This is a genomic window from Rhodoferax saidenbachensis (genome assembly GCF_001955715.1).
Classification (GTDB): domain Bacteria; phylum Pseudomonadota; class Gammaproteobacteria; order Burkholderiales; family Burkholderiaceae_C; genus Allorhodoferax; species Allorhodoferax saidenbachensis.
In genome coordinates, this window is the sequence record NZ_CP019239.1 from 2,434,727 (window position 1) to 2,663,201 (window position 228,475).

Below are 228,475 nucleotides of genomic sequence, written 5' to 3' on the forward strand. Positions count from 1 at the left end.
CGACTTTAAGTGGTCTTCCTGCGCCGCCTCGGTCGAGCCGAGTCGACGGTTGACAAACTTGCAACCACTGCCGGTTGTGGAAATAAAAGGAACGGTAACGCTGGCAGCTTCAGCGCTCTTGATAGCGCTGGCAAAAATCAGGAAAACTGCACCGATAACAACGCTGCACAGCCACTTGCTGCAATGACGCTCCGACATCACGCCCTCCAGAGAAAAAGTGGTGACTTTAATTATCCATGCTTGCTCATCGGAGCAGATGAACGGCAAAGTGAGCGATACCTATGCGAGGTGAGCCCTTCTTTCGTTGAGATGGAGACTTTAACATCACACTTTGGTTGTATCTACGCGGTGCTTACGCAGCAACTCATGCCGATCAGTCAGACATAAAAATCCCGAACCGGTGAGGGTTCAGGCCTTGTCGGGAGTTTGGTCTACTTCAGCGCTGGGGGCATATCAGTGCAAGTACCGTGCACCACTTCCGCAACCAGGCAAATTATCTCGCCCAGAGTGAGGCTAGCGGATGGTTTGCGATATCTAGGGCAACTGAGGTGGGTTAAAGGTAGCGGGCACCCGCCGAACCGCGCTGACTGCGGGCTTATTTTTTGGGTGCAGGCACCGTTTTTCTGGCGCTGGTTGCCGGCTTCTTTTGCCGGAACTTGGCGGCGGCCTCCGCCAGCTTGCGCTTGCGTTCCTCGCTAATCCGATCGAGCTCTTTCTGCCCGCCGGCCTTGTTCATGTTGGGATCTTTACCGAAAACGCCTGCCATAGTGAGTGCTCCTTCGGGCCAGTCTAACTGACGGCGCTGACTCAGCGCATTTCGCAGGCGAAGCGCAGCACCACGTCGGTCGCTAATACACACGTGGCGTCCAGCTGCGCCGTGTCGCTCAGGTCATTTTGAAAAATCTGACCAAAGGTGTGGCGATTGGACGCATTGAAGAAACCCAGGGACACCATGATGCGGTGCAACTCCAGGGCCGTGACCTGGCGCCGAAAGACGCCGCTGGCCTGGCCGGCTGCCAACACCGCTGCTGTGCGTGCCAGCGCATCCGACCCGCTGCGCAGCGCATCCGACTGCCGAAGAAGACGTGCGCCGTGCTGGTTTTCAATGTTGACGAGTCCAACGAACTGCGGGTTCTCCGCGTAGTAGTGGACCCGAAATGCCACCAATTGCTTCAGTGCACGGACAGGGTCGTCATCCAGTTCCAGCGCTTGCTCTGCGGTGCGGATCGAGTGGTACGCGGCCTCCAGTGTGGCCACATAGAGCCCTTCGCGGGATTTGAAATAGTAGTAAATCATGGCCCGCGTGACACCAGACTGGGCCGCAATATCTTCCAGCCGCGCACCACGCAGTCCGTGCAGAACGAACTCCTCGCTGGCGACCGCCAGGATGGCCCCTTGCTGTAAATCGGACTCGGGACGGGTTTGGCGGGAAGGAGGGACTTTGATAGCGGACATGGGTGAAGCCTAGCAGGCGGGGATTAGGCAAACAGCTTGGTGTAAACCCCAGTATGCATATTTAACAACATTGTTAACATACAGAAATTCTATCTCCGAAACCTTCTGCGCCCATGTCTTCTGCACCCGCTTCGCCCATCTCCGTCCCTGCTCTGGTGATGCCTGGAAAAGAGGCGCAAGCGGCCGGCTGGACGTGCGTGGCCTCGGGGCAGGCCCTGCTCGGGGAGACGCCGCTGTGGTGCGAGCACACCCAGTCTTTGCTATGGCTGGATATCGACCAGGCGCGGCTGCACCGCTTGCACCTCGCAACAGGACGGCGCGACGATTACGCCTTCGATGCCGAGTTCGTCGGATGCCTGGCGTTGCGCACGCCCGGGCAGGTGATGCTGGCGCTCGACCTGGCGCTCCATCTGTTTGACCTGGGGACGGGTGAACTGACTTTTTTGGCCCAGATCGAGCCGGTCGGCTCGGGCACCCGGCTCAATGACGGGCGCTGCGACAACCAGGGGCGCTTCTGGGTAACCACCATGGACAACCAGCTCGCGCGCCCCGTGGGCAGTGTCTACCGTGTGGATTCCTCAGGCCACGTCGAACGCATGTTCGGCGATGTGGTGGTGGGCAACACGATCTCTTTTGCGCCGGATGTGCGCACGATGTATTTTTCCGATACGCGGGGTTTCGTCACCTATGCCTTTGACGTGGACCCGGTCGCCGGTGCGCTGTCGCAGCGCCGCGTCTTCGCGGACTACCGCGACACCCGCGAACGGCCAGATGGTGCCTGCGTGGATGCAGAGGGCGGCATCTGGATTGCGATGTTTGGCGGCGCCTGCATTCGGCGTTACCTGCCAGATGGCACGCTGGAGCGTGAGATTCCGGTGCCAGCGAGCAACCCCACCTGCATGTGCTTCGGCGGGCCGGACTGGCGCACGCTGTACGTCACCACCGCACGCAAATTTCTATCGCCAGAGCAACTGGCGCAGCAACCGCTGGCGGGCAGCGTGCTGGCCATGCAGGTCGATATCCCGGGATTGCCCGAAAGGCGCTTCGGGCGCTAGGGCCTGTTCACCGAATTACTTCCAACAACAGGAGACACCATGAACTTTCGATCACTCATCATTGCAGCCGCCTGCGCTTTGGCGCTGGGCAGTGCTTCGGCACAGATCCAGGAGCGCACGATCCGCTTCGGCCATGTCGTGCAGCCTGGCGCACCCGTTCCCCTGGGCGTGCAGAAGTTTGCCGAGCTGGTGGCCGCGCGCAGCGGCGGCAAAATCAAGATCCAGGAATATGGCGGCGGCACCTTGGGCGGAGAAGCCCAGCAACTCAGCGCCGTACAAGGCGGCATCCAGGACATGACGCAACTCTCGGCCACCATCATGGGCGGTGCGGTCCGCGAGTTCACCTTGCTGGACATCCCCTTCTCGTTCTCGAAAGCCGAGCAAGTGGACGCGCTCTTGGCGGGCCCTTTCGGACAGGCACTGGAAGCCAAGCTTCCTGAAAAGGGCTTGATCGGTCTGGGCTTCTGGGAAACGGGTTTTCGGAACTTCACCAACAGCCGTCGCCCCATTGTCCAGCTGGAGGACCTCAAAGGCTTGAAGATCCGGGTGATACCCAACCCGATGTTCATGAAGGCCTTCGACGCCATTGGCACCAGCCCTGTCCCGATGGCTTTTCCGGAGCTGTATGGCGCGCTGGAATCGCGCGCCATGGATGCCCAGGACAATCCTTCGGCCGTCATCCTGAGCAGCCGCTTTTATGAAGTCCAGAAATACCTGAGCATCAGCAACCACGTCTACACCGCCAACCCCGTGGCGATCAGCAAGAAGCTCTGGGACCGACTCTCGGCAGAGGAGCAGAAGATCATCCGCGACAGCGCCCTGGAAGCAGGCGTCTACCAGCGCAAGGTCAGCCGTGAGGCGGAGGCCGCTGCACGCAAAGAGTTGGTAGCCAAAGGCATGCAGATGAACGAAGTCCCGGCTTCGACGCTGGCACGCATGCGCGAGTTGTCTCAGCCGCCCATTGAAGTGTTGATCACTAGCTACGACCCAACGCTGGTGAAGCTGTACAAGAGCGAGATCGAGCGCGTGCGCGCCAACATCAAGTAAGTGGGCTTCTAGATTGTCTGGCAGTCTGGCATCTAGCAAAAACAAGTAAAAAGGCCGCGCAGCCCTTATGGGGACTGCGCGGCCAGCTATTGAATCAATATCGTTTATCGGCCCGGTATCACTTGCGTACCGGCGGCATGTCCGTGCAACTACCGTGCGCTACTTCCGCAGCCAGGCCAATGGTTTCACCCAGCGTGGGGTGCGGGTGGATGGTCTTACCGATGTCGACTGCATCTGCGCCCATCTCGATGGCCAGTGCGATTTCACCAATCATGTCGCCCGCGTGCGTGCCCACCATGCCGCCGCCCAGGATCTTGCCGTGGCCGTGTGCTTCGGGGCTGTCATCGAACAGCAGTTTGGTGACGCCTTCGTCGCGGCCATTGGCCAGTGCGCGGGCCGATGCGGTCCACGGGAACAGGCCCTTCTTGACCTTGATGCCTTGGGCCTTGGCCTGGTCTTCGGTGAGTCCCACCCAGGCGACTTCGGGGTCGGTGTAGGCGACGCTGGGGATCACGCGGGCGTTGAAGGCTGCTGCTGCCAGCTCCTTGTTGCCCTGCAGTTCGCCCGCAATGACTTCAGCGGCCACATGGCCTTCGTGTACGGCCTTGTGCGCCAGCATGGGCTGGCCCACGATGTCGCCGATGGCGAAGATGTGGGGCACGTTGGTGCGCATCTGGATGTCGACGTTGATGAAGCCGCGGTCGGTCACGGCCACACCGGCTTTCTCGGCCCCCAACTTCTTGCCGTTGGGCGTGCGGCCCACGGCTTGCAGCACCAGGTCGTAGGTCTGCGGCGCGGGGGCGGTGCCGCCCTCTTCCGCTGCGGCAAACGTGACCTCAATACCGGCCGGGGTGGCCTTGGCGCCCACGGTTTTGGTCTTGAGCATGATGTTGTCAAAACGCGGTGCGTTCATTTTTTGCCAGATCTTGACCAGGTCGCGGTCGGCGCCCTGCATCAGGCCGTCCATCATTTCGACCACGTCCAGGCGCGAACCCAGCGTGCTGTAGACGGTGCCCATTTCCAGACCGATGATGCCGCCGCCCAGGATCAGCATGCGCTTGGGCACTTCCTTGAGTTCCAGCGCGCCGGTGCTGTCGACCACACGTGGATCGTCCGGCATGAAAGGCAGACGCACGGCCTGGCTGCCCGCGGCGATGATGGCGCGTTTGAAAGCGATGGTGTGGGTCTTGCCGGTTTTTTCCTGGCCTTTGGCGCCAGTGGTTTCTTCCACCTGCATGTGGTTGGCGCCGACGAATTGGCCCACGCCGCGCACGATGCCGACCTTGCGCATCTTGGCCATGCCGGAGAGGCCGGTGGTGAACTTGGAAATGACTTTTTCCTTGTGGCCGCGCAGCTTGTCAATGTCGAGTACGGGCTTGCCAAAGTCCACGCCCAGCGCAGACATGTGGCTCACTTCGTCCATCACCGATGCCACGTGCAGCAGCGCCTTGGAAGGGATGCAACCCACGTTCAGGCACACGCCGCCCAGCGTGGCGTAACGCTCCACCAGCATGACCTTGAGCCCGAGGTCTGCCGCGCGGAACGCCGCGCTGTAGCCGCCAGGGCCACCGCCCAGCACCAGCACGTCGCAGTCCAGATCGGCCGTACCGGCGAAGCTGGCGGCGGTGGGAGCAGGTGTTGTTGCAACGTCCGTTCGGGCTGAGCTTGTCGAAGCCTTTGCGGGCCCTTCGACAGGCTCAGGGCGAACGGGGGCGGTTGTCGCACCCGCAGCCTCCAGCAGCAGCACAACGCTACCCTCTTTGACCTTGTCGCCGAGCTTGACCTTCAGCTCCTTGACCACGCCGCCCGCGCTGGCGGGGATTTCCATGGAGGCCTTGTCGCTCTCCACGGTGATCAGGCTTTGCTCGGGCTTGATGGTGTCGCCGGGTTTGACCATCAGTTCGATGACAGTGACTTCGGCGAAGTCGCCAATATCGGGGACCTTGATTTCGATGATTGCCATACCGTTCTTTCTAGTCAGTTGGGGTCAGAACACCTTTGCTGCGCAAAGTGGCTTGACCCGCAAGTTATTCCGTTTTGGGTTTCTTCAGCTGGATGGTGAACACTTCCACCGGGCCTGCCGTGTTTTTGTCAAATTCGCAGCCGGCATGCAGGCCGGCCATAGCCACTTCGCGTGCGCTCTTGGCCGTGCCCCAAGCCGCGTGCATGGCGCCCAGTGCAAAACTGCGCCCCGAGCCTATGGCCCAGAACTCCTTGAACTCGAACACCTCGCGGTAGCTGTACAGGCCATAGATGCCGGTTGCATTGGCCACCACCACGCTGAACTGGCTGGACTCGTAGGGGTCGTTGTCGTCTTCCTTGGTCTGCAGGAAAAACGTGTCCTTGAGCACTGGGTGCAGCTTGGTGAAGGTGTCAAACACCTCGTCCTTGCTACCCAGGCGCAACTGCCGCGTGGGCAGCGCACCCATGGCCTTGCGCAGCACCGGAAAGTGCGCCGCAGACCCGGCCAAGCCAACATAACTCAAACCACCAGCGGCTTCGACCCGGAAGATCTTGCTGTTGTCCTCAAACCGGTGGCCCAGGCGGGTGTCGCCAAAGGTCACCAGCGTGTCGGCCGCAATCGCAACCTGCAGGCCCTTCTTCACCACGACGATGGTTGTCATGAGTGCAGAGGTTTAGAGCAGCACGCGGCGGAAATCGCCCAGTATTTGCGCCAAGTACACGTTGAAGCGTGCGGCCGACGCACCATCAATCACGCGGTGGTCCCAGGTGAGCGACAGCGGCAGCATCAGGCGCGGCTGGAAGGCCTTGCCGTCCCACACCGGTTGTGTGGTCGAACGGCACACGCCAAGAATCGCGACTTCGGGTGCGTTGATGATGGGCGTGAAGTAGGTTCCACCAATGCCGCCCAAAGACGAGATCGTGAACGTAGCGCCGGACATTTCTGCCGGGCTCAGTTTGCCGTCGCGCGCCTTCTTGGCCAGCTCGCCCATCTCGGTGCTGATCTGGAAGATGCCTTTTTTGTCCGCATCCTTGATCACCGGAACCATCAGGCCGTTGGGCGTATCGGCGGCAAAACCGATGTGGTAGTACTGCTTGTAGATCAGCGCGTCGCCATCCAGCGAGCTGTTGAACTCGGGGTACTTCTTGAGCGCGGCCACGCAGGCCTTGATCAGGAAAGCCAGCATGGTCACCTTGATGCCCGCCTTTTCGTTTTCCTTGTTGGTCAACACGCGGAAGGCTTCGAGGTCAGTGATGTCGGCGTCGTCGTGGTTGGTGACGGCCGGAATCATGATCGCGTTGCGCAGCAGGTTGGCGCCGCTGATCTTCTTGATGCGCGACATTTCCTTGCGCTCGATCGGACCGAACTTGGCAAAGTCCACCTTGGGCCACGGAATCAAGCCCAGTGCGGCGCCGTCGCCACCTGCGCTGCCCTTGTGCTGCGCAGCGGCGGCCACGGTCTGCACCGCGCCGCTCATGACAGAGCGCGTGAAGGACTGCACGTCAGACTCGGTAATACGGCCCTTGAGGCCACTGCCCTTGACTTCGTTCAGCGGCACGCCCAGCTCGCGGGCGAACTTGCGCACGGAGGGGGATGCGTGTGGCAGGCCCAGCGTTGGTGCGCCGGGGGCGTGCGCGGGAACAGCAACAACATCCGTTCGCCCTGAGCTTGTCGAAGGGCTCGCAGGGGCTTCGACAGGCTCAGCCCGAACGGGGGTAGTTGGCGCGCTTGCTGGGACGGCACTGGGCGCTGCAGCAGCCGAGCCTTCCAGAATCACGACCAGGTCACCGATGTTCACGGTGTCACCGAGCTTGACCTTGATCTCCTTGACCACACCGGCGGTGCTGGACGGGATTTCCATCGAGGCCTTGTCGCTTTCCACTGTGATCAGGCTCTGCTCCACCTTCACGGTGTCGCCGACCTTGACCAGCAGTTCGATAACGGCCACGTCCTTGAAGTCGCCAATGTCGGGCACACGGACTTCCACGGGACCTGACGTTTCCGTTCGCACTGAGCTTGTCGAAGTGCTCGCGGGGGCTTCGACAGGCTCAGCCCGAACGGGTGCGGGTGCAGGCGCGGCCTGCGCAGGTGCAGGGGCCGCACTGGGCGCTACGGCAGCACCTGCCGCCTCCAGCACCAGCACCACCGAGCCTTGCTTGACCTTGTCACCCAGCTTGACCTTGATCTCCTTGACCACGCCAGCCGTACTGGACGGAATTTCCATGGAGGCCTTGTCGCTCTCCACGGTGATCAGGCTTTGCTCCGCTTTCACGGTGTCGCCCACCTTGACCATCAACTCAATCACCGCCACCTCGTCAAGGTCGCCAATGTCCGGGACTTGTACTTCTACGATTGCCATGTTGTTGTCTCTCTTAATCAGTTGGGGTCAGAGCACATCGCTTACGCGAGTGGTCTGACCCGCAAGGGTTCAGGCATACAGCGGGTTGATCTTGTCCGCCTTGATGCCGTACTTGGCAATCGCTTCGGCCACTTTGGCAACGGGCACCGTACCGTCTTCGCTCAAGGCCTTGAGCGCAGCGACCACGATGTAGTGGCGGTTCACCTCAAAGTGTTCGCGCAGCTTGCTGCGGAAGTCGGAGCGGCCAAAGCCGTCAGTGCCCAGCACCTTGTAGGTACGGCCCTTGGGAATGAACGGACGAATCTGCTCGGCGTAGGCCTTCATGTAGTCGGTCGATGCAACCACGGGGCCAGTGGACTTGGCGAGCTGCTGTTCCACAAACGACACGCGCGGAGTTTCCAGCGGGTGCAGCAGGTTCCAGCGGTCGGCGTCCTGGCCGTCACGGGTGAGTTCGTTGAAGCTTGGGCAGCTCCACACATCGGCACCCACGCCCCACTCTTTTTCCAGCAGCTCTTGCGCGGCAATGCTTTCGCGCAGGATGGTGCCTGAGCCCAGCAGTTGCACACGCGGTGCCTTCTTGGTCAACGCAGGGCCTTCCTTGCAGAGGTACATGCCTTTGATGATCTGCTCTTCGGTGCCGGCCTTCAGGCCAGGCATGGGGTAGTTTTCGTTCAGCAGCGTGAGGTAGAAATACACGTTGTCCTGCTTCTCCACCATACGCTTGAGGCCATGGTGCAGGATGACGCCAACTTCGTGCGCGAAGGTGGGGTCGTAGCTGATGCAGTTCGGAATCGTGCCGGCCATGATGTGGCTGTGGCCGTCTTCGTGCTGCAGGCCTTCGCCGTTCAGCGTGGTGCGGCCCGAGGTGCCGCCCAACAGGAAACCGCGTGCCTGCATGTCGCCCGCCGCCCAGGCCAGATCGCCCACGCGCTGGAAGCCGAACATGGAGTAGTACACGTAGAACGGGATCATGATCCGGTTGCTGGTGCTGTAGCTGGTGGCCGCCGCAATCCAGCTGCTCATGCCGCCGGCTTCGTTGATGCCCTCCTGCAGGATCTGGCCCTTGACGTCTTCCTTGTAGTACATGACCTGGTCTTTGTCGACCGGGGTGTACTGCTGACCATCGGGGTTGTAGATACCCACCTGGCGGAACAGGCCTTCCATACCGAAGGTACGGGCCTCATCCACCAGAATCGGCACCACGCGCGGGCCCAAAGCCTGGTCACGCAGCAACTGCGTCAGGAAACGCACATAGGCTTGCGTAGTGCTGATCTCGCGGCCTTCGGCCGTCGGTTCCATCACGGCCTTGAAGGTGTCCAGCGACGGCACGGTGAAGCTCTCGTCGCTCTTCACGCGGCGGTGTGGCAGGTAACCGCCCAAGGCCTTGCGGCGCTCGTGCAGGTACTTCATTTCGGGCGTGTCATCGGCCGGTTTGTAGAACGGCACGTTGGGCAGATCACTGTCGGGCACGGGGATGTTGAAGCGGTCGCGGAAGGCCTTGATGTCTTCGTCGGTCAGCTTCTTGGTCTGGTGCACGGTGTTCTTGCCTTCGCCAGCCTTGCCCATGCCAAAACCCTTGACGGTCTTGATCAGCAGCACTGTGGGCTGGCCCTTGTGGTTGACCGCCGAGTGGAAGGCCGCGTAGACCTTCTTGGAGTCATGGCCGCCACGGCGCAGGTCGAAGATTTCTTCGTCGCTCATCTTGGCGACCATCTCCAGCGTGCGGGGATCCTTGCCGAAGAAATGTTTGCGCACGTAGGCACCGTCGTTGGCCTTCATGGCCTGGTAGTCGCCGTCCAGCGTGTCCATCATGAGCTTGCGCAGCGCACCGTCCTTGTCACGCGCCAACAATGGGTCCCAACCGGAGCCCCACAGCAGCTTGATCACGTTCCAACCGGAGCCGCGGAACTCGCCTTCGAGCTCTTGCACGATCTTGCCGTTGCCACGCACCGGGCCGTCCAGGCGCTGCAGGTTGCAGTTCACCACGAAGACCAGGTTGTCGAGCTTCTCGCGTGCGGCCAGGCCAATCGCGCCCAGGGATTCCACTTCGTCCATTTCGCCGTCGCCACAGAACACCCAGACCTTGCGGTTGGAAGTGTCGGCAATGCCACGGGCGTGCAGGTATTTCAGGAAACGTGCTTGGTAAATCGCCATCAACGGACCCAGGCCCATGGAGACGGTGGGGAACTGCCAGAACTCGGGCATCAGCTTGGGGTGCGGGTAGCTGGACAGGCCCTTGCCGTCCACTTCCTGGCGGAAGTTCAGCAACTGGTCTTCCGTCAAACGGCCTTCCAAGTAAGCGCGGGCATAGACGCCGGGCGACACGTGGCCCTGGATGTACAGGCAGTCACCGCCATGGCCTTCGCTCTCTGCGTGCCAGAAGTGGTTGAAACCAGCGCCAAACAGGCTGGCCAAGGATGCGAACGAACCGATGTGGCCGCCGAGGTCACCGCCGTCCACAGGGTGGTGGCGATTGGCCTTGACCACCATGGCCATGGCGTTCCAGCGCATGTAGGCGCGCAGGCGTTCTTCAATTTCCAGATTGCCGGGGGAACGTTCTTCCTGGGCCGGCTCAATGGTGTTGACATACCCCGTGGTGGCCGAGAAAGGCATGTCGATGCTTTTCTGGCGGGCGTGTTCGAGCAATTGCTCCAGCAGGAAGTGGGCGCGTTCCGGGCCTTCGGCCTCGATCACGGCGCTCAGGGCATCCATCCATTCACGGGTTTCCTGGCTGTCCAGGTCGAGGGAATTCAGAGGCGACTGCCCCTGCGGAACTGCTGACATGGTGTCTCCTAGTTGTGCTTTGCCGTAATTTAGTACGGTACACCTATTTTCCCATAGATTATTTCAAATTTCAACAGCTGCCTATTGATTTCATATTATGAATTTCAGAGATAGGGCGCTCAACACGCGCCAACGTACACCCCGGGGCGCTCCCCTACACTCGGCGCATGCCTTTCAAGAATCTGGTTTCCCTGCCCAGCCCGATGGAGCTGCCGCCGGTTGAGCGCGCGCGGCGCTGGTGGCGACGCCTCACCCCCCACCGCCAAGACCGCGTAGCCATGCTGGCACCACTGGCTGCGGTGTTGCTGTTTTTTGCCGCCATCGTGGCGGCACTCGGTTACTTGCGCGTGGAAGAAATTGACCGCGAGCGCGAAGCCGTGCAGCGCGACGTGGAATACACCCAGCAGCGCCTGCGCCTGCGTCTGCTGGAACGGCAGGAACAACTGATGCGTATCGCGCGCGAGATTTCAAGTCGCGAACTGGATCTAGACGATTTCCGCACCCGCTCGGAATCCATGATCAACCAGTACCCCGAGCTGCAAGGCATTGCCTGGATCGATGACCGCCGCCGCGTGCGGGCCAGTTTTGGCACCGCAGTGCGCACCGCACATGAGTTGCAGCAGACCTTTGACCCCGCCAAGCGCAATGACACCGACAGCGGTTTCAGCCTGGCGCGCGAGTCCAACCAGCCGGTGTACCAGCAGCGTGTCTGGTCCACCGAATTCGCTCCGCTGCTGCAAATGCACATTCCGCTGAACGAACGGGGGCGTTTTTCCGGCGTGCTGATGGCGGAGTATTCGGTGGACGGCCTGTACCGCTACGGTGTGCCGTCCGAGGTGTCGGCACGTTATGCGGTGTCGCTGCTGGATGTGAACGGCAAGCTGCTGGCCGGCACCGTCATTCCGAACAAGAAAACCGTCACCGGTTTGTTGCCCTGGACCAACCCCACGAATGAATACGCCATGCCGGTGTCCCCCGTGGGCAGCGGACTGGTCATTCGCGCGCAGGCCTACCGCGCTTCTTTGGGCGTGATTGGCAGCGGCCTGTTCTGGCTGGTGGCCACCCTCAGCGTAATGACCGCCTGGATGCTGATTGCCAACTGGCGCCACACGCGCCGCCGTGTGCAGGCCCAGCAGGCGCTGATGTCCGAGACCAATTTCCGACGCGCCATGGAGAGCTCCATGCTCACCGGCATGCGCGCCATGGACTTGCAAGGGCGCATTACTTACGTGAACACCGCGTTCTGCCAGATGACGGGCTGGACCGAATCCGATCTGGTGGGCCGCACCGCCCCATTCCCCTACTGGCCCGATGCCGACCGCGAGCATCTCGCCTCGCACCTGGAAAAGGAACTGGCCGGCAAGACTGTGCCCGGCGGCGTGCAGGTGCGCGTGAAGCGGCGCGACGGCAGCCTGTTTGACGCGCGCCTCTACGTGTCGCCACTGATCGATTCGCAGGGCACCCAAACCGGCTGGATGACCTCCATGACCGACATCACCGAGCCCAACCGCGTGCGCGAGCAGCTGTCCGCTTCGCACCAGCGTTTCACCACCGTGCTGGAGGCGCTGGATGCGTCCATCTCGGTCGCCCCTCTGGGCAGTGACGAACTGCTGTTCGCCAACAAGCTGTACCGCCAGTGGTTTGGCACGCAGTCCGGCGGCCACCTGCAACTGGTGGCCGAAGCCGGCATGCCGCCCAGCCCCACCAACGACGAGTCGCAGGACAGCGTGGACTCGTTTGCCGGCCTGCCCACCTCCAGCCTGCCCGACACCGACAGCGAAAACGCCGAAATCTTCATCCGCCCGCTGGGCAAGTGGCTGGAAGTGCGCACGCGTTACCTGAGCTGGGTAGACGGCCGCCTGGCGCAGATGGTGATTGCCACCGACATCACCAGCCGCCGCCTGGCCGAAGAACAAGCCGCCACACAAGCCGAGCGCGCGCAGACGTCCAGCCGCCTGATCACCATGGGTGAAATGGCCTCCAGCGTGGCCCACGAGCTGAACCAGCCGCTCACCGCCATCAACAACTACTGCAACGGCATGGTCTCGCGTATCAAGGCGCAGCAGATTTCGGAACAGGACCTGCTGGGCGCGCTGGAAAAAACCGCCCACCAGGCCCAACGCGCGGGCCAGATCATCCAGCGCATCCGCTCCTTTGTGAAACGCAGCGAGCCCAACCGCACACCATCCGAAGTGAGCGTGATGGTGGCCGAAGCCGTGGAGCTGGCCGAAATCGAACTGCGGCGCTTCAACGTGCGCCTGAACCACTATGTCGCCGCGCGCCTGCCGCTGCTGATGGTCGACCCGATCCTGATCGAGCAGGTGCTGGTCAATCTGCTGCGCAACGCCGCCGAATCCATCGACATCGCACTGCGGCAAACCTCGGAGCGCATCGTCGAGCTGCGCGTGGTGCCGCGCCACATCGAAGGCAAGCCGGTGATCGAGTTTTCGGTGCAGGACACCGGCAAGGGCCTGGCCCCCGAAGTCATGGCGCGGCTCTACGAAGCCTTCTACTCCACCAAGTCCGACGGCATGGGTATCGGCCTGTCGTTGTGCCGCTCCATCGTCGAATCGCACCTGGGCCGAATCAATGCGGAGAACCTCTACAATGGCACGGAAGTATCGGGATGCCGTTTTTCGTTCTGGATTCCCATGACAGAAGCAGCCCTGCCCGATGCGTCCGCCAACAGCGCCAAAGCAATTAAACCCCTGGACATTTGAATGAGCTTGATCCCCAAAAAAGGTACGGTTTATGTGGTTGATGACGACGAGGCCGTACGCGACTCGTTGCAATGGCTGCTCGAAGGCAAAGGCTACCGCGTACGCTGCTTTGACTCTGCCGAGTCGTTCCTGAGTCGTTACGACGCACGCGAAGTCGCCTGCCTGATCGTCGACATCCGCATGGGCGGCATGACCGGTCTGGAGCTGCAAACCCGCCTGATCGAAGCCAAGTCCCCGCTGCCCATCGTCTTCATCACCGGCCACGGCGACGTGCCCATGGCGGTGGACACCATGAAAAAGGGCGCCATGGATTTCATCCAGAAGCCTTTCAAAGAAGACCAGTTGGTCGGTCTGGTGGAACGCATGCTGGAGCACGCCAAGGACGCTTTCGCCGACTACCAGCTCGCGCTCAACCGCGACGCCCTGCTCTCCAAGCTGACACTGCGCGAGTCGCAGGTGCTGGAACGCATCGTGGCCGGCCGCCTGAACAAACAAATCGCCGATGACCTGGGCATCAGCATCAAGACGGTGGAAGCGCACCGCGCCAACATCATGGAAAAGCTCAGCGCCAACACCGTGGCCGACCTGCTGAAGATTGCCCTGGGGCAGAATGCACCGAAAGCCTGACGACACCTTGTCCCGCACGCTATTGATTTCATAGCTGCTCGCGCCCGCTCCACCTTGGTTTGCGGGCGTTTTTACTTGAAAAACTGAATATGTCTACTGCCTCCGCCGCCCAAATCATCGATGGCAACGCCCTGTCTGCCCAATTGCGCACCGATGTTGCGCGCCGTACCACCGCCCTCAAAACCCGTGGCCTGACGCCCGGCCTGGCCGTGGTGCTGGTGGGTGAGAACCCGGCCTCGCAGGTCTATGTGCGCAACAAGGTCAAGGCCTGCACCGACGCCGGCCTGCACTCGGTACTGGAAAAGTACGACGCCACGATGACCGAGGCCGAGCTGCTGGCCCGCGTGGACGCGCTCAACAACGACCCCGCCATCCATGGCATCCTGGTCCAGTTGCCCCTGCCCAAACACATCGACGACCACAAAGTCATCGAAGCCATCTCCCCAGCCAAGGATGTGGACGGCTTCCACATCGCCAGCGCCGGCGCACTGATGGTCGGTGAAGTCGGCTTCAAGGCCTGCACACCCTACGGTTGTATGAAGATGCTGGATAGCATTGGCATGAAAGACCTGCGTGGCAAACACGCCGTCGTCATCGGCCGCTCCAACATCGTGGGCAAACCCATGGCCATGATGCTGCTGGCGGCCAATGCCACGGTCACAGTCGCCCACAGCGGTACGGCCGACCTGGCCCACCACACGCGCCAGGCCGACATCGTGGTCGCCGCAGTTGGCAAACGCAATGTGCTCACCAAAGACATGGTCAAACCCGGCGCCGTAGTGATCGACGTGGGCATGAACCGGATTCCTGAGGGTGAAGAAGGTGCCGGCAAGCTCTGCGGCGACGTGGACTTTGCCGGTGTCAGTCAGGTCGCGGGCTACATCACCCCGGTGCCCGGCGGCGTAGGCCCCATGACCATCACCATGCTGCTGGTCAACACGCTGGAAGCTGCAGAGCGTGACGCTGACCAGCGCGGGCTTGTTTAAGCGCCGGACAGCCCCAACTAAACAGCATCTTTGCCAACTTTTGAGCGCCCCATGAATCCCCTGCTGCAATTCGACGCCCTGCCCCTGTTTGACCAGATTCGCCCCGAGCATGTGGCACCGGCCATCGAAAACCTGCTGGCCCAGGCCAGCACCGCGCTCGAAACCGTCACCGCGCCGGACTTCCCGGCCCAGTGGGACGCGATTGCGCGTGAGCTGGATGTATCCACCGAAAAGCTGGGTACCGCGTGGGGCGCCGTGAGCCACCTCAACAGCGTGGCCGACACCCCCGAGCTGCGCGCCGCCTACAACGCGGCCCTGCCCTTGGTGACCGAATTCTGGACCCGCCTGGGCGCGGACGAGCGCCTGTACGCCAAGTACAAGGCCATAAACGTCAACGCGCTGAATGCCGAACAGCGCCAGGCACACAAAAACGCCGTGCGCAACTTTGTGCTCGGTGGTGCTGAACTGCAGGGCGAGGCCCGCACGCGCTTTGCCGAGATTCAGGAAAAGCAGGCCGAGCTGAGCCAAAAGTTCAGCGAGAACACACTGGACGCCACCGACGCTTTCAGCTATTACGCGGCAAAGAACGAACTGGACGGTGTGCCGGACGACGTGCAGCAGGCCGCACTGGCCGCGGCCCAGGCCGAAGGCAAAGAAGGCTACAAACTCACGCTGAAGATGCCCTGCTACCTGCCGGTCATGCAGTTCGCCGCCAGCAGCGCCCTGCGCCAGACCCTGTACCGGGCTTACGTCACACGCGCCTCTGACCAGGCTGACGCCAGCGGACTGAAGTTCGACAACGGCCAGAACATCCGCAGCATCCTCGCGCTGCGCCAAGAAGAAGCCCGCCTGCTGGGTTACCCCAACTTCGGCGCCGTCTCCGTCGTCGCCAAGATGGCCGATTCGCCGCAGGCCGTCATCACCTTCCTGCGTGATTTGGCCCACAAAGCCCGTCCCTTTGCCGAAAAAGACCTGGCCGACCTGCGCGCCTTTGCGCGTGACAACCTCGGCCTGAGTGATCCGCAGGCCTGGGACTGGCCTTATATCAGCGAGAAGCTCAAGGAAGCGCGTTATTCCTTCAGTGAACAGGAAGTCAAACAGTACTTCACCGCACCCAAGGTGCTGGCGGGCCTGTTCAAGATTGTGGAAACCCTGTTTGACGTAGCCATCCAGCGTGACAGTGCGCCCGTGTGGAACGCAGGCGTGGAGTTCTACCGCATTGAACGCGGTGGCCAGTTGGTTGGCCAGTTCTACCTCGACCCATCCGCCCGCAGCGGCAAGCGTGGTGGCGCCTGGATGGACGATGTGCGCACGCGCTGGCTGCGCCCCGACAACGGCAAGCTGCAAACCCCGGTGGCGCACCTGGTCTGCAACTTTGCTGACGGCGTGGATGGCAAACCGGCCTTGCTCACGCACGACGACGTCACCACGCTGTTCCACGAATTCGGCCACGGCCTGCACCACATGCTCACGCAGGTGAACGAGCGTGATGTGTCCGGCATCAGCGGTGTGGAGTGGGACGCGGTGGAACTGCCCAGCCAATTCATGGAAAACTTCTGCTGGGAATGGAATGTGCTGCAGCACATGACCGCCCATGTGGATACCGGTGCGCCGCTGCCACGCGCCCTGTTCGACAAGATGCTGGCCGCCAAGAACTTCCAGAGCGGCATGCAGACCCTGCGCCAGATCGAGTTTTCGCTCTTCGACATGCTGCTGCACACCGAGCATGACCCTGCAAACGACTTCATGCCTTTGCTGGCGCAAGTGCGCAAAGAAGTGTCGGTCTTGCAGCCCCCGGCCTGGAGCCGCGCCATGCATACATTCAGTCACATTTTTGCCGGCGGTTACGCCGCGGGTTACTACAGTTACAAGTGGGCCGAGGTGCTGTCTGCTGATGCGTATGCCGCATTTGAAGAAACAGCGCGCCCCGATGGCTTGCCGAATGTGGAAACCGGTAGAAAATACCGCCAAGCCATTCTGGAAGCGGGCGGCAGCCGCCCGGCCATGGAATCGTTCAAGGCCTTCCGGGGCCGCGAACCGTCGCTGGACGCACTCTTGCGCCACCAGGGCATGGCTGCGTAAACTTTGTCGTTGTCTGGGAGCCTATTGATGATCAACCACCACCGCACTTTCCTTGCCGCCCTGCTGGCGGGGTCTGCCTTGCTGTCGTTCACCACGGGTACACAGGCCCAAACCATTTACCGCATCGTCGGTGCGGATGGCAAGGTGACGTTTTCTGACAAACCACCGGCCTCTGCCGACCAAGGCAAGATTGCCGGTACCGGTGTAGGCGCTGCGGGTGCGGCGGGCAATACGTCATTGCCGTTCGAGCTGCGCCAGGTGGCGTCCAAATACCCGGTCACGCTGTACACCTCGGCCGAATGTGCCCCCTGTGGTGCGGGTCGCGCGCTCCTCTCCAGCCGTGGCGTGCCATTCAATGAACGCACCGTCAGCACCGCAGAAGATGCCGCCGCCCTGCAACGCCTGAGCGGCGAAAACTCCCTGCCCTTCCTGACAATTGGCAGCCAGCGTATCAAGGGTTATTCGGACAGTGAGTGGGTGCAGTACCTGGACGCAGCGGGTTACCCCAAGACTTCGGTGTTGCCCGCAGGCTTCCGGAATGCACCGGCCGCACCGCTGGTGACCGTGCAAAGGGCCCCAACCCGCGCCGAAGAAAAACCACCGGCACCCGCTGAAACCACACCTGTTGATTCCGGCCCAGGCCCTAGCAATCCGGCTGGCATCACCTTCTAAAACACGGGTCGGTCAGTGGCGGTCTGACACACCAGACTGCCACTCGGGCAGGCGCCAGTCCCGGTGCAGGGCCAGCAGGCGCAGCACCGTCGCAGTGGCCGCAGCGGCTACCAGACTGCCCCACTGCGGCACGCCGCCCATCTGCGCAGCCACCATGACCCAGCCCCCGGCGAAAGAACACACGGCATAAGGCTGGTGATCCTTGAACGCACGCGGGATTTCGTTGCAGACGATATCGCGCATCACGCCGCCAAACACTGCCGTCACCATGCCCATGAGCACCGCCACGATGGCGGGCATGGAAGCATCCAGCGCAATTTGGGTGCCCCCGGCCGTGAACAGCCCCAGGCCTAGCGCATCGGGCCACTGCATGGCGCGTTCGGTGGGTTCGAAATGGCGGATGCGCAGAAACACCATGGCACCTATGCACAGGGCCAGCAGAACCCACAGCCAGGTGGCGTGTTGCACCCAGAAGAACGGGCGCCGGTCCAACAGGATGTCGCGCAGCGTGCCGCCACCAAACGCGGCCAACCACGCCACCACACATACGCCCACCGCGTCCAGCCGCTTGCGCGCTGCGGCAATCAGGCCGGAGAGCGCGAAGGCCACGGTGGCGGCAGCCTCAATGGCGATCTGCGTGTTCGACGCTGTCAGCACGTCGTTGAGATGCGGTACCGCCATGCGCTGCCTTTGCGTTGGTTGTGGATCAGAAAGTCAGTGTCTTCACGCCGCTGGCGGTACCCAGCAGGCAGACCTGGGCACGCTGGTACGCAAACACACCTACCGTCACCACGCCAGGCCACTGGCTGATCTCGGCCTCAAAGGCCAATGGGTCAGTGATCTGCAAGCCGGTGACGTCCACGATGTGCTGGCCGTTGTCGGTGACCAGCGGTTGGCCATCCTTCAGGCGGACCTTGGCACTGCCACCGCGGGCTACAAACTGCGCGATGACGCGTTTGGTCGCCATGGGGATAACTTCCACGGGCAACGGGAACTTGCCCAACGTAGTGACGAGTTTGGATTCATCAGCAATACACACAAACTGCTTGGACAACGCCGCCACGATCTTCTCGCGCGTGAGCGCAGCGCCACCGCCCTTGACCATGTTGCCTTTGCCATCGATCTCGTCCGCACCGTCGATGTAGACCGACAACGCATCCACCTCGTTGGCATCAAACACTTTGATGCCCAGCGCCAGCAGGCGCTCAGTGCTGGCGACCGAGCTGGAGACGGCGCCCTTGATCTGGTCTTTCATGCTGGCCAGCGCATCGATGAACTTGTTGACGGTAGAGCCTGTGCCCACGCCCACAATCTCGCCGGGCACCACGTATTGGAGGGCGGCCTGGCCGACCAGGGTTTTGAGTTGGTCTTGGGACAGGGCCGCGGGGGATGTGGAGGTGGTCATCTGGGACAATAGGGCGAGTTGAAGAATTGCAGGAATTATCCGATGTCTCTGGTTCCCTACGCCCTGGCGCGCCGTGTTTTGTTCTCCCTGGACGCCGAGGTGGCCCATGAAATCACCATGGCGGGCCTGGCCGCCACGCAGGGCAACCCGCTGAAACTCGCCTACTGCGCCCCGCGAGTGGACGACCCGATTGAGGTCGCAGGCCTCAAATTCCCCAACCGGGTGGGCATGGCCGCCGGGCTGGACAAGAACGCCCGCTGTATCGACGGCCTGGGCGCCATGGGCTTTGGCTTTGTCGAAGTGGGCACGGTCACGCCGCTGGCCCAGCCCGGCAACCCCAAGCCACGCATGTTCCGCCTGCCCGAGGCCAGCGCGCTGATCAACCGCTTGGGCTTCAACAACGAAGGACTGGATGCCTTTGTCGACCACGTGCAGCGCTCGGCGCTGCGCCGCCAGAAAAATCAGTCCCTGTTGCTGGGGCTGAATATCGGCAAGAACGCCGCCACGCCCATTGAGCGCGCCACCGAGGACTACCTGACCTGCCTGGACGGCGTCTACGCCCATGCCGACTACATCACGGTCAATATCTCCAGCCCCAATACGCAGAACCTGCGTTCACTGCAAAGCGATGCGGCGCTGGACGCGCTCTTGGGTGCGATTGCCGAACGGCGCGAACTGCTGGCGCAAAAGCACGGTCAACCGGACGGCAAAGGCGGCATGTCACCACGCCGCGTGCCCATCTTCCTGAAAATCGCCCCCGATCTGGACGAAGCCCAGATCGCCGTGATTGCCGCCACACTGCAACGCTACGGCTGCGACAGCAGTGGCAAAGTCACCAATGCCTGGGGCGTGATCGGCACCAACACCACATTGGCACGTGATGCCGTCCAAGGCATGGCGCATGCCGAAGAAACCGGCGGCCTGTCGGGCGCACCCGTGCTGGCCAAGAGCAATGCGGTAATTGCGCAGTTGCGTGCGGCGCTGGGCCCACAGTTCCCCATCATTGGCGTGGGCGGCATTCTGACCGCCGACGATGCCGTGAGCAAGATCAAGGCGGGGGCGGATCTGGTGCAGATCTACACCGGGCTAATCTACAGCGGGCCGGAGCTGGTGCGGGATGCCGCGCGGGCGATCAAGGCTTTGCGCGGTTAGGTTTTCTCCTGCCGGGGCGGGAATGCCTGAGTGCCTCATGGTGCGACATACGCACAAATCGGCCCCCAGGCATCCCCACCCCAGCGAATCGTTGCTGATTAGTCAGCCAGCAATTCAGCGACGCACTCACCAATCGCCAACGAACTGGTCAGCCCAGGCGATTCGATACCAAACAAGTTCACCAGCCCAGCCACGCCGTGGTCCTTGGGACCCTGGATGCAAAAATCCCGTGCAGCTTCCGTCGGCCCGTTGATCTTGGGCCGCATGCCCGCGTAGGCCGGCTGCAACGCACCGTCCGGCAGGTCGGGCCAGTACTTGCGCACCTCGGCGTAAAAGGCATCGCCACGGCGCGCGTCCACCACCAGATCGTCGGGGTTATCGACCCACTGCACATCGGGGCCAAACTTGGCCTGGCCGCCCAGGTCCAGCGTCAGGTGCACGCCCAGGCCCGCTGCTTCGGGCACCGGGTAGATCAGGTGGGAGAACGGCGCGCGGCCAGCCAGCGTGAAGTAATTGCCCTTTGCGTAATGCGGTGTGGGTACATGGCGCGCGGCCAGCCCCGCAAAGCGCGCGGCCAGCGCCGGGGCGTGCAGGCCCGCCGCGTTCACTACGCTTTTGGCCCGCAGCTGGGTGCCCTCTTCCGCTATTAAAGTAATAGCTGCTTGCGCAATCTCTGCGCGGGCTAGAGGCGAATTTAATGCCAAAATGCCACCGGCATTCTCCAGATCGGCCAGGAGCGACAACATGAGCGCATGGCTGTCCACAATGCCCGTGGACGGGGAATGCAGCGCCGCCAGGCACTGCAAAGCGGGCTCGGCGGCGCGGGCCTGCTCTGCAGTCAGCAACACCAAATCGTTCACGCCATTCGCCGCCGCTTTGGCCCGTATGGCTTGCAACTGCGCAACCTGTGCGTCCGCAGTGGCGACTATGAATTTCCCGCATCGGCTATGTGGCACGTTGCGCTCAGCGCAGTAGTCATACAGCAGCGCCTTGCCACGCACACACAACTGGGCCTTGAGCGAATCTTTCGCGTAGTAGATGCCGGCGTGGATGACTTCGCTGTTGCGCGCACTGGTTTGTGTGCCGATGGCGTTGCAGGCTTCGAGTACCAGCACCTCGTGCCCGGCCAGTGCCAGCGCGCGCGCTACGGCCAGACCGACTACGCCCGCCCCGATAACAACACAGTCCACCTGCTCCATCAGGGAGTCACAGTCTGCAGTTCAAACCCACGCCCCGGCAACTCCACCAGCCGCATACCCGGCGGCACGGCCAGATAGGCTTTGGCGTACTGGTTGGACAGGCCAAACACCAGGCTTGCGGGTTCTGTGGCGCTGGGGCTGTAACCGTAACCGCGGGTGGCACTGAGCAGCGTGAACGGAATCACAGCCTCCGAGCCGTCATTGCAGTGCAGATCGACCCGCCCCGTGGTGGTGCCGTCGTAGCGGATGGAGCCAAAGCAGTTGCGTACCGTTCCCCGGCCACCGCTGAACTCCACCGTGCCCGTGCGGTCCGGTGCGAATGCAACGTTGCCATGCAAAACCTGGTTGTGGATGATCACCACGGCCTCGGCGCGGCTGGAGAAAACACGACCCGTGCGATCTTCAATCATTGCACACCCGGTCAGGCCCCAGACGATGCAACACAGCGCCAGCGTGCCCGCAAATTGTCGATATGCCATGGGGTTTCCTCTTGAATGGGCTGGCCAGAGGCCGATGTACCATCTTAGAGCCTGTTCGGGGCCTTTTCGAGGTCACGTTGGGACGCAATCGGGATGCGTTGTCCGCGAAGACCACGCCGCATGGGCGCATGCCCATGCAAGGGGTTTGGTGGGCAAATCGCCCGATTTCGTCCCAACCCGTAGGGCAAGTGCCTTTTCGGGTGGTCTGCGGTGTTGCAAAGCCTTGCCGGGCATCAGCCCGGCTGCGTTTTGCGCCTAGCAGCCCATCCCGAAAAAGTACTTGCGTGACCCCGAAAAGGCCTCGAACAGGCTCTCACGAATCCCTTTGGAGAATCCCTTGGCACCTTCCGCATTCGACTCCCCTGCACCGGCACCCGCACGCCGCCTCTGGCTCCGACTGGTGCTGGGTCTGCTCGGGTTGATCCTGGTTGCCGGGGCTGTTTTCCTGACCGGGCCGCGCAACGAATTTGGGCCCGACACACCCACGCAGCGCGCCCTGCCGCCGCAGGACATTGCTGCACTGGATGCCTGGCTGCAAACCAGCGAGGCCACCTACACCGACATCCGGCCCGGCAACGCCAAAGGGATTGTGTGGAATTCGACCAACCACGAGCGCACACCCTGGGCCGTGGTGTACATCCACGGTTTCTCCGCCAGCCGGCTGGAAACAGCACCGGTGGCCGAGCGTGTGGCCAAGGAGCTGGGTGCCAATACCTTCTATACACGGCTGGCCGGGCATGGGCGTTCCGGTGCCGCCATGGGTGAAGCCAGCCCGCAAGACTGGATGGCAGACGCCATCGAAGCGGTGCGCATTGGCAAAACCCTGGGCGAGCGCGTGCTGGTGATCAGCTGCTCAACCGGCTCCACACTGGCCACCTGGCTGGCGACCAGCGCGGAAGGCAACAGCGTGGCCGCGCACGCCTTCATCTCGCCCAACTTCGGCCCCAAGGACAAACGCTCCGAAATCATCAACGGCCCCTGGGGCAAGAACATTGCGCTCGCGCTGGAGGGTGAAAACCGCGGCTGGACGCCCGAAGACAAGCGAGAAACCCAAGCCTGGACCACGCGTTACCCCACACGCGCGCTGTTTCCCATGATGGCCATGGTGAAACATGTGCGTGAGAGCGACCTGTCCACCTTCCAGACCCCGGTACTGGTGCTTTACAGCGAAACAGACCAGACGGTGGACCCGGTCGAAACGCTGTCCGCCTACACCCGCATGGGCGCGCCGCTCAAAACGATGGAAGTGGTGAACTACAGCAAGAGCCGGGGCCAGCACGTGCTGGCTGGTGACATCAAGGACCCCGCAGCCGTGGCGCCCATGGTGGACAGCATCGTGAAATGGGCACGCACCCTGCCCAAGACACCGGGTTAACTAAGCGCCTGTTTAGGCTCTAAGCCGATGCGCCGAACCTGAAACGCTGGCCCAGGCCAGCGAGCAGCACGTCCATCAGCGCGTCGACATTGGTCTGCGGTGCGATGCTGGGAAACCAGGGGTCCTTCCCCATCACCAGCCCCAACGACACCATCCCGTGCAGACCTTGCCAGAAGATATGGGCCATCAGGTGCACGGTCGCTTCGTCTTCGGCCGCAGCGGCCTGCATCAGGCTGTAGGCAAAGGCATACGGGTCCTGCTCAGCATTGCCATGCTCCACCTCGGCTGCATCCACCGGCGTGTGGGGGCGCGGCTCCATGAACACCAGCGCGTATTCATCCGGGTGCTGCAAACCGAACTGCACATAGGCCTGACCCGCCAGGCGCAGACGCTCCACCGGATTGCTGCCTGCGGTCGCCGCGGTACGCATGGCACCCACCAGGGCCAGCAGGTCGTCGTCCATGGCGCGTGTGATCAGCGTGGCCTTGTCCTTGAACAGCGAATACACCACCGTGGTGGAGAAACCCGCTTCATGCGCCACGCGGCGGATGGTGACTTCGCCTGCACCGCCCTTCTTAATTAGCGCCTTGACCACCGCAAAGATATGCGTGCGCCGTGCTTCGGCCTCACGCGCCTTGCGCTGCTGGACGGTGCTCAGGGCTTCGGACATGCAGCTAGCTTAAAGCCTCAGGCGGTGGCTTGCATGGGTTTCCAGAATTCGGTGATCTTGCCGTCCTCAAACACCGCAATGTCACCAAACTGCTGCAGCACGGCTTCGCTCTGGCGCGGGCGGAAGAAGACCACATCGTCCACCTTCAACTCTTGCAGCCCCGAGCCCACCAGCACCATCTGGTTGGATGACGTGCCGTACAGGCCACTGGCCGCAAGGCCTGGGGGCGATACCGGGTCGGCCAGCCAGTTGCCGCCGTAGATGAAATAGGCCCGCTCGAGATTGCGGTCCCACACCTGGGCTGCATTGCCAATCCACTCCACGCCATACGGGATGCGGAACTTGGGCGGGGTCTTGAGCACCGGCGTGGCGATGAAGGTGGCCGGTAGCAGATCGTCCAGCAGTGGCGTATCAAAGTCCGTGCCCTTCACCATGGCCGAACCGACAGACAACTCGTTCTCCACCCCGGAGCCGTCGTACAGGCGGTAGGTGGGTGAACCGGCGGCGTTGTAGGTCGCCGTCTTGGCAGCCTCACCCAGTGCGGTTTGCACCTGTTGTGCATACGCCGCGTAGGCCTGGCGCGCATGGTCCATCGCGCGCTGGGTGGCACCGGCAATATTGGGAATCTTGGTGACGTGGGCGTCGTAACCCATCAGACCCGACCAGCGCAGGCGCGGCTCGGACTTCAGAATTGCCAGCATCTCCTGCAGGGTCTCGGCACTGTCGATACCACCACGGTGCAAGCCCACATCAATCTCGAAATTGACCGCCAGGTCGCGCTGCTGCTGGCGTGCCAGATCGCGGTACTGCGCAAGGCGCTCGGGGCTATCGATGAGCCACTGCAAGGTCTGCCCGGCCACGGGGGCTGGCTGTTCGCGGTAAAAAGCCGCAGCGGCCGCCACCGGCATGGGTTTGCCCAGCAGGATATTGCGATACGCCGGGGAGAGCTGCAGCAACTGGGGCAGGCTGAAAACCATCAAGCGGTCGGTCTTGGCCTGTGCCAGCACATCCTTGATCAGCGCAATGCTGGGCAAAGACTTGGCCACCACGCGCAGTTGCATACGTCCGCCAATGTTCTGCACGATCTGCTGCACGTTGGCATGCAGGCGTTTGCGGTCTATCACCAGCGTGGGCGTGGCAATGCCGGCCTGTTGCAGGGCTTTGGCCACGCCAGAGAAATAGGCGTCGTGCGGAGCGCCGTGGCGCCCGGGCCGGGCCGCAATGGCGCCCAAACCAACCAGGCCAATACCTGCCGCACCCAAAATGCGTCTGCGTGAAATCTGTGCCATGTTTCTCCTCCTGTTGTTATGCCGACTGCGCGATGCCAAACAGGCTGCGCAAATGCGGGTTGAGCATGCGCCCGGTGGGATCAAGCTGCGCGCGTACCGCCAGAAAATCCTTCCAGCGTGGGTACAAGGCCGACAGGTCTGCGGCGGTATGCCCGTGCAACTTGCCCCAGTGCGGGCGCCCCTGGAATTTGCGGAACACCGGCGCGATTTCCGGCACCAGGTAGTCGTAGGGTTCCCCCACCGCCGCGTGCACTGCAATCGAACAGCTGTCGCGCTGGTAGAAGGGGCTCAACCAGGCGTCATCGGCCTTGATAAAACGGAACTCCATGGGGAAGAACACGTCATTGCGACGCTCCAGCACCTGGATGATTTCGCGCACGCAGGCAATGCCCAATTCGCGTGGCACGTGGCATTCGGTTTCGTTGAACTTGGTGGGGCGCTGGGTCGACAGCAGTTTCCAGGACCGGTCCTGTGCCAGCTCAGTCTGGTTCGGGTCAATCAGCTTCTTGGCCACCCAGCGCCGCAGGTCGGGGAAGCGCCCCAGCCAGTCGCGCAAATGCCGCAGGTCGCGCAACATCTCTTCGTCCGCAGCCTCAGGGTGCACGACCTCGGTGCCCGTATAGACATCGTGGGTAATGGCCGCCGCGTAGCCGGTAAATGGCAGGTAGTAAAACTCGAAGTGGCGGTGCTGCTGCGCTAGTGTGGGAGCGATCTGCAATAACTCCTCCACGGGCTTGAGCCAGACCTTGCGCTGCAGACCATAGGCTGGCAGCACCGTGGTGGTGGCTTGGGTCAGGACGCCCAAACTGCCCAATGAAACTTTGGCTGCGGCGAACAGATCCGGCTGCTTGGTGGCGCTGCACTCGAGCAGTTCACCGCGCGGCGTGACAATCTGCAGGGCCTGCACGTCCGCATGCAAGGCCGGTAGTTCAGCGCCAGTGCCATGGGTTGCGGTACTGATGGCACCGGCAAAAGACTGGGCATCAATATCGGGCAGATTGCGCAGTCCCATGCCCACCAGATCGAGCTGGCGTGAGAGCTGTGCCAGACGCGTCCCCGCATGAAAACTGGCCGTCATGGTGCTCTTGTTGTGACCAATCAACCCGGCCATGCGGTCCAGCGACAGGATGGTTCCGTCTGTGGGCACCAACGGCGTAAAAGAGTGCCCTGCGCCCACACAGCGTACGACGCCGGTGGTCTCGCGAAACAGTTGTTGCACCGCTGCGGCGTCGGCCGGCGTTTGCAATGAGGCCGAAGCGGCTTTTGCGCTCCCTGACCAGTTGCTCCACGCAGCCTTGGTTGCACCGCTGGCAACGGCTGCTGAGCCCGTGGGAGCAACAGCCGTTGCAGCCCGAGCAGGCAGGGCATGCGCCCCGAGTGTGGGCACCAAGCTGGCGGCAGCCATCGTTTTGAGGGCCTTGCGGCGGGAAAGTGCGGGCATGCCTACTCCTTGGAATTTTGGGGTTGGGACATAAAAACAATCAGTGCGGCGAAGTCCTGGTCATTGCAGTCGTTGCAAAAGCCGCGTGCAGGCATGCCCTGAAAGCCATCGCGCACATGCGCTACCAGCGTCGGCATGCCCTGCTGCAGGCGGGCTTGCCAGTGCGCGGCAAACCCGGTCAAAGGCGCTTTGCTGATGATGCTGGCATGGCAAGTCAGGCACGCCCGCTCATACTTCTGCGCCAGCAAGGCGTCCGTGGGGCGGGCCGCCTCTGCGCGGCGCTCATCAGCCGGGCCTGCCTCGGGCAGTCCCTTGCTACAGGCGGCCAAGACCAAGGCGGCGGCGAACATGAGCACCCGGCAAGCGGAAAAAGTCAGGGATCGAATGATGGCAACTCCTTCAAAGTGGCATTTCGCAGTCGATTCAAATCTGGATAGATACTACAACGTCGTTTTAATTAAAAACAGTGTTTTTTATTGGTGCATACCCGCATGCCACATGGCATAGAAAGTCCGGCACATGGATTCCAACGCGTGGAGTTCTGATAGATTCACCGCACAGGCCAATTGCGCCGGAAAGCCCTATGGACACTGCTGACACCCCCACCGAAGAAGTCACCCGACTTCCCCTGAAGGCCCTTGGAATACGCACCGGCATGGCACTGCAAACCCGCCGCCTGGTGGAAGGCGCCAGCAAAAAGGAATCCCAGTTTTACGGCGCCATCGAAGGTAAAGGTGTCATGGTCGGTCCGTTGGGCACCGAAGGCACAAAAACCGAACTGGAGGAAGGTGAAGTCTGTGTTGTCCGAGGCTTTACAGGGCAATACGAATTTTCGTTTCTGAGCAAGGTCCTGCAAACCTTCGAAAAACCCTTTGCCTATGCCCTGTTGGCTTACCCGGCCATGGTGGACGCCAAGTTGGTGCGCCACTCCATGCGCGTCAAAACCTCCTGGCCCACCACCGTGCTGCAACCTGGCAAAGATGGGGCGGCGACGCCACAAGCGCTGGACGTGACGCTGATCGACATCAGCATGTCCGGCACCATGATCAAGGCACCCACAGCATTGGCGGCCATTGGTGAAGTCCTCACACTATCCATGGACGCTATCGTGGACAACATGCCTGTGCGGCTGACGCTGGCGGGCAAGGTGTGCCACAACAACAGAGCCGGAGGCGAAGACGCTTTCTGCATCGGCTTGGCGTTCACGAATCTCACCCAGCAAGACAAGCTGCTACTTAACTATCTGCTGCAAGGTCCAATCACGGGCTAACGCACTGACCCAACTCCAACGCGCCCATTGAGCATAGTCAGGTTGGAAGGCGCAAGTGATCGCTGTGCATGCCTGGATTTGCGCGCTTTGAACTGCTCAAGAATTCCGCAATTTGTGATTCCACTGATCGCCCTGGCCCGGCTGTGCACCATACGGGTTGGCATCGTCCCCGAAAAGGGTAATGAGAGTTTCGGGATCAACAGTACGCAGGAATGGGGGGAAGTCTTCGAAATTGTTCCAGATATGGCGAAGGCCATGCCCCGCGCTCAAGAGTTTCCGGATTTCCTCTTCAGAGGGCGCATTGGCAATACTCTGCAAGGCGCCACCAGAAAACGACCAATTGGTCAGAAACAGCGCTTTCGTAGGCGTTGTCGGTTCCCCGCCCCACTGGAACTCCAACGTTCCTTTGCCAAAGGGCACGGTGGAACTGCTAGCACGAGGCCCAAAGTAAGTAAAAAGATTTTGCGCTTCAACGTCCGTGTCCCGCGTCGATTTGGCGAGTGAAAAGACGCCACTGTAGAAAACAGCCTTGCCTTCATATACGAGTTTTCCACCCCAATAACGAATACCTTCGCGAATGATTTTGGACATTTCCATAGTGGCAGACTGACCATACTTTTCCAGGCATACCGGCGCTTGGAGATACCCTTCACCCGCGCCCGGAAAGGTTTGTTCGTACATGGTTTTTCCAGAATCATTGAAGTTGAATTCCGGCGTGAATTCCATGGTGCAATGGACGAATTCTGCAATCATTCTGTTTCTATTCAGATGAATGCTGTTGTCCATGCCGTAATACATGTCCATCATCTGCATATCACCCTTGATGTATTGCGCCGTCCTCGGGCCAGGGTCATACAGCTTCAATAGTCTTGAAAACGGCTCTCGAAAATTTTCGGGGCTAGGTTTATAGGCACCGAGAAATCCAGGTCTGCGCAACTCAGCCTTTTTGGCATAGGCTCGAGCACCTTTGCCATACCATTTCCTGGCAGCGACTGCAGCGGGGTTACCGCGATTGCCATAGTGCATTGCCTTGGGACCCACCGTGCCGTATATGAATGTTACGGCAGCGAACTGCTGCTTCAACTTTGCTTCGACATCAGCTTGAATAGCGGAACGCCGAACGACGTCTGGCAGATGACTGAATGCCCGATATTCATCATTGCCCATTCGGGTTCGCGCCATACGTTCAAGTGCCGCGTTCCATCGCTCCTGGAATCTGAACTCCCTACTTAATCCCGGCATAAAGTCACTCCCAAAGTTGACATCTACCAATCAAGAAATGAGTGGTCGGATTTGGATTTTTTGATGCCTATTATGAACAATTCAGTTTGGGGCCGGCCCGATCCTTGAAAGATGGATGCCTGGTACGGTTTACTTCCGTTTGCAAACATCTGGCTTCAACCTGATGCCCACCTAATTGCTGGAGCCAATAAAAAAGGCCTTGGCGTAACCGCCAAGGCCTTTTGATACCAATAAATTGGTGGGCAGTGCAAGTTTCGAACTTGCGACCCCTGCAGTGTGAATGCAGTGCTCTACCCCTGAGCTAACCGCCCTGAATTCGTTTCAGGATAGCCTCGAATTATACAACTGTTTTAGGCCACATTTCGCCAAAACGATTTTCCGCCGCTGGATTTGTCCAACTGGACCACCACTTCCTCGTGCGCCTGAAGTTCCTGCGCGTTGGCAGACACCACCGTCAGCACAATGCCGCTCAGATCCACGCTTTCCACGACAAACCCTTTTTCCTCCACTGCTGCAGTGTCCATCAACAGGGCATCCTGCCCCCGGGTCATGTTGATATAGACATCGGCGAGCAGCTCCGCATCTAACAGAGCGCCGTGCAAAGTACGCCCGGAGTTGTCTACATCCAGTCGCGAACACAGAGCGTCCAGGCTATTGCGTTTGCCAGGAAACATCTCCTTGGCCATGACAAGCGTGTCGACAATGGATGCCGCATAGTCCTTGAACACCGGGCGGCCGGTGCGACCAAGCTCCATATCCAGAAATGACAGATCGAATGGCGCGTTGTGGATGATGATTTCCGCATCGGCCACGTAGTCGGTCAGTTGCTCCGCAATCTCTTCAAAGCGGGGCTTGTCTCTCAGAAATTCCGTCGTTAACCCGTGAACACGCAAGGCACCTTCGTCACTGTCACGTCCCGGGTTGAGGTAGAAGTGCAGGTTGTTGCCGGTCAGCTTGCGATTGACCATTTCCACACAGCCAATTTCCACCATGCGATCCGGGTTATGCGGATGGTTGGCGTTGAAACCGGTAGTTTCCGTGTCCAGGAAAATTTGACGCATTGCGGGCCTCAGTGGTTTTCTTTGGCGTGATTGATGGAGTATTTCGGAATTTCAACGAGCAAATCCTTTTGGGCCAGGATCGCCTGGCAACTCAGGCGGGAGTTGGGTTCCAGCCCCCAGGCGCGGTCCAGCAGGTCTTCTTCGGTTTCATCGAGGTCATTCAGCGATGCAAAACCTTCACGCACCACCACGTGGCAAGTGGTACACGCCGCACTCATGTCGCAGGCGTGCTCGATATTGATGCCGTTTTCCAGCAGCGCCTCGCAGATCGAGGTCCCGGAAGGCGCCGAGACCTCGATCCCCTGCGGGCAGTACTCGGGATGCGGCATGATTTTGATGATGGGCATGGGAATATTGTCGCCAGGTCAGATTTTTGGATTACAGGGTCGCGATATTTTTGCCGGACAAAGCCTGGGCAATGCCTTTGTTCATGCGCATTGCAGCAAAGGCCTCAGTGGCATTGGCAAGCGCCTTGGACTGGGCTTCGATGTGGGCGGCGTCCTCAGAGGTGCTGGCTTCCCTCAGTTGTGTCATTGCAGCGTCGATTGCCGTGCGCGCATCGGGTGCCAACAATTCGCCGTCAGCATCCAGCGCGCTGTGGGTGGCCAGCAGCAGCCGATCTGCATCGACACGCGCCTCGACCAACGCCCGCATCTTCACATCAGCTGCGGCGGTCGTGAAGCTGTCCTTGAGCATTTGCGCAATCTGGTCGTCAGACAGGCCGTAAGACGGTTTAACGTCGATACGCGCTTCGACACCGCTAACCTGCTCTTTGGCGGAGACGTTCAGCAATCCATCGGCATCCACGGTAAACGTCACGCGAATGCGCGCGGCACCGGCTGCCATCGGCGGAATGCCGCGCAATTCAAAGCGCGCCAAGCTGCGGCAATCGGTCACCAGATCACGTTCACCCTGCACCACATGCAACGCCAGCGCGGTCTGGCCATCTTTGTAAGTCGTGAAATCCTGCGCCATAGCGGTGGGGATGGTCTGGTTGCGCGGCACGATGCGCTCCACCAAGCCGCCCATAGTCTCTATGCCCAGCGACAACGGAATCACATCCAGCAACAGCAAGTCACCCGAAGGGTTGTTACCCGCCAACTGGTTGGCCTGGATCGCTGCGCCCAGCGCAACGACCTCGTCCGGGTTCAGATTGGTCAACGGCGCTTTGCCAAAGAAATCCGCGACGGCGGCTTGCACCTGTGGCATGCGGGTGGAGCCACCCACCATCACCACGCCTTGAATTTCGTCTTTGGCAAGCGATGCGTCTCGCAAGGTCTTGCGCACTGCTTGCAGCGTGCGGGCCGTCAGCGCGGCGGTTACTGCCTCGAACTGTTCACGGTTCAGCGACATATCCAGCGCGCCGCCGGACAAATCGACCTCGGCCGTCACGATGTCTTCGGAGGACAAGGCTTCCTTGCAGCTACGGGCTGCCGCTTGAATCAATGCGCGGTCTTCGGGCGAGTCTGCGGTCAAGCCGGATTCGGCCAGCAGCCAATCGGCCAACGCGCGGTCATAGTCGTCACCGCCCAGCGCAGAGTCACCGCCTGTCGCCAGCACCTCAAACACGCCAGCGGTCAGGCGCAGGACAGAAATATCAAAGGTACCACCACCCAAGTCGTAAACGGCATAAACGCCTTCGGAAGCGTTGTCCAGGCCGTAAGCAATAGCCGCGGCGGTAGGCTCGTTGATCAGGCGCAATACGTTGAGTCCAGCCAGCTTGGCAGCGTCCTTGGTCGCCTGGCGTTGCGCGTCGTCAAAGTACGCCGGCACCGTAATCACCGCGCCAAAGATGTCGTCGTTGAACGTGTCTTCCGCACGAAAACGCAAGGTTGCCAGAATCTCTGCGCTCACTTCGACCGGACTTTTGGCGCCGGCAATCGTGCGTACTTGCACCATGCCGGGCGTGTCCAGGAGCGCGTAGGGAAGCTGATCGGCACCAACGATATCTTTCAGTCCGCGGCCCATCAGGCGCTTGACCGAAGCGATGGTGTTGCCGGGATCGGTGGTTTGGTTGGCCAGCGCGTCAAAACCGATTTGGCGACGCTCGGCATCCAGGTAACGCACTACGCTGGGCAATATCACCCTGCCCTCACCGTCCGGTAAGCATTCCGCGATACCACTGCGTACAGCAGCGACCAGCGAATGTGTGGTGCCGAGGTCAATACCCACGGCAATACGGCGCTCGTGCGGGTTGGGCGATTGCCCGGGCTCGGAAATCTGCAATAAGGCCATGAAACCTGCTTACTCCATTACGTCCAGGCGCTGATCCAGCTCCTGTTGCAGTTTGTCGATGAACATCAGAGTGCGCACGGCCGCCACAGCGGCCGGATAGTCATGCGCAACATCCAGAGAATGCTCACATTTTTGTAGCTGCTCACGCCTCTCCTGCGCGGCTTGCGTGGCAATTTTGTCTAAATCCAGTACTGTAGTAGCTTCTTCCAGTCCCTCGCGCCATTCCATCTGTTGCATCAGGAAGGCCGACGACATCGCCGTATTACTGTGCGCATTCACCGCATGCCCCGCCAGCTCACACAAGTACGCGGCGCGCTTGAGTGGGTCTTTGAGTCGCTGGTAGGCCTCGTTGATGCGCACCGACCATTGCATGGCCACACGTTGGGCCGCTGCGCCTTGGGCTGCAAACTTATCGGGGTGGGCTTCGCGCTGCAGGTCTTTCCAGCGGGCATCAATAGCCGTACGGTCCTGCGCGAATTGTTGCGTCAGGCCGAAAAGCGTGAAGTCATCATCCTGAAGATTCACAGGCAACGGTCACACGCGGAACGATTCACCGCAACCGCACTTGTCGCGCTCGTTGGGGTTATTGAAGCGGAAACCTTCGTTCAGGCCTTCGCGCACAAAGTCCAGCTGCGTGCCATCGATATAGGCCAGGCTCTTGGGATCAACCAGCACTTTGACGCCATGGCCCTCGAACACCGTATCTTCCGGCGGCAGTTCGTCGACGTATTCCAGGGTGTACGCCAGGCCAGAACAACCAGTGGTTTTAACGCCCAGGCGCACGCCAACGCCCTTACCCCGTTTGGTGAGGTAGCGGGTGACGTGCCGTGCGGCGGCTTCGGTCAGAGTGACTGCCATATCAAATTAATTCAGGTGCTTCTTCTTGTAATCGTCCACCGCCGCCTTGATGGCGTCTTCGGCCAGGATGGAGCAGTGGATTTTGACTGGTGGCAGGGCCAGTTCTTCGGCGATCTGGCTGTTCTTCAGCGCAGCCGCTTCGTCCAGCGTCTTGCCCTTGACCCATTCGGTCACCAGCGAGCTGGAGGCAATGGCCGAACCGCAGCCATAGGTTTTGAAGCGCGCATCTTCAATCACGCCAGTGAGCGGATTGACCTTGATCTGCAGCTTCATCACGTCACCGCACGCGGGCGCGCCCACCATGCCTGTGCCTACAGAGTCATCGCCTTTTTCAAAGCTGCCGACGTTGCGGGGATTTTCGTAGTGGTCAACGACTTTTTCTGAATATGCCATTTGGATTACCTCTTAAGTCTTCAATAACGCTTAGTGCGCAGCCCATTGAATGGTGCTGATATCGATGCCTTCTTTGTACATGTCCCACAACGGGCTCAGGTCACGCAGTTTGGCAACGTTCTTCTTGATGGTATCGATCGCATAGTCGATCTCGGCCTCGGTCGTCCAGCGGCCAATCGTCATGCGCAGGCTGCTGTGGGCCAGCTCGTCGCTGCGGCCCAGGGCGCGCAGCACATAGCTGGGTTCCAAAGATGCCGACGTGCATGCTGAGCCCGACGACACGGCCAAGCCCTTGATACCCATAATCAGTGACTCGCCTTCGACGTAGTTAAAGCTCATGTTCAGGTTGTGCGGCACACGCTTTTCCTTGTGGCCGTTGATGAACACCTGCTCCACGCCTTCGAGGCCTGCCAGCATGCGGTCATGCAAAGCCTTGATGCGGATGTTCTCGCCATGCATCTCTTCCTTGGCGATGCGGTAAGCCTCACCCATGCCGACGATCTGGTGCGTGGGCAATGTGCCACTGCGCATGCCGCGCTCATGGCCACCACCGTGCATTTGTGCTTCCAGGCGAATGCGCGGCTTGCGACGCACAAACAGCGCGCCAATGCCCTTGGGGCCATAGGTCTTGTGCGAGGTCAGGCTCATCAAATCAACCGGCAGCGTGGCCATGTCGATATCTACCCGGCCCGTGGCTTGCGCTGCGTCGACGTGGAAGATCACGCCCTTTTCGCGGCAGATGGCGCCAATGGCTGCGATGTCCTGAATGACACCGATCTCGTTATTGACGAACATCACGCTGGCCAGAATGGTGTCAGGGCGAATCGCGGCCTTGAAGACCTCCAGATCCAGCAAACCGTCTTCCTGCACATCCAGGTAAGTGACTTCAAAGCCTTGGCGTTCCAGCTCGCGGCAAGTGTCCAGCACCGCCTTGTGCTCGGTCTTGACGGTAATGATGTGTTTGCCCTTGGACTTGTAGAAATGCGCAGCACCCTTCAAAGCCAGGTTGTTGGATTCAGTCGCGCCAGACGTCCAGACGATTTCACGCGGATCGGCGTTGATCAACGCAGCGACTTGTTCGCGTGCTTTCTCGACCGCAGCTTCCGCTTCCCAGCCCCATGCGTGACTGCGTGAAGCGGGATTACCAAAATGGTTACGCAACCAGGGAACCATCGCATCCACCACCCGCTCATCGCAAGGGTTGGTGGCGCTGTAATCCATGTAAATGGGAAAGTGGGGTGTGGTATCCATGGCTGGCTCAGTGCTGGCTAAAAATGAAACAGAAAAATGAGAAGAAGTTATTGCGAACTCAGGATTTGCCGAACGAGTTACCCAAGGCAAATACAGAATTTGGCGCATTGATGCGAATAGGTTTGACAACCGGCATGGCCGAAATGGCGCGTTTTACGCTGGGCTTGTCTTCAACCTGCAGGCCCTTGGCCAGTTGGTCGTCCACCAGTTTCTGCAGCGTGACGGAATCCAGAAACTCAACCATACGCACGTTCAGGGAAGCCCAAAGGTCATGCGTCATGCAGCGGGCGCCATCGCCCAGGCAGTTTTCCTTGCCGCCACACTGGGTGGCGTCAATGGGTTCGTCCACCGACACGATGATGTCGGCCACAGTGATCTCGGAAGCCTTGCGAGCCAGGGTATAACCGCCGCCGGGCCCACGGGTGGATTCCACCAACTCATGGCGGCGCAGCTTGCCAAACAACTGTTCCAGATAGGAAAGGGAAATCTGCTGGCGCTGGCTGATAGCGGCCAAGGTCACCGGACCGCCGCTTTGGCGCAGGCCCAGATCGATCATGGCAGTGACCGCAAAACGGCCTTTGGTGGTGAGACGCATGGCAAACTCCTTGTGGGGATTTGGTTGACTAACGCTGTCAAGTATACCAAAAAGCCCCGGACTTTGCTCGGGTACTACAGGGGAAACCCTAGGCCTACCGCCTCAACCAATGCCGACCACGTTGTCAGCGCCTGGTGCGCCAAACGCTTGCTCCTTCAGGATGTGGAGTTGATCCCGCACACGCGCCGCCTTTTCGAACTCCAGATTGCGGGCATGTTCCATCATCAGCTTCTCTAAGCGTTTGATTTCACGGGATATATCCTTCTCGCTCATGTCTTCCACCTGCGCGCGGGCCATGGCGTCGCGCTCCAGACGATCCGCCTCCTTGCCTGCCTTTTCGCTGTAAACGCCGTCGATCAGGTCGCGTACCTTTTTGACAAGGGCGGTCGGCGTAATACCCTGCTCCAGATTGTGGGCAATCTGCTTTTTGCGGCGCCGCTCGGTCTCGCCAATCGCCCGTTCCATGGAGTCGGTGACCTTGTCGGCGTACAAAATGGCGCGGCCATTCAGGTTACGGGCGGCGCGGCCTATGGTCTGAATCAGCGAACGCTCGGAGCGCAGAAAGCCCTCCTTGTCCGCATCCAGGATGGCGACCAAGGACACCTCGGGAATGTCCAGGCCTTCGCGCAGCAGGTTAATCCCCACCAGCACGTCGAACGCGCCCAGACGCAGGTCACGCAATATCTCCACCCGCTCCACGGTATCTATATCACTGTGCAGGTAGCGTACCTTGACGCCGTTGTCGCTCAGGTAATCGGTCAACTGCTCGGCCATGCGCTTGGTCAGCGTGGTGATCAGTACGCGTTCGTTCTTCTCCACGCGGATACGGATTTCCTGCAGCACATCGTCCACCTGGTGGGTGGCGGGCCGCACCTCGACCTCCGGGTCGACCAGGCCCGTGGGCCGTACCACCTGCTCCACGACCTTGCCGGCGTGTTCTTTTTCGTAGGTGGACGGCGTGGCTGACACAAAAATCGCTTGCCGCATGCGTTTTTCAAACTCATCAAATTTCAACGGCCGGTTGTCCAGCGCGCTGGGCAGGCGGAATCCATATTCCACCAGCGTGGTCTTGCGCGAGCGGTCGCCCAGGTACATCGCGCCGAACTGACCGATGGTGACGTGGCTCTCGTCAATGAACATCACCGCGTCCTTGGGCATGTAATCCGTCAGCGTAGAGGGCGGATCGCCCGGGGCGCTGCCCGCCAGGTGGCGGCTGTAGTTTTCGATGCCCTTGCAGTGGCCCACCTCGCTGAGCATCTCCAGGTCGAAGCGCGTGCGCTGCTCCAGCCGTTGCGCTTCCACGAGCTTGCCGGCAGCGACAAACTCTTTCAGCCTATCTGCCAGCTCCGCCTTGATGGTTTCCACCGCCATCAGCACCTGGTCACGCGGGGTGACATAGTGGCTGCTGGGGTACACGGTAAAGCGCGGAATCTTCTGGCGTATGCGACCGGTCAGCGGATCGAACAGTTGCAAGGACTCAATCTCATCGTCAAACATCTCCAGACGCAGCGCCATTTCAGAGTGCTCGGCCGGGAAGATATCTATCGTGTCGCCTCGCACGCGGAAGGTGCCGCGGCTGAAGTCCATGTCGTTGCGCTGGTACTGCATGCGCACCAATTGCGCTATGGCATCGCGCTGGTTCAGCTTGTCGCCCGCGCGCAGCGTCATGATCATCTTGTGGTACGCCTCGGGCTGGCCGATACCGTAGATGGCGGACACGGTGGCGACGATCACCACATCGCGGCGCTCCAGGATGCTCTTGGTACACGACAGACGCATCTGCTCGATGTACTCGTTGATGGCGCTGTCCTTCTCAATGAACAAATCGCGCTGCGGCACATAGGCCTCAGGCTGGTAGTAGTCGTAGTAGCTGACGAAATACTCCACCGCGTTGTTCGGGAAGAACTCGCGGAACTCGCTGTAAAGCTGCGCCGCCAGCGTCTTGTTGTGGCAAAACACAATCGCAGGTCGCCCCAGCCGGGCGATGACATTCGCCATCGTGAAGGTCTTGCCAGAGCCGGTCACACCCAGCAGTGTCTGGAAAACCTCGCCGTCGACCACCCCCTCCACCAGTTGGTCAATCGCTTCTGGCTGGTCGCCCGCTGGCGGGTACGGCTGGTACAGCTCAAAGGGAGAATTCGGGAAACTGACAAACTGCCCTTTTTCGGGCTCACTCACGGTGGTTGGCGATTCAGACATGGAACGCAGCGGGGCTGAAGATGGATCAAGCGTGATCATGCCTGAGTCGGCAAGACCTGTGGCATGCAGGTTCGGGTACGGCACCAGTATCGGGTGCGCACTAGAATATTGCATCTAAAAAGCACACCTTTACGAAAGTTGGGGTCGCAAAGCTTCCGGTCTACCGCCTCCTGAGGGGCCAAGATAGCGGAGTTGCTGATGTCAGGGACGGTCTGCAAGCCATCGGCCACACTGGCTCCGACATTCCCATCGGCGGCTTGGCGCGCTGCGCTGACCACGCGACTTCCTCCTCTTCCATAGTCTGCTTTTGATGACGGCCGCGCCCGCGTGCCACCTGCCTTGTGTGCAGGCCTGCGAATTTTGGAAGGAAGCCATATGAAATTGAACGATATCCGGGTGTCCCACAAACTGTGGAGCACGATTTTGGGCCTCTTGCTGCTGCTCTTGGGTGTTGCCGCCTATACGCAGTACCGCTCTGGTCTGGCCATGGAAAAGGCGCTGGCCGATGTGCAGCGCTTTGAGGCCAACATCACCAACGCCGTGCGCTGGCAGGGCCTGACCGAAACCAATACCGAACGCTCACTGGCCAGCATTGCCACGACGGATGCCACCGTCGAGAAATTCTTCATTGACCGGCAGACCCAGGGCTCCGCGCGCATCAGCGAGGTACAGACCAAGGTGCGCGAAGTGGCAGTGTCCGACATCGACAAACAGGCGCTGGCCAAAGTGGGAGATGCCCGCACCACGTTGCTCAACACGCTGAAGAAACTTCCCGAAGTCAAAGCGACGAACGATGCAACAGCACGCCGCGATTTTGCGTTGAACGAATTTCTGCCCACCGCGCTGGCTTACATTGACGCCTTGAAGGGCTTCGTCAAAGCCCAGGAAGACCAGCGTGACGCTGCAAAAATAGAGGCCATGGAAGCACGAAGCAATGCAACCCTGCTGGGCATTGCAAGCGCCATTTTGGTGGTGGTGATCGCCGTCGTGATGGCGTGGGCTCTGGTGCGTTCCATCACTCTGCCGCTGGCCCGCGCTGTCGAAGTCGCCCGCGCCATCAGCGGTGGCGATCTCACACAAACCCTGCAGGACGACCGCAAGGACGAGTTCGGCGAGCTGTTGCAAGCGCTCTCGGAGATGGTGGCCCGGCTCAGAGGTCTGGTGTCTGAAGTGCGGCATGGGGTGGAATCGGTCTCCACTGCCTCCAACGAAATTGCCAACGGCAACCAAGACCTGTCGGCGCGCACCGAACAAACTGCCTCCAACCTGCAGGAAACTGCCGCTAGCATGGAGCAACTGACCAGCACCGTGGCCCAATCCGCAGAGACCGCGCGCCAGGCCAACCAGTTGGCCACCACGGCCGCCAGCACGGCGGCACGCGGTGGCGAAGTCGTAGGCCAGGTGGTGCACAGCATGCGCCAGATCAGCGAATCGTCCACCAAGATTGCGGACATCATCGGTGTCATTGATGGCATTGCCTTCCAGACCAACATCCTGGCGCTCAACGCCGCCGTGGAAGCTGCACGGGCCGGCGAGCAGGGGCGCGGCTTTGCCGTCGTTGCCAGCGAAGTGCGCAGCCTGGCGCAGCGCAGCGCACAGGCAGCCAAAGAGATCAAGACGCTGATCGATGCCTCGGTCCAGACCGTGGAAACCGGCTCCGCCCAGGTCAGCCACGCTGGCGAGACCATGGGTGAAATCGTTTCCAGCGTACGCCGCGTGTCGGACCTGATTGGTGAAATCACAGCCTCCTCCACCGAACAGAACGACGGCATTGGCCAGGTGAACCAAGCTGTGAGCAATCTGGACCAGATGACACAACAGAACGCAGCACTGGTTGAGGAGTCGGCCGCGGCCGCCGCCGCCGCCGCGCTGCGTGACCAGGCACATCGTCTGACTGAAGTGGTGTCGGTATTTAATGTTGGCACGCCCGCGCCCAAGACAGGGCTGCAGCGCATTGCCATGGTTTAGCCAACAACATGTCCACTCTGAACTTCCTGGGTACGCAGTTACCCATCATCCAGGCCCCGATGGCCGGTGTGCAAGGCCACGCGCTGGCCGCCGCCGTTTGTAATGCAGGCGGGCTGGGCTCCATTCCCGCCGCCATGCTGAGTCTGGACGCGCTGCGCAACGAACTCACGCAGCTTACCGCGCTGACCGACAAGCCCTACAACGTCAACTTCTTCTGCCACACACCGCCCGCGCCCGACGCGGCACGCGACGCCGTCTGGCAACAGGCGCTGCAGCCTTTTTATGCAGAACTGGGCCTGTCGCTGGCCGACATCGTTCCCAGCCCGGGCCGTGCCCCTTTTAGTGCTGAAGCGGCCGATGTGCTGGAAGCCTTCAAGCCAGCCGTGGTGAGCTTCCATTTCGGCCTGCCCTCGCCTGCATTGCTGGCACGCGTCAAAGCCTGGGGCAGCTTGGTGCTGGCATCCGCCACCACCGTGGACGAAGCCCTGTGGCTGCAAGCGAACGGCGTCGACGCCATCATTGCCCAGGGTCTGGAAGCTGGCGGGCACCGTGGCATTTTCCTGAGCGATGACCTGAGCACCCAGGTAGGCACCATGGCGCTGCTGCCGCAGATCGTGCAGGCGGTGACCGTGCCCGTGATTGCCGCAGGCGGCATTGCCGACACGGATGGCGTGGCCGCAGCCATGGCGCTGGGTGCCTCGGCCGTGCAAATTGGCACAGCCTACATGTGCTGCCCCGAGTCCACCACTTCCGCCCTGCACCGCGCGGTATTGCAGAGTCCGGCCGCACGCCATACGACGCTCACATCCTTGTTCACCGGCCGCCCGGCGCGCGGCATCGTGAACCGGCTGATGCGCGAACTGGGGCCGTTGAACCCGGCAGCCCCTGCCTTCCCGATGGCGACTGGCGCCATTGCCCCGTTGCGCGCGCGCGCCGAAAGCCAAGGCAGCACAGATTTTTCTCCCCTATGGAGCGGGCAAAACGCCTCGCAATGCCGCAATGTGCCAGCGGCCGAGCTCACGCGTGCACTGGCAGAGGGCCTGGCGCGTTAAACACCCAGAAAAGGCACCAGCGCGGTGCCCGGTAAAATAGGGATTACCCGCATCGCAGGTCGCGTCCGCGGGTAACCCACCCGACATTCCAATCACAGGACTTTTTCATGTCTCTTTTCTCCGCCGTCGAAATGGCTCCCCGCGACCCGATCCTGGGTCTGAACGAACAATTCAACGCTGACACCAACCCCAACAAGGTGAACCTGGGCGTAGGCGTGTATTTCGACGACAACGGCAAGCTGCCTCTGCTGCAGTGCGTGCAAGCCGCCGAGAAAACCATGATGGAAAAGCCCACCGCGCGTGGCTACCTGCCCATCGATGGCATCGTGGCCTACGACAATGCCGTCAAAGGCCTGGTGTTCGGTGTCGACAGCGAACCCGTGACCTCCGGCCGTGTAGCCACCGTGCAAGCCATTGGTGGCACCGGCGGTCTGAAGATCGGCGCCGACTTCCTGAAGAAGCTGAACCCTGCCGCCAAAGTGCTGATCTCCGACCCCAGTTGGGAAAACCACCGCGCGCTGTTCACCAATGCCGGCTTTACAGTCGACTCCTACGCGTACTTCGACGCAGCAGCCAACGGTGGCAAGGGTGGCGTGAACTTTGACGGCATGCTCTCCAGCCTGAACGCGGCCGCCGCTGGCACCGTGGTCGTGCTGCACGCCTGCTGCCACAACCCCACTGGCTACGACATCACCCCCGAGCAATGGGACCAAGTGATTGCCGTGGTGAAAGCCAAGAACCTGACACCGTTCCTGGACATGGCCTACCAAGGCTTTGGCTACGGTATTGCCGAAGACGGCGCCGTGATCCAGAAGTTTGTCGCCGCCGGCCTGAACTTCTTTGTCTCCACCTCCTTCTCCAAAAGCTTCAGCCTGTACGGTGAACGCGTCGGTGGCCTGTCCGTGCTCTGCAAGGACAAGGAAGAAGCCGGCCGCGTGCTCTCCCAACTCAAGATCGTCATCCGCACCAACTACTCCAACCCACCCACACACGGCGGTGCCGTAGTGGCTGCGGTGTTGAACAACCCCGAGCTGCGCGCCCTGTGGGAAAAGGAACTGGGTGAGATGCGCGTGCGCATCAAGGCCATGCGCCAAAAGCTGGTCGACGGCCTCAAAGCCGCCGGTGTCAAGCAGGACATGTCCTTCATCACCACCCAGATCGGCATGTTCAGCTACTCCGGCCTGTCCAAAGACCAGATGGTGCGTCTGCGCTCCGAATTCGGCGTCTACGGCACCGACACCGGCCGCATGTGCGTGGCCGCGCTGAACAGCAAGAACATTGACTACGTATGCCAGGCAATCGCCAAGGTCATTTAAGTAGCTAGCTCACACGAGCGGCTGGCGTCCCGAAAGCGGATGCCAGCCGCTATTTTTTTGATAGCTGCTGGCGCATAATCCACGCTCAACCCGGAGAGACTTGCATGAAAAATTTGGCGTTCGCACTGAGTATTTTGGGAGCTTTGTCTACATCACCGGCCTGGGCCTGGGGCAACCACAGCCTGCCCGCCTACCGCGCGCTGGAGGCCATGCCCGAAGTGGCCAACGCCTCCCCCGTCATTGCAGAACCGCTGGAGGCCTTTCTAAAGGCCGAGGAAAAAACCCTGGAGGCCCTGCTGGCCAGCCAGGAAGCCTGGGCCGCGGCCAATCTTGAAAACTACCCGGCACGCCCCGCCGCCCTGGCCTTTACGGCCAAACCCGGCCGCACCGATGAAACCCGCCGCCTGGCATTTCTCTCTGCCTTGCGTGTCGCGCCCAACAGCAAATTCGCGCTCTACATTCAGCCCGACCCGCGCACCAGCAGCGCCGCAGGCAACCTGTTGCCCTACGCTGCGGTCAACACCCTGCCGGAACCACCACACAGCACCTACAAGTTTGCCGCCCTGAAGGCCGGTGACCCGGTAGCCCCCCTGTCGGTGGTGGCCTCTGCGGCAGATGAGCCTGACTACGGCCTGGACATCAACCTGTGGGACGACAGCCCATCTGAATGGGGCAAGACCTACGGCTTTGGCACCCTGCCCTTTGGCAACCCGGCGCTGTCGTTCTCTACCCAGGCCCCGTTCCACATGGGTTTCATGCATGAGAGCCGCGTGCTCTACATGGCGGCCCCGTTCCTCAAGCGCACCTTCCCACGCCTGCGTTCCTACCAATACTCCACGCTGGCTGCGCTGGCCTTTCGCACCGGCCACCCCTACTGGGGCTGGCGCTTTACCGGCCTGTCCCTGCACTACCTGCAGGATCTGACCCAGCCGTACCACGCCAGCCTGGCACCTGGAGATTCCACCACCAAGCTGCTGTGGGCCAATGCACTGGCCATGGCTGGTATGTCGGGCATGAAGGACGACATGATTGTGCTGCTGTCCAACCGCCATCTGGCGCTGGAGAAATACCAGACCGAGTTGCTGGAGAACGCCGCACACAGCAAGCAGGACAGCGCGATAGAAAAAGCGCTGCGCAACACCGACAAGGACGGCAACTACCCCGAGTGGAGCGAGCATTACCTGCGTGATGTGGTCTCAACCCAGGCCGCCGCTGCCGGCCCGCAACTGGTGCAGACGCTGGTAGCCGCCATGCCCCCGGGCTACGTGTCGGACCCTGCTTTTGACTTTGGCACCAAAGAAGACACCATCAACCTGGTGACCGAACTGGCCAAGGTGGACCCGGCCGCCCGGGCCAAACTGGACGCTGCCATTGCCGAGCTGCTGGCCAACTTTGGCGCACACAGCCGCAATGCGGTGCGAGGCATCCTGAAGGCGAGTAACCGTTGAGACCGTAGATATTGGCAACGCTGCTATATTGCAACGCAACATTTCCCTGAAAGCGAGCCTCCCATGCTGTACCAGCTCTACGAAACCCAACGGTCCATGATGGAGCCGTTTTCCGATCTGGCCCAGGCTGCTGCCAAGGTCTACAACAATCCCCTGTCGTTCTTCGGTCAAAACCCGTTTGCCCAACGCATCTCCGCCGGTTACGACCTGATGCACCGCCTGGGCAAGGACTACGAAAAGCCAGAGTTCGGCCTGCGCACCATTGATGTGGACGGCGTGGACGTGGCCATCCACGAGCGCGTGGAAATCACCAAACCCTTCTGTGAGCTGCGCCGCTTCAAGCGTTTCAGTGACGACACCAAGACCCTGGACAAGATCAAGGGCCAGCCCGCCGTGCTCATCGTCGCGCCCCTGTCGGGCCATTACTCCACTCTGTTGCGTGACACGGTCAAGACCATGCTGAAGGACCACAAGGTCTACATCACCGACTGGAAAAACGCCCGCTTGGTGCCCTTGTCGGATGGTGAATTCCATCTCGACGACTACGTCAACTACGTGCAGGAGTTCATCCGCCACGTGCAGGGCAAATACGGCAACTGCCACGTCATGAGCGTGTGCCAGCCCACCGTGCCCGTGCTGGCCGCCGTGTCGCTGATGGCCAGCCGTGGCGAGACCACGCCACTGTCCATGACCATGATGGGCGGCCCCATCGACGCACGCAAGTCCCCCACGGCCGTGAACAACCTGGCCATGAACAAGAGCCACAGCTGGTTTGAAAACAACGTGATCTATCGCGTGCCCACCAGCTTCCCAGGCGCAGGACGGCGCGTGTACCCCGGTTTCCTGCAGCACACCGGCTTTGTGGCCATGAACCCGGACCACCACGCCAAGAGCCACTACGACTACTTCAAGGACCTGATCAAGGGCGACGACGTCAGCACCGACGCACACCGCAAGTTCTACGACGAGTACAACGCCGTGCTGGACATGGACGCCGACTACTACCTGGAAACCATCCACGTGGTGTTCCAAGACTACAGCCTGGTCAACGGCACCTGGGATGTGAAAAGTGTGGATGGCCAGCTGGAACGTGTGCGCCCACAGGACATCAAGACCACCGCACTGATGTCGGTGGAAGGTGAACTGGACGACATCTCCGGCTCCGGCCAGACCCAGGCGGTGCACGACATCTGCACCGGCGTGCCCAAGTCACAGCAAACACACTTCGAAGCCAAGGGCGCAGGCCACTACGGCATCTTCTCGGGCCGCCGCTGGCGCGAGCATGTGTACCCGCAGGTGAAAGCGTTCATCCTGGCGCACAGCAAGATTACCGCCGCCAACAAGGTCGCCGCTCCGGCCAAACCCACAGCACGCAAGGCTGCGCCCAAAGTGGCCGCCCCGGTGGCCAAAACTGCAGCCCCTGCCAAGGCTGCAAAAAAACAAGTAAAAGTGGCTGCAAAGCCCGCCCGTACTGCGCAGGCAGCTACCAAAACCGTAGCGCGCAAACGCGTCGCACGCAAGGCGTGAAACAGGGAAAGCGATGCACGGGGTGACGGTCGCGCGCATTCTGGATGCGCTGCCGCAAACCCAATGCACCCGCTGCGGCTACCCTGACTGCGCCGGTTATGCCCAGGCCATCGTTGACGGCGCGGCCACCATCAACCAGTGCCCTCCCGGCGGTGACGAAGGTGTCATCCGCCTGGCCACCCTCACCGGCCTGCCCCACCAGCCACTAGCCCTGGAGTTCGGCACCGAGGGGCCACGCAGCGTGGCCTTTATCGACGAGAACTGGTGCATAGGCTGCACGTTGTGTATCGACGCCTGCCCCACCGATGCAATTGTGGGCAGCAACAAACGTATGCACACCGTCATCGAAGACCACTGCACCGGTTGCGAGCTGTGCCTACCGGTGTGCCCGGTGGACTGCATCCTGCTGGAAAACGCCAGTGCACAGGCCACGGGCTGGCAGGCCTGGTCTGTAGAGCAGGCAGACACCGCGCGAAAACGCTATGAATTTCATAGCTTGCGGCGCACGCGGGATGAGGGCGAACAGGCTAAAAGGCTTGAAGAAAAGGCCGAGGCCAAGCTGGCAGATCTGCCAGCGCACTCCCAACACACCGACCCGGCAGTACTGGACAAGAAACGTGCCGTGATTGAAGCGGCGCTGGCCCGGGCGCGTGCCAAGCGGGCCACTCCGTCCTAGTTCGCCACCAGGTTTTTGTAGACCCCGCATCCCACATAGACATCGTCCACCTGCTGGACGTACGAGAGCTTGGTTTGTACCTTGCCAGTTGCAGGGTTGGTGATTTCGTACTCCACCCAACCCGGGCCCTGGCTGGCCTGCTGGATGATGGAGGCAATCAGCGCATCGCCGTCGATCCCGGCAACATCCTGCACCCGCGTATTCACCTTGGCCGCGTTACCGCCAAAGGCCAGGTAGGTACCCTTTCCGTCCAGCACAAAGACATACATATCGCGGTCAAACAGGCTGGTTTCCTTGAGTGTGACCTCACGCAGGAACGTGTCGCGCGACCCGCTGCGCTGGCGCAATGCCATGGCGCGCTCCACCAAGGCGCGCGCTTCGTCGGTGGTACCCTGCTGCAGCTTGAATACTTCCACCGCTTTGGACAGCGTGGAAGCGCGGTCCTGCAGGTCGGTCGACTGGCTGACCGCACGCTCCACCATAGCCGCGTTCTGCTGCGTGATCTCGTCGAGCTGGCGCACGGCAGAAGTAATCTCAGACAGGCTGGAGCTTTGCTCTGCGCTGGACGACGATATCTGCGACATATTGACCGCCACGCCACGCACGCCTTCCACGATGCGGTTGATGTTCTCGCCCGCCGCGCGAATTTGCGCAACACCCGTGGCCACTTGTGCACTGGACGAGGTGATGAGCTTGCGGATTTCCTTGGCCGACTCGGCCGAGCGCCCGGCCAGCGAGCGCACTTCCGACGCCACCACGGCAAAACCGCGCCCCGACTCGCCAGCCCGTGCAGCTTCCACCGCCGCGTTCAGCGCCAGGATATTGGTCTGGAAAGCCAAGCCATCAATCACCCCCACGATCTCGTCCATGCGTTTGGTGCTCGCCTCGATGGCCTCCACCGAGGCAATCGCCTGCACCATGCCGCGCGCGCCGTCTTCAGCCGTCTCGCGCACGCGCTGGGTGGTGGTGTCGGACTGCTGCGCCACCTGGGCATTGCCCTCCACGGTGGAGGAAAGCTCCTCCACACTGGCCGCAGTTTGCTCCAGGTTAGCAGCCTGTTGCTCCGTGCGGCTGGACAGTGCCTCATTGCCACGCACCAGGCTTTCCCCAGCATGGGCCACCAGCGCCGCGTTGCTGCGCACGCTGGCAACCATGATGGACACATTGGTCACCATTGCCTGCATGGCGATAACCATGTCGGACAGCTCGTCCTTGCCAAGTACATTGGTTTTGTGGCGCAGGTTGCCGCTGGCGGTCTGTTTCATGAACTCCAGCACTTCTCGCAAATCGGCCATGAAGCTCAGGTTGAAGGCCAGCATGAAATACACCACCAAGAGCATAGCCACACCACTGCCAACTACCGTCATCCACAACAGGCGGATTCCATCAGCCAACCTGCTCTGCAACTGCTCTTGCACCCCTGCGATGGAGGAGCGCTGGAACTTTGTCACCTCGCCAATGGTCTGGGTACCCGCAGCGAAATAGGTTTGCGAATCGCTGATGGCGGCCCCGGGCGCAAAACGCTCGCGCGCCATGCGGGTGAACTCGGTGGTAGCCGTTTGGGCCAGCGTGGCGGCGGGATCTTTGGAGCCCAGTTTGACCATCAAACTTTGCGAGTACTGCGCGTCGCGCACCCAGGCGTCCAGCGCATCCAGCTGCAAGCGCACGCGCACCGCGCCCGCTTCGTCCAGCGTGGGCTGGCTCAGCAGGCCCGCACCCAGGCCGCGCAGCTTGCCCACCTGCTCGGTCCAGGGAATCACGCGCGACACCACCGTATCCATCAGCAGGTAAGTCAGGGGATCTGGGTCATAGAGCAGGCTTGAGCTGTCGGCAAGGCCGTAGACAAAACGCCCCAAATCCTCCACCAGCGCAGTGTGCCGGGCAAAACTCTCTGGGGCAGGCTTGCCCTCCAGCGAGGGAACCAGGGCATCTATGCGGGTGCGCAGTTCAGGCCAGGCCGCAGGCACGGCAAAGGTGGTGATGGCGCTCAGCTTTTTGTCCAGGCTGTCACGCGCAGCGCGCAAGGCTTCGCGGGTTTTATCCCGCCCGGCCTGGGCACTGGTGTTGCCCGACAACACCATGTTCGATTGGCCGCGGTGGGTCTGGATCTGGCGGATCAACTCGCTGGTGTCATCCACCAGCGCAATACCTTCGAGCTCGGCACGGGCGATCTCGATGTCATTGACCTCGCGCATGATCAGTTGCCAGACGATGGCCAGCATGGGCAGCAGCAGCACAGCCGAGAGCACGCCCAGCTTGGTGCCAAAGCGCATCTTGCGCATTCCCCACATGCCCGCCGAAAAAAACTGACCCATTTTCATTTTGTCTCCTCGTCTGCGCGTTGGCATGGGCTCCCGAAAACCCGGTCAGCCCCTGTCCCGCCAACCTATGGCGTAGGACCATTCAACCATCACTAGCTGACTCTAATCCTACCGAAAGCATCCAAAACGCGAAGAAGCCGACAAAAAGGCCCGTCAATTGCGCCCAAAGGACCGCTCAAACAGACAAAGCGGCCACCACTTCCGGGGGCGCCTGCACCAGCTCGATCAGCACGCCTTCGCCGGCAATGGGGAATTCGTCGTTGCTCTTGGGGTGCAAAAAGCAGATGTCAAACCCCGCCGCCCCCTTGCGGATACCACCCGGCGCAAAACGCACCCCCTTGGCCGTGAGCCATTCCACCGCCAGTGGCAAATCGTCAATCCACAAGCCCACGTGGTTCAGCGGCGTGGTGTGCACTGCGGGCTTCTTGTCTGGGTCCAGCGGCTGCATCAAATCGACCTCGACCTTGAACGGGCCCGAGCCGATGGCGCAGATGTCCTCGTCAACATTCTCTTTTTCGCTCTTGAACGTGCCGGTGACTTCCAGGCCCAGCATGTCCACCCACAGCGTCTGCAGGCGTTTCTTGTCCGGGCCGCCAATGGCGATCTGCTGGATGCCCAGCACTTTAAAGGGTCTTTGACTCATGCGAACTCCACCTGAGCGTTTATGCGAATTCGATGATCGCTTGGTCCACACTCAGGCTTTCACCCTTGGTCGCCAGCACCTTGCCCACCACGCCATCGGCTGCAGCGAACAGCACGTTCTCCATTTTCATGGCTTCAATCACCGCCACACGCTCACCCGCCTGCACCTTCTGGCCCACGGTGACGGCCACATCGACCAGCAGGCCCGGCATGGGCGACAGCACGTAGCGGCTCATGTCGGGCGGCGCCTTGTGCGGCATCAGCGCGTGCAACTCGGCCATGCGCGGCGACATCACCAGCGCGTCGATACGCGTGCCGTTGTGCTGCACGCGCAAGGCCAGCGGGTTCTTGGGCGTGCCGCGCTCGATCTGGGCAGTAAACGCCTTGTCATTCACCGTGCCATGGATGCAGATGTCGTTAAGGCGTGAACTGCTACGAATTTCATAGCTGGTTGCGCCCACCCGTACTCGGGCAGAGCCGGTTTCGCCTACAAATTCGTCCACGTGCACTGCCTTGTAGCTGTTGTTGCCAGCAGCATCCAGCGTGACCACTACATAGTCTTTGCCCGCGTTGACGGCGTAGCCGGGCAATTGCCCGGTCAGGCTGGTCGCGCGCTCACGCGACTTGCGGCGCACAAAGGCCGCCAACGCCACCAAGAAGTCAGCGTCGTCATGCGGCACGTCTTCGGCAAAGAAGCCCTTGCCATAGTTCTCGGCGATGAAACCGGTATTGAAGTCCCCCGCCACAAACCTGGGGTGCGCCAGCAAGGCGGCCTGGAATGGAATGTTGCTGGACACACCACGAATCACAAAACCGTTCAAGGCTTCACGCATCTTGGCAATTGCGTCCAGCCGGTCCGTGCCGTGCACGATCAGCTTGGCAATCATCGAGTCGTAAAACATCGGAATCTCGCCACCATCCTGCACACCGGTATCGACACGCACGCCACCAAACACACCCGTTCGGGCTGAGCCTGTCGAAGCCCCCCCAAGCCCTTCGACAGGCTCAGGGCGAACGGATGCAGCAAACAGGGTCTGCTCGGGCGGCGCAAAGCGCACCAGGCGGCCCGTACTGGGCAGGAAGTTGCGGAACGGGTCTTCGGCATTGATGCGGCACTCGATGGCCCAGCCATTGCGCTGCACATCCTTTTGCGCCAGCGGCAGCTTCTCGCCCGCCGCCACGCGGATCATCAACTCCACCAGGTCCAAGCCGGTGATGGCTTCGGTCACCGGGTGCTCCACCTGCAGGCGCGTGTTCATTTCCAGAAAGTAAAAGCTCTGGTCTTTGCCGACCACAAACTCCACCGTGCCTGCGCTCTGGTACTTCACGGCCTTGGCCAAGGCCACAGCCTGCTCGCCCATCGCCTTGCGTGTCGCGTCGCTGATAAACGGGCTTGGCGCTTCTTCAATCACCTTCTGGTGGCGGCGCTGGATCGAGCATTCGCGCTCGTTCAGGTAAATCACGTTGCCGTGGCTGTCACCCATCAACTGGATCTCGATATGGCGCGGTTCTTCGACAAACTTTTCGATGAACACGCGGTCGTCGCCAAAGCTGTTGCGCGCCTCGTTGCGACAGGAGGTGAAGCCTTCAAAAGCTTCCTTGTCGTTGAACGCCACGCGCAAGCCCTTGCCACCGCCGCCTGCCGACGCCTTGATCATCACGGGGTAACCAATGCCTTGGGCGATTTCGACGGCCTTCTCTGCGGTTTCAATTGCATCGTTGACGCCGGGAATGCAGTTCACACCCGCCTTGCCCGCCAGCTTTTTCGATTCGATCTTGTCGCCCATCGCAGCAATCGAATAATGCTTGGGACCGATGAAGGTAATGCCCTCTTCTTCCACCCGTTTGGAGAACTCCGCGTTCTCGCTCAGGAAGCCGTAACCCGGGTGCACGGCTTGCGCGCCGGTTTGTTTGCAGGCGGCAATGATCTTGTCGGCCAACAAATAACTCTCGCGGCTGGGTGCGGGGCCGATGTTGACTGCTTCGTCGGCCAACGCCACGTGGCGTGCTTCCTTGTCGGCATCGGAATACACGGCGACCGTCTTGATGCCCATTTTTTTCGCAGTAGCGATAACACGGCACGCGATCTCTCCGCGGTTGGCAATTAGGATTTTTGTAAACATTTTTGTCCTCAATACAAATCTATTTGGAATGAGCGCAGGAGTACAGCCACTCCGTCTGCCACGTTCTTAACAAGGCTTTCCCAGGCGAAGGCATTTCTTTTGCATAAATGAAGTTAATCATTTCATCAATTAGTGGGGCTGATGAAACATTGAGAGAGGCAGCTATGCTCTTTGGATGACCATTCACACGCATAAGATAAGCAGGCCTCAATAGCGTCAGACTTGTTCGACATGCCGAAATTCGATCATGGCTCAACTTCGAATCAATCCGTGCAAGACAAGTGACAAGAGCCTGACTAGAGAAGTCTTTCTCAACATTCGATTTATCCACCAGTTCAAGATTTGAAGAATTCAAGCTGCGACGCAGCGTCTGAATTTGGGCAGCATACTGAGAGTCGTTTCCAAGAATCACCAAATCCTCGACAACAGTGCATTGCTCCCACGCGTCATTGGATGCATGTGCAATGTTTGACGAAAACGCAACATAGCAAGCGATCAGCCCAACTAGAGTTCTCATGATTTGGATGAGAGGGCTCTCGTGCTTCCACCACGGTTAGCAATATAGTTTTTTTCGACCATTCGTCATCTCCTATTCGGGAGTCAGTTTTTGCACTTTGCGCAGCGGCGTGAAGTGCCACCAGGGTTGTGCGGGGCCACCGTTCATGAAATCTTTGGCGGCCAGAAAAGTATCGAGAACGCAGGGGTCGTGGCGCTTGCCCATGGGCGTGCGCAATGCCTCAAACGTTGCAACGGGGTCCATCGCCGCCACATCGGCAGGCGTATTGACGCCCAGACCACGCAAGTCCTGCGCGATGGACTTTCCGACATTCGGGATGTCCGTCAGCACTTTGGCTTGTGAAGCGTGCACCGCCTTAGGCATACCACCCCTTCACGAGTGGTCTGCCTGGCCGTTTTGCGCAGGTAAAGGAGGAGCGCGCAGCGCGGGGGACACGGAGCAAAACGGTCGGGCAGACCGCTCGTGCGCACCGCAAACCAACGCTCGCCGTGCGCATGATCACAGCGGAATGTTCCCGTGCTTGCGCCACGGGTTTTCCAACTTCTTGTCTTTGAGCATCACCAGGCTGCGGCAGATGCGTTTACGGGTTTCGTGCGGCAGGATCACGTCGTCGATAAAGCCGCGTGCGCCGGCCACGAACGGGTTCGCAAAGCGGGCCTTGTATTCGGCTTCCTTCGCGGCCAGCTTGGCGGGGTCGCCCTTGTCTTCGCGGAAGATGATTTCCACCGCGCCCTTGGCCCCCATCACCGCGATCTCGGCGTTGGGCCAGGCGAAATTCACATCGCCGCGCAGGTGCTTGGACGCCATCACGTCGTACGCGCCGCCATAGGCCTTGCGCGTGATCACCGTGATCTTGGGCACGGTGCACTCGGCATACGCATAGAGCAGCTTCGCGCCATGCTTGATGATGCCGCCGTACTCCTGGCTGGTGCCGGGCATGAAGCCGGGCACGTCCACAAACGTGATCACCGGGATGTTGAACGCATCGCAGAAGCGCACAAAGCGCGCGGCTTTGATACTGCTCTTGATGTCCAGGCAGCCTGCCAACACCAGCGGCTGGTTGGCCACGATGCCCACGGTCTGACCATCCATGCGCGCAAAACCAATGATGATGTTCTTCGCGTACTCCGGCTGAATCTCAAAGAAGTCGCCATCGTCCACCGTCTTGACGATCAGCTCCTTCATGTCATACGGCTTGTTCGGGTTGTCCGGCACCAGCGTGTCCAGGCTCGCGTCCATGCGGTCCAGCGGATCACCGCTCTTGCGCACGGGCGCTTTCTCGCGGTTGCTTAAGGGGAGGTAGTTGTACAGGCGGCGCAGCATCAGCAGCGCTTCCACATCATTCTCAAACGCCAGATCAGCCACGCCGCTCTTGGTCGTGTGCGTGATTGCGCCGCCCAATTCTTCGGCGGTCACTTCTTCGTGCGTCACGGTCTTCACCACTTCGGGGCCGGTGACGAACATGTAGCTGGAGTCTTTCACCATGAAGATGAAGTCGGTCATCGCAGGCGAATACACCGCACCACCTGCGCTTGGGCCCATGATCATGCTGATCTGCGGAATCACGCCGCTGGCCATCACATTGCGCTGGAACACGTCGGCATAGCCGCCCAAGGAGGCCACGCCTTCCTGAATGCGCGCACCGCCCGAATCGTTCAGGCCGATTACCGGCGCGCCCACCTTCATCGCCTGGTCCATCACCTTGCAAATCTTCTCGGCGTGCGCTTCGGAGAGTGCGCCGCCAAACACCGTGAAGTCCTGGCTGTAGACGAACACCAGGCGGCCGTTGATCATTCCGTAGCCGGTGACCACGCCATCGCCGGGAATCTTCTGGTCTTGCATACCGAAGTCCACGCAGCGGTGTTCGACAAACATGTCCCACTCTTCAAAAGTGCCTTCGTCCAGCAAAATCTCCAGCCGCTCGCGCGCCGTCAGCTTGCCCTTTTTGTGTTGCGCGGCGATGCGTTTTTCGCCGCCGCCCTGGCGCGCGAGTTCGCGCTTGGCTTCCAGTTGTTCAAGAATGTCTTGCATGGGGGTTCTTCTTTCCGAAACTAAAAATCCGTTCGCCCTGAGCCTGTCGAAGGGCTTGCAATGGTGTTCGCATGGGCTTCGACAGGCTCAGCCCGAACGGCGTGGGTGGGCTCAGCCCTAACGGTAAAAACTTGACTTGCGGCTGCGAGCAGATTTCGTGCTGCAGTGCTGGCGGCCATCTGGCCGGACTGCACCGCTTTGGTCAGTTGCGGCAGTTGCTCGCGCACTGCCGGATTGTTCTTGAACGATTGCTTGAGCCCAGCGTCAATGCGCTCCCACATCCACGCCAAAGACTGGTTTTGACGGCGACTCGCCAGATTGCCGTTGGCGGTTTGCAGAGTTTGAAACTCGGACACCGCAGTCCAGAACTTGTCCACGCCCTGGCCCATCAAGGCGCTGAGTGAAATGACTTTCGGCGACCAATGTTTATCGCTGTGCGGATCGTTCGGGTTGCCGTGCATGCCCAGCAGCCGCAGGCTCGACGTGATCAGCGCCTGCGCGCGCGTTGCGGCGTCGGCGTCGATGTCGGCCTTGTTGATGACTACCAAGTCGGCCAGCTCCATCACGCCCTTCTTGATCGCCTGCAAGTCGTCGCCCGCATTGGGTAACTGCATCAGCACAAACATGTCCGACATGCCCTGCACCGCAGTCTCGCTCTGTCCCACGCCCACGGTTTCGACGATCACGATGTCGTAGCCCGCCGCTTCGCAAACCAGCATGGCCTCGCGCGTCTTTTCGGCCACACCGCCCAGCGTGCCACTGCTGGGGCTCGGGCGGATATACGCCTTCTCGTGCATCGAGAGCTTTTCCATCCGCGTCTTGTCGCCCAGGATGGAGCCGCCCGACACTGTGCTCGACGGGTCAATCGTCAACACCGCCACGCGGTGGCCCTTGTCAATCAGGTACAGGCCCAGCACTTCAATGAACGTGCTCTTGCCCACGCCCGGCACGCCGCTGATGCCAAGCCGCAGAGACTTGCCGGTGTGCGGCAGCAAGGCAGTCAGCAACTCGTCGGCCTGCGCGCGGTGGTCGGTGCGGGTGGATTCCAGCAGCGTGATGGCTTTAGCAATCGCGCGGCGTTGCTGATTGGCCGCACCGGTGTCCAGAACTGCGCCGACCAACCCACTCCGTTCGCCCTGAGCCTGTCGAAGGGTTGCAAGGGCTTCGACAGGCTCAGCCCGAACGGGACGCTGCCCTTCGACAGAGCCTGTCCTGAGCTTGTCGAAGGGCTCAGGGCGAACGGTGAGATTGGTGATTCGAACGGGATTTTTTGATTTCGCCAATTCTTGGACCAGCTCCCAATCGCCAGCTATCAACGCCTCTTTCTTCACCCGCGACCAACCCTTGATCTGCTGCTCAAACGCAATCGCGCCCTCGCGCGTATCAAACTCTCCTTGCCAAACGAGTTGCACCGGCTTGCGTGTCAAGGTGTATCCGATCTCACCGGCGTCATGCTGCTGCAAACGTGACGCAATGTCGTCGGTTTGGCCACAGTAGTACGAGTTGTCGGAGCAGCGCAGCAAATAAACGAAGAAGGGGCGCATGGGTTCTAGGATTGGCTCAGGGCTTCGACAGGCTCAGCCCGAACGGGGTGGGACTCAACCCAAGGGGAAGGGGGCTCAGCCCGACCACCGGCTCAAACGCCAAACGGGAATGCAAAGCCATCAGGCCAGCGCCTTTTCAATCTGGCTCAGCACGTCGCGCGCGCTTACCGGGATCGGCGTGCCCGGGCCGTAGATGCCTTTGACGCCTGCGGCGTACAAAAAGTCGTAGTCCTGGCGCGGGATCACGCCGCCGACGAAAACGATGATGTCGTCGGCGCCCTGCTTTTTCAGCTCGGCAATGATGGCGGGTACCAGCGTCTTGTGGCCTGCGGCAAGTGTGGAAACGCCGACCGCGTGCACGTCGTTTTCAATCGCCTGGCGGGCGCATTCTTCGGGGGTCTGGAACAGCGGGCCCATGTCCACGTCAAAGCCCAGGTCGGCAAACGCGGTGGCTACCACTTTGGCGCCGCGGTCGTGGCCGTCCTGGCCCAGCTTGCTGATCATCACGCGCGGGCGGCGGCCCTGTTTCTCGGCGAAGCCTGCAATGTCGGCCTTCAACACGTTCCAGTATTCCATCGTGTCTCCATTGGAAGAGTCGTAAGCCGCAGCGTACACGCCCGAGACCTTGTTGGTATCGGCGCGGTGGCGGCCAAAGGCTTTCTCCAAAGCGTCGCTCACTTCGCCCACGGTGGCGCGCAGGCGCACGGCCTGAATCGTCAGGTCCAGCAGGTTGCCCGTGCCGTTCTCTGCTGCAAAAGTGATAGCTGCCAGCGCACTGTCTACGCGGGCTGCGTCACGATTTGCCTTGATATTTTGCAGCCGCGCAATCTGCCCGTCGCGCACCGCGACGTTGTCGATATCGCGCGCTTCAATCACGTCTTCGGTCTTCAGCTTGTATTTGTTGACGCCCACGATCACGTCCTGCCCGCTGTCGATGCGCGCCTGCTTTTCGGCGGCGGCGGCTTCGATCTTCAGCTTGGCCCAGCCGCTGTCCACGGCCTTGGTCATGCCGCCCATGGCCTCGACTTCTTCGATGATGGTCCAGGCCGCGTCGGCCATGTCCTGCGTCAGCTTTTCCATCATGTAGCTGCCCGCCCACGGGTCGATCACGTTGGTGATGTGCGTCTCTTCCTGGATGATGAGCTGCGTGTTGCGGGCAATGCGCGCGCTGAACTCAGTGGGCAGCGCAATGGCTTCGTCAAAGCTGTTGGTGTGCAGGCTTTGCGTGCCGCCAAACACCGCGGCCATCGCCTCGATGGTGGTGCGCACCACGTTGTTGTACGGGTCTTGCTCGGTCAGGCTCCAGCCGCTGGTCTGGCAGTGCGTGCGCAGCATCAGGCTCTTGGGCGCCTTCGCGTCAAAGCCCTTCATGATGCGGCACCACAGCAGCCGCGCCGCGCGCATCTTGGCAACCTCCAGATAGAAGTTCATGCCAATCGCCCAGAAGAACGACAGGCGCCCGGCAAACTCGTCCACGTCCAGCCCGGTGGCAATCGCTGTCTTCACATACTCCTTGCCGTCGGCCAGCGTAAAGGCCAGCTCCAGCGCCTGGTTCGCGCCCGCCTCCTGCATGTGATAACCCGAGATGCTGATCGAGTTGAACTTGGGCATGTTCTTGGCCGTGTAGCCAATGATGTCGCCGATGATGCGCATGCTGGGCGCGGGCGGGTAGATGTAGGTGTTGCGCACCATGAACTCTTTCAGAATGTCGTTCTGAATCGTTCCGCTCAACTGGTCCTGGCTCACGCCCTGCTCTTCGGCCGCCACCACATAGCCCGCCAACACCGGCAACACCGCGCCGTTCATCGTCATCGAGACCGATACCTTGTCCAGCGGAATCTGGTCGAACAGGATCTTCATGTCCTCGACCGAATCAATCGCCACACCGGCCTTGCCCACGTCGCCGGTTACGCGCGGATGGTCGCTGTCATAGCCGCGGTGCGTTGCCAGATCGAACGCCACGCTCACGCCCTGCCCGCCTGCGGCCAGCGCCTTGCGGTAGAAGGCGTTGGACTCTTCGGCGGTAGAGAAGCCCGCGTACTGGCGGATCGTCCAGGGGCGCACGGCGTACATCGTTGCCTGCGGGCCGCGCAGGTAGGGCTCAAAGCCCGGCAGCGTGTCAGCGTGCTGCAAGTGGGCCGTGTCTGCCGCCGTATAGAGGGGTTTGACCGCGATGCCATCGGGCGTGATCCAGTTCAGCGCGTCCACATTGCCGCCGGGAGCGGACTTGGCGGCGGCTTTGGCCCAGGCGTCCAGCGTGGCGGTTTTGAATTCGGGAGTTTTATCGGTCATGTGCTGTATCCGCCGGGGTCAGCCCAGACGGTTTCAAAAGGTACGCAGAGTTTACATTATTCATAATTATGAATTCAGAATACGTATTTTCACTTACACTTTGGGCATGACGGCCGTCTCTACTGCTCCCTTAGCCAGCAAATCACTCGCGCCACGCCCGCTTTATGAAGAAGTGGCCGAGCTGCTGCGCCAGCGCATTTTCAAGCGCGAGCTGGAACCTGGCAACTGGATTGACGAATTAAAAATCGCCGAGGAATACGGCATCAGCCGCACCCCCCTGCGCGAGGCGCTGAAAGTATTGGCCGCCGAAGGCCTGGTGACCATGAAGGTACGCCGTGGCGCCTATGTGACCGAGGTGTCCAAGACCGACCTGAGCGATGTGTACCACCTGCTCAGCCTGCTGGAGAGCGACGCGGCGGGCGTTGTCGCCACCAAGGCCACCGATGCTGAACTGGCGGAGTTGAAAGCGATCCACAAAGAGCTGGAGATTGCGGCGAAACCCATTGCTGCCGGCAAGGCCAACACAGATGAGTTCTTCGCGACAAATGAGCGCTTTCACATGCGCCTGCTCGCCATCGCCAACAACCGCTGGCGCGACCAGATGGTGGCCGACCTGCGCAAGGTCATGAAACTCAACCGCCACAACTCCCTGCTCAAAACCGGCCGCATCGCCGAGTCACTGGCCGAGCATCAGGCCATCATGCTGGCCCTGACTTCGCGAGATGCAGTGTTGACGCAGCAGCGCATGCGGGAGCATTTTGCGAATGGGTTGGAGGCGGCGGAGTAGCACCTAAAACCGCGCGTTGCCCGCTATGCCTAAATTATTGATCTTGGTCTTACGCAATAATTTCAGCAGCAGATTGCGACAACTGCGCAACACGGGATACAGCACTGCTGCACGCCATGGCGACTTGAAGAGCCAGTAGTTCAGGCGATTGAAAATGCCAGATGTGCTGCCAATCAGCGCCAGAGCGTGGATTGCGTCTGCGCCGTAATACAGCACACCGCCGAGTTTGACGACCATGCCCTGGTCGATGTCCCAACCGAGGTTGGTGATTTCAGCCAGCACCGGATCATTCGATCGCGCATCCACCAAAACCAACTCCCCCACCGTTTCGCGAATGCGGACCACACGGCAATAGTTGTCGCAAGCAGGGCACTCCGCGTCGTAGACCAGCAAAACAACGGGGCGCGAATTGGTACTCATGCGTTCAAACTCCTACCAAGGTCCGTCCGCGTTCCCAAGAGAATGCAAAGGGCAACAGCACCAGAGCCAGACCTTTGAACAGTCCCGTACGTGTGCACATTGCGATGCATAGAGCGGGCAAGCCTTGTATGCGAGCTTGCCCATAGTGCAGTGACAGCCTTCGCAACGACGGGTCGTGGTCAAAGTGCACTCTTGCGCCAACCAGCGTTTGCAAAAAATGCGCTGAGATGTGGGCTGCGGGGCCAGTTATGCGCGCATCTGGATACGGTCGAACACTACCAGCGCGCCTGCACAACGCAAACAGTTGAGCCAGCCCGAAAGACGATCCGGCGGCGGACCAGGCAGCCAACCGACAGGTTCGGAGTTCCTTGCGTAGCGGCAGATCTTCTGGCAAACGGACGCTCCAGACCCAACCCAGCTTTTGGAACACCACCAAGGCCCACCAGCCTGGGTCCCATTCGCCAGCGAACAGTCCCAACTTCGCGGAGCCCGGATATGCATGATGATTGTTGTGCCACGACTCGCCCATGGTGAGCAAAGAAGTCCAGCGGATATTGCGTCCTTGAACTGCCGCATCCTGCACTTCGTAATTCATGTCCCCGTGGTTGTGGGCAAAGTACCCAATCAACCAGTGGCCTAACACGCCAGCCGTTACGCGTGCACAAACACCCCAGTAAACATAAGCCCAGCCTCCCAGCCAATACAAAAGCAGTGCCGGCGGCAATTGCTGAAGCATCCAGGTGCGCTCCAGCCAAAGGAAGAAGCGGTCGTTTGCTACACGCGGCTCAATATGGATTTCCGGTGGATGGGCCAAATGCAATTCACAGCAAAGCTGCCACCACGCATCTCGCCAGAAGGAGCTGCCATGTCGCAAATACGGATGGCAGTCCGACAGGCGCTGCGCGAAGTCACGCAGTTCGTGTTGGCGCATCAGCCCGAGCGGCCCTGCCAGGCCAACCTGTACACCAAGATAGACCAATATGTTTTCCAGCCACTTGGGACATTGGTAACTGTTGTGGATCAGCTTGCGATGGCTACCCAATGAATGACCTAACAGCAGAACCGCTCCCGTCACCAACACGAATACGGCAAATGCATCCCAGCGCAACGTTGCCATCCCACCAACAAGCGCAGCGCCCGCCATGCCAACAAACCAAAGAAACTTGGTCCATGACAACTCAACGGTGCCCTGAAGCACACTTGTTGCCTGATCCAATTGAACACGGTGGGACTTCAGACTTAGAGGAATTTCAGACATATCGAGTCCTTTACAACAAGCAATGGGTTATGGCTTCTGTTTGCCTTTTGCCAGCGCGCGCGACTCCTTCTTCAACGGGCCGGCTACAGGGCAAAGCTCAAATGCGAAGCCTGTGAGGCTGGTGACAAGGTTGTCCGCATTGAGGCGATACATCACAAACGAACCTTGGCGTTCACTAATCACCAGCCCAGCGTTTTCAAGCACTGACAGGTGACGAGAAATAGCCGGCGTACTCATTGCAAAACGCTCGGCCAGTTGCGAGGTGCTCAGCTCCGCTTCAGACAAATAGGCCAGGATTTGGCGGCGCGGGCTGGATGCCAAGGCTTCAAAGACTTTATCGATGGACATGAATATAAATTAACTTATTTGTTAATTAGTTTATTCGAAATTGAAGGCGTGTCAACTGGTCGAAAGTAATTCAACCGAATCGAAGTAAGTCAGATATCTAGCAACTGCTGGCATGACCAGATGGTGGCCGACCTGCGCAAGGTCATGAAGCTCAACCGCCACAACTCCCTGCTCAAGACCGGCCGCATCGCCGAGTCACTGGCTGAACATCAAGCCATCATGGCCGCGCTGCTGGCGCGGGATGCGGGGCGCAGCACGCAGGAAAGGATGCGGGAGCATTTTGCGAATGGGTTGGAGGCGGCGGAGTAGATATCCTATGCAGCACGTACGCTAGGTTCGCAACCGTAATTCACGCCAGACCGACCGATTGCCAATGTGTTGTGTTTTTTATTACTCTATGCAGGGTGACGAAACCAAAAGAAATACGATGCGTGCATCGCGCCTAACTAGGCCTTTTTTCATCCCGGCCATCAAGAATTTCCCCCGGCTTGTAACGATCGCAATAGACCTCAACGCCAAGCTTCATGAACAACGCCGTCACTGGCACCGCAACCGCTTTTGCAGCAAACCCCAAATCAAGTAGTGCGGCTGACACGGCGATCGCATAATATTTTTTATTCAATACATGCGCCATCCCGTTGGTATACCAAGCCTTGTATATCTCACTTTGAGGATCACAAAGCGACGTCCAGATCACTAGCTTTAGCGAAGCGAAGAAGCTGCGACCTTGCTCCACTTTTTTCTCAAGCATGGCTGGAGCTGGCAAATACAAGACCTCAGTCATGGTTAGCTTTTCTCGAGAAGCCCTATCTACACGAAATACAAATTCAATGACGTCACGCGGCAAGGCCGCTGCAATTTGTGCGTAAAGCTCGTCTTCAGTTTTAGTCTTCACGGCTTCGATAGCCTCTGCATCGATTGAGTCCGGCAACAATGGCTCGTGCAGACGATCACGTACAGCCGATATATAACTTTCGAGCTGATAGCGGGAGGTCACGCTTTCAATAAAACTCCGCCTACGTGCTGCATCCTTAATCGACTTTCCTTGCAACACCTTTGCAATCAATGGTTCAGCCTCGGATATCTTTTTTTGCCGAATCAAGCAAACGACAAGCAGTGCCTTGGCCTCCAAATGAACGCGTGTACTTTCGGCTGTTTTCGCGCAGATTCCGCGAAAACCGGCCTCGGCCGTAAAGAGTTCTCCAGCATTTAATGCCGCCTCAAAGAGCCAAGTCTTTGACCGCATCAATCGAGTTTCGTGACCGGTTGCACGAAGCAGGATTTGGATATCTTTTGCTATCTCTTTCGCTTGCTGGTAATCCGCTGCATAAACCGCTGCTCGAAGTGCGGGTTCAAGTACGGAAAGGCGTGTCTTCTGTTCATTTGTTAGGGACGGCGGGTTTGGCATAGCAATTCGTTCAGCTTGCCATCACCGTCAAACTTGGCTTACCAGCAATATTCCCCTGCACCATGATTGCCTCCCAGCATTCTTTAAGTGCTCGATTTATAACTCAATCGTGAGCCTAGTGGGGTTGCGATCCTCAACAAAAAGGCCGGGGTGTCAGTTGGACATGCAAACAAAATCGGGCTCCAGAGTCCACGGAATTTGCGTAGGCCGCTTCTCTTTTGATAGCGAACACCATCGATAACCCAGTAACTCTGGTGCAGCAGCAGTGATACTAGCGGGGCATCGCGCACTTTCTCTGGCGAATTTCCGCTAACAGCCTTACCCATCATTTCGTCACCCACCAAAGCATTCCCCGCATTCGTCCTTGAGACTCCTCTCATCACCAGCCAGAGGAGCCGCCATGACCATCACCTGTTTCATCCGCTACGAAATCGACCCGTTCAAGAAAGACCAGTTCACGGCCTATGCTGAAAACTGGGCCCGCATCATCCCCCGGCTGGGTGGGCATTTGCTGGGCTACTTTGTGCCGCATGAGGGCAGCAACTACGAGGCGTGGGGGCTGATCTCCTTCGCCAGCCTGGCGGCGTATGAGGCCTACCGCCAGCGGTTGCGCGCGGACGATGAGGCGCAGGCGAACTTTGCGTTTGCGCAGCAGGAGCGTTTTATCCTGAAGGAAGAGCGCAGCTTCCCCCAGCCGGTGCCCGCCAGCTACCTGCGGGCACCCACCGGCTATATTGAAGCCGCATGAAATCCGCCCCCTTTACTGCCGCACCAGCTGCGCCGTCAGCCACACCCTACGAGCCCAAGCTGGCCAGCGTTGCCGCGGTGATTGCCGACGCCACGCGTGCGCGCATGCTCAGCTACCTGCTGGCGGGCGACTACGCCAGCGCGGGCGAGCTGGCGCGGGCCGCATCCGTCACGCCCGCCACGGCCAGCGGGCATTTGGGCAAGCTGATGGCGGCAGAGCTGCTGGTGTGCGAGCAGCGCGGGCGGCACCGCTACTACCGGCTTGCCGACGACGAAGTGGCCCACGCGCTGGAGGCGGTGGCGCTGATTGCCGAGCGCCGCACCCACACCGCCACCTGGGCCAACCCCACGCGCCAGCGGCTGCGCTTTGCCCGCTGCTGCTACGGGCACCTGGCGGGGCAACTGGGCGTGGAGCTGTTTTCGCAGCTCTTATCCAAAGAGTGGCTCGCGCCCGTCAGCGATGGCTACCTGCTCACCGCGCACGGCAAGGCCGCGCTGGATGCAATGGGCTTTGCGGTGGATGGCATGGACCAAGCCAAGCCGTCCACCCCCACCCGCGTGGCCTACCGCTGCCTCGATTGGTCCGAGCGCCGCGACCACATGGCGGGCAAGCTGCCCAAGGCGCTCTTGGCACACTGCCTGCAACAAGGCTGGCTGCGCCGCCATGACGGCGAACGCGCGCTGGAGGTCACGCCACTGGGCCGCAAGCACCTGGCGGGCTTGCTGCCGTCGGTTAACGCGCTTTAATGTTCAAAGGCGTTTCACTGGGTTTTATGAGTCAAATTGGCCTCTAGCCCCGGCTCGCTCAAAAGTGAAGTGCAACACACCGATTGAAACTTCAATAAGGTGTGTCCATGAAACTGAACCAAGAGTACAAACAGCTCGATTACAAAGAGCGCCAGACCATTGCTGTATGCCTTGAGCTCGGATTGAGTATCCGGGCGGTAGCCCGAGTACTGGGTCGTGCCCCCTCCACGGTGAGTCGTGAGATCAACCGAAACAGCGGTGCTGGTGCCTATAGTTGCCGATTCGCACAACAGCGCTTTGTGCGCAGGCGTCGCCACAGCAGACCGCCCCCGAAGCTGGTGGCGGGCAATGCCCTCTTCGCCTCTGTGCACGCCTTATTGCAACTGCGTTGGTCACCCCAGCAAATTGCCTCTCGCCTAGCTACACTGCATCCGCATGAGGCGCACCAACGCGTCTCTCACGAAACCATCTACAACGTCATCTACGCCCAACCCCGGGGTGAGCTGCGCCGCGAGCTCATTGCCTGTTTGCGTCTGGCCCGCACCAAGCGCTGGCCCCGTTCACGTGGCGAAGACCGCCGCGGTCAGATCGCTGATCTCTTGAGCATCCATGTACGTCCCCCGCAGGTTGAGGATCGACTGTTCCCTGGTCACTGGGAAGGTGACTTGATCAAAGGAGCAGGCAACCTCAGTGCTGTGGGCACCCTGGTAGAGCGCAGCACCCGGCTCCTGATGTTGGTAAAGCTGCCGCATCCCAACCCAGCCACTGCAGCCCACGTGCTGCAAGCGTTTACGGACAAGCTCAACGGTATTGCCAAGCCTATGCGCCAAACACTGACTTATGACCGGGGGCGTGAGATGGCTCACCATGCGCAATTGACAGCCAACACCGGGGTTGCCGTGTATTTCTGTGATCCGCACAGTCCTTGGCAGCGTGGCACCAATGAGAACACCAACGGTTTGGTACGACAGTTCCTGCCAAAGGGGACAGACCTGTCGGGTTACAGCCAGGAGCAACTCGACGGGATTGCTGACTTGATGAATGGACGGCCTCGCAAGACGCTGGGCTGGTTGACTCCGCTGGAGGTGTACGGCCAGTGGCTGGCCAAGCTTGAGCACTCTCCTGACTCCATCCAATAAACTCAGCTTGTGTTGCACTTGGATTTGACTCCGCCCCCCGTTGAATATGCGCAAGCAGCTTCTATTTTGATAGCAGACTCAGCAAAATCATGTACCAACGCCCCACCGCAAGCTATGTCTTTAACCAAGCTGCAATCGTCTTGTCCAAGTAGTCGGGTACTTCATGCTGAATGAAATGGCCAACTCCGGGGATTATTTTGACGGTGAGATTGCCGGGAGATTCCATCCATGATTTTTCCAATTCCATGGTGCTAACCAAAGCGTGGTGCTCCTCGCTTCCATGCAAATGCAAAACCGGGCATTTGATTGGGGCACTGTAAATCTTCTTCATGCTTGAATCAAAAAAGCTGAGCGCAACCTGAGACAAGGCGTAGTTGGCTTTGTAATAGTTCATCAGGGATGTGAGGGAGGATTTTGTGAATGCCTCGATGTATCGGCTTTTGGCCCGCGGGTCCAAAACCCAATAGGCCAAATCTTGCGGCGTTAAGTTGTCGCCTTTGCCTTGCGCCAAGAAGCGCGTGGCGTAGGCGCTGGCATCAAGCTGTGCGAGCGGATGGTTCCACGGGAGGAATTCCTTCTTGATGGCGCCGGGATGCGGGACGCTGAGAACGACAAGTTTCTCGACAAGGTCTGGGTTTTGCCCGGTAAAGAGCCACGACAAGGCGGCACCCCAGTCGTGTCCAACCAGGATGGCCTTGCGACCGTTGCTCTCTGCGCTGATCACGGCCCGGATGTCATCAAGCAGAACCGCAAACTTGTAGTTGTCGACACCTTCTGGCCGACCACTCATGTTGTAGCCACGCAGATCAACTGCGACCACCTGGTAGTCTTTTGAGAACGTCTGAATCTGATTTCGCCACGAATACCAAAAATCGGGGAAGCCGTGCACAAACACCATCAGCGGATTCTTGTTGGACCCCATCGTGACATAGTGGATTTTCGTTCCTGCGTTGTCTGCGTACTTGTGCAGAAGGTTGGGGTCCTTGTCGATATCAACGGCAGGTTCACTCAACAAGGGGGGGATTTTGTTGTGCCATATGGCATCGCTTGAAGTTTCCCCGTAAGCAGAACGAACAAACATGGCGGCTCCTAAAAATATGGCGTTGCGCCGATTGATGGTCATCGGAACGGCGGATTTGGAAATTGGCATAGAGACTTTCCAGTGAAACTGGTTTTAATAAGGTGATCACCATAGTATGGCGATCACCCTAGTAAAGTCAAGCGGTAGCGTAAAATGACACCCATATGCCACGTATCACTGACTCCCGCGTTCGCGCGATAGACGCCGCCGAGCGATTGTTTCGGATGCAGGGCTACGCTGCGACCGGATTGACGCAGATCCTGGAAGAGAGCGGCTCCCCGAAAGGATCCTTCTACTTTCACTTCCCGCGCGGCAAAACGCAGCTTGCTGAGGAAACGATCGATCGCTATGTTGCTAACAGAGCGACGTCGATTCGACAGATCTCCGAGAACACGCAAGGCGACGCTTTGGCCTTCGTCAAACAGCTTTGTAGCGCGGCCGCAGCAGACATGGTCGCTTCGGACTTCCAATATGGGTGTCTGATGCAAAACCTGGCGAATGAGCTGGCCGGGCTGGACGCTGCGTTAACCGAACGGATAGCGCGCGGATTTGTTGAGTCCACCAACATCGCTGTGGAGCATTTCCGGGGATGTGGCTTTACTCCCAAACGCGCAGCCTCCACCGCAACCGCGTTGACGGCTGCCCTTGAAGGTGCACGAACGATTGCACGGCTGGAACGCACACCTGCGGTGTTCAAGGCGCTGGCGGATGTGAGTGCCAAAGGTCTTGGTTCCAGAAGTGCTTAGCCCGCCGGGGCGGGCTGCTGCCTTCGATCAACGCGCTTTGATCTTCAAAGGTGTTTCGCTGGGTTTCAGGAGGGAAATTGGCCTGAAACCCGCATAGAACGTGCGTGAGCAGCTTCTATTTTTATAGCATTTCCTGTTCAGTCCTTGAGAACCACGGCCAAGTCGGCAAGCTTTTTTGCAAATGAATCTCTGCGCTTTGCGGCTTTCACCGCAGCTTCTACCTCGGCTCGCTTGAAGTCGGCGAGGCGTTCAGCGCGGGCGCGTCAAGGCGATTGCTGCTTTGACGGCGGCGCGCTTGAAGCCAATGGGTTCGATCAATAGGCGAAACAGGCCCGGCATGAGCATCACCAAGGCATTGCGCTTGGGCACCACCACGGTACTGCGGCGGCGCTCGATGCCATGCACGATGCCTGCCACCACGTCTTCCAGAGAAACCGTTTCCCACAGGCCACGCTGGTTGCCGCTCCAGAGTTTTTTGCCAGCATCGTCGTCCTGCATGCGCTCCAGCAACGGCGACGGGAAGAAGGTGGGGTACACACAGCCCACACCCACGTTCAGGTCGCGCAGCTCCAGCCGCACGCTGTTGCACAGAGCCGAAACGCCGGCCTTGCTGGCTGTGTAGTGGGCTTGCAAGGGCGAATGCACGAAGGCGGCCATGGAGCAAATGGCCATCAGGTAGCCCTGCTGCGCCTGCACATGCTGCAGGCTGGAACGGAAGGTTCGCCACACGCCGTTGAGGTTGATGTCGATGACCCGCTCAAAGGTGGGCGCGTCCATGTGGACCATGGGTGCGACGTGGTCAATGCCGGCATTGGCCAGCACCACATCCATGCGGCCAAAGTGACTCACTACCGCCGCCATGGCGTGCTCCAGTTCGTCATAAGACTGCACATCTGCACGGCACGCCAGGGCCACCTCTGCGCCGCCCAGTTCCTGGGCCAGGGCCTGCGCCTTGTCCATATCTCTGGCCAACAGGGCAATGCGCGCACCTTTGGCACGCAATGCCCGCGCCAAGGCGCTGCCCAGCGCGCCCGTTGCCCCCGTGATAACAACAACGCGGCCAGACAATTCGTAACGTGGCATAAGTCGAGACTCCTAAAAATTAATACCCTGCAGACTCTTGCGGCAGCAGCCCCTGGCGCACACGGCCTATGGCCTTTTGCTGGTCCTTGAACAGGCGGCGGTTGGCCACCCAGCGCACCAGCCACGGCAGGGCCTTGACACTGCGCCCCGTGGCGGTTGCCAGGCCAAACGCCTTGGCGCACTTTTCAAACAATTCGGCGTTGAGAACGAGGCGTTCCGCCGTCATACCCAGCACAACGGGTTGGCCGTATAGACACAGCGCATTCGTGCCATGGGAGAGTGCGGCCTGCAGGAGCGCATCGTTCACCGCCGGGAAAGGCATGGCGCCCAAGTGGCGCACCTGTTCATCAAAGATGCCTGGCATGCGCCCTCCCCACTCCGTCAGGTGCTGGCCATAACGGCCCACCCCGCTGGCGATGGCGCAGACGTCGGTACGGTGCTGGTAAATGGCTTGGTGGAGGCGAAGTTCCTCGTCCTGAAACACACCTCCGTCGATGGCAATACACAACGGTGCGGCATCGTCTGCCCGACCAAACCACAAGGCATGGGTCGCAGGCACGCGTAGGGACACCGCAGACCCCGGGCCATTGAACAAACCGTGGGCCCGCAGGCGGTCGCGGGTTTGCGCCCAGGCTGCAATCTCGGGCGGCTGTGGAGAACTAGCGTGCGAGGTCATCACAGATTTCCGTTAACAAATGGGCAAGTGCAGCGGGCATATTTTTTTCGTCATCGCGCCTTCGCTGGATCAACGCGCGAAGGTGGTTTTTTGCCAAAGCTTCGAGGTTCTCGATAGCCGCCATGGCTGTGGAACTGTCCTTGCCACAGCAAACCACCCCGTGGTTGCGCATCAAATAGGTGTTGACGTCGTCGCGCACGGCCCACTTCAGCTTGGCTGCAAGAAGGCCGGTGCCCGATGGGGCGTAGCCCACCACAGCGATGTGGGCGCCCAGCGAATCCTGCAGATGGGGTGGAACAGTCGGCGCATCACCCAGCAAGGCGCAGGCACTGGCCGTGGGCTGGTGGGTGTGGATCGTGCACCCTGCGTCGGGCCGCAGGCGCATCACATGGGCATGCAGGCTGCTTTCTACCGACGGGACCTTCGCGCCCTCGGTCTGCTTCAGGTTGCGCAAGGACAGCACACAAATATCCTCTGCAGACATCGTGGCGTAAGACGTGGCCGACGGCGTGACGGCCACGTGGGCTGCATCCAGGCGCAGCATGATGTTGCCACCGGTTCCTGCAAAGTAGCCTTGGTGCGAGAGCTGCTGGCACAAGTCCACCAGCAATTGGCGTTGCGGCTGGAACTTCATGCATCGCTCCCGGGCACGGGTGGAACGCTGTAATGCTGGCGGCAGATTTCCAGGTAGCGGGCTTCTTCCGCATGCCATTGGTCGTCCGCCCAGCCAAGTGCGGGCTGGGTCAACTCCCGGATCCGGGGCATATAGCTACGCCCGCCTTCTGCGAGCAATATCCCGATGCGGGTGCGGCGCAGCAGCAGGTCGTCCAGATGCTGGACATCTTCATGCGCGGCACACCACACCAGCTCGGCCCACAGCGTCTCCGTGCCGGGGATCAGGGTCAGCGTGCCGGGCTCTGCCGCCAACACCATGGCGCTGGCCGCATCACCATAGCGGCCCTGCAAACGTTGCCATTGCGCGGCGGAGAGGGAGTCTGGCACACCGAGGGACGGGTTGGGCTGCGTGAGGATGGGACCAGGCGGCCCGTCCAACTTCATCTGCGGAAACTTGGCTTTCGCGCGTTGCAGGGCATCCAGCGCAATGTGCTGGAAGGTGGTGAGCTTGCCGCCGCCGATGGTGATGAGCTCATCTTCGTGCCACACCACATGGTCACGCGACTCCGCAGACGGATCGGACGCACCCGAATCGACAACAGGCCGCACACCGGAGAACGTGGCGATGATGTCCTGGCGGCCTATCTGCAACGCAGGAAAGTAGTGCTGCACGGTCTCCAGCAGATAGTCCACCTCCCAGGGCGTGATGGATGCCTCTTTGCGCATGTCCTGGTCGTGGTCCAGGTCCGTGTTGCCGACAATCACGCGCCCCTGAAACGGTGCGATGAAACCCGGCCGGCGGTCTCTGGGGTGCTTCAGCACAATCGTTGCGTCGATGGGCAAACGCACGCGATCAAAGACCAAGTGGCTTCCACGCAGCGGCCGCAGGCGAGAATTTTTGTCATGCGCAACGTGCGCGCGGATGCCGTCAGACCAGGCGCCGGTGGCGGCAATCACCTGTTTGGCTTGGATGCGCAGCGGCTCCTGCGCTGACGACGTGGCAACTTGCACACCCCGCACCAGATTGCCTTCCCGGTGAAGCCCAACGACCGGTGCGTAGTTCAGGGCGACACCACCGGCTTTGCGGGCCTCCTGCAGAACACGCAGCGTCATGCGTGCATCGTCGGTCTGCCCTTCGTAGAAACAGATGCCACCTTTCAGATGGGGGGCGTGCAGGTCGGGGAATGCCTGTTGCACGGCCGCCAGAGGCATGCTGCGCCGCCAGCGCTTGCCCGCGATCAGGTCATATACAAACAGCCCCGCACGGATCAGCACTTCATCTGCCAATTGCCCTTTGTAGAGCGGCCAGAGCATGGGTTGCATGTCAATCAAACCGGTGAGTTCATGGCACAGTTTCTCGCGCTGGCGCACCGAGTGCCAGGTGACATTCATCTGGCCTTGCTGCAGGTAGCGCAGCCCGCCGTGCACCCACTTGCCGGAGCGGCTGGATGCGCCCCAGGCAAAGTCGCGTTGCTCCAGCAGCAGGCTGCGCAGGCCGGACCGCGCGGCCTCCCGCAACACCGATGCGCCGGTGATGCCACCGCCAATGACGACCAGGTCCCACGCCTGCCCTGCCGCCAACTCAAGCGCTTGGGAGCGCATGCACGGCCTCCAGAATCTTCTTTTGCAAACGCGCGACTTCGGTGGTGGCCTGCCAGGTGGCCAGGCGGTACACAATGATGGGCAGGTACCAGGCCTGAATTTGCGCCATCACATCAGCGGCTTCGAGGCCGCGCAGCGCCAGGTAATGCTGAAAGTAGCGCCGGTAGATGAACTTGCGTGCGGTGTTGTAGAGGATTTCCTGAAACCGCGTGATGCCGGGAAACAGCTCCGCTTCGGTGAACAGAAAGTAGGTCATGGCCAGGTCAGCACCCACCGCGCCCCGGGCCGCCGTGGCCCAGTCGATCACCGTTTCAACCTCTTTGGACTTCAGGATGTTGTCCGTATGAAAGTCCAGATGCAGCAGCGTGTTGCCGTTGGGCAGTTGAGCCACATAACTTAGCAGAGCGTCTTTATCGCTGCCCGACAGAAAGTCCATGGACGGGAGTGCGAGGCATTCTCCGATGATGGTTTTGATATCGCGCAGCTTCTGGGTTTCGCCCCCGTGCACCTGCGCATGCAGGCGCGCCAGTGCGCGGGGCAGCGCGAAGAAGTTCAAGGGATTGGTGTCGGCCCACGCGGTGAGCGTTTTGCCTGGAATTTTTTGCAGGATGAGCCCCCTGCGCCCTTCCACTTCCACCTCGCCATAACAACGCACTTGCGTTACGCCCAAAGCGTGCGCCTCCTGCAGGTTTTCTCTTTCCCAGTGGGCCGCTTCTGCCGGAAAGCCCGCGTGGAACAGCTTGAGCACCTGGCCTGGCGCCCAATCGAAAAGTTCGGCTGAGCGCGCGGTTACCCAGGGCGCACCCAGGCTTTGCAATGTTTTTTTATTCGTATCCATGGCATGTCTCCGACAAAGTCAAGGCAGATTCTGGCGGTACGGTGCGCTAAAGTATTGTCATTTGGTGACAAGTTACGAGGTGCAAAACGTGTCTGCGGGGATGGCAAAAGAGATGATTCAGGCACGCGCGCTGGGCGGCTTTCGCATGCTGGTGGAAGCGCACGGCGGTGACCCCAAAGCCCTGCTCACGCGCTGCAAGATTCCCCTGGCCGCGTTGACCAAGCCAGACCTCCCCATTTCGCTCGACAGCCTGGCAAGCCTGTATGACCATGCGGCGCAGGTCCTGGAGATGGAAGACTTTGGGCTGCAGTTGTCGCGCTGCCAGGACCTCACCTTGTATGGGCCGCTGGCCCTGATCGTGCTGCATGCGCAGACGGTAGGCGACGCGCTGGTGGGGCTGATGCGCCACTTTGCCTTTCATACGCCCGGGGCCAGTTTTCAGATTGCGGACGACGCGGACCCGGATGTCATCTGCGTGCGTTACGCCCTGAACCTGCAGCCGGGCACACCCAGTCGGCAGATCGTGGAGCAGTCATACGGCATGGCGGCCAAGCTGTGGTCCACGATGGTCCCCTCCGAAGCCGCGCAAGCACGCATATTGCTGCGGCACGCGCCGGCCGTGCCTCCGCGTGTGTACGAAAAGTCTTTCGGCTGCCCGTGCAGTTTTGAGCAGGAGACCGACGCGATTGTGTTGCCCCGGCGGGCGCTGGACTTTGTGGTCCCGCATGCAGACCCGGAACTCGTTGCCACGGCGGAAGGCTATATCGCCACCATCATGCGGCGCCATCCGCTGGACCTGGCCCAGCAGGTGAAAGCGCTGGTGGCTGAGCAGCTTGCCTTCGGCGGCGCCACCATCGAGAACATTGCGGGCCAGCTCAAGATGCAAAAACGCAAGCTGCAGCGCCTGCTGGCCGAGCAGGGCCTTTATTTCGAGTCCATCGTGGACGAGCTGCGTTGTGACCTGGCCACCGAGTACCTGGGCAATGCGGCGCTGTCGCTGCAGACCGTCGGCACCATGCTGGGCTACAACGAGCAAAGCTCTTTCACCAGAGCCTGCAAGCGGTGGTTTGATGCGTCGCCCAAGCTGGTGCGACAAACCCGCCTCGCGGCGCCGTAGTCAGGCCTCTGGCGTACTCACCAGCCGCCCGCGCCCGCCGCCACACCAATGCTTGCGCTCACGCTGGATGGCGTAAGACTGTGCGTGGTGCCGCTGGGTGACTTGCCAGAGCGTGACCGGGTAGATGCGGTCTAGTGGGCAGCAGCGGGAGACCTGCGACCCAGCCCCCAAATGCTCAGCAACAGTAGGCCGCCACCCAACCACTGCAAACCGCTCAACTGCTCGCCCAGAAAAAGCGCCGCCAGCAGGACGGCGGTGAGTGGCTCCACCAGCGTGGCAACCGTCAAGGCCGTCGGGCTCAGCCGGGCGGCGCCCCAACTGAAGGCCAGCAGTGCGAGCGCGGCAGTCACCACCCCCAGATAGAGAAACCAGGCCTGCGGCGGAACGCCGCTGGGCCAATGCAGTGGCCGGTAGATGGCCGAGAGACCCATCACCAGTGCGGCTACGACCGTCAGGCAGGTGGTCGCCTGCCCTGCCCCCAGGCTCTTGGACAGGCGGCCGCTGATGAGCGTGAAGCCCGCATACAGAAGCGCAGAGCCAATGGCGAACGCGACGCCCAAGAACATATTTCGCCGCCCGGAGCCACCAGACTCACCGATATCGCGGGCAACGATCAACACCGTCCCGACCAAGGCCGCGACAAGAATCGTGACCAGGTACGCGTCCAGCTTTTCCTGGCCGCGCACCACGGCAACGATGGTGACCAGAACAGGTGGCAGACACAGTGCGATCAGCGTGGGGATGGCGGCGCCAATGCGCTCAATGCCCAGGAACCACAACAACACATAGCCCGCCATCGCGATGCCAGCGGCGATCACCGCCGCAAGCAGAGGCTGCAATTGCGCCCAACGCATCTTGCGGCCAAACACGGCGAGCAACACGACAGCGCCAACGCTGAACCGCCAGAAGGAAATGTTCTCTGGCGTGAACCCGTGGCTGGCGATCAGTATGTTCACCACCAAGGCGCCTGTTCCCCAGAGGAAACCTGCTGAGCACGCGGCTGCGAGCGCCAGGGCTTGGAGTGATGCGGTTTTGTGGGGCGTGTTGGAAGCGTTCATAGGGTGGCAACGATTCTAGGCATGATCGCGTGCGTCTGGATGGCGGTGTCGTCCAGGCACGAAAACCGGTCAGACCGGCACAGCGCAAAGGTCGTTGCATCGATGGCCACAGAGCGCATGCAGTGGGGCAACATGGTGGTCAGGGATAGCGAGTCACGTTAGTCGAAAGAATCGCACCCATGTTTTTGATTACTTGACATAGATCATCCCGTCCACCGACGTGCGTGTGAAAATTTCCTCTGGATAAGGATTGCTCCATAGCGGAATGATTCAATGTCTTGACCAGAAAAAAAGGGCGCCTCCATGTCGGGCCATCGACGATCAATCTTGTATGTTGGCGGCCCTGTGCGGTGGCTCTGCCTGGCCGGCGTGTTTTTTCTCGCCGGTTGTTCCAGTTTCTTGCCCCATTCGCAAAACGACAACTCCCCGTTCAGCACGTTTGCGGATGCACAGCATGCGGTGGCAAGCCTGGTGCCCATGCACAGTGACATGGAGACGTTGAAGACGCTGGGAATTGACCCTCTCAAGCTGGCCAATGCAAAACTGTTGACGCATGCGGATGTCGTCAGGCTGTTTGTTCCTTCCAGCATCCTGGAAAAGCCGGATCTGGACCCCGGCATCGTGGCCTGCTTGGAAGCGCGTGACCGTTGCCATGGCATCGAACTGAACGCTTCGCACATCACCGCGGTGAGAACCGGCAACTTTTTCGCCGATTTTTTCAATTTTTCCCGGCATACAGAAACCTCCGGCTGGCGGTTCAACGCCGTCATCCTGTTGATGGACGACGTGGTGGTGTACCGCAATTGGGGCGGGCAACCGACCGTCAATGAATCCGATGTCAAGACCAACCCGCTAGGGCCCTTGCAGGATATTGGCCCGTCAACCGTTCCCCTGAAATAGCGGACAGCGCGCCATGTCAGGGGCCTCAAGGGTCAGTTCGCGATGCGATCCATGTCGTGGATTTCCCGCGCATACGCAGCAGGCCCGAACAACACAATAGTGCGTACATTTCCATCGTAATTGGCCTGCACAAACTCGCGGTCTGGCATGTGTCCGTGGGTGGATGGAAATAGCGCAAACACCTGATCACCTGTACGAAGTGCGTCAACGACATCGGCAACCGGCGCGCGCATTTCTGGCCTGGCCCACGCATTTCTGGCGGTGTCGACCTGGCCCCACAACACCTCGGTAATACGCCCGTCGCCATCCAATCCAACCTGTGACACTGCAAATACCCGCTTCGGTCGCGCATGTGTGTTCGCCACGCGGGCGCGCGTGGGAGTGGGTTCCTGGTCATCCAGGGGCGCCAGCATTGTCATGTCTACAGACCGGGCTGAGTCAGCGCCAGAGCGCTTGACCAAATCGATCGCATCTCTGCCGTCCCAGCGTTCAACCACTTCAAACCCAATGTCTGGCAAGTGCGCGTTCGGTTGCAGATAGGTGGCAGACACATGGGCGCCATCACGAATGGCATCCACAACGTCCGCCACGGGTACGACGACCGGTTCACCCACATCGCCATTGGTTTTGGGATTCACCTCGCTCCACAGGACATGCGTTGCCCATCCTGCTGAATCCAAACGAATTTTGGAAACTGAAAAGAACCGTTTTGTCTCGTCGTCGAGGGGACGAGCCTTTGCGCCTTGGTATGTCATGGCGCCATGGTGGTGCAGCAGTTGGGCGCTGTCTGTGCGCTACCCCACTGAGTGCCCTACGCCCGCTTGCGCACAAAAAACTTTGCGTGGCCCGCCCGATCAGACACGCCTCGTCATACAACGCTGACTCGGCCAGCCCGCCGCCAAGTGCTTCGGGTTTTATAACGGATCGCCCGCCCGCTCCAGATAGCTCTGCGCCATCAAGCCCAACTGCTTCTTGATCGCTTCCCGCTGCGCTACGGGCGGCAGCGTGGTCACCAGCACCTGGGCGGGGCCGATGAGGGAGGTGGTCAACACAAAGCTCACCAGGCTGGGGTCCTGAAAGCGCCGGTCGGTGCAACTGGCCAGCAGATCGCAGATGGCGAGCTGGGCGCGCTGCGTCATGGTGGCAGTCACCGCATCGCGGCCCTGGTCAGACGGGATGGCGTACAGGGCCTGCGACACGTCAGAGCGCGCCAGCTTGGCGTCGATAAATGCATTCACCAAGGCATGCGCCATCTCGGCCGCCGTGCGAGCCCGGTGGCTGCGGCACACGGCTTCCATCTGACCGATCACGTCTTCCAGGTGCTGCTGCAGCACGGCTGCCAGCATCGCCTGTTTGTTGGGGTAGTACTGGTAGACCGAGCCCACCGATACGCCGGCCCGCTCCGCCACGCGGGTGGTCGTGAGGCCATGGATGCCGTGCGACAGCAAAACCTGAATACTTGCTTCGTGAATGACCTTCAAAGTCTCTTGAGAACGCCGTTGGACTGGCGGTTTCCTTGGAGAAAGGCTAGGCTTGGTTGGCATGGTGGAATGCGAATATCAAAACTGAATTATTGTTCATATTATTCCGTCCTCACTAATTTTTTTGAAGCCTCTCATGCACAAAACCATTCTGATCACCGGTGCCACCTCCGGCCTGGGCCTGGCCCTGGCGCAGCGCCTGTCTACCCAACCCGGCCTGCATCTGGTGTTGCCCGTGCGCAATGCCCAACGCGCAGAACAGCTGCGCGCCGCCCTGCCCCATGCCAGCCTCAGTACCCCGCTGCTGGATCTGGCGCGCCTGGACAGTGTGCGCAGCTTCGCGCCGCAATTGTCGGCACCGTTGGACGCAGTCATGTTCAATGCCGGCGTGCAATCGGCCGACGCGGTGATCCGCACCGCCGACGGTCTGGAGCAGAGCTTTGCGGTCAACCATCTGTCCCACCACGTGCTGCTGCGTGCACTGGAACCTCTGCTCCAGCCCGATGCCATCGTGGGCTGGACGGCCAGCGGTACGCATGATCCGAAAGACCGCGTTGCCAAGAACTTCGGCTTTCTGGGTGCCCACTACCTGGCACCCGAGGCGCTGGCCCAGGGCCAATACGCCAGTGCGCCCAATGCGGCCCAGATCAACCGCGATGCCTACGCCAGCTCCAAGGGGCTCAACGTGTTGTCGGCACGCCACTTTGCGGCCCGCGAGCTTGGCCAGCGCCGCTATTTCTCCTACGACCCTGGCCTGATGGCCGGCACAGGCCTGGCGCGCGAGCAAGGGGTGCTGGTCAATCTGGTGTGGAAGTACGTGATGCCCGTGGTGAGCAAGATGCTCAAGGGCACGAGCACGCCGCAAGGCTCTGCGCAGTTGCTCGCCCGCATTTTGCTGGGGCAGCACGCACTGCCCAATGGCGCGTATGTGGAGTTCAGCGGCACACAGAACCCGCCCTACCTACCGGCACAGGAGTCGATCTATACCGAGCAACTGATGGCCTTCAGCGACCGCTATATCTTTGCGTAAACCGGGGCGCACACGCCCGCGCAGGGGTGTGCGCGACAGCGTGAAGCAGGCAGCCTGGCCCTCCTACACACCGGCAACCTTGGGCCGGTTCGCTAAATAGGCTTCGATTTGGGGAAGCAAGGCCTCGCGGCGTGCCAGGCTTTCCCTGGGCCATAGTGCGTCCCTGTCGTAGTACGCATCAAAGACGGGCGCATCCCCGGTCAGTACAACCCAGGGCTGCTTGGATTGGACAAAGATGTGCACATCTGGGGGCAGTGTGTCAGGGCAATCCAGCGTCCCTACGCGCACAAATTTGGCAATAGGACCGGTGCCTGCGTAATGGCTCCACACGGCAACTTTACAGATGGGGCAGCGGGCGACCTTTTGCCCCATTCTGCTTTCTGTTGGCGTGTGCACGATTTCTGGTTCCATGCCCAGATTCACCACCCGGTCGGACTCAATCATCGCGTTCAGCGCGAACGCGGAGCCTGATTCGCGCTGGCACCACCGGCAGTGGCAGCAATGAACAAACATCGGGGCCATGGTCATGCGGTAGCGAACCGCCTTGCAACCACAACCACCCTCAAGGGGGTAGATAACGGGAAGGGGCATCGCGCTATGGTACTGCGCGAATGGCGGGGCCATCGGCCACTCGAAGTGCCCTAGGCCCGCTTGCGCACAAACAGGCTTTGCGTGGCCCGCCCGATCAGCCCGGCCTCGTCATACAGCGCCGACTCGGCCAGTCCACCGCCGTGGCTGGAGAGGTGGGTGCGGGCATCCAGGCAGATCCACTCGCCCACGGGTTTTCGCAGCAGGTTGATGGTGAGGTCGGAGTTGACGAACAGGTGCGTCGACAAATCCAGCACGGCGCTGATGCCGTTGCCCGAATCAGCCGCCACCGCCACACGCTGGTACGGGCCGGGCGTGTGCCCCGCCACCAGCGGGTAACGAAAGCGAAACCACACGGCACTGGGGCCACCGAACATGCGGCCGACCGCCACGCGGGTCTCCATCAGGTCGGGGTAACTGATCGCGTCGTGCAGAAACTGCATGCGCTGCGGCGTGGCATCGGCGGGTGGTTGGGGCGCCAGCGGCAGCGGGTGGCCGGGCAGGCCATCGGGAAGGGCCACGTCGTCCTCGCGCTGGAACAGGGCGGTAGCGCGCATCAGCTCTTTGCCACCGGCCAGCACCACGGCCGAGAAGTGCCCGGCGTTGCGGCCCACATAGTCTTCCTGCACACGCACCTCGACATCGCCAATCGGCACCGGGCGCAGCAGGTTGGCCGTCAGGCGCGCCATGTGTTGCAGGCCGTGGGTCTGCGCGGCCGCCTCCAGTGCGTAGCTCACCAGCGCAATGGGCGGACCAGCATGTTGCTGCTGCAGATCCCACGGACCTCGCGTGAGAACACTGGCGCGAAAGCGGTTGTCGCCCAGCGCGGTGAACGCGGCCTCGGGCATGGGTTCATGGGTGCTTTGCGTGGCGTCTGACATGCTCAGTTACTCCTGTTTTGATAGCTGCTTGCGCATATTCCATATGGGCTGGAGGCCGATTTGACTTAAAAATGCGGGTGCCGGTGGTGGATATCGGGAAAATGCGCGTGGCTGTGCTGCAGCGTGGTGTGCTGGTGCGCATGGGTGTGCGGCTCCACGCCGTCCCACGCAAACGCATGGCTGTGCTGGTGGTGCGCATCGTGCCGGTGGCTGTGGCCGTGCAGCAGCGCATCGTGTGCATGGTCGTGGGCGTGGTGCTCGCTCAGGTGCAGCCAGACGCCCGCCGCCATCAGCGCCGCAGCCGCCCAGAACACGGTGTTGGTGGGTTCGCCAAACACCACCACCGAGAGCAAGGCCCCGACAAACGGCGCGGTGGAAAAGTACGCCCCGGTGCGCGCCGTGCCCAGCCCGCGCAAGGCCAGCACAAACAGCACCAGGCTCAGGCCATAGCCCAAGAACCCCACCAGCAACGCGGACGACAGCAGCCCCGCCGTGGGCCAGGCAGCCCCCAGCGCAAAGCCCAGTGCGGTGTTGACACAGCCCGCCACCAGCCCTTTGCTGCCCGCAATAAACAGCGCGTCTGATGCAGAGACCTTGCGCGTGAGGTTGTTGTCGATAGCCCAGCAAAGGCACGCGCCCGCCAAGGCCAGCGGGCCGATGCCGGAGACCGATGCATCCCCGCCGGGCCACGCCAGCACGGCACCGCCCGCAACAATCAGCGCCATGCCCAGCACGATGCGCCGGTCCGTACTCTCGCGAAACACCAGCCACGCCAGCACCGCCGTCAGCACCGCCTCCAGGTTCAGAAAAAGCGACGCCGTGGCTGCCGTGGTGTGGGCCAGCCCGACCATCAGCAGCAACGGCCCCAGCACGCCGCCGAAGGTTATGGCGCCCAGCAACCAGGGCCACTCCTGTGGCGGCAGCCCCGCAGGTTTCCAGCCCCGGTCACGCAGCAGTCGCAGCAGCGTCAGCCCCAGGCCACTGCCCAGATAGAGCAGTCCGGCCAGCAGAAAAGGCGACGTGGCGGCCAGCCCCTCCCCCATCAATTGTTTGGCGAACGGTGTGCTGGCGCCAAACAAAATAGCCGCGCCCAATGCGGGCCAGGCCGCGCGGTGCAGTGATACGGAATGTGTGTGGCGCATAGTGGTTCAACCCAGATGGGTATGCCGCTCGGGCCGGGCCTCGGTCTCCATAGCCGCCAGCCCTTGCAGGATGCCGCAGGCGTCCACCGCCTGATCAGACGTGCAGCGCTCGCGCAGGGCGGCCAGTTGTTCCTTCAGGTGGGTCAGCTCGCGGATGCGTTCGTCCACGTGGGTGATGTGCTGGTCAAACACGGCGTTGATGGCGCCGCACCCTTGGTCGGGCGCATCGGCCAGGCCCAGCAGCGTGTGGATTTCTTCGTGGCTCATGTCCAGCGCGCGGCAGTTGCGGATAAAGCGCAGCCGCTCCAGATGCGCAGGGCCGTAGATGCGGAAGTTGCCCTCGGTACGCCCCGGCTCGGGCAGCAGACCGGCCTTCTCGTAATACCGCACCGTCTCCACCGTGCATTGCGCCACCTGTGCCAGTTCACCTATTTTCATGGAGCCTCCAGAAATGTCTTGACCCTATAGTAGCTTCAGGTTGCCTAATGGATGGGAATTCACCAAAAAGCCCTATGTCCACCCAGCACAATCACGAGGCCCATGGCCACGACCACCGCCATGACCACGGCCATTCACACCCGGAACCACACACCCATGCCCACGGCGGTGATGCCTGCTGCGGTACCAGTGAAGCCCCGCCCATGGCACCGCTCGCGCCCCCCGCAGCCAAGGCAGACGGTGTGCAAACCCCTATCCGTATCCTGCAGATGGACTGCCCGACCGAAGAGGCGCTCTTGCGCAAGAAGCTGGGCGGCATGGCCGGCGTGACAGGGCTGGAGTTCAACCTGATGCAGCGCGTGCTGACCGTGACCCACGCGCCGCAAGCGATAGAGCCCATCCTGGCCGCAGTGCGCACGCTGGGCTTCACGCCCGAAATTGCCACCGGTGCAGCAGCCCAGGAATCATCGGCACCCCAGCCCGCCAAACCCTGGTGGCCGCTGGCGCTGGCAGGCGTGGCGGCCATTGCGTCTGAAGCCGCGCACTGGGCCGGAATGCCGGAATGGCTGGCCGCCGCGCTCGCGCTGGTCGCGGTCGCGTTGAGCGGTATCACGACCTACAAAAAGGGCTGGATTGCCATCCGCAATGGCAACCTCAACATCAACGCGCTCATGAGCATCGCCGTGACCGGCGCGCTCTTACTGGGCCAGTGGCCCGAGGCGGCCATGGTCATGGTGCTGTTCACCATTGCCGAGCTGATCGAAGCCCAGTCGCTGGACCGCGCGCGCAACGCCATCCGCGGCCTGCTGCAGCTCGCCCCCGAACGCGCCACCGTGTTGCAGGCAGACGGCACCTGGCAAGACGTGGCGGCCAAAACCGTGGCCGTGGGTGCGCGTGTGCGTATCAAGCCCGGCGAACGCATCGCACTGGACGGCACCATCACCAGCGGGCGCTCCACCATCGACCAGGCCCCCATCACGGGTGAAAGCCTGCCTGTGGAAAAGGCCGAGGGCGACACGGTGTTTGCCGGCACCATCAATGCGTCCGGCTCGTTTGAATACACCGTGACCGCCGCCGCCAGCGACAGCACGCTGGCGCGCATCATCCACGCCGTGGAAGAGGCGCAAGGCGCACGCGCACCCACGCAGCGTTTTGTCGACCAGTTCGCGCGTATCTACACGCCCGTGGTGTTTGCGCTGGCGCTGGGCGTGGCCGTATTGCCGCCGCTGCTGCTGGGCGGTGTCTGGTTTGACTGGATCTACAAAGCCTTGGTCTTGCTGGTCATCGCCTGCCCGTGTGCTCTGGTCATCTCCACGCCGGTCACCATCGTCAGCGGTCTGGCGGCTGCGGCGCGCCAAGGCATTCTGATCAAGGGCGGCGTCTATCTGGAAGAGGGGCGCCGCCTGACCTGGCTGGCACTCGACAAGACCGGCACCATCACCCACGGCAAGCCCGCACAAACCGACTGTGTAGTGCTCAGCAGCATGGACAGCGCCGATCTGCGCAGCCTGGCCGCCAGCCTGGCGGCCCGCTCCGACCACCCGGTCTCCAAAGCGCTGGCACAAGCCGCCGAACGGGATGGTGTGGCACTGCGCGCGGTGGATGCGTTTGCCGCACTGCCCGGCCGTGGCACCCAAGGCGTGATCGACGGCAGGCTGCTCTACCTGGGCAACCACCGCCTGATCCACGAACAAGGCCGCTGCTCTGACGCACTCGAAGCGCGCCTGTCGGCGCTGGAGCAGCAAGGCAAGACGGTCATCCTGCTGGCAGACGAACGAGAAGTGCACGGCATGTTTGCCGTAGCCGACACGGTGAAAGAAAGCAGCCGCCAGGCGATTGCCGAGTTACACGCGCTGGGCATCCAAACCATCATGCTGACGGGCGACAACGTCCACACCGCCCAGGCCATCGCCGCGCAGGTGGGCATTGATGAAGCGCGTGGTGACCTGTTGCCCGAAGACAAACTCAAAGCCATCGAAGCCAAGATCAGCACCGGCGGGGCCGTGGGCATGGTGGGCGACGGCATCAACGACGCCCCCGCCCTGGCCCGCGCAGACATCGGTTTTGCCATGGGCGCCGCAGGCACCGGCACCGCGATTGAGACGGCCGACGTGGCGCTGATGGACGACGACCTGCGCAAGCTGCCGCGCTTCGTGCGCCTGTCGCGCCGCACGCATGCGCTGCTGGTGCAAAACATCGCGCTGGCGCTGGGCATCAAGGCGGTTTTTTTGGTACTCACACTCACCGGCGCAGGCACCATGTGGATGGCCGTGTTTGCAGATGTGGGCGCGAGTCTGCTGGTGGTAGCGAACGGCTTGCGGCTGCTGAGGAAGCCTGCCGCCGCAGGCTAAAACGCTATCAAAAGAAGAGCTGGTTGCGCAATACCCACGAGGGCCGGAGGCCATTTTGATGCCTAAACCCCATATCGCACGCCCCTCCACAGGGGGTACGCCGCCTTGGGCTCACGCCTGGCGCGGCAGCGTCACGGTGATGGCGGTGGTATTGCTGCTGTCATCCACGGCCAGGCTGATACCACCGTTTTGCGCCTCGCTGAGCAGCTTGGCCGAGTAGGTTCCGAGGCCGGTGCCGCCCTGCTTTCCGACGGTCACGAACTTCTCGAAAAAGCGTTCGCGAATGGCAGCGGGAACCGCACCGACATTGCGCACCACGACGCGCAGCGGGTCTTCGTCAAAAAGCGTGATGCTGATGGTGCTGCCTTCAGGCGCCGCTTCGCACGCGTTTTTCACCAGGTTCTGGAAGAGCGAATAACACAGCGTTCCCTCCCCCAAGGCACGCGGCGAATCGTTACCGGCGGCGCCATCCACGGCCACCGAGATGGTCACACCCTTGCTGGAAAAGGCCTGCCGGTTCAGTTCGGCCACCCGGCGCAGGATGGCGGTCAGATCTACCGGTTCGGCGCGCAGCACAAAACGCCCGGTCTCCATCTTCAGCAGTTCGGAGGACATGTTGACGATATTCATGATCGTCATCGCAGTGTCTTCCAGCAGTTTGAACGTTTCAACCTGACTGCGTGTCACGTCCTTATCCGCCATCATGCCCTGCAACAGTCCCAGGACGCCGGCCAGCGGCCCCTTGATATCGTGGCGCGTGATGTGCTCCACCTGTTCACGCAGGCGTGCGGTTTCCACCATGCCATCGAAATCCGCCTGCATGGACTTGCGCAACTGCACGTAACGCATGAAGTTGCGCACGCGGGGCTTGAGCAGCTCGGGATTGATGGGCTTGGTGATGAAGTCCACAGCCCCCAGCTCCATGCCCTTGGCGTGGGCGTCAGAGGTCGTCAGCGCAGTCACGAAGATCACCGGGGTGGATTCGGAGTTGGGGTGCTCACGCATGCGTTTGGCCACTTCAAAACCATCCATGCCCGGCATCATCACATCGAGCAGCACCAGGTCTGGCGGCTCGTCCGAGCTGCAGATTTCCAGCGCCTTGGCCCCGTTGGGCGCCAGCCGCACGCGGTACTCGTCTTTCAGCAGGTGGCCCAGCAAGGTCAGGTTGTCCGGCGTGTCGTCCACAATCAGCACGGTCATACGTGCGTCCTCTTCAGCAGCTTCAGGTGCCGCCGGCGCCGTCACGCCATAAAAGCCCGATGACTCTTTTTGGGGTACGGGTGCTTCATCTTCTGGCTCTGCGGCTGCCACCATCCTGCGGTGTTTGACTGCCAATGCCCGCTCCAGCCGCTGACCCAACTGGTTGGGTGAATACGGTTTGAGCAGCATGGCGCTGACGCCACTGGCCACCGCAGTCTCCACGTGGCGGCGCTCTGCCTCCGCCGTGATCATCACAAATGGCAAGCTGAAAAGCCGCTCGTCGGCACGCACTTCCTTCAGGAGCTCAATGCCGGTCATGACCGGCATGTTCCAGTCGGACAGCACCATGTCCACCTGCTGGTTGCGCAAGATGCGCATGGCCTCCATGCCATCGTTGGCTGTGATGATTTTTTCTGCCCCCAACAGCCGAAGCTGGTTCACCGTGACACGCCGCATCGTGTCGAAGTCATCCACCACCAGGTAGGTCTTGCGCTTGTCCAGTTGGGAAGCACCAGGTTCGTCAAAAAGGGACATGCACGCACTCCATGGGTCAGGCTTCCTGTTGGGTCAATATTTGTTTGAGCTGCGCCAGCGCTTCGTCAAAATCAAAACTGTTCAGCGGCCGTTCTACTGCCGCTAATTGCCGGGCAAGGGCCGTTCCTTCAGCCTTGCGCTGGATCTCCTCCAGCACGTCCGCCGCTTCACCGTCGCTGCGCGCCAGGAGCTTCTCCAGCTTTTGCAATTCGGGCTGGAGTTCATTGCGCATATCCACGGTGGAAACATTCGCACCAGGGTGGGCTTGGCTGTCCTCCAGTTGGTTCAACCCAGTGATGACAGGCTCCAGCGTGCGCACCACAGCGTCCAGCAATGCTTTTCGAATAGCTTCGCCAGCACCTTCGTGGCAGGCCAGCTCCAGTGCCGCAGCGGCAGCCTGCACGTCGGTGGCGCCAATATTTCCTGCGGTTCCCTTTAACGTGTGCGCCGCGCGTGCCGGGGCGGTAGCGTCTGCATCCTGGCATGCTGCTTCGAACAGCTGTGCAAAATTCCCCTGACTCTCCCGGAATTTCACCAGCAGGCGGGCATACAATTTCGCGTTCTGCATGGTGGTCGCCAGCCCTGCAGCGACATCAATCCCCGGCAGTTCCGGCAGGCCGTACCGACCTTCTCTAGCGGCTTGCACAGCAGTCACGCCGGAGTCCGCAGCATCGTTCGCAGCAACACTGCCGGCTCCGGTTTTGGGCTTCACCCATTTGGCGATGGTGTTGAACATGTTTTCCACATTCAGCGGTTTGGCGATGTGGTCCCACATGCCAGCTTCAATGACTTTTTCGCGGTCGCCCGCCATCGCATTGGCCGTCATGGCAATGATGGGCAGGTCGTTGAAGGCGGGATTTTTGCGGATCTCGCGCGTTGCGGTGTAGCCATCCATCACCGGCATCTGGCAGTCCATCAGCACACCATCGAAAGCGCCGTCCTTCGCCAGAATGTCCAACGCCTCCTGTCCATGGTTTGCAAGCACCACATCTATCTGCGCATTGCGCAGCAACTCCAGCGCCAGCTCCTGGTTCATGTCGTTGTCTTCCACCAGCAAGAGGCGCGCACCGGCCAATTGCGCCATGGCTCCCGAGTAGATGTCAGACTTGACGCTTGCCCGGGTCTCAACCAATCCACCTTTGCCCAGTGCCTCACCGATGGCTTCCAGCAGCGTCGAAGACGTCACCGGTTTGGTCAGCACGGAATGGAGCCGTACGCCACGCTGTTCGGCCGAGCCCATGGCCTCCTCCCGCCCATAGGCCGTAACCATGATGACCATGGGCGCATGCGCAAGTGTCTCGGATTGCAGGTGCTGAATGGTTTGCACACCATCCATGCCAGGCATCTTCCAGTCCATGAGCACTAGGTCGTAAGACAACTGCTTGTGGTCGGCTTCCCCCACCATGCGTAGAGCATCCTGGCCGTTGCGGGCAGCATCCACTTCCAGGCCAAAAGAGCGGGCCATGGAAGCCAGAATTTCCAGCGCCGCTGCGTTGTCATCCACCACCAGGACGCGCACCCCCAGTAGTTCGTCGGCACGGAACATGCGCCGCGCCTGCGGTGTTTCCTGGATACCAAAACGCGCGGTGAAATGGAAAACGGAGCCTTTGCCCGGCTCGCTCTCAACCCAGATGTGCCCCTGCATCAACTCCACCAGATTCTTGGAGATGGCCAGGCCCAGCCCGGTGCCACCGTACTTGCGGGTGGTGGACGCATCGGCCTGGCTGAAGCTCTGGAACATCTTGCCGCATTGCTCCGGCGTCATGCCAATGCCTGAATCCTGTACCCGGAAATGCAGCTCTATGCCGTTGGCGTCCTCGGCCACCTTCTCGATGCCTATGACGACCTCGCCAGTGTCGGTAAATTTGACTGCGTTATTGCCCAGGTTGATCAGTACCTGGCCCAGGCGCAAGGGGTCTCCCCGCAGCGCCGTGGGCACTTCGGGTGCCGCGTTGAACAAAAGCTCCAGCCCCTTGTCTTCTGCCTTCATGCCCACCAGGTTGGCCAAGTTGTCCATCACGTCTTCCAGCCGGAATGCGATGTTCTCCATGGACATCTTGCCGGCCTCGATCTTGGAGAAGTCCAGGATGTCGTTGATGATGCCCAGCAGGTTTTCACCGGAGCGGTGCACCTTCTCGATGTAGTTGCGCTGCTTCTTGTCCAGATTGGTTTGCAGCGCCAGGTGCGACATGCCGATGATGGCGTTCATTGGCGTGCGAATTTCATGGCTCATGTTGGCCAGGAAGTCACTCTTGGCTTTCGTGGCCTCCATGGCCTGCTCGCGCGCCAGCAGGATTTCGGTCTCGGTTCTTTTCTGCTGCGTGATGTCCTGGTAGGCCCCGTACATGAACAGTACCTTGCCCGACGACTCGTCACGCACCAGTTTGCCGCCGGCATGGATCCAGACGGTCTCGCCATCCACCGGACGTTTGTAGGCGTAGACAGCGTCGTACTTGTCGTACTTGCCGTCCAGGGCGCCCCGGTAGCGCTCCATCGTCAGATGGGCCGCTTCCGGATTGGCATCTTCCAGTCGCGCGAACCATTCGCTGTCGAGTTTGTAACGGCCATCCGGCTTGATGTGCTCCCCCAGAATGCGTGCCGCACGCTCGGACTGGAAGTAGTGCTCCGGATCACTGTAGTCCACATACCAGTAGCCACTGTCCGTCAGCTCCAGTGCGATGTCAGCCAGGAAGTTGGTGCGCTGGATTTCCGCCTCCATGCGTTTGCGTTCGGTCACATCCAGCAGCATCCAGACAGTGCCTTTGCTCAGGTCACTCGGGTCAATGGCTGCGCCACTGAGCTGGCACCAAAAGCGTGAGCCATCGGCGCGTACCAGTTCTTCTTCGCGGTGGTGTTTTTCGCCGCGGTTGAGCTGTTCGTAGATCTCGCTGACACCTTTGTCGAACGCTTCTTCAGAAAAATACCAGGCGCGTGGGGACTGGCCCATCTGCGCACCATCCGCAGTTCCAAACAGCGCATCGAGCTGGCTGTTGCATCGCACGATCACGCGGTCCTTGATAAAGGCAATGCCCAGCGTCGTGGCCTCAAACATGGCGGTCTGCTCGGCGTTGGCAATACGCATGGCCTCCTGGGCCTTCTGCTGCTCAGTGATATCGGTAGCAATGCCGCAGACGCCGTAGATCTCACCCGCTTCGTTGATGAGCGGCGTCTTCGTGGTCATGAACGAGCGCAGCTCCGAGCCATCGGCCGTAGGAATGAGTTCTTCGTAGGTAATGGCCTTCCCGGTCTGCAGAACACGGTTCTCGACTTCTGCAATTTTGTCCGCGACGTCTTTGGGCAACAGGTCATAGGCGCTTTTGCCCAACACATCTTTCTCGCTGACGCCCATGTACTTTGCATACGTGGCGTTCAGCAGCTCGTAGCGGCCTTCACGGTCCTTCAAGGTGATGATGGAGCCGATGCTGTCCACCAGGGTGCGGATCTGGCGCTGGCTGTTGCGGACTTCCTGCTCCACGCGGTTGCGCTCGGTCACGTCACGCACGGAGGCACACACGCACATGCCACGGCCACCGATGGCAGGCAGGCGCGACAGGCCCACCTCCACCGGGAACTCACTGCCGTCTTTACGCAAACCTCTCAGGCTTCCGTCTGTGCTCCCCATATTGCGTGATTGCCCAACTTGCATGAATCCCTGGCGCAAGCTCGGATGTCTGGCACGTATGGCGGACGGCACCAATATCTCCATAGGCTGTCCGATGAGTTCGTGTTCCGCATAGCCAAAAAGATCCCGCATGCGCGGGTTGACCATGATGATGATGCCCTGTTCGTCCGTGATCATCAACCCATCAGGTGCGGACTCGATGATGCCGCGGTACCAGGCCTCGGTGGCGGCGATGGAGTCTTTCTGCGCCTCTAGCTCCACGGTCTGTTCTTCCAGCGTGGCGGCTTGCTCCTGCATGGCCTGCGCCTGGCGTTGGGTTTCCTCCAGCAGCTTATTGGTGCGCACACTGCGCTCCAGAATCTCCAGATTCATGGCCAGCGTGGGCATGACGCCGTCCAGCAGGGACTCTTCCCGTGCCGAGAGCACCTCAAACGTGGCAATTTCCACCACGCCCAGCAACCGCTCATTGCGCAATACCGGCAAGACCACGATGGTGACCGGGACCGCATCGCCGAGGCTCGAGCCAATGCGCACATAGTCGGACGGCGGTTGGGTGAGCACAATGGGTGCGCGCTCCATCGCGCACTGCCCCACCAGCCCCTGGCCGATGGTGAAGTACTGGTTGAGCTCCTTGCGCTCCCGCAGGGCATAGCCCCCCAGCAGGCGCAGGCGGCGCTCCTGCTCTTCGTGGATGTAGAAGGCGCCATGGCCGATATGCAGCAAAGGCCCCAGCCGGCTGAACAACACCTGCGAAAGCTCGGCAAAGTTGTCTACGGTTTGCAGGGCATTGGAGATCTCGGCGAGGTTGCCTTTGACCCAGCTCATGCTGTCCATCGCGGCAGCACCTTGCTGCAACACCTTGACCGAGCGGGCAACGTCGCCGATCTCGTTGTCGTAGTCGGCACAAGGGACGTCGGTTGCGAGGTCGCCATCTGCCAGTTTCTGCACTGCATTGCGGATACCGGCCACGGGGCGACGAATGGAGCGGGCCACCAGCCAGCCAATCAACCCGCTCATGAGCGTACCCAGCGCGAGCAGCAGCACGGCGTCGCGCAGGGCTTCCTCGGCATGCGCTACGGCGGTATCCACTCCCTCGCGGGCCTGCTTTTCCTTGGCATCTGCGATTTCGCCCATGAGCGTGTTGATGGAGGTACCCACGCGCCGATACTCCTCGGACGACAAGAACAGCCGGGCTTCCTCTTCCTGGTTTCTGGCCATCAATTCCAGAACCTTGCCCGCATTGGCTTTGTAAATCGCGTACTCCGATTCAACCGCAATCAGCCTGCGTTTGTTGGCATCCCGGTACAGTCTGCCGCGCAGTTCCGTGAGCTCACTGACCAGTCGGACATCTGCATCGCTGACGATTTTCAATGCCTCTACACGCGCTGTGCTTGGCCCAACCAGCAGGGCCTGACGCAGCTCGCGGCCTATCACCGAGTACTGGACCTGTGCTGCGCGTGCATTGGATACGCCCAGCAAGTCTTTGTCATTGAGCAACTGGATTTGTGCAATCAGCTCCTTCTGGGCCTGCATGTTGAGCAGGCTCACGCCGACCGCAAAAAGCATCAACAGAAGGAAGCCAGCCGCCAGCTTTCTGGAAAGTCGCCATTGCTCCAGCGCGCGGGAGAAGTAGTTCATGCCGGTACCTCAACGATTTCATTAGATTCGGCCGGGACCTCGAGATCAAAGGCCCGGCGGTGTATTTCCAGATGGTTGGCAAGCAGGGCCACCAGCTCATCCAGTTGCTGCCGCTGCTGCGTGTCTGGAACGGTCAACAGGCCCATTTCCACCACACCAATCAACACGTCCTGCATCACCAGCGGCGCCAGCAGCAGCGCTGCCATGGGGGTTGCACCCAGACCGGAGCGCAGATTCCAGATGCCGTCTGGCGGTGTTTCGATCACGCGGGCGCTGCGCTCCAGGGCACATTGCCCCAGAAGCCCCTCACCCAGATGCAAAAGGGGTTGTGGTGCCTCAGCGCAAGCGGCATAACCGGCCAGTACCAGCACCTGGTCTTCCGCCTCGCCCTGTGTGACATACAGGCTGCCCTGCACCCCCCCCACCATGTCCCGTGCGGATTGGAAAAACGTGGTTGCAAAATCAGTCCATTCCGCGCTGTGCTGCAAGCGCAACGACAAAACACCCAGTTGCGTCCTGTACTGGGCCTGCTGCGTCTGCTCTCTGGCATAGACCTGCAATTGCGCCGACGCCAGTTCCTGGGCATGGCGCACGCGCAGCAGGCGCAACCACATCCAGCCCAGCAGGAGTACCAACAGGGCGGCGCCCATGGCACGCCCGGCCGAGGCAGCAGCGGGCACGGTGCGGCCCAGGTCTTCCGCAACAACCAGGCTCCAATCCCCGGCCGGGTCGTTCCAGCTCACGGGCGCCATTGCCACGGCATAGGCATGCTGGTCAAGCTTCTGCACACCCGATGTGGGTTCCAGCGGCAGGGCCAGCGGAGTCTGGTTTTCAAACATCGCACCAAACTGCTTCAGTTCCCGAATGGCCTGCAGGCGCTCCGGTGTGGCCACACCAGCGAGCCGCCCCGTCCAGTCATTCCGGTTGCCCGCAAAAACCACCCCCTGCGGAGAAAGCAGCAGCGCCACGTCGTACTTGCCCTGCAAGAGGGTGTCCACACGGTCCAGGGTGGTGCGCGCCACGATGGCGCCTACCCCCACGGTCGAACGCGCGTGCTCCGGGAACACCGGCGCGGTGAAATACAGGGAACGGTCTCCGCGCGCCATGCTGACTGCAGCGTAAACACTGGGCTGCCCCCGCATGGCGATTTGAAAATAGGGGCGAAACCGCACATCCAGCCCGGTGGAGGGTTTGTTGATGCGGTCCCAGGACGACTTGACGATACCGTCCATACCCACCACAAACACACCCTCTGCCGCAAACGCATTGCCCACAATGGACATGGTGCCTGCGACATTGGCATCCTCCGCCGCGAGCCCATTGGAGGCTTCCTGCTTGATGTCACCGTCCAGCAAGCCCAGCAGGGTGACCGAGCCCATGAGGTTGCCGTTCAGCGTGGTGGACATGAGCTCCAGCCCGCTGCGCTGCACCTCGGTCTGCAGCAGGGTCTGGCGCTGCTGGGTGCGGATCTCCACATCCAGCCAGAAGACACCAATGGCAAAAGCCAGCGCGACACCCACGATGAGTGCCCAGGCGGCAGGCGCGTTTTTCGCCAAATAGACAAGAAGCCGTTTCACGGCGTATCAGCCCGTAATCACCTTCAGGCTCTCGGCCTTGTGGGCCATGGCCTCATCACTGTCCGCAAACTCCAGCGCCACCGCGCGGAACTGCTCCGTCAGCACCAGAAACGCGTCAACGATATCGGGGTCGAAATGCTGGCCGCGCCCCTCGGTGATGATGGCCACCGCCTTTTCGTGTGGCATGCCTTCCTTGTAGACACGGCGGCTGATCAGCGCATCGTAAACATCGGCCACCGCCATCAAACGCGCGGAGATCGGAATCGCGTCACCCGCCCAGCCCTCGGGGTAACCACTGCCATCCCATTTTTCCTGGTGGCTGTAGGCAATTTCCTTGGCCTAGTGCAAAAACTCCACCTCCAGGCCCAGCTGGTCTTCCGCGTGCTGGATCGCATCGCGGCCCAGCTTGCAGTGGGTCTTCATGATCTCGAATTCATGGGGCTCGAACCGGCCCGGCTTGAGCAGAATGCGGTCTGGAATGCCCACCTTGCCAATGTCATGCAAAGGGGCAGACTTGAACAGGATGTCAATGGTGCGTTCGTCCAGAAACTGGTGGAATCGCGGATGCGTGCGCAACTGGTTGGCCAGCAGGCGCATGTAATGCTGCGTGCGCCGGATGTGGTTGCCGGTATCGTTGTCCCGGGTTTCCGCCAGGGATGCCATGGCCAGGATGGTCACATCCTGGATCGCCGCCAGCTCACGCCCGCGGCGTTGGACTTCCGCATCCAGGTAGTCGTTCTTGTCGCGCAAAAAATCGGCTGCGGCCTTGACCTGCAATTGGGTGGACACCCGCGCCAGCATGATGGGCGGATTCACCGGTTTGGTAATGAAATCCACCGCGCCCATTTCCAGCCCTTTCCTCTCTTCTTCGGACGCCGTCATGGCAGTCAGAAAAATGATGGGAATGTGCTGGGTGGTCGGGTCGTCCTTGAGGATTTTGCAGACGTCATAACCGGACAGACCGGGCATCATGATGTCCAGCAGGATGAGATCGGGAGCTTCTTCGGCGCGCGCCAACTGGAGCGCTTTCTCGCCGCTATTGGCCAGCTTGACCCGGTATTGCTCCTTGAGCAGGCCGGACATCAGTGACAGGTTGTCCGGCGTGTCGTCCACGACCAGCACGGTTGGCTTTTTTGTGAAATCCAGTGCGTCCATCAGATCCCTCTCCTTATTGGCTATCAGTAGCCGCACCAGCATAGCATCGGGGCGACGTAAGACATGGGTTTTCGCCAAGCGAGCGATGGGGAAAACCGGCGAATTCGGCATGCGAACAACACCCGCCACCATGCACGCGCACCTCGGCCAGAGAGCCACCAAAACGCTATCAAAAGGTGAGCTGCTTGCGCAAGCCCTATAAGGGCTAGAGGCACTTTTCTCTTGAAAAGAGCGGCTGGACGGCGAACCGGCAAAAAACGCCCCGCTGCAATCCCCGATTCGCAAGCTCTGCGTTTCACCATACGACACCGCCAAAGACCTCACGCTGCACTGCGTCGTCATACTTCGGCCATACATTGAAGTGGGTCACGGTCTACACTTGTGGCCTGCAATCAGTTGCACCATTTCGCCCCGAGATGGACCAGGGGAGTACGTTCACCGCCCAACGCGGGAACCACAGTGCAGATACACCGCCGGGCGCGCCGTATCTGCTTGAAGTGACCAAAGTCTTATGCAATCAGCCCTCGTCGATATCAGCTACAACCAATGGTTGGTGGCGCTTTCGTTCGTGATCGCCAGTTTCGCGTCGTATGTGGCGCTGAATCTGGCCAAGCGCGTGCGTTCGCAGGACAAGTCCATTGCCCGGGCCTGGCTGGTCGGCGGGTCCGTGGTGATGGGCACCGGCATCTGGTCCATGCACTTTATTGGCATGTCGGCCGTGTCGCTGCCGTTTGCGGTGGGGTTCGACTACATCATCACAGCGCTGTCGTGGGTGGCGGCGGTGGCCGTGTCGGCGGTGGCGCTGTATGTGGCCGGTTATTCGCAACTCACCATTTCCCGCTTGACCATGGGCTCGCTGGCGATGGGCGCCGGCATTTGCACCATGCATTACACCGGCATGGCGTCGCTGGACATGGCCCCTGGCATCCAGTGGGACTGGTTTCTCATCGCGGTGTCGGCGGCCATCGCAGTCACCGCGTCCGCCGTGGCGCTGCTGATTTTCTTCATGCTGCGCGACTTGACCGGCAGCGCCGAACGCAACTGGCAACTGGTGGCCGCGCTGGTGATGGGCGCCGCCATCTGTGGCATGCACTACACGGGTATGGCAGCCGCCGGGTTTTCGGCCAACAGTGTCTGCCTGAGCGCCGACCAACTGAGCGGCGACAGCCTGGGCCTGCTGGTCACCGTGGCCTCCAGCATTCTGCTGAGCATCACCATGTTCACCTCCACGCTGGACGCCCGTATGCAGGGCAAGGCTGAGAAGCTGACCGCGTCACTGAAAGCTGCCAACTCCGAGCTGCAGCAAATTGCCTTTCGTGACGCCCTGACCGGTCTGCCCAACCGCCTGCTGTTTGACGACCGGGTCAACTCGGCCGTGGAGCGCTGCCGCCGGGATGGCACCAGCCTGGCCATGTTGTTCATCGACCTGGACGGCTTCAAACCCGTGAATGACTCGTTTGGCCACCGCGTGGGCGACGAGGTGCTGCGCGAGATTGGCCGCCGCCTGAGCCTGCAATTGCGCGCCACCGACACCGTGGCCCGCGTGGGCGGTGATGAATTCGTCTTGCTGCGCGAAGGCGCCGCCGACTCCACCGCGATTGCGCAGATGGCGCAGCGCCTCATCGACGTGATCAGCGAGCCCATGACCGAAAGCGGACACGATGTGCGCTTGTCCTGCTCGGTTGGTATCGCGCTGTATCCGTCCGACGGGCCACACGAAGAGTTGATGGCGCATGCCGACGCGGCCATGTATTCGGCCAAACGCACCGGTGGCTCGGGGTATGCGTTTTTTGAACCGCACATGAACGCCGGTGTGCGCCAGCAGATTGAACTGCAGCGCGACTTGCGCCTGGCCATAGAACGCCGCGAGTTTGAGCTGCATTACCAGCCCAAGGTAAACGCAGGCACATCCCTCATCACAGGCGTGGAAGCCCTGGTGCGCTGGCGCCATCCAACGCGCGGCATGCTGAGCCCGGTCCTGTTCATCCCCGTGGCCGAACGTTTTGGCTTGATAGGCGCATTGGGTAGCTGGGTCATTGACGAAGCGTGCCGGCAGGTGGCGGCCTGGTCCGCGCAGGGCATGCGGATGCGGGTGGCGATCAATTTGTCGGTGCACCAGTTGCGCCAGGATGATCTGGCGAAGCGCATATCGGCAGCCATCGCACAACACAAGATCGACCCTGTGCTGCTGACCTTCGAGATCACCGAATCGGTGGCGATGGAAGACGCAGAGAGCACGCTGCAGATGTTTGAAGACTTGAGCCGCATTGGTGTGAAGTTGTCGATTGACGACTTTGGCACCGGCTACTCCAGCCTGTCTTACCTGCGCCGCTTGCGGGTGGGCGAGCTGAAAATCGACCGCTCGTTTGTGCAGGACCTGGAATTCAGCGCGGACGCACGGGCCATTGTCGAAGCCGTGATTGGCCTGGCCCATGTGCTGGGGCTCAAGGTGGTGGCCGAAGGCGTGGAGACAGCCGCCCAGCGCGATGTGCTCACGCGCCTGCATTGCGATGACCTGCAGGGTTACCTGTTCGCCAAACCCATGACGCCGGAGATGATGACCAAATGGGTGGAAGGCGATGACGCGCCCGGAACTTCCTGGCTTGCCAAGCTGGCGACCACCCGGCCGTCACCGTTGACCTGATCCCCTCACCTCACTGCAGGCGCTGCAGCAGGTCCAGGGTGGGGTAACCATCTGCCGGAATGCCCAGGCTCTGCTGGTACTGGCGCACGCCGCGCTGTGTGGCCGGGCCCATCATTCCATCGGGCTTGCCACTGTCAAATCCACGGGCATTCAGCGCCGTCTGCAGCGCCAGCAACTGGGTGCGCCCCAACAATTGCAGATCGCGCGGCCAGGGGGCCTGCACGGCCGGGCCACCGGCCAACCGCTGCGCCAGCAGGTTGATGGCAAGGGCATAACTGGTGGCATTGTTGTAGCGCAGGATGGTGCGGAAGTTGGGCCCCACCAGAAACGCCGGACCGCGCGCGCCCGCGGGCAGCAGGATGGCGCTGTCGGGCAGCGCGGGCAGCGGCGTGCCGTCCATGGTTTGCACACCTGCATCGGCCCACTGGGTAGCAGGCAGGCGCACCTCTGCATCGGCACGCGTGTAGTCAAACCCGGCGGGCAAACGCACCTCCACACCCCAGGGCTGACCGGTCTGCCAGCCGGAGCGGGTCAGGAAGTTGGCGGTCGACGCCATCACATCGGGCACGCTGCCCCAGATATCGCGCCGGCCATCGCCATCGGCATCCACCGCGTAGGCCAGGAAGGCCGTTGGCAAAAACTGCGTCTGGCCCATCGCTCCGGCCCACGAACCGATCATCTGCGCGCGGCTGATATCGCCGTTCTGCAAAATCTTGAGCGCAGCCAGCAACTGGCCCCGCGCCCACTCTTCGCGGCGCCCTTCAAAACCCAGCGTCGCCAGCGCGTCAATGGCCGGAATGTCGCCCACGTTGCGGCCGTAGTTGCTCTCCACGCCCCAGATCGCCACCAATACCTCTATGGGTACGCCGTAGCGCCCGGCCGCCGCAACGGCTTCGGGTGGCAGTTGCTGCTGTTTCTCCTGCCCCTGGGCGATACGCTGCTTGGACAGCGCGCTGTCCAGGTAATCCCAGATGGCGCGGGTGAACTCGGGCTGCGCCCGGTCTGCCGTGACGGCGCGCGGGATAAAGCGCACGTTGTCGAAGGCGAGGTGCAGCGTCGCATCCGTGATGCCCGCAGCGCGGGCGCTGGTGCTGAAGTCGGCCACCCAACGGGCGAACTGCTGCTGGTGCCCGATCTCGGCGGCTTCGGCCTGCGCCGCTTCCACCGAGGCTGTAGTGACGGGGGGCGGTGAGGATGGCGCTTTGGTTGCGACCGGTGGTGAAGAGGCGCAACCCGCCAGTGTGAGGAGGGTCAGTACCGCGGGAGACAACCAGCCACAGGCTGGCGCAGAAAAGCGAGATGGTGTGTGCATTCGCCCCATTTTCGCCGCATTGGGAAATGCACGACGCCCAACCCCACCTTTGGCAGGGTCAGGCGTGCAGCCTATTTCTATTTACTACGCAGCGATGTTTGCCAGTTGCTGGCGCAACCTTGCCAGATCATGGGCAATGTCGGGCGCTTTCAGAACGTCGTGACATGAAAAGGACGGCAACACCTCCATGCCGCAGAACTTGTAGTTCGCGGTGTTGAGGATGAACACATCGTCCACCGAGCGGCCTTCAAACAGGGTTTGTGCCGGGTTGCCAAATGCTTCTGCTGGCGCATTCCAGGTGAGCGACACCATGTACTGCTTGCCCTGCAGCAGGCCGCCGCTGCCGTATTGCTTGGCCGGGTCTTCGCGAGTGCGCCCGTCGCCGGTGATGAAGCTGCTCTGCATCATTCCTGCCGTAAACACTTCGTCCACATACTTCTTATAGATCCATGGCGTACCAAACCAGTACACCGGCGACTGCAGGATGATCAAGTCCGCCCACAGGTGCTTTTGCACCTCTGCGTTGGTCTCATAACCCTGCTCAATACGCGTCTCTTGAAACGCGAATCCGCGCTGCACCATCTCCTCCTGAATGACGCCTGCCACTGTGTTGTTCAGCCCGCCGGACGAAATGCCCTCATAGAACTGGTGCGCGTTGATCAGCAATACCTTCTTCATTTTTAACTCCTGGTAAAGGGCCACCACCGATGGCGGCCCTGTCGTTGAACGGATGCCAGGAAGTGTGCGTGGGCAGGTGTTATTTCGGCTGCTGGATTCGATGCGTTTATTGCCTGATTCGCCGGATCGCTGGCGCTGCAGTGGCGCGAAGGCGGGAATGGCCTTAACCTTCAGTTTTGGAAATTACCCGCAGGCATTAGGGAAAGACATCGACCATGGCAGACAAATCCCTCGCCCACCTGGTGGGCCACATTGCCCAAAGTGATGGGGACTTCAGCACAGCCATTCCCGGACTCACGGTCTACCGGCGCAGCGCGGTGTCAGAACCCATGCACTGTGTCTACGGCCTGAGCCTGGCGCTCACCTTGCAAGGCGGCAAACGCGTCACGCTGGGCGAAGAGGTGCTCCACTACGGCCCCGGGCAGTCGCTCATCACCACCGTGGACCTGCCTGTCACGTCGTATGTCATACGTGCCAGCGCTCAAGAGCCTTTTCTGAGGCTGTTGCTCGAACTCGATGCCCGCGCCATTACGCAATGGGCTGCCGACATGCCCTTTGCACCCGCACCTCGGGAAGCTGGCACCCGGGCGATGTCGGTGGTGTCGCTGGACGATGGTCTGCTGGCCTCGCTCACACGCCTGGTGCAGTTGCTGGATGAGCCTGCCCTGGTGGAGAGTCTGGCGCCGCTGATCCGGCAGGAGATCGTGGTGCGTTTGCTGCGTGGTCCGCACGGCCCTACCTTGCGCAACCTGGTGGCCGCAGGCTCACCCGGGCAGCACATCGGCAAAGTGATTGCCTGGATGCGGCACCACTTTACCGAGGATATTTCTGTAGAGGATCTGGCGACCAGGGCGCACATGAGCCCGTCCACCTTCCGCGCCCATTTCCGCAACGTGGCGGGCATGAGCCCTTTGCAGTATTTGAAGAACCTGCGGCTGCAGGAGGCGCGGCATCTCATGCTCAACAGCAGCCTGGACGCCGTGAATGCAGCGGTGCAGGTGGGCTACGAAAGCGCTTCGCAATTCAGCCGCGAGTACCGACGCATGTTTGGAGAACCGCCGCTGCGGGACATCCACAAGATGCGGCAGACCTCCATAGGTCCGGCGCAGGTGGGCTGAGAAACGGGAGAAGGTATGGCTGCCTGACCGCTGCAGCAACCCCAATAGCTACACAATTGATAGCTGGCTGCGCAGACCCCATAAGGGCTGCGGGCACTTTTCGCTTAAAAAAGCGGTAGGGTTTATTTCTTCTTCACGAACTCTTCGAGTTCCGTAAAGGTGGGGCGTTCTGTGGAGTACAGCACCTTGCGGCCAAACTCGATGGCGGTGGAGGGGTTGTAGCCCTGCATGCTGGCCAGCAGTGTGGTCTTGATGCACTGCAGTTCCTTGCCCTGCTCTTCCACCTTTTGCTCCAGCAGACCGGCCAGGGGTTCGGCAAAGGCGTAGGCCAGCAAAATACCCAGGAAGGTACCCACCAGCGCGGAACCGATCATGCCGCCCAACACGGCGGGCGGCTGGCCCACCGAGCCCATGGTGTTCACCACACCCAGCACCGCGGCCACGATACCGAAGGCTGGCAAACCGCCAGCGATACGCTGGATGGCGGCCACAGCGGCGTGTTCTTCGTGGTGGTGGGTTTCGATTTCGTTGTCCATCAGGGACTCGATCTCGTGGGCGTTGAGGTTGCCCGAGACCATCATGCGCAGGTAATCAGTGATGAACTCGACCACGTGGTGGTCGGTGCCCACGGTGGGGTATTTCTTGAAAATCTCGGATTCTTCGGGGGTTTCGACGTCTTTTTCGATGGCCATCAGGCCTTCCTTGCGGGCCTTTTGCAGGATGTCGTACATCAGCGCCATCAGGTCCATGTAGCGGGCCTTGGTGTATTTGCTGCCCTTGAAGCAGGCGCCCAGGCCGGCCATGGTTTTCTTGATGACCTTCATCTGGTTGTTGGCCAGAAAGGCCCCCAGTGTGGCACCGCCAATGGTCAACATTTCAAAGGGGAGCGCATGCAACACCACGGTGATATTGCCGCCGTGGGCAATGAACACGCCAAATACGCAGCCCAAGACGACCAGCCAGCCAATGATTACAAACATACTGAATTTCTACCTTAGAGATAGCGGATCACCGATTAGACGCGCTCTGATTTTAGAACTGCACAGAGAATAACGCCTTGTTTGCCCCAGATTTCTGCACCCTGCCCGGGTTTGGGGGCAATACGGTGAAATTGTTGCGCTTGGCCGCCTTGCAAGCCAACATATTGCGCCCCACGTGAGCGGATGGACGAAAAGCACACCTTGCGGGCAAGGGTGCGCCACCTCGGAGACCCCACATGACCACTTACACCCCCATCAATTGCGAGTTTCACGACGTCATTGAGTCCACCATCACCCGGCGCCAACCGGTCACCCTGGTGGTCATGGACGCCGTGGGGGACGTGCAGACCCTGCACGATAAAGTGACGGATGTTTTTGCCAAGGAGGGGGCGGAATATCTGGTCACCGAAAGCGGCCAGACCATCCGGCTGGACCAGTTGCAATCCATAGGCGGCCACGACAAAAGCGACTTCGGCTAGGCCGACGCACACCCATCCTGCTGGGTGGGGTACCGACCTGGCAGGCACAAAATGCTATTGAATAGATAGCTGCTTGCGCAATCTGCATGCGGGCTAGTGGCCAATTTCGCTTGTCAATGCTCCCTGCTCGGGCTTCTAAAAAATCCGGCGCCGATTGCGCCGCCGCAGCAGGCCCCAGGTCACCAGCGCTAGCAGGGCCACCAGCACCGATATCACTTTGGTCCCATAGGTGGGCCACCAATAGTGCAGCACGCTGTTGATCAGCACCTGGCGCGACGGGCTGTAGCCCTCGGGCATGGGCAACACGCCATGGGACTTGGCATACGCGTCAAAGTCGGCCTGCAGTGCCTGGAAGGCTTCGGGCATCTGGACCTGCAAGTCGCGGGTTTCGCCGGGGTCGGTGCGCAGGTCGTACAGGTGCCACTGGCCATCGCCCACGGGCGGCAGGTTTTTGACCAGCTTGAGGTCGCCCTTGAACAAGGCCAGGTTGCCTGACAGCTCATACCCCAGCGGCTGGTCGCTGGCGCGCGCCTGCTGGCTGCGGCCCAGCAGCACGGGCAACAGGCTCACACCAGCGATCGGCTCCACGGGCTGGTTCTTGTAGGTGTTGCCGGGGCGCGCCACCTGCGCCAGGTCCAGCAGCGTGGGCGCAATGTCTGTCACGTGGGCCAGCCCCTGCTGGATCTGGTTGTGCGGCATGCCGGGCACACCCGAGATAATGAGCGGCGTGCGGATGCCGCCCTCCCCTGCGTAAAACTTGTAGGTGTTCAGCGGCGAGCTGCTGGCGCTGGCCCAGCTCGGGCCGGCGATACCGTAGGCGCCTTTGCCCCCCAGCTTGTCGATGTCCTGGGTGTACTGGGTCTTGAGCCAAAGCCGCGCTTCCTTGTAATCCGAAGCTTCGGCGCCGTTGTCGGACAGAAAAACGAACACCGTATTGTCGTACTGGCCGCTTTGCTTTAGGTAGTCCACCAGGCGGCCCACTTCGTGGTCCATCGCATCGGCCATGCCGGCGTAGACCTCCATGCGGCGCTGCTCGTAAAGCTTGTCCTTCTCGCTCAGGGCGTTCCAGTCGGCGGTGGTGTTCATGCGCACCATGGGCGTGTCTTTGGGGATCAGGCCCAGTGCGGCTGCGCGGTCGCGGCGTGCGAGGCGCAGTGCGTCCCAACCGTCCTTGTATTTGCCGCGGTACTTCTCAATGAAGGCCGCAGGTGCCTGCAGCGGCACATGGTTGGCCTGGAAGCCCACATAGGCAAAAAATGGCTTGCCGACCTTGGCGTCAGTCTTGAGGTAGTCAATCGTGCGGTCCACAAAGTACTGCGACGAGTAGTAGTCCGCGGGCATGACCGCCTCTTTGCCGTCTTCAAACCAATCCACCTTGGCCGAGTGCGGCAGGTAGCGTTTGGCCGGTTCCCAGTTGTCGGAGCCGGTATCACCCTGGATGATGGACCGGTCAAAGCCGCGCGCGTTAGGCAGGTTGTAGGGCTCGGAGCCCACATTCCATTTGCCGGCGATGTAAGTGCGGTAACCGCTGTCCTGCAGCAGGGTGGACACCGTCACCACGCGGCTGGTCAGTGAGCCTTGGTACCCGGGTTGGCCCAGGTGCTCGGGGGGCATGGCTTCGCGCAGGTTGCCCACGCCGTTGCGGTGGTTGTCCACACCGGTAAGCAGCATGGAGCGTGTGGGGGAACAGGAGGCCGCCACGTGGAAGTTGGAGAAACGGGCGCCGCGTTGGGCCAGCGCATCGAGGTGGGGCGTGGCGATCTCGCCGCCAAAAGCGCCGACGTCGGTGAAGCCCCAGTCGTCGGCCACCAGCACCACGATGTTGGGGCGCGCTGCACCAGCAGCCATGGCGCTTGCGCAGAACCACAGGGCCAGTGCCCCGAACCAGACTTGTCTTTTCATCGTACGTGTCTCCTGTGTGGCCACTCTATAACAGAGGAGGCCAGAGGAGATGCCTCATGGGTGACAGTCCAGACGGTCTGCCCTGGCGTGGTTTAGCGCTCCGAGACGGAAAATGCTGCTGCCTGCGGCACGTGGCCGGCAAACAAGGGGGTGACCTGGCGCAGCTTTTCCAGCGCGACCACCTCGCCGTACAGGTCGGACAGGGCCGCCATCAGATCGGCGCGCAGGCACCACAGGCCGGCCACATGGTTCTCCAGCCAGATGCGCCGCTCCACCGCCGGGTAACGCGCACTGCCCAGCTCACCCAGGCATTCCAGCAAGCAGTGGCGTATCTCTTCCACCGGGATCAATCCCATCTGGGTCGGGGCCAAGGCGGCACCCTCACCCACATGCAGCATGCGCTGCAGGCCGCGTTTGATCTGCTCAAGCATGGGCGTTTATGAAGTCGCTGACCAGTGTGAGCTGGTCCGGCACGTTGAGCGCCGGTGCATGGCCACAACCGGCGATTTCCACCACCCGTGTCTGGCCGCGCAAGCCGGGGCCGCGTTGCAACATGGCCGCCGTGGTGTGGGGCAAGACCAGGTCCGAATCGGCACCACGCAGGCACAACACGGGGAGGTCCAGCGCGTCATAGTGGTCCCAGATCAGGTAGTCATTGGTGTGCGCTATGAACTGGCGCACCATGGCCGGGTCGTAATGCGGGGTGACACGCCCGTCGGGCAGGCGGCGTGTGGAGGTTTCGGTCAGGCGACGCCACTGCGCGTCGCTGAGCCAGCCATACGGTTTGTAGACCTGGCGGAAGAAGGCTTCGAGCTCCTGCACCGTGGCAAAGGATGGCGGACTACCGGCGTAGGCACGGATGCGGGTCAGCGCCTCGGGTGCCAGTTCGGGCGCGTTGTCGTTGAGCGTGAGGCTTTGAATGCGGGCCTTGAGCGCAGGCTGAAACAGGCCCGACGCGCACACCGTGCCAATGGCACCGCCCATGGAGGTGCCCACCCAGTGTGCCCGTTCAATCTTCAACTGCTCAAACAGGTCAGCGGCAATACGCGCGTAGAACGCCAGGCAATATTCCTCATCGGGTTTGCTGCTCCATTGGCTCAAGCCCCGGCCCAGCGTGTCGGGGCAGACCACGCGGTAACGGCCACTGAGGTGCTGGGCCAGTTCGTCCATGTCGCGGCCCGTGCGTGCCAGGCCGTGCCAGGCGATCACCACCGGCGCATCCACCGGCCCCCATTGGGTGGTGTGGATTTCATAGCCAGCGCACTGCAGGTAGTGGGAAGTAGGCATCATGGTGGCAACCTCTGCTGGTTAGCGCAATGGCGCGGCGGTCGTGGGCAGCGCAGCCTGGCGCAGGCGCCCGACCACACCCGTGGGGAAGTAATACACCGACAGCACAAACAACACGCCCAGCCAGAGCAGCCAGCGGTCGGGCGACAGCAAGGCCGAGAGCATGGGCCAGGCCACGACTGCCTCGCTGCCCATGCGCAGCAACTCCTGCAGGTAACTCTGCGCCACGAGGAACAGCGCCGCGCCGACAACCGCCCCATACATGGTGCCCATGCCGCCAATCACCACAATCAGCAACACGTCCATCATGATCTCGAAGGACAGCGAGGTATCGGGCCCGTTGTAGCGCAGCCAGAGCGCCAGCATCGCACCGGCCATACAGGCGAATAGCGCGGACAGGATGCTGGACGTGGTGCGGTACACCACCACGCGGTAACCAATGGCCTCGGCGCGGAATTCGTTTTCACGGATGGCCTGCAACACGCGGCCAAACGGCGAGTTGACGATGCGCAGCAAGGCCAGGAACAGCACCACGGCCGTCACGAACAGCAGGTAGTAACACAGCAGGCGACCATCGAGCGACACGCCCAGGAAAGGCTGCTCGCTGAACTCGTAGCTGGGCGACAGGATTTCGGGCACTTTGAAACTCAGGCCGTCTTCACCACCGGTGAACTCGTGCAGTTGCGAGGCCAGCGTGAGAAACGCCGAGGCCACCGCCAGCGTGATCATGGCAAAGAAGATGGCCCGCACGCGCAGCGAAAACAGCCCCACCACCAGCGCCAGCACAAACGACAGCAGCAGCGACGCACCCAGCCCCACGGCCAGCGCCTCCCAGGTGGCACCCAAACGTGTGGTGGCAATGGCAATGCCATAGGCACCAATGCCAAAAAACATGGTGTGCGCAAAACTCACGATGCCGGTGTAGCCCAACAACAGATCGAAACTGGCGACCAGCACGATAAAGATCAACACCTTGGCCGCCACATTGAGTGGCTTCACACCCGGAAAGATGAACGGCGTGAACGCCAGCGCCAGGACCAGCAGCAGCAACAGGCCGGACAGCCAGCGGCTGCGTGGCAGGTCTTTGGAAAGAATGCGTTGGAACATATTTGTGCCCCTTACCGGTTCGCGACTGGATAGACACCCTGCGGACGCCACAACAAAATGGCGACCATGAGTGCAATGTTGGAAAAGAGCGCGACCTTCGGCAACAGGAAGCCGGTGTAGTTGGCCATCAGCCCGACCAGCAAGGCCCCGATCAAGGCGCCACCGGTGGAACCCAGCCCGCCAATGATGATCACGATGAAGATCAACACATTGACCTGTGCGCCCATCTGCGGCGTGACCGACTGCTGGTACAGCCCCCACATCACACCACCCAGGCCCGCCAGCGCGCTGCCCACCACAAACACACCGATAAAGATGCGCTTGATGCGGTAGCCCAGGGACTCCACCATCTCGCGGTCCTGCACGCCGGCGCGGATCAGCAGACCGATCTTGGTGCGACTCAGCACCCAGGCCAGTGCGGCAAACACCAGCAGCCCCACCACCACGGCCATCAGACGGTATTTCTCAATGGCTGCGTCGCCCAGCAACACGGAGCCGCGCATGCCTTCGGGCAGCGGCAGCGGAATCTGCGCCGGGCCCCAGATCACCTTGATGAGTTCTTCACCAATGATCATGCCGCCCATGGTGATGAGAATCTGCTTCAGATGCTGGCCGTACACCGGCCGCACGATGAAACGCTCAAACGCCAACCCCAGCGCACCGGCCACCAGCATGGCCACCAGCATCGCAGGCAGCACAGCCACCCAGTTGCGCCACAGCACATCCGAACCGGTCCAGTCACCCATGAATCCCATCACGGTGGTGGCCACAAAAGCCCCCAGTGCGATGAAAACACCATGGCCGAAGTTCAGCACGTCCATCAGGCCAAACACCAGCGTGAGGCCCGAGGCAATGATGAAGATGATCATGCCCATGGCTAGGCCCGCCACCGTGAGCGTGAGCCAGGTCGAAGGTGAGCCGATGAAGGGCAACACCAGCACAGCCAGCAGTGGCACCAGCGCCAGCGGCTTCCAGTCGAAGTCGATTGATTTCATATGGCCAGCCCCAGCAGCGTGTGCTGCAGTTCTTCGTTGTCTGCGAGTTCCTGCATGGTGCCGACATGCACCACACGCCCGTTGTCCATCACCGCCACCTGGTCACCCAGGCGTTTGGCAAAGCTGATGTTTTGTTCGACCAGCAGAATGGTTGTGCCCGTCTTCTTGAGCTGGGCAAACGCGTCGATCATGTTGTTGATGATGGCGGGCGCCAGGCCTTTGCTGGGCTCGTCCACGATCAGCAATTCGCGCGGCTCGACAATCGCGCGGGCCACCGCCAACATCTGTTTTTGTCCGCCCGAGAGCTTGCCTGCGGGGTGGTTCCAGAATTTCTCTACCGCGGGGAACAGCGAAAAAATCCACTGCAAGCGCGTGTCGTCCATATCTTGGGCGCGTTTGGCCGCGCGTGCGGCCAGCAGCATGTTTTCTTTGACCGTGAGGTCGGCAAAGATGCCCATGTTTTCGGGCACATAGGCAATGTTCAGGCCGGCGATCTGCGGTGTTTCGAGCGCCGTGATATCGCGCGCGTCAAAGTGCACCGAGCCACTGGAGGCATGCCACAGGCCCATGATGGTGCGCAGCGTGGTGGTCTTGCCCGCGCCATTGCGGCCCAGCAGCATGGTGAGCTGGCCGCGCGGAATGGACAGGTCCACGCCGTGCAGGATGTGGTACGCACCAATGTGCGTATGTACGCCGGACAGAGTCAGCAGGTTGTTGTTGGCAGCGCTCATGCGTGCTCCCCTCCCCGTTCGCCCTGAGCGGGTCGAAGGGCTTCGACAGGCTCAGCCCGAACGGGTTCCTCAGTCCGAACGGACTCGGAAATTGGCGCCACGCCCAGATACGCTTCCTGAACCACAGGCGAAGCAATCACCTCGGCCGGGTCACCATCGGCCACCAGCGTGCCGTTGTGCAGCACGATGATGCGGTCGGCCAGTTCGCGCACCACGTCCATCTTGTGCTCCACCAGAAGAATGGTTTTGCGCTTGTCCTTCTTGAGCGCGCGGATCAGGTTCAGGATCACGGGGGCCTCGTCGTGGCTCATGCCCGCGGTGGGTTCGTCGAACATGAAAATTTCGGGGTCCAGCGCCATGAGCAAGGCGACTTCCAGCTTGCGCTGGTCGCCGTGCGGCAGGCTGGCCACAGTCTGCTCCTGCTGCTCCAGCATGGCCACATCCCCCAGAATCTCCAGCGCACGCTGGGTCAGCGCCCGGTGGTCGCTCCAGATACTCCACAGGTTGAGCCCGCGCAAATGTTTGCCACCCTGTGTGGCCTGCACCGCCAGGCGCACATTCTCCAGCACCGACAGATTGGGAAACAGATTGGTCAGCTGAAACGCCCGCCCCAGACCAGCACGCGTGCGTGCTGAAGGGCTCATCTGCGTGAGCGCATGGCCATTCAAAAACACCTCGCCATGGCTGGCCTTCAACTGACCGGAGATCAGGTTGAAGTAGGTGGTTTTACCGGCGCCGTTGGGGCCGACGATAGCGGTCAAGGTGCCAGGCTGAAACGTACAGCTGACAGCATTCACCGCCACGTGGCCACCGAAGCGGATCGTGAGTTCTTTGGTTTCGAGCATTTTGTTTTTGCCTCCCCTGATCAAGGGAGCGGCGTAGCGAGCGGGTCGAGGGCAAGGCGCACAGCGCGCAGGAACCGGAACGTACTTGTGTACGTGAGGATTTCGAGCACTGCGCAACGCCGCCATCGGCACGCGCAGTAGCAGAGCACTTGATCAGTTACCGTTTGTTGCGGATGGGGACATCCATCTCTTCCGCCTTGATCTCGCGCACCAGTTCAGGCACACCCCAGGCAAAAGCCGGGTCGACCTTGATCTTGAAGTGGTACATGCTTTGCATGGCTTGGTGGTCTTCCTTGCGGAAGGTCATCTTGCCCTTGGGCGTGTCAAAGCTCATGCCTTCCATGGTCTTGATCAGCGTGTTGGCACTGGTATCACCTTTGCTGTTTTTCAGCGCAGTGACCACGGCCATCGCAGCACTGAAGCCACCGGCAGTGAAGAAGTCGGGTGGCGACTTGAACTGGCTGTAGTGGCGCGCCACCATGGCTTCGTTGACCGCATTTTTGGGAATGCCGAAGTAGTAGTACGCCGCGCCTTCCATACCGGGGAACTGCTTGTAGGCGGTCATGGCGGGCAGGATGTTGCCGCCGGTAGCGATTTCAATGCCATGGCGCTTCAAGTCCATGTCGGCAATCTTGAAGGGGTTGCCGCCAGCCCAGATGATGAAGATCACCTTGCGGCCGGGGATATCCTTGAGTTTGTCGATCAGGCGCTGGCCACCGGCGGTGAAGTCGGTGGTGGCGGGTGGCAGGTACTCTTCGTGGACCAGCTTGGCCTTTTTGATGGCTTCACGGAAGGCCTTGACGCCGTCGCGGCCAAAGGCCGAGTCTTGCGCCATGGTGGCAATGGTCACACCGGCCTTGTCCAGCGCCACGGCGTTGGAGATGGCGTCCTGCGAGCTGTTGCGGCCGGTGCGGAAGATGTACTTGTTCCACTTGTCACCGGTGATGGAGTCGGCCACGGCAGGCTCCACCAACAGGATCTTTTTGTATTCCTCAGCCACGGGCAACATGGCCAGCGCGACGGGAGATGCCGTGGGGCCCACGGCCAGATCGACCTTGTCATCGCCATAGGCGGCGGCCAGCAGGCTCTTGCCCTGGTCAGGCTTGCCCTGGTCGTCTTTCTCGATCACGGTGATCTTTTTGCCAGCGACCATCATGGTGCCGCCGGTGGCGTAGTCCAGGCCCATCATGAACCCGACCTGGGTCTGCTTGCCATAGGCTTCCAGAGGGCCGGTCTTGCTGTAAATGTGAGCGATCTTGATTTCGTTGGACTGGGCGATGGCGGTGCTGCCGACCACAGCGGCGCACAGGCCAGCGGCGATCAGCGTGGCACGGACGGCCACAGTCTTCAGACGGGTTGGGTGCATGCAAGTCTCCTGTTGTAATAGCTAACCATGCACCGTTTTGCACGATCCATGCCAAATTTCAAAGCCTTGATTTCATTGGATATTTTTGAAATTCAGGCTTTATTTTTAATTTATGTCTAATTTAAATACACAAATATTGTCTCATTTTTAGACATTTGTATAAATATTGGCCACACTAAAGACGTCCATACAAGGTCGCCCGTGCAATCCCCAGCGCCTTGGCTGCTGCCACTTTGTTGCCTTTGTGGGCGCTCAGGGCGGCCTGGATCGCCCTGGTTTCCAGCTCCGCGACCTGCTCGGCCAATGGGCGCAAAAGCCCGTCCGTGTCGGAGGGTGCATCGCCGGCATCGGGTGTCGCCTGATCCGCCTGCGGTACCGTGGCGGCCAAGGGTGGCAGGCCCGACTCGCGCAACACGGTCTCAATGTCCTGCACCTCGATGCGGTGCGACTCGCTGCGCATGGCGGCCTGCTCCAGCACATTGCACAATTCACGGATGTTGCCGCGCCAGGCTTGTGCTTCCAGCAGGGCCAGCGCCTGCGGCGAAAGTTCGGGCGATGGCAAGCCGCTGCGCAGGGCCACATCTTCGCCCAGCACTTCCAGCAGCGCCGCAATATCGGCGCGCCGCTCGCGCAGCGGCGGCACGCGAATGGGCAACACATTGAGGCGGTAGAACAAATCCTCGCGGAACGTGCCCGCGCGGACCAGGCCCGCCAGGTCGCGTGAGGTGGCGGCAATCACCCGCACATTGATGGGCAGCAGCTTGTTAGAGCCCAACGGTTCAATCTCGCCCTCCTGCAGCGCGCGCAGCAACTTGCTTTGCAGGGCCTGGGGCATGTCTCCAATTTCGTCGAGAAACAGGGTGCCACCACTGGCCAGGCGGAACTTGCCGTCGCGACCCTTGCGGTCGGCGCCGGTAAAGGCACCGGGCACGTAGCCAAAGAATTCGGCCTCCAGCAGCGACTCGGGCACCGCCGCGATGTTGACGCTGATAAAAGCGCCCTTGGCGCGCGCGGAGGCGGCGTGGATGGCGTGGGCCAGCAGCTCCTTGCCGGTGCCGGTCTCTCCCAGCAGCAGCACGGGGCTGCTGGACTGTGCGGCGCGGCGCGCCTGGCGTTTGACTTCCACCGCTGCCGGGCTTTGGCCCACGAAGCTGGCAAAGGTGTATTTGGACTGCCTCTGTCCGGTGCTTTGCAGGCGCTGGCTGGCGAGTTCGCGCCGCGCGTCGTCCAGGTCGCGCTGCAAGAGCGCAAATTTCTCGATCAGCGGCTGCAGCGTGGTCTCGGGGTGGTCGAACAACACGATACCCAAGGCGCCTATGACTTGCCCTTCGGAATCACGCAACGGAATGCGGCTGACCACAAAGGTACCGGCGCGGTTGGTCAGCAAATCAATCAGGATGGGCTTGCCGCTCTCCAGCACCTGGTGCATCTGGGTGTTGTGCACGACCTGCGAAACCGGATGGCCGACAAAGTCTTCTTCACGCTCAAAGCCCAGGGCGGGCAAGAAACGTTTGTACTGGTCGTTGATCCAGACCACACGCGCCTGGCGGTCCACCAGCATCATGCCTTCGCTGGCGCTGGCGAAGAGTTCGAACATGGAGCGCGCCGCCAGCTCCAGAATGCTCTGGGCGTCGCGTGGGAGGATATCGGGCTTGTCCATGCGGCGATGTTACCCGTGCGCTACGGTCTGCAATTTGCTATAAAAAAAGGAGCTGCACGCGCACATTCCGTGCGGACAACAGCCCCTTTTGATGCTGAAAATCACTACTGTCCGGTAAATTTTGCCCCGTTTTCAGAAGAGTTCAACCTGCGATTTCAGCTCTTCGAAACTGTCGTCCTTGATAGCGTTGTCTACCATCTGAGCCAAAGAGATCTTCTCAAACATGTTGACCTCCACCAGATGCAAGAAGTTACGCAGTGACAGGTCAGTATGTAGTCCGTGGTGTGCGACCAAAGCTATCAAATAGGTACACACTGCAATCCATATCTGTGATCTCACCGCGTTCAATGAATTGCCAAAGAAGTGTTGGATGTTCAGGTTCTGCTTGAGCCATTTGAAGAACAGCTCAATCTGCCAGCGCTGCTTGTAGATGGCTGCGATGGTGAGGGCGGATAGGTCTAGACGGTTGGTTAGAAAGACGAGTTCCAAACAACTCACTGCATCGTAGAAACGTACCCGGCGCAAAGGCTCAGGGTAGCCTTTCTTGGAGCGCTCCCCCGTCAGCACAATGGTTTGATCCGAGTACACGCCGGTTTGCACATCAGCCGCGTGGGCTTCACTGCAGATGAAGCTCAAATTGTCTTTGGCGCGCACCACAAAGCTGCACTCCCGTTGCACCAAGCGGTGCAACCTTGCAAAGTCCACGTAGCCGCGATCCAGCACGACGATAGAGCCCTTGGGCAGACTCAATGCATCCAATTGCCCCGAGTCGCCGACTTTGCCGGTGGTGATCGATAGCATCACTGGAATGGCACCCCGCAGGTCGATCACCGTATGGGCCTTGATTCCCGCTTTGGTGGACCGAAAGTCAGCCCAGGGAAACAGTTTCAGACACAAGTCGATGGTGGTGGAGTCCATGGCATACAGTGGCTCCTTGAGGCCCAAGCCGATGTCATGGTCTTTGTACAAATCCAACGCGGTTTCGATCAGGCGTTGCCCCAGTGCTTCGAACAAATGCGAGTCACGCCGCTCGTTGGCATCGGCCAATGTGGAGCGTGATACACGCTGACGCAGGCCGCAGTGGTAAAGCTTGGAGCTTTGCGAGTTCAGGCACACGATCAGGTCGCGCAAGCCTTCCCTGCGAGTGAACTGCGCGTAGGCCATGCAAATGAATTGGCTCCAGGCAGTGAAATCCCGTGTCCAGCGGTTGGCTTGGTACCTATCAACGAGGTGTTCAAAGTGGCTAAACGGTACGACGGCCAGCAATTGCGCGAATACCGTGCGACCAGCGTTCATGACGTAAACCTCGAAAAATGAGGTCACGATATGCCCACGGGCAAAAATCGGATTTCAAATCGCCGGAATCCAAAAAGCTCTTGAAACCCGCATCCAGCTTAGGTTTGAACTGCCCTGATGCAAAATTTACCGGACACTAGTGGCTGAAAATCCGGCTAGGCCAGCGTTTTGACAGACCTTTTGGACATCGCCTTGGCCACGCGTGGCAGCACCAACACCGCCACCACAATCACCAGCAGCGTGAGCGACATCGGGCGCTGCAGGAAGATCATGGCGCTGCCTTCGCCGATCGACATGGCATTGCGTAACTGCGCTTCGGCCAATGGGCCCAGGATCATGCCCACGATGACGGGGGCGGTGGGAAAGCTGAAGCGACGCATCAGCAGACCCAGCACGCCAATGCCATAGAGCAGCAGCAAGTCGAAGGCGCTCTGGCGCATGCCGTAAGTACCCACGGTGGCAAAGATCAGGATGCCGGCGTAGAGCTGGGCCTTGGGCACCTTGAGCAGCTTGACCCACAGGCCGACCAGCGGCAGGTTCAGCACCAGCAGCATCACATTGCCGATGTACAGCGACGCAATTAGCGCCCACACCAGCGCAGACGAACTGCTGAACAGCTGCGGTCCGGGCTGGATGCCGTAGTTCTGGAATGCGCCCAGCAAAATCGCCGTGGTGTTGGACACCGGAATGCCCAGCGTCAGCAGAGGAATCAGCGCGGTGGTTACCGTGGCGTTATTGGCGGCCTCAGGCCCGGCCACACCTTCGATGGCGCCCTTGGTGCCGAACTCGGCCTGGTGCTCTCCCTTGGCGAGTTTCTTTTCGGTGGCGTAGCTCAGGAAGGTAGGGATTTCGGTGCCGCCAGCGGGGATGCAACCAAACGGCGCACCAATGGCGGTGCCACGAATCCAGGCCGGGATGGAACGGCGCCAGTCGCTCTTGGTCATGGTGACGCGGCTCATCTGGTTCTCGGACTCTTTCACCTTGCCTTCAAACAGCACGGCATGCAGCGCTTCGGACACGGCAAACAGGCCTACGGCCACCAGCACGATTTCCACACCGTCCAGCAGCTCCGGAACATTGCCGGTGTAACGCGCCTGACCGGTGATCTGGTCCATGCCGATCAGGCCAGCAGCCAGCCCGATGAACAGGGCCGTGAGGCCACGCACTGTGCTTTGGCCCAGCACCGCGCTCACCGTGGTGAAGGCCAGCAGCATCAGGCAAAAGTACTCGGGTGGGCCCAGCTTGACGGCAAATTCCGCCACCACCGGCGCAAACAGTGTCACGATGATGGTGGCGATGGTGCCAGCCACAAACGAGCCAATCGCCGAGGTGGCCAGCGCCGCACCCGCACGCCCGCTCTTGGCCATCTTGTTGCCTTCCATGGCCGTGACCATGCTGGCCGTTTCACCCGGTGTGTTGAGCAGGATGGAGGTGGTCGAGCCGCCGTACATCGCGCCGTAATAGATACCGGCAAAGAAAATCATCGATGCGGTAGCGTCCACCTTGGTGGTGATGGGCAGCAGCATGGCCACAGCGGTGGCGGGGCCGATGCCGGGCAGCACGCCCACCGCCGTACCCAGCGCACAGCCGACAAAGGCCCAGAGCAGATTGACTGGCGTACCCGCCGTGACAAAGCCCTGTAAAAGTTGGTTCCAGATATCCATTACAGCCACCCACTTTGCGTCAGACCCGGCAGGTTGATGGCCAGAAACTGCGTAAACATCCAATACACCGGTGCCGCAATCAGCAGCCCCACCACCGCGTCCGTCAACCAGGCACGCAGGCCCGTGCCCGCCGTGCCTTGCGCCAAACGCATGCCACGCGAGGCCAGCACAAAACACAGTGCGCAGCTGAAGATGAAGCCAATGGTGGTGATCAGGGCGGCGTTGAGCAGCAGACCGGCCGACATCCAGACAAAGCCTGCCCAGTAGGGCGGCTCATCACTGTCGGATTCGTCCATGTCGCGAAAGCCGCCGGTTTGGGACTCCCACACCAGAAAACCGCCACAGACCAGCAAAGCTACCGACACCAGCCAGGGCAGGAAGTCTGGGCCGATGCCGGCATAACCGGCTTCTGACGGGATGATCCAGGCGCCTGCGGCCAGACCGACCGCCAGCACCAACACACCCAGGCCCACCAGCAACTGCTGGCGGGTCTTGATCGTTGCCGACATCACACCATTCCCGACAGATGCATGATGCCGCGCAGGCTGGCGAACTCGTTGTCCACGAACTCGTCAAAGGCCTTGCCCGTCAACAGCGCGGGCGTCCAGCCGTTTTTCTCCAGCGACTCGGCCCAGGACTTGGACTTGGTGGCCTTGACCACCAGCTCGGTCAGCGCCGCACGCTGCTCGGCCGTGATGCCGGGCGCGCCATAGACCGCACGCCAGTTGCCCAGCACCACGTCGTAGCCTTGCTCTTTCATGGTCGGTACATTGATGCCGGGCAGGCGTTTCTCGGAGGTCACACCAATCGGGCGCATCTTGCCCGCGGCGATGTACTCGGCAAACTCGCTGTAGCCGCTGCCGCCCACCGTCACGTTGCCACCCAGAATGGCCGCCGTCGCCTCACCGCCGCCCCGGAAGGCTACGTAGTTGACCTTCTTGGGATCGACGCCGACCTTGGTAGCCAGCATGGAAGCACAAATGTGCTCGGTGGAGCCACGCGAACCGCCGCCCCACTTCACGCTGCCGGGGTCTTTCTGCATCTGGGCGACCACATCCTTCATGGTCTTGAGGGGAGAGTCGGCAGGCACCACAAACACGTTGTATTCGCTGGTGATACGGGCAATCGGCGTGGCCTTGTCCAGAGACACGGCAGGTTTACCGGTGATGATGCCGCCCACCATCACCGCGCCGGTGATCATGATGGAGTTGACATCGCCCTTGGCCGCGTTGACGAACTGGGCCAGACCGATCACGCCAGCCGCGCCGCCCTTGTTTTCGTACTGCACCGTGTCAGCCACCTTGGCATCAATCAAGGCCTTTCCCAGGGCACGGCCTGTGCCGTCCCAGCCACCACCGGGGTTGGCCGGAATCATCATCTTCAGATTGGCAGCTGCACGGGCAGTCAGGGGCAGGGCACCCGCTGCGGCCAAAACGGCCATGGATTTCAGAAAGGTATCGCGACGCATGTTGGTATCTCCTCAGTATGAAAACCGTCCTATGATGCGCCGCCAGCCTTTCAAACGGCTGTCCAAATCCCTAGGGAAAACCCCATGCATCTGCTGCTCGTTGAAGACGATTTGACACTGCGCGCCACCCTGCAGCGCAGCCTGTCGCGCAGCGGCATGCGTGTGGACGTGTGCCATGACGGCGCACTCGCCCTGCCTCTGTGGCAAAGCCTGCTGCCGGACGTGGTGGTGCTGGACCTGAACCTGCCCAACGTGGACGGACTGGACGTGCTGCGCAGTGCCCGCCAGGCATCCCTGGACACCCCGGTGCTGCTGCTCACGGCGCGCGGCACGGTGGGCGACAAAGTGCTGGGCCTCAACGCCGGCGCGGATGACTACCTGCCCAAGCCGTTTGACCTGGACGAACTCGAAGCCCGCGTGCGCGCCCTGCACCGGCGCCACAGCAACAGCCCCCGTGCGCCTGCCGAAGACAGCGTGCGCGTGGGCCCGCTGCGCTTCGAACCCGCCAATGGGGCCATGTATTTGCGCCAGGACATCATGGATGTGACACCGCGTGAGCTGGCGCTCTTACGTGCCCTGATGGCCAAGCCCGGCCACGCCGTGGCCAAGGAGCGGCTGTTTGAAATCGTCTTCCCCGGAGAGGACCATGTGCACTACGAGGCCATTGAAGTGGTGGTGCACCGGCTACGCAAGAAACTGGCCGACACCGGCGTCACGCTGATGACCCTGCGTGGCCTGGGCTATCTGCTGAAAGCTTCGAGCTGACATGTCCACCCCTGCGCGCCCGGGCTCCCTGCGCCGACACCTGCTCATCGGCATCCTGGTACCCATCGCCCTGTTTGTGGTGGTGGACACGATCAGCCTGTACCGGCAAGCGTTGCAGGCCGTCAACATTGCCTACGACCGCACGCTGCTGGCGTCGGCCAAGGCCATTGGTGAATTGCTGGACGTGGAAGGCGAAGGCCCGGACGCCGTCATCCGCACGGAACTCCCCTACTCTGCGCTGGAGGCTTTTGAGGCCGACAACCGCAGCCGCATGAACTACCGGGTCTCGAATGCGCGCGGCCAATGGATTGATGGTGCCGAAGACCTGACCGCGTGGCACGGTACCCTGCCCAACCAGGGGCCCTATGCGGCGCTGGTGGACTTTTACGACGACCAGTTCCGTGGCGACCCGGTGCGCGTGGCCGTGCTGCTGCAGCCCGTGGCCAGCAATCGGGGGCGCGCCATGGCCATAGTGCAGGTGGCCGAAACGCTGGAATTGCGGCACACACTGGCCCGGCAAATCCTCGTCGAAACACTGCAGCGCCAGGCCATGCTCATCAGCGTCATTCTGGTGGTGGTGCTGGTGGTGGTGCAACGCGCGACCCGTCCGGTGCGCCAGCTCAGCGACCACTTGCGCCAGCGCAACGAAGATGACCTCACGCCCATCGCACATTCCGGATTGCCGCGCGAACTGCAACCACTGACAGAAGCCACCAACCAGGTCATGACAAGGCTGCAGCATTTGCTGGACAACCAGAAACGTTTTGTGCGCGACGCAGCCCACCAGTTGCGCACGCCGCTGGCCGTGCTCAAGGTGCAGGTGCAGTCCGCGCTGCGTGGTGACCTGGAGGCAGTCACCGCGCTGCAGGACATTGAAGTCACGGTAGACCGCGCCACCGTGCTGGCCAACCAGATGCTCTCTTTGGCCAAGGTGGAACAGTTGCGCCAGCAGCGCGATTTTGCGCCGCTGGACTGGTCGGCCATCGTGCGTGCGCTGGCACTGGACCTGTCGCCCCTGATTGCTGAAAAAGACATCGACTTCGCGCTGGACACCGTGCCCTGCCTGGTATTGGCCCACGACTGGATGCTGCGCGAACTGGCGCGCAACCTGTTGCACAACGCCATACGGCACACGCCTGCGCAAGGCACGCTTGCCGTACGCGTGGAACCCGACCAAGGCATGGCGGTGTTGACCATCACGGACACGGGCGAAGGCATCACTGACGAGTTGCGCATGCGCCTGTTCCAGCCCTTTGCCACCGGCAACACCCGCACCGGTACGGGCCTGGGCCTGACGATTGCGCTGGAAATTGTGCGTTCGCTGGACGGCAGTATCCAGCTCAATAACCGCATTGAGGAAGGGTTGGTGCGCGGACTCGACGCCTGTGTCAAACTGCCCCTGAGTTCCCTTTGAGGTAATCCCCCACAACATGGAAAAAATCCGAATCGACAAGTGGCTCTGGGCCGCGCGCTTCTTCAAGACCCGCGCGCTGGCAGCCGAAGAACTAACCCGCGGCCGGGTGCAAGTAGGGCCACTGGATGCCAAACCCTCGCGCGAGGTCCACATCGGCGACACCATCACCCTGCTGCAGGGCCAGGTGCGCCGCATCGTGGTGGTCAAAGGCCTCAGCGCACAGCGTGGTTCGGCCACGATAGCAGCGCAGCTGTTTGAGGAAACCGCTGACAGCCTCGCGCAACGCGCCAAAATGGCAGAACAAAAGCGCCTGAGCCCGGAACCCGCCGCCGCCATCACCCACGGCCGTCCCACCAAGCGCGACCGGCGCGATCTGGACAAGGGATGGGGTGAGCGCTGGAGCGCGTCGGTGGACTAAGTCCTTCCGCAGAAACACGCATAAAAAAAGCCCCGCAATTTTCATTGCGGAGCTTTTCAGGTTTGGCGGAGACGGAGGGATTCGAACCCTCGATGAGGCTCTACACCCCATACTCCCTTAGCAGGGGAGCACCTTCGGCCACTCGGTCACGTCTCCTAAAGGTCAGGCGAGATTATCGCACGACTCTGGGCTGTTTTTACGCAGTTGGCTGGTCCAGATCAAACGCCTTGTGCAAGGCGCGCACGGCCAGCTCCATGTATTTCTCGTCAATCACCACCGAAGTCTTGATTTCGGAGGTGGAAATCATCTGGATGTTGATGCCTTCTTCGGACAACACGCGGAACATGCGGGCGGCGACGCCCACGTGGCTGCGCATGCCGATTCCGACGATGGAGACCTTGCAGATCTTGGTGTCGCCCACCACTTCCTTGGCGCCCAGGCTGGGCAGCACCTTGTCATTGAGCAGGTCCATCGCCTTGGCGTATTCGCCGCGGTTGACGGTGAAGCTGAAATCGGTCTTGCCGTCCTTGCTGACGTTCTGGATGATCACATCGACTTCGACGTTGGCGTCGGCCACCGCACCCAGGATCTGGTACGCGATACCGGGCTTGTCGGGCACGCCCATCACGGAGATCTTGGCCTCGTCGCGGTTGAATGCAATGCCGGAAACAATGGCTTGTTCCATGTGTTCGTCTTCCTCAAAAGTGATCAGGGTGCCGGATGCGGCTTCCTCGTTGATGTCAATATCCCAGGGGGTGAAGCTGCTCAGCACACGCAGCGGCACCTTGTATTTGCCGGCGAACTCCACCGAGCGGATTTGCAGGACCTTGGACCCCATGGAGGCCATCTCCAGCATCTCTTCAAAGCTCACTGTCTGCAGGCGGCGCGCCTCGGGCACCACGCGCGGGTCAGTGGTGTAGACGCCGTCCACATCGGTGTAGATCAGGCATTCATGCGCCTTCATGGCAGCGGCTACCGCCACGGCTGACGTGTCCGAGCCACCGCGTCCCAGCGTGGTGATGTGGCCTTCGTCGTCCACACCCTGGAAGCCGGTCACGATCACGACCTTGCCGGAATCCAGATCGGCGCGCACGCGCACGTCGTCAATCGATTCGATGCGGGCCTTGGTATAGGCGCTGTTGGTACGAATGGGGACTTGCCAGCCGGCGTAGCTGACCGATTCCATACCTTCGGCCTGCAGCGCGATGGCCAAGAGCGCGCTGGAGGCCTGCTCGCCGGTGGCGGCCAGCATGTCCAGCTCGCGGCCATAGGCCTCGCCCTGTTTGGACGGGGCCAGCTCTTTGGCCAGACCCAGGAGACGGTTGGTTTCGCCACTCATGGCGGAGGGAACGACCACCATCTGGTGGCCAGCGCGCGCCCATTTGGCAACGCGCTTGGCGACATTGCGGATGCGGTCCGTAGAACCCATCGACGTGCCGCCGTATTTGTGAACGATCAGAGCCATGAAATCTTGTTTTTTAAGAGCTAAACCGAAGGGGAACTAGGGATTGTACCAAGCCAACCCCGGGCCATTGCGCTGCACAAAGCCCTGCCCCACCTTGATATGGATGCGGTGACCCCGCGTGGTGCAGGCGGCCACCTGGTCCAGCAGCTCCTCCAGTTGGGCGGTGCTGGGAATAACCTGGTAGGTGAGCTTGAGCCAGTGCCGTAACAAATTGGCCTGGCGCGCGCGGCTGAGAAGCTGCACCTGCTTGATACGGGGCTGACTATCGCCGTCAGCGCATACGCCTGACCAATCCTGCTGCGCGACCTCATCCAGCAAGGCCTGCGCCTGCGCCGCATGGCTGGCGCTGCGCGCAAAAGTGTCACGAAACTGGGGAAACGCGGCCTGCAGGGCCGGCAACAGCCGCGCCCGAATGCGGTTGCGCGTGAAATTCTCATCCGTGTTGGTGGGGTCGTCCACAAAAGTAGCGCCCTGCTCCGCCAGCCAGAGGCGGATATCGGCTGCGCTGACGGCTAGCAACGGGCGGTGGTAATCGATACCGTCGCGCTGCCAGCGCGCTGGCATGGCGCTCAGGCCGGCCAGACCGGCGCCACGGCTCAGCGCCAGCAACAGGGTCTCCACCTGGTCGTCGGCATGCTGCGCAATTGCTATCGATTGAATAGCTGGCTGCGCAGTCTCCATGCGGGCTAGAGCACTAAAAGCCTTGTAACGCGCAATACGGGCGGCATCTTCGGGGCTTTGCCCGTCACGGGCACTGGCGTCCACTTTTTGAATGTGCAGCGGCACGTTGAGCCCTGCGCACAGTGCCTGGCAATGTTGCTCAAATGTGGCGGCGGCGGCCTGCAAACCGTGGTTGACGTGAAAAGCGACCACCTGCCCCGGCCATTGGCGGGCGCAGGCCAACAGCAATGCTGTCGAATCAGCACCACCGCTCAAGCCCACCGCCAGCGGCAAGGCGGGCTGAAAGCCCCGCATCGCCGCGTCCAGCGACTGGGTCATGGCGGCACAACCATCGCCTTATTTGGCGCTGGCCTTGGTGTCGGTGAAGCGGCCGTAGCTTTGCAGGCGCTCGTAGCGGCGGTCCAGCAGCTCCTTGACCTTGAGATCACTGATTTGGCGGTAGGCATCTGCCAAAGCCCGCTTGAGGAAAGCCGAAGCCTGCTTGTGGTCGCGGTGGGCGCCACCCACGGGTTCGTTGACGATCTTGTCGACCAGCCCAAGGGCCTTGAGACGGTGCGCGGTAATGCCCAGTGCATCGGCCGCTTCCTGCGCCTTGTCCGAGGTCTTCCACAGAATGGACGCACAGCCTTCGGGACTGATCACCGAATACACCGCGTACTGCATCATGATGACCTGGTCGGCCACCGAGATCGCCAACGCGCCGCCAGAGCCACCTTCACCAATGATGGTGGTGATGATCGGCACCTCAAGCTGGGCCATCTCAAAGATGTTGCGGCCAATGGCCTCGGACTGGCCGCGCTCTTCGGCGTCAATCCCGGGGTAGGCGCCAGGCGTGTCCACAAAGGTGAATACCGGCAGCTTGAACTTCTCGGCCAGCTTCATCAGGCGCAGCGCCTTGCGGTAGCCCTCGGGCTTGCTCATGCCGAAGTTGCGCAGGCCGCGTTCCTTGGTGTCGCGGCCCTTTTGTTGGCCCAACACCATGCAGGGCGTGCCGTTGAACCGCGCTAGACCACCCACAATGCTCAGGTCGTCGGCAAAGTGGCGGTCACCGTGCAGCTCCACGAAGTGCGTGAAGATTTCGCCCACATAGTCCAGCGTGTAGGGACGCTCGGCGTGGCGGGCGATCTTGGTGATCTGCCAGGGGCTCAGGTCACTGTAAATGTCTTTGGTAAGTTGCTGGCTTTTCTTGCTGAGCTGCTCGATTTCCGCAGAAATATCAACAGCAGACTCATTTTGCACATAGCGCAATTCTTCAATCTTGCCTTCCAGCTCGGCAATCGGTTGCTCAAAATCCAGAAATGTCTTCTTGGCCAATGCTTCTCTCCTTCTTGCGGCTGGGGCCCCCATGGGGCGCCCGTCACCGGTTAGTACGCTACTGGCAGCGGATCCAGCGAGCGCCAAATATACCAAGTTGCGACACTGCAGTACGGCGCCCAGGCGGCGGCCACTTCCCGGGCGTCGCTGCGGCTCACTACGTCGCCCGAAAAATAGTTGTGGCTGATGCCGCTGAGCAGCCCCTCGTCGTCCAGGGGCAGTACGTTGGGCCGCATCAGATGGAAGATCAGGAACATCTCGGCCGTCCAGCGGCCAATGCCACGGATGGCGACCAGTTCGGCAATGATGTCCTCGTCCGCCATGCCTTCCCAGGCCTTGACGTGCAGCGTGCCATTGTCAAAGTGCAGCGCCAGGTCCACCAGGTACTCGACCTTTCGCACGGAAAGGCCCGCGGCGCGCATATCGTCCACCTTGAGCTTGAGCACATTGGCGGCCGTCATGCGTTTGGGCAACAGCGCAAAACGGTCCCACACGGTCTGGGCCGCCTTCACCGAACTTTGCTGGCCCACAATGCTGCGCGCCAGCGTCACAAAAGCGTCGCCCCGGGTTTGCAGGCAGGCATCACCAAACTGGGGGATCAGGCGCTTCATCACCCGGTCTTTCTTGACCAGATGTTTGCAGGCCTCTTCCCAAAAATAGGGCGTCTGCTGCACGGGCAGCACTTTTTTGGTCGTGGCCATTACTGCAGCACTTCCCAAGTCGTACCAGTGGGAGAGTCCTTGAGAACAATACCCTGCGCCAGCAGCTCCTTGCGGATGCTGTCGGCCAATGCGAAATCTTTGGCGGCCTTGGCCGCAGCGCGTTTTGCAATCTGGGCCTGGATAGCCGTGTCATCCAGCGCGGCTCCCGCCTGCAGAAAGGCCTTGGGGTCTTGCTGCAACAAGCCCAGCACACCACCCAGCGCGCGCAGCAGCCCGGCCAGTTCAGCCGATTGGGTGCGGTTGACTTCGCTGGCCAGGTCAAACAGCACCGCCACCGCCTCGGGCGTGCCAAAGTCTTCATCCATGGCAGCCTTGAAACGCGCCGCGTAGGGATTGGCCCAATCAATCGCCACCACTGCCGGTGCCATCTGGTCCAGCGCGGTGTACAGGCGCTTGAGGGACTGGCGTGCATCGTCCAGATGCGCGTCGCTGTAATTCAGCGCGCTGCGGTAGTGGGCGCGCACAATGAAAAAGCGCACGGTTTCCGCGTCGTATTGCTTCAGCACGTCGCGGATGGTGAAGAAGTTGCCGAGCGACTTGCTCATCTTCTCGTTGTCCACACGCACAAAGCCGTTGTGCACCCAGAAATGCGCCAGCGGCTTGCCCGTGGCACCTTCGCTCTGGGCGATCTCGTTTTCGTGATGCGGGAATTGCAGGTCAGCCCCGCCACCGTGGATGTCAAAGGTTTCGCCCAGCGTGGAGCAGCTCATGGCCGAGCACTCGATGTGCCAGCCTGGACGCCCCGTACCAAACACGCTCGCCCATTTGGCGTCGGCCGGCTCTTCGGGCTTGGCGGATTTCCACAGCACAAAGTCCAGCGGGTCTTCCTTGCCATCCAGCACCGCCACACGTTCACCGGCACGCAACTCGTCCAGCGACTTGCCCGACAGCTTGCCGTAGCCTGGAAACTTGCGCACCGAATAGTTCACATCGCCGTTACTGGCGCGGTAGGCCAGGCCCTTGCCTTCGAGCTGGCCAATCAGGGACAGCATTTGTGGTACGTACTCGGTCGCACGGGGCTCTACCGACGGGGGCTCAATGCCCAGTGCACCGATATCGGCGTGCATCGCAACGATCATTTCGTCGGTGAGCTGGCGGATGGTGATGCCCCGCTCCAGCGCACGCTTGATGATCTTGTCGTCAATGTCGGTGATGTTGCGCACGTAAGTGACGCGCAGGCCACTGGCCTTGAACCAGCGTTGCACCACATCAAACGCCATCATCATGCGCGCGTGACCGATGTGGCACAGGTCATAAATGGTCATGCCACAGACGTACATACGCACGTGGCCTGCCTCGATCGGGGAAAACGGCTCCATCGCACGCGACAGCGTGTTGTAAATGCGCAAACTCATGGGTATTTCAGTGCGGTTGCGCGGGGCTACCATGCCCCGGCAAAGTCTCTAGCCGCTACGGTTCTCGTTAGAGTCAATCTTAGTGGTCTGCCACAGCAGGCAGCGCCACCCCTCAGCTACAATCCAGCGCAGTATATAGCTCCCATGCAGGGGGCCATTCCATGCGCAAGAATCAAAAGGCTTTATGAAGCACGCCCGTTCCCCCGTATCCCATTCCCTTCGCTTGTTGGCCCTTGCAGCCAGCATGATGTTCTCGGTGGCGCACGCTGACGAGTATGCGGACGTCTCCCAGTTGGTGCGTGCCGGCAAATTGCCCGAAGCACTCACCAAAGCCGACCTGTATCTGGCGACCAAACCGCGCGACCCGCAGATGCGTTTCCTCAAGGGCGTGATCCAGCGCGACGCCGGCAAAACCAATGACGCGATTGCCACGTTCAGCCGCCTGACCGAGGACTACCCGGAGCTGCCCGAGCCGTACAACAACCTGGCGGTCCTGTACGCAGGCCAGAGCCAGTTTGACAAGGCCCGCACCGCGCTGGAAATGGCCATCCGAACCAACCCCAGCTACGCTACCGCCCATGAAAACCTGGGTGACGTGTATGCCAAGTTGGCCAGCCAGGCCTACAACAAGGCGCTGCAACTCGACGGCACCAACCCGGCCGTGGCGCCCAAGCTGGCACTGATCCGCGAACTGTTTGCACCCGGTGCCAAGGGCCAACGCCCTACGCTGTCTTCGGCAACCACACCCACCGCACCTGCGGCTGCGGTGACACCACCGGTGGCAAGCAAGCCTCCGCCCACCCTGCCGGCCACCAATATCACCAAGGCGCCTGAAACCAAGCCGGCACCGGCACCCGTTGCATCGGCCCCCGTAACTGTCGCCCCGCCCGCCGCCACAACGCCGACACCTGCCCCCACCCCGCCTGCTGCTACCAACACGGGCGTCAAGGAAGCCGAAGCCGCGGTGCGCGCCTGGGCCGCCGCCTGGGCGGCCAAGGATGTCAAGGGCTACCTGGGTGCCTACGGCAAGGAATTCGACCCACCGGGATCCAAGACCCGCAGCGATTGGGAAGAAGAGCGTCGCCAGCGCATTACCACCAAAGCCACCATCACGGTCCGGCTTAGCAATCTCCATGTGACGGTCAATGGCAACAAGGCCACGGCCAAGTTCCGCCAGGACTACAAGTCCGGTAGCCTGGCTGTCTCCAGCCAAAAAACGCTGGATTTGGTGAAAAACGGCGAGCGCTGGCAAATCGTCAAAGAATCCAATGCCAGCTGATCCGCTGAAATGACACGGTTGTTTTTTTTGCCACTGTTGGCCGCTGTGCTGGTGGCGACTGTCCCGGCGGCGCACGCAGCGCCACAAGCGCGTACCGTCAAGGTCGAAGCATCCCGCCCCGTCCAGAAGAACAATGACGGAGTTGCCGAAGCCCGCCTGATCGAGATCTACAACCTGATTGGTCAGGCCCAGAACCGGACAGCTTTTGAAAAAGCCGAGGCCCTGGTCGAGGACCACCCGACTTTCCAGTTGGCACAACTGGTCTACGGCGACCTGCTGGCAGCGCGCACGCGCCAGGTCAAGACCTTTGGCGATGTGCCCGAAGACATGGCACGCAGTGCCAGCACCACGCTGGGCGAGCTGCGTGAGGAATCACAACGCCGCCTCAAAGCGCTGCGTGAACGCCCACCCGCTGGCTCCATTCCTTCGCAATTTCTGGCGCTGTCGCAGCGTTCCAAACATGCCATCGCAGTAGATGCTTCGCGCTCGCGGCTGTACCTGTTTGAGAACACGCCCACCGGCCTGCGGCTGGTGTCTGATTACTACATATCGGTGGGCAAGGCCGGCACGTCCAAGACGGTCGAAGGCGATCAGCGCACACCGCTGGGCGTGTACTACATCACCAGCAACCTGGACCCGAAGTCTCTGAAGGACTTTTACGGCTCGGGTGCCTTGCCCATCAACTACCCCAACATTCTGGACAGCAAACGTGGCAAGACCGGCAGCGGCATCTGGCTGCACGGCACACCACCCAACCAGTTTTCGCGCCCTCCGCTGGCGACCGACGGCTGTGTGGTGCTGGCCAACCCCGACCTGGAGCACATCATCCGTACGGTGCAGGTGCGCACCACGCCGGTGGTCATTGCGACCCAGCTGCAGTGGGTTACGCCTAGCAGCGCACGCGCCGAAAGCAAACCTTTTGAAGACGCGCTGTACGCCTGGCGCAATGCCAAGACGGCGGGCGACCTGAATCAGATTCTGTCTTTCTACACGCCGGACTTCACCAGCAACGGCAAGACACTGTCACAGTGGACTCCGACGCTGAAAACCGAAATTTCCAAAGTGCAAGGCCGCACCGTGCAACTCAAGGATGTGAGCTATCTGCGCTGGACCGACGCTGCAGACACCATGGTGGTGACCTTTGGCGAAGTCGCCGACGGCACCAAAACCGGCTGGACCAAGCGCCAGTACTGGATGCGCCAGGGCACCCAGTGGAAAATCTTCTTTGAAGGAACGCTGTAATGGCATTGCAATCACTGAGCCGCCGCCTGTGGGTCGCCGCATGTGCCGCCGCACTGCTGCCCCTGCCCGCTTTGGCACAGACTGCACCCCGTGTGAAATTCCAGACCACGGCAGGTGATTTCGTGGTCGAGGTCTACCCCGACAAGGCGCCCAAGACCGTAGAAAATTTTCTGCAGTACGTGAAAGACAAACACTACGACGGCACGATTTTTCACCGCGTGATTCCCAACTTTATGGTGCAGGGTGGCGGCTTTGACGCTAAGTACGTAGAGAAGAAAACCCGCCCCCCCGTGGTCCACGAAGGGCGCGAAGCCATGGAGCGCGGCGGCCTCAAAAACGTGACCGGCACGCTGGCCATGGCCCGCACCGGCGACCCGCAGTCCGCCACCGCGCAGTTCTTTATCAACGTGCAGGACAACGCGTTTCTCGACCCCACGGTGATCCCGCCGGGCGACCCGGTTCCCCGCTTTGAATACCAGGGCCAGGTCTACAAGGACATGCCCAGAGAACGGCTGGTCAATGCGCCCCAGCTGTTTGGCTACACCGTGTTCGGCAAGGTCGTGAGCGGCATGGACGTTGTCCAGAAAATCCGCACCACCCCCACCGGCGCCGGTGGCCCGTTTCCCACGGACGTACCGCGCACTCCCATTGTTATCAACTCCGCCACATTGGCGAAATAAATCATGAGCAATCCCCAAGTAGAACTCCACGTCGCCGGCTACGGTGTGATCACCCTGGAACTCGACGCTGACAAGGCGCCCAAGTCGGTCGCCAACTTCCTGTCCTATGTGGCCAAGGGCCACTACAACAACACCATCTTTCACCGCGTCATCCCCGGCTTCATGGTGCAAGGCGGTGGCATGGAGCCCGGCATGGCCCAAAAGACCACCGACGCGCCTGTCGAAAACGAAGCCAACAACGGCCTGAAGAACGCCAACTACACCGTGGCGATGGCGCGCACCAGCGACCCCCACTCGGCCACCGCCCAGTTCTTCATCAACATCGCAGACAACGGCTTCCTGAACCACACTGCACCCTCCGCCCAAGGCTGGGGTTATGCCGTGTTTGGCAAAGTGGTTTCCGGCACCGATGTGGTTGACAAGATCAAGGCCGTGAAGACCGGCCGCAAGGGTTTCCATGATGACGTGCCGAAAGAAGACGTCATCATCGAAAAAGCCGTCGCACTGTAAATCTGGCCACCCGCGGGATGGAACTTCTGGCCCCATCCCGCTGGCGCTGTGTCGATTGCATTTCAGACCTGCACCTGCAGGCGTCTGAACCCCTCACCTTTTCCCTCTGGCAGGACTACCTGACCAGCACCTGCGCGGACGCAGTTTTCATTCTCGGCGACCTGTTTGAAGTCTGGGTGGGCGACGATGTGCTGACGCAGGACAAGGGTTTTGAGAGCCAGTGTGTGGATGTATTGCGCCAGGCATCTGCGCGCATGGACATCTACATCATGCACGGTAACCGGGACTTCCTGATGGGCCAGGCGCTCATGCAGGCCTGCAATGCCACATTGCTCGCAGACCCCACCGTTTTTTCCTTCGGCCCGGAGCGCTGGCTGCTGACCCATGGCGATGCACTGTGCCTGGACGACACCGACTACATGCAGTTCCGCGCACAAGTGCGCAGTCCGCAGTGGCAACAGGACTTTTTGTCCCGCCCGCTACAAGACAGGCTGGCTTTTGCGCGCGGCCTGCGCACGCAAAGCGAAGCCCGCAAACACACAGGTGTTACCTACGCCGATGTGGACCACGCAGCCGCCAACGAATGGCTGCAGCGCTTGGGCGCCGACCAGATGATCCATGGGCATACCCATCGCCCGGGCCAACATGCGCTGGGCGCTGGGCGGAAACGGGTGGTACTGAGTGACTGGGATGGTGGTGCACAACCACCACGTGCCGAGGTGCTGCGCCTTTCCTTGACGGACTCCACGGATATGCCCGTGCGTGTGGAGCGGATATCTCCGGCTAGTGCTGCCAGACTTGCGGATTGACGTCGTCAATCTGCCAGGGGTCCAGAAACTCCTTGGCATAACGCAAGTACACGCCTTCTCTCACAAACACATCAAACAGGTCGGGATCGATGTGCCCGTTCATGCGGAACTTGTGCATGATGTCCATGGCCTGTGACAGTTTCATGCCCTGCTTGTAGGGACGATCCCGCGCGGTGAGCGCCTCAAAAATATCGGCAATCCCCATCACGCGTGCCTGCACGGACATCTGGTCGCGTGTGAGGCCCTTGGGGTAACCCTTGCCGTCCATGCGTTCGTGGTGCCCACCGGCGTACTCGGGCACATTTTTCAGGTGTTTGGGCCAGGGCAATTGCTCCAGCATTTTGATGGTGGCCACGATGTGGTAATTGATGGTGTCACGCTCGGCCGAGGTCAGGGTGCCCGCGCGGATGGTCAGGTTTTCAATCTCGTCGGCACTCAGGAATTCCGTTTCGAGCCCGTTCACATTGCGCCAGACATGGCCAGTACCGATATCGCGCACACGCTGCAGGTCGGCATCTTTCATGAACTCGGCGCCCATATTGGTGCTGCGAAGGAACTCACGGTCTGCGTCCAGTGCGTCGATCTTGCTGCGGGACTGCGCGTTGATCCGTGCTTCGGCGGCGGCATCCTTCTGGTCACGCAGTGCCAACTGCGCACGCAGCGCCGCAATTTCCTGGTCACGCTTGAGAATTTCAAAACGCGTGTCCAGCAGGTCAATGCGGTCAAACAACGTTTGCAGCTTGGTGGCCTTGTCGACTACATGCACCGGGGTGGTGACCTTGCCGCAGTCGTGCAATAGCCCGGCGATCTTGAGTTCGTAACGGTCCCGGTCGTCCATGCTGAACGCGGCCAAAGGGCCTTCCCGCGTGGCATTGACCGCCTCGGCCAGCATCATGGTCAGCGCTGGCACGCGCTGGCAGTGGCCACCGGTGTAATGGGACTTTTCGTCAATCGCCAGATTGATCAGACTGATGAAGGCTTCAAACAGCGTTTCCAGCTGCGACATCAAACTGCGGTTGGTGATGGCAATGGCCGCCTGCGAGGCCAGCGACTCCGCCAGGCTCTGGTCGGCGCTGGAGAACGAGACCACTTCTCCGCTGACCGGGTGTTTGGCGTTGATGAGCTGCAGCACACCGATCACATCACCTTCATGGTCCTTCATGGGCACGGCCAGGAAGGACTGCGAGCGGTAGCCGGTACGTTCGTCAAACTGGCGCGTGCCCGAGAAGTCGAAGTTCGGCTCGGTGTAGGCGTCGGCGATGTTGACGGTCTGGTTGTGGATGGCAGCGTAGGCAGCCACCAGTGAATCGTTGGGCTGGCCCTGCGCGTCACGCAAGGGCAAGTTGGGGAAGTTGATGGGCTTGTCGGAGCTGCCGCCCATGGCAATGTGCAGGGAGTCGGTGCGCAGAATCTCGAAACGCAGCGCATCCCCGTCCGGGGTCATGCGGTAGAGGGTGCCGCCGTCGGCATGGGTGATGGTTTTGGCCGCCACCAGAATGCTCTCCAGCAGGCGGGTGATGTCACGTTCCTTGGACAGGGCAGTGCCAATGGCATTCAACTGCTCCAGGCGCCGCAACAAGTCTTCTATTGAATCCACCGGTGTATCCCTTGTTCAAGAATGCATGCGCAACAGGTACGCCGGAGGATTGTTCCACATCTGCGCGCACTTGCGCGCGCTTCTTTAGCGCTTGAGCAACACCTTGAGCACGTTTTGCACACGGCGTGCATCGGTCGCGCTGAACTCGCCTGCCAGCACGGCCGCTGCGTCGTCACCCCAGGTCTGCGCCGGTGCCGGGTCGTTGCGGCGCGTGAGCAACTGGAGCTGCAGCATGCGCCGGGCGTTCAGGTGTTCTGCCGGAGTGGGCACCTCGGCCGCCATTTCCAGGCGCAGCAAGGCTTCTTGCGGATTGGGCGCTTTGGCCGGAGCAGTACCGCCCAGTGCCTGCACCCAGGCGGTGCGGGTAGCAGGTGTGGCACGCCCACCCAGGTCCTGCGCGCTGGGCACCAGCGCCGCATCGCGCTTTTCCCAGGCAGTGAGCAACTGGGTCAGTGCTTCGCCATGGGCCTGGGCAGCGAGCTTGCGCAACGCCTGTTGCGCGTTTTCCAGCGCGTCGCGTTGGGCACGGAATGCGGTGTCCCCCAGACGTGGGGCTTCTTGCCACGCCGCTTGGCGGGGCGCACGGTCGTCACCGCGTCCAAAACCATCTTGTCGGCCGGCGGGTTTGCCGTCACGCCCATCACGACCACCACGCGGGCTGCTGTCCTTGCGGTCGCCCCACTTGCCGCCACGCCCCGCAGCGGGTGCCGGGGCTTCTTTTTTCATGCCGGGGCGGTCATCGCCACGCATGGCAACCACGGGTTTGGGGGCCGGTTTCGGAGGCACCACGGGCTCGGGTGCGGGCTGTTCTGCTGCGGAACCCTCCTCTGCCGGCGCCTCATTTGCTATGTTTTCTGTAGCTACTTGCGCAGTCTCCTCGGGGGCTGGAGGCTGATTTTGCTCAGATTCTGCGGCCGCAGCCTTGGCGGCACTCTCCTGGGCACCGGCCGCTGTGACTTGGGCTTGCGCCTGGGCTTGTCCGTGCAAAGCCGCATCGAGCGCAGCCATGGCAGTCCGGATGGCCTGGGCGTCACCGCTGGCGTTGGCCGCTTCTAGCGCTTTGGCGGCATCCAGCACCACACGGTCGCGTGCGCCCAGCGCAGTTTCGGCTTTTTCGCGCTCGGCGGTCTTGCGGTTGAAGGCGTCGTCAATCGGCTTGCGGAACGCGTCCCACAGCTTTTGCTCCTGGCGGCGGTCGATTGGCACTGCGTGGGCCTGGGCCTGCCAGCGCTGCTGCAGTGCCTTGACGGCGTCAATGCGCAACATGGGCGCGTCGCCCAAAACCCGCGCTTCGTCGATCATGGCGTGGCGCAGGGCCAGACTTTGCGCCTGCAGGGCTTCCAGCGGAGCGGCGGCATTGGAGATGGCGGCTTTCCACAGGGGCTGCAGTTCGGCAAAGGTCTTTTCGCCCACGTGCCCACCTTCGCGCCAGCGGTCGCCAAACTGGTGCAGGATGCGGTTGAAGCCCTTCCAATCGTCGTCCAGCGCGGTACGGTTGGCCTCGGCCCAGGCATTGACCTCGGCAATCAGGGCCAGGCGCTGGGCCTTGTGCTCGGCAGACTCCGCCTTGATTTTCTCCAGCCAGGCTTCGACCACCTTATGGGCTTCGTTGCAGGCTTCGTCAAAACGCTTCCACAGCGCATGGTTCGGTACGCCGCCCTGGTCGGTTTGCTTCCACTGCTCGCGCAGGGTGCGCAAAGATTCCTGCATCTTGCGTCCACCGATGGTCTGGCCTTCGGGGCGTTTGAGCAGGCCTTCGGCCTTGGCCACCAACTCTTCGCGCAACTGGTCGGCGCGCCAGCGCTGCCAGCCCTCCAACTCGCCCGCTGCTGCCAGGGCCGCATGGGCCTGGTTTTCCAGCTTGTCGTCGATGACCTTGCCAAATTCCTTGAGCGCATGGCGCAGTGCGTTGGCGGCGCCGGCGCTGGCTTTGCCATGGCCCTCGCCCACTTCCTGCTCCAGCGTGGTCAGGGCTTCGCGCACCACGGCCACGGCCTTGGCGCGGACTTCGGGGTCGATCTTGGGTTTGGCTTGTTTTGGCGCTGCCTCGGCAGGCACACCGCGCGCGATGCGCAACTCGTCGGCCCACACCGGAACTGGGGGTAACGCTGCCGCACCGTCCTGGGCTGCAGCCACAGCCATCGCCAAAGCGCCTTGAAAAGCATCCCACACCACCAGCAGCTGGCCGCGTGAAGCGTCCAGCAGCGGCGGGAACTTCATGTCCACACTGCTCCAGTTGGCATCGGCCGTGAGTTCAGTCGCCTGGGTTTGCCAGTGTTCGACGTCGGTACGCAGCGTGTCGACCACCGCCTGGGCGTCTTTCCAGGGCTTGGTAGATAGGACTTCAATACGCTGGGCCAGCAAAACAGCGGCTTCGCGCTGCACCTGCACCCGGTGTTGCAGGTCCTCGATCACACGCACACGCTCGGCGAGCTGGGTTTTCAGGGTGACCAAGGGTTCTTTGCTCAGGGGCGCACCGGCTTTGGCGGCATCGCGCTGCCAGGCCAGGGCGTCGGCCATGTTGAGTTTTTGCAGGTCCAGCAAGGTTTGCGCCTTGGCGGCCCACTCGGCACCCAGTGCCTCCTGGCCCTTGGAACGCTTGGCTTCGTCGAGTTTTTCGCGCACCAGCTTGGCGGCGCCTTTGTCCCGGGCGCTGAGTTCCTTGAACACCTCGGCCAGTTGGTCGGCTTCGGGGTTGCCCTGCAGCCACTCCCGGACCCGCGCAGCGCGTTCACCGGACGTGGGGGCAGAGAAAGCGCCACCGGTGAGACGGTCTAAATGGGCGGTATCGTTATGTTTGGCAGGAGTAGGCGACGTCACGGTGGGCTTCAGAATTAGGTTGGAAGGTAAAAAGCAACCGCGTATTTTCACCGCGAATTGCAGGGAGCCCCAGTGTTTTTGCCCACACGCAGATTTGAGGAGCAACGCGTGGTCACGCCGGACACTCAGATTTCATATGATTTTTGCCTCCAGCCCTTATGGATATTGCGCAAGCAGCTATTAAATAAATAGCAAACTGACACGCCAACAGCTTGCAGGCGCGCTCCGGCGCTTCCCAAGGAACAACCCCCTCGCCTACATATATATAGAGGCTGCGCAAAATCTCTAGGGAAACGGGTGCAAAAAACAGAAAGCCCGGGCCCGAACCGAAAGGTCCTGACGCCGGGCTCGACGGCTGACCAAAGGTCCATGCCGTCAGGGCTGCCGCCGGGGAGATTGAAGTCCCCAAGCGGACTAGAAGCAATGGATTGCCTCCTTGAATTGTCGGGGCCGCTTTATCGCAAATACCTTTTCAGGCACGGACTGGCTACTGCCGACAGAGCGCTTGATGACTCAAGCAAGAGCAGTCTAGTGAGCCCCCCACCCGATTGCAAATCGACTTTTCAATGGAAAAGCGGCCCGTGATTGGCAGATTTACCGGCTTGAGGAAAGCGCCGCAAACCCAAGCCAGGCTTGAAAAAAACCGCTCATACGATCAAAAGTAGAATAACAAACCTATTTAATATTGTTGACTCGGTATAATAGACCCACCTAGAATCCGCCCTGTCCCGAATTTGAGTACGGACAAACCCGCACCCGCTGCCGAACCCGGCATATTCAAATCGCTGCACATGTCGATACGACGCCGCAGGATATTGATAGCGTACCAACCCAAACGAGGTGTCCGAGCCGCCCCGCTGCATGACAGCGCCAAAGCCCTGGCCCCCGCCAAAGAAGGAAGAGCTATGACAGCGACTCAAAAATTCACCAAGGGCTTGCGCATCTTCGCGAGCGACATTGCCCAAGGTTTCTTTGAAATCACACACAACGGTTTTGCCCTGCTGGGCCTGGCCGTCATGTTTGCCGTGATCACCCTCACGGCCCGCCCCGAAATCCGCCAGGCTGGCGAAATCCAGCTGATGGGCTGGCTGCAAAACCGTCAAACCGCCCTGACTGGCATTGCCACGGACATGGAAGCCAATGACCGTGCCACCGCAACCAACCCCCAAAGCCTGCCCAAACAGCAAGCCGCGGTGGCCTACTGGCTGAGCAAAAAGTACAACATCGCGCCCGAACCCCTGAGCGCGCTGGTAGCCGAAGCCTATGAAACCGGTGCCCGTACCAAGCTGGACCCGACGCTGATCCTAGCCATCATGGCCATCGAATCCGGCTTCAACCCCTTTGCCCAGAGCCCGGTGGGCGCCCAAGGCCTGATGCAAGTCATGACCAAGGTCCATACCGATAAGTACCAGGACTTTGGGGGCAAGCTGGCCGCATTTGACCCGGTGACCAACCTGCGCGTGGGCGTGAAGGTGCTGCAGGAGTGCATCAACCGTGCTGGTTCGCTGGAAGGTGGCCTGAAATACTATGTCGGCGCCGCCAACCTGGAAGACGACGGAGGCTACGCCGCCAAAGTCATGGCAGAGTACAACCGCCTGCAAGTGGTGGCGACAGGCCGATCTGTCCCCATGGCCCCCCCCCAGGTGATTCCGGTCCACATGCCGACCAAGGCGCCTGTGGCTGCAGAAAACGTGGCCAGCTTGGCCAACTCGTAAGCGGCGTCGGGTAAACTCGCCCTGCACGCAACTGGCGATAGGCGCCGGGCCCTCCAAGGCCCATGGCGCTGACGTGGGACACCACTGGGAAGCGTGCCGCAACCCTCTCGGGCTTGTGATCAGCCGTTCGCCTGGGCAGCCCTGGGTCTTGTCGACCCACAGGCCCTTTGTCTTTTAGGACTGCCATGTACGACCGCAATATCCTTGTTGAACAAGCCGACCCCGAACTGTGGGCATCCATCCTGGCCGAGAACGCACGCCAGGAACACCACATTGAGCTGATCGCCAGCGAAAACTACGCCTCTCCCGCCGTCATGGCCGCCCAAGGCAGCCAACTGACCAACAAATACGCCGAAGGCTACCCCGGCCGCCGCTACTACGGTGGCTGCGAGCACGTGGACGTGGCCGAGCAACTGGCCATCGACCGCATCAAACAGATTTTTGGTGCCGAAGCCGCCAATGTGCAACCCCATTGCGGCGCCTCTGCCAACGAAGCCGTTTTCCTGGCTTTCCTGAAACCCGGCGACACCATCATGGGCATGAGCCTGGCCGAAGGCGGTCACCTGACCCACGGCATGGCACTCAACATGAGCGGCAAGTGGTTCAACGTGGTGAGCTACGGCCTGGACGCCAACGAAGCCATCGACTACGACGCGATGGAAAAGAAAGCGCACGAAACCAAGCCCAAACTGATCATCGCTGGCGCTTCCGCCTATTCCCTGACCATCGACTTTGAGCGTTTCGCCAAAGTGGCCAAGGACGTGGGCGCCATCTTCATGGTGGATATGGCGCATTACGCAGGTTTGATCGCAGCCGGTGTGTACCCCAACCCCGTGCCCCACGCCGATGTGGTGACCTCCACCACCCACAAGAGCCTGCGCGGCCCCCGTGGCGGCATCATCCTGATGAAAGCCCAGCACGAAAAGGCCATCAACAGCGCGATCTTCCCTGGCCTGCAAGGCGGCCCGCTGATGCACGTGATTGCTGCCAAGGCAGTCGCATTCAAGGAAGCCATGGCGCCCGAGTTCAAGACCTACCAGCAACAAGTGGCCCGCAACGCAAAAATCGTGGCGGAAACACTGACGGCCCGCGGCCTGCGTATCGTCAGCGGCGGTACCGACAGCCACGTGATGCTGGTGGACCTGCGCTCCAAGGGCATTACCGGCAAAGAAGCCGAGGCTGTACTGGGCGCCGCCCACATGACCATCAACAAGAACGCCATCCCCAACGACCCCGAGAAGCCCATGGTCACCAGCGGCGTGCGCATTGGCACCCCCGCCATGACCACCCGCGGCTTCAAGGACGAGGAAGCCCGCGCCACAGCCAACCTGATCGCCGACGTGCTGGACAACCCGCGCGATGAGGCCAACATTGCGGCTGTACGTGCCAAGGTGCACGCGCTGACCTCACGCTTCCCGGTCTACGGCTAAGCCTCATGGCAAGCGAAAACGCTACTTTTTTAATAGCTGCTTGCGCTTGCCCCATAAGGGCTAGAGACCTATTTGGCACTGAATTGAGCGCCCCTACCCTATGAAATGCCCCTTTTGCAGCCACTCTGAAACCCAGGTCGTGGAGACCCGGATTTCTGAGGATGGGGACTTCATCCGCCGCCGCCGCCAGTGCGGATCGTGCGAAAAGCGCTTCACCACCTACGAGCGCCCGGACGTCAACTTTCCGGCCATCGTCAAAAAAGACGGGCGCCGTATTGAATACGAACGCGTCAAACTGCTCGCCTCCATGAACCTGGCCCTGCGCAAGCGGCCCGTGAGCACCGAGCAGATCGACAGCGCCATCGAGCGCATCGAAGAAAAACTCCTCAACCTGGGCCTGCGCGAAGTCCAGTCCACGCGGATCGGAGAACTGGTGATGCGCGAACTCAAGAAGCTGGACAAGGTCGCTTATGTGCGCTTTGCCAGCGTTTACCGGAGTTTTGAGGATATTGACGAGTTCAAGACGTTGGTGGATGAGGTGCAGCGGTAGGCAAAAAACGACGGGGGGGGGCGTCGCAAAAAGCATAAATGACAAACCGACCCGTTGAGCCCGCGACATGTGGGGGGTGAAGTGGAGCCCCGCTGTTGAATTCCGTCGAAATCTGACCCACTTAGAACAGTAATTTCCATTCAAAACTGACCCACGTAGGACCTACCCTGCTAGTTTTTAAAGCAGGGGAACTTAGGAGTGATAAACGTGGCGACATTGAATGTCATCAGGCGTTGGGCATTGCGAGAGAACATGTCCATCCGCGAGATTTCCAGGCGTACAGGCATGGCTCGCAACACCGTAAAGAAGTACCTGCGATCCGATGAGACTGAGCCCACCTATGCAAAGCGGGCCAGCTCTGGCGAGCTCGACCCCCTATGCCGAAAAACTGGCTACCTGGCTGGGAATGGAGGCAAAAAAATCGCGAAAACAGCGGCGCAATTTGAAGCGGATCTAGACAGCCTATACTTCCTGCGCTGGCTTTACAGGGTCGGCATTGCTATTTTGGGGCTGGTGACATCGATGTCCTGTTTTAGGGCAGCCCGCTACTATATTAGAGAATCCACTTGCTGGCGGTGACGCTATTGGTCTTGGCACCTGTGTTGTCAAGCGTTTGCGTGCCGTCACTGGCTTGCGATCCCACTGGTGTGGCGGTAATTGAGAACGAGTTATTGGTATTTGGACAAGTGGCTACAAATGTATAGAAAGCGGTATCCACTGGCGCCGCAGCACCGCACCCAGCTGTGCCCGCAACAGCCGTGTAACGCCCATTGGTTGTGAAATAACGCTCTTGATTTTGCGCGGCTGAGACCAATTGCTGCTGAACCTCGGTGCGCCGTGTCTTAACGATGTAGCTTCTGTAGGACGGCAGCGCGATCGAAGCCAAAATACCAATGATGGCTACAGTGATCATGAGCTCGATCAACGTGAAGCCACGGCTCCGACCTTGGCCACTGCTGCGGCTTGGCTGGTCGCTAGAGGCATGTTTATTCATCATTTGAATTTCAATCTGTTGGACACACATAAGCAATCGTTTGCAACACCACGACACTCGCAGAGTTTTTCCCCTCTCCCCTGCCCATCACACTATAAGCCTTGCACGTGCTTTTGGAGCTGAGAGCGGGAGTAAAGGCGACGTTGTTCAGCCAGTTAATTAGGTATTTTGCAGAGGACTTTTGTCCCCCTGCAGCCACTAGCTCCTTAGTAACGTCCACAGAATCGGTGGGGCTCCATACACTGGGCATCGTTGCACTCGCAATTGCCACACCCGTTCCTACGGTATTGGTGTTTACGCATCCCGTATCGAGACATACTGTCGAGTTTGCCTGCAGTTTTGCGAGCCCCTGGGTTATGGCCTGTTCCGCCGCCAATTTGGCCAGGTTGCGGTCCATGGCGTTGCCCGCCATGCGCTCACCCATCACGCTCACCCGCATGCCCCCCACAGCCAGCAGCGACACTACCATCAGCAAAATCATGGTGACAATAAGCACAAAGCCTTGCTGTTTTTTTTGTCTTGGTGAGTAGATCATATTAGCGATTCCTTAACAACACCGTTGTGTTGAAGGTGCGGTACAACTTGCGGTCGTTCTGTGTATTGGCAATGGCGGTTCCTGCACAATCCGACACATTCGCGCCTTTGACAATTGAGGCGTCGGTAGCCTCCGTGCGAAGCATCCAACAAACCTTGACCGCCACAATCTGGTCGGCCGTTACACCACCCGGCAATGCACTGACGTAAGAATCTACGATGCAATCACGTGGCTTAAGTAAGGCAACGGAGGTGCCACAGCCCAAATTTTCATTCGTTGCCGCTGGTCCGGTGTCAATTCCAAATTTGACTGAGAAATCGACAAGTTCAGTACCATTGCCAGCCCCCGCCGTTGCAGGCGCAATCCAGTCAACCGCATCACAGATCAGTTTAGGCAAAGTCGCATGCTTCCTAATCACTACCGTTTGATCGGCCACGGCGGGGGTTGAACCGTCACACACCATTTGATTGGCGCCGTCTGACCTGAACTTGACCGTAATAACATTAGCCGCAATGCCAATGCGGTCTGCGGCAACGGCGTTGGAGGGTGTTTCTCTATAGCCCGCTTGAGAAATGACCCGCTGCATCATAGCGTTACCAAACCGGCCGTCCTCGCTCAGCCGGTTTTGCATCTCTTGCACCCGTGAATTAGCCTTGGACGACACGTAAACCTCTGTTACCGCCACCATAGCAACCATGGATATGGCAATGGCGATCAAGAACTCAATCAGCGAAAAACCACTTTGCTGCGTTTTCATTCGATCACCATGCTGTAGCTTGAGTTGGTAGCAGTACCTCTATCGTCCAACCATGTGATGGTCAGCGTGTAGCGGAAATAATCAGTCGAGCTGCTCGCCGCCTGTACCAAACTATAGGTAGCGCCGGGCAACTGTTTTTGCAGCAAGGCCGCCCACTCTCTCATCTCTGTGGTGACCAATGCTGCATTCGTACTACGGTCTTTGGGGCTGGTTTGTTGTGCGGCGCAAGTCACCGTAGTGAGATAAATAGTGCATAGAGAAAAGTCAGGTGGTGCGGGGGGCTGCGGGTTCGCATCCACATTGACCATATAGGGCGTGCGAATGGCGCGAATACGATCCGCAAGATCATTGCCAAGGTCTACAGCAATGCTGCGGTAGTAGGCACTGTCATTCATGGTGACGGTTTTAGTTTGCATACCGGCCAAGCCCAGCAAGCCAAAGCCGAGAATGGTGACTGCCACCATGACCTCGATTAACGAGGCACCAGATTCGGTTCTATTTATGGACATACCGTAGTACCAATGCGTTTGCTGATGTGCCCCGACAGAGACACATCAACCAAATGTTGCTTGCGGTTAGGGGTACAAAGAACGAAGCTCGTGGCAGCCGTGGCACTGCCAATGGTGCCTGAGAACTCTACCGAAGTTGCAGCGGTTGTAACTGTCAAATCTGAACTGGCCACCGAACGCTGCGTAATAGCTTTCGCAGCCCCGGCATTGGCGGTGTCCTGATAGATCGTTATCCACCCCGTAGACCAAGCACCCGCTCCAGCAGCGCAGGTTAATAGAGCATCGGTATTGGGGGCAGCGGATGGGCACACCCGGAAATTGTTGCGCTGCTTAACCGCCTCAGTCCGCGCCAAATTGAGTGTGCTGACCAGCATGTCTGATTGCGATGCCAGGCGCGCATCGCGGATCAAATCGATCATGCTGGGCACACCAATGACAAGCAAGATAGCGGCAATGGCCAGGGTCACCATCAACTCGACCAAACTGAAACCCGTCTGGTGAGTCTTGTTGGTGATTACGGCTGCAGGGGAAAATTTGGAGAGCAACATGAACAGCCCTACTTTATTTCACGCCATGTGCTGGACTCAACTTTGACACCAGTTGTAGGCGCCTTGTTGAGCTTACGGCACGAAACACTATCACTGCCCACTGTTCCACTACATACAGTTCCTTCGTCCCCGGAATCTATCCGGGGGATCATCGTCCCCTGCGTGCCACCACCACCGTAGCCCTTACCAACGCCCTGCGAGTTGGCCTCGCGCATGGCAACAAACCCACCAGAACCATCATAAGGGTCTACTCCTACCAAGGGCGCAGCACTGGTTAGTGCAGATGATGTTGCGATAAAGGTAAGCTCAGTGGGAATACCTGGAGTCTTAAAACCACTAGCGTAGGCAGCGCCACTAGGAAACGCCAATCGGTCGGCAGCACTCGACTTGCCGTCTAGATTGATATCAAGAAAAGAAAAGGCGATACCAATGGAGGGTTTTTGATTATTCTTGGTAACTACAGAACCCGTAAGGGGGTTCAGACCCATGATCCACCCATCCCCCCCCGGTGTGCATTTTTCCGTTGCGATGGGGATACCTGTTCCGAAATTAACTCTATTGTTATAGATCCGAGGCGTTATCACCATGCGCTCTGACAATGTAGGCAAATTTATATACCAACCCAACATGGTTGAGGCAGGGTCTGTAACGTCAATATCGTTGGTACTCACTTTACGGTAAGTCCCCCCCGCAGCATTGGTGCCTGCAGCCAACGTGTACTCATCGGTGATGGTTTGCTGCTGGAAATTACTAGCAATGGTCAGCGTTGTTATTGAACTGGCCATTTTGTCCAATACGCCATACAAAGCCTGGGTCGTTGTCGTGCTGCGATCAGCATCTTTAAGCAATTGGCCAGTGCCGAAAAGCACCATATTGCCAATACCGGTGCCAGTCGATGATGCCACTCCTAAACTAGCTGGGCGCATGGTAATAGGCTGCCCGGCTGGGGCCTTAAAAATAGGGACCGCAATGCCGCCTGCATTGGTCGCTACTTTAAAGTCAGCTGCCACGTCGGCCGTCAAATCAAAACGCCACATATTGCCATTGACGTCACCAGCATAGACATAGTCCAAGATGCCGTCTTGCGCAATGTCAACTCCCCAAGGAGCGGAAAGGCCTTGGCTTATGTAAGTTCCCGAAGTGGGTAGGCTTATTTTTTTCAATAAGGTCCCATCATCGGCCTTGACAATATATAGCGCTGACGTATTCGAAGCGGTTTTTTGCCCGCCTGAAGCAGTGTCATCAAAGCTATTTTCATATCCGTTGGAAAAAATAACTGCAGGTACCGTTGTTGTTGCCGACGTACGCACATTAGATATGATCGGCAAACCCATGGAGTAACCTATTTCTGAGTCATTGACGTCCGTATAGTCCCACTTAACCATAGTGGTCGCTGCACCAAGGCTAGTCGTATTCGTGACATCCAAAGCGTAATGACCTTGTCCACCTTGACCCAGACCACCCACAACCATGGTCTTCCACGCACCAGCAGCACTGGGTTTATAGTCAATTGGATTAGCAATAGATCCATTGACATGGTAGGTGTGATCAGTGCCACCACTCACACCATAATCTGAGGCCGTTAACGCTTTCAGATGAGGAAAAACGCCAGAAGGAATATACGCCGCCAGCTCGGTCATATTTCCGATATTGAACGCGTGCAACATGCCATCATTGGCACCAACAAGCACCATATTGCGCGCGCTGTTGGCGGTTTTGAAGGCGTTGTAGTCTGCGGCGTTGGTGAACCCCCCAGGAGGGGTCACTACTACAGGCTGCCCGTCAACAATGTCGCCCAAAAAGGACTTAACACCGTCCACAATGGGGCGTGACCTGAATCCGGCAATGCCTTCTACTCCACGCAAAAACTTGATCGTGTTCTTTTGAGCAGTAGCATCAGCGCCAAGCACCGCTTTCTGATTAGCGGTCATCGCTGTAAAGCCGGTCGAATCGTTAAAAGCAAACGGTGTAGTAACTCCAGCTACAACTTTCGACGAGTAAATATTTCGACTCGTCTCTACAGGAATAACAGCTTTGGCATTTGGCGTGCATGCCGCCCCGAGGGCATTGTTAACCAGGTTAAAACAACGCAACTCTCCATACCAACCATTGGGATTGAAAACCGGTTGAAAAATATTGTTTCCTACAGTGGTCACTTCACTCTGGGCCGCAACACCGCCTGCATTGGATGTGGAAGCATTGATGCTGTTAATGACCCCAGCCAGCGAACTGGCTAGCTGTGCTTCATTATTTGCGTTGTAGTACCTCCCGCCACCTACTACGGCCGCAGCAGGCAGAACAGCATTAGCAACCGTAAACCCTACCGTATAGGTTGCCAAATTTTGTTTAAAGAAGGGGCTTGCATCAAACGACCTTCCATCCAAGTCCGTTCCTCCGACCCGCAAATCGGCCACTTGTCCAAATTTGGCAATATCCCGCAGCGCGCGAGGCCGGTTAGTGCCATCACCAAAACTTGCAGCTGCGGTAAAAGTACCGCTCGTCGTTTCCAGTCCGGCAGGGCAATTCACGGTTTGATCATTCCCCGTCGTCGTCCCATCTCCGACTGTACATACATTCATAGTTCGAGTAGTCGCCGCACCAGTCGCATCTCTTGAGGTGTAGGTTTGGGCAGCAAACGTTTCATCGTCAGTGGCATCACCGTCCGTAATGACCAGGGCAAAATTTTTCTGACAACGGTACTGGATAGGGCTGGTGTAAGTTCCTGTCTTATAGAGAGAACTCATTCCGCCAAAGTACCTCGTTATTTCAAGCAAACCCTCGCCCAGTGGCGTTGAGGTTCTTCCGTTAAGGGCCGAAATGGCGGCAATCAGACTGGCTTTATTGGTCGCAGCCATCGCGGCTGTCGTGTTGGGTGTGGGCGACGGATAGGTCCGTGCGGTCAAATCCTTGATGTCAGCGCGCTTAATGGACCCCTGCCCCCGCTCCGGGCCACCGATTGAGCCGACTTTATCTTCAAATGAGAATAATCCAAAACGGATATCAGGGTTGTTGTTTACCAAGTTCGTCACCACTCTTTTGGCAATGTTCATTTTGGTATTTGGCGAAGTCACCATGCTGTCAATCTGAGTTCGGTAACCGTTCGTGTTGTTATCGACGCAGTTATTCCAACCGGCCGTATTGGAATTACAAACCCCCGTCAGCATCCACGCATTGTTTTCATCCTGCAACATGCTTCCGGATGTATCGATGAAGAACATCACGTTTGGCGGCACTGATGTTGACAGTGAGGGTGGCAAAGCCGGGTACGCTTCTGCAGCATAACTTGTGGAAACTCCGGCAGAAAAAGCAATAAGAATCGCCAAATTGACCGTCTTTAGCTTGAAATGCTGAGTCATCTTGAGTGCTCCAAAAACGTGATGTGCTACTAACAACAATACAGACACAGCAGGACTGCCGATAACTGAGGTTAACTGTCTTGCCGCAAAAAGGAAGGACAAATACGAAGATTGGTGCAATTTGCGCGACAAACGGTTGGCTGGCCGCATCGGGCCCCTAATTTTCATACCCTACGGCCGTGTGTGCTGTCGGCTGGGATTTAGTTAAAACTCCGGTAGTAACAAGTAAGTGCCGCAACATCACCTTTCATGCAGCCCCGTCGACCACTGCGTACACGATCGTTGCAACCCCCACGGGAACACATACTGGATATAGTTGTGGCATGTTGTCTCTGGACAATTGCAATTTATAGGGGGCTAATGATCAAAATTACCGAAGCGACGTTGCGCGAAACTACTGGGATAGGTAAAGCTTGCAGCCATGAATGATGCAAAATTTTTTGGCCTAGCGTTCTCAAAGGTTCGTGACTCGCACATCTCATCAAACCCCAATCCTAGTGTCGGATGTGTGTTGATCGCATTAGATGGTTCAATTCTTGGGGAAGGACTTACGCAACGCGCAGGCGGCCCCCATGCCGAAATCATGGCTTTGCGCGATGCAGCGGCCAAGGGCCACTCCGTGCAAGGTGCAACCGCGTACGTCACGCTGGAGCCCTGCTCCCACCACGGGCGTACCGGCCCCTGCTGCGACGCGCTGATTCAGGCAGGTATCAAGAAAGTAGTCGCCACCAACACCGACCCTAACCCGCTGGTCGCGGGCCAAGGCTTTGCGCGACTGCGGGCTGCGGGCGTGGAAGTGGAGGTGCTCCACCCGAGCGATCCACTGGCGATCCAATCTCGCGAACTCAACATCGGCTTTTTCAGTCGCATGGTCCGCAAAACACCTTGGGTGCGCCTGAAGGTAGCTGCTTCACTGGATGGCAAGACCGCATTGCCCAACGGGGCCAGCCAGTGGATCACATCTTCCGAAGCGCGCACCGACGGGCACGCCTGGCGCGCCCGTGCTTGCGCCGTGCTGACCGGTATAGGCACTGTGCTGCAAGACCAACCCCGACTGGACGTGCGCCTGGTGGAAACACCACGCCAGCCGCATCTGGCGGTAGTAGACAGTGACATGCAAACTCCGCTGGACGCTCCTCTTTTTATAGCTGGTCGCGCAGTATTCATCTATGCTGCAGCCAAAAATGATGCCAAAGCCGAAGCCCTGCAAGCTCAGGGCGCAACGATCATCTACCTTCCCGGTCACCATGCCGATGGCACGCCTACTGGCAAGGTCGACCTGGCCGCCATGCTGCGTGATCTGGGCAAACGCGAGATCAATGAGCTGCACGTGGAAGCCGGGCACAAGCTCAATGGTTCCCTGGTACGCGAGGGCTTGGTGGACGAGTTTCTGGTCTACCTGGCCCCCAAACTCATGGGGCAAGGCGCCGATATGGCGAATTTCGGGCCTTTGACCGCGCTGAATGACGCCCTGCCGCTGGAGTTCAAATCGACCGAAATGGTGGGGCCAGACCTGCGCATCGTCGCCCGCGTTACAGGCCGCGACCTCTTTTAGCGCAGAAGATTTTCCCTTAGGCCCGGACATCGCCCCAATCCCTGCGAAAATGCGGCCATGTTTACCGGAATCATCACCGGCGTGGGGCGCATCGCCGCCGTTCACGCCTTAGGCAGCTCTTCTACGCACGGCAAGCGCCTGACCATCACCTGCCCTGCGGACTACCTGGACGACGTGGGCCTGGGCGACAGCATTGCGCTCAACGGCGCCTGCATGACGGTCACCACGCTGGACGTGGCGCAGCAGCAGTTCACCATCGATATTTCCGCCGAATCGCTGGACAAGACCGCAGGCCTGGATGCCGTGGGTGCCATCAACCTCGAAAAAGCCCTGCGCGCCAATGACCGGCTGGGCGGTCACATCGTCTCCGGGCATGTGGATGGCATCGGCACGGTAAGCCACTTTGCCCAAGTGGGCGAAAGCTGGGAACTGCGCGTGCTGGCCCCCAAGGCGCTAGGCAAGTACCTGGCCTACAAGGGTTCCATCACCATCAACGGCGTGAGCCTCACGGTCAACCGTATAGCCGACGTGGCCAACGGTTGTGAAGCCAGCATCAACCTGATTCCCCACACGGTAGAGAACACCGCGCTGGGCGCACTCACTGCTGGCTCCGCTGTGAACCTGGAAATTGACACCGTCGCACGTTATGTGGAGCGCATGATGACCGCGCCCACAGCGGCCTGAAGCCTATTTAAATCCATTGACCATGACCACACTCACCCCCGTACCCATTTCCCCCGTGGAAGACATCGTTGCCGACATGCGTGCCGGCCGCATCGTGATCCTGGTTGACGAAGAAGACCGCGAGAACGAAGGCGACCTGGTACTGGCTGCCGACCACGTCACGGCCGATGCCATCAACTTCATGGCACGTTTCGGCCGGGGCCTGATCTGCCTGACGCTGAGCCGCGAACGCTGCGAACGCCTGCAATTGCCCCCGATGACGGTACGCAATGGCGACAAAAAAGGCACAGCCTTTACGGTGTCGATTGAAGCCGCCGAAGGCGTCACTACCGGCATCTCTGCCGCAGACCGCGCCCGCACCGTGCAGGCCGCCGTGGCCAAGGATGCCGTGCCCAGCGATCTGGTGCAGCCCGGCCACATCTTCCCGCTGCAAGCGGTGGATGGCGGTGTGCTGATGCGCGCGGGCCATACCGAAGCCGGTTGCGACCTGGCTGTGATGGCCGGCTGCTCGTCCGCCTCCGTGATTTGCGAAATCATGAAGGACGACGGCACCATGGCCCGCTTGCCGGACCTGCAGCTTTTTGCCGCCGAGCATGGCCTGAAGATCGGCACCATTGCCGATTTGATCGAACACCGCAGCCGCGTCGAATCACTCATCGAGAAAGTCGGCGAGCGCCCGATTCAAACCGCATTTGGCGAATTCACCGCCCACGCCTTCAGCGACACCACCGGCCACGGCGTGCACCTGGCACTGGTCAAAGGCCAATGGTCTGCAGACGAGTCCGTGCCCGCCCGCGTGCACGAGCCGCTGTCCGTGCTGGACGCGCTGGAAGTCGGCCGCACCATGCACTCCTGGAGCCTGGATGCCGCGTTGTCTCACGTGGCCAAAGAAGGCAAAGGCGTGGTCGTGCTGTTGAACTGCGGCGAAAGCGGCGCGCAGTTGCTGGCCCAGTTTGACGGCACCGCCCGCGCCACCCACGGCCCCGAGCGTGGCCGCGTGGACTTGCGCACCTACGGCATTGGCGCGCAAATCCTGCGCCAGTGCGGTGTGCACAAAATGCAATTGATGGGCAGCCCCCGCCGCATGCCCAGCATGACCGGCTACGGACTCGAAATCACCGGCTACATCACTAAATAAAACAGCAATACAAGGGAACTCCATATGTTTGGCGCAGACAAAGGCAACGTGGCCACCACCGACAACCGCATGAACGGCAAGCGGCTCAAGATCGGTATCGTGCAAGCCCGCTTCAACGCCAGCGTGACCGACGCGCTGGCCGAGGCCTGCAAGGCCGAGCTGCTCGCACTGGGCGTGTCTGACAAAGACATCGACCACATCACTGTGCCCGGCGCGCTGGAAGTGGCGGTGGCCCTCCAGGCCATGGCCGAAAAGTCCAACTACGACGCACTGATCGCCTTGGGCTGCATCATCCGTGGCGAGACCTACCACTTCGAGTTGGTGGCCAATGAATCCGGCGCCGCCGTCACACGCGTCGGGCTGGACTACCAGTTGCCCATTGCCAACGCCATCCTCACCACCGAAAACATGGACCAGGCGGTAGCCCGCCAGGTCGACAAGGGGCGCGACGCCGCCCGCGTTGCCGTTGAAATGGCCAACCTGCTGGAATCCATCTGATGAGCGACTACAACACCCCCTCCACACCAAAGCGCCCTCCCCGCCAACCCCGCACAGGCGTGACCAGCACCGGCGCCCGCAAGGCCGGTAGCAAGTCCAACCGTTCGCGCGCCCGCGAATTTGCGCTGCAGGGCCTGTACCAAAGCCTGGTGGGCCGCAATGGTGTGAGCGACATCGACACCTTCACGCGTGACCTGGCTGGCTTCAACAAGGCCGACGCGGCCCACTTCGACGCGCTGTTGCATGGTTGCGTGGAGCAAGGCGCGGCACTGGACGCGCTGATCGTGCCGCTGCTGGACCGCCCCATGACCGAGATCTCGCCCATCGAACATGCCGTGATGTGGATTGGCGCGTACGAGATGCAGCACTGCCTGGACGTGCCGTGGCGCGTGGTACTCAACGAATGCATTGAGCTGGCCAAGGAGTTTGGCGGCACCGACGGCCACAAGTATGTGAACGCCGTGCTCAACGGCCTGGCGCCCACACTACGCGTCGCCGAAGTCGAAGCCGACCGCACGGCCAAGAAGCCACGCGCTTAAGTTATCCAGGCCCCCTCTGCAGACCATGCACATCGCATCACGCGCCCAGAAGATAGAACCGTTTTACGTCATGGAGGTGGCCAAGGCCGCCGCCGCGCTGGGCCGAGAGGTGGCGCACACCGATGCGCCCATGGTTTTCCTGAACATTGGCGAACCCGATTTCACGGCACCGCCCCTGGTGCAGGCTGCCGCAGAACACGCGGTGCGTACGGGCCAGTCGCAATACACCCAGGCCACGGGCCTGGAACCGCTGCGCGAACGCATCAGCGCCTGGTACGCCAGCCGTTTTGGTGTGGATGTGCCAGCACGGCGCATTGTGGTCACCGCAGGCGCCTCGGCCGCATTGCACCTGGCCTGCCTGGCGCTGATCGAGTCGGGCGACGAAATCCTGATGCCCGACCCCAGCTACCCCTGCAACCGCCATTTTGTGAGCGCTGCGGAAGGCCAGGCCGTGCTGATCCCAACCACCGCAGAAGAACGCTTTCAGCTCAGCGCCGCCAAGGTCGAAGCCGCCTGGGGCTCGCGCACACGCGGTGTGTTGCTGGCCTCGCCCAGCAACCCCACGGGCACGTCCATCCACCCCGATGAGCTGCGCCGCATCCACCAGGTGGTGCAGGCCAAGGGCGGCATCACGCTGGTGGACGAGATTTACCTGGCGCTGAGTTTTGACGCCCAGTTTGGCCAGACCGCGCTGGCGCTGGACGACAACATCATCAGCATCAACAGCTTCAGCAAATACTTCAACATGACCGGCTGGCGCCTAGGCTGGATGGTGGTGCCTGACACGCTAGTGCCGGTGATAGAGCGCCTGGCGCAAAACCTGTTTATCTGCCCCAGCACCATTGCCCAGCACGCTGCGCTCGCCTGTTTTGAATCCGAGAGCATCGCGCTGTACGAGCAGCGCCGCAATGAATTCAAGGCCCGACGGGATTACTTCATTCCCGCGCTCAACGCCATGGGGCTGACCGTCCCCGTCATGCCCGACGGCGCTTTCTACGCCTGGGCCGACTGCTCCGCCGCCTGCGCCAAGCTGGGCGTGAAGGACAGTTGGGACTTTGCCTATGAAGTCATGCACCGAGCCCATGTGGCCGTCACGCCGGGGCGTGACTTTGGTACCGCCCAGACGGCCAACTTTGTGCGCTTCTCGACCGCCAGCTCCATGGCGCAATTGCAAGAAGCTGTAACACGCCTGCGTTCCATCCTGATTTGAATTTACCCTTGAATGCCATGAACCAAGACCTGTCCATTCTCCATCTGGTACTCAACGCCAGCATCGTGGTCCAAGCCGTCATGCTGCTGCTGATGGGCGTGTCCATCGCCAGTTGGGCCGCCATCTTCCGCAAGCTGTTTTCGCTGAACCGGGTCAAGTCGCAAAACGAAACCTTCGAACGCGAGTTCTGGTCCGGCTCCAGCCTCAACGACCTGTTTTCCGCCGCCACGCAAAACGCGCGCAACTGCGGCCCCATGGAACGCATCTTTGCCAGCGGCATGCGCGAATACCAGAAGCTGCGCGAGCGCCGCATCACGGATGTGGGCACGCTGATGGACGGCGCGCGCCGCGCCATGCGCGCCAGCTTCCAGCGCGAGATGGACGTCGTCGAAAGCAACCTGTCCTTCCTGGCGTCGGTCGGTTCGGTGTCGCCTTACGTGGGCCTGTTTGGCACCGTGTGGGGCATCATGCACGCCTTCACCGGCCTGGCCGCACTGACGCAGGTCACATTGGCCACCGTGGCCCCTGGCATTGCCGAAGCCCTGGTCGCCACCGCCATCGGCCTGTTTGCTGCCATCCCAGCCGTGGTCGCCTACAACCGCTTCGCGCGTGACCTGGACCGCATCGCCATCCAGCAAGAGACCTTCATCGAAGAGTTCTCCAACATCCTGCAGCGCAACGTGGGCGCGCAAAGCGCCGCCGCCAACAGCCGCTAACCGCACACCGCCCCGAGGAACACCCCCCATGCCAGCTGTTTCACACCGTGGCCGCGGACGGCGCACCATCAACGAGATCAACATGGTGCCCTTCATTGACGTGATGCTGGTGCTGTTGATCATCTTCATGGTCACCGCGCCGCTCATCACGCCCAGCATGATTGACCTGCCCAGCGTCGGCAAGGCCGCGCGCCAGCCCGACCAGATCATCCAGATCATCCTGGGCAAGGATGACGCGCTGGAGATGAAGATCAAGGACAAGACCACCTCCCTGCCCCTCAAGGAGCTGGCGGCTGCCGTCAAATCTGCCCAAGGCGCAAAAGACAGCGCCGCCGCAGCCAATTCGGCCGTGGTCATCAGCGCCGATAAAAACGTCATGTACGAGAGCGTGGTCCAGGTGATGGACACCTTGCAGCGCGCAGGCATACAGCGTGTGGGCCTGTCGGTCCAGCTCGCCAACTAAGCACCGCCACCGGCCATGTCCACACTGCGCGAACGCATGGAATTTGCCCCACCGCCCACACCGGGCCTGGTGCGCGCCATGCTGCTCGCCATCCTGGCGCACGCCGCACTGCTGGCCGTACTGGCCGTGGGTGTGCAGTGGAAACGCGAGGCCACACCCGTCACGGTAGAGGCCGAGCTGTGGTCCGCCCTGCCGGTAGAAGCTGCAGCCCCGGCCGCGGAAGAACCACCACCCGAACCCGAGCCGCCCCAACCGCCAGAGCCCGCCCCCGTCGTGCAGCCCCCGCCGGTGGTTGCCCCTCCGGCGCCCGTGCCGCCGCCGCAGGTTGATATTGCGCTGGCCAAAGAGAAAGAAAAGGCCAAGCTGCTCAAAGAGAAACAACTGCAGCAAGAAAAGGCCGAGCAGGAAAAGAAAAAGCTCGCGCTTGAAAAAGAGAAAGAACTGAAAGAAAAGCAGCTCAAAGAAAAGCTGGCCAAAGACAAAGCCGAGAAGGAAAAGCAGGACAAACTCGCGCGCGACAAGAAAGCGCAGCAAGACCAGAGCGCGCAAAAGGCCGACAAGGCCAAGGCGCTGGCCGAGGCCAAGAAGCTGGAAGAAATACGCCAGCAGAATCTCAAACGCATGGCCGGTCTGGCTGGCAGTGGTGGCAGCGGCCAGCCCGGCTCCACTTCTACCGCGATGCAGTCGTCCGGACCCTCGGCGAACTATTCGGGCCGCGTAGCGGCGCGCATCAAGCCCAACGTCACCTACATCGACACCATCGTAGGCAATCCGAAAACAGAAGTCACGGTCACGCTCAGCCCCAGTGGCGACATTCTGAGCAGCCGTATTTCCAAGCGCAGTGGCAATCCATCCTGGGATAACGCGGCACTCAACGCCATCGAGAAGACCGCCAAAGTACCGCTGGATGATGGCAAGGTTTGGTCACCCATGATCATCGAACTGTCGCCCCAAACTCTACTGGGCCAGTAAGCGAAATTGCTATGTTTTCAGTAGCTGCTTGCGCAATACCCACGCGGACTAGAGGCCTAAACCATGCATAAACCTGCCCCAAACCGGGCCTTGGCAAAGCCTCAGTCGTAGGCAATCACCGCGCGGCCCTGGTCGGCCTGGGCGCGCCAGCCGGCCAGGGCGGCATCTGTCGGGAAGAACTTGGCGTTGTCGCCCAACTGCAGCTCGGCCATGGCGCCTGCGCAGCCGGCATCGGCAGCATCTGCGTCCACCAAACGCTGCACCACCAGGCGCACACCCAAGCCGCGTATCAGCTCGCCCTGCTCTGACACTTCACGTTGGGCGGGAAACTCGCGCAACAGTTTTTGCACATCGGGCGCGCGGCCATTCACCGCCACGCGCAGGTATTTGCCAAAGCGGCAGCGCGCCTGCTCCAGGCTCCAGATCTGCTGGATGGTGAACTGCATGCCACCCGAAAAACGGTCGGGCTGGGCCTTACCCATCACCACAATCAGCTCGTCGTCTTTGAGCAAATCCTTGTGGGCGTTGATCAGCGACTCGTCGGCGCGCGCCTCGATGCTGGCCGACTTGTCATCGAGCTTGAACAGCGCCAGCTTGCCACGCTGGCCGTTGATCACCCGCAGGTCGTTGACGATACCCGCCAGCAACTGCGGCTCGCGGGTTTCCAGGAGCTCTTCGATCGGGCGCTTGGCAAAGCGCCGTACTTCCAGCGCCACCTCGTCAAACAGATGGCCGGACAGGTAGAACCCAACGGCAGTCTTCTCCTGCGTCAGCCGCTCCTTCACGCCCCAGGGCATGGCCTCCACCAGATCCGGCTCTTGCGTGCTCGATCCGTGGTCGTCCTCGCCGCCCATGTCAAACAGGCCATGCTGGTTCGCATTGGCAGCGGTAGCGGCAGCGAACTCGAACGCGCGGTCCATGCTGGCGACCAGCGATGCGCGGTTGAGCTGCAAGGTGTCAAACGCACCGGCCTTGATCAGCGCTTCCACGCAGCGTTTGTTCAGGCGGCTACGGTCCACGCGGCGGGCAAAGTCAAACAGGCTGGTGAAGGGCCCGGCCTCTTCCGTTGGGCCCCGGCCCTCGCGCGCCGCTACGATGGCGTCGATGGCTTGCTGGCCTGTGCCCTTGAGGGCGCCCAGGCCATAACGAATCTGCTTGTTGGAGATAGGCTCAAAGCGGTAGAAGCCGCGGTTGATGTTGGGCGGCTCAAACTCCAGGCCCATCTTCTCCGCGTCTTCAAACAAGACTTTCAGCTTGTCGGTGTCGTCCATTTCCACCGTCATATTGGCGCAGAAGAACTCGGCGGCGTAGTGCACCTTGAGCCAGCCCGTGTGGTACGCCAACAGTGAGTAAGCAGCGGCGTGCGACTTGTTGAAGCCGTAGCCCGCAAACTTTTCCATCAAGTCGAAAACCTCGTCGGCCTTGTCTTGTGGAATGTTGTGGGTGGCTAGGGCACCGGCGCGGAATTTCTCGCGCTCCTTGGCCATTTCCTCGACCTTTTTCTTGCCCATGGCGCGGCGCAACAGATCGGCGCCACCCAGCGAGTAGCCGCCCAGAATCTGCGCGGTCTGCATCACCTGCTCCTGGTAGACCATGATGCCGTAGGTCTCACTCAGCATCTCCGCCACTGCGGGGTGCGGGTACTCCACCTCTTCGCGCCCGTGTTTGCGCGCCACAAAGCTGGGGATCAGGTCCATTGGGCCCGGACGATACAAGGCGTTCAACGCAATCAGGTCTTCCAGGCGCGTGGGTTTGGCGTCGCGCAGCATGCCCTGCATGCCGCGGCTTTCAAACTGGAACACGGCTTCGGTCTTGCCCTCGGAAAACAGGCGGTAGACCTTGGCATCGTCCAGCGGCAGGTTTTCAAACGCAAAGTTCTCCTGGCCCGGATGGCGCTTGATGATGAACTCGCGCGCTATCTCCAGAATGGTCAGCGTGGCCAGGCCCAAGAAGTCGAACTTCACCAGGCCAATGGCCTCCACGTCGTCCTTGTCGTACTGGCTCACGGCCGAATCGCTGCCAGGCTGCTGGTACAGCGGGCAAAAGTCGGTCAGCTTGCCCGGTGCAATCAACACACCACCGGCGTGCATGCCGATGTTGCGCGTCATGCCTTCGAGCTTGCGCGCCATCTCCAACAGCGTCTTGACGTCTTCTTCATCGGCCTCGCGCTGGGCCAGTATCGGCTCGGCCTCGCTGGCGTAGATGTATTTGTCGCTCTTCTTGCCATCAGTGGGTGGCAGTTGCAGCGTGACGTTGGTGCCCGGCTTGTTGGGGATCAGTTTGCTGATGCCATCACAAAAGCTGTAGGGCATGTCCAGCACACGGCCCACATCGCGGATCACGCCGCGCGCGGCCATGGTGCCGAAGGTGGCAATCTGGCTCACCGCATCCTTGCCGTACTTGTCCTTCACATAGTCGATCACCAGATTCCGGTTGGTCTGGCAAAAGTCGATGTCAAAGTCGGGCATGGAAACCCGCTCGGGATTCAGAAAACGCTCGAACAGCAGGTTGTACTGCAGCGGATCCAGATCGGTAATCTTCAGCGCGTAGGCCACCAGAGAGCCTGCCCCGGAACCCCGCCCTGGCCCCACCGGGCAGCCGTTGTTTTTGGCCCAGTTGATGAAGTCCCCCACGATCAGGAAGTAACCCGGGAAACCCATCTTCAGGATGGTGCCAATCTCAAACTCCAGCCGCGCCACGTAACGCGGCATCTCAGCCTCACGTTTGGCCGCATCGGGGTACAGATGCGCCATGCGGTCTTTCAGCCCCTCGTGCGACGCGTAGCGGAAATACTCTTCCGGCGTGAGCTGCTTCCCATCGACCAGCGGGGTCGGAAACTCCGGCAAGTAGTTTTTGCCCAGCACCAGCGTCAGGCTGCAGCGCTTGGCAATCTCAATCGTGTTGGCAATGGCCGAGGGAATGTCCTTGAACAGCGCCTCCATCTGCGCCGAACTCTTGAAATACTGCTCGCGTGTGAAACGGCGCACCCGTTTGGGGTTGCTCAGGATTTCGCCATCGGCAATACAGACACGCGCTTCATGCGCCTCGTAATCATCCTGCTCGGTGAACTGGACCGGGTGGGTGGCCACCACCGGCAGCTTCATGCGCGCGGCCAGATGCACGGTGGCCATCACATGGGCTTCGTCGTCCACCCGGCCTGCGCGCTGCAGCTCCAGGTAAAAACGGTGCGGAAAAATACTGCCCAGTTGCAGCGCGGCTTCATGCGCGCGGGCGGTGTCGCCCTGCACCAGCGCCTGCCCCACGGGACCGGCCTGCGCACCGGCCAGGCAGATCAACCCTTCGTTCAGCTCTTTGAGCCATTCCAGCTTGGCCACGGCCTGGGCCTTGATGATGTTCTTGGTATACGCCCGCGCGATCAGCTCGGACATGTTCAGGTAACCCTGCTTGTTCTGCACCAGCAGGATGATGCGGCTGGTGGCCGTGGCATCGCTGCCCAGGCCTTCAATCATGATCTCCGCACCAATCAGTGGCTTGATGCCCTTGCCCCGGGTTTCCTTGTAGAACTTGATGGCACCGAACAGGTTGTTCAGGTCCGTAATCGCCAGCGCGGGCTGTCCGTCCTTGGCTGCGGCCTTGACGATGTCGTCGATACGGTTGGTACTGTCAACGACAGAAAACTCGGTGTGCAGGCGCAGGTGGATAAACATGGCTTCATTGTAGTTTTGGCAGCCTGCGGATTTGGCTGATAAGCACCCGCACCTTCATAATGCGAAACAGGAGACCCAAAATACATGCAGATAAAAGCTGCAGCCCGCCACGATGGAGGCCCCGCCCATGACACCGCCGTTTTTTAAGCCCCATGGTTCGGCCCAGGTCGAGCGCTCCGGAGCCATCCTGACAGTGCACATGCGTGGCGACTGGAATGCGGAAATGCGTGATCAAACCGGCAAGGCCATGATGAAACACGCGCCCACGCTCAACGCTGCCGGCCCCTGGGGCATCATCAACTGCCTGCATGACACACTGGTCTACAGCGAAGACATCTACACCAACACCCGCCTGGCGTATGCGGCGCGCCCCCCGGGCTCACGGTTGGCCGCTGTCGCTTTTGTGATTGGCCCGCAGGTGGAAGCCGCCTCACTGATGCGCCCCCGGTTCGAAAACCTACTGGACGGCATCATCCCCTCAGGCGTATTTACCGACTACGCCAAAGCCCAGGAATGGCTGCAGGCACAGTTGCAGGCGAAGTAGAAATCTGCGCCCCCCGGAGTTAGCTCAGGCGGGAAACCTAAAATCAGGGGGTGAACACCATCCTGAACATCTCCGCCTACAAGTTTGTCACCCTGCCCGACGCCGCTGCGCTGCGCGAAACCCTGCTGGCACGCGCCACGGCCTTGCAGCTCAAAGGCACCATCCTGCTGGCCGAAGAAGGCATCAACCTGTTTCTGGCCGCGCCAGCCGAGGCCGTGCGCAGCTTCATCGCCCAGTTGCACACCGATGCACGTTTTGCCGACATCACGCCCAAGGAAAGCTGGTCCGAAAAGCAGCCCTTCAAAAAGATGCTGGTGAAGGTGAAGAACGAAATCATCCGCATGAACCACCCCACCATCCGCCCCGCGGAAGGTCGCGCACCGGCGGTGTCACCGCTGACCGTGAAACGTTGGCTGGACCAGGGCCATGACGACGAAGGCCGCCCGGTGGTCACGCTGGACACACGCAACGATGTGGAGATCGACTGCGGCACCTTTGAGAACGCCATCGACTGGCGCATCACCAAGTTCACCGAGTTTCCCCAGGCCCTGCTGGACCACAAGGCCGAGCTGGCCGGCAAGACCGTGGTGAGCTTTTGCACCGGCGGCATCCGCTGCGAAAAAGCCGCCATCTTCATGCAGGAGGCCGGGCTGGACCATGTGTACCAGCTCGAGGGCGGCATCCTCAAATACTTCGAAGAAACCGGCGGCGCGCACTACAACGGCGGCTGTTTTGTGTTCGACGAACGGGAAGCGGTGGGGGCGGACCTGAGTGCGCTGAACCACCGCAACGCGCCGGGCTGAGAAGCCATTGGGGCTGCACATCAGAGGCAGCCCCCATCCAATCGCTACAAAATAGATAGCTGCCTGCGCAGACTGCGCAAGGGATAAGGACGTATTTCGTCTATTTTTAGCATCTGCGGGGTGGCTTTTTTTCCGAAAATACCGAAACGGACAATAAAATACCGCACAGTTCACAAGGTTACTTGTTGGTATTAAAGTGCTGGTTCGCCACATTTTTGGCGGGTTCAAACCACTTCAAAGTGATGGAGATTTCGATGAAAAAACTTCTCATTGCAACCGTTCTCACCCTGGGCTTTACCTTGTCCGCACAGGCCAAGGACATCGTGGACACAGCGGTAGACGCTGGCAGCTTCAAGACACTGGCGACGGCACTGGGTGCTGCCGGTCTGGTCGACACCCTCAAGGGCAAGGGCCCGTTTACCGTATTCGCGCCCACCGATGAAGCGTTTGCCAAAATCCCCAAAGCAGACCTGGACGCCCTGCTCAAGGACAAAGCCAAGCTCACCGCGGTGCTGACCTACCACGTGGTGCCCGGCAAGGTGATGGCCGCGGATGTACGTGCCGGCAAAGTCAAAACCGTGCAAGGCTCTGAATTGACCGTGACCACTGCAGGCGGCGTGATGGTAGACAACGCCAAAGTCATCAAGACCGACATCGTGGCCGACAACGGCGTCATCCACGTCATCGACAGCGTGGTCATCCCCAAGTAAACGCGGCTCCGCCCCACATGCCCAGGATTGCAAACCAGTCTTGGGCATTTTTCGTTGCGCTATCACCCCATCACCACCTGGAGGCAGTCCCCATGAAACAACCGTCCAAAACCCTGATCGCTCTGGCCTCGGTGCTGGCACTGTGCTGTGTGCTGCCCGCCCATGCACAACCGGTGGCACCCAATGTGGCCGAAGCAACCGCCAGCGCCCCTTCAGAGTTGGCGCCCTATGGCAATAACTGGCAGGCCAAAGGCACGGGTACGCTGCGCTTCTTCGGGTTCAAGGCCTATGACGCCAGCCTGTGGCTGTCTGGCACAGACGCGGGCTTCAGCTTCGCGCGGCCGTTTGCGCTGGACATCCGTTATGCAACGGCGGTGAAGGCGCGCGACATTGCCAATACCTCGCTGATCGAGATGCAGCGCATCGGCCCGTCATCCCCCGAACAAATCGTGGCCTGGTCCGCCCTGCTGGAAGCCATCTTTGTCGACGTCAAGGCTGGCGACAGGCTCATTGGTGTACACCTGCCACGGGAAGGCGTGCGCTTCTTCCAAAACGGCAAGCTGCTCGGCGAGTCCAGCGACGTGGCATTCAGTGAAGCCTTCTTCAAGATCTGGCTGGACCCCAAAACCAAACGACCGGAATTGCGCAGCGCCTTGCTGGGGCAGTCTTCGCGCTAGGACTTCCCGCGGCAGCGTGCTGGCGGCCCGAACCCGACCATCCGGGGAGTCGCTACGCAATTGGTAGCTGCTTGCGCACACTGCATAAGGGCTACAGCCACTTTTTATGCTGAATCTCTAAGTCTTGCTCTCATCCACCAAAGCCTGCAGCTTCAGCACCGTGGCCCAGTTGCGGGTGGTGACTGACTTGCCTGCCTTGCCCAGCAGCGCCTCGCCCGCCTTGCTCTCCAGAATGCCCGCTGCGCAATGGAGATAGGCTGCGTTGTCACCCACGACAAACTGCTCGGGTGGCTGGATCAGCGTTGCGATCGTGGACAACCCGGTCAGTGTCTTGTGGTCCTGCGCAAACACGGTGAGCAGTTGTGAATGGTTGGCCGCCGCTTTGGCCAGCGGGTTCTCGGCGACGATGGCCGCCAGTTCTTTGGCCGACTTCACAACCACCGGCACATCAAACCCCATGCGGGACGCAATCGCCGCGGCAATCTGCTTGGCGTGGCTGGCCGGTGTGCCCTTGGCGGAGCGGAACACCGCATTGCCGCTGTTGAGCAGCGTCGCTACGTTGGTGTAGCCCAGTTCCTCCAGCAGCGCACGCAGCTCTGCCATGGGAATACGTTTGGCTTTGCCGACGTTGATGCCGCGCATCAGGGCTACAAAGATAGGCATGTGCGACTCTTAAACCAGCGCCAGGATACAAAGCCCCAGCAACACGGCCGAAGCCAACAAATCAGACACCATGGCCACATTTTCCAGGCGGTTGCGGTGCGGCTGGAGTGCATGGTTGATACCTGCCAGGCCGTAGAAAATACCGCCCGCCAGCGCCGCAGCAAGCTGCCAGCCAGGGACGGCCAGAGTGGCCAGCCCCAGCAGCCCCATGGACAGGTTGGCAAAGCCCAGTTCGCGCACCACCAGCAGCACTTCATCACTCTTCAAACCCAGAATGACCTGGGCGGTGTACTTGGGCTGTGCGATCTGGCGCACGCCGGCCAGAAACAGGCGCATGCCCACGGCCCAGAAGACAAACCATTTGGCCAGCAGAACCACCAGCGGCATCGCGCCGGACATGAAGGCCTCGATGGCGATGGACACGGCAGGCAGTGCGAGCATCAGCAGAAACACAATGGCGTAATACAACATGGTGGCGTCTGGTGGTTGGTGATGGCGTGATTCTGGCGCACCGACCTGCTTATGCACACCCCCATGCCGGTGACGCGTGGAATTGCATGCAGCGCAATTTCTGCAAAGAGGTCATTTCACTACGATTTTGATAGCTGCTCGCGCTCAGTCCACAAGGGGCGGAGTCAAATCCAAGTGCAACACAAGCTGAGTTTATTGGATGGAGTCAGGAGAGTGCTCAAGCTTGGCCAGCCACTGGCCGTACACCTCCAGCGGAGTCAACCAGCCCAGCGTCTTGCGAGGCCGTCCATTCATCAAGTCAGCAATCCCGTCGAGTTGCTCCTGGCTGTAACCCGACAGGTCTGTCCCCTTTGGCAGGAACTGTCGTACCAAACCGTTGGTGTTCTCATTGGTGCCACGCTGCCAAGGACTGTGCGGATCACAGAAATACACGGCAACCCCGGTGTTGGCTGTCAATTGCGCATGGTGAGCCATCTCACGCCCCCGGTCATAAGTCAGTGTTTGGCGCATAGGCTTGGCAATACCGTTGAGCTTGTCCGTAAACGCTTGCAGCACGTGGGCTGCAGTGGCTGGGTTGGGATGCGGCAGCTTTACCAACATCAGGAGCCGGGTGCTGCGCTCTACCAGGGTGCCCACAGCACTGAGGTTGCCTGCTCCTTTGATCAAGTCACCTTCCCAGTGACCAGGGAACAGTCGATCCTCAACCTGCGGGGGACGTACATGGATGCTCAAGAGATCAGCGATCTGACCGCGGCGGTCTTCGCCACGTGAACGGGGCCAGCGCTTGGTGCGGGCCAGACGCAAACAGGCAATGAGCTCGCGGCGCAGCTCACCCCGGGGTTGGGCGTAGATGACGTTGTAGATGGTTTCGTGAGAGACGCGTTGGTGCGCCTCATGCGGATGCAGTGTAGCTAGGCGAGAGGCAATTTGCTGGGGTGACCAACGCAGTTGCAATAAGGCGTGCACAGAGGCGAAGAGGGCATTGCCCGCCACCAGCTTCGGGGGCGGTCTGCTGTGGCGACGCCTGCGCACAAAGCGCTGTTGTGCGAATCGGCAACTATAGGCACCAGCACCGCTGTTTCGGTTGATCTCACGACTCACCGTGGAGGGGGCACGACCCAGTACTCGGGCTACCGCCCGGATACTCAATCCGAGCTCAAGGCATACAGCAATGGTCTGGCGCTCTTTGTAATCGAGCTGTTTGTACTCTTGGTTCAGTTTCATGGACACACCTTATTGAAGTTTCAATCGGTGTGTTGCACTTCACTTTTGAGCGAGCCAGGGATAGAGGCCAATAGACTTATAAACTAGCGCGCCTTGTCCTTCCACAACGATGCCCCCAGCAACACCAGTTGCAGCCGGCGCACAAAGTTTTCCTGCATCTCGGCCTCTAGCAGCGGTTGCTCGGGCGGCAGATCCAGGATGTCGGTGGCGGCGGCCAGCATGGTCATGACGATCAGGCCGCAGATCATCTGCAGGCTGGTGGTGGACACCTCGGGGTAGACGCCCAGCAGGCGAAAGTCTTGCGCCATTTCGTTGGTGAAGTGGGTCACGTCGTTGCGGATGGCCAGTCGCAGAATGCGGCTGCCGCCCGAGCGCTCGCTGGAGATGAACATGAACTGCAGGCGGTTGCTCTTCACATACTCCTGGTACACCGCCACCGAACGGCGCAGCCGCTCCTTGGGCGCCACCTGCACCTGGCGCTCCTCGCGCAGCAGGCGGCGCAGGGTGATGCCCACCTCTTCCACCAGCGCCAGGCCCAGCTCGTCGGTATTGCGAAAGTGCCGGTAAAACGCGTTGGGCACCACACCCGCCTCGCGCGCAATCTCGCGCAGCGCCAGGCTGGTGAAGCTGCGGCCCTGGCCCATCAGGTTGAGCGCGGCCTGTAGCAGGTTGGCCCGCGTCAGGTCTTTGCGGGCACTGCGGTTGAGTGCATCTGCGGGCTTGGAGGGCTTGGCGGTGGTTTTTTTGAGGGTCATTGGCGGCTATTTTGACTACAAACGTTCTATTTATCAACCCGATTTTTATGGATTTAACCGTTATTTATCAACAACTTATGAATTCACATAGATACATTTGGCTGGGCTCTCTACTTATTTGGTGTACGTATGTACACAATTCAAACCATTCCACGTCGAAGGAGTTTGATTGTGAACACCGCTGCCCCCACCACCCGCCCTGCCAAGCCCCATCTATGGCCCCGCATCGCGGCGCACCTCACCCGCCTGGCCGACCAGCCTCTGGTGGCGGCGATGGTGCGCAGCAGCGCCATTGAGGACACGCTCACCGCCCTGCACCCGCTGCTGTCGCTGAGCCAGGTGCGTGCGCGGGTCGAGCGCATCGTGGACGAGACGCCTGACACCAAGACTTTCGTGCTGCGGCCCAACGCCCATTGGCAAGGCGCATGCAGCGGGCAGTTTGTGCGCGTGCAGATAGAGATGGATGGGCGGCTGGTGGAGCGGGTGTACAGCCTGTCGTCTCCTGCGGGCGCCAAACGCATCTGCATCACCGTGAAGCGGCAAGACGGTGGCCAGGTGTCCACCCATTTGCACAGCCGCCTGCGCGTGGGTGATGTGCTGACGCTGAGCCAGGCCGCGGGTGAGTTTGTGCTGCCGGCCGTGCTGCCCGCACAGATGCTGTTGCTCAGCGCAGGCAGTGGCATCACGCCCGTGATGGCCATGCTGCGTGAGCTGCACACCCGCCGCTACCAGGCAGATGTGTTGTTTGTGTACATGTGCCGCAATGCGCAAGACATGATCTTTGGCGCAGAGTTGCAACAACTGCAAGCCACCTGGCCCGCACTGCGGTTGGTGGCGCATTTCACTGGTGAACACGGCCGCCTCGACACCACAGCGTTGCAAGCCCTGGTGCCGGACCTGGCTCAGCGCGCCACCTGGATGTGTGGCCCTGGTGCGTGGATGGACAGCATCCATGCGTTGTGGGGCGACGCAGGTTTTGCAGCGCCGCTGCACAGCGAACGGTTTGCCGCTGCGCCACGCATCACCGCAGAAGCTGGCGCACCCGCAGCCGTGGTTTGCACGTCCACCGGCAAGACCTTCACCACCAGCGGGTCCGATGCACTGCTGGTGCAGGCCGAGCGTGCGGGACTGGCACCCAAGCACGGTTGCCGCATGGGCATCTGCGCGTCGTGCCAGTGCACCAAGACCATTGGCACCGTGCAAAACCTGGTGACAGGCGACATCTCCAGCGCGCCCAACGAGACCATTCGCCTTTGCATCTCTGCCGCGCGCTCGGACCTGACGCTGATCCTTTGAGTCGGCACAAACACGCCCGCTCGGGCTGAGCCCGTCGAAGCCTTCTACAGGCGCTTGATTTGCAGGGGCTGCGTTTCGACAAGCTCAACGCGAACGGACTTAGCCAACATCACCCCACATACCATTCGGAGAACCACCATGAGTTACACCGCCCTGCCCGCCCTGAGCCGCGCCCAGATTGATACGTTTGAACAAGAGGTGGATGCCATCCGCAAGTCCGTCATGGACACGCTGGGTCAAAAGGATGTGGACCACATCCGCAAGATGATTCGTATCTGCCGCGCCAGCGAGGTGACGGGCCGCGCGCTGTTGCATTTTGGCCCGGGGCCCGTCAGCTGGGTGGCGGGGGTGCTGGCGCTGGCCAACGCCAAGATTCTGGACAACATGGAAATTGGCCACAACGTGATGCACGGCCAGTACGACTGGACCGGTGACCCACGCCTGAACTCGCAGACCTTTGAGTGGGACATTGCCTGCGACGGCGAGCAGTGGCGCCATTCGCACAACGTGAACCACCACACCTACACCAACATCCTGGGCAAAGACCGCGACTTTGGTTACTCGCTGTTGCGCATGTCCACCGAGCAGAAATGGAAACCGCGCCACCTGTTTCAACCAATCGCCAACCTGATGCTGGCCATGGGCTTTCAGTACGGCGTGGGCTCGCACGATCTGGAGATTGGGCGCTACAAATATGGCAAGGTCAGCAAAGAAGAGTTCATGCCCAAACTGCATCGCTTTCTCGCGAAATCAGGCAAGCAGATTTTCAAGGACTACATCTTCTTCCCGGCGCTGGCGCTGTGGAATGCACCGCGCGTGCTGGCGGGTAACTTCTGCGCCAACCTGATCCGCAACCTGTGGACCTACACCGTGATTTTTTGCGGCCACTTCACCGAAGGCGTGGCGATCTACCGCGAGGAAGACACCCGCAACGAGACCCGCGGCGACTGGTACATCCGCCAGCTCACGGGGTCGAGCAACCTCACTGGCGGCCCGCTGTTCCATGTCATGACCGGGCACCTGAGCCACCAGATCGAGCACCACCTGTTCCCCGACATGCCCGCGCACCGCTACCCCGAAGTCGCGCCGCAGATCCAGGCGCTGTGTGAAAAATACGGCTTGCGTTACAACACCGGCAGCTTGTGGAAGCAATACGCCACGGTGATCAAGCGCATCTTCATGCACACGCTGCCACCGCGCAAACCAGCAGCTTCAGCGAACGGCCTTGGGTACCACGCAGAGTGAGCTAGCGGCCTGGACGCAAGCTACCGAGCAGCTTGCGTTGCCGTAGAGGTCTACCGCCGATGCACCACGCGGCGCGCTGGAGCAGAAGACTTCACCGCGCTGGTCTTTTACGCAGTAGCCGGGCCCGCACACCAGGTCGCCGTACCGGTCGGCCTCAATGCCACCGCCGGGGGTGGAGCAGATGAGATCACCGTAGCGGTTCAGCTTGCATTGCGAATCGGGTTTGGGGCATACCGTGGTCCCGTCGCGCATGGAAATACAGGCGGAGCCCGACATCTGCGCCCAGGCGGCAGAGCCGCAGACCAGCACACACAACAATGCAAAAATTCGGAAGAATGACAACATCATTGGGCTCCGTTAGTTCTTCTGGACAGCGCAGCTAACGCTCAGCATCCACACAACTGGACCACCTGCAGGGACTCCGATCCCTGCTCCGCCTTGACATCCAGCGTGCCGACAAAACAGGAGCCATGCACGGGTGGTTCTGGATAAGGTGAACACGCCTGTAGGAAAGGCACCTCCTTAGCGGTGAGTAGTGCACTCACTCCGCTTCCGGTGAATTCATTAACGTGCCCGCCTGCCGCCGTGCGGTGGGCGGCCTGCTTCAGCTCCAGGTTCTGGCCATTCACCCGAAGGCGGCCTTGCGTGGGAGTGAAGGAAAAGAGGGCTGCGTTTTTCGCCTGTTGGGCGCCTGCACGAAAGGACATGCAACCGCACTGTTCACCTTCAAGCGGGAACACCTGCTCGACGGGCAAGTGTGCGATCTGGACCTCGTGTTTCGCTGCCGGAGCGACGGCACAGCCGGCCAATACAAGAGCCAGAAGAGAGGTAATTGCCAGAGCTACGAACCGCATGGTGAGAGTCCTAACATCTAAGCCAAGGGAAGAGACGCTTGCTGCCATGTTAAACGCCATGGAAGACTATGGCCTTGAACCGTGCGCCACGCAGGGACCTGTGGACGGGTCTGCCACGCGCTGCGGCCTCTTCAGAGAAGTCAGATTACTATGCTTTTGATAGCTTGCCGCGCACACCCCATAAGGGCTGGAGGCCTATTTTGCACATAAAACCACTACTGTCCGGTAAATTTTGCCCCGTTTTCAGAAGAGTTCAACCTGCGATTTCAGCTCTTCGAAACTGTCGTCCTTGATAGCGTTGTCTACCATCTGAGCCAAAGAGATCTTCTCAAACATGTTGACCTCCACCAGATGCAAGAAGTTACGCAGTGACAGGTCAGTATGTAGTCCGTGGTGTGCGACCAAAGCTATCAAATAGGTACACACTGCAATCCATATCTGTGATCTCACCGCGTTCAATGAATTGCCAAAGAAGTGTTGGATGTTCAGGTTCTGCTTGAGCCATTTGAAGAACAGCTCAATCTGCCAGCGCTGCTTGTAGATGGCTGCGATGGTGAGGGCGGATAGGTCTAGACGGTTGGTTAGAAAGACGAGTTCCAAACAACTCACTGCATCGTAGAAACGTACCCGGCGCAAAGGCTCAGGGTAGCCTTTCTTGGAGCGCTCCCCCGTCAGCACAATGGTTTGATCCGAGTACACGCCGGTTTGCACATCAGCCGCGTGGGCTTCACTGCAGATGAAGCTCAAATTGTCTTTGGCGCGCACCACAAAGCTGCACTCCCGTTGCACCAAGCGGTGCAACCTTGCAAAGTCCACGTAGCCGCGATCCAGCACGACGATAGAGCCCTTGGGCAGACTCAATGCATCCAATTGCCCCGAGTCGCCGACTTTGCCGGTGGTGATCGATAGCATCACTGGAATGGCACCCCGCAGGTCGATCACCGTATGGGCCTTGATTCCCGCTTTGGTGGACCGAAAGTCAGCCCAGGGAAACAGTTTCAGACACAAGTCGATGGTGGTGGAGTCCATGGCATACAGTGGCTCCTTGAGGCCCAAGCCGATGTCATGGTCTTTGTACAAATCCAACGCGGTTTCGATCAGGCGTTGCCCCAGTGCTTCGAACAAATGCGAGTCACGCCGCTCGTTGGCATCGGCCAATGTGGAGCGTGATACACGCTGACGCAGGCCGCAGTGGTAAAGCTTGGAGCTTTGCGAGTTCAGGCACACGATCAGGTCGCGCAAGCCTTCCCTGCGAGTGAACTGCGCGTAGGCCATGCAAATGAATTGGCTCCAGGCAGTGAAATCCCGTGTCCAGCGGTTGGCTTGGTACCTATCAACGAGGTGTTCAAAGTGGCTAAACGGTACGACGGCCAGCAATTGCGCGAATACCGTGCGACCAGCGTTCATGACGTAAACCTCGAAAAATGAGGTCACGATATGCCCACGGGCAAAAATCGGATTTCAAATCGCCGGAATCCAAAAAGCTCTTGAAACCCGCATCCAGCTTAGGTTTGAACTGCCCTGATGCAAAATTTACCGGACACTAGTGACATAAAACTGCCCCGCAGGGCTGTAGCCGGTCAGCGCGAAGCTGGGGCAGTGGGCGCAGGAATACGCTCGGTTTCGCCGGGGACCTGGCCCATGCCAGCGGTGGCGTCCATGCGCTCCCAGGCGGCGGTGGCTTCTGCGATGCGTTCCTTGCTACTGGAGACAAAGTTCCACGACATGAACCGGTGGCCCAGCGGCTGGCCGCCAATGACCACAAAACGCGCGCCCTGCTCGGCAGAAATTTGCACGGGGCCAGACGGTACGGCCATGGTGTTGGGTTCCAGCGGCTGGCCGTCCACGGCCACGCTGCCATCCACCACATACACAGCCTGTTCTTCGGCCAGCACGGGCAGCGTCCAGGTGGCACCTGCGGGCAGGCGCACGTCCAGGTACAGCGTGGGAGACAAGGTGGCAACGGGTGATTTGACGCCAAAGGCCTCCCCCACCAGCACACGCACCGCAGCGCCCTGCTGGGTCAGCTCGGGGATGGCGGCCGCAGGCGTGTGGATGAAGCTGGCGGGCACTTCTTCCTGGTCCATGGGCAACGCCAGCCAGAGCTGCAGGCCGTGGTTCACATAGGTGGTGTTGGCCTGCTCCGCAGGGCGGCGCTCGGAGTGCACGATGCCGCTGCCGGCGGTCATCCAGTTGATGGCGCCGGGCTCGATGCGCTGGGTGTAGCCCAGGTTGTCGCGGTGCAGGATGACGCCTTCAAACAGGTAGGTCAACGTGGCCAAGCCAATGTGCGGATGCGGGCGCACGTCGTGGTTGTCCGCGGGCTGCACGGTGACCGGACCAAAGTGGTCGAAAAAGATAAATGGACCCACGCCCTGGCGCTGCGCTGCGGGCAGCAGGCGGCGCACGACAAAGCCGCCGCCTAGGTCTTTGTTGTGGGGTTTGAGCAAGGTGGGGGCGCTCATGCTGCACGCTCCACGCTGGTGGTGATTTCGGTAGTGACGGTGGTCATGAGTTTGTGCACGGGGCACTTCTCGGCCACGCTGGTCAGCTCGGCCAGTTGTGCGTCGGTCAGGTCACCGCTGATTTTCAGGCGGGTGCTGAGGCGGTAAGTGCCTTTGCGCTCTTCACTGTTGTCGCTGAGGACTTCGGTCTGGATGTCTTGGACGGGTATGCCTTTTTTGCGCGCATACCAAAGCACGGTGAGTGCCTTGCAAGAGCCCAGCGCCGCATCGTACAAATCGTGCGGGCTGGGGCCTTCGTCAGTGCCGCCTTCAGCCACCGACACGTCAGAGAGCAGCAAGTGCTGCCGAATACGCACCGTCTGTGACAGTGCTTCACCCGACTTGCGTTGTAACGCAATGCTCATGCCGATCTCCTTGGTGTCAATGCAAAAGGCTATTTTCGCTCAGCTGTGGATCAGCCTTTGAACTTGGCAGCCGTTTCAGCAACCCGTTTGCCGAAAAGCTTGGCCGTTTCCAGGTCGCCCGGCAGCATTTCGTCGGCAGATGCATCGGACGGAGACTGGGCCATGGCGCCACTGAAGGAGCCCACGTAGTTCAGGTCGTTGCGCTGTGCTGCCTTGCTGTTGCTGGGCATCAAACCTGTTCCGACCCAGATGCCGCTGTGCTGCATTGCCAGCGTGAACAGGTAATGCAAGGTGGACAGCTTGTCGCCGTTCATCGTGGCGCTGTTGGTGAAACCTGCGAAGACCTTGTCTTTCCAGGCCTGACCAAACCAGGGCTTGCTCGACGCGTCGGCAAACTTCTTGAACTGCCAGCTCACGCTGCCCATGTAGGTGGGCGAGCCAAAGATGATGGCGTCGGCTGCAGCCAGGGTTTCCCAACCGCCTTCGGGCAAATTGCCCTCTGCATCAATGGCCACCAGATCGGCACCAGCGCCCGCAGCCACGCTTTGCGCCATGCGCTGGGTGTGGCCATAACCTGAATGAAAAACAACTGCTACTTTTGCCATAGTCATACTCCTAGAGAACGTTAAAAACGGGAGCCTGCAGGCTGCAGGCTCCCCCGGGAATCCGTGTGTGCTTAGTTGCCGCGCTTGGCGTCAACACTCCAGGCGCCGCCGCCAAAGGCCGTCAGGGCCAGCAAGCCGCCAGCGATGGCGATGTTCTTCATGAACATGATCTGGTTGATCATGACTTGTTCAGCGGGCATGCCCCAGTAGGCGTGGAAAAACACGGCAGCAGCCACAGAAAACACGGCCATCACCAGCGCAGCAATGCGGGTCTGGAAGCCTACCAGCAGCGCCAGGCCCAAGCCCAGCTCCACCACGATGGCGATGATCGCGCCCAGTTGAGGCAAGGGCAAACCGACCGAGCCGATGTAGCCGACCGTACCGGCAAAGCCGGCAATCTTGCTGAAGCCCGCGGGCACAAACAACGCAGCCAGCAAAACACGTGCGGCCAGGGACAGGGGGGATTGCAGTTTTTCAAACATGGGAAGCTCCTTGAAAGTGGATTTAAAAAATAAGAGAAACAAAAAAATCAGGGCTGCAGGTCAAACACCAGTACTTCGGCGTTTTTTCCCTTGGCCAGGGCAATGCGGCTTTCGCCTTCCAGCAGCGCCGCATCACCCGTGGTGAGTGCAACGCCATTGACTTCGAGCTCGCCACGCAGCAGTTGCACGTAGCTCTTGCGTTCGGGGTCCAGCGCCAGTTCGGCCGTTTGCGCGCCGTCCAGCAGACCGCTGTACATGCGTGCATCGGCGTGCACCAACACCGAGCCTTCGGCGCCATCGGGTGAGGCCACCAGGCGCAGCTTGCCGGTTTTCTCTTCAGCGGAAAAGGTCTTTTGCTCGTAGCTCGGCGCAATGCCGGTCACGTTGGGCTCAATCCAGATCTGGAAGAAGTGGGTGTTCTGGCCGTCTGCGTGGTTGAACTCGCTGTGCTGCACGCCACGGCCTGCGCTCATGCGCTGCACATCGCCCGGGGGAATGCCCTTGACGTTGCCCATGCTGTCCTTGTGCGCCAGGTTGCCTTCCATGACGTAGCTGATGATTTCCATGTCACGGTGGCCGTGGGTACCGAAGCCGGTGCCGGGGGCAATGCGGTCTTCGTTGATCACGCGCAGGTTGCCCCATCCCATGTGTTTGGGATCGAAGTAACCGGCAAACGAAAAACTGTGGAAGGACTTCAGCCAGCCATGGTCGGCATAGCCGCGGTCATTGGATTTACGAATGGTCAACATGGTGAAGCACTCCTTCTGTAGCGCTGGCGATGTGCCTGCGATGGGTTGAACTTTAGGCCTCGGCTGGGTCTTTACCATCCATCCGGTTTGATGGCATCATTCAAATAATTTCAATTAAAAGACGCATTCCATGCAAACTGCACGCGACGTTCTGACCCCCGACGCCTTGGCCATGCTGCAGGCCATTGCCAGTGCCGGCAGTTTTGCCGCTGCCGCCCGCGATATGGGCATGGTGCCCAGCGCATTGACCTACCGTGTGCGCCAGATTGAAGATGCACTGGACGTGCTGCTGTACGACCGCAGCTCGCGCCAAGCCAAACTCACGGAGGCCGGGGCCGAACTGCTGCGCGAAGGTGCGCGACTGCTCACCGAGATCGATGCCGTGGCCAACCGCGTGAAACGCGTGGCCACCGGCTGGGAGTCACAGCTCACCATTGCCATCGACACCATCATCTCCAAACCCACCATGATGGAGCTGTGCGAGAGTTTCTTCAGCCTCTCGCCCCCCACCCGCATCCGTCTGCGGGACGAAACCCTCTCGGGCACGATAGCCGCACTCACCTCGGGCCAGGCAGATCTCTCCATCGGTGTGGCCGCGGCCGATGCCAGCAACCACACCGATGTGCACAGCAAACCCCTGGGCACCTCCACCTTCGTCTACGCCGTGGCACCGCACCACCCGCTGGCCAGCGCACCCGAGCCGCTGAGTGACGCGCTCATCCAGCAGCACCGTGCCGTGGCCGTGGCCGACTCCATCCAGCGCGGCGGCGGCATGACCTTTGGCCTGCTGGGCGGGCAGGAGGTGTTCACCGTGGCCAGCATGCAGGCCAAGCTGGACGCACAACTGCGCGGCCTGGGCGGCGGCTACCTGCCGCGCTGCATGGCAGACAGCTACATCGACACCGGGCGCCTGGTGGTGAAGAAGACCGAACGCCCCTTCCGCCACGTGGCCATCAGCTACGCCTGGCGCGGCGGCAAAGCCGCAGCCCAAGGCCGTGCACTGCAGTGGTGGCTGCAACAACTGGAAAGCCCGACCACGCGCGCGGCGCTGCTGGAAGAGCATCGCAGCGCGTGAAGCTTGTTCGCACTGGGCCCCAAGCCCGTTCACGCTGAGCCTGTCGAAGCGCGGGCCGAACGGTGGTGCGGGTTTGCACGTGGTCAGATTGACTCTGCATGTCCACACCAGCGTGTATAAAGCAGACATACGCATAACTATTGGAGAGCCTGCCCATGACCACTTCCAAACACATCGCCATCGTGGGGGCCGGCATGGCAGCCATCACCTGCGCCCGCACACTGGTGCAGGCCGGTCACCGCGTCACCGTGTTTGAGAAGAGCAGTGGCCTGGGTGGCCGCATGGCCACGCGCACCAGCCCCTTTGGCACCTTTGACCACGGCGCGCAGTACTTCACCGTACGCGATGCGCGTTTTGCGCTGGCCCTTAAAACCACACCCACCCTGTGCAAACCCTGGAGCGCCAACACCGTGCGTGTGCTGGACGCGCATGGCCGCGTAGCCGCCGCCGGCCTGCCCGCACGCGAGCAACACCTGGTGCCCTCGCCCGGCATGAACGCACTGGTGCGCCGCTGGGGCCAACCGCTGGTGGATGCGGGCGTGGTGGAGCTCAACACCAAGGTCACCCACATCGAAGCCGACGCGCTGAACAAGGCACAGTGGCAACTGCGCACCACGGGTACCGACGATGGCAGCCATGTCTACAGCGGTTTTGATGCCGTGGTACTGGCCGTCCCCGGCCCACAGGCCCAGGCCTTGCTGGCCACCGCCCCCAAGGCCAGCGCACTGCTCAAACAAACCGCCAAATCCTCGGTGGCGCCGTGCTGGACGCTGATGCTGGCGTTCCCACAAGCGGTACAGCCCGGCCTGACCACGCTGGGCCCGCAGTGGAACGCCGCGCGCAGCACCCACCACCGCATCGCCTGGCTGACCCGTGAATCGAGCAAGCCCGGCCGCGGCCAGGTGGAGCGCTGGACCGTGCAGGCCAGCGCCGCGTGGTCACAAGAACATCTGAACGACGACCCGGCCCGCGTGCAGGCCAAACTGATCAAGGCGTTTTCTGAAGTCACCGGCATCCGCGCCGAACCTGCCCACGTCGAAGTCCACCGCTGGTCGTATGCGCAAACCCAGCAACCGCTGGGCCAAAGCCACCTGTGGGACGCCAAGCTGGGCCTGGGTGTCTGCGGCGACTGGTGCCTGGGCCACCGCGTGGAAAACGCGTTTGTGTCCGGCTTGGAGCTGGCCCTCGCGATAGTCTGACAAGCGCCCCTCCGTTCGGGCTGAGCTTGTCGAGGCCCTGCAAACCCTTCGACAAGCGCAGGGTGAACGGTATTTCCCCATGCCTCCTTACATCGGCCGCTTTGCGCCCTCGCCCACCGGCCCGTTACACGCGGGCTCCCTCGTTGCCGCACTGGCCAGTTGGCTGGACGCCCGCGCCCACGGCGGCCAGTGGCTGGTACGCATCGAAGACGTGGACACGCCACGTTGTGTACCCGGCACAGACCTGACCATCCTGCAACAACTCGCCACCTGTGGCCTACACCCCGATGCCCCGCCCGTGTGGCAAAGCCAGCGCACGGCCCTGTACCAACAGGCGCTGGACCAGTTGGTGATAAGCGGCCTGGCCTATCCGTGTGCCTGTTCGCGCAAAGATATTGAAACTGCGCTGCAGGCCGCAGGTATAGAGAAGCCGCGCCATGGCGAATTGATCTACCCCGGCACCTGCAGACCCGAGCGAGGCGGCCTGCACGGCAAGGCCGCACGTGCCTGGCGCCTGCACACGGGTTTTTCAGTGCCAAATATGCCTCTAGCCCGCATACAGATTGCGCAAGCAGCTACTGAAACCATAGCAAATTCAGACCCGGTCGTGCACTGGAGCGACCGCCGCCTGGGCGCACAGGCCCAGGATGTGGCCGCCGAGGTGGGCGACTTTGTGCTGCTGCGCGCTGATGGTTTGTTTGCCTACCAGTTGGCGGTGGTGGTGGACGATACCGCGCAGGGCATCACCCACGTCGTGCGCGGCGAAGACCTCACCGACAACACCGCACGGCAAATCCTGCTGCAGCGCGCCCTGTGCCTGCCCACACCCAGTTACCTGCACACGCCATTGGTGCTGGGTGCCAATGGTGAAAAACTCAGCAAACAAAATGGTGCTGCGGCGCTGGACCTGTCCGCCCCGCTGGTGGCCTTGAACCAGGCAGCGCACACGCTGGGTCTGCCCCAGCAAGTGGGCCCAGTGCAAGACGCCCTGAGCGGGTGGACCGGACTTTGGCTGGCTCAGGCCGCAATGCGCCGGCTGTAGGCCAGAAAAACATCGTCCCGCACCCAGCCCAGTGCTGTGTACAAACGCTGCGCGGTCAGGTTGGTTCTTGCGGTGGTGAGGTCCATGCGCGCCATGCCGTGCCTGCGGGCCAGGTCTTCGGCGGCCAGCAACAGCTGCTTGCCAGCTCCGGTCTTGCGGCTTTGCGGAGTGACAAACAGGTCATACAACACGTAGATGGGCTGCGCTTCCACCGAACAGAACGTCGGGTAGAGCTGGCAGAAGCCTACGGCGTTGGCGTCCGCGTCTTCGGCCAGCAGGATCACCGACTCCTGCTTGTGCATGCGCGCAGCGATGAACTGCGTGGCCGCAGCGAGGTCTGGCGCCTGTTCGTAGAACTGGCGGTAGGCGTCAAACAGGGCGGCGACGGTGCTCAGGTCCTGCAGTGTGGCAAGACGGGCGTGGACGGGTGGCATGGGTTGTGTGAGAGAAATTGGCTCAGGCCCGCAGCGCGTCTTCGGCACGGCGCTTTTTCATCTGGGCCTTGGCCTGGTACATACGCGCGTCGGCCTCGGCAATGCATTTGTCCAGCGAGGTGTCGGCGCTCGCGCGCAGCGCGTAGCCCATGGCGGCACTGGGTTCGATAGGGTTGCCGTCAGGCGCCGCGTAGCTGGCACCCTGGCAACGCAGCCGGAAGGCCTCCAGGTCAACAAGCACCTGCTCTTCGCTGCTGTTGGCCAGAACAATCAGGAACTCGTCGCCACCAATGCGGAAACACGCCCCCTGCGGCCACTGTGCGCGCACCTGGTCAGCAAACCGCACCAGCAAGGTATCGCCGGCCGCATGGCCATACACGTCATTGACGTGTTTGAGGTTGTTCAGGTCGGCCACCACCACGGCCTGGGGATAAACCCCCAGGGGCTGCGGATCCACCTTCTGGCTGAAGTAGTTGCGGTTGTAAAAACCTGTCAGCGTGTCGGTGTAGAGCAGGTGCTCGCGCTCCGTCAGGAACTGAGTCGCGGCCTTTTGCGCCACCAGTTTTCGCACCACCGCAATGACCACCAGCACGATGGCAACCAGCGCTAGACCCAACGCGCCCACCAGCTTGAGCAACTGCATGTTCGTCTCATTGCGCAAGGTGGGCACACTTTGGATGCCCGCGTACTTGGCTTCCTCGAACTTGATCAGCGGGATCACCTTGTCCATGATGGACGCCAGCTCCGGCTGCTTGCGGCTCACGCCAAAGTAGACAAACGAATCCTTGGACGTATTGCCCCGCTTGACGACGTCGGAGTAGCCCAGCCCGTTGATATAAAACTCCACCACGGTGGGGTTTTCGATCATGTAGGCCACCTTCCCATCACGCACCAGGCGCAACGACTCCATGATGTCCTCCGTGGTAACGATCTGCGGATTTTTCAGGTTCTTGCGCAGGTACTCCTCGTGCCAGAAACCGTCAATCACCGCCACGCGCTGGCCGTCCAGGTCATACACGTCCTGCACCGGCGGGCTGTTCTTGAGGCCCACGATGATGTCGCGCTCGGTGCTGATGGCGTGCGGAAAGATGAAATCCTTGAGCCGGTCTTCGGTCTTGGCCATGTCGACCACATGCACCGTACCGGCGCGTGCCTGGTCCATGATGTCGGCGAACGTGCCGCTCACCACCTTGAAGCGTATGCCCACCGTATCGCCAACGCGTTTGAGCATTTCGCCGGCAATGCCGCGGTACTCACCGTTGCTGTAGTGGTCAAACGGCAGGTAGTCTTCTGCCACCCCGACCACGGCGGTGCCCTTTTGTTCCAGCCAGCGCAGTTCGGCCTCGCTCAGGCGCAGGATCTTGCGGTTGTAGATGCTTTGCGCCTTGTCCTTGAGGGCAAGAATTTCCAGCTCGCGCTGCGCCATGTAGCTGTCCAGAATGCTGCCCAGCATCTGCCGCTCCTTGAGGACCGCCATGGTCATGTCCGACGTGATGGCACGCAACTGTGCCACCAGCCCGAGCTTGGGGTGGGTGTACAAAAATTCGTACTCCACGCCGCCACCCGCCGTGACAAAACCATCGATCTGGCCCATCTCCAGCGCGTGCAGCCCGGCGTCCTGGGCATCAAACTCCACGGTCTCGATATGGATGTTCGGAAACTCTTTGGGCAGTTGCTGAATGACAAAGTCATTACGGATGAAACCCACCTTGCGACCATCCAGATCACCCAGGGTCTGCACCGGCGAATCCTTGCCCGCAAACACGGTGTAGGGGTATTTGAGCAACGGGCGGGTGAACCACATGGTGCGTTCACGCTCAGGGGTCGGGTTGGCGCCGTACAGAAGGTCGATGTCTCCACGCAGGAACCGCGTGTAGGCGTCGTCCCAACCTTTGATGTCGGCCGGCACCACCTTGAGCCCCAGTTGGGACTGAATGTCTTTCAGCAGTTCCGGCAACAGCCCGGTGCGCAGGCCGCGAAACTCAAAATAGTCGGATCCGGCATGCGGATCAAACCCCACCGTATAGGTTTTGTCGCGGTGGGCCACCAGCCAGGAATGCTGCTCGGCACTGAGTTGTACGGGCACTGCGGCACTGGCCACGCCCACACACCAGGCCGCAAGCACGACGAGCATCCAGCGCACGCTACGCGCGCACCGTTCAAATATCCCACCAAAAGGCACTAGAAATCTCCCTGTACGGCTTTGTCGATACTTGCCAACATTCACCACACACAAGAATCGTACCTGAACCCACACCCTCCCAAGGCGTTTCGCCACTACGGAGAGGGCTGGTGCGCGTAGCTCACGGTGAGCATCTCCCACTGGTGACCATCGGGCACATTCCAGTAAACCATGTTGCCGCCGTAGTCGGTGTTGATCTGGCCGTCCTCCGGCCCGCGCACCGTGCTGCGAAACGCAACGCCCGCCGCACGCATGCGCGCCAGGATGGCGTAAAACTGCGCCTGCTCCACCCGAAAGCAAAAGTGGTAGACCGGAAAGTCCTCGTCCGTCTGGATGAAGTCCAGCGTCAGCCCGTCGTTGATAAACACCGGCGCGAACGGGCCGACCCCGGTCTCGGACCACGGTACACCCAGCAGTTCGGCCAGTTGCCGCGCCGAGGCCACCGCGTGGTGCGACGGCACGATGGTGTGATCGAGGTGGATGGTCATGACACAGCCCTCACCAACATATAGATCCCCAACACGATGAGGCCCACAAAGAACCAGCGGCGAAATACATCCGGTCGCAATGTGGCGCGCACCCGCTGGCCCAGAAACATGCCCGCCAGCGCAGGCAACACCGCCAGGGCCGAACTGCCCGACGCGGGCAACTGGTAGCTGCCCTGCAGGGCCAGGGCTGCCGCCAGCGCCACGGTAGACACTGTGAATGACAGGCCCAGCGCCTGTATGAGCTGCTCCTTGGCCAAACCCAGCGATCCCAGATACGGCACGGCGGGCACCACAAAAACGCCTGTGGCGCCCGTCACGAGGCCCGTGACCAGCCCCACCAGCGGCGATAGCCAGGGCTCGGCCCGCGCAGGCACGCGGAACTGGCGCGCCGCAAGCCCTATGACCCCGTACAGCGCCAGGATGGCGCCCAAGCCTGCACTGGCCACCGACGAGGACGCACCGGTCAACACACTGATGCCCAGCAACGTGCCCAAGCAGATCATCACCATCATGGTGGCCAACCGTTTGAACAAATACCCCAGAGGCGGCCCCGCCACCAGTTGCCACACATTGGTCACGAGCGAAGGAATGATCAGCATCGAGGCCGCAGCGACTGGCGCCATGAACAGGCTCAGCACGCCCATGGCCACCGTGGGCAGTCCCATACCCACCACCCCTTTGACAAAACCGGCGGCCACAAACGTGGCGGTGATGAAAATCAGGATAGTGGTGGTGTCACTGTTCAAGGCGGGACTCCGTGATTTAAAGGCGCGTGGGGTCGCCCCATTGGGCATTCAGTGTTGTCGCCGCAACATAGACGTCTGGGTTTGTGGCGGGCTTGGTTTTCAGCATGGGAGGTGAATGGTGTGGATCACCCTGGGCAAGAGGATAGGGTCATCCCCGCATTTTGGCTAGCGCTGCCACGCACCACCACACGGCCGCCCAGAGCGCGGCCACCAGTGCGCCATGGACGCAGACCGTAGCGAAGAATTTAGGCGAAGTCTGGAGAGACTGGTTACCCGCTAGTGGCCCGCAGTGACACGACGCAGGATGAAGAAGAACGGCTTCTGCATGCCTTTGCGATCCATCACGCCGAACACGGCGTTTGCATCGATCTTGCGGAAGACATCGTTGATGGGAAGCTGGTCGTACACCATGGTCGCGCTGGACTGGCCGCGGTAGCTGGTCATGCGCAATCTCGCACGCGAGCGGGTGGTCGTGAACAGCGGCATCATGGCCTGAAACACCCGACCCAGAGTGGCCGACTTGGGCAGTGCCACGTGGTCGCTCCAACTGAGCGCAGGCCCCATCCGCGCCGGGTTCACGCTGGCAAGGCCGCCGCCGAGGGTTGAGAACACCAGAGGGTGCACGTCTTCTGCACTCTCAAAACGCTTGCCGTACCAGTGGTACGCCTCCAGCAGGCCATCCATGGGGTGACCGGTTTCAAAGCCCTCCCCTTTCCAGCTTCCGAGCATGAAGTCCGTCTCCACCGGCGACAGTGCATCGAACAGCGCAAGTGCCTCCTGGGTTGTCGCACCGCCTGCATTTAGTTTTTCGTGCACATTCATCGGGATACGGTCTCGGTGTATTGCATGCCGCCTGGCGCCAGCACTAGGCCACGCCAGCCGGGCCGTTTTTGTCCACGGTATAACGCAGCTCCGCCATACCCGCCCCCATCTGCTGTGCAGAGACCAGACGCAAGGTCGGGTTTAACACCCTGCGCGGGAAAAGCGGCTTGCCCTTGCCCAGCGTGGCAGAACCTATTTGAATGATCAGCTCGTCCAGCAAACTCGCATCATGGAACTGCCCCGCGAGATCACCACCGCCCACAATCCAGAGGTTTTTACCACCCGCCGCAGCGCGCATCTCGGCATGGACCTGGTGCACATCGCCCTGCACAAACCGGATGTCCGCGCCGGGTAGGGCGGGCAAGGTGCGGCTGGAGAACACCCAAGCCGGCTGGGTATAAGGCCACGGCGAGCCCGTCTCGGCGATCACCATGTCGGCGTTGCGCCGCATCCATTCGTAGGTGGAAGACCCCATGGCCAAAGCGCCCACCTCGGCAATAAACGCGGGATAGCTGGAGTGGTTGATGTCACCCAGCGGAAACAGCCACTCCAGAGAGTCATCCTCTGTAGCAATGAAGCCATCAAGACTGGTCGCGGTGAAGTACTGGGTTTTCATGGTTGCGCTTTTCTGGACGTGGGCCGTTCAGCGTGCAGGCTGGGTGGGTGGAACATAGCCTTCTGGATGCTGGGGCAGCGCATCATCGATCGGCCACCAGCTTGCTTTGGAATTCACATGGGCGTGGAACGCCAACCGGGTTTGCACGGGCTCTGCCAGGAGTCCCGCACGAATCCGCACGATACCGGGCAAGGAATCCCGCGCACTGAAGACAGGCGACCCACAGACCGCGCAGAAAACCCGGACCTTTCCGGGCGAGGATTCAAAGCGGTGCAACAACGCTTGCCCTGACGAGAACGACAACCGCGATGCATCAACCGGAATGTTGGTGGCGAACGGACCACCTTGTGCGCGCCTGCATTGGGCGCAATGGCAAACCTGCACCGGCGCCAGCGCTCCTTCGATAGTGAACTGCACGCCTTTGCAAAGGCATGATCCATGGTGTTTGATGGCCATCGCGTGGTTTTAGCACAGCGCACGACTGGCCAGTAAGGCGCCCCACCCTCTCACACTTGGGCCTGATGCTGTTCCCCCATCACCAAGAACGCTCCCTACACCGCTGCCCCGCCACGGATGACGCGGCCAAGCCGTTCATGCGCAACCCTGCACTACCGGTAGGTCCAGAAGGTAGCCTTTGCCGCGGATGGTTTTGATGATGTCCAGCCCTTCGGAGGCAGCCATCAGCTTTTGCCGTAGACGCGATACCAGCAAATCGATGCTTCGCACGCCGGCACCGATCTGGCGCCCGCCCACCAGCTCCAGCAGTTGTTCGCGACTCAGCAGTTGCCGCGGGGTTTGTAAAAAAGTGCACAGCAGGCGGAATTCAGCATGGGACAAAGCGACCGTCAAGCCACTGGGGGCCAGCAAACTGCGGCTTTCGCGGTCCAGTGTCCAGCCCTGAAAGTTGTACACATTGGCAAGCGCCCGCGCCTCCGGCCCGTCCGACGACACCGCCGCACGGCGCAACACCGCCTGGATGCGGGCCACCAGCTCGCGCGGTTCAAAGGGTTTGACGACGTAATCGTCGGCTCCGTTTTCCAACCCCACCACCCGGTCGTAAGGGTCTGTCCGGGCAGACAGCATGATGATAGGCATCTGGGTTTGCTGGCGCACTTCGCGCGTCAGGCTCAAGCCATCGGTTTCAGGCAGTTCCACGTCCATGACGATCAGGTCAATCGCATGCGCAGCCAGCTGGGTGCGCATGCCAGTGCCGTCCACGGCCACATGGGTCTCAAACCCATAGGGCCGCAGATAGTTGGCCAGCAGGCTATTGATATCCTCATCGTCATCAACAATTAATACTTTTGCCTTGAAAGTCATTGTGAAATAGGGGGGGGTATTTACTTTGTCAGCATACTGATGGTATCTTGAAAATAAAGCCGCCCAACCAAATCGGCTTTATATTTATCAATACTGAAATAATATTGACACAATCAATTTACAAAGCTGAAATAAACCCACTCAAGCGACGTATCAAATTAATATGTCAGCGCGGTGCGTATTATGGGCGGGCGTCCCAGCAGTTTAATTTTTAGCGCGGGGTCAGCTGGCTTTTCTCCCAGCCAGATATTCAGCAAGGCGTTATAGACGGCAATATCGCGCAGCGGTGCCGTCAGCGGTTTTTTGTTCAGTTCCACCATGGTCCCGGTTCCCGGCACCCAGTCCAGCGTCAAGCTATCGCCTTTGCGCAGACCTTGGGGTTGGCTTGCAATCGCCTTGCCCAAGTGCAGCATGCTCCCCACCACCCCCTCCTGCAAGCTGGCCCGTTCTGCTGCCACGTAATCCAGCAGCGCCTCGCTGAAATCTGCGCCGCTGACGTCACGCAGCATGGAAATCGCCAGCCGGCGCGGTCCCTCGGCCTCAAACACCTCCTGCACCGTCGCCCGGTGGTCGGGAAGGTATAGCCCCAGGGCATAGATCTTGAAGATCAGGCGCTTGCTGACGCCTGCACCATTGAGCTTGAGGTGCCGGCCCGCCACCTGGACCGAATCGTCGAGCGCGACGCCCTCCATTTCCGCCGTCGCGAAACACGGGAGGCAGGCAACCGCGCATACAGTCGCGGCCAATGTGGTTTTAAAGCCTGTAAACATGGTTTTCTCCTGACCTTGCGGCTACCAGATAGCCAAAGAGTTGTTGAGCACGCGTTGCAGCCAGTTGCGCGATGCAGCGTCTGACGTATCGCCCTGCCCCACCACCTCCAGACGCGCATTCACGACGTCGTTGGACTGGATGACATTGCCGTCCGCCATGTCCTTCGGATCCACCACACCGGAGAAACGCAAGGTGCTGTTATTGCCTTGCAGGGCAATGCTGCGTTCGCCCGCCACCACCAGGTTGCCGTTGGCAAGCACATTGATCACCGAGGTCGCAAGCTGGCCGGTGAACTTGCTGTCATTCTTGGAGGTGCCGTTGCCCTTGAAGGTGTTGCTGCCAGACGCAGCGTCGTTCTGGTTCAACCATGGACTCAGCAGGGAGTCGGCATTGGCGTTTCCAGTGCCCTTGGAGGTCAGCGCGCTCTCACGGCTGATATCGGTCTTGACGGTGTTGCTGGCGCTCAGGGTCTCCGAAATATTGACCTTGACGATGTCACCCACTGCACGTGCTTTCTGGCGCCCCGTGTACAAGGACCCGGATGTGGGATTGAATAACGAGCCCGTGTGGACACGCTCCACATTGGCAGGGCGCGCAATCGGCGCAGCAATCGCCGGCAGTTGCAAGATGGTGGGTGACGGGTTGGCACATCCGGCCAACAAAACCGCCAGACTCAAGGCCACAAGGTGACGGACTGGGAGGTTGGAGTTCATGATTTTTCCTTGGAAAGAGGAGCCCCACGGCGCTCTGGAACGATGCCTGTCACCAGCGCCGCCACCACGGGCGCCAGCTTGTCATGGGTCGTCGCCCATTTGCTACGCCCGAAGTCGGGATCCACCACGTAGTGGCTGCTGGAGAGCACCTGCCCCTTGGCACTTTGCAAGGTCAGGGACGCGGCACTCACGTAAGCCTGGTAGCTATCGGTCATGGGGCGCTTGTCCCACGTCATCTGCGCGCTGTAACGCAGCCAGACGGCACAGGCCGCGACAGGGCTCTGCTCGTCGTACACGCGGCTCTCGATCTGGTGTGCACGCAGGGCCGTTTGCAGCGCGGGAATCACATCGGCGCTGGCAGTATTGGGGTTGAACTCAATACACAGCGTGGTAAAGGGTGCGTGCGGGTAGTACACCGTGTTGACCGCCTCCCCCGGCTCCGACTGCATGGACATCGTGGCCATGCCACCGGTGGCCTTGGCAAGCTCCCACAGAGGGACAGGGCTCACGATGGAACACGCTGACAAGGTCAGGACAGCCAACGAAAGCGCCACCGGCGGCAATAAGGAGGCCATGGGGGAGGCCATGGTCAGAGGATTTCGCTGACGGTTTGCTTGCCTGCCTCTACCCCCATGGCAACATAACTTGCCACGGTGCCTGCGGCGGAGCTGATGCCATCGGCAAGGCTGGAGGCTGCATCCCCCACCGCATCAAAGGTGTCTTCGGCCATGCCAGCCACCTCGTTGTACAGTGAGACGACGCTGTTCTCAGCACTGTCCACCGCATCGCCTACAGCATCGGCTACATCGCCAAAAACATCGCTGACAGAGTGCAGACCGGACTCGGCCACATCACCCAGCTTGCCCAGGCTCTCCGCACTGAAGGACACCACCGCACTGACCGAGTCGGCTGCGGCTTCTGCCACCCCCACCACACCAGCGACAACCGGCCCGTAGGCCGCGTTATTCACGTCGTAATGCGTCTGCGGCGGGGACACCAGCGACGACACATATGAGGACACCGAACCAATATTACTCATCGCATTCTCCTGAGTTTCGTTAAAGGACGAATGAATATTAGTTTTTTGCACTCCAAGCAAATAACCCAATGACAATATGAAAAACCAATTACTTCTGATACTCGAAAAACCACATTAACCAGACATTTATATATAGATAATATTGAAATACTATATTTACCCAATTGATTTTTAAATGGAATTAATTGAAATAATATTTCCGTCTTGACACAAATGTTGTGCGCATGGCCGCACCGGACTGGCAACGCGGGCCCCGCCCGCGCAGGCCTGGGCTTGCGGGCAGCCTTTTTCAGCCCCTCACTACAATGCATGCCCCAGCCCCAGACGCGCCAGAAGCCCATGACCACACCAGAAACCCGTTCCGATACCCCCGACGTCACGCCAGCCGCCCTTGAAGACCAGGCAAAACCGTTCATGCGCACCATCAAGAGTTTTGTGAAGCGCGCGGGGCGCATGGGTGGTGGGCAGATACGGGCCATGGAGGAATTGGGGCCACAGTTTCTGCTGCCTTACCAGCAAAGTGCTATTGATTTTGAAGCGGCTTACGCAGATGCAGCGGGGGCTGCAGGCCAGAAACATGCTGAACGCCCGCTGGTGCTGGAAATCGGCTTTGGCATGGGTGAGGCCACGGCCAAGATCGCCACCACGCTGCCGGGCACCAACTTCCTGTGCTGCGAAGTGCACGAGCCCGGTGTGGGTGCGCTGCTCAAGCGCATTGGCGAGAACCACATCACCAACATCCGTATCTGCAACCACGACGCGGTGGAGGTGATAGACCACATGCTGCCGCTGGGCAGCCTGGACGGCGTGCACATCTTCTTCCCGGACCCCTGGCACAAGACCAAACACAACAAGCGCCGCCTGATCCAGAGCCCGCTGATCGCCAAGCTCGCGGCGCGCCTCAAGGTGGGTGGCTACCTGCATTGCGCCACCGACTGGGAACCTTACGCCCAGCAGATTCTGGAAGTGCTGACGGCCGAACCTGCGCTGAAAAACCGCGCCCTGGTCAGCCATCCTGAATTGATGGGCTACGCACCCAAGCCGCACTACCGCCCGCTGACCAAGTTTGAAAACCGTGGCATCAAGCTGGGCCACGGCGTCTGGGATGTGGTGTTTGAGCGCGTTTAACTAGCCGCATGCGTGCCACCCGCCACCATGCGCCTGCTCCGCGCAACGGCGTTGGCGCCAGTTGCGTAGTGGTGCCCGCGGGCGTATGGCCCAGCGTCATGGACTTCCTGGCGCACCAGTTTCCCCGCGTGGCGCCCGGCATCTGGCAGCAGCGCCTGGCACAAGGTTCCGTCAGCGACGACTCGGGCGCAGTGCTCAGCGCCGACACCCCGTGTGTGCCCGGCCAGCGGCTCTATTACTACCGCGAGGTGGAGGCCGAGGTACCCATTCCGTTCGAAGCCACGGTGTTATGGCGCAACGACGATCTGCTGGTGGCCGACAAGCCGCATTTCCTGCCGGTGATGCCGTCGGGCAAATATGTGCAGGAAACCTTGCTCGTGCGCCTGAAAAAAGAGTTTGACCTGCCCGAACTCACGCCCATCCACCGCATAGACCGCGACACGGCCGGGCTGGTGCTGTTTTCAGTGCGGGCGGCCACGCGCAACGCCTATGCCGCGTTGTTTCGCGAGCGCCAGGTCACCAAACACTACGAATGCATCGCACCGTGGAACCCCGCCCTACCCTGGCCCATACACCGCGCCACGCGCATTGGCAATGCGCAGCACTTCATGCAGCAGTCCGAAGAGGTGGGCGAGGTGAACGCGATCACCGACATTGAACCGATTGAGGTGCACGGTAACTGGGCGCGCTACGCGCTCAAACCCATCACCGGCCAGCGCCACCAGCTGCGCGTGCACATGGCCGCACTGGGCCTGCCCCTACTGGGCGACGGGATCTACCCGGTGCTGACACCGGAGGGCACCGAGGACTACAACAATCCGCTGCAGCTGCTAGCCCAATCGATTGCGTTTACCGACCCTTTGTGCGAAGAACCCATGCAGTTTGAAAGCCGCTTGAAGCTGCGGGCGCTGGACGCTATCTAAAGCCGTTCGCCCTGCGCTTGCCGGATGGGCGAAGGGCTCACAAGGCTTCGACAGGCTCAGCCCGAACGGAGGGGTTTTAGGGGTACCCGGAACGCAGTGCGCTACTTGCCGCCCAGCGCTACGTTGATTTTGGCGAGGACGGTGTCTTCCACCTTCATGCTGCACATCAGGTAGCGGTGCTCACCAGGCGGCATATCGGGGAACTGGGTCAGGTTGAAATCACCCTCGGCATATCCGGCGTGTTTGGCGTAGTACTCGGCCTCTTCTTTGGGCATGAACACAATGTCGGCACGGCCGCTGCGCAGCATGACGAGCATTTGTGGAAACTCCGCCGCCGTGCGCACGGTCTTGGCACGCATGCTGGCAAATTGGGCTTGCAGGTAGGTGCCCTGCGCAGTGCTGTCCTTGATGAGCACCCGGATCTCGGGCTTGGCCAGCACGGCCGCAATGGTGGCACCTGGCGCGAGCCGGAACTCGGGATTGGTCACACCCACCACCGGTGCGTCCTGCGCCAGGGGCTTGCTGAACTTGGCGAACTTGCGTCGCTCGGCAGTGACAAACCAGCCCAGCGAACAAACACGCCGGGTGTTGGTTTTCAACTCATGCAACTGGCGCTCCGGCGAGGCCTCCCGCAACTCATAAGCCACGTCGGCCTTGGCGAATGCCTGCAGGGCGGTGGGGGCCAGGGAGCCCGACACGGTGCCGTTGGGCCCACGCATCATGAAGGGCGGGCGCTCCAGAAAATACAAAATGATGGGCTCCTGCTCCGCCAGCGCCTGAGCGCCGGGGAGCAGCATGCCCAACAAAACGACCCACCACGTGCTGTGCTTCATGTGTGCGATTGGCCGGTGATTTAGCCGGTGATTTCCCGTGCGCTGATTTGGTATTTGAAGTCGTCCGGCGCGTAGGAGTCAAGGCGCCCTGCAGCATTTTCTGCAGCGGGGTACATGAAGAAACCGAGCTTGGGGCCTTTGGCGTTGGGCAGCACCACGTCGTGCGCCACGTTGTAGGCCATCCAGTTGCCTTCCCAGCCTCCAAACAGGCTCTTGTTGACCGGTGCCACCAGCGGGTTGCTGGATGACTTGATCCATTCGGGCGTTTCCTGGCGCATGACCTTGGCCACGTCGGCCGGGTCCATACCGACCCAGCCGTGGCCCTTGAGGTAGACCTCGGCACGGCAGTGCTGCGCACCCTTGAGGCTGGCGGAGTTGCCACCCAGCTCACGGTAGCCAAAGGCGCTGGGCGCCACGCGTAGGCCGTATACGTCACGTGCGGGAACACCCACGGCGCGGCACAGGCCCACAAACAGCGCATTCAGGTCGGCGCACTTGCCGCCCAGGTTGTTGGTTTCCAGCATGGTCTTGATGTCGCCTTCACCGCATCCGCGCACCTTGGGTTCGCGGTAGGTGTTGGTGACGATCCAGTCATAAATCTTCTGCGCCTTTTCCACATCGCTCTTGGCGCCGCGGGTGGCCTCCAGCGCGGTGGTGCGCACGATGCCGTCGGTGGGCAGCAGTGCGGTGGGTTGGGTCCAGTATTTCAGGGTGGCGGCGTCTTCGGCCACGGCGGCCTTCTGGCCCCAGTTTTGCGCGCGGTTCTGCGTCTGGATGCGGCTGGTCAGCTCCACATAGGGCTTGGCTTCGTTCTCCGCAAACTCCACATACAGCATGCGTGCGCCGGTACTGTTGTCGTCTTCCAGTCGGGCCGTGCCATTGCTGGAGTAGCTGCTTTCCAGGGACTTTTGCCAGTCGCTGTTGACGCTGGGAATGGGAAGCCACACGCGGGTCACGCCCTGGGGTTTGGCAATATCCACCCGGGTGGTCACCTCAAAAGTGCGCCACTGGCCGGGTACAGGGCTGAACTTGCGCTCGGTCGGAGCAGCAGACTGCGCAAAATTGATAGCAGGCAGCGCACTACTGGCAAGGGCTACAGCCGTTTTTTGCAGAAAATTGCGGCGCGAATCCGCACGCTTGGGCGAGAAAACGGTGGTCATAAAGAGAACTCCGGTGTAATGAAACAAGGCGCGTACGGCGTAATACAAATACCCCGGGGTAGCGCAGCCCATGATTATCCTCTGCGCCCTGTATATTCAGCGCCTCATTCTGTGCAAACCCCTTTTCGCGCTTTCCCGGCCTTACCCGTTTGACCCCCGACCACCCCACTGCCAAAGCCCTGGCCGCCCTGTCACTGGCCGCGTTTGAGAAAGTCGTCCACGGTACCGACGGTTTCCGCCCCCGCCCGGGCCAGCACGCCATGGCGCAGTGCATCGCCGACACCCTGGCCCAGGCCGATCTGGGTGAACACGCCACACCCACCAAGGCCATCGCCGTGATCCAGGCCGGGACCGGCGTGGGCAAGAGCGCGGCCTATGCCAGCACCGCCATTGCCATGGCGCTGGAGCGCAAGACCCGCGTGCTGATCTCCACCGCCACCGTGGCGCTGCAGGAGCAGCTCATGACCAAGGATTTGCCGGCACTGGCAGCCAGCATGGACAAACCCTTTGCCTACGCGCTGGCCAAGGGCCGTGGGCGGTATGTCTGCAAGGTCAAGCTGGAGCGGCTGGTGGGCACCGGCGCCGGGGAAGAAGAATTGTTTGACGACGACATGCCCCAGCCCAAGGTGTCGGCCCTGTCGCAAGAGGCCATCGAGGAACGCCGCCAATCCCTCTACGAAAGCATGGCCCACAAATTGGCCGTGGTGAGCTGGGACGGCGACCGTGACACCCTGCCCGACACACCCGACCCACGCGACTGGTCGGCCGTGGCCGCCGAACGCCACACCTGCACCGCGCGCCACTGCCCGCGTTACAAAGAGTGCAGCTACTACAACGCGCGCACCAAACTGGCCGAAGCCAACGTCATCGTGGCCAACCACGACCTGGTGCTGGCCAGCCTGGGCATGAAAACCCTGCCCGACCTGGACAACTGCCTGGTGGTGTTCGACGAAGGCCACCACCTGCCCGCTGTGGCCCTGGACCAATTCTCCAGCGCCATGGATTTGAGCAATCTGCGCTGGCTCGACAAGCTGCCCAAGACCATGAACGAGGTGGCGGGCAAGCTCGCGCTGCACCTGGGCGAAGACGTGCAGACCGTGACCAGCCAGCTCAAAGGCGCACTCACTACGCTGGCGCGCATGGCCATGGACCTGGTGTGGGCCCAGACCGGCCGCAACGCCCAAGGCAGCGGTAACGACGGCACGCTGCGCTTTGCCAACGGCGTGCTGCCCGAAGCACTGGTCGAACCGACCACGCAGATCCATGCGCAGGCATCGGGCCTGTCCAAAGTGCTGGAGGCGCTGGGTGTGGACGTGAAGGCGGTGGCCAAAGATGACCCGAGCCAGGCCGTACTGTGCGCACAGCTTTATGCGCATTTGGGCGGTCTGGCGCCGCGCCTGGCCAGCCTGGTGTCCACATCGCAGTTGCTGCTGGAGCATGGCGAACAGCCGCTGGCCAAATGGCTGCAGGCCGAGAGCGAAAGCAGCTTTTTGACGATGACCGCACATGCCTGCCCCATCGTGCCCGGCGACCTGCTGCGCCAGTTTTTATGGAGCCAGGTGCGCGGCGCCATCGTCACCAGCGCGTCACTCACCAGTTGCGGCAGCTTTGATTACTTCCTCAAGGAAGCAGGCCTGTCCAACAAACCCTATGTCACTGCACTCGAAGTGGCCAGCCCGTTTGACTACGCTGCCCAGGGCACGCTCACCGTGGTGCACACCCGCGCCGACCCCAAGCAAGCCGACGCCTACACGGCCGAGATGGTGGGCATGCTGATGGACGATATCGAGCAGGTCAAACGCGGCGCACTCGTGTTGTTCACCTCCCGCGCACAAATGCGCGCCGCCACCGAGGCCGCGCCCGGCCATTTGATGGACATGGTGCTGGTGCAGGGCACACAGTCCCGCGCGCGCCTGCTGGCGGCACACACGGCGCGCGTGGAAAGCGGCATGCCCTCGGTGCTGTTTGGCCTGCAATCCTTTGGCGAAGGGCTGGACCTGCCCGGCGCCCTGTGCGAGACCGTATTTATTGCCAAGCTGCCCTTTGCGCCACCCAGCGATCCGGTGGACGAAGCACGCGCAGAGTGGCTGCGCAGTGTGGGGCGAGACCCGTTCAACGAATTGGTGATTCCGGCCACCGGCATCAAGTTGTTGCAGTGGACAGGACGCGCGATCCGCACGGAAGAGGACCACGCGCATGTGGTTTGTTATGACAAGCGGCTGACGTTGACGGCGTATGGGCGGCGCATGCTCAGTGGCTTGCCGCCCTATCGGCAGGAGCAGCGCAAGAGTGGCGGTATTATTTGACGCACACACATCCACCAGGAACCCACATGAAGAAAGCCATGGCCTTGCTGCTCTTGGTAAGCACCCTGCTTGCGGGCTGCGAGTCCATGTCGGTCTCCGAATGCAAGGTCGCGGACTGGGGACGCGTCGGGTATTCCGATGGTGCACGCGGGGTGAGTGATCGCCGCATAGCGAGCTACACCGAAGACTGCGGCGAAGCCGGCATTGAGACCGACCCGCAGGCCTACCGCAAAGGCTGGGACGCTGGCATTGTGAATTTCTGCACCCCCGCCAATGGCTGGCGCGAGGGCACACTGGGGAATTCCGGCAAAGCCTCAGTCTGCCAGGGGCAGGCAGGTTATGCCGGATTTGCACGTTACCTGGGCGCAGGCTTGCAGGTGCACAGCACGCAGGAACAGATGAAACGCAACACCAGTGAATCAGAGCGCCTGCAAAAGCGTCTTGATGCGTCCAAGAGTGACGAAGAAAAAAGGCGACTTCGAAATGACCTCCGGGATATTGACCGCGATCAGTTGAACTTGCGTTATCTGCTGACACAGCAGCAACTGTTGGCGCCTTGAAGAAAGGCCTGCGAGGTGTTTCTCACTTCGGCTGGATGGTTTGATGTTTTGGCATGTCGGGTTGTGCGCCCGACAGCGCACCTACTTTCTTTGCTTCGCCAAAGAAAGTAGGCAAAGAAAGGCGAGCCGGATTCGTCGGCCCTGCGGGCACGCTGCGTTGCTCGGTTTGGGCGGGGTCTGGCTCGAACTCGCTGCGCTCAAACAATCGCCAGCCCTCATCCGCCCAAACCTGCGCTACTCGCCTCCTCATTACGGCGCTACCGCCAATCCAACAGCCGGATACCAAATACCGAACTTCGTCCGCGCTGCGCGCGGACGGGTATTCATTTCGTGCCGAGCGCAGCGTTGGCACGTGAATCGCCCTAACTCCCTTCTGGCTGCGCCGAGGAGCGCAGGGTTCAGTGGATCAGGGCTGGCGATTGTTTGAGCCCAAAGGGCGAGTTCGAGCCAGACCCCACTGAACCCGAGCACCGCAGGTTGCCCTGTAGCGCAGCGTAGGGGTCGCAGACAGCAGGGTCGCCTTTCTTTGCCTACTTTCTTTGGCGAAGCAAAGAAAGTAGGTCGCCTGCCGGGGCGAAACCCGGCTAGCCAAGAAAGCCAAGAACCCCTGCCCTTCGACAAGCTAAGAGCGAACGGGCTTTAACGGATGTCGGTCGCCGTCTCAACCCAGATGCTGAATAAACCGCGCATTGATCGCAGCCAACTGCTGCTGCGTCAACCGATTCCCATACTGCGCCACGACAGCCCCAGCCGCCTGGTTGGCCAACCAAGCAGCGTCCGCATGGCTACGCCCCTTCGTCACGGCGTAAAGAAAAGCACCGGCAAACATGTCACCCGCACCATTCGTATCGACAGCCTTCACCTGCGCGGCAGGCACTTCGGTGCGCTTGTCACCTTCGATCACCACGCAGCCCTTCGCGCTGCGTGTCAGGCATACGGTGGTGGCGAGTTGGCTCACTTGCTCACAGACCGCTGCGAAGTCTTGTGAACCACACCAGACCTGGGCTTCTTCTTCGTTGCAGAACAGGTAGTCCAGACCACCCACTTGGGCATTGCCAATCATGGCTTCCAGGCCGGGGCGGCAGAAGTTGATCATGCTCATGTCGGAGAGCGTGGTGGCCAGTTTCACGCCGGCCTGTTTGGCAATCACGCGGCCCTGGATGGCGGCATCCAGCCCCGTGGGCGACGCTGCCAAATAGCCTTCCATGTAGTAGACCTTGGAATTGGCAATCGCCTGCGGATCCAGTGCGGTGTGGTCCAGGTCGGCCGTGGTGCCGAGGAAGGTGCTCATGCTGCGTTCGGCATCGGGCGTGACCATGACCATGCAGGTGCCGGTCTGGCCTTCAGACGACAACGGGCCGTTTGCCAGATTGCTGTCGACGCCATTCGAAGCCAAGTCCTTGCGGTAGAAGGCACCCAGTTCGTCATCGGCAACACGGCAGGAGTAAAAAGCGCGCCCACCCAATTGGGCCAGTGCCACCACGGTGTTGCCGGCCGAACCGCCACCGGTACTGCGCGAGTGTTTGTCTTTCACCTGCGCCTGCAGGTAGGCACGGCGCTCGGCGTCGATCAGCGTCATGTGCCGCTTCTCCACGGCCAGGGTTTTGAGTTGCGCGTCGCTGACTTCGTATTCGGAGTCCACCAGCGCGTTACCGATGGCGTAGAGGTCGTATTTATTGGTCATCCCGCAATCTTAATCAGTTGCGGACTTCAATTTGACCGGTTGGGGGCAGAGCACATCACTTCGTGCGCGGTCTGCCCCAACGAATTACTGCTCTACGAACGCTCGCTCGACCACGTAATCACCGGGCGTGGTAGTGCTGCCCTCTTTGAAGCCACGGGCGTCCAGCAGTGCGCGTATGTCCTTGTTGAGTGCCGGGCTGCCGCAAATCATGATTCGGTCGCGCTCGGGATCGATCTTGGGCAAACCCAGGTCAGCCTCCAGCTTGCCGCTGGCGATCAGGTCAGTGGCACGACCACGGTTCTTGAATGGCTCACGCGTCACACTGGGGTAGTACAGCAACTGCGCCTTGACCAGGTCACCCAGAAACTCGTTATTGGGCAGGTCAACATTGATGAAGTCCGCATACGCCAGCTCCTGGACCTCGCGCACACCGTGGAACAGGATGACCTTTTCGTACTTCTCGTATGTGGCCGGGTCGCGGATCAGGCACAGGAAGGGCGCCAGGCCCGTGCCGGTGCCAATGAGGTACAGATTCTTGCCCGGCAGCAGGTAGTCAATCAGCAAAGTGCCCGTGGGTTTCTTGCCGACAATGATCTTGTCGCCCACCTGGATGTGTTGCAGCTTCGATGTCAGCGGGCCATCCGGCACCTTGATGCTGAAGAATTCGAGGTGCTCTTCGTAGTTTGCGCTGACGATGCTGTAGGCGCGCAAGAGCGGTTTGCCGTTTTCCTGGCGCAGGCCGATCATGGTGAAATGGCCGTTGGAAAAGCGCAGCGCCGTATCCCGAGTGGTTGTGAAACTAAACAAACGGTCGGTCCAGTGGTGTACGCTTAAAACCGTTTCTTCCAGAAATGCACTCATGGGGGCCTTGGGTGGGTGTCAGTCAGAGGGATATGCCCGCTGCCAGAATGGCTAGGGCGAACCCTGATATTGTAAAACTCCATACCCCCGAGACTTGTTATATCCATATTGATTTGAGTCATTAAGCCTGCATGTCCCAAACCACGCCTTCACCTGCCGTTGCACCTTTGCTGGTGGCCTGCCTGTGCGCCGCCTGGTGCGGCACCTGCACGGACTACCAGCCGTTGTTTGCACAGCTGCAAAAAGACTTTCCTGGTGTGCGCTTCGTCTGGGTGGATATTGAGGACGAGTCCGAGCTGGTGGACCCGATCGAGGTGGAGAACTTCCCTACCCTGTTGATTGCAGCGGGCGAAAACACGCGCTTTTTTGGCACCGTCACGCCGCACCTGGAAACACTGCGTCGCCTGATCCAGTCTGCTGCGCAAGGCGGCAGCAGCGTCACCACGCCCGACGTGGTGGCGCTGACTCAGCGTTTGCGCACGCGCTGATCGGCAAACAGCGGCGCCAGCAGGCGCGCACCCTCAGGCCCCGCCCAGTCCAGCGCACCACGCACCACGCTGTGCACGCGGCCGGTGTCGTCTATCAACACGGTCGACGGATAAATACGGATCCCCCAGGCCCGGGCCATGTCACCCTGTGCATCACGCACCACGGGCAGTTGCAGGCCAGTGGCTTGCACAAAACGCGCAATCGCCTCGGGCGACTCCTTGAGGTTGATGGCGACCACGCTCAGGCGGTCTGCTTCGCGCGCGGCCAGCGCCTGCAGGGACGGCATCTCGGCGCGGCAGGGTTCGCACCAGGTGGCCCAGAAGTTAAGCAGCACGGCACGGCCCCGCAATGCGGCCAATGACCAGGGCTTGCCGTCCTGGTCTTGCATCGGAAATTGGGGAACCGGTTGCTTGCGGCTCCAGTGCTGCACGTCAAAGCCCGTTTCTGCAGCTGCTGCCCACGCGGGAAAGCCCGCAGCGCAGCCCGCCAACAGCAGGTGCCGACGTTGGAGGCTCATTGGGATTTATGCATCAAATACGGCTCTAGCCCACGTGGAATTTGCGCAAGCAGCTCCGTATTTGATAGCAAATGAGAGACTTTGCAGCGTCTCGTTTACAGCTTTTCAGTGACCCAAGCCTGCACGCTGGCCAGCGCGGCGGGCAGCTTGGCGGGTTCGGTACCACCCGCCATCGCCATATCGGCCTTGCCGCCGCCCTTGCCACCCACTTGCGCGGCCAGGAAGTTGACCAGCTCACCGGCCTTGACCTTGCCCGTGGTGTCGGTGGTCACGCCCACCGCCAATTGCACCTTGTCGCCTTCGACCGCGGCCAGCACGATGACAGCCGTCTTGAGCTTGTCCTTGAGCTTGTCCATGGTCTCGCGCAGCGTCTTGGTGTCCGCGCCTTCCAGCTTGGCGGCCAACAACTTCACGCCCTTGATCTCCAGCGCTTGCGTCACCAGCTCGTCGCCCTGGGCGGAAGCCAGTTTGCCCTTGAGCGCAGAGATTTCTTTCTCCAGCGTCTTCACGTGGTCCACCACGCTGCTCAGGCGCTCGCCCAGCTCGGCCACAGGGGCCTTCAGCGTGGCAGCGGCTGCGCCTACGGTGTCTTCCAGGTCCTGCAGGTAGTGCAACGCATTGCTGCCCGTGATCGCTTCGATCCGGCGCACGCCAGCGGCCACGCCGCCTTCGGCCACGACCTTGAACAGGCCGATATCGCCGGTGCGGGTGACGTGTGTGCCGCCGCACAGTTCACGGCTGGTGCCGATGTCCAGCACGCGCACGGTCTCGCCGTACTTCTCGCCAAACAACATCATCGCGCCGGTCTTCTGGGCGGACTCGATGTCCATCACACGCGCTTGCGTCGCTGCATTCGACAGAATCTCTGCGTTGACGATATTTTCAATCGCACGAACTTGCGCGTCGGTCACCGGAGCGTTGTGCGCAAAGTCAAAGCGGGTGCGCTCGGCATTCACCAGCGAACCCTTTTGCTGCACATGCTCGCCCAGCACTTCGCGCAGGGCTTTGTGCATCAGGTGGGTGGCCGAGTGGTTGCGAATGGTGGCGGTGCGCTTTGCGATGTCTACTTGGGCAGTGACCGCATCGCCTACTTTCAGCGTACCGGTCTTCAACGTGCCGTGGTGGCCAAATACGTCGGCCTTGATCTTTTGTGTGTCCTCAACCCAGAAACGAATAGTGTCTGGCGGGAGGTTTATTTCAATGGTTTGTTTTGACTTAGGCTCATGGCCGGTAAACAAAACACCCTCATCGCCCACCTGGCCGCCGCTCTCGGAATAGAACGGCGTGGATTCCAACACCACGACGCCTTGTTGACCCGCATTCAGGGCCACAACCGGCGTACCGTCTGCGTAAAGCGCTACGATTTTGGTAGCTTGCGTGAGGTGGTCGTAACCGACAAAGGTGTTGCCCGCACCGGTGTATTCCAGCGCCTTGTCCATTTTGAACTTGCCAGCGGCGCGGCCAGCAGCCTTCTGCTTGTCCATCGCGGCTTGAAAACCCGCCTCATCGACAGTCACGTCGTTTTCACGGGCCACATCGTTGGTCAGGTCCAGCGGGAAGCCGTAGGTGTCGTGCAACTTGAAGGCCACATCACCAGGCAGCGTCTTCACGCCACCAGCCAGCGCTTCATCGAGGATCTGCATTCCGGTGGCCAGCGTTTCAAAGAAACGCTCTTCTTCGACGCGCAACACTTCGGTGATACGCGCTTCTTGGTTCGCCAGGTTGGGATAGGCCGCACCCATCACCTGCACCAGGTCTTTGACCAGCTTGTGGAAGAACGGCGTCTTCTTGCCCAGCTTGTAACCGTGGCGAATCGCGCGGCGGATGATGCGGCGCTGCACGTAGCCGCGGCCTTCGTTGCTCGGGATCACACCGTCGCTGACGAGGAACGCGGTGGCGCGGATGTGGTCGGCGATGACGCGCAGGGATTTGTTGTTCAGATCGGTACAGCCAGTCTCGCGGGCGGCGGCCTTGATCAGCACATCGAACAGGTCGATCTCGTAGTTGCTGTGCACGTGTTGCAGGATCGCGGCCAGGCGCTCCAGGCCCATGCCGGTATCCACGCAGGGCGCGGGCAGTTTGACGATGCTGCCGTCGGCCTGCATGTCGAACTGCATAAACACGTGGTTCCAGATTTCGATGAAGCGGTCGCCGTCTTCGCCCGGGCTGCCGGGCGGGCCGCCGGGGATGTGGTCACCGTGGTCGTAGAAGATTTCGGAGCACGGGCCGCAGGGGCCGGTGTCGGCCATCATCCAGAAGTTGTCGGACTTGTACTTGCCGCCCTTGTTGTCACCGATGCGGATCACGCGCTCGGGCGGCAGGCCGATTTCCTTGGTCCAAATGTCGTAGGCCTCGTCGTCGTCGATGTAGCAGGTGGCCGTCAGTTTGTCTGCGGGCAGCTTGTAGACCTGGGTCAGCAGCTCCCAGCCCCACTTCAGCGAATCGCGCTTGAAGTAATCACCAAAGCTCCAGTTGCCCAGCATCTCAAAGAAGGTGTGGTGGCGCGCGGTGTAGCCCACGTTTTCCAGATCGTTGTGTTTGCCGCCGGCGCGCAGGCAGGCTTGCACGGAGGCTGCACGCACGTAAGAGCGCTTGTCGGTGCCGAGAAACACGTCCTTGAACTGCACCATGCCGGAGTTGGTGAACATCAGCGTGGGGTCGTTGCCTGGCACCAGCGGGCTGGACGCCACCACGGTGTGGCCCTTGGAGGCAAAGAAGTCGAGGAAAGTCTTGCGGATGTCGGCAACACTCATTACGGGCTGGGTCATGTCTGTATTTCTTCGAGCGTGGGGGTCAATGGAGCCCTCTATTATCGCCGCCCTGCGCCACTCGCTTGCGCGGTAGTTGGATTGGACAAAACAAGGGTAAACACCGCTGTAAAAAGCCGCCAGCCCCAACTAACATGTTAGTTATGAATCAGGCTGCAGCCACACTTCCAGATGACGCCACCAGCCAGCGCGTACGGGCCTACCAGGGCTTTACCCAGCAAATTTTCACGGGCGGCATTCGCGCCGGGCAATTCGTCTCGCAGCGCGAACTGATGCTGCTGCTGGACATGCCCTTGGGCGCCGTGCGCGAGATGATTCCGCGGCTGGAAGCGGCCGGTTTGGTCAAAACCGTGCCGCAGCGCGGACTGCAGGTGGCGCACGTGGATCTGAAGCTGATCCGCAACGCCTTTCAGGTGCGTTCCATGATCGAGCGTGAAGCGGTGCGGGGCTTTGTGCACAGCGCCAGCGACGCCGAGCTGGCGGCCATTGAAGCCAGCCACCACGCCATATTGCAAAGAACCGAAGCGCCTGATGCCCTGCACGACGCCGCCCTGCTGGACGATGCCCAGGCGGTGGACTGGGGCCTGCATGACCGCATGGTGGACGCACTGGGCAATGACATCATTTCCGAGCAGTACCGCGTCAACAGCCTGCGTGTGCGCCTGATCAAGCTGGAGCAAAGCGTGATCACGCCCAGCCGCTTGATCCCCGCCATGCTGGAGCACGTGCGCTTTATTGAGGCCCTGCGCCAGCGCAATGCCGCGCTGGCAATGGAGTTACTCGAAGACCACATCACCAGCGCCCGCAACCGTGTGATGAACGCACCGCTGGAGCAGGTGCGCAGCGAATGGCCGCCCAACACCCCAAGGAGAGTCCTTTGAACCCTGATATCCACGGCCTTTGGCCTGCCCTGCTGCTGCCCATGGACGCCAGCGGCGCACTCGATACGCCCCGCGCTATCGCCCACGCGCAGCGCATGCTGCAAGCCGGGTGTGATGGTGTCACGCTGTTTGGCACCACGGGTGAGGGCCCGGCCTTCACGATGGCCGAGCGCAAGGCCCTGCTGGAATCCCTGCTGGGTGCGGGCGTACGGGCAGACCAGGTTGTGGTGACCACCACGACGCTGGCGCTGGACGATGCCATTGAGTTGGGCCGCCACGCGAGCCGCCTGGGCGTGCACCGCCAGATGTTGATGCCGCCCTTCTTCTTCAACCAACCCAAGGACGCCGGCATTGTGGAAGCCGTGTCGCAGGTGGTGCGCGGCATTGGCGATGATCGCTTGAAGCTACTGCTCTACCATTTCCCTGCCATGAGCACCTTTGGTTTCTCCCACGCCGCGATTGCCGAGTTGGTCAAACGCCACCCCGGCCAGGTGGTGGGTGTGAAGGACAGCAGCGGCGACTTGGCACATTCGCTGGCGCTGGCCAAAGCCTTCCCGCAACTGGCCATTCTTGTGGGTGCAGAACCCCATGTGGCGCCGGTGATGTGCGAAGGGGGCTCGGGTTCCATCAATGGCCTGGCCAATATTGCCCCGCGGCTGATGAAACGCGTGATGAGCGCCCCTGCGCAGGTAGCGCCGGCCGATGCGCAACTGATTCTGGACTTGCTTCAGCTATTGTCGATACTGCCGGGCATGCCTTTTGTGGGCGTGTACAAAGCGATGCTGGCCGAACAAACCGGCGACAACGCCTGGTTGCACATGCGCGCACCGCTCAGCCCCTTGGATAACACTGAGCTGCAATCCGTGCGCAGCGGTTATCGTGCAATAACTGGCGCTTTGAGCCAACTGTAAATTCACATAAATAATGGAGACAACACCATGACCCCATCCCACCTGAGCCGCCGCACCGTCCTGGGCGCCGCTGCCGCCCTGGGTGCCACCGCTTTGCCCGCCATGGCGCAGACCAAAACCGTGCTGCGCATTTCCACCCCCGCCGTGCCCGACGACTGGCACGCCAAGATGTGGACCGTGTTCAAGGAGCAGTTGGAAAAAACGGCACCCGGTGAGTTCGATGTGCAGATCAACCTGAACGCCACCCTGTTCAAGCAGGGCGCCGAGCCCGCCGCCATGGCGCGCGGCAACCTGGAGCTGACCAGCATCTCGGCGTTTGACATTGCCAAGCTGGTGCCCGAGTTCTCCATTTTCACGGCCGGTTATGTGGTGCGCGACCCGGACCAACAGCAAAAAATCTTCAACGGCCCCATCGGCACCGAGCTGTTCAAGCTGGTGTCCGAAAAGATGGACGTCACTCCTCTGTCCACGGTGTACCTGGGTACCCGCCAGGTGAATCTGCGCGATGCCAAGCCCGTCAAGACACCCGCCGACCTCAAGGGTGTGAAGCTGCGCATGCCCGGCTCCAAGGAGTGGCTGTTTCTGGGCGATGCGCTGGGCGCCACCGCCACACCCCTGGCCTTTGGTGAGGTCTACATGGGCCTGAAGACCGGCACCATCGATGGCCAGGACAACCCCCTGCCCTCGGTACGTGCCGCCAAGTTTTATGAAGTCACCAAACAACTGGTGCTGACCAGTCACCTGGTGGATGGCATCTTCATTGCCATCTCCAACAAGAGTTTCAACGCGCTGACCGCCGCGCAAAAGCAAAAGGTGACTGCCGCCGCCCAGGCCGCTGCCGCCTACAACAACGAAAACCGCATCAAGGAAGAAGGCCAGTTGGTGGAGTTCTTCAAGAAGGAAGGTCTGCAGGTCACCACCCCCGATGTGGATGCCTTCCGCAAATCGGTGCAGGCCACCTACCAGGCGTCTGACTACGCCAAGGTCTGGCCCAAGGGATTGCTGGACCGCATCAACGCGACCAAATAAGCGACGCCTCCAACATGCTGCGTCGACTGCAACAGGCCGCCAACCTTCTGGGCGGCGGCCTTTTCCTGACCCTGTTTGTCGTTTTCATCGTCCAGATCGTTGCGCGATTTGGCTTCAACAAGCCTTTGCCCTGGACCGATGAAGCGGCCGTGATTCTGTATGTGTGGGTGATCCTCTGGGCCGCCGCTGCCGTGGTGCCCGAGCGCGAACACGTGGTCTTTGACCTGGTGTGGAACAGTGTGGGCTACCGCGCCCGCCAGGCCATGCGCATCGTGGGCAACCTGCTGGTGGGTGGCCTGGCGCTGGTGGCCATTCCCGCGAGCTGGGACTACGTGCACTTCATGAACCGTGAAGGCTCACCGGTGCTGGGCATTTCCTTCATGTGGATTTTCCTGCCCTTTGTGTTGCTGTTGATTGCCTTGGTGATCCGCTGCAGTTGGGCCATCTGGAACTCCGTGCTTGGCATCGGCCTGGAAACGGAGCTGCGCCTATGACCTCGGGTATCTGGATTTTGGTGCTCGTGCTGGCCGGCGGCATGCTGCTGCGCATGCCCATCGGCTTTTCCATGCTGGCAGCGGGCATTGCCTACCTGGTGGCCAAGGGGCAAGACATTGGTCTGGTGGCTGAGCAGGTGGGCAATGGCCTGTACAACAGCTATGTGCTGTTGGCGGTGCCGCTCTTCGTGTTTGCCGCCAACATCATGAATGCGGGCACCGTGAGCGAGCGCATTTTTGACTTCTGCCGCATTCTGGTGGGCCGCATGCGCGGGGGTCTGGCGCAGGTGGACATTCTGGTCAGCGTGATCTTCTCGGGCATGAGCGGCAGCGCCATCGCAGATGCGGCCGGGCCGGGCCTGGTCACCATCCGCCAGATGCTGAAAAAGCCCGAATACACGCGCGGTTTTGCGGGTGCCGTGGTGGTGGCCAGCGCGACGCTGGGCCCCATCATTCCGCCCAGCATTCCCATGGTGATTTACGCGCTGGTGTCGGGTGCCTCGGTAGGTGCGCTGTTCCTCGGCGGCGTGGTGCCAGGCTTTCTGATGGCGAGCTTGATGATGGGCGTGGTGCACATCATTGCGGTCAAACGCAATATGCCGCGCGACGAACCCGTGCCCCGCTCTGAATGGGCCGGACTGATCTTCCGCGGTGCCCTGCCCCTCTCCATGCCCATCGTGCTCCTGGGGGGCATTTACTCCGGTGCCTTCACACCCACCGAGGCTGCGGCTGTGGCGGCACTGCACGCCCTGATTCTGTCCACCGTGGTGTTTCGCGCTTTGACCTGGCGCAGCTTCTGGGGTGTGGTGATGGAATCCACCCGCGGCAGCGCGGTGATCACACTGATCCTGGCCGGCTCCTTCATGCTGAACTACGCCTTCACAGCCGAAGGCGTACCCCAAAGCATGGCGTTGTGGGTGGACGGCATGCACCTGTCCCAGTTGCAGTTTCTGCTGCTGGTGAATGTGATGTTTCTGGTGCTGGGCTGCTTTCTCGATGTGTCTGTGCTGCTGCTGGTCTTCGTGCCCATGCTCCTGCCAGCAGCCAAGCTGCTGGGGGTGGACCTGGTCCACTTTGGTGTGCTGGTGGTGCTGAACATGATGATCGGCCTGATTCACCCACCTTTTGGCATGCTTCTGTTTGTCACCAAAGCGCTCACGGGCATTCCTATTGGTGAAATGATGAAAGAGGGCTGGCCCTTCCTGGTCATGCTGCTCTGCCTTTTACTGGCCATTACTGTTTTCCCGCAAATCGTGCTCTGGTTGCCACAAACCATGGGCTACGTTACCCATTAACCCAGGCCAAACACCATGCAACTTACACCCGCCAACACCTTGCCCCACGACGGCACCACCGGCGCCCTGGCAGCCCGCATATGGCGCGAGGACCTGCAGGGCCCCAGCGTCGTGGCGCTGCGTGAGGGAGCCGTCATCGATATCACGCGCAGCTTTCCCACCATGCGCGACCTGTGCGAGGCACCCGACCCGGCGGCGGCCTTGCGGGCCGCGCAAGGCGAGGTCATGGGGTCCATTGCAGAGGTGTTGGCCAACACGCCGCCCGCCACCCGCGACCCCAGCCGCCCCTGGTTGCTGGCGCCGTGTGATCTGCAAGCCATCAAGGCGGCAGGCGTCACCTTTGCCACGTCCATGCTGGAGCGCGTGATTGAGGAAAAGGCGCGTGGCAACCCGGCCGCAGCGGCCACCATCCGCACCGAAATTGCAGCCTTGATTGGCGATGACCTGTCGCGCCTGAAGCCCGGCTCGGATGCAGCCATGGCGCTCAAGCAGGTGTTGCTACAACAAGGGGCCTGGAGCCAGTACCTCGAAGTGGGCATTGGCCCGGACGCCGAGATATTCACCAAAGCCCCCGCTATGGCAGCCGTGGGCACCGGGTTTGACGCCGGTCTGCACCCTTCTTCCACCTGGAACAACCCCGAGCCCGAAGTGGTGCTGGCGGTCAATTCGCGCGGCAGCATCGTTGGCGCCAGCCTGGGGAACGATGTGAACTTGCGCGATGTAGAGGGCCGCTCCGCCCTGCTGCTGGGCAAGGCCAAGGACAACAATGCGTCGGCCGCCATCGGCCCGTTCATTCGTTTCTTCGACAACAGCTTTTCACTGGACGACGTGCGCCAGGCCACGCTGATGCTGCGCGTGGAGGGCACCGATGGGTTTGTCATGGACGGCTTCTCCAGCATGGCCCGTATCAGCCGCGACCCTGCAGACCTGGCCGCGCAGATGATGGGCCCACACCACCAGTACCCCGATGGCGCCATGCTGTTCCTCGGCACGCTGTTTGCCCCGGTGCAAGACCGCGACACACCCGGTGGCGGCTTCACCCACAAGCTGGGCGACCTCGTGACCATCACCACCCCCAAGCTGGGCACCCTGACCAACCGCATGCAGCAAACCGACCATTGCCCCCCTTGGACTTTTGGCGTTTCGCACCTGATGCGCAATCTGGCCAAGCGCGGATTGCTCTAGGGCCTGTTCACACTAATTTCCCGAGATGCGTTGCGGATCAAGAAGGCCATGCACAAGGCGCGGAACGCGGCCGGGGTATTCCCCCGGCAAGGCTTCGCAACGCCGCGCAGGGCCTTTTTGGCCGCAACCCGAAGGGAACAGGATTAAAACAGCGCCACTCGTTGTTGCACTCCTAGCCAAGACGGCCAGTCTTGGCGTCGTCGCGCGCCTAGATTGGCGGTGTTTTAACCACGTTCGCACTCGGGAAATTAGTGTGAACAGGCCCTAGTCCCGCCCCAAGTGGCCCCATCCATGGGGTCGCAGGCGGTACAGCACCGCCTGCAAAAAACAGCTACGCTTATAGGCTGTTACCGACACCAAGCGACTGGAACCGACACCATGGACATGAAGACCTCCCCCCTCGCCCTACTGAACGACCCCACCCTGCTCAAGACCGACGGCCTGATCAACGGCCAGTGGGTCAAGGGCAGCTCACGTTTTGATGTAAATGACCCCTCCAACGGCGCCAAGCTGGCCGACGTGGCCAACCTGGGCCCCAAAGACGCCGAGGCCGCCATTGCCGCAGCCAATGCCGCCTGGCCCGCCTGGCGTGCCAAGACCGGCAAAGAGCGCAGCATCATCCTGCGCAAGTGGTTCGACCTGTTGATGGCGAATCAGGAAGACCTGGGCCGCCTGATGACTGCCGAGCAAGGCAAGCCGTTTGCAGAGGCGAAAGGCGAAGTCGCCTACGGCGCCAGCTTTGTCGAATGGTTTGCGGAAGAAGCCAAACGCGTCAATGGCGAAACCCTGCCCCAGTTCGACAATAACCGCCGCCTAATGGTCATCAAACAACCCGTCGGTGTGTGCGCCGCCATCACGCCGTGGAACTTCCCGCTGGCCATGATTACGCGCAAAGTGGCGCCTGCACTGGCCGCCGGTTGCCCCGTCGTTATCAAGCCCGCTGAACTGACCCCCCTGACCGCGCTGGCCGCTGCCGAGCTGGCCATCCGCGCCGGCATTCCTGCCGGTGTGCTCAACATCCTGAGCGCCGACAGCGCCAACTCCATCGCCATCGGCAAGGTCATCTGCGCCAGCGATGTAGTGCGCCACATCAGCTTCACCGGCTCCACCGAAGTCGGCCGCATCCTGATGGCGCAAAGCGCACCCACTATCAAGAAAATGTCGCTGGAGTTGGGCGGTAACGCACCGTTCATTGTGTTTGACGACGCCGACATCGACAGCGCCGTCGAAGGCGCCTTCGCCAGCAAATACCGCAACGCCGGCCAGACCTGCGTCTGCACCAACCGCTTCTATGTGCAAGAGGGCGTGTACGACCAGTTCGTGGAGAAGTTCGCCGCCAAGGTCAAGACGGCCAAGGTCGGCAACGGCTTTGAAGACGGCGTGAACCAGGGCCCGCTGATTGAAGACGCTGCCGTCGACAAGGTCGAACGCCATGTGAAAGACGCCATTGCCAAGGGCGGTCGCGTGCTGGTCGGAGGCCATCGCCTGACTTCTGTGGGCAAACAATTCTTCGAACCCACCGTGGTGGCCGACGCCACCGCCGACATGCAGTGCGCCAAGGAAGAAACCTTTGGCCCCTTCGCCCCCGTGTTCAAGTTCAAAACCGAGCAGGAAGCCATTGACGCGGCCAACAACACCGAGTTCGGCCTGGCCAGCTACTTCTACAGCCGCGACATCGGCCGTATCTACCGTGTGGGCGAAGCGCTGGAGTACGGCATGGTGGGTATCAACGTCGGCATTCTGGCAACTGAACACGTGCCCTTTGGCGGCATGAAACAGTCCGGCCTGGGCCGCGAAGGCTCGCACTTCGGCATGGACGACTATGTGGAGATCAAGTACCTCTGCATTGGGGATATTCAGAAGTAATCACTGCATAAAGAAAAGGGCTCCGATGGAGCCTTTTTTGTGATCAATGTTTGATATGAGAGGCGGCGCAGCCCTTGCGCCGCCTCTCGATGGACGGGTTAGGCGCTGGGTTTGAAGCGCGCATTTTTTGGTATTCCGACGTTTGGCTGTAATAGCTTGGTCATGTAATCGGGATCGTGATAACAATCCCAGTATTCGAGACCGTGAAAGGCGCGGAGAGTAACTCGAATGGCTCCCGCCCCAACGATCTTCGCTCCTACCCACTTCTTAGAACGGAACTGCTCATACCGGCGAACGTTGTCAGGAACATGAATCGTTGCATTGCCTTGTACCGTCCATTGTCGGGACTTGAGCAGCTCTGTCGTGACTAGTGAAACGATGGTGGGCGGTTTGCTAGTCTGGTGTTCTGCGCTTTGCTCAATGCAAGGCCAGAACGCACACCCATAGCTTGCCATTGAGCCCTGCTCGATCGAAAGAATCTGACCCAAACCTAAAGGATCATCAACTTTTGGGGCATACGGATCTCCCAGCGGAATCGCAAAGTAGTCGCCAGCAGTGAATGGTTTGCGTGGCATGAGGCGTCTAACATTTAAGCTGAGCCGCGAGTGGCGGCCTGCCGACGCGAGTTGGCTCGGGCGACAGGCTAGGCCGCAGAGTTCTCGATGACACCCTCATTTCGGAACCTTGGCCGGCGCGGCGCGACCTGCTTTGACCCATAGGGCACCGAATGCGGAGAGAACCAAAACCCCTGCGGCCAATCGCAGATAGTCCCCAAGCTCTATCGCGCTACCTCGAAACAGCTCCATCACCACAAAGGCAAGCCCATGAGCCCATATGCAGAACCCAACCATGAAGTAGGTGGCCCATTTCGCGGCCTTAGTTCTGTACCTGACGTAGTAGGTGAGCGTACCTGCCGCAAGCAGGGCCCCAATTGCAAAAATAGCCTGATCCGGCTGTACTCCGTGACCGGAGAGTAGCGGTTCGACCACAGATGAAAAGACCAGGACCAAACCAACAGCTACCGCGGCTCCTGCCAGCAACCATGCCATAGCCTGGTCAAGCAGTCGAAGTACAGGATGCATTTCTGCGGCCTAACGTAAAAATGACCGGGCTACCAACACTTGCGGCGGAGCCGCCTCCTGCTGTTGTGGGTCCGTGTCGATTGACACGTTAGAGGGCGAGTGTGAGGCCACGAAACCTCCTAGGTGTTTAGACGAGGGAACCATACGCCTTTGAAGTTCGGCGGACCCATATTCGGAATTACGTGATTCTGGTCGAGGTCGCGAACGTCCACATCTTCGAGCACTTCAATCGGCTCAAACGACCAGCCGGATTGCGAGCATGCGTTACGAGCGAGAGTCTCCGCCTCCAATCGGGAACCGGCTGTAACGCCAATACCGAGTCCGCGAGCAAGCACAAACCAAAACCGGCGCAAAGAAGGATCTTTGAGGAGCACCATGTTCATTCGACGCCGTCTAACGTCAAAGCGTGCCCGGCACGCAGCAAACGCCGCGCAGCGGCATTCTGCTGTTGTGTGTCCGTGCCGAGCAAAATGTTATGTGTCACTGACGGTCTCCATGGTTGCCGCCAAAAATGTGACACTTGGATCTTGTTCGAAGTTTCTTACTTCAATTCGTGCAGAGTCCCAATGGCGATCGGAGATGTCCACTATCTCCATTCCTGACAAGGAACCATTAAAACCTTCGTCGATTCGCAGATTGGACACACCTGAAAAGCGCAGGTGCCGCTTTCTTCCTTGGCCTTGGGCAATCAGCTCAATGTAGCTGTCTTTCCAAGACTGCCAGTCGATGTGGTAGTGAAAATCAACGAGGTCCATATTGCTAAAGCCTGCAAGGAGAACAGTGTCATTCATTCATTTCCCCGTGACACATAACGTAATTTAGATCGCAAACCACTGCGAAATAACATGGCGAATCTGCCGATAAAACCCACACAAACCCTTACCGGCATTGCATTCCTCGCTATACCTAAAGTAGCAACAAACCTCGCAATTGCCGAAGCTCGTCTGTCCTCTATATCTCCACCCATTGTCCACGGCCCAACCAAGCCTGGATATCCCCCATTCGGGTGAATCTTCAACCGTTCAATAGATCAGCCGCCCATCAACATTCATCACACCAATATCGACAAAACTGCTGCCCGTATTCCCCTTGCTGAAGTCCACCCGAAAACCACCCAGGTCCACTTCACCCATGGCTTTGAGGCTGCGGGCCAGTGTGGCGCCGGTGATGTCTTTGTCCCTGGACCGCAACAGGGCCTCGCCCACCACTTTGGCGGACATATAGCCTTCCAGATGGAAAGGCGTGTACTCCTTGATGTCGGGGAATGACACCTTCATGGCGGATTGGAACTCCCGCAAAAGGGGCAGTACGCGGCCGTTGGGATTGGGGTAGGTCTGGGCAATACCCACACCACGTGCGCCTGCAAGCCCCGCCACCTTGATCAACAGGCCGGGCTGCACATACGAGAGTACAAAAATCGACTGGGTCACACCCGCCTTGCGCAGTGCGGCGACGCCATCCACCGAGAATCGAGGCGCGCCCACGATGAGGATGCCCTGGGGGCTCTGCGCGGCCAGTTCGGCGGCGGCCTGGGTCAGGGACTTTTCATCTATCGCGGATTTCACGCTCTTGAACGCCAGACCCGCAACACGGGTGGACTCGGTTTGCGCAACGGCTTCGCCTGATATGCCCATGGCGAAGTCCTGGTAGAGCATCGACAGCTTGCTGATGCCGATGGTGCGCGCGTGGTTGACGATTTTCTCGATCTGCTGCTTGTCACCGGCCCGTATGTGAAACAGCTTGCGGTGGCCCGGGTTGCGCAGGCTTTCTGCGCCCGGAATGGCGTTCACGACCACCACATCGGCGTTGTCCAGCAACTTGTCGTCGAGCATGCGCTTGATGGCGGTAGAGCCAATCGGGCTGATCAGGGCCACGGGGCGCTTCTCCATGGCCGACGCGAAACGCTCGACAAACTTGTCGGCGTTGTATTCGTCGTCCATCTTGAACAGCACCACTTTGCGCCCCTGGACACCGGTTTTATTGAGTTGCGCCAGATAGGACGTGGCGCCCTGGTTGATTTCCAGGGCTTCCGTGACTGGAATGTTGGTGAACGGCGCTACCTGACCGATCACGATGTCGCCGCCGGTCTGCGCGTTGGCGACCAGTGTGCATACGGAAAGTAATCCTCCCAAGGTCCATTGAACGATGGGCTTGAACATGCTTTTTTTCATTTTTGTGCGCAACGTCGTAGGCGTTGAGTTTGATTTTCTGATGCTCGACAACTATGCGTGCCGAAACTTGTTTGCCCAATGCGACGACGCCACTTTCAGTTATTCCGGGCCGGCATTCCGGGAAGAACGTCACGCATTGCAGCAACGTCTCTTATATCCGGGTTTTCCCGCACGGCCCGCGACATCGTATAAATCCAAGCCTTGACAATATTTGCCTAGGCAAGTATTATTCGCAACATCCATGAAAAAGCCGACACCCTCTTCCCCCCAAGCGGATGCGCAAGCCACGCCCTTTTATTGCGCAAAGGACTACCGCCCTGAAGACAGCATTGCCTATCTGGTCCGCCAGATCCTGGATGCCGTTGCCCAGGAGGTGGAAAAGCAGTTGGCGCACACCGAGCTGACCAACGCGCAGTGGATTCCCCTTTTCAAGCTGTACATGGGCAAAGCCTCCACCGTGGCCGAACTGGCCCGCGAATGCCGCCTGGACGCGGGCGCCATGACACGCACGCTGGACCGGCTGGAAGCCAAGGGCCTGTGCCAGCGCGCCCGCTCAGAGGTCGACCGCCGCGTGGTCAACATCACGCTGACTGAGGCCGGCACCGAAGCCGCCCGCGACATTCCCAAGATATTGAGCCGTGTGCAAAACGCCAATCTGGTGGGTTTCTCGGTCGAGGAGTTTGAAACCCTCAAGAGCTATCTGCACCGCATCCTGAACAACACCCGCGCACCGAGCGCCCCAACACCAACCGACCCACCCCATGACGCCTCTTCACCTGCAACCTCTGGAAACAACCATGCGGAATGACTTCCCCATCTCTACCCGCTGGGCCCGCCACGCACTGACCGTGGTGGCCCTGGCATCCCTCACAGCTTGCGCCAACTTCTCCGGTATTTTTTCGCAGGCCAAGCCGATCACGCCGCAGGCAGTGGGCCTGTCTGAAACGCCCATCCCCGCCAACAACCCGGCGCTGGACGCCCAGTGGTGGAAGACCTTTGGCGACAGCCAGCTCAACACCCTGGTGGACCTGGCACTGGCCAACAACCCCTCGCTGCGCGTGGCCCAGGCCCGCTTGCAGCGCGTGCAGGCCGGTATCGACAACGCTGACGCGGCCAACCTGCCCCAAGTGAACGCCAGCCTGGATGCCACACAACAGAAATTCACCAAGAACGGCATGATCCCCGCGCCGCTGGCCGGCTCGACCCGTGACAGCGGCACCCTGCAGGCCAGCGCCTCGTGGGAGCTCGACCTGTTTGGCAAAAACCGCGCAGCACTGGACGCTGCTATTGGCCAAAGCCGTGCCGCTGCAGCCGACGCGCAAGCCGCCCGCATGCTGCTGGCCAGCAATGTGGCGCGCAACTACTTTCAGTGGCTGCGTATCCAGGGGCAACTCGATGTGGCACAGCGCACGCTGGCGCAGCGCGAGCAGTCAAAACAACTGGTGCAGGACCGCGTGAAGGCCGGGCTCGACACCCAGCTCGAACTGCAGCAAAGCGAAAGTGGTCTGCCCGACGCGCGCTACCAGATCGAAGCGCTGAAGGAACAGGACGCCCTGCTGCGCAATGCCCTGACCGCTCTGACTTCACAGCAAAATCAGGCTCTAGCCCTCATCAAACCTGCGCAAGCAGCTATCAATACAGTAGCAAATACACAGGGCGAAGTGCAGTCCATCCCGCTGGACCTGCTGGGCCGCCGCGCCGACGTGTCCGCCGCACGCTGGCGCGTGGAGGCTGCGACCCGCGATGTGGACAGCGCCCGCGCCCAGTTCTACCCCAACATCAACCTCACCGCGTTTGCCGGCTTCTCCAGCATCGGGCTGGAGCGGCTGGTGGAGAGCGGCAGCGAACAATGGGGCGTGGGCCCGGCGATCCGCCTGCCCCTGTTTGAAGGGGGCCGCCTGCGCGCCAACCTGAAGGGCAAGGCCGCCGACCTGGACGCCGCCATTGAAACCTACAACGGCGCCGTGATCGACGCCGTGCGCGACGTGGCCGACCAGTTGGCCAGCACCCAGGCGCTGCGCCGCCAGCAGGCCGAGCAGCAGTCTGCCCTGCGCTCTGCCGAAGCGGCCTACAACATTGCCGTGCAACGCTACGAAGCCGGGCTGGGTAACTACCTCAACGTGCTCAACGCCGAGACCGCCGTGCTGGCCCAACGCCGCCTGGGCGTGGACCTGACCGCCCGCAGCCTGGACACCCAGGTGCAACTGATACGCGCCCTGGGCGGTGGTTACACCGAACCCCAGGCCAACACAGCAGCCGTGGCTGCCGCCAAGTAATCGAACACCCCTTCTTTCAAGACACATCCATCATGAACGCTCCAACCAACTCCGCATCCACCGTCACCGCATCCGGCGCTCCCAACCCCAAGCGCAAGAAGGCGCTCACCGTACTGTCCATCGTGGTCCTGCTGGGCCTGGCCTACGGCGGCTACAACTGGTACGGCTCGCGCCATGCCGAAGAAACCGACAACGCCTATGTGCAAGGCAACGTAGTCCAGATCACGCCGCAGGTTGGCGGCACGGTCACCGCCATCCTGGCCGATGACACCGACTTCGTGAAAGCCGGCCAGCCCGTGGTGCAACTCGACCCGGCCGACGCCAAGGTGGCGCTGGACCAAGCCGAGGCCAACCTGGCCCAGGCCGTGCGCCAGGTGCGCACCCTGTATGCCAACAACGGCAGTCTGTCGGCCCAGGTGACCCTGCGCGAGTCCGACATCACCAAGGCACAAACCGAAATCGCCCGCGCCACCGACGACCTGAACCGCCGCCAGTCTTTGGCAGGCAACGGTGCCGTGTCCAAAGAAGAACTGAACCACGCCAAGTCGCAACTGACCAGCGCCCAGAACGCACTGGCCGCCGCCCAGGCCGGTGTGGCAGCCGCACGTGAACAGCTCTCCAGCAACCAGTCCCTGACCGATGGCACCAACGTGGAAGGCCACCCCAGCGTGATGGCCGCCGCCGCCAAGGTGCGTGAGGCCTACCTGGCACTGCACCGCGCCGCCCTGCTCGCCCCGGTGGACGGCTACGTCGCCAAACGCACCGTGCAACTGGGCCAGCGCGTGGCCGCCGGTGCGCCGCTGATGTCCATCATCCCGCTGAACCAGCTGTGGGTGGATGCCAACTTCAAGGAAGTGCAACTGCGCAACATCCGCATTGGCCAGCCCGTCACACTGACGGCTGATCTGTACGGCAAAAAGATGGAATACAAGGGCACCGTAGCCGGCCTGGGTGCCGGTACCGGTGCAGCCTTTGCGTTGCTGCCCGCGCAAAACGCCACTGGCAACTGGATCAAGGTGGTGCAGCGCGTGCCGGTGCGTGTGGCGCTGGACGCCGAGCAACTGGCCCAGAACCCCTTGCGCGTGGGCCTCTCGATGGAAGCCACGGTGGATGTGACCGACCAGAGCGGCAAGTCTTTGGCCGATGCACCACGCAGCGCTTCCAGCGTGCAGACCGAGGTGTACTCGGTCGTTGAAACGAGCGCCAACAACGAAGTCAAGCGCGTGATTGCCGCCAACCTGGGGCGCAGCAGCAAGACACAAACCGCACAACACGCCCACGCCGCTGTCGCCACCACCGCACAGGCCCACTAAGCCGGAACCTGCATGAGCTCCCCCGCTAACACCCCCCTGGCGCCGCTGCAAGGCAGCGCCAGGCTGTGGGGCACGATTGCCCTGTCTGCCGCCACGTTCATGAACGTGCTGGACTCTTCCATTGCCAACGTCTCGCTGCCCGCCATCGCGGGTGACCTGGGCGTGAGCCCCAACCAGGGCACCTGGGTCATCACCAGCTTTGGTGTGGCCAACGCGATTGCCCTGCCGCTGACCGGCTGGCTATCCCAACGCTTTGGTCAGGTGCGCCTCTTCACCATGAGTGTGCTGCTGTTTGTGCTGACCTCGTGGTTGTGCGGACTTGCACCGAACATGGAATCGTTGATTGCCATGCGCGCTGCGCAGGGCCTGGTCGCCGGGCCCATGATGCCGCTGGCCCAGACACTGTTGCTGTCGAGTTATCCGCCCGCGCTGGCAGGGCTGGCCATGGCCATGTGGGCCATGACCACGCTGGTTGCCCCGGTGATGGGGCCCCTGTTGGGCGGCTGGATTACCGACCACATCCACTGGGGATGGATTTTCTTCATCAACATTCCCGTGGGGCTGCTGGCGGCGTTTGCCACCTGGACCATCTACAAAAAACGGGAAACCGCCACACGCAAGCTCCCGATTGACACCATGGGGCTGTCACTGCTGGTGATTGCGGTAGGGGCGCTGCAGATGATGCTGGACCGTGGCCGCGAGCTGGACTGGTTCCATTCCGCTGAAATCATCACGCTCACTATCACGTCCGTGATTGCCTTTGGGTTCTTCATCATCTGGGAGCTGACCGATGAACACCCGGTGGTGGATTTGAAGCTGCTCAAAATGCGCAATTTCTGGACCGGTACCGTGGCCATGTCTGTGGCCTACAGCCTGTTCATGGGCAACATCGTGCTGTTGCCCCTGTGGTTGCAGCAGTACATGGGCTACACCTCCACCCAGGCCGGCATGATGATGGCGCCGGTGGGCATCTTCGCGATCATTCTCTCGCCCTGGGTGGGCAAGAACGTCAGCCGCTTTGATCCGCGCATGCTCACCAGCTTTGCCTTTGTGGTGTTCGCCTTGGTGCTGTTCATGCGCTCGCACTTCAATACGCTGGCGGACTTTGACACCATCATGATCCCCACCGTCGTGCAGGGTGTGGCCGTGGCCTTCTTCTTCATCCCGTTGACCACCATCACGCTGGGTGGCTTGCCGCCCGAGAAGATCCCTTCGGCCTCAGGCCTGTCCAGTTTCGCCCGCATCGTGGGTGGATCGTTTGGCACCTCGATTGCGATCACGGTCTGGCAAAACCGCATCGCGTTGCACCATGCCCAACTGTCAGAGCTGGTGAACCGCGGCAGCAGTGCGGCCAACGGAGCCTTGGCCGGGTTCGATGCGGCAGGCATGTCACAAGAGCAGGCACTGAGCCAGATCAACCGCATGGTCGACCAGCAGGCTGCGATGCTGGCGGTCAACGACGTGTTCTACGCCTCGGCCATCATCTTCCTGATGCTGATCCCGCTGGTCTGGCTGTCGCGCCCCAAACGCATGGGTGGTGCCGGCGCGGCCGGTGCAGCAGACGCCGCTGCGGGCGCCCACTAGAAAAGGAAGCGATTACCTGGAGCGAATGCTGCCCACCAGCGCATTCGCCGGGTAGTAACGCAGAAAAGCCTTCCACACCGCACCAGACTTGCTGGAGCGCTCCAGCGCTTCACGCAGGCTGTTGGTGTCGGCCTCGTTCAGGTGCTTGGAGATGTAGGCCCCGCTGTCGCCCCAAGGCAATTCTTCAATGGCCTCATAACGCAGACGGGGCACCAGGCCCGCCACCTTGGGCTCCCCCTGCAATGCCCCCAGCAGAATGTTGGGCGCCATGATGGTGAGGTCCACCGCGCCGCTTTGCATGAGGCGAGCGACCGACGCGGCGTCCACTTCCTGCACCAGGCGGCCCTGCTCGGCCAGCTCACGCACCAGCAACTGGTAACCCGGGCCGAAATCAAAACCGCGCACCACGCCCACCCGGATATCGCGTCGGGTCAGCAAATCCTGCGCCGTCTTGACCGCAGGACGCTCCGACGCCACGGTAATCAGCGTGGCACGGCTGTAGATCAAGGGAACAAACAGGCCTTGCTCATCACGCAAAGGCGAGCGTGAAGCAGGTATCAGCAGGTCTGCACGGCCGGATTCAAACAACACGTCGAGCCGGGCACGTGGCACCACAGAAAACTCGAAAGTGCAGCCCTCTTTGGTGCTCATGCTGCGCAAAATTTCCGGGTACACCCCGCTCACCGTGTTGTCAGGTGCAACAAACACACTCAGACCAATCGGTGCGATGGGTACGTTGATCGTGCGTGAACAACTGGCCGCTGCCAACCCAGGCAGCGCCAATAACGATCCTAGAACCAGCAGCCTGCGGCAGGCGCTGTATGCGGTGTTGGTGTACATGTCGAATCTCGTCCCTTTGCAGCTTATAAGATCGCCGCTTTGTGCACCATTCTAGGGACGGGCGAGACGCCCAACACGCGAAAAAGCCCTAGAAAGGCAGTCCTACGTAATTTTCCGCCATCACGGTGCGGGCCGCTTCCGAGTGCACCAGGTAATCCAGCTCGGCCTGTTGCAGCTTGGCGCCGATGGCGCCCTGATCCGGGAAAAGGTGGGTCAACGAGGTGAACCACCAGCTAAAGCGCTCGGCTTTCCAGACACGGCGCAGGCAGGTGTCGGAATAGTGGCGGATGCCCGCCTCGCTCTTCTCGATGTAATGCTCGATCAGCGCCCGCGACAGATAACGCACGTCGGATGCCGCCAGATTCAGGCCCTTGGCACCCGTCGGCGGCACGATGTGGGCTGCGTCCCCTGCCAAAAAGAGTTGCCCAAAACGCATGGGTTCGGCCACAAAGCTCCGTAGCGGCGCAATGCTCTTTTCGATCGAGGGGCCTGTCACCAGGGCCTCGGCCGTGGCCGGGTCCAAACGGCGGCGCAGCTCGTCCCAAAACGCATCGTCACTCCACTGCTCCACCTTGTCCTCCAATGAACACTGCACGTAGTAACGCGTACGTGTGGGGGAACGCATGGAGCACAGTGCAAAACCGCGCGCATGGTTGGAATAAATCAGCTCTTCCGCCACCGGCGGCGTGTCGGCCAGAATGCCCAGCCAGCCGAACGGATAGATCTTCTCGTACAGCGACAGCGCACTGGCCGGCACACTCGCGCGGCTCACGCCGTGGTAGCCATCACAGCCGGCAATGAAATCGCAGTGCAACACCTGTGACTCGCCATTGGCCGTGTAGCTGACCCAGGGCTTGGTGGTGTCAAAGTCGTGCAACTCCACCTTGTCCGCGTGGTACACGGTGGTCAGGCCCGCGGCCTTGCGCGCATCCATCAGGTCGTGGGTGACTTCGGTCTGGCCATACACCACCACGTGTTTACCACCGGTGGGGCCACTCAAGTCAATACGGTGGCGGCCGCCGTTGAAGCACAGCTCAAAACCGTCGTGCGCCATGCCCTCACGGTGCATGCGTGCGCCAACACCGGCCTCGTCCAGCAGATCGGCCGTGGTCTGCTCGATCACACCGGCGCGAATGCGGGCCAGCACATAGTCGCCGTCCTGGCGCTCCAGAATCACGTTGTCAATGCCCGCCTTGTGCAGCAACTGGCCGAGCAATAGCCCTGCGGGGCCTGCACCGATGATGGCAACTTGCGTACGCATGTCCTGACTCCTCGTTGGTATTCAATCGCCAGAGCGTAGATGCACTGGGCCTTTCATGAAAGCGGAAAACCCATCTATTGCGCGATAATCAGATGATGCGCGCGATAATCGCACAATACTTCTCCCGCACCACCCATGCCACCCCCACCCTCCCCTGACAAGCTCCAAAGCGAGCCGAGCATCCAGAAAGCCGATTTCATCGAAGGCATGGCCAAAGGCATGGCGGTGCTGGAGAGTTTTGACACCGAACGCCAGCGGCTCAATGCCACCCAAGCCGCAGAGCGGGCCAACATCACCCGGGCTGCGGCACGACGCCACTTGCTGACCCTCGCGCACCTGGGCTACCTGGAAAGTGACGGCCATGCGTTCTGGCTGTCGGCCAAGGTGCTGCGGTTTTCCGGCAGCTACCTGGCTTCCGCCCGTTTGCCCCGCATCGTCCAGGCCACGCTCAACCGCCTGGCCGCGCAAACACTGTCGTCCTATTCGGTGGTGGTACGCGATGAAGCCGAGGTGGTGATCGTTGCACGCAGCGCCACCTACAGCGGCGCCGAACGCATGCTGGCCTATGGCCTGCATCTGGGCGCCCGGCTGCCCGCGCATGCCACCTCCACCGGGCGTGTACTGTTGGCCGCGCTGCAGACACCCGCGTTCAATGCTTGGCTCAAGGTGCGGGGCCCGGATGGTGAACTTGGCAAACGCGCACTAGCGCGTCTGACACCATTGACAGTGACCGACCACAAAGCATTCAAATCGGTGATCACCCAAGTGCGTGCGCAAGACTATTGCCTGGCCAGTGAAGAGCATGAGTTAGGCGTGCATGCGCTGGCTGTTCCGCTGCGGGATATGCAGGGGCGCACGTTGGCGGCTCTCAATGTGGTGGCTACGCCGCGTACCCGCTCGCCTGGGGATTTCTTGCGTCAGCAGTTGCCTGTGTTGCAGGATGCGGCGCGGGAATTGCGGGGGATACTTTAGAGTTCTCTCCTTTCACGGGGGTGTTCGTCTTTGCTTAGTATTTCTTCTTGCTTGGAATGTCGGGATGTGCGCCCGACAGCGCAGTAACTTTCTTTTGCTTCGCCAAAAGAAAGTCACCAAAGAAAAGGCGAGCCGGATGCGTCGGCCCTTCGGGCACGCTGCGTTGCTCGGCCTGGGCGGGGTCTGGCTCGAACTCGCCTTCGGCTCAAACAATCGCCAGCCCTGATCCGCCCAGCCCTGCGCTACTCGCCTCCGCATAACGGCGTGGAGTCCGAATTCAAAGTCCAAACAGCCGAACAACCGAAACCGAACTTCGTCCGCGCTACGCGCGGACGGGCCGAGCGCAGCGATGGCCCGTAAGTCGCCCCAATCCCTTCTGTATGCGCCGAGGAGCGCAGGGGTCAGTGGATCAGGGCTGGCGATTGTCTGAGCGAAGCGAGTTCGAGCCAGACCCCACTGAACCCGAGCACCGCAGGTTGCCCCGTAGCGAAGCGTAGGGGTCGCAGACAGTAGGGTCGCCTTTTCTTTGCTTACTTTCTTTTGGCGAAGCAAAAGAAAGTGAGTGCGCTGTCGGGCGCACATCCCGACACGCCACAAAAGCAAACACCTCAGAAAAATGAAGAGGATAGAAACAAAAAGGCCAGAGCCCCCGCACCAACGTAGCAGGTTCTCCAGCCTCAGTGGCAGTAAACCGCGTATCAGCCAGCGTTAAGTTGCTGCTCCAACTTGTGCAGCACTTCGTAGCAATTCAAAACACGCGCCACACTGGAGTTAGGCTCACGACCTTCACGAATCGCAGCAAAGAACTCCCGATCCTGCAGCTCGATGCCGTTCATGGACACGTCCACCTTGCTCACATCGATCTTGTCTTCCTTGCCGTTGAACAGGTCGTCATAACGCGCGATGTAAGTCGCCGTGTCGCCGATGTAACGGAAGAAAGTGCCCAGTGGGCCATCGTTGTTGAAGCTGAGCGACAGCGTGCAGATGGCACCGTTGGCCGCCTTGAGCTGGATGCTCATGTCCATGGCAATGCCAAGCACCGGGTGGATAGGGCCCTGGATGGCGTTGGCCTGCACGATGGGGCTGTTGGCCTGGTAGGCAAACAGGTCCACGGTGTGGGCAGCGTGGTGCCACAGCAGGTGGTCGGTCCAGCTACGCGCCTGGCCCAGTGCATTGGTGTTGGTGCGGCGGAAGAAGTAAGTTTGCACATCCATCTGCTGGATGTTGAACTTGCCTGCCGCAATCTGCTGGTGCACATACTGGTGGCTGGGGTTGAAGCGGCGGGTATGGCCACACATGGCGACCAGGCCGGTTTGCTTCTGCAGGGCCACAACATCCTGCGCACCTTGGAGGTTGTCCGCCAACGGAATTTCCACTTGCACGTGTTTACCGGCCTTCAGGCAGGCGATGGTCTGCTCGGCGTGCATCTGCGTGGGGGTGCACAAAATCACTGCGTCCACTTCGGGCAAAGCCAGACTGTCGCCCAGCTCGGTGGTGACATGGCCAATGCCGTATTTGACGGCCACTTCCCTGGTTTTCTCCAGATCGCGGCTGATGAGGGACACGACTTCGACGCCATCGATGTTCTTGATGCCGTCCAGGTGTTTGATGCCGAATGCACCGGCGCCAGCCAGTGCGACTTTGATGGTCTTGCTCATAATCTCTCCTTGTTATCCGTTCACCCAGAGCTTGTCGAAGGGCTTCGACAGGCTCAGCCCGAACGGTGTGTTTATTGGTTTTCCAGAATCAGATGACCCACCGCCGTGTTGCTGGCGGGCACATGGTAGAAGCGGTGCTTGACGGTGGGCTTGGGGCCGCCGGCCACATCGGCCATGGCACCCCGTGCGATCAGCCACATCACCAGCTCGATGCCTTCGCTACCCGCTTCACGCACATAGTCGATGTGCGGCGTGGCGGCGCAGGCCTCAGGGTCGGCAATCATCTGGTCCAGCCAGGCGTTGTCCCACTCGCGGTTGATCAAGCCAGCGCGTGCGCCCTGCAACTGGTGGCTCATGCCGCCCGTGCCCCAGATCTGCACATTCAGGTTTTCGTCGTAACTCTCCACAGCTTTGCGGATCGCCTTGCCGAGGTTGAAACAACGCTGTCCGCTGGGCACGGGGTACTGCACCACATTCACGGCAAACGGAATCACCGGGCAGGGCCATGCGTCTTTCACCGGGTCTTTCTGGCCGCACATCAGCGAGAGCGGCACCGTCAGGCCGTGGTCCACATCCATCTTGTTCACGATAGTGAGGTCAAAGTCCTGCTGAATGACGGAGTGGGCGATGTGCGCAGCCAGGTCCGGGTGGCCTTGTACCTTGGGCACAGGGCGTGGGCCAAAGCCTTCGTCAGCGGGGATGTATTCGGCGGCCGTGCCAATGGCAAAGGTGGGGATCATGTCCAGGCTGAAGGCCGTGGCGTGGTCGTTGAAGACCAGAATGATCACGTCGGGCTTGTTGTCCTTCAGCCACTGTTTGGAATAGTCGTAGCCCGCGAACAGCGGTTTCCAATAGTCTTCCTGGGTCTTGCCCAGGTCCATGGCCGCGCCGATGGCGGGCACGTGCGAGGTAAATACGGAGGCGGTAATTTTGGCCATAAGGTTCAGGCTTTCTTGGCGTCAACAGTGGAATGTCGGCCTTGGGGTTGATTCTGTGGCTGGGCGGTACCGTCTTCACCGAGTTTGCGATTGCCTTCCACCGAACGGCCACCACCGATCATCATGTTGCGGTATTCCTCTTCGGTCATGCCGGTCATGCTGCCCGCCATCTGCTGGAAGCTGCGGCCATGGGTGGCGCCGATTTTGGCGAGGAAATAAATGTTTCCGCCCAGGCTGATGGCGCGGTTCAGGTCCATGTCCAGCACGGACTGCTTCTGCTCCTCAGACATGGCCCACTCGTCCAGATAGGCACGCTGGTTGGCCTTGAAACGCTCGCGGTTGTCCGCCTTCATGAGCGACATGCAGAACTGGTTGAGCCAGTAACCTTTGCGGCTCTGCTCCGCATCAAAAATCGTGGTGCCAGGAATGTCCTGGTAGGGTTTATCGAGTGACATATCAGTCTTTCCAGTACAGGCGATTGGGGTTGTCCACCAGCAGCTTGCGCTGCAGCTCCGGTGTCACCGCAATATGCGGAATAAAGTCCACCAGCAGGCCGTCGTCGGGCATGTGGTCCTTGAGGTTGGGGTGCGGCCAGTCGGTGCCCCACAACACACGGTCGGGGAACTGCTCGACGATGCGGCGGGCAAACGGGATCACATCGCGGTAGGCATTCTGCTCACCGTTCAGCGCCTTCGGGCCGGTAACCGACAGACGCTCGGGGCAACTCACCTTGCTCCACACATTGGTGTGTTCGCGCATGAACTTTTCAAACAGCGCGAACTGCGGGCCATCCACCGGCAGCGACACATCGGGGCGGCCCATGTGGTCCACCACCACGGTGGTCGGCAGCGCAGTGAAGAAGTCCCACAGCTCGGGCAGGTCCACCGCTTCAAAGTAGATCACCACATGCCAGCCAAACTTGGCAATGCGACCGGCAATTTCCAGCAATTCATCTTTGGGCGTGAAGTCCACCAGGCGTTTGACAAAGTTGAAGCGCACGCCGCGCACGCCAGCGTCGTGCATGGCTTGCAGCTCTTCATCTGTCACGCTGCGTTTGACCGTGGCCACGCCACGCGCTTTGCCGTTGCTGTGCACGAGCGCATCGACCATGGCGCGGTTGTCGGCGCCGTGGCAGGTGGCCTGCACGATCACGTTTTTCTCAAAACCCAGATGGTCGCGCAGGGCAAAGAGTTGCGTTTTGGAGGCGTCACAGGGCGTGTACTTGCGCTCGGGCGCATAGGGAAACTCTGCACCGGGGCCAAACACGTGGCAATGGGCATCGACCGCGCCTGCGGGCAGCTTGAAAGTGGGCTTGGCCGGGCCGGTGTACCAGTCCATCCAGCCTGCGGTTTTGGTGAAATCACCCGAAGTAGGTTTGCTCATGGTGGCCTCAGTCGATGTATTTGAGACCAGCGGCCGCCAGCGGCTCGCGCATCTTGTACATGTCCAGCCCCAGCACGCCGGCAGCGAGCTTGGCACGTTTTTCGCCTTCAAAGCTCTCGCGCTTCTGCGCAGCTTCCAGCGTGGCGGCGGCGCGTGCGGCGGGTACACACACCACACCATCATCGTCCGCCACGATCACGTCACCGGGCGTGACCAGCATGCCTGCACAGACGATGGGAATGTTCACCGAGCCCAGCGTGGCCTTGATCGTGCCCTTGCTGCTGATGGCCTTGCTCCACACAGGAAAGCCCATGCGCTGCAGCTCTTTCACATCGCGCACACCGGCGTCGATGATCAACGCGCGTGCGCCACGGGCTTGGAAGGACGTGGCTAACAGGTCACCAAAGAAGCCATCGGTGCATTCGGCAGTGACGGTAGCCACCACGATGTCACCAGGCTGGATCTGCTCGGCGGCCACGTGCATCATCCAGTTGTCGCCGGGCTGCAGCAGCACGGTGACTGCTGTACCAGACACTTGCTGGCCGCTGTAGATGGGGCGCATATAGGGCTTGAGCAGGCCCACGCGGCCCATGGCCTCGTGCACGGTGGCGGAGCCGAGGGCGGCCAGGCCGTCTGCGGCTGCGCGGTCTGCGCGCGTGATGTTTTTGTAGACAACGCCTAGTTCGTACATATTCAACTCTCCTTGATATTTCTGACTGTATGTTCCGCGGCCCGCTCTAAACGCGCTCGCGAGGACAGGAGTGGGTGTGCGTTTTGCGGAGGTAAAGGAGGAGCCCGCAAAGCGGGCGGGGGACACGCAGCAAAACGTGCACCCACTCCTGTCTCACCATCGCAGCAACCTACCTGCCCTTTGCTTTCAGGCGCGTATCCAGGCGCGAGAAGACACGGCGTGTATTGCCTTCATAGATCTGCTGCTTCTCTGCAGCGCTCAGGATCGTGGAGGCTTCGATGTAACGCTTGGTGTCGTCGTAGTAGTTACCGGTGGTCGGGTCAATGCCGCGCACAGCACCAATCATTTCAGAGGCGAACAACACGTTCTTGACGGGGATCACCGTGTTGAGCAAATCAATGCCTGGCTGGTGGTACACACAAGTGTCAAAGTAGATGTTGTTGAGCACATGCTCGGTCAACAAAGGCTTTTTCATCTCCTGTGCCAATCCGCGGAAACGGCCCCAGTGGTAGGGCACGGCACCGCCGCCGTGGGGAATCAGGAACTTCAGTGTGGGGAAGTCCTTGAACAGGTCACCCTGGATGCACTGCATGAAGGCCGTGGTGTCCGCGTTCAGGTAATGCGCGCCGGTGGTGTGGAAACACGCGTTGCAACTGGTGCTCACGTGGATCATGGCCGGCAGGTCGTACTCCACCATCTTTTCGTAAATGGGGTACCAATGTTTGTCGGTCAGCGGGGGGCTGTTCCAATGGCCACCGGATGGGTCGGGGTTGAGGTTGATACCCACCGCACCGTATTCCTTAACGCACTTTTCCAGCTCGGGAATGCAGGTGGCCGGGTCGACACCGGGCGATTGCGGCAGCATGGCCACAGGAACAAAGCTGTCCGGGAACAGCTCGCTGACGCGGAAACAGAGTTCGTTGCAGATCGCTGCCCAAGTGGACGACACATTGAAGTCGCCAATGTGGTGGGCCATGAAACTGGCGCGTGGCGAGAACAACGTGAGGTCCGAACCACGCTCATTCATCAGCTTGAGCTGGTTGGTTTCAATCGACTCGCGCAACTCGTCGTCGCTGATCTTGAGGTCTGCCACCTTGGGGCCCAGTTCGGGCGTGTTGAGGTTGGCAATCTGTGCGTTGCGCCAATTTTCCAGCGCCTTGGGCGCCGTGGTGTAGTGGCCGTGGCAGTCGATGATCATCAGTGTCTCTCCTTGTTTGTATTTGTAGTAGGTGGCCTGTGGGCTCAGGCGGGTTCCATGCCCTGCCGTCGCTTGGCCTCTGCGGCATCGTTGGATGCCATGAAGGCCAGCAACGCCCGCCCGGCGGGCAACTGGCTGGAGCTGCTGCACAGCCCCGCTGAAAACGTGGTGGTGATCTGGATGGCGGGTGGCAACGGGCCCACCACGTCGATGCCTTGCAGGTGAATGAGTTCGCTGAGCTGCTGAAAACCCAGCGCCACCTGCCCTTGCGCCACCAGGCTGCCCACTGGCACACCGGGGGGCGCTTGCACCATGCGCTCGCGGATGGTGTCGGCAATGCCCCAGCGCTCAAACAGCTTGGCCAGCGCCACGCCGCTGGGGCCGGTGGAATAGCTGACGCTGGGCGCTGCCAGCACGGCCTGGCGCACCGCCTCTTCGCTCGAAATATCGGGGGCGGTGGTGCCCGCGCGTACGGCGACGGCTACACCGGAGAGGGCCAGGTCGACCTTGCTCTGCGCGTCGATATGCCCTGCGGCGATCAACTTGTCGATCGCGTCCGAAGCCAGAAAAACCATGTCAAACGCCTCTCCGGCCTGTACGCGTTTGGCCGCATCCACACCACCGACCGACTCAATGGCCACGCCCTGCCCCGTGCGCTGTGTATAGGCCTGCGTCAGCTCGGCCAGCAACTGGCGGGTGGCCATAGACGAAATACCTTGAAGCATGCTTTGCATGGTCGGTATTCTGGTCGCGCGGGTGGTATTTGATAAGTCAACGATGGCACTAGCAGCTATCACATATTGGCATAATCGGAGCGCAGCTATTCGCTGTTCTCACTTTCGGATGTAGACCACCACGATGGACCTCAAACAGCTGGAATACTTTGTACGCGTAGCCGAAATGGGCAGTTTCACGCGCGCGTCCATCGCGCTGGACGTGGCCCAACCGGCCCTGAGCCGCCAGATTCGCCTGCTGGAAGTGGAGCTGCGGCAAAACCTGCTGACCCGCAATGGCCGTGGCGCCGTGCCCACCGAGGCTGGCAAACTGCTGCTGGAACACGGCCGCGGCATCCTGCACCAGGTGGAGCTCACGCGTGAAGAGCTGGGTGCGGCGCGTGGCGCACTGGCGGGCCGGGTGTCCATTGGCCTGCCGCCCAGCCTGTCCAAGGTCATCACCGTGCCGCTGGTGAAGACTTTCCGCGAACAGATGCCCAAGGCCCAGCTCACGCTGACCGAGGGCTTCTCGGTGCAGATGCACGAAGGCCTGCGCGTGGGTAACCTGGACATGGCGGTGCTTTACAACCCCGAGCAGTCGGCCGATCTGGAAATGTCCACGCTGGACGAAGACGAGTTGTCGCTGATCTCTCCCAACCCGCTGGTGGGCCTGGCGTCCAAGGGCAAACGCACCGGCCGCGCCACCACCGCCATCAGCCTGGCCGAGGTGGCCGAACTGCCGCTGATCCTGCCCAGCCGGCCCAACGCCTTCCGCATCCTGCTGGAGGGCGAGATGATGACGATTGGCCGGCGCCCCAACGTGATGATGGAGGTGGACGGCCTCAACGCCATCCTGAATCTGGTGAAAGAAGGCATGGGCCACGCCGTGCTGCCCAGCTACACACTGAGCAACTTTGACAACCCCGACCCGTTCAGCGTGCAGTCCATCCACAGCCCGCGCATCATGAGCCAACTGATGCTGGTGTGGTCAGCGCGGCGACCTATCACCCAGACACAGAAAAAGGCCATGGAAGTGGTGACGCAGGTGGTGCTCAAGGCGATTGAGCGCTGAGGGTTGCGCCACACACTCGCGTCCGCCTCGTATTCCCCTCCGTTCGCCCTCCCTTCCGTTCGGGCTGAGCCTGTCGAAGCCTTCAATAGGTTCTTGACTGGCAAATGCGGCTTCGACAAGCTCAGCCCGAACGGGGAGATTTGCGCAGTCTTGTCTCAGGCCGTTTTTGCATAGCTGGTATCGCGTTATTCAACTTGCTGCGGCCCTGCCGAAACCCGCACACTGCGAGGCAATACTTACAACAGCCATCCAGGAGACTCGGTTCATGTCCAAATTCACTACAAAATTCATAGCTGCTTGCGCACTATCCATGGGGGCTGCAGGCCTTTTTTATACAAATTCTGCACTGGCGCAGGCTGCAGCCACTTACCCCAACAAACCCATCCGCCTGGTCGTGCCCTTCACACCCGGAGGCTCCACCGACATCCTGGCGCGCGCCATCGGGCAAAAACTCACCGAAGCCTGGGGCCAGCCCGTAGTCATTGACAACGTGCCCGGCGCAGGCGGCGCCATTGGAGCGGACAAGGTGGCCAAGGCGCCTGCCGACGGCTACACCCTGCTGATGGGCCACATCGGCACGCTGGCGGTCAACCCGTCGCTGTACCCCAACCTGCCCTATGACCCGGTCAAGAGCTTTGCGCCCGTGGCCTGGGTGGCGCGTGTGCCCAATGTGCTGGTGGTCAACGCCAGCCTGCCGGCCAAAAATGTGAAAGAACTCGTGGCACTGGCCAAGGCCAAACCCGGCCAGCTCAACTACGGCTCAGGTGGCAACGGCAGCGCAGCCAACCTGGCCACCGAATACTTCAAGCTGCAGACCGAAACCTCGCTGCTGCACATCCCCTACCGCGGCACAGCACCTGCGGTCAGCGATCTGATGGGCGGGCAAATCCAGGTCTTGTTCACCGGCGCACCGGCCGTGATCGGCCAGGTGAAAAGCGGCACCCTGCGCGCGCTGGCCGTCTCCAGCCCCGAGCGCCTGGAGAGCTTCCCCGGCGTACCGACCGTCGCAGAGTCAGGCTACAAAGGCTTTGAGGCCGACCAGTGGTACGGCGTGGTCGCACCCGCAGGCACGGCACCCGAGATCGTCGCCAAGCTGAACACACAGATCAACCTGTCGCTGTCCTCTCCTGAACTGAAAACCCGCCTCAACAACGAAGGTGCCATTGCCACACCCAACACGCCTGCCGTGTTCGGTCAGTTGATCGTGCGGGAGATTGCGCGGTGGAAGCCGGTGATTAGTGGGGGACGGGTTAAGGCGGATTGATTTGTCGGTGGGCTGACTTGGCTGTGGTCAGTTCGTCACTCACGTCAACTTTGGATTTGACCGGCACACCAAAGTGCCTGCACGTCTGTGTCGAACAACCTGTCAGCTGTCATTTCTTACCTCTTCCGGTCCAGAGCGGAATGCCAAGCAGCGCCAACAGCGGCCAGAAGAGGGCTCCAAGGATCTCAAATGGATTGGCCTCGCCAGCCGCCTCTTCAAACTGGAGTTGCTTGACGCCAGGCAACTCAGGATGCAATTGCCGCGCACGATCGATGTCTGACACCCTCGGAGTTGCCGAACACTCGCATAGAACGCATTGACTCCCCGAGGGTTTGTTCGGGCTCCCACAAGCAAGACAGCGCCAGACGTAACTCGGCATGATGGCTAACTTTGTATGGGCCGCAGAAACGCGGAATAACGTGGCCAAATATTCATTGTTGAGGCGTCCCTAGATTTAAGTCTTGGTTATATATCAGTCTGAAATCCTGTGCGGAGAGCTACCCGACCAACCCCGCAACAGCCCGCGCCGAAGCCACTGCGCTCTCCAGCAGCGGAATCCCCTGCGCCGCATATGAGCCGCAGAAAAACACGCACCGACCATCCTGCGCATGCAGCGCGTCCAGGCGTTGCAGGCGCTTGGCCGTATCCAGCCCGACCAGCGGGCGCTGCAGCGTGGTGTCTTGCAGCACCGTGGCAGCATCCGGTTCTTCAAACGGGTTGAGGGTCTGGAACACGGGACGTTCGCTCTGGTAGTCCGGCAGCAGACGGTTGACCCAGATGCTGACCATGGGCCGGTCCCACGCCGGGTCCAGCAGGTAGTTCACGGGCGCCCAGTCGCGCTGGTGCTTGGGTGCCAGGCGCGTGTCGTGGTGCATGAGGATGCGCACGCTGTCGTAACGGAAGCCTCCCAACACGGTGCGTTCTTCGCGGCTGGCGTCACTCAACATCGGCAGCACTTGGTTGGCCTGGGTGCCGAAGATCAGGGCGTCGAAATGCTGCGTGTGGCCGTCGGTGTGCTGCACACGCACGCCGTCTGGCGTGCGCTCTACCCGGGCAATGTCTGCATTCAGTTGCACCTTGGCGATGCGCTGGGACAGTGCATCGGCAATCGCGGTCGCGCCACCCACGGCGCGGTACACGGGTGATAGCAGAAAGCCGGGGGTGAAGTACTGGGCAATGGTGGTGGCCGGGTAGGCACGCACGGCTGCATGGCTAGCGGTGTTGATGCCGGCGAAACACGGCACCAGAAAACCATCCACAAATACGCGGGAGTAGCCCTGGCCATCCAGCCAGTCGCCCAAGGTGGTGCCTTGCAATGTACCGCTCGCCAGGGCCAGCGGCATCTGCACCATGAGGCGCCCCAGGTCACGCAGGATGCGCAGTGCGTCGGGCTGCAGGGCCACCGTGGGTGGCATCCAAGGCACGGTGCGGCCCAGCACGCGTGTGTTGCGGTAGCGGAAGTAGCTGTCACCGCCCCATTGGGCGAAGGACAGCGAAGCGTCCAGTGGCTGCAGCGCAATGCCGGCGTCGGCAAACAGGCGCATCAGGGCCTGGTAGTAGCCGGGGTAGATGACACGCAGCGGCACGTCCACCGCACCGCCGTCCAGATCAACGCGGTGCGCGCCGATGCCGATACGCGGCTGGCGCTCCAGCAGCGTGACATGGTGTTTGTCTCCAAGGTACCAGGCCGCGGCCAGCCCCGCCATGCCGCTGCCGATGATTGCTATTTTTTGTTGTCTCACGCCAGCATGGTAGTGCAGCGGGTGAACGGTTCTCTTGTGCGCCTCGCAACGGACACGGGGTAGGCGCTCTGCTCCGTGTCCCCCGCCCGCGGTGCGGGCTCCTCCTTTTACCTACGCAGAACACCCACCCCATGCCCGTTGCTGGAGGTCTGGCTGTTCTTGCCACCATGTCAAACCCGTTGGAAGATCAGGCGGGTTGTGCGTTTTGCGCAGGTAAAAGGAGGAGGCCGCAAAGCGGCCGGGGGACACAGAGCAAAACGTGCAATCCGCCTGGTCCAGCAGAAACCAAGGCAGCCCTCAAGAAGAAAGTTACTTCTTAAGCAACCGATCCGCGTAATCCTGCCAAGGCGCGTCCTTGGGCACGTCTGCAAACAAGCCCGTGCGCGCCTGATCCGCCACCCACTGCTGCTTGTCGGCAATGGCGCTGGCCATGGTGGGCGCAAAGCCGGCTTCGCTGACCGTACGCGCGGACTCCCGCATTTCCTCGGCACGGCGCTGGCCATGTTGCACGACGCGGCTGAAGAAATAGGCGCCCTGCTTTTCCCAGTCGATGGACGGGAAGGTTTCTGCCAGCGTGGGCAACACATGGTCTTCCACGCCATAAGCACGGGCGGTGCTGTAGCTCTCGATGACCAGCGCTTCCAGGCCCTTGATCATCACGCTGCGGCACATCTTGATGGCCGACGCCACGCCGATCTCGGTGGCCACGGCCTTGGCGTCCATGCCCATGGCATTGAGCAATACCGCAAGCTCAGCCGCCAGTGGACCGCCAAACAGCATGGGCACCTTGATGCCATAGGGCGGCACCGAGGTCATCACACCGGCTTCCACATAACGGCCACCCGCAGCCTCAATCAGCTTGGCGGCCTGCTGCTTGGTGCCGGGAGAGGCAGAGTTCAGATCGAGAAACACAGTGCCCGCCCGCAAATGGGGCGCCACCGCTTCTGCCACCGCCAGCGTGTTGGACGCGGTGACAGCCGAGATGATGAAGTCACTCTGCGCGCACAGCGCCTGCACACCGTCCACAGGCGTCACCTGCGCAGCTACGGTCTGTGCATGCATGGCACCACGTGTGAGGGTACCGTCCGCCAGCTTCAGGTCCCACACCTGGGTGGACTGAAAGTGGGCACGAAGACCGGCGCTGAAGATGCGCCCGACCTCGCCGTAACCCACGACGCCCAGATGCTGCAGTAGCAAGGCCATGTTTGCAGACCTTACAGCTTTGGAACACCCGCCTTGTTGATCACTTCGCTCCAGCGCTTGATTTCGCTGGACAACAGTTCGCCCAGCTTCTCAGGGCTGGAGCCACGGGCTTGCACGTTCAGTTCGTAAAGGCGTTTCTTCACATCCGGGCTGGCCAGCGCGGCTTGGGCTTCCTTGTTCAGGCGGGCGATGACGTCCTTGGGTGTTTTGGCGGGAGCCGCCAATGCGTTCCAGGAGGACACGTCGAAGTCCTTCACACCGCTTTGCATCAGTGTGGGCACATCGGGCAACTGGGGCGCACGGGCGTCACCCATCACAGCCAATGCACTCACTGCTTTGGACTGCACCTGGCCCATCATGGGGCCCAGAATTTCCACTGCCACATCGACCTGGCCGCCGCGCAGTGCGGTGATCACGGCCGGTGTGCCGTTGAAGGGAACGATCAAAAAGTCCAGGCCCGTGCGGGACTTGAACAATTCGGCCGCCAGATTCTGCGTGCTGCCGATATTGATGGTGCCCACATTGAGTTTGCCCGGGTGGGCCTTGGCATAGGCCAGCAGCTCGGTCATGGTCTTGAAGGGTGCGGTGGGCGATGCCAGCACCGCCAGATCGAAGTAGCCCAGGGTGGACACGGGCGCGAAGTCGCGCAATGCGTCAAACGGCAGGCTCTTGAACAGGCCCGCGCTCACCGCGGTGCCGTTGGACATCAGCAGCAGGGTGTGGCCGTCGGGATCGGCCTTGGCAACGGTGTCGCCTGCCACCACGCCACCGGCGCCAGGCTTGTTATCAATCACCACGGGCTGGCCCAGCGATTCGGACATTTTTTGCGCCACAGTGCGCGCGGTCAGATCGGCCACGCCGCCAGCACCAAAGGGCACCACGATGCGGATGGGTTTGGACGGGAAGGCCTGCGCCATGGCGGGGGCTACAGCAAAGGTGCCCAGACCCAGAATGGCGCCAGCGAGGATGGCTGTGAATTTCAAGCGTTTCATGTCTCAACTCCTTATGTAATATGCGCAAGCAGCTATCAAATCAATAGCAATTCAAAAAAAACAGACGGTTTAGCGTGCTACACCCAGCAGCTTGTCCAGCAGCGCAGGGTTCTCCTGCAAGCCCTTGGCCGTGCCACTGTGCACCACGGTGCCGCGGTCCAGCACGGCAGCGGTGTCGCTGATCGCCAGAATGGCCTGCGGGTGCTGCTCCACGATGATGGCCGAGAGGCCCTCTTCGCGGGTGATGCGGCGGATCGCCTTGAGCAGCTCCTGCACGATGATGGGCGCCAGGCCTTCGCAGGGTTCGTCCAGCAGCAGCAGCGTGGGGTTGAGCACCAGCGCACGGCCCACGGCCAGCATCTGCTGTTCGCCGCCCGACAACTGCGTACCCAGATTGGTCTTGCGCTCGGCCAGGCGGGGGAACAGCTCGTACACACGGGCCGGTGTCCACATCGCTGCCTTGCGGCCAGCGCGTGCGGGGCGGGCCACAGCGGTCAGGTTCTCGTCCACCGTGAGCGACTTGAAGATGTTGCGCTCTTGCGGCACCCAGCCAATACCGGCCGCGGCACGTTCGTGCTGCGGCAGCTTGTGCAGCGCCGCGCCGCCAAGGGCAATGGTTCCGCCATGCTGGCGGGTCGCTCCGGCCAGGGTGTTCATGAACGTGGTCTTGCCCGTGCCATTGCGCCCCAGCAGGGCCAGGGTTTCACCTTCGTTGAGGCGGATGGACACGCCGTTCAGCACCACGGCTTCGCCGTAACCTGCGGACAAATCTTCGACTTTCAGCAACTCGGTCATGCGTGCACCTCTTCGCCTTCGGCGTGGCCCAGGTACACCACCTTGACCTGCGGGTCATTGGCGATCTGCTCCGGGTCGCCTTCGGTGAGCACCGTGCCGTTGACCAGCACCGTCATGCGTTTGGCAAAGCTGAAAACCAGATCCATGTCGTGTTCAATCAAAAGAATGGAGACGTCCGAAGGCAAGGCGGCCACGGTTTGCAGCAGCTCTTCGCGTTCACCGGCGGGCACACCGGCTACGGGTTCGTCGAGCAACAGCACGCGCGGTTCGCAGGCCAGCGCAATCGCAATCTCCAGCAAACGGCGTTTGCCGTAGGCCAGCACACGGGTTTCCTGCGCCATGACTTCGGTCAGGTGGAATTGCTCCAGCAACTGCTCGCAACGCTCGGTCACGTTTTTGTTGCCGCCCAATGCCTTCCACCACTGGCCGCCCAGGCCGCGGTGCTGGCTGACCACCATGGCCAGGGTTTCCAGCGGCGTAAGGGTGTCAAACAGCTGGTTGATCTGGAAGGTGCGCACCATGCCGCGGCGCACACGTTGGTGCGGGGCCAGGTTGGTGATGTCCTGGCCTTCGAGGATGATCTTGCCTTCGGTGGGCTGCAGCACGCCGGTGAGCAAATTGATCAGCGTGGTTTTGCCCGCGCCATTGGGGCCGATCAGCGCATGGCGTGCGCCCTGGTGCAGGTTCAGCGTGACGTTGTTGGTGGCGGTGATGCCACCAAACTTCATCACCAGGCCCTGCGCGCTCAGCACGGTAGAAGTGGAAGGTTTTGTCATGGAAGTGCTCATGCCTTGCCTCCCTTCTGGAACCAGGTCCAGGGGCGCACCAGGCGTTCACGGCCCACCAGCACCAGCACCACGAGGAACAGGCCGATCCAGAAAGTCCAGTACTGGGGGGTAATGTTGGAGATGAAATCCTGCATCAGCTTGAAGACCACGGCCCCGGCCACACCGCCGTAGAGCCAACCCACGCCGCCAATCACCAGCACCAGCATCACGTCGGCCGAGCGGTGAAACTCGAACACGTCGAGCGACGCAAAGCCTGTAGTCTGCGCCAGCAAGGCACCCGCCGCACCGGCACCTGCGGCGGCCACGGTGTAAACCACCGCCAGGCGGCTGGACACCGGGATACCAATGGCCATGGCACGCAGGCGGTTGTCACGGATCGCCTTGAGCGTGGAGCCGAACGGCGAGCTCACAAAACGTCGCGCAATCACAAACAACACCAGCAACACCGCCAGCGAATACCAGGCCGAAGTCTGCCCGGCCAGGTCGAACTCAAAACGTCCCAGCACCGGGCCCATCATCACACCTTGCAGGCCGTCAGCACCGCCCGTGAGCCAGTCGAGTTTATTGGCCAGCTCCATCAAGATCAGGCCCACGCCCAAAGTCACCATCAGGCGAGTCAGGTCCGTGCCGCGCTGGATGGTGACGCTGCAAATGGCGCCCAATACTGCGGAGGTAGTAATACCCACCGCCAGGCCCACCAGCGGGTCGGGCATCACGTGTTTGGCGAATAGCGCGGCCGAGTAAGCACCCATGCCAAAGAAAGCGGCGTGGCCCAGCGAAACGATACCGGTGTAACCCAGGATCAGATCGAGCGACAGCGCAAACAACGCCACGATGGCAATCTCGTTGATGATCAGCGCGTGGCTGGACAGCACCCAGGGCGACGACAGCGCGGCGGCCCACAGCAGCACTTCCCACCAGCGCCAGCGGCTCTTGTGCAGCAGCACGTTCTGGCTGGCGGAGTGGTTAGTCGATTGGACAGGGGTCGATGGCGTGCTCATGACTTGCCTCCCTTGCGCACAAACAGGCCTTGCGGACGCCACACCAGGATCACAATCATCAGGCTGTAGACGATGAACGCGCCGAGTTTGGGGATGTAGTACTTGCCGGCCACGTCGGCAATGCCCAGCAGCAGCGCCGCGAGCAGCGGGCCGGTGATGCTGGAGGTGCCGCCCACGGCGACCACGATCAAAAAGTAAATCATGAATTTCAGCGGAAAGGTGGGGTCCATGCCCAGCACGTCGGCGCCCAGTGCGCCGCCCAGACCGGCCAGACCTGAGCCCACCGCAAAGGTGGAAAGGAAAACCACATTGACATTGATGCCCAGACCCGCGGCCACACGCTGATCATCGACCGAGGCGCGCAGGCGGCTGCCAAAGCGGGTTTTGGTCAGGATGTACTGCAGCGCAACCGTGAGCGCCGCGCAGACCGCGATGATGAACAGGCGGTAGTGACCCATGCCCAGCATCCAGGCGCCCTCACCCAGTTCGGTGCGGCCCTTGAGCCATTCAGGCAACTGCAGAATCTGCTGGGTCGAGCCCACAAAGTAATCCACGGCAGCCACGGCCATGAAGGTCAGGCCGATGGAGAACAAGACCTGGTCCAGATGCGGCTTGTGGTACAGCGGGCGGTACAGCGTGCGTTCCAGTACAGCGCCCAGCAAGGCAGCCCCCAGGAACGCGGCCGGCAGGCACAGCAGGAATGGAACATCCAGGCGTTGCATCAGCAGCACGGTGATGTAGCCCCCCACCATCGCAAAGGCGCCGTGGGCCAGGTTGATGAAATTCATCAGCCCCATGGTCACGGCCAAGCCTACTGCCAGGATGAACAGCAGCATGCCGTAAGCAATACCGTCAAAAAGTATGGTCAACATAATTCAGCGAAAAAAAAGCGAAGGGGCGGCCCATCGCTTTTTTGGTTAATACATGCAAGAAGGCCTTGCGGCCACGCTTAACGCGCCTTGCCTGGGTCCTTGACGTCCTTGATCACGTCGAATTCGATGTTGTAGAGCTGGCCGTCTTTGCGTTCCACCTTGCGCAGGTAGATGTTTTGCACCACGTCGCGGGTTTGCGCGTCGATGAACATCGGGCCGCGTGGGCTCTCGAAGATCTGGCCCTTCATGGCGGCCAGCAGTGCATCACCGCCGCCGTTGCCCTTGGTGACCTTGAGTGCTTCGTAGATCACGCGCATGCCGTCATAACCGCCCACCGCCATGAAGTTGGGGCGCAGGCCCTTGTTGGCCTTCTGGAAGGCGTCGACAAACTTCTTGTTCAGTGGCGATGGGTGGGCAGCGGAGTAGTGGTGCGACGTGACCACGCCCAGGGCGCCGTCGCCCATGTCGTTCAGTTGATCGTCATCGGTCACGTCACCGGTGCCGATGAGCTTGATGCCGGCCTTGTCCATGCCGCGCTCCAGGAACTGCTTCATCACCGCAGCGCCTGCGCCAGACGGCACAAACACAAACAGTGCATCAGGCTTCAGGTCACGCACTTTTTGCAGGAAGGGGGCGAAATCGGGGTTGCGCAAAGGCACGCGCAGGGACTCGGTGATCTGGCCGCCGTTGAACAGCATGCGTTCCTTGAAGAACTTCTCGGCATCGATGCCGGGGCCGTAGTCGGAGACCAGCGTCACCACCTTCTTGATACCGTTCTTGGGTGCCCAGTCGGCCAGTGCCACAGATGCCTGGGGCAGCGTGAAGCTGGTGCGCACCACGTACGGCGAGGCTTCGGTAATGCTGGAGGTAGCCGCAGCCATCACCACCAAAGGGGTCTTGGACTGCGTGGCAATCGCGGCGGTCGCCAGGGCGGAAGGCGTGATGCCCATGCCGGCCAGCACATTGACCTTGTCGTTGACGACCAGTTCTTGGGCCAAACGTTTGGTCACGTCAGGAATGCTGGTGTCGTCCTTGATGATCAGTTCGACCTTCTTGCCTCCGATCATGTCGCCGTTTTGCGCCATGTAAAGTTTGGCCGCCGCTTCGATCTGGCGCCCGGTCGTGGCCTGTTGACCCGTCATGGGCAGGATCAGACCGATCTTGAAGGTATTGCTTTGGGCCATGACCTGGCCACCGGCCAATGCCAGCACTGCGAGTGCGGTGGCATTGAGGAATTGTCGCTTTTGCATCTTTTGTCTCCTGCGGGTTATCTAGGGGTAACGGCCTGTGCGCACTATGGCCTCAAAAACAGAGCGTCGCAATAGTAATTTCAGACTCTTAGTTATAACAGTTTGAAATAACTAGGCCGCGGCGTCGAAGCGGTCCGGGCGGTAGGCGCTGTCCAGTGTAATGC

General features: G+C 60.8%; 212 protein-coding genes, 2 tRNA genes, 4 pseudogenes and 2 riboswitches (2 of these 220 cut by a window edge). Of the genes and pseudogenes, 78 read left to right on the forward strand and 140 right to left on the reverse strand.

What is annotated here, in order from left to right:
* The 3 genes from RS694_RS11685 to RS694_RS11690 form a co-directional block, all read right to left on the reverse strand.
* Positions 1-198 carry the start of a hypothetical protein gene (locus RS694_RS11685; protein WP_029708934.1) on the reverse strand. The gene continues 1,044 nt to the left of window position 1, outside the view, so only the first 198 of its 1,242 coding nucleotides appear in the window; the start codon lies at positions 196-198; the stop codon falls past the left edge of the window.
* A 397-nt stretch (positions 199-595) separates the two neighbouring features.
* Positions 596-766 (reverse strand): hypothetical protein, encoded by a 171-nt coding sequence (locus RS694_RS20495; RefSeq protein WP_156876173.1) that lies wholly within the window; start codon positions 764-766, stop codon positions 596-598.
* A 41-nt stretch (positions 767-807) separates the two neighbouring features.
* Positions 808-1,455, reverse strand: a complete 648-nt coding sequence (locus tag RS694_RS11690) for a TetR/AcrR family transcriptional regulator (protein WP_029708935.1) — start codon at positions 1,453-1,455, stop codon at positions 808-810.
* Between the two features lie 113 nt (positions 1,456-1,568).
* Between RS694_RS11690 and RS694_RS11695 the strand changes: the two genes are divergently transcribed.
* Both RS694_RS11695 and RS694_RS11700 read left to right on the forward strand, forming a co-directional pair.
* A complete protein-coding gene (locus tag RS694_RS11695) occupies positions 1,569-2,510 on the forward strand; it encodes an SMP-30/gluconolactonase/LRE family protein (protein WP_206538115.1) in 942 nt (313 codons plus the stop codon).
* Positions 2,511-2,549: 39 nt separating this feature from the next.
* Positions 2,550-3,557, forward strand: a complete 1,008-nt coding sequence (locus RS694_RS11700) for a TRAP transporter substrate-binding protein (protein ID WP_029708937.1) — start codon at positions 2,550-2,552, stop codon at positions 3,555-3,557.
* 118 nt (positions 3,558-3,675) lie between these two features.
* Here the strand turns inward: RS694_RS11700 and lpdA are convergent, their stop codons facing one another.
* The 4 genes from lpdA to aceE form a co-directional block, all read right to left on the reverse strand.
* The gene (gene lpdA / locus RS694_RS11705; protein ID WP_029708938.1) at positions 3,676-5,520 is read right to left on the reverse strand and encodes a dihydrolipoyl dehydrogenase; all 1,845 of its coding nucleotides are present in this window, start codon (positions 5,518-5,520) and stop codon (positions 3,676-3,678) included.
* 64 nt (positions 5,521-5,584) lie between these two features.
* Entirely contained in the window at positions 5,585-6,181 is a 597-nt protein-coding gene (locus RS694_RS11710; RefSeq protein WP_029708939.1) for an Ntn hydrolase family protein, read from the reverse strand.
* Positions 6,182-6,193: 12 nt separating this feature from the next.
* Positions 6,194-7,879, reverse strand: a complete 1,686-nt coding sequence (aceF, locus tag RS694_RS11715; RefSeq protein ID WP_029708940.1) for a dihydrolipoyllysine-residue acetyltransferase — start codon at positions 7,877-7,879, stop codon at positions 6,194-6,196.
* A 69-nt stretch (positions 7,880-7,948) separates the two neighbouring features.
* The gene (gene aceE / locus RS694_RS11720) at positions 7,949-10,663 is read right to left on the reverse strand and encodes a pyruvate dehydrogenase (acetyl-transferring), homodimeric type (RefSeq protein WP_029708941.1); all 2,715 of its coding nucleotides are present in this window, start codon (positions 10,661-10,663) and stop codon (positions 7,949-7,951) included.
* Positions 10,664-10,830: 167 nt separating this feature from the next.
* Between aceE and RS694_RS11725 the strand changes: the two genes are divergently transcribed.
* From RS694_RS11725 to RS694_RS11745, 5 genes are all read left to right on the forward strand, one after another.
* Complete coding sequence (locus RS694_RS11725) at positions 10,831-13,383, forward strand: PAS domain-containing sensor histidine kinase (RefSeq protein ID WP_029708942.1); 2,553 nt, start codon at positions 10,831-10,833, stop codon at positions 13,381-13,383.
* On the forward strand, positions 13,384-14,010 hold the full coding sequence (locus tag RS694_RS11730; protein ID WP_029708943.1) for a response regulator transcription factor: 627 nt from the start codon (positions 13,384-13,386) through the stop codon (positions 14,008-14,010).
* Positions 14,011-14,099: 89 nt separating this feature from the next.
* The gene (folD, locus tag RS694_RS11735) at positions 14,100-14,996 is read left to right on the forward strand and encodes a bifunctional methylenetetrahydrofolate dehydrogenase/methenyltetrahydrofolate cyclohydrolase FolD (RefSeq protein WP_029708944.1); all 897 of its coding nucleotides are present in this window, start codon (positions 14,100-14,102) and stop codon (positions 14,994-14,996) included.
* A gap of 51 nt (positions 14,997-15,047) precedes the next feature.
* Positions 15,048-17,078, forward strand: a complete 2,031-nt coding sequence (locus tag RS694_RS11740; protein ID WP_029708945.1) for a M3 family metallopeptidase — start codon at positions 15,048-15,050, stop codon at positions 17,076-17,078.
* Positions 17,079-17,105: 27 nt separating this feature from the next.
* Positions 17,106-17,750: a glutaredoxin domain-containing protein gene (locus tag RS694_RS11745; protein WP_029708946.1), complete on the forward strand. Its 645-nt coding sequence runs from the start codon at positions 17,106-17,108 to the stop codon at positions 17,748-17,750.
* Between the two features lie 12 nt (positions 17,751-17,762).
* Here RS694_RS11745 and RS694_RS11750 read toward each other — a convergent pair whose 3' ends face one another.
* Both RS694_RS11750 and rpiA read right to left on the reverse strand, forming a co-directional pair.
* Positions 17,763-18,431, reverse strand: coding sequence for a trimeric intracellular cation channel family protein (locus tag RS694_RS11750; protein ID WP_029708947.1), 669 nt, complete (start codon positions 18,429-18,431; stop codon positions 17,763-17,765).
* Between the two features lie 25 nt (positions 18,432-18,456).
* Positions 18,457-19,155, reverse strand: coding sequence for a ribose-5-phosphate isomerase RpiA (gene rpiA / locus RS694_RS11755; RefSeq protein ID WP_029708948.1), 699 nt, complete (start codon positions 19,153-19,155; stop codon positions 18,457-18,459).
* Positions 19,156-19,197: 42 nt separating this feature from the next.
* On the opposite strand from rpiA, the gene RS694_RS11760 reads away from it, so the two are divergent.
* A complete protein-coding gene (locus RS694_RS11760; protein ID WP_029708950.1) occupies positions 19,198-20,307 on the forward strand; it encodes a quinone-dependent dihydroorotate dehydrogenase in 1,110 nt (369 codons plus the stop codon).
* A gap of 98 nt (positions 20,308-20,405) precedes the next feature.
* On the opposite strand, the gene RS694_RS11765 is transcribed toward RS694_RS11760, so the two are convergent.
* Together RS694_RS11765 and RS694_RS11770 are read right to left on the reverse strand one after the other, a co-directional pair.
* On the reverse strand, positions 20,406-21,506 hold the full coding sequence (locus RS694_RS11765) for an NAD(P)/FAD-dependent oxidoreductase (protein ID WP_029708951.1): 1,101 nt from the start codon (positions 21,504-21,506) through the stop codon (positions 20,406-20,408).
* Positions 21,506-21,985 carry a hypothetical protein gene (locus RS694_RS11770; protein WP_037247986.1) on the reverse strand — a complete coding sequence of 160 codons (480 nt, stop codon included), beginning with the start codon at positions 21,983-21,985 and terminating at the stop codon, positions 21,506-21,508. The genes RS694_RS11765 and RS694_RS11770 overlap by 1 nt, the downstream gene beginning before the upstream one ends.
* Before the next feature lie 337 nt (positions 21,986-22,322).
* Here RS694_RS11770 and RS694_RS11775 point away from each other — a divergent pair, with 337 nt between their 5' ends.
* Positions 22,323-23,360: an alpha/beta hydrolase gene (locus RS694_RS11775; protein ID WP_051392035.1), complete on the forward strand. Its 1,038-nt coding sequence runs from the start codon at positions 22,323-22,325 to the stop codon at positions 23,358-23,360.
* Positions 23,361-23,379: 19 nt separating this feature from the next.
* Here the strand turns inward: RS694_RS11775 and RS694_RS11780 are convergent, their stop codons facing one another.
* Genes RS694_RS11780 through RS694_RS11795 form a run of 4 tightly spaced genes read right to left on the reverse strand, consistent with a single transcriptional unit; the run spans position 23,380 to position 27,110 of the window.
* Complete coding sequence (locus RS694_RS11780) at positions 23,380-24,030, reverse strand: TetR/AcrR family transcriptional regulator (RefSeq protein WP_037247990.1); 651 nt, start codon at positions 24,028-24,030, stop codon at positions 23,380-23,382.
* Positions 24,031-24,047: 17 nt separating this feature from the next.
* Positions 24,048-25,319, reverse strand: a complete 1,272-nt coding sequence (locus RS694_RS11785) for an alanine racemase (RefSeq protein WP_029708955.1) — start codon at positions 25,317-25,319, stop codon at positions 24,048-24,050.
* A gap of 16 nt (positions 25,320-25,335) precedes the next feature.
* Positions 25,336-26,760, reverse strand: coding sequence for a D-arabinono-1,4-lactone oxidase (locus RS694_RS11790; RefSeq protein ID WP_241464138.1), 1,425 nt, complete (start codon positions 26,758-26,760; stop codon positions 25,336-25,338).
* Between the two features lie 2 nt (positions 26,761-26,762).
* Complete coding sequence (locus RS694_RS11795) at positions 26,763-27,110, reverse strand: c-type cytochrome (protein ID WP_051392036.1); 348 nt, start codon at positions 27,108-27,110, stop codon at positions 26,763-26,765.
* A 233-nt stretch (positions 27,111-27,343) separates the two neighbouring features.
* Here RS694_RS11795 and RS694_RS11800 point away from each other — a divergent pair, with 233 nt between their 5' ends.
* Positions 27,344-28,030 (forward strand): PilZ domain-containing protein, encoded by a 687-nt coding sequence (locus RS694_RS11800; RefSeq protein ID WP_029708958.1) that lies wholly within the window; start codon positions 27,344-27,346, stop codon positions 28,028-28,030.
* 96 nt (positions 28,031-28,126) lie between these two features.
* Here RS694_RS11800 and RS694_RS11805 read toward each other — a convergent pair whose 3' ends face one another.
* The 11 genes from RS694_RS11805 to uvrB form a co-directional block, all read right to left on the reverse strand.
* A complete protein-coding gene (locus RS694_RS11805; RefSeq protein WP_029708959.1) occupies positions 28,127-29,272 on the reverse strand; it encodes a hypothetical protein in 1,146 nt (381 codons plus the stop codon).
* Positions 29,273-29,508: 236 nt separating this feature from the next.
* Positions 29,509-29,583: transfer RNA gene (locus tag RS694_RS11810), tRNA-Val, on the reverse strand.
* Positions 29,584-29,622: 39 nt separating this feature from the next.
* Positions 29,623-30,333: a DNA polymerase III subunit epsilon gene (gene dnaQ, locus RS694_RS11815; protein ID WP_029708960.1), complete on the reverse strand. Its 711-nt coding sequence runs from the start codon at positions 30,331-30,333 to the stop codon at positions 29,623-29,625.
* A gap of 8 nt (positions 30,334-30,341) precedes the next feature.
* Positions 30,342-30,680, reverse strand: a complete 339-nt coding sequence (fdx, locus tag RS694_RS11820; RefSeq protein WP_029708961.1) for an ISC system 2Fe-2S type ferredoxin — start codon at positions 30,678-30,680, stop codon at positions 30,342-30,344.
* A 31-nt stretch (positions 30,681-30,711) separates the two neighbouring features.
* Positions 30,712-32,568, reverse strand: coding sequence for a Fe-S protein assembly chaperone HscA (hscA, locus tag RS694_RS11825; protein ID WP_029708962.1), 1,857 nt, complete (start codon positions 32,566-32,568; stop codon positions 30,712-30,714).
* 9 nt (positions 32,569-32,577) lie between these two features.
* Complete coding sequence (gene hscB / locus RS694_RS11830) at positions 32,578-33,093, reverse strand: Fe-S protein assembly co-chaperone HscB (protein ID WP_029708963.1); 516 nt, start codon at positions 33,091-33,093, stop codon at positions 32,578-32,580.
* 9 nt (positions 33,094-33,102) lie between these two features.
* Positions 33,103-33,426, reverse strand: a complete 324-nt coding sequence (iscA, locus tag RS694_RS11835) for an iron-sulfur cluster assembly protein IscA (RefSeq protein ID WP_029708964.1) — start codon at positions 33,424-33,426, stop codon at positions 33,103-33,105.
* A 6-nt stretch (positions 33,427-33,432) separates the two neighbouring features.
* The gene (iscU, locus tag RS694_RS11840; protein ID WP_029708965.1) at positions 33,433-33,819 is read right to left on the reverse strand and encodes a Fe-S cluster assembly scaffold IscU; all 387 of its coding nucleotides are present in this window, start codon (positions 33,817-33,819) and stop codon (positions 33,433-33,435) included.
* 30 nt (positions 33,820-33,849) lie between these two features.
* Entirely contained in the window at positions 33,850-35,070 is a 1,221-nt protein-coding gene (locus tag RS694_RS11845) for an IscS subfamily cysteine desulfurase (RefSeq protein WP_029708966.1), read from the reverse strand.
* A 58-nt stretch (positions 35,071-35,128) separates the two neighbouring features.
* Positions 35,129-35,665, reverse strand: coding sequence for a Fe-S cluster assembly transcription factor (locus RS694_RS11850; RefSeq protein ID WP_029708967.1), 537 nt, complete (start codon positions 35,663-35,665; stop codon positions 35,129-35,131).
* Between the two features lie 102 nt (positions 35,666-35,767).
* Positions 35,768-37,864, reverse strand: coding sequence for an excinuclease ABC subunit UvrB (gene uvrB / locus RS694_RS11855; RefSeq protein WP_029708968.1), 2,097 nt, complete (start codon positions 37,862-37,864; stop codon positions 35,768-35,770).
* 110 nt (positions 37,865-37,974) lie between these two features.
* Positions 37,975-38,064: riboswitch (cyclic di-GMP riboswitch) on the forward strand.
* A 175-nt stretch (positions 38,065-38,239) separates the two neighbouring features.
* Between uvrB and RS694_RS11860 the strand changes: the two genes are divergently transcribed.
* The 6 genes from RS694_RS11860 (at position 38,240) to rsxB (ending at position 45,851) form a co-directional block, all read left to right on the forward strand.
* Positions 38,240-39,832: a methyl-accepting chemotaxis protein gene (locus tag RS694_RS11860; protein ID WP_051392037.1), complete on the forward strand. Its 1,593-nt coding sequence runs from the start codon at positions 38,240-38,242 to the stop codon at positions 39,830-39,832.
* A gap of 8 nt (positions 39,833-39,840) precedes the next feature.
* Positions 39,841-40,884, forward strand: a complete 1,044-nt coding sequence (locus RS694_RS11865; protein ID WP_029708970.1) for an NAD(P)H-dependent flavin oxidoreductase — start codon at positions 39,841-39,843, stop codon at positions 40,882-40,884.
* 107 nt (positions 40,885-40,991) lie between these two features.
* A complete protein-coding gene (locus tag RS694_RS11870; protein ID WP_029708971.1) occupies positions 40,992-42,200 on the forward strand; it encodes an amino acid aminotransferase in 1,209 nt (402 codons plus the stop codon).
* A gap of 104 nt (positions 42,201-42,304) precedes the next feature.
* A complete protein-coding gene (locus tag RS694_RS11875; RefSeq protein WP_029708972.1) occupies positions 42,305-43,648 on the forward strand; it encodes a phospholipase C/P1 nuclease family protein in 1,344 nt (447 codons plus the stop codon).
* 63 nt (positions 43,649-43,711) lie between these two features.
* Positions 43,712-45,175 (forward strand): polyhydroxyalkanoate depolymerase, encoded by a 1,464-nt coding sequence (locus tag RS694_RS11880; RefSeq protein WP_029708973.1) that lies wholly within the window; start codon positions 43,712-43,714, stop codon positions 45,173-45,175.
* A gap of 13 nt (positions 45,176-45,188) precedes the next feature.
* Positions 45,189-45,851 carry an electron transport complex subunit RsxB gene (rsxB, locus tag RS694_RS11885; protein WP_029708974.1) on the forward strand — a complete coding sequence of 221 codons (663 nt, stop codon included), beginning with the start codon at positions 45,189-45,191 and terminating at the stop codon, positions 45,849-45,851.
* Here the strand turns inward: rsxB and RS694_RS20860 are convergent.
* The 9 genes and pseudogenes from RS694_RS20860 to scpA form a co-directional block, all read right to left on the reverse strand.
* Positions 45,848-48,172, reverse strand: coding sequence for a methyl-accepting chemotaxis protein (locus RS694_RS20860; RefSeq protein WP_051392038.1), 2,325 nt, complete (start codon positions 48,170-48,172; stop codon positions 45,848-45,850). The genes rsxB and RS694_RS20860 overlap by 4 nt on opposite strands.
* 175 nt (positions 48,173-48,347) lie before the next feature.
* Positions 48,348-48,815: a VOC family protein gene (locus RS694_RS11895; protein ID WP_029708976.1), complete on the reverse strand. Its 468-nt coding sequence runs from the start codon at positions 48,813-48,815 to the stop codon at positions 48,348-48,350.
* A 19-nt stretch (positions 48,816-48,834) separates the two neighbouring features.
* On the reverse strand, positions 48,835-50,937 hold the full coding sequence (locus RS694_RS11900; RefSeq protein WP_029708977.1) for an acetyl-CoA carboxylase biotin carboxylase subunit: 2,103 nt from the start codon (positions 50,935-50,937) through the stop codon (positions 48,835-48,837).
* A 19-nt stretch (positions 50,938-50,956) separates the two neighbouring features.
* Complete coding sequence (locus tag RS694_RS20500) at positions 50,957-51,454, reverse strand: hypothetical protein (RefSeq protein ID WP_152528877.1); 498 nt, start codon at positions 51,452-51,454, stop codon at positions 50,957-50,959.
* A 72-nt stretch (positions 51,455-51,526) separates the two neighbouring features.
* The gene (locus RS694_RS11905) at positions 51,527-51,817 is read right to left on the reverse strand and encodes a helix-hairpin-helix domain-containing protein (protein ID WP_029708978.1); all 291 of its coding nucleotides are present in this window, start codon (positions 51,815-51,817) and stop codon (positions 51,527-51,529) included.
* A gap of 135 nt (positions 51,818-51,952) precedes the next feature.
* Entirely contained in the window at positions 51,953-53,485 is a 1,533-nt protein-coding gene (locus RS694_RS11910; RefSeq protein WP_029708979.1) for an acyl-CoA carboxylase subunit beta, read from the reverse strand.
* A 20-nt stretch (positions 53,486-53,505) separates the two neighbouring features.
* Positions 53,506-54,606: a methylmalonyl Co-A mutase-associated GTPase MeaB gene (meaB, locus tag RS694_RS20280; protein ID WP_169731130.1), complete on the reverse strand. Its 1,101-nt coding sequence runs from the start codon at positions 54,604-54,606 to the stop codon at positions 53,506-53,508.
* Between the two features lie 216 nt (positions 54,607-54,822).
* A pseudogene (locus RS694_RS20865) lies at positions 54,823-55,029 on the reverse strand (GIY-YIG nuclease family protein); the annotation flags it as partial.
* A gap of 120 nt (positions 55,030-55,149) precedes the next feature.
* Positions 55,150-57,321: a methylmalonyl-CoA mutase gene (gene scpA / locus RS694_RS11925; protein WP_029708981.1), complete on the reverse strand. Its 2,172-nt coding sequence runs from the start codon at positions 57,319-57,321 to the stop codon at positions 55,150-55,152.
* Positions 57,322-57,427: 106 nt separating this feature from the next.
* On the opposite strand from scpA, the gene RS694_RS11930 reads away from it, so the two are divergent.
* Complete coding sequence (locus tag RS694_RS11930) at positions 57,428-58,108, forward strand: GntR family transcriptional regulator (RefSeq protein ID WP_029708982.1); 681 nt, start codon at positions 57,428-57,430, stop codon at positions 58,106-58,108.
* 3 nt (positions 58,109-58,111) lie between these two features.
* On the opposite strand, the gene RS694_RS11935 is transcribed toward RS694_RS11930, so the two are convergent.
* From RS694_RS11935 to RS694_RS11945, 3 genes are read right to left on the reverse strand one after another with little or no spacing between them, the layout of a single operon-like run.
* Positions 58,112-58,528 (reverse strand): DCC1-like thiol-disulfide oxidoreductase family protein, encoded by a 417-nt coding sequence (locus tag RS694_RS11935; protein WP_029708983.1) that lies wholly within the window; start codon positions 58,526-58,528, stop codon positions 58,112-58,114.
* 4 nt (positions 58,529-58,532) lie between these two features.
* Positions 58,533-59,786 (reverse strand): acyl-CoA desaturase, encoded by a 1,254-nt coding sequence (locus tag RS694_RS11940; protein ID WP_076069625.1) that lies wholly within the window; start codon positions 59,784-59,786, stop codon positions 58,533-58,535.
* A 27-nt stretch (positions 59,787-59,813) separates the two neighbouring features.
* A complete protein-coding gene (locus RS694_RS11945; RefSeq protein WP_029708985.1) occupies positions 59,814-60,134 on the reverse strand; it encodes an ArsR/SmtB family transcription factor in 321 nt (106 codons plus the stop codon).
* A gap of 93 nt (positions 60,135-60,227) precedes the next feature.
* Between RS694_RS11945 and RS694_RS11950 the strand changes: the two are divergent.
* Positions 60,228-60,443 (forward strand): annotated as a pseudogene (locus tag RS694_RS11950) (FCD domain-containing protein); the annotation flags it as partial.
* A 133-nt stretch (positions 60,444-60,576) separates the two neighbouring features.
* Here RS694_RS11950 and RS694_RS11955 read toward each other — a convergent pair.
* A complete protein-coding gene (locus RS694_RS11955; RefSeq protein WP_037247998.1) occupies positions 60,577-61,542 on the reverse strand; it encodes a hypothetical protein in 966 nt (321 codons plus the stop codon).
* 400 nt (positions 61,543-61,942) lie between these two features.
* Here RS694_RS11955 and RS694_RS11960 point away from each other — a divergent pair, with 400 nt between their 5' ends.
* The 3 genes from RS694_RS11960 to RS694_RS11970 all read left to right on the forward strand — a co-directional run bounded on the left by RS694_RS11960 (position 61,943) and on the right by RS694_RS11970 (position 64,175).
* Positions 61,943-62,290: an NIPSNAP family protein gene (locus RS694_RS11960; protein WP_029708988.1), complete on the forward strand. Its 348-nt coding sequence runs from the start codon at positions 61,943-61,945 to the stop codon at positions 62,288-62,290.
* A complete protein-coding gene (locus tag RS694_RS11965) occupies positions 62,287-63,036 on the forward strand; it encodes an ArsR/SmtB family transcription factor (protein ID WP_051392039.1) in 750 nt (249 codons plus the stop codon). Before RS694_RS11960 ends, RS694_RS11965 begins: the two co-directional genes overlap by 4 nt.
* A 107-nt stretch (positions 63,037-63,143) precedes the next feature.
* A complete protein-coding gene (locus tag RS694_RS11970; protein ID WP_029705989.1) occupies positions 63,144-64,175 on the forward strand; it encodes an IS30 family transposase in 1,032 nt (343 codons plus the stop codon).
* A gap of 112 nt (positions 64,176-64,287) precedes the next feature.
* Here the strand turns inward: RS694_RS11970 and RS694_RS11975 are convergent, their stop codons facing one another.
* Complete coding sequence (locus RS694_RS11975; RefSeq protein ID WP_206538114.1) at positions 64,288-65,325, reverse strand: alpha/beta fold hydrolase; 1,038 nt, start codon at positions 65,323-65,325, stop codon at positions 64,288-64,290.
* Positions 65,326-65,420: 95 nt separating this feature from the next.
* On the opposite strand from RS694_RS11975, the gene RS694_RS11980 reads away from it, so the two are divergent.
* Positions 65,421-66,002, forward strand: coding sequence for a TetR/AcrR family transcriptional regulator (locus tag RS694_RS11980; protein ID WP_029708915.1), 582 nt, complete (start codon positions 65,421-65,423; stop codon positions 66,000-66,002).
* A 249-nt stretch (positions 66,003-66,251) separates the two neighbouring features.
* Here the strand turns inward: RS694_RS11980 and RS694_RS11985 are convergent, their stop codons facing one another.
* From RS694_RS11985 to RS694_RS12005, 5 genes are read right to left on the reverse strand one after another with little or no spacing between them, the layout of a single operon-like run.
* The gene (locus RS694_RS11985; RefSeq protein ID WP_029708914.1) at positions 66,252-67,085 is read right to left on the reverse strand and encodes an SDR family NAD(P)-dependent oxidoreductase; all 834 of its coding nucleotides are present in this window, start codon (positions 67,083-67,085) and stop codon (positions 66,252-66,254) included.
* Between the two features lie 19 nt (positions 67,086-67,104).
* Positions 67,105-67,761: a hypothetical protein gene (locus tag RS694_RS11990; protein ID WP_029708913.1), complete on the reverse strand. Its 657-nt coding sequence runs from the start codon at positions 67,759-67,761 to the stop codon at positions 67,105-67,107.
* The gene (locus RS694_RS11995; protein WP_029708912.1) at positions 67,745-68,395 is read right to left on the reverse strand and encodes a class II aldolase/adducin family protein; all 651 of its coding nucleotides are present in this window, start codon (positions 68,393-68,395) and stop codon (positions 67,745-67,747) included. Before RS694_RS11995 ends, RS694_RS11990 begins: the two co-directional genes overlap by 17 nt.
* Positions 68,392-69,978 (reverse strand): glycerol-3-phosphate dehydrogenase/oxidase, encoded by a 1,587-nt coding sequence (locus RS694_RS12000; protein WP_029708911.1) that lies wholly within the window; start codon positions 69,976-69,978, stop codon positions 68,392-68,394. Before RS694_RS12000 ends, RS694_RS11995 begins: the two co-directional genes overlap by 4 nt.
* On the reverse strand, positions 69,959-70,816 hold the full coding sequence (locus tag RS694_RS12005; RefSeq protein WP_029708910.1) for an aminoglycoside phosphotransferase family protein: 858 nt from the start codon (positions 70,814-70,816) through the stop codon (positions 69,959-69,961). The genes RS694_RS12000 and RS694_RS12005 overlap by 20 nt, the downstream gene beginning before the upstream one ends.
* Before the next feature lie 112 nt (positions 70,817-70,928).
* On the opposite strand from RS694_RS12005, the gene RS694_RS12010 reads away from it, so the two are divergent.
* Positions 70,929-71,933, forward strand: a complete 1,005-nt coding sequence (locus RS694_RS12010) for an AraC family transcriptional regulator (RefSeq protein ID WP_037247930.1) — start codon at positions 70,929-70,931, stop codon at positions 71,931-71,933.
* Between the two features lie 131 nt (positions 71,934-72,064).
* Here RS694_RS12010 and RS694_RS12015 read toward each other — a convergent pair whose 3' ends face one another.
* Positions 72,065-72,991, reverse strand: a complete 927-nt coding sequence (locus RS694_RS12015; RefSeq protein WP_029708908.1) for a DMT family transporter — start codon at positions 72,989-72,991, stop codon at positions 72,065-72,067.
* Between the two features lie 303 nt (positions 72,992-73,294).
* Here RS694_RS12015 and RS694_RS12020 point away from each other — a divergent pair, with 303 nt between their 5' ends.
* Positions 73,295-73,891 (forward strand): hypothetical protein, encoded by a 597-nt coding sequence (locus tag RS694_RS12020; protein WP_029708907.1) that lies wholly within the window; start codon positions 73,295-73,297, stop codon positions 73,889-73,891.
* A 32-nt stretch (positions 73,892-73,923) separates the two neighbouring features.
* On the opposite strand, the gene RS694_RS12025 is transcribed toward RS694_RS12020, so the two are convergent.
* Together RS694_RS12025 and RS694_RS12030 are read right to left on the reverse strand one after the other, a co-directional pair.
* Positions 73,924-74,646: a hypothetical protein gene (locus RS694_RS12025; RefSeq protein WP_152528873.1), complete on the reverse strand. Its 723-nt coding sequence runs from the start codon at positions 74,644-74,646 to the stop codon at positions 73,924-73,926.
* A 159-nt stretch (positions 74,647-74,805) separates the two neighbouring features.
* A complete protein-coding gene (locus tag RS694_RS12030) occupies positions 74,806-75,372 on the reverse strand; it encodes a TetR/AcrR family transcriptional regulator (protein ID WP_161631574.1) in 567 nt (188 codons plus the stop codon).
* A gap of 136 nt (positions 75,373-75,508) precedes the next feature.
* Here RS694_RS12030 and RS694_RS12035 point away from each other — a divergent pair, with 136 nt between their 5' ends.
* Entirely contained in the window at positions 75,509-76,402 is an 894-nt protein-coding gene (locus RS694_RS12035) for an SDR family NAD(P)-dependent oxidoreductase (RefSeq protein ID WP_051392030.1), read from the forward strand.
* A 63-nt stretch (positions 76,403-76,465) separates the two neighbouring features.
* Here RS694_RS12035 and RS694_RS12040 read toward each other — a convergent pair whose 3' ends face one another.
* The 4 genes from RS694_RS12040 to cadR form a co-directional block, all read right to left on the reverse strand.
* On the reverse strand, positions 76,466-76,993 hold the full coding sequence (locus tag RS694_RS12040) for a GFA family protein (RefSeq protein ID WP_029708903.1): 528 nt from the start codon (positions 76,991-76,993) through the stop codon (positions 76,466-76,468).
* Positions 76,994-77,043: 50 nt separating this feature from the next.
* Positions 77,044-77,871, reverse strand: a complete 828-nt coding sequence (locus tag RS694_RS12045) for a thioesterase family protein (protein ID WP_051392029.1) — start codon at positions 77,869-77,871, stop codon at positions 77,044-77,046.
* 65 nt (positions 77,872-77,936) lie between these two features.
* Positions 77,937-79,013, reverse strand: a complete 1,077-nt coding sequence (locus RS694_RS12050) for a DMT family transporter (RefSeq protein WP_051392028.1) — start codon at positions 79,011-79,013, stop codon at positions 77,937-77,939.
* A 6-nt stretch (positions 79,014-79,019) separates the two neighbouring features.
* Complete coding sequence (gene cadR / locus RS694_RS12055; protein WP_029708900.1) at positions 79,020-79,451, reverse strand: Cd(II)/Pb(II)-responsive transcriptional regulator; 432 nt, start codon at positions 79,449-79,451, stop codon at positions 79,020-79,022.
* 47 nt (positions 79,452-79,498) lie between these two features.
* Here cadR and RS694_RS12060 point away from each other — a divergent pair, with 47 nt between their 5' ends.
* Positions 79,499-81,802, forward strand: coding sequence for a heavy metal translocating P-type ATPase (locus RS694_RS12060; protein ID WP_029708899.1), 2,304 nt, complete (start codon positions 79,499-79,501; stop codon positions 81,800-81,802).
* A gap of 111 nt (positions 81,803-81,913) precedes the next feature.
* Here RS694_RS12060 and RS694_RS12065 read toward each other — a convergent pair whose 3' ends face one another.
* The 4 genes and pseudogenes from RS694_RS12065 to RS694_RS12080 form a co-directional block, all read right to left on the reverse strand.
* Positions 81,914-83,536: an ATP-binding response regulator gene (locus tag RS694_RS12065; RefSeq protein WP_029708898.1), complete on the reverse strand. Its 1,623-nt coding sequence runs from the start codon at positions 83,534-83,536 to the stop codon at positions 81,914-81,916.
* Positions 83,537-83,552: 16 nt separating this feature from the next.
* Complete coding sequence (locus RS694_RS12070; protein ID WP_051392026.1) at positions 83,553-88,796, reverse strand: PAS domain S-box protein; 5,244 nt, start codon at positions 88,794-88,796, stop codon at positions 83,553-83,555.
* On the reverse strand, positions 88,793-90,373 hold the full coding sequence (locus RS694_RS12075; RefSeq protein ID WP_076069630.1) for a GAF domain-containing protein: 1,581 nt from the start codon (positions 90,371-90,373) through the stop codon (positions 88,793-88,795). Before RS694_RS12075 ends, RS694_RS12070 begins: the two co-directional genes overlap by 4 nt.
* Positions 90,374-90,379: 6 nt before the next feature.
* Positions 90,380-91,528 (reverse strand): annotated as a pseudogene (locus RS694_RS12080) (response regulator).
* A gap of 511 nt (positions 91,529-92,039) precedes the next feature.
* On the opposite strand from RS694_RS12080, the gene RS694_RS12085 reads away from it, so the two are divergent.
* Positions 92,040-94,172 (forward strand): putative bifunctional diguanylate cyclase/phosphodiesterase, encoded by a 2,133-nt coding sequence (locus tag RS694_RS12085; protein WP_051392024.1) that lies wholly within the window; start codon positions 92,040-92,042, stop codon positions 94,170-94,172.
* A 10-nt stretch (positions 94,173-94,182) separates the two neighbouring features.
* Here the strand turns inward: RS694_RS12085 and RS694_RS12090 are convergent, their stop codons facing one another.
* Both RS694_RS12090 and RS694_RS12095 read right to left on the reverse strand, forming a co-directional pair.
* Complete coding sequence (locus tag RS694_RS12090) at positions 94,183-95,484, reverse strand: lytic murein transglycosylase (protein WP_029708894.1); 1,302 nt, start codon at positions 95,482-95,484, stop codon at positions 94,183-94,185.
* 84 nt (positions 95,485-95,568) lie between these two features.
* Positions 95,569-96,162, reverse strand: a complete 594-nt coding sequence (locus tag RS694_RS12095) for an NAD(P)H-dependent oxidoreductase (protein ID WP_029708893.1) — start codon at positions 96,160-96,162, stop codon at positions 95,569-95,571.
* 215 nt (positions 96,163-96,377) lie between these two features.
* Here RS694_RS12095 and RS694_RS12100 point away from each other — a divergent pair, with 215 nt between their 5' ends.
* On the forward strand, positions 96,378-97,280 hold the full coding sequence (locus tag RS694_RS12100) for an AraC family transcriptional regulator (protein WP_029708892.1): 903 nt from the start codon (positions 96,378-96,380) through the stop codon (positions 97,278-97,280).
* A 122-nt stretch (positions 97,281-97,402) separates the two neighbouring features.
* Here the strand turns inward: RS694_RS12100 and motA are convergent, their stop codons facing one another.
* A complete protein-coding gene (motA, locus tag RS694_RS12105; protein ID WP_029708891.1) occupies positions 97,403-98,260 on the reverse strand; it encodes a flagellar motor stator protein MotA in 858 nt (285 codons plus the stop codon).
* A 236-nt stretch (positions 98,261-98,496) separates the two neighbouring features.
* Between motA and RS694_RS12110 the strand changes: the two genes are divergently transcribed.
* Positions 98,497-98,739, forward strand: coding sequence for a Rho-binding antiterminator (locus tag RS694_RS12110; RefSeq protein ID WP_029708890.1), 243 nt, complete (start codon positions 98,497-98,499; stop codon positions 98,737-98,739).
* A gap of 135 nt (positions 98,740-98,874) precedes the next feature.
* Here the strand turns inward: RS694_RS12110 and RS694_RS12115 are convergent, their stop codons facing one another.
* The 13 genes from RS694_RS12115 to RS694_RS12175 form a co-directional block, all read right to left on the reverse strand.
* Entirely contained in the window at positions 98,875-100,641 is a 1,767-nt protein-coding gene (locus tag RS694_RS12115; RefSeq protein WP_029708889.1) for an arylsulfatase, read from the reverse strand.
* A gap of 92 nt (positions 100,642-100,733) precedes the next feature.
* Positions 100,734-101,072, reverse strand: coding sequence for a hypothetical protein (locus RS694_RS12120; protein WP_051392023.1), 339 nt, complete (start codon positions 101,070-101,072; stop codon positions 100,734-100,736).
* On the reverse strand, positions 101,065-101,931 hold the full coding sequence (locus RS694_RS12125) for an alpha/beta fold hydrolase (RefSeq protein WP_029708887.1): 867 nt from the start codon (positions 101,929-101,931) through the stop codon (positions 101,065-101,067). The genes RS694_RS12120 and RS694_RS12125 overlap by 8 nt, the downstream gene beginning before the upstream one ends.
* A gap of 18 nt (positions 101,932-101,949) precedes the next feature.
* The gene (locus RS694_RS12130; protein WP_029708886.1) at positions 101,950-103,035 is read right to left on the reverse strand and encodes a branched-chain amino acid ABC transporter permease; all 1,086 of its coding nucleotides are present in this window, start codon (positions 103,033-103,035) and stop codon (positions 101,950-101,952) included.
* Positions 103,036-103,046: 11 nt separating this feature from the next.
* Entirely contained in the window at positions 103,047-104,030 is a 984-nt protein-coding gene (locus RS694_RS12135) for a branched-chain amino acid ABC transporter permease (RefSeq protein ID WP_029708885.1), read from the reverse strand.
* A complete protein-coding gene (locus tag RS694_RS12140) occupies positions 104,027-104,761 on the reverse strand; it encodes an ABC transporter ATP-binding protein (RefSeq protein WP_029708884.1) in 735 nt (244 codons plus the stop codon). Before RS694_RS12140 ends, RS694_RS12135 begins: the two co-directional genes overlap by 4 nt.
* Positions 104,758-105,606 carry an ABC transporter ATP-binding protein gene (locus RS694_RS12145; RefSeq protein WP_081708682.1) on the reverse strand — a complete coding sequence of 283 codons (849 nt, stop codon included), beginning with the start codon at positions 105,604-105,606 and terminating at the stop codon, positions 104,758-104,760. The genes RS694_RS12140 and RS694_RS12145 overlap by 4 nt, the downstream gene beginning before the upstream one ends.
* 157 nt (positions 105,607-105,763) lie before the next feature.
* Positions 105,764-106,972 carry a substrate-binding domain-containing protein gene (locus tag RS694_RS12150; RefSeq protein WP_029708882.1) on the reverse strand — a complete coding sequence of 403 codons (1,209 nt, stop codon included), beginning with the start codon at positions 106,970-106,972 and terminating at the stop codon, positions 105,764-105,766.
* A gap of 175 nt (positions 106,973-107,147) precedes the next feature.
* Entirely contained in the window at positions 107,148-108,632 is a 1,485-nt protein-coding gene (locus RS694_RS12155) for a sigma-54 interaction domain-containing protein (protein ID WP_029708881.1), read from the reverse strand.
* Positions 108,633-108,764: 132 nt separating this feature from the next.
* Positions 108,765-109,928, reverse strand: a complete 1,164-nt coding sequence (locus tag RS694_RS12160; RefSeq protein ID WP_029707262.1) for an IS4 family transposase — start codon at positions 109,926-109,928, stop codon at positions 108,765-108,767.
* Positions 109,929-110,083: 155 nt separating this feature from the next.
* Positions 110,084-111,592 (reverse strand): tripartite tricarboxylate transporter permease, encoded by a 1,509-nt coding sequence (locus RS694_RS12165; RefSeq protein ID WP_029709603.1) that lies wholly within the window; start codon positions 111,590-111,592, stop codon positions 110,084-110,086.
* On the reverse strand, positions 111,592-112,101 hold the full coding sequence (locus RS694_RS12170) for a tripartite tricarboxylate transporter TctB family protein (RefSeq protein WP_076069633.1): 510 nt from the start codon (positions 112,099-112,101) through the stop codon (positions 111,592-111,594). Before RS694_RS12170 ends, RS694_RS12165 begins: the two co-directional genes overlap by 1 nt.
* Entirely contained in the window at positions 112,101-113,060 is a 960-nt protein-coding gene (locus RS694_RS12175; RefSeq protein ID WP_029709605.1) for a Bug family tripartite tricarboxylate transporter substrate binding protein, read from the reverse strand. The genes RS694_RS12170 and RS694_RS12175 overlap by 1 nt, the downstream gene beginning before the upstream one ends.
* Positions 113,061-113,144: 84 nt before the next feature.
* Between RS694_RS12175 and RS694_RS12180 the strand changes: the two genes are divergently transcribed.
* From RS694_RS12180 to RS694_RS12190, 3 genes are read left to right on the forward strand one after another with little or no spacing between them, the layout of a single operon-like run.
* Positions 113,145-113,825: a response regulator transcription factor gene (locus RS694_RS12180; RefSeq protein ID WP_029709606.1), complete on the forward strand. Its 681-nt coding sequence runs from the start codon at positions 113,145-113,147 to the stop codon at positions 113,823-113,825.
* Between the two features lies 1 nt (position 113,826).
* Entirely contained in the window at positions 113,827-115,239 is a 1,413-nt protein-coding gene (locus tag RS694_RS12185; RefSeq protein ID WP_029709607.1) for a sensor histidine kinase, read from the forward strand.
* Positions 115,240-115,255: 16 nt separating this feature from the next.
* A complete protein-coding gene (locus tag RS694_RS12190; RefSeq protein WP_029709608.1) occupies positions 115,256-115,657 on the forward strand; it encodes an RNA-binding S4 domain-containing protein in 402 nt (133 codons plus the stop codon).
* Between the two features lie 63 nt (positions 115,658-115,720).
* Here the strand turns inward: RS694_RS12190 and RS694_RS12195 are convergent.
* The 6 genes from RS694_RS12195 to cysS all read right to left on the reverse strand — a co-directional run bounded on the left by RS694_RS12195 (position 115,721) and on the right by cysS (position 121,194).
* A tRNA-Ser gene (locus tag RS694_RS12195) sits at positions 115,721-115,813 on the reverse strand.
* A 40-nt stretch (positions 115,814-115,853) separates the two neighbouring features.
* Positions 115,854-117,122: an aspartate kinase gene (locus RS694_RS12200; protein ID WP_029709609.1), complete on the reverse strand. Its 1,269-nt coding sequence runs from the start codon at positions 117,120-117,122 to the stop codon at positions 115,854-115,856.
* Positions 117,123-117,158: 36 nt separating this feature from the next.
* Positions 117,159-118,121, reverse strand: a complete 963-nt coding sequence (tilS, locus tag RS694_RS12205; protein ID WP_029709610.1) for a tRNA lysidine(34) synthetase TilS — start codon at positions 118,119-118,121, stop codon at positions 117,159-117,161.
* Between the two features lie 18 nt (positions 118,122-118,139).
* On the reverse strand, positions 118,140-119,117 hold the full coding sequence (locus tag RS694_RS12210; protein WP_029709611.1) for an acetyl-CoA carboxylase carboxyltransferase subunit alpha: 978 nt from the start codon (positions 119,115-119,117) through the stop codon (positions 118,140-118,142).
* Positions 119,118-119,167: 50 nt separating this feature from the next.
* Positions 119,168-119,818 carry a DNA-3-methyladenine glycosylase family protein gene (locus RS694_RS12215; RefSeq protein WP_029709612.1) on the reverse strand — a complete coding sequence of 217 codons (651 nt, stop codon included), beginning with the start codon at positions 119,816-119,818 and terminating at the stop codon, positions 119,168-119,170.
* A complete protein-coding gene (cysS, locus tag RS694_RS12220; protein WP_029709613.1) occupies positions 119,818-121,194 on the reverse strand; it encodes a cysteine--tRNA ligase in 1,377 nt (458 codons plus the stop codon). Before cysS ends, RS694_RS12215 begins: the two co-directional genes overlap by 1 nt.
* Positions 121,195-121,378: 184 nt before the next feature.
* On the opposite strand from cysS, the gene RS694_RS12225 reads away from it, so the two are divergent.
* The 5 genes from RS694_RS12225 to RS694_RS12245 are packed head-to-tail and all read left to right on the forward strand — an operon-like array spanning position 121,379 to position 125,714.
* Entirely contained in the window at positions 121,379-122,473 is a 1,095-nt protein-coding gene (locus RS694_RS12225) for a tetratricopeptide repeat protein (protein WP_076069636.1), read from the forward strand.
* 9 nt (positions 122,474-122,482) lie between these two features.
* Positions 122,483-123,715: a L,D-transpeptidase family protein gene (locus RS694_RS12230; protein ID WP_029707736.1), complete on the forward strand. Its 1,233-nt coding sequence runs from the start codon at positions 122,483-122,485 to the stop codon at positions 123,713-123,715.
* Positions 123,715-124,395 carry a peptidylprolyl isomerase gene (locus RS694_RS12235; RefSeq protein WP_029707735.1) on the forward strand — a complete coding sequence of 227 codons (681 nt, stop codon included), beginning with the start codon at positions 123,715-123,717 and terminating at the stop codon, positions 124,393-124,395. The genes RS694_RS12230 and RS694_RS12235 overlap by 1 nt, the downstream gene beginning before the upstream one ends.
* A gap of 3 nt (positions 124,396-124,398) precedes the next feature.
* Entirely contained in the window at positions 124,399-124,905 is a 507-nt protein-coding gene (locus RS694_RS12240) for a peptidylprolyl isomerase (RefSeq protein ID WP_029707734.1), read from the forward strand.
* 17 nt (positions 124,906-124,922) lie between these two features.
* Complete coding sequence (locus RS694_RS12245) at positions 124,923-125,714, forward strand: UDP-2,3-diacylglucosamine diphosphatase (protein ID WP_051391879.1); 792 nt, start codon at positions 124,923-124,925, stop codon at positions 125,712-125,714.
* On the opposite strand, the gene RS694_RS12250 is transcribed toward RS694_RS12245, so the two are convergent.
* Positions 125,689-127,311, reverse strand: coding sequence for an HD family phosphohydrolase (locus RS694_RS12250; RefSeq protein WP_029707732.1), 1,623 nt, complete (start codon positions 127,309-127,311; stop codon positions 125,689-125,691). The two genes, RS694_RS12245 and RS694_RS12250, sit on opposite strands and share 26 nt — an antisense overlap.
* An 84-nt stretch (positions 127,312-127,395) precedes the next feature.
* Positions 127,396-130,131, reverse strand: coding sequence for a DUF349 domain-containing protein (locus tag RS694_RS12255; RefSeq protein WP_241464022.1), 2,736 nt, complete (start codon positions 130,129-130,131; stop codon positions 127,396-127,398).
* Positions 130,132-131,036: 905 nt separating this feature from the next.
* On the opposite strand from RS694_RS12255, the gene RS694_RS12260 reads away from it, so the two are divergent.
* The 4 genes and pseudogenes from RS694_RS12260 to RS694_RS12275 form a co-directional block, all read left to right on the forward strand.
* Positions 131,037-131,846, forward strand: a complete 810-nt coding sequence (locus RS694_RS12260) for a lytic transglycosylase domain-containing protein (protein WP_029707730.1) — start codon at positions 131,037-131,039, stop codon at positions 131,844-131,846.
* 17 nt (positions 131,847-131,863) lie between these two features.
* Positions 131,864-131,990: riboswitch (ZMP/ZTP riboswitch) on the forward strand.
* Between the two features lie 41 nt (positions 131,991-132,031).
* Positions 132,032-133,276, forward strand: a complete 1,245-nt coding sequence (gene glyA, locus RS694_RS12265) for a serine hydroxymethyltransferase (RefSeq protein ID WP_076069639.1) — start codon at positions 132,032-132,034, stop codon at positions 133,274-133,276.
* Between the two features lie 100 nt (positions 133,277-133,376).
* Positions 133,377-133,826, forward strand: a complete 450-nt coding sequence (gene nrdR, locus RS694_RS12270; RefSeq protein ID WP_029707728.1) for a transcriptional regulator NrdR — start codon at positions 133,377-133,379, stop codon at positions 133,824-133,826.
* A gap of 198 nt (positions 133,827-134,024) precedes the next feature.
* Positions 134,025-134,280: pseudogene (locus RS694_RS12275) on the forward strand (IS21 family transposase); the annotation flags it as partial.
* Positions 134,281-134,379: 99 nt separating this feature from the next.
* Here the strand turns inward: RS694_RS12275 and RS694_RS20870 are convergent.
* The 6 genes from RS694_RS20870 to RS694_RS20285 form a co-directional block, all read right to left on the reverse strand.
* On the reverse strand, positions 134,380-134,739 hold the full coding sequence (locus RS694_RS20870; protein WP_276328879.1) for a type IV pilin protein: 360 nt from the start codon (positions 134,737-134,739) through the stop codon (positions 134,380-134,382).
* Positions 134,740-134,830: 91 nt separating this feature from the next.
* Complete coding sequence (locus RS694_RS12285) at positions 134,831-135,355, reverse strand: pilus assembly PilX family protein (RefSeq protein ID WP_029707725.1); 525 nt, start codon at positions 135,353-135,355, stop codon at positions 134,831-134,833.
* 1 nt (position 135,356) lies between these two features.
* Positions 135,357-136,112 (reverse strand): PilW family protein, encoded by a 756-nt coding sequence (locus RS694_RS12290; protein ID WP_029707723.1) that lies wholly within the window; start codon positions 136,110-136,112, stop codon positions 135,357-135,359.
* The gene (gene pilV / locus RS694_RS12295; RefSeq protein ID WP_051391877.1) at positions 136,109-136,621 is read right to left on the reverse strand and encodes a type IV pilus modification protein PilV; all 513 of its coding nucleotides are present in this window, start codon (positions 136,619-136,621) and stop codon (positions 136,109-136,111) included. The genes RS694_RS12290 and pilV overlap by 4 nt, the downstream gene beginning before the upstream one ends.
* Positions 136,612-137,169, reverse strand: a complete 558-nt coding sequence (locus RS694_RS12300; protein ID WP_051391876.1) for a GspH/FimT family pseudopilin — start codon at positions 137,167-137,169, stop codon at positions 136,612-136,614. Before RS694_RS12300 ends, pilV begins: the two co-directional genes overlap by 10 nt.
* A gap of 8 nt (positions 137,170-137,177) precedes the next feature.
* Positions 137,178-140,525 (reverse strand): pilus assembly protein, encoded by a 3,348-nt coding sequence (locus RS694_RS20285; RefSeq protein ID WP_161631564.1) that lies wholly within the window; start codon positions 140,523-140,525, stop codon positions 137,178-137,180.
* Between the two features lie 421 nt (positions 140,526-140,946).
* Between RS694_RS20285 and ribD the strand changes: the two genes are divergently transcribed.
* From ribD to tolA, 9 genes are read left to right on the forward strand one after another with little or no spacing between them, the layout of a single operon-like run.
* Positions 140,947-142,080, forward strand: coding sequence for a bifunctional diaminohydroxyphosphoribosylaminopyrimidine deaminase/5-amino-6-(5-phosphoribosylamino)uracil reductase RibD (ribD, locus tag RS694_RS12310; protein ID WP_029707717.1), 1,134 nt, complete (start codon positions 140,947-140,949; stop codon positions 142,078-142,080).
* Between the two features lie 57 nt (positions 142,081-142,137).
* Positions 142,138-142,764 carry a riboflavin synthase gene (locus RS694_RS12315; RefSeq protein WP_029707715.1) on the forward strand — a complete coding sequence of 209 codons (627 nt, stop codon included), beginning with the start codon at positions 142,138-142,140 and terminating at the stop codon, positions 142,762-142,764.
* A gap of 22 nt (positions 142,765-142,786) precedes the next feature.
* Positions 142,787-143,902 (forward strand): bifunctional 3,4-dihydroxy-2-butanone-4-phosphate synthase/GTP cyclohydrolase II, encoded by a 1,116-nt coding sequence (gene ribBA, locus RS694_RS12320; protein ID WP_029707714.1) that lies wholly within the window; start codon positions 142,787-142,789, stop codon positions 143,900-143,902.
* Between the two features lie 24 nt (positions 143,903-143,926).
* Positions 143,927-144,400, forward strand: a complete 474-nt coding sequence (gene ribH / locus RS694_RS12325; RefSeq protein WP_029707713.1) for a 6,7-dimethyl-8-ribityllumazine synthase — start codon at positions 143,927-143,929, stop codon at positions 144,398-144,400.
* Positions 144,400-144,939: a transcription antitermination factor NusB gene (gene nusB / locus RS694_RS12330; protein ID WP_029707712.1), complete on the forward strand. Its 540-nt coding sequence runs from the start codon at positions 144,400-144,402 to the stop codon at positions 144,937-144,939. The genes ribH and nusB overlap by 1 nt, the downstream gene beginning before the upstream one ends.
* A 25-nt stretch (positions 144,940-144,964) precedes the next feature.
* Positions 144,965-146,149 carry a pyridoxal phosphate-dependent aminotransferase gene (locus RS694_RS12335; protein WP_076069643.1) on the forward strand — a complete coding sequence of 395 codons (1,185 nt, stop codon included), beginning with the start codon at positions 144,965-144,967 and terminating at the stop codon, positions 146,147-146,149.
* A gap of 17 nt (positions 146,150-146,166) precedes the next feature.
* Positions 146,167-146,865, forward strand: coding sequence for a protein TolQ (gene tolQ / locus RS694_RS12340; RefSeq protein ID WP_029707710.1), 699 nt, complete (start codon positions 146,167-146,169; stop codon positions 146,863-146,865).
* 28 nt (positions 146,866-146,893) lie between these two features.
* Complete coding sequence (locus RS694_RS12345) at positions 146,894-147,328, forward strand: biopolymer transporter ExbD (protein ID WP_029707709.1); 435 nt, start codon at positions 146,894-146,896, stop codon at positions 147,326-147,328.
* Positions 147,329-147,343: 15 nt separating this feature from the next.
* The gene (tolA, locus tag RS694_RS12350) at positions 147,344-148,300 is read left to right on the forward strand and encodes a cell envelope integrity protein TolA (RefSeq protein WP_076069646.1); all 957 of its coding nucleotides are present in this window, start codon (positions 147,344-147,346) and stop codon (positions 148,298-148,300) included.
* 101 nt (positions 148,301-148,401) lie between these two features.
* On the opposite strand, the gene dnaE is transcribed toward tolA, so the two are convergent.
* Entirely contained in the window at positions 148,402-151,968 is a 3,567-nt protein-coding gene (gene dnaE, locus RS694_RS12355) for a DNA polymerase III subunit alpha (protein ID WP_076069649.1), read from the reverse strand.
* Between the two features lie 127 nt (positions 151,969-152,095).
* On the opposite strand from dnaE, the gene RS694_RS12360 reads away from it, so the two are divergent.
* The 4 genes from RS694_RS12360 to RS694_RS12375 all read left to right on the forward strand — a co-directional run bounded on the left by RS694_RS12360 (position 152,096) and on the right by RS694_RS12375 (position 154,702).
* The gene (locus RS694_RS12360; protein ID WP_152528915.1) at positions 152,096-152,512 is read left to right on the forward strand and encodes a hypothetical protein; all 417 of its coding nucleotides are present in this window, start codon (positions 152,096-152,098) and stop codon (positions 152,510-152,512) included.
* Positions 152,513-152,562: 50 nt separating this feature from the next.
* Positions 152,563-153,315 (forward strand): sulfurtransferase, encoded by a 753-nt coding sequence (locus tag RS694_RS12365; protein ID WP_029709794.1) that lies wholly within the window; start codon positions 152,563-152,565, stop codon positions 153,313-153,315.
* 254 nt (positions 153,316-153,569) lie between these two features.
* Positions 153,570-154,025, forward strand: coding sequence for a fasciclin domain-containing protein (locus RS694_RS12370; protein ID WP_029709793.1), 456 nt, complete (start codon positions 153,570-153,572; stop codon positions 154,023-154,025).
* A gap of 92 nt (positions 154,026-154,117) precedes the next feature.
* Positions 154,118-154,702 carry a chalcone isomerase family protein gene (locus tag RS694_RS12375; protein WP_051392202.1) on the forward strand — a complete coding sequence of 195 codons (585 nt, stop codon included), beginning with the start codon at positions 154,118-154,120 and terminating at the stop codon, positions 154,700-154,702.
* Between the two features lie 117 nt (positions 154,703-154,819).
* On the opposite strand, the gene RS694_RS12380 is transcribed toward RS694_RS12375, so the two are convergent.
* The 4 genes from RS694_RS12380 to RS694_RS12395 form a co-directional block, all read right to left on the reverse strand.
* Positions 154,820-155,365 (reverse strand): DUF1697 domain-containing protein, encoded by a 546-nt coding sequence (locus RS694_RS12380; RefSeq protein ID WP_029709791.1) that lies wholly within the window; start codon positions 155,363-155,365, stop codon positions 154,820-154,822.
* 9 nt (positions 155,366-155,374) lie between these two features.
* Positions 155,375-155,836, reverse strand: a complete 462-nt coding sequence (locus RS694_RS12385) for a DUF6790 family protein (protein WP_206538124.1) — start codon at positions 155,834-155,836, stop codon at positions 155,375-155,377.
* A gap of 192 nt (positions 155,837-156,028) precedes the next feature.
* Positions 156,029-157,060 (reverse strand): IS30 family transposase, encoded by a 1,032-nt coding sequence (locus tag RS694_RS12390; RefSeq protein ID WP_029705989.1) that lies wholly within the window; start codon positions 157,058-157,060, stop codon positions 156,029-156,031.
* Between the two features lie 83 nt (positions 157,061-157,143).
* Positions 157,144-157,815 (reverse strand): TetR family transcriptional regulator, encoded by a 672-nt coding sequence (locus RS694_RS12395; protein ID WP_029709837.1) that lies wholly within the window; start codon positions 157,813-157,815, stop codon positions 157,144-157,146.
* A 171-nt stretch (positions 157,816-157,986) separates the two neighbouring features.
* Here RS694_RS12395 and RS694_RS12400 point away from each other — a divergent pair, with 171 nt between their 5' ends.
* Positions 157,987-159,111, forward strand: a complete 1,125-nt coding sequence (locus RS694_RS12400) for a ferredoxin reductase (RefSeq protein ID WP_161631583.1) — start codon at positions 157,987-157,989, stop codon at positions 159,109-159,111.
* Between the two features lie 138 nt (positions 159,112-159,249).
* Positions 159,250-160,356: a fatty acid desaturase family protein gene (locus tag RS694_RS12405; protein WP_051392211.1), complete on the forward strand. Its 1,107-nt coding sequence runs from the start codon at positions 159,250-159,252 to the stop codon at positions 160,354-160,356.
* Here RS694_RS12405 and RS694_RS20505 read toward each other — a convergent pair.
* From RS694_RS20505 to RS694_RS12440, 8 genes are all read right to left on the reverse strand, one after another.
* Positions 160,324-160,701 (reverse strand): hypothetical protein, encoded by a 378-nt coding sequence (locus tag RS694_RS20505; RefSeq protein ID WP_152528921.1) that lies wholly within the window; start codon positions 160,699-160,701, stop codon positions 160,324-160,326. The genes RS694_RS12405 and RS694_RS20505 overlap by 33 nt on opposite strands.
* A 41-nt stretch (positions 160,702-160,742) precedes the next feature.
* The gene (locus RS694_RS12410) at positions 160,743-161,210 is read right to left on the reverse strand and encodes a hypothetical protein (protein ID WP_152528922.1); all 468 of its coding nucleotides are present in this window, start codon (positions 161,208-161,210) and stop codon (positions 160,743-160,745) included.
* Positions 161,211-161,453: 243 nt separating this feature from the next.
* Positions 161,454-162,617 (reverse strand): IS4 family transposase, encoded by a 1,164-nt coding sequence (locus tag RS694_RS12415; RefSeq protein WP_029707262.1) that lies wholly within the window; start codon positions 162,615-162,617, stop codon positions 161,454-161,456.
* 173 nt (positions 162,618-162,790) lie between these two features.
* Positions 162,791-163,675, reverse strand: a complete 885-nt coding sequence (locus tag RS694_RS12420) for a pirin family protein (RefSeq protein ID WP_029708396.1) — start codon at positions 163,673-163,675, stop codon at positions 162,791-162,793.
* Positions 163,672-164,079 carry an OsmC family protein gene (locus RS694_RS12425; protein WP_029708395.1) on the reverse strand — a complete coding sequence of 136 codons (408 nt, stop codon included), beginning with the start codon at positions 164,077-164,079 and terminating at the stop codon, positions 163,672-163,674. Before RS694_RS12425 ends, RS694_RS12420 begins: the two co-directional genes overlap by 4 nt.
* A 50-nt stretch (positions 164,080-164,129) precedes the next feature.
* Positions 164,130-164,684, reverse strand: coding sequence for a flavodoxin family protein (locus tag RS694_RS12430; protein ID WP_029708394.1), 555 nt, complete (start codon positions 164,682-164,684; stop codon positions 164,130-164,132).
* Between the two features lie 71 nt (positions 164,685-164,755).
* On the reverse strand, positions 164,756-165,208 hold the full coding sequence (locus RS694_RS12435; protein ID WP_276324435.1) for a DoxX family protein: 453 nt from the start codon (positions 165,206-165,208) through the stop codon (positions 164,756-164,758).
* 5 nt (positions 165,209-165,213) lie between these two features.
* Positions 165,214-165,915 carry a pirin family protein gene (locus tag RS694_RS12440; protein ID WP_029708392.1) on the reverse strand — a complete coding sequence of 234 codons (702 nt, stop codon included), beginning with the start codon at positions 165,913-165,915 and terminating at the stop codon, positions 165,214-165,216.
* Between the two features lie 130 nt (positions 165,916-166,045).
* Here RS694_RS12440 and RS694_RS12445 point away from each other — a divergent pair, with 130 nt between their 5' ends.
* The 3 genes from RS694_RS12445 to gluQRS all read left to right on the forward strand — a co-directional run bounded on the left by RS694_RS12445 (position 166,046) and on the right by gluQRS (position 169,231).
* Positions 166,046-166,990 carry a LysR family transcriptional regulator gene (locus RS694_RS12445; protein WP_029708391.1) on the forward strand — a complete coding sequence of 315 codons (945 nt, stop codon included), beginning with the start codon at positions 166,046-166,048 and terminating at the stop codon, positions 166,988-166,990.
* 155 nt (positions 166,991-167,145) lie between these two features.
* Positions 167,146-168,189: an NAD(P)/FAD-dependent oxidoreductase gene (locus tag RS694_RS12450; RefSeq protein ID WP_029708390.1), complete on the forward strand. Its 1,044-nt coding sequence runs from the start codon at positions 167,146-167,148 to the stop codon at positions 168,187-168,189.
* A 79-nt stretch (positions 168,190-168,268) separates the two neighbouring features.
* A complete protein-coding gene (gene gluQRS, locus RS694_RS12455; protein WP_029708389.1) occupies positions 168,269-169,231 on the forward strand; it encodes a tRNA glutamyl-Q(34) synthetase GluQRS in 963 nt (320 codons plus the stop codon).
* Here the strand turns inward: gluQRS and RS694_RS12460 are convergent.
* From RS694_RS12460 to RS694_RS12515, 12 genes are all read right to left on the reverse strand, one after another.
* Complete coding sequence (locus tag RS694_RS12460) at positions 169,207-169,665, reverse strand: GNAT family N-acetyltransferase (protein ID WP_029708388.1); 459 nt, start codon at positions 169,663-169,665, stop codon at positions 169,207-169,209. The genes gluQRS and RS694_RS12460 overlap by 25 nt on opposite strands.
* A gap of 22 nt (positions 169,666-169,687) precedes the next feature.
* Complete coding sequence (locus RS694_RS12465; RefSeq protein WP_029708387.1) at positions 169,688-171,799, reverse strand: diguanylate cyclase; 2,112 nt, start codon at positions 171,797-171,799, stop codon at positions 169,688-169,690.
* 143 nt (positions 171,800-171,942) lie between these two features.
* A complete protein-coding gene (locus RS694_RS12470; RefSeq protein WP_029708386.1) occupies positions 171,943-172,335 on the reverse strand; it encodes a VOC family protein in 393 nt (130 codons plus the stop codon).
* On the reverse strand, positions 172,332-173,081 hold the full coding sequence (locus RS694_RS12475) for a sulfite exporter TauE/SafE family protein (RefSeq protein WP_029708385.1): 750 nt from the start codon (positions 173,079-173,081) through the stop codon (positions 172,332-172,334). The genes RS694_RS12470 and RS694_RS12475 overlap by 4 nt, the downstream gene beginning before the upstream one ends.
* A 276-nt stretch (positions 173,082-173,357) precedes the next feature.
* Positions 173,358-173,903, reverse strand: a complete 546-nt coding sequence (locus tag RS694_RS12480) for a DUF4334 domain-containing protein (protein WP_029708384.1) — start codon at positions 173,901-173,903, stop codon at positions 173,358-173,360.
* 43 nt (positions 173,904-173,946) lie between these two features.
* Positions 173,947-174,519, reverse strand: coding sequence for a dihydrofolate reductase family protein (locus RS694_RS12485; protein WP_029708383.1), 573 nt, complete (start codon positions 174,517-174,519; stop codon positions 173,947-173,949).
* Positions 174,520-174,546: 27 nt separating this feature from the next.
* The gene (locus tag RS694_RS12490; protein WP_076069652.1) at positions 174,547-174,975 is read right to left on the reverse strand and encodes a GFA family protein; all 429 of its coding nucleotides are present in this window, start codon (positions 174,973-174,975) and stop codon (positions 174,547-174,549) included.
* A 135-nt stretch (positions 174,976-175,110) separates the two neighbouring features.
* Positions 175,111-175,839 (reverse strand): response regulator transcription factor, encoded by a 729-nt coding sequence (locus RS694_RS12495; RefSeq protein ID WP_037247627.1) that lies wholly within the window; start codon positions 175,837-175,839, stop codon positions 175,111-175,113.
* Positions 175,840-175,997: 158 nt separating this feature from the next.
* A complete protein-coding gene (locus RS694_RS12500) occupies positions 175,998-176,609 on the reverse strand; it encodes a chalcone isomerase family protein (protein ID WP_037247625.1) in 612 nt (203 codons plus the stop codon).
* A 21-nt stretch (positions 176,610-176,630) separates the two neighbouring features.
* Positions 176,631-177,323: a flagellar basal body L-ring protein FlgH gene (locus tag RS694_RS12505; RefSeq protein ID WP_029708380.1), complete on the reverse strand. Its 693-nt coding sequence runs from the start codon at positions 177,321-177,323 to the stop codon at positions 176,631-176,633.
* Positions 177,320-177,910, reverse strand: coding sequence for a hypothetical protein (locus tag RS694_RS12510; RefSeq protein WP_051391960.1), 591 nt, complete (start codon positions 177,908-177,910; stop codon positions 177,320-177,322). The genes RS694_RS12505 and RS694_RS12510 overlap by 4 nt, the downstream gene beginning before the upstream one ends.
* Positions 177,911-177,912: 2 nt before the next feature.
* Positions 177,913-178,362, reverse strand: coding sequence for a hypothetical protein (locus RS694_RS12515; RefSeq protein WP_029708378.1), 450 nt, complete (start codon positions 178,360-178,362; stop codon positions 177,913-177,915).
* A gap of 339 nt (positions 178,363-178,701) precedes the next feature.
* Here RS694_RS12515 and trmB point away from each other — a divergent pair, with 339 nt between their 5' ends.
* Both trmB and RS694_RS12525 read left to right on the forward strand, forming a co-directional pair.
* Positions 178,702-179,490 (forward strand): tRNA (guanosine(46)-N7)-methyltransferase TrmB, encoded by a 789-nt coding sequence (gene trmB, locus RS694_RS12520; RefSeq protein ID WP_029708377.1) that lies wholly within the window; start codon positions 178,702-178,704, stop codon positions 179,488-179,490.
* A gap of 8 nt (positions 179,491-179,498) precedes the next feature.
* Complete coding sequence (locus tag RS694_RS12525) at positions 179,499-180,413, forward strand: pseudouridine synthase (RefSeq protein WP_029708376.1); 915 nt, start codon at positions 179,499-179,501, stop codon at positions 180,411-180,413.
* A gap of 101 nt (positions 180,414-180,514) precedes the next feature.
* On the opposite strand, the gene RS694_RS12530 is transcribed toward RS694_RS12525, so the two are convergent.
* Entirely contained in the window at positions 180,515-181,246 is a 732-nt protein-coding gene (locus RS694_RS12530) for a substrate-binding periplasmic protein (protein WP_029708375.1), read from the reverse strand.
* Positions 181,247-181,266: 20 nt separating this feature from the next.
* Positions 181,267-182,406 carry a transglutaminase-like domain-containing protein gene (locus RS694_RS12535; RefSeq protein WP_029708374.1) on the reverse strand — a complete coding sequence of 380 codons (1,140 nt, stop codon included), beginning with the start codon at positions 182,404-182,406 and terminating at the stop codon, positions 181,267-181,269.
* A 149-nt stretch (positions 182,407-182,555) separates the two neighbouring features.
* Here RS694_RS12535 and dinG point away from each other — a divergent pair, with 149 nt between their 5' ends.
* Positions 182,556-184,712: an ATP-dependent DNA helicase DinG gene (gene dinG, locus RS694_RS12540; RefSeq protein WP_241464079.1), complete on the forward strand. Its 2,157-nt coding sequence runs from the start codon at positions 182,556-182,558 to the stop codon at positions 184,710-184,712.
* Between the two features lie 26 nt (positions 184,713-184,738).
* The gene (locus RS694_RS12545; RefSeq protein WP_051391959.1) at positions 184,739-185,272 is read left to right on the forward strand and encodes a DUF2799 domain-containing protein; all 534 of its coding nucleotides are present in this window, start codon (positions 184,739-184,741) and stop codon (positions 185,270-185,272) included.
* 661 nt (positions 185,273-185,933) lie between these two features.
* On the opposite strand, the gene RS694_RS12555 is transcribed toward RS694_RS12545, so the two are convergent.
* Complete coding sequence (locus RS694_RS12555) at positions 185,934-186,956, reverse strand: adenosine kinase (RefSeq protein WP_029708370.1); 1,023 nt, start codon at positions 186,954-186,956, stop codon at positions 185,934-185,936.
* Between the two features lie 84 nt (positions 186,957-187,040).
* Positions 187,041-187,817, reverse strand: coding sequence for a ferredoxin--NADP reductase (locus tag RS694_RS12560; protein ID WP_029708369.1), 777 nt, complete (start codon positions 187,815-187,817; stop codon positions 187,041-187,043).
* Between the two features lie 131 nt (positions 187,818-187,948).
* Here RS694_RS12560 and RS694_RS12565 point away from each other — a divergent pair, with 131 nt between their 5' ends.
* Positions 187,949-188,305 carry a thioredoxin family protein gene (locus RS694_RS12565; protein WP_029708368.1) on the forward strand — a complete coding sequence of 119 codons (357 nt, stop codon included), beginning with the start codon at positions 187,949-187,951 and terminating at the stop codon, positions 188,303-188,305.
* Here the strand turns inward: RS694_RS12565 and RS694_RS12570 are convergent.
* On the reverse strand, positions 188,284-188,823 hold the full coding sequence (locus tag RS694_RS12570) for a TlpA family protein disulfide reductase (protein ID WP_051391958.1): 540 nt from the start codon (positions 188,821-188,823) through the stop codon (positions 188,284-188,286). The genes RS694_RS12565 and RS694_RS12570 overlap by 22 nt on opposite strands.
* Positions 188,824-188,918: 95 nt before the next feature.
* Entirely contained in the window at positions 188,919-191,591 is a 2,673-nt protein-coding gene (alaS, locus tag RS694_RS12575) for an alanine--tRNA ligase (RefSeq protein WP_029708366.1), read from the reverse strand.
* A 143-nt stretch (positions 191,592-191,734) separates the two neighbouring features.
* On the opposite strand from alaS, the gene RS694_RS12580 reads away from it, so the two are divergent.
* The 7 genes from RS694_RS12580 to RS694_RS12610 all read left to right on the forward strand — a co-directional run bounded on the left by RS694_RS12580 (position 191,735) and on the right by RS694_RS12610 (position 199,252).
* Entirely contained in the window at positions 191,735-192,472 is a 738-nt protein-coding gene (locus RS694_RS12580) for a GntR family transcriptional regulator (RefSeq protein ID WP_076069655.1), read from the forward strand.
* The gene (locus RS694_RS12585; RefSeq protein ID WP_161631571.1) at positions 192,469-193,383 is read left to right on the forward strand and encodes a dihydrodipicolinate synthase family protein; all 915 of its coding nucleotides are present in this window, start codon (positions 192,469-192,471) and stop codon (positions 193,381-193,383) included. Before RS694_RS12580 ends, RS694_RS12585 begins: the two co-directional genes overlap by 4 nt.
* Positions 193,384-193,410: 27 nt before the next feature.
* Positions 193,411-194,412, forward strand: a complete 1,002-nt coding sequence (locus RS694_RS12590) for a sialic acid TRAP transporter substrate-binding protein SiaP (protein WP_029708363.1) — start codon at positions 193,411-193,413, stop codon at positions 194,410-194,412.
* 14 nt (positions 194,413-194,426) lie between these two features.
* Positions 194,427-194,906 carry a TRAP transporter small permease gene (locus RS694_RS12595; RefSeq protein ID WP_029708362.1) on the forward strand — a complete coding sequence of 160 codons (480 nt, stop codon included), beginning with the start codon at positions 194,427-194,429 and terminating at the stop codon, positions 194,904-194,906.
* Complete coding sequence (locus RS694_RS12600) at positions 194,903-196,201, forward strand: TRAP transporter large permease (RefSeq protein WP_029708361.1); 1,299 nt, start codon at positions 194,903-194,905, stop codon at positions 196,199-196,201. Before RS694_RS12595 ends, RS694_RS12600 begins: the two co-directional genes overlap by 4 nt.
* Before the next feature lie 15 nt (positions 196,202-196,216).
* Positions 196,217-197,386 (forward strand): fumarylacetoacetate hydrolase family protein, encoded by a 1,170-nt coding sequence (locus RS694_RS12605; RefSeq protein WP_029708360.1) that lies wholly within the window; start codon positions 196,217-196,219, stop codon positions 197,384-197,386.
* Between the two features lie 378 nt (positions 197,387-197,764).
* On the forward strand, positions 197,765-199,252 hold the full coding sequence (locus tag RS694_RS12610; RefSeq protein ID WP_029708359.1) for an NAD-dependent succinate-semialdehyde dehydrogenase: 1,488 nt from the start codon (positions 197,765-197,767) through the stop codon (positions 199,250-199,252).
* Positions 199,253-199,350: 98 nt separating this feature from the next.
* On the opposite strand, the gene RS694_RS20510 is transcribed toward RS694_RS12610, so the two are convergent.
* From RS694_RS20510 to RS694_RS12630, 4 genes are all read right to left on the reverse strand, one after another.
* The gene (locus RS694_RS20510; RefSeq protein ID WP_152528849.1) at positions 199,351-199,827 is read right to left on the reverse strand and encodes a hypothetical protein; all 477 of its coding nucleotides are present in this window, start codon (positions 199,825-199,827) and stop codon (positions 199,351-199,353) included.
* Between the two features lie 96 nt (positions 199,828-199,923).
* A complete protein-coding gene (locus RS694_RS12615) occupies positions 199,924-200,301 on the reverse strand; it encodes a hypothetical protein (protein WP_037247619.1) in 378 nt (125 codons plus the stop codon).
* Positions 200,302-200,807: 506 nt separating this feature from the next.
* On the reverse strand, positions 200,808-201,125 hold the full coding sequence (locus tag RS694_RS12625) for a hypothetical protein (RefSeq protein ID WP_029708356.1): 318 nt from the start codon (positions 201,123-201,125) through the stop codon (positions 200,808-200,810).
* Between the two features lie 231 nt (positions 201,126-201,356).
* A complete protein-coding gene (locus tag RS694_RS12630; RefSeq protein WP_051391962.1) occupies positions 201,357-202,493 on the reverse strand; it encodes an ABC transporter substrate-binding protein in 1,137 nt (378 codons plus the stop codon).
* 253 nt (positions 202,494-202,746) lie between these two features.
* On the opposite strand from RS694_RS12630, the gene RS694_RS12635 reads away from it, so the two are divergent.
* Genes RS694_RS12635 through RS694_RS12650 form a run of 4 tightly spaced genes read left to right on the forward strand, consistent with a single transcriptional unit; the run spans position 202,747 to position 207,678 of the window.
* Positions 202,747-203,313, forward strand: coding sequence for a MarR family winged helix-turn-helix transcriptional regulator (locus RS694_RS12635; protein WP_076069658.1), 567 nt, complete (start codon positions 202,747-202,749; stop codon positions 203,311-203,313).
* Complete coding sequence (locus tag RS694_RS12640; protein ID WP_051391956.1) at positions 203,303-204,781, forward strand: efflux transporter outer membrane subunit; 1,479 nt, start codon at positions 203,303-203,305, stop codon at positions 204,779-204,781. The genes RS694_RS12635 and RS694_RS12640 overlap by 11 nt, the downstream gene beginning before the upstream one ends.
* A 32-nt stretch (positions 204,782-204,813) precedes the next feature.
* Entirely contained in the window at positions 204,814-206,094 is a 1,281-nt protein-coding gene (locus tag RS694_RS12645; RefSeq protein ID WP_029708352.1) for an HlyD/EmrA/EmrK family protein, read from the forward strand.
* Positions 206,095-206,106: 12 nt separating this feature from the next.
* Positions 206,107-207,678: a DHA2 family efflux MFS transporter permease subunit gene (locus RS694_RS12650; RefSeq protein ID WP_029708351.1), complete on the forward strand. Its 1,572-nt coding sequence runs from the start codon at positions 206,107-206,109 to the stop codon at positions 207,676-207,678.
* A gap of 12 nt (positions 207,679-207,690) precedes the next feature.
* Here the strand turns inward: RS694_RS12650 and RS694_RS12655 are convergent, their stop codons facing one another.
* Both RS694_RS12655 and pobA read right to left on the reverse strand, forming a co-directional pair.
* The gene (locus tag RS694_RS12655; RefSeq protein WP_029708350.1) at positions 207,691-208,518 is read right to left on the reverse strand and encodes a substrate-binding periplasmic protein; all 828 of its coding nucleotides are present in this window, start codon (positions 208,516-208,518) and stop codon (positions 207,691-207,693) included.
* 88 nt (positions 208,519-208,606) lie between these two features.
* Positions 208,607-209,779 carry a 4-hydroxybenzoate 3-monooxygenase gene (gene pobA / locus RS694_RS12660; protein ID WP_029708349.1) on the reverse strand — a complete coding sequence of 391 codons (1,173 nt, stop codon included), beginning with the start codon at positions 209,777-209,779 and terminating at the stop codon, positions 208,607-208,609.
* A gap of 135 nt (positions 209,780-209,914) precedes the next feature.
* Between pobA and RS694_RS12665 the strand changes: the two genes are divergently transcribed.
* Positions 209,915-210,751 (forward strand): IclR family transcriptional regulator domain-containing protein, encoded by an 837-nt coding sequence (locus RS694_RS12665; protein WP_051391955.1) that lies wholly within the window; start codon positions 209,915-209,917, stop codon positions 210,749-210,751.
* 698 nt (positions 210,752-211,449) lie between these two features.
* On the opposite strand, the gene RS694_RS12670 is transcribed toward RS694_RS12665, so the two are convergent.
* The 7 genes from RS694_RS12670 to RS694_RS12700 all read right to left on the reverse strand — a co-directional run bounded on the left by RS694_RS12670 (position 211,450) and on the right by RS694_RS12700 (position 217,353).
* On the reverse strand, positions 211,450-212,409 hold the full coding sequence (locus tag RS694_RS12670; RefSeq protein ID WP_029708347.1) for a Gfo/Idh/MocA family oxidoreductase: 960 nt from the start codon (positions 212,407-212,409) through the stop codon (positions 211,450-211,452).
* A 71-nt stretch (positions 212,410-212,480) separates the two neighbouring features.
* Positions 212,481-213,347, reverse strand: coding sequence for a class III extradiol dioxygenase subunit beta (locus RS694_RS12675; protein WP_029708346.1), 867 nt, complete (start codon positions 213,345-213,347; stop codon positions 212,481-212,483).
* Positions 213,348-213,352: 5 nt separating this feature from the next.
* Positions 213,353-213,802, reverse strand: a complete 450-nt coding sequence (gene ligA, locus RS694_RS12680) for a protocatechuate 4,5-dioxygenase subunit alpha (RefSeq protein ID WP_029708345.1) — start codon at positions 213,800-213,802, stop codon at positions 213,353-213,355.
* Between the two features lies 1 nt (position 213,803).
* Positions 213,804-214,730 carry an amidohydrolase family protein gene (locus tag RS694_RS12685; protein WP_029708344.1) on the reverse strand — a complete coding sequence of 309 codons (927 nt, stop codon included), beginning with the start codon at positions 214,728-214,730 and terminating at the stop codon, positions 213,804-213,806.
* 7 nt (positions 214,731-214,737) lie between these two features.
* Entirely contained in the window at positions 214,738-215,421 is a 684-nt protein-coding gene (gene ligK, locus RS694_RS12690; RefSeq protein WP_029708343.1) for a 4-carboxy-4-hydroxy-2-oxoadipate aldolase/oxaloacetate decarboxylase, read from the reverse strand.
* 169 nt (positions 215,422-215,590) lie between these two features.
* A complete protein-coding gene (locus tag RS694_RS12695; protein ID WP_029708342.1) occupies positions 215,591-216,619 on the reverse strand; it encodes an amidohydrolase family protein in 1,029 nt (342 codons plus the stop codon).
* Positions 216,620-216,663: 44 nt separating this feature from the next.
* A complete protein-coding gene (locus RS694_RS12700; RefSeq protein WP_029708341.1) occupies positions 216,664-217,353 on the reverse strand; it encodes a substrate-binding domain-containing protein in 690 nt (229 codons plus the stop codon).
* A gap of 124 nt (positions 217,354-217,477) precedes the next feature.
* On the opposite strand from RS694_RS12700, the gene RS694_RS12705 reads away from it, so the two are divergent.
* Both RS694_RS12705 and RS694_RS12710 read left to right on the forward strand, forming a co-directional pair.
* A complete protein-coding gene (locus RS694_RS12705) occupies positions 217,478-218,404 on the forward strand; it encodes a LysR substrate-binding domain-containing protein (RefSeq protein ID WP_029708340.1) in 927 nt (308 codons plus the stop codon).
* A 265-nt stretch (positions 218,405-218,669) separates the two neighbouring features.
* Complete coding sequence (locus RS694_RS12710) at positions 218,670-219,668, forward strand: Bug family tripartite tricarboxylate transporter substrate binding protein (protein ID WP_051391954.1); 999 nt, start codon at positions 218,670-218,672, stop codon at positions 219,666-219,668.
* Between the two features lie 109 nt (positions 219,669-219,777).
* Here RS694_RS12710 and RS694_RS20515 read toward each other — a convergent pair whose 3' ends face one another.
* The 10 genes from RS694_RS20515 to RS694_RS12755 all read right to left on the reverse strand — a co-directional run.
* Positions 219,778-219,951 carry a hypothetical protein gene (locus RS694_RS20515; RefSeq protein WP_156876174.1) on the reverse strand — a complete coding sequence of 58 codons (174 nt, stop codon included), beginning with the start codon at positions 219,949-219,951 and terminating at the stop codon, positions 219,778-219,780.
* 214 nt (positions 219,952-220,165) lie between these two features.
* The gene (locus RS694_RS12715; RefSeq protein WP_152528848.1) at positions 220,166-221,410 is read right to left on the reverse strand and encodes an FAD-dependent oxidoreductase; all 1,245 of its coding nucleotides are present in this window, start codon (positions 221,408-221,410) and stop codon (positions 220,166-220,168) included.
* A 309-nt stretch (positions 221,411-221,719) separates the two neighbouring features.
* A complete protein-coding gene (locus tag RS694_RS12720) occupies positions 221,720-222,613 on the reverse strand; it encodes an NAD(P)-dependent oxidoreductase (RefSeq protein ID WP_420805943.1) in 894 nt (297 codons plus the stop codon).
* An 11-nt stretch (positions 222,614-222,624) separates the two neighbouring features.
* Positions 222,625-223,605, reverse strand: a complete 981-nt coding sequence (locus RS694_RS12725; protein WP_029708336.1) for a Bug family tripartite tricarboxylate transporter substrate binding protein — start codon at positions 223,603-223,605, stop codon at positions 222,625-222,627.
* Positions 223,606-223,674: 69 nt separating this feature from the next.
* On the reverse strand, positions 223,675-224,400 hold the full coding sequence (locus RS694_RS12730; RefSeq protein WP_029708335.1) for an ABC transporter ATP-binding protein: 726 nt from the start codon (positions 224,398-224,400) through the stop codon (positions 223,675-223,677).
* Positions 224,397-225,176: an ABC transporter ATP-binding protein gene (locus RS694_RS12735; RefSeq protein WP_152528847.1), complete on the reverse strand. Its 780-nt coding sequence runs from the start codon at positions 225,174-225,176 to the stop codon at positions 224,397-224,399. Before RS694_RS12735 ends, RS694_RS12730 begins: the two co-directional genes overlap by 4 nt.
* Positions 225,177-225,184: 8 nt before the next feature.
* Positions 225,185-226,189 (reverse strand): branched-chain amino acid ABC transporter permease, encoded by a 1,005-nt coding sequence (locus tag RS694_RS12740; RefSeq protein WP_051391953.1) that lies wholly within the window; start codon positions 226,187-226,189, stop codon positions 225,185-225,187.
* Positions 226,186-227,061, reverse strand: a complete 876-nt coding sequence (locus RS694_RS12745; RefSeq protein WP_029708332.1) for a branched-chain amino acid ABC transporter permease — start codon at positions 227,059-227,061, stop codon at positions 226,186-226,188. Before RS694_RS12745 ends, RS694_RS12740 begins: the two co-directional genes overlap by 4 nt.
* Before the next feature lie 77 nt (positions 227,062-227,138).
* Positions 227,139-228,311, reverse strand: coding sequence for an ABC transporter substrate-binding protein (locus tag RS694_RS12750; RefSeq protein ID WP_029708331.1), 1,173 nt, complete (start codon positions 228,309-228,311; stop codon positions 227,139-227,141).
* A gap of 111 nt (positions 228,312-228,422) precedes the next feature.
* Positions 228,423-228,475: the 3' portion of a PDR/VanB family oxidoreductase gene (locus RS694_RS12755; RefSeq protein WP_029708330.1), read on the reverse strand. Its footprint extends 949 nt past the window's final position; the window shows 53 of its 1,002 coding nt (coding positions 950-1,002); its start codon lies beyond the right edge, outside the window — the gene reads right to left on this strand; the stop codon is at positions 228,423-228,425.

Coding starts and splice junctions, on each gene's coding strand:
- RS694_RS20495 (WP_156876173.1), bottom strand. CDS start 766: ATGGCAGGCGTTTTCGGTAAAGATCCCAACATGAACAAGGCCGGCGGG.
- RS694_RS11690 (WP_029708935.1), bottom strand. CDS start 1,455: ATGTCCGCTATCAAAGTCCCTCCTTCCCGCCAAACCCGTCCCGAGTCC.
- RS694_RS11695 (WP_206538115.1), top strand. CDS start 1,569: ATGTCTTCTGCACCCGCTTCGCCCATCTCCGTCCCTGCTCTGGTGATG.
- RS694_RS11700 (WP_029708937.1), top strand. CDS start 2,550: ATGAACTTTCGATCACTCATCATTGCAGCCGCCTGCGCTTTGGCGCTG.
- lpdA (WP_029708938.1), bottom strand. CDS start 5,520: ATGGCAATCATCGAAATCAAGGTCCCCGATATTGGCGACTTCGCCGAA.
- RS694_RS11710 (WP_029708939.1), bottom strand. CDS start 6,181: ATGACAACCATCGTCGTGGTGAAGAAGGGCCTGCAGGTTGCGATTGCG.
- aceF (WP_029708940.1), bottom strand. CDS start 7,879: ATGGCAATCGTAGAAGTACAAGTCCCGGACATTGGCGACCTTGACGAG.
- aceE (WP_029708941.1), bottom strand. CDS start 10,663: ATGTCAGCAGTTCCGCAGGGGCAGTCGCCTCTGAATTCCCTCGACCTG.
- RS694_RS11725 (WP_029708942.1), top strand. CDS start 10,831: ATGCCTTTCAAGAATCTGGTTTCCCTGCCCAGCCCGATGGAGCTGCCG.
- RS694_RS11730 (WP_029708943.1), top strand. CDS start 13,384: ATGAGCTTGATCCCCAAAAAAGGTACGGTTTATGTGGTTGATGACGAC.
- folD (WP_029708944.1), top strand. CDS start 14,100: ATGTCTACTGCCTCCGCCGCCCAAATCATCGATGGCAACGCCCTGTCT.
- RS694_RS11740 (WP_029708945.1), top strand. CDS start 15,048: ATGAATCCCCTGCTGCAATTCGACGCCCTGCCCCTGTTTGACCAGATT.
- RS694_RS11745 (WP_029708946.1), top strand. CDS start 17,106: ATGATCAACCACCACCGCACTTTCCTTGCCGCCCTGCTGGCGGGGTCT.
- RS694_RS11750 (WP_029708947.1), bottom strand. CDS start 18,431: ATGGCGGTACCGCATCTCAACGACGTGCTGACAGCGTCGAACACGCAG.
- rpiA (WP_029708948.1), bottom strand. CDS start 19,155: ATGACCACCTCCACATCCCCCGCGGCCCTGTCCCAAGACCAACTCAAA.
- RS694_RS11760 (WP_029708950.1), top strand. CDS start 19,198: ATGTCTCTGGTTCCCTACGCCCTGGCGCGCCGTGTTTTGTTCTCCCTG.
- RS694_RS11765 (WP_029708951.1), bottom strand. CDS start 21,506: ATGGAGCAGGTGGACTGTGTTGTTATCGGGGCGGGCGTAGTCGGTCTG.
- RS694_RS11770 (WP_037247986.1), bottom strand. CDS start 21,985: ATGGCATATCGACAATTTGCGGGCACGCTGGCGCTGTGTTGCATCGTC.
- RS694_RS11780 (WP_037247990.1), bottom strand. CDS start 24,030: ATGTCCGAAGCCCTGAGCACCGTCCAGCAGCGCAAGGCGCGTGAGGCC.
- RS694_RS11785 (WP_029708955.1), bottom strand. CDS start 25,319: ATGGCACAGATTTCACGCAGACGCATTTTGGGTGCGGCAGGTATTGGC.
- RS694_RS11790 (WP_241464138.1), bottom strand. CDS start 26,760: ATGCCCGCACTTTCCCGCCGCAAGGCCCTCAAAACGATGGCTGCCGCC.
- RS694_RS11795 (WP_051392036.1), bottom strand. CDS start 27,110: ATGTTCGCCGCCGCCTTGGTCTTGGCCGCCTGTAGCAAGGGACTGCCC.
- RS694_RS11800 (WP_029708958.1), top strand. CDS start 27,344: ATGGACACTGCTGACACCCCCACCGAAGAAGTCACCCGACTTCCCCTG.
- RS694_RS11805 (WP_029708959.1), bottom strand. CDS start 29,272: ATGCCGGGATTAAGTAGGGAGTTCAGATTCCAGGAGCGATGGAACGCG.
- dnaQ (WP_029708960.1), bottom strand. CDS start 30,333: ATGCGTCAAATTTTCCTGGACACGGAAACTACCGGTTTCAACGCCAAC.
- fdx (WP_029708961.1), bottom strand. CDS start 30,680: ATGCCCATCATCAAAATCATGCCGCATCCCGAGTACTGCCCGCAGGGG.
- hscA (WP_029708962.1), bottom strand. CDS start 32,568: ATGGCCTTATTGCAGATTTCCGAGCCCGGGCAATCGCCCAACCCGCAC.
- iscA (WP_029708964.1), bottom strand. CDS start 33,426: ATGGCAGTCACTCTGACCGAAGCCGCCGCACGGCACGTCACCCGCTAC.
- iscU (WP_029708965.1), bottom strand. CDS start 33,819: ATGGCATATTCAGAAAAAGTCGTTGACCACTACGAAAATCCCCGCAAC.
- RS694_RS11845 (WP_029708966.1), bottom strand. CDS start 35,070: ATGGATACCACACCCCACTTTCCCATTTACATGGATTACAGCGCCACC.
- RS694_RS11850 (WP_029708967.1), bottom strand. CDS start 35,665: ATGCGTCTCACCACCAAAGGCCGTTTTGCGGTCACTGCCATGATCGAT.
- uvrB (WP_029708968.1), bottom strand. CDS start 37,864: ATGTCTGAATCGCCAACCACCGTGAGTGAGCCCGAAAAAGGGCAGTTT.
- RS694_RS11860 (WP_051392037.1), top strand. CDS start 38,240: ATGAAATTGAACGATATCCGGGTGTCCCACAAACTGTGGAGCACGATT.
- RS694_RS11865 (WP_029708970.1), top strand. CDS start 39,841: ATGTCCACTCTGAACTTCCTGGGTACGCAGTTACCCATCATCCAGGCC.
- RS694_RS11870 (WP_029708971.1), top strand. CDS start 40,992: ATGTCTCTTTTCTCCGCCGTCGAAATGGCTCCCCGCGACCCGATCCTG.
- RS694_RS11875 (WP_029708972.1), top strand. CDS start 42,305: ATGAAAAATTTGGCGTTCGCACTGAGTATTTTGGGAGCTTTGTCTACA.
- RS694_RS11880 (WP_029708973.1), top strand. CDS start 43,712: ATGCTGTACCAGCTCTACGAAACCCAACGGTCCATGATGGAGCCGTTT.
- rsxB (WP_029708974.1), top strand. CDS start 45,189: ATGCACGGGGTGACGGTCGCGCGCATTCTGGATGCGCTGCCGCAAACC.
- RS694_RS20860 (WP_051392038.1), bottom strand. CDS start 48,172: ATGAAAATGGGTCAGTTTTTTTCGGCGGGCATGTGGGGAATGCGCAAG.
- RS694_RS11895 (WP_029708976.1), bottom strand. CDS start 48,815: ATGAGTCAAAGACCCTTTAAAGTGCTGGGCATCCAGCAGATCGCCATT.
- RS694_RS11900 (WP_029708977.1), bottom strand. CDS start 50,937: ATGTTTACAAAAATCCTAATTGCCAACCGCGGAGAGATCGCGTGCCGT.
- RS694_RS20500 (WP_152528877.1), bottom strand. CDS start 51,454: ATGAGAACTCTAGTTGGGCTGATCGCTTGCTATGTTGCGTTTTCGTCA.
- RS694_RS11905 (WP_029708978.1), bottom strand. CDS start 51,817: ATGCCTAAGGCGGTGCACGCTTCACAAGCCAAAGTGCTGACGGACATC.
- RS694_RS11910 (WP_029708979.1), bottom strand. CDS start 53,485: ATGCAAGACATTCTTGAACAACTGGAAGCCAAGCGCGAACTCGCGCGC.
- scpA (WP_029708981.1), bottom strand. CDS start 57,321: ATGACCGATAAAACTCCCGAATTCAAAACCGCCACGCTGGACGCCTGG.
- RS694_RS11930 (WP_029708982.1), top strand. CDS start 57,428: ATGACGGCCGTCTCTACTGCTCCCTTAGCCAGCAAATCACTCGCGCCA.
- RS694_RS11935 (WP_029708983.1), bottom strand. CDS start 58,528: ATGAGTACCAATTCGCGCCCCGTTGTTTTGCTGGTCTACGACGCGGAG.
- RS694_RS11940 (WP_076069625.1), bottom strand. CDS start 59,786: ATGTCTGAAATTCCTCTAAGTCTGAAGTCCCACCGTGTTCAATTGGAT.
- RS694_RS11945 (WP_029708985.1), bottom strand. CDS start 60,134: ATGTCCATCGATAAAGTCTTTGAAGCCTTGGCATCCAGCCCGCGCCGC.
- RS694_RS11955 (WP_037247998.1), bottom strand. CDS start 61,542: ATGCCAAACCCGCCGTCCCTAACAAATGAACAGAAGACACGCCTTTCC.
- RS694_RS11960 (WP_029708988.1), top strand. CDS start 61,943: ATGACCATCACCTGTTTCATCCGCTACGAAATCGACCCGTTCAAGAAA.
- RS694_RS11965 (WP_051392039.1), top strand. CDS start 62,287: ATGAAATCCGCCCCCTTTACTGCCGCACCAGCTGCGCCGTCAGCCACA.
- RS694_RS11970 (WP_029705989.1), top strand. CDS start 63,144: ATGAAACTGAACCAAGAGTACAAACAGCTCGATTACAAAGAGCGCCAG.
- RS694_RS11975 (WP_206538114.1), bottom strand. CDS start 65,325: ATGCCAATTTCCAAATCCGCCGTTCCGATGACCATCAATCGGCGCAAC.
- RS694_RS11980 (WP_029708915.1), top strand. CDS start 65,421: ATGCCACGTATCACTGACTCCCGCGTTCGCGCGATAGACGCCGCCGAG.
- RS694_RS11985 (WP_029708914.1), bottom strand. CDS start 67,085: ATGCCACGTTACGAATTGTCTGGCCGCGTTGTTGTTATCACGGGGGCA.
- RS694_RS11990 (WP_029708913.1), bottom strand. CDS start 67,761: ATGACCTCGCACGCTAGTTCTCCACAGCCGCCCGAGATTGCAGCCTGG.
- RS694_RS11995 (WP_029708912.1), bottom strand. CDS start 68,395: ATGAAGTTCCAGCCGCAACGCCAATTGCTGGTGGACTTGTGCCAGCAG.
- RS694_RS12000 (WP_029708911.1), bottom strand. CDS start 69,978: ATGCGCTCCCAAGCGCTTGAGTTGGCGGCAGGGCAGGCGTGGGACCTG.
- RS694_RS12005 (WP_029708910.1), bottom strand. CDS start 70,816: ATGGATACGAATAAAAAAACATTGCAAAGCCTGGGTGCGCCCTGGGTA.
- RS694_RS12010 (WP_037247930.1), top strand. CDS start 70,929: ATGATTCAGGCACGCGCGCTGGGCGGCTTTCGCATGCTGGTGGAAGCG.
- RS694_RS12015 (WP_029708908.1), bottom strand. CDS start 72,991: ATGAACGCTTCCAACACGCCCCACAAAACCGCATCACTCCAAGCCCTG.
- RS694_RS12020 (WP_029708907.1), top strand. CDS start 73,295: ATGTCGGGCCATCGACGATCAATCTTGTATGTTGGCGGCCCTGTGCGG.
- RS694_RS12025 (WP_152528873.1), bottom strand. CDS start 74,646: ATGACATACCAAGGCGCAAAGGCTCGTCCCCTCGACGACGAGACAAAA.
- RS694_RS12035 (WP_051392030.1), top strand. CDS start 75,509: ATGCACAAAACCATTCTGATCACCGGTGCCACCTCCGGCCTGGGCCTG.
- RS694_RS12040 (WP_029708903.1), bottom strand. CDS start 76,993: ATGCCCCTTCCCGTTATCTACCCCCTTGAGGGTGGTTGTGGTTGCAAG.
- RS694_RS12045 (WP_051392029.1), bottom strand. CDS start 77,871: ATGTCAGACGCCACGCAAAGCACCCATGAACCCATGCCCGAGGCCGCG.
- RS694_RS12050 (WP_051392028.1), bottom strand. CDS start 79,013: ATGCGCCACACACATTCCGTATCACTGCACCGCGCGGCCTGGCCCGCA.
- cadR (WP_029708900.1), bottom strand. CDS start 79,451: ATGAAAATAGGTGAACTGGCACAGGTGGCGCAATGCACGGTGGAGACG.
- RS694_RS12060 (WP_029708899.1), top strand. CDS start 79,499: ATGGATGGGAATTCACCAAAAAGCCCTATGTCCACCCAGCACAATCAC.
- RS694_RS12065 (WP_029708898.1), bottom strand. CDS start 83,536: ATGTCCCTTTTTGACGAACCTGGTGCTTCCCAACTGGACAAGCGCAAG.
- RS694_RS12070 (WP_051392026.1), bottom strand. CDS start 88,796: ATGAACTACTTCTCCCGCGCGCTGGAGCAATGGCGACTTTCCAGAAAG.
- RS694_RS12085 (WP_051392024.1), top strand. CDS start 92,040: ATGCAATCAGCCCTCGTCGATATCAGCTACAACCAATGGTTGGTGGCG.
- RS694_RS12090 (WP_029708894.1), bottom strand. CDS start 95,484: ATGCACACACCATCTCGCTTTTCTGCGCCAGCCTGTGGCTGGTTGTCT.
- RS694_RS12095 (WP_029708893.1), bottom strand. CDS start 96,162: ATGAAGAAGGTATTGCTGATCAACGCGCACCAGTTCTATGAGGGCATT.
- RS694_RS12100 (WP_029708892.1), top strand. CDS start 96,378: ATGGCAGACAAATCCCTCGCCCACCTGGTGGGCCACATTGCCCAAAGT.
- motA (WP_029708891.1), bottom strand. CDS start 98,260: ATGTTTGTAATCATTGGCTGGCTGGTCGTCTTGGGCTGCGTATTTGGC.
- RS694_RS12110 (WP_029708890.1), top strand. CDS start 98,497: ATGACCACTTACACCCCCATCAATTGCGAGTTTCACGACGTCATTGAG.
- RS694_RS12115 (WP_029708889.1), bottom strand. CDS start 100,641: ATGAAAAGACAAGTCTGGTTCGGGGCACTGGCCCTGTGGTTCTGCGCA.
- RS694_RS12120 (WP_051392023.1), bottom strand. CDS start 101,072: ATGCTTGAGCAGATCAAACGCGGCCTGCAGCGCATGCTGCATGTGGGT.
- RS694_RS12125 (WP_029708887.1), bottom strand. CDS start 101,931: ATGATGCCTACTTCCCACTACCTGCAGTGCGCTGGCTATGAAATCCAC.
- RS694_RS12130 (WP_029708886.1), bottom strand. CDS start 103,035: ATGTTCCAACGCATTCTTTCCAAAGACCTGCCACGCAGCCGCTGGCTG.
- RS694_RS12135 (WP_029708885.1), bottom strand. CDS start 104,030: ATGAAATCAATCGACTTCGACTGGAAGCCGCTGGCGCTGGTGCCACTG.
- RS694_RS12140 (WP_029708884.1), bottom strand. CDS start 104,761: ATGAGCGCTGCCAACAACAACCTGCTGACTCTGTCCGGCGTACATACG.
- RS694_RS12145 (WP_081708682.1), bottom strand. CDS start 105,606: ATGCTCGAAACCAAAGAACTCACGATCCGCTTCGGTGGCCACGTGGCG.
- RS694_RS12150 (WP_029708882.1), bottom strand. CDS start 106,972: ATGCACCCAACCCGTCTGAAGACTGTGGCCGTCCGTGCCACGCTGATC.
- RS694_RS12155 (WP_029708881.1), bottom strand. CDS start 108,632: ATGGACAAGCCCGATATCCTCCCACGCGACGCCCAGAGCATTCTGGAG.
- RS694_RS12160 (WP_029707262.1), bottom strand. CDS start 109,928: ATGAACGCTGGTCGCACGGTATTCGCGCAATTGCTGGCCGTCGTACCG.
- RS694_RS12165 (WP_029709603.1), bottom strand. CDS start 111,592: ATGGATATCTGGAACCAACTTTTACAGGGCTTTGTCACGGCGGGTACG.
- RS694_RS12170 (WP_076069633.1), bottom strand. CDS start 112,101: ATGTCGGCAACGATCAAGACCCGCCAGCAGTTGCTGGTGGGCCTGGGT.
- RS694_RS12175 (WP_029709605.1), bottom strand. CDS start 113,060: ATGCGTCGCGATACCTTTCTGAAATCCATGGCCGTTTTGGCCGCAGCG.
- RS694_RS12180 (WP_029709606.1), top strand. CDS start 113,145: ATGCATCTGCTGCTCGTTGAAGACGATTTGACACTGCGCGCCACCCTG.
- RS694_RS12185 (WP_029709607.1), top strand. CDS start 113,827: ATGTCCACCCCTGCGCGCCCGGGCTCCCTGCGCCGACACCTGCTCATC.
- RS694_RS12190 (WP_029709608.1), top strand. CDS start 115,256: ATGGAAAAAATCCGAATCGACAAGTGGCTCTGGGCCGCGCGCTTCTTC.
- RS694_RS12200 (WP_029709609.1), bottom strand. CDS start 117,122: ATGGCTCTGATCGTTCACAAATACGGCGGCACGTCGATGGGTTCTACG.
- tilS (WP_029709610.1), bottom strand. CDS start 118,121: ATGACCCAGTCGCTGGACGCGGCGATGCGGGGCTTTCAGCCCGCCTTG.
- RS694_RS12215 (WP_029709612.1), bottom strand. CDS start 119,818: ATGGCCACGACCAAAAAAGTGCTGCCCGTGCAGCAGACGCCCTATTTT.
- cysS (WP_029709613.1), bottom strand. CDS start 121,194: ATGAGTTTGCGCATTTACAACACGCTGTCGCGTGCGATGGAGCCGTTT.
- RS694_RS12225 (WP_076069636.1), top strand. CDS start 121,379: ATGAAGCACGCCCGTTCCCCCGTATCCCATTCCCTTCGCTTGTTGGCC.
- RS694_RS12230 (WP_029707736.1), top strand. CDS start 122,483: ATGACACGGTTGTTTTTTTTGCCACTGTTGGCCGCTGTGCTGGTGGCG.
- RS694_RS12235 (WP_029707735.1), top strand. CDS start 123,715: ATGGCATTGCAATCACTGAGCCGCCGCCTGTGGGTCGCCGCATGTGCC.
- RS694_RS12240 (WP_029707734.1), top strand. CDS start 124,399: ATGAGCAATCCCCAAGTAGAACTCCACGTCGCCGGCTACGGTGTGATC.
- RS694_RS12245 (WP_051391879.1), top strand. CDS start 124,923: ATGGAACTTCTGGCCCCATCCCGCTGGCGCTGTGTCGATTGCATTTCA.
- RS694_RS12260 (WP_029707730.1), top strand. CDS start 131,037: ATGACAGCGACTCAAAAATTCACCAAGGGCTTGCGCATCTTCGCGAGC.
- glyA (WP_076069639.1), top strand. CDS start 132,032: ATGTACGACCGCAATATCCTTGTTGAACAAGCCGACCCCGAACTGTGG.
- nrdR (WP_029707728.1), top strand. CDS start 133,377: ATGAAATGCCCCTTTTGCAGCCACTCTGAAACCCAGGTCGTGGAGACC.
- RS694_RS20870 (WP_276328879.1), bottom strand. CDS start 134,739: ATGATCACTGTAGCCATCATTGGTATTTTGGCTTCGATCGCGCTGCCG.
- RS694_RS12285 (WP_029707725.1), bottom strand. CDS start 135,355: ATGATCTACTCACCAAGACAAAAAAAACAGCAAGGCTTTGTGCTTATT.
- RS694_RS12290 (WP_029707723.1), bottom strand. CDS start 136,112: ATGAAAACGCAGCAAAGTGGTTTTTCGCTGATTGAGTTCTTGATCGCC.
- pilV (WP_051391877.1), bottom strand. CDS start 136,621: ATGTCCATAAATAGAACCGAATCTGGTGCCTCGTTAATCGAGGTCATG.
- RS694_RS12300 (WP_051391876.1), bottom strand. CDS start 137,169: ATGTTGCTCTCCAAATTTTCCCCTGCAGCCGTAATCACCAACAAGACT.
- RS694_RS20285 (WP_161631564.1), bottom strand. CDS start 140,525: ATGACTCAGCATTTCAAGCTAAAGACGGTCAATTTGGCGATTCTTATT.
- ribD (WP_029707717.1), top strand. CDS start 140,947: ATGAATGATGCAAAATTTTTTGGCCTAGCGTTCTCAAAGGTTCGTGAC.
- RS694_RS12315 (WP_029707715.1), top strand. CDS start 142,138: ATGTTTACCGGAATCATCACCGGCGTGGGGCGCATCGCCGCCGTTCAC.
- ribBA (WP_029707714.1), top strand. CDS start 142,787: ATGACCACACTCACCCCCGTACCCATTTCCCCCGTGGAAGACATCGTT.
- ribH (WP_029707713.1), top strand. CDS start 143,927: ATGTTTGGCGCAGACAAAGGCAACGTGGCCACCACCGACAACCGCATG.
- nusB (WP_029707712.1), top strand. CDS start 144,400: ATGAGCGACTACAACACCCCCTCCACACCAAAGCGCCCTCCCCGCCAA.
- RS694_RS12335 (WP_076069643.1), top strand. CDS start 144,965: ATGCACATCGCATCACGCGCCCAGAAGATAGAACCGTTTTACGTCATG.
- tolQ (WP_029707710.1), top strand. CDS start 146,167: ATGAACCAAGACCTGTCCATTCTCCATCTGGTACTCAACGCCAGCATC.
- RS694_RS12345 (WP_029707709.1), top strand. CDS start 146,894: ATGCCAGCTGTTTCACACCGTGGCCGCGGACGGCGCACCATCAACGAG.
- tolA (WP_076069646.1), top strand. CDS start 147,344: ATGTCCACACTGCGCGAACGCATGGAATTTGCCCCACCGCCCACACCG.
- dnaE (WP_076069649.1), bottom strand. CDS start 151,968: ATGTTTATCCACCTGCGCCTGCACACCGAGTTTTCTGTCGTTGACAGT.
- RS694_RS12360 (WP_152528915.1), top strand. CDS start 152,096: ATGACACCGCCGTTTTTTAAGCCCCATGGTTCGGCCCAGGTCGAGCGC.
- RS694_RS12370 (WP_029709793.1), top strand. CDS start 153,570: ATGAAAAAACTTCTCATTGCAACCGTTCTCACCCTGGGCTTTACCTTG.
- RS694_RS12375 (WP_051392202.1), top strand. CDS start 154,118: ATGAAACAACCGTCCAAAACCCTGATCGCTCTGGCCTCGGTGCTGGCA.
- RS694_RS12380 (WP_029709791.1), bottom strand. CDS start 155,365: ATGCCTATCTTTGTAGCCCTGATGCGCGGCATCAACGTCGGCAAAGCC.
- RS694_RS12385 (WP_206538124.1), bottom strand. CDS start 155,836: ATGTTGTATTACGCCATTGTGTTTCTGCTGATGCTCGCACTGCCTGCC.
- RS694_RS12390 (WP_029705989.1), bottom strand. CDS start 157,060: ATGAAACTGAACCAAGAGTACAAACAGCTCGATTACAAAGAGCGCCAG.
- RS694_RS12395 (WP_029709837.1), bottom strand. CDS start 157,815: ATGACCCTCAAAAAAACCACCGCCAAGCCCTCCAAGCCCGCAGATGCA.
- RS694_RS12405 (WP_051392211.1), top strand. CDS start 159,250: ATGAGTTACACCGCCCTGCCCGCCCTGAGCCGCGCCCAGATTGATACG.
- RS694_RS20505 (WP_152528921.1), bottom strand. CDS start 160,701: ATGTTGTCATTCTTCCGAATTTTTGCATTGTTGTGTGTGCTGGTCTGC.
- RS694_RS12410 (WP_152528922.1), bottom strand. CDS start 161,210: ATGCGGTTCGTAGCTCTGGCAATTACCTCTCTTCTGGCTCTTGTATTG.
- RS694_RS12415 (WP_029707262.1), bottom strand. CDS start 162,617: ATGAACGCTGGTCGCACGGTATTCGCGCAATTGCTGGCCGTCGTACCG.
- RS694_RS12420 (WP_029708396.1), bottom strand. CDS start 163,675: ATGAGCGCCCCCACCTTGCTCAAACCCCACAACAAAGACCTAGGCGGC.
- RS694_RS12425 (WP_029708395.1), bottom strand. CDS start 164,079: ATGAGCATTGCGTTACAACGCAAGTCGGGTGAAGCACTGTCACAGACG.
- RS694_RS12430 (WP_029708394.1), bottom strand. CDS start 164,684: ATGGCAAAAGTAGCAGTTGTTTTTCATTCAGGTTATGGCCACACCCAG.
- RS694_RS12440 (WP_029708392.1), bottom strand. CDS start 165,915: ATGTTGACCATTCGTAAATCCAATGACCGCGGCTATGCCGACCATGGC.
- RS694_RS12445 (WP_029708391.1), top strand. CDS start 166,046: ATGCAAACTGCACGCGACGTTCTGACCCCCGACGCCTTGGCCATGCTG.
- RS694_RS12450 (WP_029708390.1), top strand. CDS start 167,146: ATGACCACTTCCAAACACATCGCCATCGTGGGGGCCGGCATGGCAGCC.
- gluQRS (WP_029708389.1), top strand. CDS start 168,269: ATGCCTCCTTACATCGGCCGCTTTGCGCCCTCGCCCACCGGCCCGTTA.
- RS694_RS12460 (WP_029708388.1), bottom strand. CDS start 169,665: ATGCCACCCGTCCACGCCCGTCTTGCCACACTGCAGGACCTGAGCACC.
- RS694_RS12465 (WP_029708387.1), bottom strand. CDS start 171,799: ATGCTCGTCGTGCTTGCGGCCTGGTGTGTGGGCGTGGCCAGTGCCGCA.
- RS694_RS12470 (WP_029708386.1), bottom strand. CDS start 172,335: ATGACCATCCACCTCGATCACACCATCGTGCCGTCGCACCACGCGGTG.
- RS694_RS12480 (WP_029708384.1), bottom strand. CDS start 173,903: ATGAATGTGCACGAAAAACTAAATGCAGGCGGTGCGACAACCCAGGAG.
- RS694_RS12485 (WP_029708383.1), bottom strand. CDS start 174,519: ATGAAAACCCAGTACTTCACCGCGACCAGTCTTGATGGCTTCATTGCT.
- RS694_RS12490 (WP_076069652.1), bottom strand. CDS start 174,975: ATGGCCATCAAACACCATGGATCATGCCTTTGCAAAGGCGTGCAGTTC.
- RS694_RS12495 (WP_037247627.1), bottom strand. CDS start 175,839: ATGACTTTCAAGGCAAAAGTATTAATTGTTGATGACGATGAGGATATC.
- RS694_RS12500 (WP_037247625.1), bottom strand. CDS start 176,609: ATGTTTACAGGCTTTAAAACCACATTGGCCGCGACTGTATGCGCGGTT.
- RS694_RS12505 (WP_029708380.1), bottom strand. CDS start 177,323: ATGAACTCCAACCTCCCAGTCCGTCACCTTGTGGCCTTGAGTCTGGCG.
- RS694_RS12510 (WP_051391960.1), bottom strand. CDS start 177,910: ATGGCCTCCCCCATGGCCTCCTTATTGCCGCCGGTGGCGCTTTCGTTG.
- RS694_RS12515 (WP_029708378.1), bottom strand. CDS start 178,362: ATGAGTAATATTGGTTCGGTGTCCTCATATGTGTCGTCGCTGGTGTCC.
- trmB (WP_029708377.1), top strand. CDS start 178,702: ATGACCACACCAGAAACCCGTTCCGATACCCCCGACGTCACGCCAGCC.
- RS694_RS12525 (WP_029708376.1), top strand. CDS start 179,499: ATGCGTGCCACCCGCCACCATGCGCCTGCTCCGCGCAACGGCGTTGGC.
- RS694_RS12530 (WP_029708375.1), bottom strand. CDS start 181,246: ATGAAGCACAGCACGTGGTGGGTCGTTTTGTTGGGCATGCTGCTCCCC.
- RS694_RS12535 (WP_029708374.1), bottom strand. CDS start 182,406: ATGACCACCGTTTTCTCGCCCAAGCGTGCGGATTCGCGCCGCAATTTT.
- RS694_RS12545 (WP_051391959.1), top strand. CDS start 184,739: ATGAAGAAAGCCATGGCCTTGCTGCTCTTGGTAAGCACCCTGCTTGCG.
- RS694_RS12555 (WP_029708370.1), bottom strand. CDS start 186,956: ATGACCAATAAATACGACCTCTACGCCATCGGTAACGCGCTGGTGGAC.
- RS694_RS12560 (WP_029708369.1), bottom strand. CDS start 187,817: ATGAGTGCATTTCTGGAAGAAACGGTTTTAAGCGTACACCACTGGACC.
- RS694_RS12565 (WP_029708368.1), top strand. CDS start 187,949: ATGTCCCAAACCACGCCTTCACCTGCCGTTGCACCTTTGCTGGTGGCC.
- RS694_RS12570 (WP_051391958.1), bottom strand. CDS start 188,823: ATGAGCCTCCAACGTCGGCACCTGCTGTTGGCGGGCTGCGCTGCGGGC.
- alaS (WP_029708366.1), bottom strand. CDS start 191,591: ATGACCCAGCCCGTAATGAGTGTTGCCGACATCCGCAAGACTTTCCTC.
- RS694_RS12580 (WP_076069655.1), top strand. CDS start 191,735: ATGAATCAGGCTGCAGCCACACTTCCAGATGACGCCACCAGCCAGCGC.
- RS694_RS12590 (WP_029708363.1), top strand. CDS start 193,411: ATGACCCCATCCCACCTGAGCCGCCGCACCGTCCTGGGCGCCGCTGCC.
- RS694_RS12595 (WP_029708362.1), top strand. CDS start 194,427: ATGCTGCGTCGACTGCAACAGGCCGCCAACCTTCTGGGCGGCGGCCTT.
- RS694_RS12600 (WP_029708361.1), top strand. CDS start 194,903: ATGACCTCGGGTATCTGGATTTTGGTGCTCGTGCTGGCCGGCGGCATG.
- RS694_RS12605 (WP_029708360.1), top strand. CDS start 196,217: ATGCAACTTACACCCGCCAACACCTTGCCCCACGACGGCACCACCGGC.
- RS694_RS12610 (WP_029708359.1), top strand. CDS start 197,765: ATGGACATGAAGACCTCCCCCCTCGCCCTACTGAACGACCCCACCCTG.
- RS694_RS20510 (WP_152528849.1), bottom strand. CDS start 199,827: ATGCCACGCAAACCATTCACTGCTGGCGACTACTTTGCGATTCCGCTG.
- RS694_RS12615 (WP_037247619.1), bottom strand. CDS start 200,301: ATGGCATGGTTGCTGGCAGGAGCCGCGGTAGCTGTTGGTTTGGTCCTG.
- RS694_RS12625 (WP_029708356.1), bottom strand. CDS start 201,125: ATGAATGACACTGTTCTCCTTGCAGGCTTTAGCAATATGGACCTCGTT.
- RS694_RS12630 (WP_051391962.1), bottom strand. CDS start 202,493: ATGTTCAAGCCCATCGTTCAATGGACCTTGGGAGGATTACTTTCCGTA.
- RS694_RS12635 (WP_076069658.1), top strand. CDS start 202,747: ATGAAAAAGCCGACACCCTCTTCCCCCCAAGCGGATGCGCAAGCCACG.
- RS694_RS12640 (WP_051391956.1), top strand. CDS start 203,303: ATGCGGAATGACTTCCCCATCTCTACCCGCTGGGCCCGCCACGCACTG.
- RS694_RS12645 (WP_029708352.1), top strand. CDS start 204,814: ATGAACGCTCCAACCAACTCCGCATCCACCGTCACCGCATCCGGCGCT.
- RS694_RS12650 (WP_029708351.1), top strand. CDS start 206,107: ATGAGCTCCCCCGCTAACACCCCCCTGGCGCCGCTGCAAGGCAGCGCC.
- RS694_RS12655 (WP_029708350.1), bottom strand. CDS start 208,518: ATGTACACCAACACCGCATACAGCGCCTGCCGCAGGCTGCTGGTTCTA.
- pobA (WP_029708349.1), bottom strand. CDS start 209,779: ATGCGTACGCAAGTTGCCATCATCGGTGCAGGCCCCGCAGGGCTATTG.
- RS694_RS12665 (WP_051391955.1), top strand. CDS start 209,915: ATGCCACCCCCACCCTCCCCTGACAAGCTCCAAAGCGAGCCGAGCATC.
- RS694_RS12670 (WP_029708347.1), bottom strand. CDS start 212,409: ATGAGCAAGACCATCAAAGTCGCACTGGCTGGCGCCGGTGCATTCGGC.
- RS694_RS12675 (WP_029708346.1), bottom strand. CDS start 213,347: ATGGCCAAAATTACCGCCTCCGTATTTACCTCGCACGTGCCCGCCATC.
- ligA (WP_029708345.1), bottom strand. CDS start 213,802: ATGTCACTCGATAAACCCTACCAGGACATTCCTGGCACCACGATTTTT.
- RS694_RS12685 (WP_029708344.1), bottom strand. CDS start 214,730: ATGAGCAAACCTACTTCGGGTGATTTCACCAAAACCGCAGGCTGGATG.
- ligK (WP_029708343.1), bottom strand. CDS start 215,421: ATGTACGAACTAGGCGTTGTCTACAAAAACATCACGCGCGCAGACCGC.
- RS694_RS12695 (WP_029708342.1), bottom strand. CDS start 216,619: ATGATCATCGACTGCCACGGCCACTACACCACGGCGCCCAAGGCGCTG.
- RS694_RS12700 (WP_029708341.1), bottom strand. CDS start 217,353: ATGCAAAGCATGCTTCAAGGTATTTCGTCTATGGCCACCCGCCAGTTG.
- RS694_RS12705 (WP_029708340.1), top strand. CDS start 217,478: ATGGACCTCAAACAGCTGGAATACTTTGTACGCGTAGCCGAAATGGGC.
- RS694_RS12710 (WP_051391954.1), top strand. CDS start 218,670: ATGTCCAAATTCACTACAAAATTCATAGCTGCTTGCGCACTATCCATG.
- RS694_RS12720 (WP_420805943.1), bottom strand. CDS start 222,613: ATGGCCTTGCTACTGCAGCATCTGGGCGTCGTGGGTTACGGCGAGGTC.
- RS694_RS12725 (WP_029708336.1), bottom strand. CDS start 223,605: ATGAAACGCTTGAAATTCACAGCCATCCTCGCTGGCGCCATTCTGGGT.
- RS694_RS12730 (WP_029708335.1), bottom strand. CDS start 224,400: ATGACCGAGTTGCTGAAAGTCGAAGATTTGTCCGCAGGTTACGGCGAA.
- RS694_RS12735 (WP_152528847.1), bottom strand. CDS start 225,176: ATGACAAAACCTTCCACTTCTACCGTGCTGAGCGCGCAGGGCCTGGTG.
- RS694_RS12740 (WP_051391953.1), bottom strand. CDS start 226,189: ATGAGCACGCCATCGACCCCTGTCCAATCGACTAACCACTCCGCCAGC.
- RS694_RS12745 (WP_029708332.1), bottom strand. CDS start 227,061: ATGTTGACCATACTTTTTGACGGTATTGCTTACGGCATGCTGCTGTTC.
- RS694_RS12750 (WP_029708331.1), bottom strand. CDS start 228,311: ATGCAAAAGCGACAATTCCTCAATGCCACCGCACTCGCAGTGCTGGCA.